Raw genomic sequence first — 229114 nt, 5'->3', positions numbered from 1 at the left:
GTTGGCGACGATCTTGTCGAGCTTGGTGTTCTCCCCGTCGGCGGCGGCGAGCTCGGCGTCGCCGAGGCGGGCGCCGGAGCCACGGACGAGCATGTAGCCGACGTGGGCGGAGGATTCGCTGTCCAGGACGAGGGTGCGGGCCTGGTCGCGGGTGCCGCTCTCCTCGGCGACGAACGCGGGCACCTGCACGGGGTCGCGCCGCTCCAGCGGCCCGTCGGCACCGCGGATCATCCAGCCGGCGGCGACGAGCAGGGGCCCCGCGGCCGCGGCGAAGGCGACCAGCGCCGCGACCGGCTGGCGCCAGCCGAAGCTCTGCTCGGCCACCCGCGCGCGTGCCCCGTCGGCGCCGAGCAGGGCGGCGGCCAGGAGGGCGATGCCGTAGACGAGGGTCGCAGGGCCGGCCCAGGTGGAGCTGTTGGACAGGACCGCGAAGACGAGGCCGACGAGGGCGACCGCCCAGGCCGTCCGGATCCCGAACTGGCGCTCGGAGCGCATCAGGGCGGCCAGCGCGGCCAGCACGATGCCGATGAGCATCAGCCCGTTGACCGTGCCGGGCCCGCCGGGGCCGGCGCCGAGCAGATCCAGGGCGGTGGCGGCGGAGGAGCCGTACTCCAGGCCGGCCTCCTGGAAGAAGCCGAACGGAAGCAGCGACAGCGACCAGGGCGCGAGGACCAGCAGGGGCACGCCGAGCTGGGCCAGGAAGCGCAGTCCGTACGCGGTGATGTCGGCGCGCCGCACTGCCAGCACCCCGAGCCCGAGGAGCAGGGCGATGGGCCACACGATCGGCGTGAAGGCCGTGGTGATCGTCAGGAGCAGCGCGTACGCCCAGGTCGCGCGCCAACTGCCACGTGCGCCGGAGCCGTTCGTCAGGCCGCTCGCCGCGATGCCCGCGCGCGCGATGAGCGGCAGCAGGACGGCGAGGACGGCGGTGCCGATGCGGCCGCCGGCGAGCGCGCCGGTGACGGCGGGCAGAACGGCGTAGGCGACGGCACCCCACGCGCGCAGGAGGCGCGACTCGACGAGCGGGCGGGAGGCGAAGTACGCGGTGAGGCCGGCCAGCGGCACCGAGCAGACGAGCAGGACGGTGACGGCGACCCCGGTCGATCCCAGCAGCAGCGACGCGAGCATCGCCACGATCGCGAGGTACGGCGGCGCGGACGGGGTACCGCCGGCGCCCACCGGGTGCCAGGCGTCCATGTAGTGCGACCACAGCTCACCGGAGTCGGCCGGAGCGGGCAGCAGGGCCCCGCCGGCGAGCGCGCCGCCCCCGAGGAGTTGCCGGCAGGCGATCAGCGAGACGAACAGCAGCACCAGGAAGAGCACCGGGCCCGGCTTGCGGGCGATGCGCTTGAGGCGGGCGAACTGCTCTATCTCCAGGAAGTCGGCGTCGTCGCCGCCGGGTCCGGACTCGATCGCGCTGCCGTGCCGTCCGGCGCCGGAGGCCACCTCGGGGTCGGAGCGGCCGACGAGGCTGCTCGCGGCCTGCTCGACGGTGGCCCGCACGGTCGCGCCGGGCGGCGGGAACAGCGCCCGCAGCTCACCCTTGTCGATGACGGGACTCCCGCGCCTGCGCCGCCCGGCGATGATCCGCTCGGGGCGCAGCAGCGTGCCCATGAGGCCGCGGATCTCGTCGAGGGCCTGCCCGGGGACCTTGCCCACGAGGTAGGCGAGGGTCCGCAGGACCGTGCCGAGCAGGAGGCGCAGCAGCACCCAGGGCAGCACGGCCGTACGTGTGTTGACGAGCAGGGTGTAGACGGCGCCCGCCTTGTCGACCTTGTGCGGGGAGGCGGCGGTGCGGCCCACGCAGTCGACGGTGCGACGCTCGCGGGAGGACGCCTCGGCGTGTCGTACCACCGCCTCGGGAGCGACGAGGACGCGGTGGCCGGCGGCCGTGGCGCGCCAGCACAGGTCGACGTCGTCACGCATCAGGGGCAGCCGTCGGTCGAAGCCGCCGAGCTGTTCGAAGATGTCGCGGCGGATCAGCATGCCGGCGGTGGACACGGAAAGCACGGGCCGGACGTGGTCGTGCTGGCCCTGGTCCTGTTCGCGGCGGTCGAGGCCGGTCCAGCGGCGGCCGGAGTTGGCGATGGTGACGCCGACCTCGAGGAGCTGCCTGCGGTCGTACCAGCCGCGCAGCTTGGGGCCCACGACGGCGACGTCGTCGCGGCCCAGCTCGTACTCGTTCTCCACGACGCGCAGCAGCTGGGCCAGGGCGTCGGGTTCGGGGGCGCAGTCGTCGTGCAGGAGCCACAGCCACTGCACCGGCTCCCCGTGGGGGAGTTCGGGCATGTCGTAGGCGTCGTCGCGCCATGTGCGCGTGACTGGGTCCCAACCGCTCGGCCGCTTCAGATAGGCCAGCTCGTCCGGGGTGAGGACGGGCGCGGTGCGGTTGGCCTCCTCGACGGCCTGGCCGAATCCGGTGCGCCGGGCGAGGTGCAGTACGCGGTCGGCGCCGAGGGCGTCGGTGACCAGCTGGGCGGAGTGGTCCGCGCTGCCGGTGTCGGCGGCCACGGCGAACTGGACGGGGCGCTCTTGGCCGAGCAGCCCGGCGAGCGCGTCGGGCAGCCAGCGGGCGCCGTCGTGGGAGACGAGGACCGCGGTCACCACATGGCGCGGGAACTCAGGTGTGGCAGCGACGTCGTGGTGGGCTGCCGTGTGGCTGTGCACGGACATCGAGGTACGGGCCCCGGTTCGATGGACTGCGGTGGACGCCCGTGCCCCGTGGGGACAGTGCGGCGTCTCGGACGAGCGACCACACTATCGGCTGGGCATCACGGCGGCCCGCCGCCTGTGGACAACCCACCCGCGACGGGCCGTTCGAAACGTATTCGAGATGTATGTGCGTGCGTTGTGTACGCGCGACGGCCGGCGGTCGGGCGGCCGGGGCCACGCTCAGACGGCGGCCTTCTTCAGCCGGCGGCGCTCCCGCTCGGACAGGCCGCCCCAGATGCCGAAGCGCTCGTCATTGGCGAGGGCGTATTCGAGGCACTCGGAGCGGACCTCACAGGCGAGGCAGACCTTCTTGGCCTCGCGAGTGGAGCCGCCCTTCTCGGGGAAGAAGGACTCGGGGTCGGTCTGGGCGCACAGCGCGCGCTCCTGCCAGCCGAGTTCCTCGTCCGCGTCGTCGACCAGCAGTTGCTGCACCAGCTCGGTCATGTGCGCCCCTCGTCTGTCTTTCGCGTCCCCGTGATGTAGCCGTTACCGATTTCGGCTGAACGACACGAGTGAAATTACAAGTGTGCTGCTCCGGGCGAGTCAAGCCGAGATCTGCTATTGAGCCCCTTATTCACTCTGCGGAACCAAGGCCTAGCGGAAAGTGTTCAAATCGGCATAAACCTTGACAGGCGGACGAGGCCCGGGTGAGCGTCCAGCCCCGCTCAGAGCCTGTACGGAAAAGGACGCCCAGAAGTTCGATCTCGTTGCACACACGCGCAGATGCGAACCGGATCACAGTCGGATCACAGGATCACAACGACGCCGCGCGCCCGGTTGTGCGCCATGTGTCCCGGCTGCCCCATGAACAAACCTTTCGCCACGGAGATGAACCGGATGAGGTGAAACATGTCCCACATAACGGGCGTCGAGTTGACACCGAAGGTGCGAACCGATGTCCTTGTGGGCATGCTCGCGAACTCGGCACTCACCTCGACCCGCACCGCCGGGTCCCACGGTGCTGCCCGCGCTCGCTGTAGCTGTTGCTGTCCCAGCTGTTGAGCCACACCTGCTCCAGCTGTAGGCCGAGCCACCCTTTTCTCGGCTCTCGTTCCCTCTGACCTTCCTTCACTGAGGAACCACCGCACCCCATGAACAGCGACAGCGACCTCCAGATCGCCGGCGACATCCTCGAAGTCCCGCACCTCCTCCAGACACCGCGCGAGCACCCGGCCACCGTCGCCGAGTTCGTCGGCCTGGCCCGCTCCATCGCCGCCGACCGCTCCCAGTGGGAGCACCTCGTCCGGTACGACGCCACGACGCGCTGGTACCACCGGCTGAGCACGGGCCCCGGCTACGAGGTGTGGCTGCTGTCCTGGGTCCCCGGACAGGGCAGCGGCCTGCACGATCACGGCCGGTCCTCCGGCGTACTGACCGTCCTCGAAGGCACCCTGACCGAGCGCACGGAGCGCGGCACGCGCGCGTTGGCGGCCGGCGCGCAGCGGGTGTTCGCGCCCGGATACACACACGAGGTGGCGAACGACGCGCTGGAGCCGGCGGTGAGCCTGCACGTCTACTACCCGGGCCTGACGGAGATGCCGATGCACGCCGCCACAGCCTGCGAGGCGCGCACCGCGCCGCGTCCCGTGACTGCCTGACGCGTTGTCGTACCCGCCTGCAAGACTGCTCCCATGCGCATTGTGGTTCTGGCAGGCGGCATCGGTGGTGCCCGGTTCCTGCGCGGTCTGAAGCAGGCCGCGCCGGACGCGGACGTCACGGTCATCGGCAACACCGGGGACGACATCCACCTCTTCGGGCTGAAGGTCTGCCCGGACCTCGACACGGTGATGTACACGCTGGGCGGCGGCATCAACGAGGAGCAGGGCTGGGGGCGGGCCGACGAGACCTTCCATCTCAAGGTGGAGCTCGCGGCGTACGGCGTCGGGCCGGAGTGGTTCGGACTCGGCGACCGGGACTTCGCCACACACATCGTGCGGACGCAGATGATCGGCGCCGGATATCCGCTCAGCGCGGTGACGGAGGCGCTGTGCGACCGCTGGAAGCCGGGCGTCCGGCTCATCCCCATGACCGACGACCGCGTCGAGACGCACGTCGCGGTCGACGTGGACGGCGAACGCAGAGCCGTCCACTTCCAGGAGTACTGGGTGCGGCTGCGGGCCTCGGTGCCGGCGGAGGCGATCGTGCCGGTCGGCGCGGAGCAGGCCAAGCCGGCGCCCGGTGTCCTGGAGGCGATCGCCGACGCGGACGTCATCCTCTTCCCGCCGTCCAACCCGGTCGTCTCGGTCGGCACGATCCTCGCCGTGCCCGGCATCCGCGAGGCGATCGCCGACGCCGGCGTGCCGGTCGTGGGCCTCTCCCCCATCGTCGGGGACGCCCCCGTGCGCGGGATGGCCGACAAGGTGCTCGCGGCGGTCGGCGTCGAGTCGACGGCCTCGGCGGTCGCCGAGCACTACGGCTCGGGGCTCCTGGACGGATGGCTCGTCGACACCGTGGACGCCGGCTCCGTCGAGCAGGTCGAGGCGGCCGGGATCCGCTGCCGGGCCGTACCGCTGATGATGACCGACCTCGACGCGACCACACAGATGGCCCGCGAGGCGCTGACGCTGGCCGAGGAGGTGCGAGCGGTTTGAGCGACGTGTCTGCCGACGGCTACCGCGTCTGGGCCGTCCCCGGGATGCCCGAGATCCAGCAGGGCGACGACCTCGCGAAGCTGATCGCCACCGCCGAACCCGGTCTCGCCGACGGCGACGTGCTCCTGGTCACCTCGAAGATCGTGTCCAAGGCCGAGGGACGGATCGTCGAGGCGACCGACCGGGAAGCCGCCATCGACGCGGAGACCGTACGGGTCGTGGCGCGCCGGGGCGCCCTGCGCATCGTCGAGAACCGGCAGGGGCTCGTGATGGCCGCCGCCGGGGTCGACGCCTCCAACACCCCCGCCGGGACCGTGCTGTTGCTGCCCGAGGACCCCGACGCGTCCGCGCGGGCGATCCGGGACGGGCTGCGGGACGCCCTCGGTGTCGACGTCGGGGTCGTCGTCACCGACACCTTCGGCCGCCCCTGGCGCACCGGGCTCACCGACGTGGCGATCGGCGCCGCGGGCATCCGCGTACTCGACGATCTGCGCGGTGGCACGGACGCGTACGGCAATCCGCTCAGCGCGACCGTCGTGGCGACGGCCGACGAACTCGCCGCCGCCGGTGACCTGGTGAAGGGCAAGGCCGCCGGGCTGCCCGTGGCCGTGGTGCGCGGGCTGGCGCACACGGTGGCCGAGGAGCACGGCGAGGGGGCGCGGGCCATGGTGCGCGGCGCGCGTGACGACATGTTCCGGCTGGGCACGTCGGAGGCGGTACGGGAGGCGGTGACCCAGCGCCGTACGGTACGGGCCTTCACGGACGAGCCGGTCGACGCCGGGGCCGTACGAAGAGCGGTCGCGGCGGCGGTCACGGCACCGGCGCCGCACCACACCACACCGTGGCGGTTCGTGCTGCTGGAGTCGCAGGAGTCGCGGACGCGGCTGCTCGACGCGATGCGGGACGCCTGGATCGCCGACCTGCGGCGCGACGGCAAGAGCGAGGAGTCCATCGCCAAGCGGGTGCGACGCGGGGACGTGCTGCGCAACGCGCCGTACCTCGTGGTGCCGTGCCTGGTCATGGACGGTTCGCACACCTACGGCGACGCGCGGCGGGACGGTGCGGAGCGGGAGATGTTCGTCGTCGCCACCGGGGCCGGGGTGCAGAACTTCCTGGTCGCGCTGGCCGGGGAGCGGCTGGGGTCGGCGTGGGTGTCCTCGACGATGTTCTGCCGGGATGTGGTGCGCGACGTGCTGGGGCTGCCGGAGGACTGGGATCCGATGGGGGCCGTGGCGGTGGGGCATGCGGCGGAGGAGCCGCGGCCAAGGGCGGAGCGGGATGCGGAGGCTTTCATCGCGGTGCGGTGATACGCGCCGTACAGCGCCTACGCTCGTAGGGCCGCCCTATACCGACATACCGACGTACGTAGAACCTACCGACACTCGTAGACCCCTCCGGTTCCCCTAGGACTTCACTCGTGGCAGGACGCTTCACTCCGCAGTCCACGCGTACGACTGTGCGCGGCGGGCATGTCCCCGTGCCCTCGGGGATACCGCGTCAGGCGCCGGCCCCCGGGCGGGCGCGCACCTGGGTGCCGGAGTGGCCGCTCGATCTCGGGCTGGTGCTCGGGCCGCTGCGGCGCGGGCCCGGGGATCCGACGTTCCGCGCGATGCCGGACGGGTCGGTGTGGCGGGCCTGTCTCACCCCTGCCGGGCCCGGGACGCTGCGGGTCGGCGTGCGGGGTGCCGAGGTGCGGGGCGAGGCCTGGGGGCCGGGGGCCGAGTGGCTGCTGGAGCAGTTGCCCGAGCTGCTCGGGGCCGCCGATGATCCGTCCGCCTTCGTGCCGCGGCATCGGCTGGTGGCGCTCGCCCGGCATCGGCGGCCGGGGCTGCGGTTGACGCGGACCGGGCTGGTGCTGGAGTCGTTGATTCCGTCGATTCTGGAGCAGAAGGTCACCACCGATGAGGCGTATCGGGCGTGGCGGTTGCTGGTCCGGAAGTACGGGGTGGCGGCGCCGGGGCCCGCACCCGGGCGGATGTGTGTCATGCCGGACGCGGCGACCTGGCGGATGATCCCGTCGTGGGAGTGGCATCGGGCCGGGGTCGACAACAAGCGGGCGTCGACGATTCTGCGGGCCGTGCGGGTCGCTGCGCGGCTGGAGGAGGCCGTGCGGATGGCTCCGGCTGAGGCGCAGGCCCGGTTGGAGGTCGTGCCGGGGATCGGGCCGTGGACGTCCTCGGAGGTGGTGCAGCGCAGTCATGGGGCGGCGGATGCGGTGACCGTGGGGGATCTGCATCTGCCGGGGATCGTGGGGTTTGCGCTTGCCGGGGATCGGGATGCGGATGACTCCGTGATGCTGGAGTTGTTGGAGCCGTATGCGGGGCAGCGGCATCGGGCGGCTCGGTTGATTCTGTTGAGCGGGCGGGTGCCGGGGCGGCGGGCTCCGCGGATGCCGGTGGGGGACATCGGGCGGTTGTAGGGGGTGGGGGTGGGATGGATGGGGTGGGTCCTGCGCGGTGGTTTGCGGCGCGAGTTTTTCGCCCCCGCCGCCCCTACCCTTCCCGTCCTTGAAGGGGCGCTGCCCCTTCGACCCCGGACCTGGGGGCTGCCCCCCCCAGACCCCCGCCATCGGCCCTGAACGGGCCTCGTCCTCAAACGCCGGACGGGCTGAAACGCCTGGCCGTCGCCGGGTCTACAGGTCCGGCGAGAAACGTACCGACCCCGCCGGAATCCGAGCGTCGCACCACACCCGGACCCCGTCCCTCAGCTCATTGTCCGCACCGATCACCGCGCCGTCGCCGATGACCGTGCCGGTGAGGACCGAGCGTTGGCCTACGCGGGCGCGGGTGCCGATGAGGGAGTCGGTGATGATCGCGCCGGGTTCGATGACGGCGCCCGGGAGGATCGTGCTGCCGAAGACGCGCGCGCCCTCGGCCACGAAGGCGCCCTCGCCCACCACCGTGCCGCCGGTCAGCTTGGCGTCGGGGGCGACGCTGGCCGTGGGGAGGATCAGGCGGTCGCCGCAGCGGCCGGGGAGCGCGGGGGACGGGGCGCGGCCCAGGACGAGGTCCGCCGAGCCGCGGACGAAGGCCGCGGGGGTGCCGAGGTCGAGCCAGTACGTCGAGTCGACCATGCCCTGGAGGTGGGCGCCGGCCGAGAGGAGGTCGGGGAACGTCTCGCGTTCGACCGAGACGGGGCGGCCCGCCGGGATCGTGTCGATGACCGAGCGGCGGAAGACGTACGCCCCCGCGTTGATCTGGTCGGTGACGATCTCCTCGGGGGTCTGCGGCTTCTCCAGGAACGCCGTCACCCGGCCCGTGTCGTCCGTCGGGACCAGGCCGTACGCCCTCGGGTCCGTCACCTGTGTGAGGTGCAGGGAGACGTCCGCGCCCGTCGTCTCGTGCGTACGCACCAGGGCCCCGATGTCCAGGCCCGTCAGGATGTCGCCGTTGAAGATGAGCACCGGGTCGTCGGGCGCGGAGTGGAGCCGGGAGGCCACGTTGCGGATCGCGCCGCCCGTGCCGAGGGGCTCCTCCTCCGTCACGTACTCCAGGTGGAGGCCGAGCGCCGAGCCGTCCCCGAAGTACGGCTCGAAGACCTCGGCCAGGTACGACGTCGCCAGGACGATGTGTTCGACGCCCGCCGCTCTCGCTCTCGCCAACTGGTGCGTGAGGAACGGGACCCCGGCCGCCGGGACCATGGGCTTCGGCGTGTGCACGGTGAGCGGACGCAGCCGAGTGCCCTTGCCACCGACCAGGAGGATCGCTTCTGTCACCTGTCGTCTCTGCTTCCTGCCGGGACCGGCCGAACTGTCTTTCGGCCGGCCAGTGTATGCAGACCGTTGTGCGACGCCCTCGACGGCCAGTGCGGCAGTGCGGCAGTCCGCCTCATGCCCCCGACGGCGGTGAATGCGATCCCGTGCCCACTGAACTCCGCGCGCTCTCAGCGCCCCTGGTAGCGGGCCGCCGAAGCGCGGGCGGAGCCGAGCTTGCTGTAGAGCTGCCGGCCGGGGCACTCCGTGGAGAAGCCGTCCCGGTGGCCGGAGATCACATTCAGTCGTACGTTCTTTCCCTTTCGGTAGAGATTGCCACCGCCGGACTTCAGGTATGTCTTTCCGCGCGGATTGGCACCGTAGAGCCCCAGTTTCCAGGCCGTGAGCCGCGCCACGGCCTTCACCGAGGCGGCGGTCGGCTTGGTGACGCCGTAGCTGCCGAGGACGGCGATCCCCATGCTGTTGGTGTTGAAACCGCGAGTATGGGCACCCAGGACCGGCTTCGCCACTCCCCCGGCCCGCCCCTCGTAGATGTTTCCGCACTTGTCGACGAGGAAGTTGTAGCCGACGTCACGCCAGCCCATGCTCACCACGTGGTAGCGGTAGATACCTCGAATGAGCGAGGGGACCTGCGAGCACGAGTACTTGCTGCCGGAGGCCGTGTGGTGCACGAACGCCGCCTGCACCTTCTTCGTGTAGACGAAACTCCGCTCCCGCCAGCTCTCGTTCGCGCCCCAGCCGCGCCGCGTGACGATGCGCGGCCGTGGCCCGATGTACGGCTTCGCCCGCTGTTCCTGCGTCAACTCGGTACCGCGCAGCGCCAACAGCTCCCGCTCGGTGGCGGCCCGGCCGAGCTCGGGGATCTCGGCGGTGCCGACGGGCGCGAGGTCGACGTTGGCGGCGGAGGCGGCCAGTGACTCGGCGGTCTCGAGGGTCTCGGGGTTGAGCGTTCCGGGGCGGGCGGCGCCGGCGGTGTCGCCGCCCTGCGCGGGGGCGGGGTCGCCGGGGTCGACGAGTTCGAGGCGGAGGCCGTCGGGCAGCGTCGAGGCGGCCTCCGGGCGGGCTGCCGTGTCGTCACCACTGCCCCGTACGCCGTCCTCGGGCTCCTCGGCAGCCGTCTCGGGTTCCCCGGTCGGGCCGGGCCCGGCGGCCCCGGTGACCTCCGGGGTGACCCGTACCTCCACGCCGTCCGACTCCCCGACCCACAACGGCGCCGTGGAGCCTCGGACCCGGCCCGAGGTGCGTTCGTCGGTGCCCGGGTCGGCGGCGTGTTCGGCGTTGTGCGTCTCGACGTCCTGCCAGCCGGACCAGGTGCCGGTGCCGACGGCGCGGGTACGGACCTGGACGCGGCCGTGCAGTTCGGCGTCCGGGTCGTCCCAGATGACGCCGACGAGGGAGAAATGCCGTACTCCGCGGGGGGACAGCCCCTGTTCGACGGGGGTACCGCTGGCTCGGTCACCGTCGAGGGGGGCGAGGGGCAGCGACTGGGTGCTGCCGGGGACGTACGACTCGCCGCCCGGCTGGCGCACCGCCGGCCCGGCCACCGGCCCTGCGCTCGTGGCGACTTCCGCTCCGAGCGCCGGTCTCGCGGTCGCCGCGACGGCAGGTGGGGTGAGCGGGAGGGCCAGGGCGGCCGCGCACGTGACACCGATTGAGGAAGCAAGGAATCCACGCATACCAATGATGTTGGACATAGTCAGACAAACCTGTCCATTGGGGAGCTGACGGGGCGTCGGCATGCGACTCGTCCGAACCGGTGCGGTCGGATGGCCCCGGCGGGAGGTGTACGGGTGCGTGTCCGCGTACGCTTGCGCGGGTGAATGCCACCGATCGCACCCCTGCCGACCTGCTGCGTTCCGCGCTGGCCGCGGATCCGAGCCGCCCCCTGGTGACCTTCTACGACGACGCCACCGGGGAACGCGTCGAATTGTCCGTGGCCACGTTCGCCAATTGGGTGGCCAAGACCGCGAATCTGCTCCAGGGAGACCTGGGCGCCGGTCCGGGCGACCGCGTCACGCTCCTGCTGCCCGCCCACTGGCAGACGGCCGTCTGGCTGCTGGCCTGCTCGTCGGTCGGAGCGATCGCGGACGTGGGCGGGGATCCCACGGCGGCCGACGTGGTCGTGAGCGGGCCGGAGGGGCTGGAGGCGGCGCGGGCATGCCGGGGGGAGCGGGTCGCGTTGGCGCTACGGCCACTGGGGGGCCGCTTTCCGCAGCCGCCGGCCGGCTTCGCCGACTACGCGGTGGAGGTGCCGAGTCAAGGTGACCGTTTCGCGCCGTACGCCCCGGTCGATCCCGAGGATCCCGCGTTGATCGTGGCCGGGCGGGAGTTCAGCGGGGCCGAGGTCGTGGAGCGGGCGCAGGCCGAGGCGACGGGGCTGGGGCTGACGGGGCCGGGCTCGCGGATTCTCTCCGCTCTTCCGTACGACACCTGGGAAGGGCTCAATGCCGGGCTGTACGCGGCGCTGGCGACCGGGGGGTCCGTGGTGCTGTGCCGGCATCTCGAAAGCCTGGGCGAGGATGGCCTGGCCAAGCGCATCGAGGCCGAACGGGTGACGACGACAGCGCGGTAGCCTTCGGCGATTCCGCGAGCCTCGTCCTCCGGCGCCGCGCCGGCCCCCAAGGTTCCTCGCCCCCGCCGCCCCTACCCGTCCCACCCCAGGGGCTCCGCCCCTTCGACCCCGCCAGAGGGCTCCGCCCCCTGCACCCCGTTACCTTTCTCATGGCCCTGCAACGGGGCGCCTGGCCCCCGGGTCCGGTATGGCTGTTTGCCCCCTGTCGAGGTGATGACCTGGGGGGTGTTGCCGCCGGGCTTCGGGGCACCGCTTGACCGCTGATGAGGGGCCTGACGACCGCCCGGGTCCGGTGCAACGCCGGGCCGCTTGCCGGGTGGCATGTCTGCGTAACGTGGTTGCCGGCGTGTGGTGCCGCAGGGACGGCCAGGAACTGCACATCGAGTACGCGTAGAAGGATCTGGGGGCACGTGAGCATGGTCGACACCGTCGATATACGTCTGTTCCTCGGTCTGGACCTGGGCAAGGAGTTCCACCACGCCCATGGTCTGACCGAGCAGGGCAAGACCGTCCACGACAAGCGGCTGCCGAATACCGAGCCGAAGCTGATCGAGCTGTTCACCAAGTTGGTGGCGAAGTTCGGCACCGTTCTGGTCGTGGTCGACCAGGTCGCCAATATCGGTGCCCTGCCGATCACCGCGGCCCGCGCGGCGGGCTGCCGGGTGGCCTACCTGCCCGGACTCTCGATGCGGCGGGCTGCCGACCTGTATCCCGGCGAGGCCAAGACCGATGCCCGCGACGCGTTCGTCATCGCCGACACCGCCCGCACCCTGCCGCACACCCTGCGCGCGATCGACCGCGACGACGAGACGCTGGCCGCGCTGACCATGCTCACCGGCTACGACAACGACCTGGCCGGCGAGGTCAACCGCACCACCAACCGGCTGCGCGGCCTGATCTCCCAGATCCACCCCTCCCTGGAACGCGTCCTGGGCAAGCGCCTGGCCTACCCATATGTCCAGGCCCTCCTGACCCGGCACGGCTCCCCCGCGAAGATCAGGAAGCTGGGCCGGGCCCGCTGCCAGGCCCTACTCACCGCGCATGGCTCGCGCAAGGCCAAGCACCTGACCGAGGAGATCTTCGAGGCACTGGCCGAGCAGACCCTGATCGTCCCGGGCACCGAGACGTCCGCGCTGATCGTGCCCGGCCTGGCCGCCCAGCTCGCCGCCGCCCACAGCCGGCGGCAGGCCACCGAGCGGGAGATCGCCGCCCTGCTGGAGGCCCTCCCTCTTTTCCACCTCCTGACGTCGCTGCCCGGCATGGGCGTCAGGACCACCGCTGCCGTGATCGTCGCGATCGGTGACGGCACCGGCTTCCCCACCGCCGGACACCTCGCCTCCTACGCCGGACTCGCCCCCGCCACCAAGTCCTCGGGCACCTCCATCCGCGGCGAGCACGCACCCCACCGCGGCAACCGGCTCCTCAAACGCGCCTTGTTCCAGGCCGCGTTCGCCGCGATCGGCTGCAAGTCCGATCCGTCCTCGCGGATCTACTACGACCGCCAACGCGCCCGCAACAAGACCCATACACAGGCGATCCTGCGACTGGCCAGGCAACGCGTGAACGTCATCCACGCGATGATCCGCACCGGCACCCTCTACGAACCCCGCACCCTAGGTCTCGCCGCCTGACACCCGCACCACCCCCTACCTGTTCCAGCCCGCTCCACCCCGCCACCGGCACGTCCACCCCTGCCAGGCGGCCACCAGGCTGCCCGCACCGCACCCGATTCACCGGGAACGTCCCGCTTCGCGGAACGTTCCCGAAAACCATCACGAACCCCTACAAGTCAACCCCGCCAGGGTTGACGAAACAGATAGGGGCACCCCCCATCGGCCTGAACGGCCTCGTCCTCAAACGCCGGACGGGCTGAAAGGCCTGGACCGGCGCTGAAAAGTGACCGACGGAGCGACCGCGGTCGTGGCGTACCCCCGCGGCGCCGCACCCGCGTACGGCGGCAAGGGGACGTGCCGGGGGGTGTCCGCCCGCAGTGGCCGGCGTCAAGAAACGGCACCACCCTGCCCGACCCCGACCGCCGGTCCGAGGACGGACACCCTCCGGCACGGCCCCGACCCACCACACACCCGCAGGCGCTACGCGAACCCCCACCCACCCCGCACAGGCCGCCGCAGGCACCCCCGCCCAACCGCCGGAGGCAACCGTCACCCATTCAGCCCCCCACCACCCACCCCCCACCCCCCATCCAAGCCACGGTGGTAACAGCAGCCCACACCGCACGCACTACGCACTGAGGGGTGGACCCAGCCGTGACCGACTCCGCACGCGCGCGCCCCGGGGACTCGGGCAGTAAGGCGGGCAGGGACAAGCGGTCCGTGCGGCGGTGGGTGCGGCGGGGAGCCCTTGGGGTCGGGCTGGTGGTCATCGCCGCCGGTGGGGCCGGGTGGGCCGTCTACGCCAAGCTCGACTCCAACATCACGCCCGACGAGGCCGCCGCAGCGGAACTCGCCCGGTACGAGAAAGAGCGCCCCACGGCACGCGTCAGCGGCGCCCAGAACATCCTGCTCATCGGGTCGGACTCGAGGGCGGGCCAGGGAAACCGCCGCTACGGACGCGACTCCGGCACCGAGCGCTCCGACACCACCATCCTGCTGCACGTCTCCGGCAAGCGCCGCAGCGCCACCGCCGTCTCGATACCCCGCGACCTGATGGTCGACGTCCCCGGCTGCCGGAAGTCCAACGGCTCCCGCAGCGAGCCCATGTTCGCGATGTTCAACTACGCCTTCCAGATGGGCGGTTCGGCCTGCACCATCCGCACCGTGGAGCGGATGACCGACATCAGGGTCGATCACCACATGGTCGTCGACTTCCACGGCTTCAAGGAGATGGTCGACGCCGTCGACGGCGTGGAGATCTGCCTCGGCAAGCCCATCAACGACAAGGCCGCCAAGCTGAGACTCCCGGCCGGCAAGGTCACCCTCAACGGCGAGCAGGCCCTCGGCTACGTCCGCGCCCGCAAGACCCTCGGCGACGGCAGCGACACCGACCGCATGGACCGCCAGCAGCGCTTCCTCGCCGCGCTCGTGCACAAGGTGCAGAGCAACGACGTACTGCTGAATCCGGTCCGCCTCTACCCGGTGCTGGACGCCGCCACTTCCTCCCTCACCACGGACCCGGCTCTGGCCAGCTTGCGCGGTTTGTACGAACTCGCTCGCGAGGTGCGCGACATCCCCACCGAACGCGTGCAATTCCTGACGGTCCCGAGGGAGTCGTACATCTACAACGCCAATCGCGACCAGCTCGTGGAACCCGAGGCCGAGCGGCTTTTCGAGCGACTGCGCCTCGACGCCCCGGTGGAAGTCGTGAATTCGCCCGAAACGTCCCAGGGGCCCGAGCCCTCGGACGCCGCCTCCCCGGCACCCACCTTCCGCGGCAACACCGCCGCCCAGAACCCCTGCGGGTAAAGCGCTCACCAAGTCGACGAACCTCAGTTCAAAGAAATGAGCCGGATTGCCCAGTTGTAGGGAAGTGGAATTTGTCACCGTCGTCGCTCGACGCTGAACTGGACGGATAGTGTGAGCGATCCGGTGCGCCCGGCCGTAGTTAGGCTTGCGCACTGTTTGACCGAGACCCGAGCGCCTTGGAGGGGTAGGCGCCGCGTGGCCCCGACGGAGGATTCAGACAACCGTGGACGCGCAAGGCCGTGGGCGGGCGGACGACATCGATCCCGCAGACCAGTGGGTGCTCAATCCGAATACCGGCGAATACGAACTGCGACTGGCTCCTTCCGCACCGCAGTCGTCGGTACCCGGACCACGTAGATCTGCCTCCCGGGCAGGAGCGGCATCCCGTGCCGGCGGCGCCGGGGGCACGACAGCCGGGAGTGCGACAGCCGCGGGTGCGGGTGGCGGCGCGGGCGCCGGAGGTGCCGTGCGCAATCGCACCGCCGCCCCCGCCCGCGAGACGCGTCCCGCGCCGGGCCGTGATGTCCCGTCGCAGCGCAGGCGCAGGGGGGCGCCCGAGGAGCCGCCGGGCCGGCGTGGCCGGCGGCCGGTGAAGAAGAACAAGGCGAAGCGGGCCCTGCTCTGGACCGGCGGAATCATGGCGTTCGTGGTGGTCGCCGCCGCCGCGGGCGCGTATCTCTACATCGAGCACCTCAACGACAACATCCAGTCCGTCTCCGACGACGGCGCGAGCACCGGTGGCTTCTCGAAGGACAAGGCCATCAACATCCTGCTCATCGGCACGGACAAGCGCACGGGCGCGGGCAACGAGAAGTACGGCGACTCCGGCAGCGCCGGGCACGCCGACACCACGATCCTGCTGCACGTCTCCAAGGACCGCTCGAACGCGACCGCCCTCAGCATCCCGCGTGACCTGATCGTCGACATCCCGGACTGCCCGACGGAGCAGGAGGACGGCTCCTCCAAGGTCATCCCGGGCGAGACCGGTGTCCGGTTCAACACCAGCCTCGGCCAGGAGGGCCGCACGCCCAGCTGCACCGTGCGGACGGTCACCGAGCTGACCGGAATCCAGGCGGACAACTTCATGGTGGCCGACTTCAACGCCGTGAAGACGCTGACGTCGGCGGTCGGCGGCGTCGAGGTGTGCCTCGCCAAGGACATCAACGACCCCGACTCCAAGCTCAACCTCACCAAGGGCGAGCACGTCATCGAGGGCGAACAGGCGTTGGCCTTCGTCCGCACCCGGCACTCCGTCGGCTTCGGCGGCGACCTGAGCCGGATCGGGCTCCAGCAGCAGTTCCTCAGCGCGCTGATGCGCAAGCTGAAGTCGAACGACACGCTCACCAGTCCGTCGAAGATGATCAAGCTGGCCGAGGCGGGCACCAAGGCGCTCACCGTCGACTCGGCTCTCGACAGCATCGACAAGCTGAAGGACCTCGGGCTGGAGCTGGGCAAGCTCGACACGAAGAACCTGACCTTCGTGACGACTCCGGTGATCGACAACCCGGCCGAGAAGGTCAAGACCACCGTCGTCCTCAGCGAGTCCCAGGCTCCCGACGTCTTCCAGGCCATCCAGAACGACGTCTCCTTCACCGCGGTCAAGGAGCAGAAGAAGAAGGAAGCCGCCGCCGTGGCCGCCCGGCTCAAGGGCAGCAAGGCCGACCCCGCCGATGTGCGGGTGCAGGTCTACAACGGCGGAGCGCCCGCGGGCAGCGCCCAGGAGACCCTCACCTGGCTGCAGACCGAGGAGGGCGTGGAGAAGTCCGAGAACGCGGGCAACGCCCCGGAGCCGCTGTCGAAGACGACGCTGGAGTACGCGCCGGACCAGGCGGACCAGGCACGTTCACTCGCCGCGATCATGGGTCTTTCCGGGTCCGCATTGAAGCCCGGCAAGAGCGTGACCAACTCCCAGGGCCTGCCCACGATGACGCTGACGCTGGGCAAGGACTTCAAGGGTGCCGGGGTATCGCTCACGGCTCCGAGCAAGGCACCCGATGTGGAGAAGTCCACGGCCGACAAGGTGGAGTGCGCGAAGTAGTCACTCAACGGGCCCGTCCGACCGTCTGCTTGGCGTGCGGCGGGCCCGTTCCGCTCGGAAGCCCCGGCCGGGCATCCGTGGCGCGCATCCGCGGTGCGGCACCGCGGCACCGCGGCACGGAATCTCCGGTACGGAAACTCGGGCGGGGAACGCAACTGTGGCCGACTCTCGTTGGTCTGACACAAGACATGGTTGTGTCAGGCGGCGTTGGCCCGACACACCACGCGGCCGTGCCGGGCGTGAATTTTGCCGACGCGTGGCCAACCGGGCTCGGGTCCACAGGGGTCTGACAGGTTGCGAACCGACGTCGGACAGGGTGGTCCGACATGGTTCGCTCCACACCGGACAGGGAGGTCCGGCGCGGGGCGGAGCCGTGTCGGGCAAAGGGTGGGGAAGGGCAGACAGTTGGCGCAGAGCAGTGTGCGAGGGGAGGCCCCCGCCGTGGAGGACACCATGTCCCTCACGCCGCGGGCCGACCAGGCCACGCCGGCCGACCAGGGCGGCCGGCACGGTGGCGGGGGTTCCGGGGGCCGCCGTGGGAGCGACGGCAGACCCCGCAAACGGCGCGTCCTGCGCTGGTCGGCGACGGTTCTGGCGGTGGTGATACTGGGCACCGCGGGTGCCGGGTATCTCTACTACCAGCACCTCAACGGCAACCTGAAGAAGGACGACCTCAACATCGGCGACGCCAAGGACCGCGCTGCCGAGACCGAGGCGAACGCGGCCGGTCAGACGCCGCTGAACATCCTGCTGATCGGCTCGGATGCCCGGGACAGCAAGGAGAATCAGAAGCTCGGCGGCGCCAAGGAGACGTTCGGCGGCACGCCCCTCGCCGACGTCCAGATGCTGCTGCACGTCTCGGCCGACCGCACCAACATGTCGGTGCTCAGCATGCCCCGCGACACGCTGGTGGACATCCCGAAGTGCACGGACCCGGACAGCGGGGACGTCTACCAGGCCCGCGAGCGCGCGATGACGAACCAGTCGCTCGGCCGCGGCGGCCCGGGGTGCACGGTGGCGACGTGGGAGAAACTGACCGACATCCACATCGACCACTTCATGATGATCGACTTCTCGGGCGTGGTGTCCATGGCGGACGCCATCGGCGGCGTCCCCGTCTGTGTGAACGCCAACATCCACTCCAAGGACAGCCAGGGACACGGCTCCGGGCTGAAGCTGGAGAAGGGCACGACGTACGTCAAGGGCGAGCAGGCCCTGCAGTGGCTGCGCACCCGGTACGGCTTCGAGGACGGCAGCGACCTGGCCCGTGCCAAGGCGCAGCACCAGTACATGAACTCGATGGTCCGCGAGCTGCGCAAGAACGCCAAGCTGAGCAACCCGGGCAAGCTGCGCGCCCTCGCCGAGGCCGCCACCAGGGCACTCACCGTCGACCCGGGCCTGGGCACGGTGGCCAAGCTCTACGACCTGGCCGGCGAGCTCAAGCAGGTGCCGACCTCGCGCATCACCATGACGACGATGCCCAACCGCTACGTCGGTTCGCGCGTCGAGCCCACCGAGGACGCGACCAAGCTGTTCCGGCTGGTGCGTGAGGACATCGCCCTCGACGGCAAGGACAAGAAGAAGGCCACCGAGGAGAAGACCTCCACCGATCCGGCCGCGGCGGACGACGAGATCGCCGTGCAGGTGCAGAACGGCACCCGCACCGACATCCTCGCCCCGGCCCAGGGCCGCGCCACCACCGTCGCCGGGCTGCTCGTCGACAAGGGCTTCACGCAGGCCGTTGCGGACTCCTCGACCACGCCGACCGCGGACACCACGCTGATCCGCTACCCGAGCGCCGACCTGGAGGGCGACGCCCAGCGGCTCGCCAAGGCCCTCGGCATCCCGGCCGACGCGGTCGAGAGGTCCACCGACGTCTCGGGCGTCACCCTCGTCGTCGGCGCGGACTGGCGGGAGGGGACGGCGTACAAGGCCCCGAAGCAGGACGACAGGACACCGGACACGGCGGAGGCGCTGAACGCCTCCGACACCAAGGCCTGCATGAAGGTGGACCCGGGCTTCACGTGGTGACGGGCGCCCCGCCCGGCGGGCTCAGCCGGCGCTGTCGACGCTGAGCACGGCCGGGCGGCGGGAGGCGATGACCTTCCTCGCCAGGGCCCGCGGGCTGGTCAGGAAGCCGTAGCCCCAGGACATGTGCATGGTGGCGAGGGCGACCGGGATCTGGAGGCGTGCCTTCAGCGGGAGGCCCTTGCCGGCCGGGAGCGAGCCTGCGGTGATGGCCGCGAGGTAGCCGCCGGGGACGACCAGCGCCCACGGGGTGACCAGGGCGCCCAGCGCGAGGCCCGCCGCGATCGCGCACACCGCCGTCGGCGGGGCGAGGTAGCGCAGGTTGATGGAGCCGGCGTGGTAGCGGGCGACGACGTGGCGCCAGCGGCCGTAGTCCTTGTACTGCTTGGCGAGGGCCTTCACCGACGGCCTCGGGCGGTACGACACCTTCAGCTCGGGCGAGAACCAGATCAGCCCGCCCGCTTCCCGGATCCGGAAGTTGAGCTCCCAGTCCTGGGCGCGGATGAACTCCTCGTTGTAGCCGCCCTGTTGCTCCAGCGCCTCGCGCCGGAAGACGCCGAGATACACGGTCTCGGCGGCCTGTGCCTCACCGCCGGTGTGGAAGGCGGCGTTGCCGACGCCGATCTTCGAGGTCATCGCGGCGGCGACGGCGTGCTCCCAGTCGTTCTCGCCCTCGGCGTGCATGATGCCGCCGACGTTCTGCGCGCCGGTCTCCTCCAGGAGCCGTACGGCGGTGGTGATGTAGTTCGGCGAGAGCATGCCGTGGCCGTCGACGCGGACGACGATCGGGTGGCGCGAGGCCTTGATCGCGGCATTGAGGGCGGCAGGGGTGCGGCCGGTCGGGTTCGGGACGGTGTGTACGCGCTTGTTCTCCGAAGCCGCCGTCTCGGCCACGAGCTCGGCGGCGATCTCGTCCGTGCGGTCCGTGGACGGACCGAGGGCGATCACGACCTCCATCTCGCCGGCGTACTCCTGCGCGAGGATCGCTTGGACTGCTCCGCGCAGATGCCGCTCCTCGTCGAGGACGGGCATGATCACGGACACGGCGGGGAGCTGCACGTCGGGATTGGCGTTCATAGGGGCCTCACGTTACCGCGAACGGGGGACACCGGTGCGCCCCGCCGGGGCCGGTGCTCCGGGCAGCAGATCGTATGGGCCTACGGTGCTCACGGATCCCACGTACGGCCCCCAGGGCAACCCCAGCGGAGGTATCCCCCCATGCCCACGCCGCCCCGCCGCTCTTCCGCCCCGTCGCAGCGCAGCCCGCAGCCGCCCCGTGGCGGGGCGCGGCGGGTCGCGCCCGTACGGCGGAGGCGGCCCCGGTGGGCCATGCGGGCGGTGACCACGCTGTCCGTCGTGGTCCTCGCGTCCGCCGGGATCGGGCACGCGGTGGTCACCAGCCTGGACGCGAAGATCGCGCGGGTGGACCCGTTCAAGGACATGAAGAACCGGCCTCAGGCCGGGAACGGGATGAACGTCCTGCTCGTCGGCACGGACGGCCGCGACCGCATCAGTGACGAGGAGCGGCGCAGGTACCGGCTCGGTGGCGCCCCCTGTCACTGCACCGACACGATCATGATCGTGCACATCTCGGCGGACCGGGAGCGGGCGAGCGTGGTGAGCCTGCCGCGCGACTCGTACGCCGAGGTGCCCGCGGGCGAGGGGCGCAAGGCCCATCCCATCAAGATCAACGCCGCGTACGCGGAGGGCGGGCCGAACCTCACCGTGCGCACGGTCGAGCACATGACCCATGTGAAGATCGACCACTATCTGGAGGTCGACTTCACCAGCTTCATGAAGACGGTGGACGTGGTCGGCGGCGTGCGGATCTGCACCGCCGAGCCGCTGAAGGACTCCTACACCGGGCTGGACCTGCCGGCCGGCACGCATCGGCTGATGGGCGGGGAGGCGTTGCAGTACGTCCGTGCGCGGCACGTCGACAGCGACTCCGATCTGGGCCGGGTGCACCGTCAGCAGCGGTTCATGGCGGCGCTGATCGAGCGGGCGACGTCGTCCGGGATCCTGCTGAACCCGATGCGGTTCCGGGACGTGACGCGGGCGGTGCTGGGGTCGGTGCGGGCGGACAAGGGGTTCGGCACGGGTGAACTGCTCGACCTCGGGCGGGCGATGCGGAACTTCTCCCCGTCGTCGTCGGAGTTCACGACGGTGCCGATCGGGCAGTTGGCGTACGAGGTGAAGGGCCTCGGCTCCACGGTGAAGTGGAACACCTCGCAGGCCGAACGTCTCTTCCGGGCCCTGCGCGAGGACAAGCCGCTGGCGGCGCAACGGCCGAAGAGGAGGGCCGTCCCGGTGGAGGTCGCCCCGCAGCAGATCCGCGTCCAGGTGGAGAACGGCACGGCGGCGGCCGACCTCGGCAAGCGTGTGGACGCTGCGCTCGCGGCGGCCGGGTTCCGCACGACGGGCCGCCCGGCGGCCGCGGCGGACCGCTCCGTGAAGCGCACGGTCGTCGCCCACGACCCCGGCTGGGACCGCTCCGCGAAGTCCCTGGCAGCCGCACTCCCGGGAAGCGAACTGCGCCCCGTGAAGGGGCTGGGCCCCACCCTGAAGGTGATCGCCGGGACGGACTTCAGAAAGGTACGCAAGGTACGCGCCGAGGACCCGACACAGGGCCAGGCGACGGTGGTACGGGGCGATGAGGCGGGGTGCTCCTAGCCGGACCCTGTCCTGACGGCAACCCTCAGCAGCCGCCGCGCGCAGCGCCGCATGCCTTCGGCACCGGAAAGCCGGCCCCGGCGCCTCGGGGCGCGCAGCCCCGGCACGTGCGTGGCTGCTGCGGACGGGCAAGGCCCTCGGCCGCACTCGGCGCCCGCAACCACCCAGTCCCGAGCCCTCGACACCCGAAGCAATCCGCGCCGCAGCTGCCACGGCCGAAAGACCCCGGCGCCGCGAAGCGCGCAGCCCCGGCACGTCCGTGACTGCTGCGGACGGGCAAGGCCCTCGGCCGACCGCTCGGCGCCGGAATGTTCAGGCCGGAGCCCCCTGGCCCCGAGTCTTCGACACCCTGAGTCTTCAACGCCCTGAGCCGCACGGCTCCATGGCCGTCACGGTCGACGGACCGGGACCGCCGCACTCGGTATCCGGTTCCTCAGGTCCCGGGACCCTGCGCGGGTCGGGCCTCAGGCACCCGGAGTGCCGGGGCCGCCGGTCTCCCAGTCGTGGTCCCAGGGCTCCGGATCCTCGGGGTCCCGGCCGGGTCTCAGTCCTCGTACCCCTCCGCCGCCCTCTTCTCGCGGAGTTCCTTGATGGCTCGCCTGCGGGCCAGGCGGTGGGTGCGGCGGATCTGGGCCTCCTGGTTGCGGCGCTTGTCGCGTTCGGTTTCCGGGAGTACCGGGGGGACGCGGCGTGGCTTGCCGTCGGCGTCGACCCCGGCGAAGACCAGGTAGGCCGAGCCGACCTGAGTGGGCGGCGCGGACTCGTTCCAGCGTTCGGCAAGGACTCGTACGCCGACCTCCATCGAGGTCCGGCCGGTCCAGTTGACCTGGGCCTTCACATGGACGAGGTCGCCGACGCGGACCGGCTCCAGGAAGACCATCTCGTCCATGGACGCGGTGACGGCGGGGCCGCCACTGTGCCGGCCGGCCACCGCGCCCGCGGCGTCGTCGACGAGTTTCATGATCACACCGCCGTGCACCGTACCCAGGAGGTTGGTGTCGTTGTGGGTCATGATGTGGCTGAGCGTGGTGCGGGATGCGGAGGTCGGCTTGCCCGGGATCTCCGGAGTGCCCGACTCTGCGGCGGTGACCTGGTCTGTCATGGCCTCCACCTTATGCCGCGTCGACATTCGCGGACTTTGTGTTGGGTTCGCAACAGCCGTGCCTCTATTTTCCGCCGAACCTTGTAAGTGACCTGGCCATGCCCTGCACACTGGGGCGCATGAATGACTGGCCCCAGGCACCCGACGACAACCGCGGCAACCGCTACGGACGCGGCAGCGCGAGCGCACAGCCGGAGAGTGCGCGCGTGATGCGGCAGGTCCGCCGCGGCCAGGCGGCGCCCCCCGGCCAGGGCTACGGCGGGGTCCCGCAGCAGCCGTCGTACGTGAACGGCCAGGGCCACGGCGGCTACGGCGACGACGGGTACGACAGCGGTTACAACACCGGCCAGGTGTACGGCGGTGGCGGGGGCGGCCGCGACGGCGGCGGGATGCGCGAGCCGCGGCCCGCGCCGAACTGGCGGCGTCGTATCAAGGTGACGACCATCACGCTGGTGACGGTGCTGGTGGTGACCTCCGTCGCGACCTACTTCTGGGCCGACTCCAAGCTCAACCGCGAGGTCGACCTGTCCATGGTCATCGACCGGCCGGAGGCGGGCGAGGGCACGAACTACCTCATCGTCGGCTCCGACAGCCGTGAGGGACTGTCCGACGACCAGAAGAAGGACCTGCACACCGGGTCCGCCGACGGCAAGCGCACGGACTCGATGATGATCCTGCACGTCGGCAGCAACGGCGACACCCTGATCTCGCTCCCCCGCGACTCGAACGTCACGATCCCCTCGTACAAGGGCTCGGACTCCGGGAAGCTCTACCAGAGCACCGGCCGTCAGGTGAAGCTGAACGCGGCGTACGCGGAGGACGGGCCCGAACTGCTGGTCCGTACCGTCGAGTCCAACACCGGTCTGCACATCGACCACTACGTCGAGATCGGCTTCGCGGGCTTCGCCAACATCGTGGACGCCGTCGGCGGCGTCGAGATCGACATCCCGCAGGACATCGAGGACTCCAAGTCCGGCGCGGACTTCAAGAAGGGCAAGCAGACCCTGAACGGCCAGGACGCGCTCGCCTTCGTCCGCACCCGGTACGCGCTGGCCGGCTCCGACCTGGACCGTACGAAGAACCAGCAGAAGTTCCTCTCGGCCCTGGCCAACCAGGTCGCGACCCCGAGCACCGTCCTGAACCCCTTCAAGCTGTACCCGACGATGGGCGCCGGCCTGGACACCCTGATCGTCGACAAGGACATGGGCCTGTGGGACCTGGCGTCCATGTTCTGGGCGATGAAGGGCGTCAGCGGCGGTGACGGCAAGTCCATGAACATGCCGATCTCGGGCAACTCCGCGAACGGCAACCTCCAGTGGGACACCGCGAAGGTGAAGACGCTGGTGGAGCAGCTGAAGAACGACGAGAAGGTCACCGTCTCGGGCAACTGAGGCACCGACGGCAGCAGTCGAGGGCACCCCGGCGGGGTGCCCTCGACTGCTGTCAGACGGTCGTCACATCGTGGCCCCCGCCATCGCGCGGCAGGTCGTGGCACAGCGGCGACACGCCTCTGCGCAGCGCATCATCTGGGGATCGTCCGGCATGGACATACACGCCTCCGCGCACATCTCGCAGGCCTTGGCGCACATCGCGCACATCTCGGCCGACATGGGCGAGCGGCGCATCATCATGTCCGCGCACATACGGGTCGTCTCGGCGCAGTCCATGAGCGCCCGCATGATCTGCATCTGAGCCTGGCCGCCCATCTGCATGCAGGAGCTCATGGTCTCCTCGCAGATGCTGTGGCAGTTCAGGCACGCGTCGACGCAGTCCTGCATCTCCTTGCTCATCGCGGGCATCGTCTGGGGCTGGGTCATGGCTCCTCCTGGGGGGTGCGGGAGCCCGGGTGCGGGCCCCGTGCCCTTCCGTCCTACGCCCGCCCGCCGCGCCGCGCCATCGGGCGGACATGAACAATTCCCACCAGATGCCGCACAGGGCACGGTTGCCGGTGTTCCGCCGCAAGGCGGTGAAACAGGTCCAAATGAGTGAAGGGTGCCCGGAGATCCGGGCACCCTTCACCATCAAATCCCGTGGGGTTACGGCAGGTTGCGCGCCATGACGATGCGCTGGACCTGGTTCGTGTCTTCGTAGATCTGCGTGCTTTACAGGTCATACGGCTCTGACCTGTACGGACACCCCTCTTGGCATAGCCATCCCCAGCATTTCCCCATGATCGTCAGGAGTCTGCCCAGGTCGGCGGGGTGTTGGCGGCAGCCTCCCCGACCGGCCGGAGGAGCGGCAGGCTCCGGGGAGGTTACGCGGTTTCCCGTTCCGTCAACCGTGATCGCTTGACCCGCGCGCCCTGGCCTCGGGAGCATCAACCCAGATGCGGGGTACTGGCAGCAGCACGGGAGAGGGGAACCCAGACCATGAAGGTCACCAAGCTGGTCAGCACGTGCGACATCAAGGACTGCCCGACGATCTACGCGACGGATCGCGGCACGCTCTTGGTTCAGGGGGAGACTCCGACCGACCACGGGCTTCAGATTCCCGCTCACGAAACCCTGGTCGAGATCCCGATGGAACTGATCCAGAAGGCCATCCGTGACAACCTCATCTAGGACCCTCGGCGACCTCTTCGACACGTTCCAGCGTGAGGCGTTCCGGCTCGAAACCCTCGACGACTACAGCAAGTCGGGGAACGTCGATGCCTATCACGCGTTCCTGGCCGGGGAGCCGCAGCCGGACGACTACAACGCGGGCTGGGTCGAAGAACTCCGCTCACACACCGGAAAAGGGAAACGGGTCTACCGGGTTCACATTCTGCGCCGCCCGCTCACGGACTATCTTAGGTTCGAACTCGGGTGGGGGTACCAGAAAAACATGTCTGGGGGTGAGGAGTTCTTCATTCTGGACATCACTGACAGGCCGAACCCCCTGCAGAATGTACCTGACTTCTGGCTCTTCGACTCCGAGTCCGTGGCCGTGATGAACTACGACGGCGCCGGAAAGTACCTGGGCTCGGAAGTTCTGTCATCGGAACGAACGGCGGAATTCGCTGGGCATCGTGACGCGGCACTCACCCACGCGGAGCCGTTCACGGAATGGTGGGCCAAGTACGGGGCGTGAACAGAGCACAGCTTGGGGCCGCGCTGCGGGCCCTGCGAGTAGCTTCCGGCAAGGAGGCCAAAGCGGTGGCCCGCAGCGCCCTCATGTCTCCGTCCAAGCTGTCCAAGATTGAAAACGCGAAGCTCGCGGCCAGCGCGACGGACGTAGAGCGCATCCTAACCGCCATCGGTGTCTCGGATGAGGTCAAGGCGGAGTACACCGAGGCTGCGCGGGCATCGGCAACGGAGGCAACGGCATGGCGCCTGTTGAAGCGCATCGGAGTCCACAAGGGCCAGCAAGCCGCCAAGGCCCTTGAAGCCCAGATGTCCACGCTCCGGCTGTTCCAACCGGCCCTGGTGCCAGGCTTGCTCCAGACGCCGGAGTACATCCGTGCCGTTCTCCAACGGCACAATCTGAGTGAGGACTCTGTCTCCCGGACGATCAACGGCAGGCTTGAACGTCAAGCGATCCTCTACGACAACGCCAAGTCGCTGCGGTTCATAATCACAGAGCCTGTCCTGCGGTGGCGCATTGTCCCGCCACAGATGATGGCGGCACAGCTCGACCGAATCGTTTCCATTTCCCGCCTGTCTCATGTGGACATCCGCATAGTCCCGTTGCAGATTCAGCAGCGCGACGTTGCGAATCATGCGTTCGTCATCCGCGACGATCGAATGGTCACGGTTGAGACCGTCCACGCTGAGGTAGTCGTAACGGACCCAAGGGACGTTGGTTGGGATGCCCCGAAGTTTCCGGACAGGCGTCCAATAGGATCGTCTGAACTGGAAACGAGGAATCGAAGTGGCACCACCGAGCAAGTACACGCCTGAGTTCCGTGAGGAAGCCGTCCGGATCGCGCTGGCTTCCAGCAAGACCGTAACCGAGGTCGGCCGTGAACTCGGTATGAACCCCGAAACCCTCCGGGGCTGGGTGAAGAAGCATAAGGAACGGAACGAACCTCCTGCCGGTACCGAGCTGTCCCACGATGAACGCGCTCGCCTGAAGGAACTTGAACGCCGTATCCGTGAAGTCGAGATGGAGAATGCGTTCCTGAAAAAAGCCGCAGCGTACTTCGCGAAGGATCCCCGGTAGCGAGCAAGTACGAGTTCATCGATGAGATGCGACTCGACACAACGGAGTACGCATATCCCGTCGAGTTCATGTGCGAACGACTCGGCGTATCCACATCTGGCTACTACGACTGGCGGGGCCGCCCGAAATCCGCGACGGCGCAGCGACGCGAGGAGTTGAAACTGCTGATCAAGAAAGCATTCGACGATTCCGACAGCACCTACGGCTATCGGCGCATCCACGCCCAGCTCCATCGCTGGGGCCACGCCGCGGGCCCGGAGCTGGTCCGCCGGCTCATGCGGGAGCTGGGACTTGAGCCCTGCCAGCCGAAGCCCAGACGCTTCGGCCTCACCCGAGGCGCGCCCGCCGCCGTGCCCGACCTCGTGGGCCGGAACTTCACCGCCGACGCTCCGGGTGAAAAACTCGTCGGGGACATCACCTACATCTCCACCGGAGAGGGCTGGCTGTATCTCGCGACCGTCATCGACTGCTGCACGAAGGAGGTTGTCGGCTACGCGATGGACGACCATTTTCAAACCCCTCTCATAGCCAGAGCCATCCGTAACGCAGCACGGAACAGGAAACTCGCCAGGAACGCAATATTCCACTCGGACCGCGGAAGCAACTACATGTCGGCCGAGTATGCTGCGGTTCTGGGCGAGCTCGGCCTGCGGCGTTCTGCCGGCCGTACCGGGATCTGCTTCGACAATGCCATGGCCGAATCATTCTTCGGCGCCCTGAAGAACGAGCGCGTTTCGAGGGTGACTTACCTGACCCGCGACATCGCCAGGCAGGACATCACCCGTTACATCGAATTCTGGTACAATCACAAACGCCTTCACTCGGCGGTGGGTTACCGTCCTCCCCGCGAAGTCCACGCCGCGTACCAGAAGTTGCGAATCGTCGCGTGAGTCAATAGTCAGATGCCTGTCCGGAAAACACGAGGCCCCTCAGGTCTCTACGTCGAGAAGTTCGAGGGATTCGAACGGGTGGCGTTGTCGGGTGACCACATGCGGGGCCTGGTCGAAGGTATCCGCGACGACTTTTTGCGGGAACAGGAAACAGGCTAGAGCCGCATCCGTAGCCCGCCGAAGATGGCGCCATGGAGAGCGAAGAGGGAACTTCCGATCCTGGAACCCACACGACAGCACGGACGTGCCTGTCGGAGTCACCTCGCGAGCCGTCACCCAAACCCGGTTGCGCTGACTGCCTGTCCATATCGGTAGCCCGCGAGAACGCCCGCTCCACGTTCGACTACGGCGCCGTATCCGACGCCAACGTACGGATGCGCCAGCACCACGCAGAGGCGCACGCGTCATGAGCAAGGGAACGGGCTCAAGGCTCTTCGCCGACCGCCCCCTGATGACCATGCGGGTCTCTCGCGACTCAGGGCAGACCTGGGGGCCGGAGCAAGCCGTGGCCACGACGGACGATCTTCCGCCACTGCTCACAAGCGCTTGGCCGCCATGCGAGTGCTGGCGTTGCACGGAACGCGGCCAAGGTTCCAGGCGCTGAAGTCTCTCCCTCTCCTCCATGAACTCCCGCCCGACATGGGCGGCGGCGGTCAGCCATGGCCGCGATCAGTTGAGAAGGAAGGTGCAGTGATGCTGAACGGAACCGACCTGTACACGCTCGACATCGACGGGGCCTCATTCGTGAAGGCGTGCGGCGGCCCCTGCACCGAGGGGTGCATGACCCTGGCCCGGATCGGTGAGGACGCTTGGGCGCTGGGTGACAGCAAGAGGCCGGAAGCGCAGCCGTTGAGGTTCACCACGGAGGAACTGGACGCGGCGGGTATCGACCCAGCGCGCTTCGGCCTGAACGTCTGACCCTCCCCCTCCAGTCGGCCCCATCCCTCCCCCTTCTCCAACGGGTGGGGCCGACTGGTCCCCTTCACCACTGAGTCCGACGGGAGGACTGTTGCACCATCACGGCTATCTGTGGACCGGCCCGAAAGAGCGCTTCGACCAGGAAGCCCTACGGCGGCCCTCACATCCTGAGCCGCCTCCGGCCGGAAGCAAGCCGGAACTGATCCAGCGCTACCGGGAAGTGGCGGCGGAGTTTCCAACCGTGGACCTGCCGCCTCTGGAAACGGCGTATTGGCTGACCAAGCCGCGTTCGTTAGTTCGGGGAACGTGGGATGAGCCGAAGGAGGCGGCGGCCTGGCTCGGGGAGCGCTTGGCGGAGTACGCGCCCCGGTTCGCTTCGGAGGCGGAGCGTGTCACCACCCATCTGACGCTTCTCGTGAACTCCGCCGATGAGCGGTTGGGGGAGGGTGGTGATGTGTCCCACGGGTTCTACCTCGAACGCCCCTCATACCCGTCTCTGGCTGTGGTGACGTGCTCCCCGAATCGCTCGAAGCCTGAACTGGCCTGTCCTGCCCAGTAGTCGAAGCAACAAAGAAGCCCCGGCCAGTGGCCGGGGCTGTTCCTTTGGTTGGTTAGAGCAGCGCGCGGAAGGGGTTTGAGTCCACGAGCGGTTTCGACCGTTGCGGTTCGGGCGCGGGCTCCGTCGCCTGCGTCGGTTCCGGGCGGTAGGCGTCCATCGAAACGACCTTGGCTCCATTCCCGTCCGTTTCTGCCCGCTGGCCGGCCGCAACCACCTCCGGTTTCATGCGCTCTGTGTCACGGGCACTGTCGTCCGCGAGCGAGAACACAACGGCGGGACGGCCGACCCTCTGCCGTTCTTCGGTCACGACGATTCCGGGCAGTGCCCTGACCTCTACTGCAGTCGCTCCGACGTACGGGAGTATCTGAGACGACGTGGCCCGGCCGCCGTGCATTTCGATCCGGGCCCGAACCTTGTCCTCAAGGCTGAGCGGCTGCCGCTTCACCTTCGGGGACGTGGCCCCCTTGGTGATGCGTACGGCGTCCTGCACCGAGCGGTGAACCAGGGTGAAGGCGGCCGACAGCATCTCGTCCGTGATGTGCTCGGAACACTCGGAGGCGGCCAGGCAGGCCGCGACCCTGAGCGTCTGCTCTGCGGTCCGCTCGATGAACACGGCCTGCCCCTCGGGCAGGGTCTCACCCAGGATGCGGGCGTAGCGGCGCACGATCCGCCACAGCGGCCGGGCGTCCTCTGCGAGCGTGATCACTCGGGGCCGTGCGGTCGCCCACCCGTACGCGTCGGACAGGTCCCGTCCGTCTACCTCGGGCAGGCTCACCCGGTCGTCGTCCAGCATCGGGGCCGACCCGAGCAGGAAGGGAAGGATGCGGTTGTACGAGCCTCCGGCCGCCTCCGACTCGCCGACGTACTTGGTCCAGTCGGATGGCGTGACGTGGCAGTGCAGGACCATGGCGGGGTCGCGTACTTCCTACGCCTCTTCCTTGGTCGTGTTCCGGATCGTGGCGCCGTCCCATGCGGCCCGCAGCTTGGTCGTGAACGAAGCATCCCGCTTCACCCTGCGAAGCACTTCCGACCATTCCTCTTCCACCACCAGAGCACGCACGTCGCGCCCGTGCTCGGTCTCGGCGGTCGCTTCCTGCTGCTCCCACAGGTGGTTGACCATGCTCGCGCCGGACGTGATCCCGGACGTGGTGTGTGTTGTCAGGAACCGCCCCAGAGACTTGTCCAGGACGTGATGGGCGGCCCGCAGTGCGGTTCCCTTGCCTCTGCCCGTTCCGGCCACCAGGGCGGACCACAGCACCACGGGCCGCGCGTTGCCACGGGAGGACACCTTGACCGTGCCACCGATGGCGGCCGACCACATCGACAGGGCAGCCACGTAGACCCCCAAGGGGTCCGTTTCCAGGAACGGGGCGATCCTGCGGACCGCGCGACCGATGGGACCGTACAGAACGGGGGTGCTCATGCTGGAATCATGGATTGGGCTGTTGTCAACGAGATCATCGGCCGGAACCCGTGCAAGAAGGTCAAGGGTGCTGGCAGCCGTGCCAAGGAGATCCGGGAGCACAAGAGCAAGGCTCGGCGGCTGACGACGCGGGAAGTCCTGGCGATGCTGGACGCCTGCCCTCCCCGGTACCGGGCGATGCTGTGGCTGATGGCGGGGTGTGGGCTTCGGCTGGGTGAGGCCATGGCCGTCTCGCGCGATCAGATCGACTTCAAGGCCGAGACGCTTCGGGTGGACTTCCAGATCACCGAGGACGGCGCGACCGAGTCAGGCAAGAACAGCGCCCTTCAGCGGCGGCACATCAAGGCTCGGGACGAGGAAGAGCCGGGGCGTGTCGTCCCCCTCCCGCCCAACGTCGCGTTCGAGCTGCGGCGGCACATCAAGAACCACGGCCTATGGGGACCGGACCGACTTCTCTTCCCCAACGTGACGCGAACCGGGTACCTGTACGCGTCGTACTTCTACCCGAAGATCTGGATGGTGGCGCTGGACAAGGGCGGGGTGTCCTACTGCAAGGCGCACTCGCTCCGGCATTACTACGGGTCTCGGCTCCTGTACGCCGGAGTCCCCGAGAACGACGTGGCCGACTGGATGGGTCACTGCAGCACTGACGTGCTCAGGGAGCACTACCACTACATCTTCGAAGGGGCCGAGCAGCGCGGCCGGGCAGCCATCGCGACCATGCTCACGCCCGGCGCGGACGACCCCACGGAGGCGGAGGCGTCAGACGTCGCCTGATCCACACACGACAACAGCCCCCGGCCTCACGCCGGGGGCTGCGTTGTTTGTGCTGGTCAGTGGCCGTTTTGAGGTCGTCAGCTCCCCAGGATTCCCCCAGCATGACGCCCATGAACGGCCTTGATCGGGCCGTAACGGGCAGAACGCTGAGAGCGTCCCTGTGGACCCTCAGAACCGCATTTGACCTGCAAAAACCCTGCTAGGGAAGGTTCCTTGCCATGACGATGCGCTGGACCTGATTCGTACCCTCATAAATCTGCGTGATCTTGGCGTCGCGCATCATGCGCTCGACGGGGTAGTCACGGGTGTAGCCGTAACCGCCGAGGAGCTGGACGGCGTCCGTGGTGACCTCCATCGCCGTGTCCGAGGCGAAGCACTTGGCGGCGGCGCCCAGATAGGTCAGGTCGGCGTCACCGCGCTCGGAGGCGGCGGCTGCCTGGTAGGTCAGGGCGCGGGCGGCCGAGATCTTCATGGCCATGTCGGCGAGCATGAACTGGATGCCCTGGAAGTCGGCGATCGGCTTGCCGAACTGCTTGCGCTCCTGGACATAGCCCTTGGCGTAGTCGAGGGCGCCCTGGGCGATACCGAGGGCCTGCGCGGCGATCGTGATGCGGGTGTGGTCCAGCGTCTTCATCGCGGTGGCGAAGCCGGTGCCCTCCTCGCCGATCATGCGGTCCGCCGGTATGCGAACGTTGTCCAGGTAGACCTCGCGGGTCGGGGAGCCCTTGATGCCGAGCTTCTTCTCGGGGGCGCCGAAGGAGACGCCCTCGTCGGACTTCTCGACGACGAAGGCACTGATGCCCTTGGAACGCTTCGTCGGGTCGGTGACCGCCATCACCGTGTAGTACTCGGAGACGCCGGCGTTGGTGATCCAGCGCTTCACGCCGTTCAGCACGTAGTGGTCGCCGTCGCGGACCGCCTTCGTCTTCATGCCGGCCGCGTCGGAGCCGGCGTCGGGCTCGGAGAGGCAGTACGAGAACATGCCGTCGCCCTTGGCGAGCGGGGTCATGTACCGCTTCTTCAGGTCCTCGGAGCCGGAGAGGATCACCGGGAGCGAGCCCAGCTTGTTCACCGCGGGGATGAGGGAGGAGCTCGCGCAGACGCGGGACACCTCCTCGATGACGATCACCGTGGCAAGGGCGTCCGCGCCCGCGCCGCCGTACTCCTCGGGCACGTGCACGGCGTGCAGGTCGCTCGCCACCAGCGCGTCCAGCGCCTCCTGCGGGAAGCGGGCCTCCTCGTCCACCGCGGCGGCGAAGGGCGCGATCTTCGCCTCGGCCAGGGAGCGGATGGCGTCGCGGAGCATGTCGTGCTCCTCCGACGGGCGGTACAGGTCGAAGTCAGCCGATCCGGCCAAGGTCTCTCACGCTCCAAGGACGCTGTGGTGTCAGTGCGAAGCTGGCGCTAATTACCGTTAAGTAACTCAAATTTTAGGGGGCGGCCCACGGGAGTGATACGTGAGCTTGGCGACAGCGGGGAAGCTGCCCGTCAGACCCTCCGACTATGCTCGGGCCCGCATGTCCCCGTCCTTCTTCCTGGAGTCCTCATGGCCCTCAAGATCACCGTGATCGGCACCGGTTACCTCGGCGCGACCCACGCCGCGGCCATGGCCGAGCTCGGCTTCGAGGTGCTGGGGCTCGATGTGGTGCCCGAGAAGATCGAGATGCTCGGCGAGGGCCGGGTCCCGATGTTCGAGCCGGGCCTGGAGGAGCTGCTGCGCAAGCACGTGGCCGGTATCGAGGGCTCCACCGGGCGGCTGCGCTTCACGATGGACTGGGCGGAGGTTGCCGAGTTCGGCGATGTGCACTTCGTCTGCGTGAACACTCCGCAGAAGCACGGCGAGTACGCCTGCGACATGAGTTACGTGGACGCGGCCGTCGAGTCGCTCGCCAAGCACCTGCGCGGGCCCAGCCTCGTCGTAGGCAAGTCGACCGTGCCGGTCGGCAGCGCGGACCGGCTCGCGGCCCGCATCCTGGAGCTCGCGCCGGGCGGCAGCGAGGTCGAGCTCGCCTGGAACCCCGAGTTCCTGCGCGAGGGCTTCGCCGTCCAGGACACCCTGCACCCGGACCGGATCGTGGTCGGCGTGCGCAGCGAGCGGGCCGAGAAGCTGCTGCGCGAGGTGTATGCGACGCCGATCGCGGACGGCTCCCCCTTCGTCGTCACCGACTTCCCCACCGCCGAGCTGGTGAAGACCTCCGCCAACTCCTTCCTCGCCACCAAGATCTCCTTCATCAACGCGATGGCGGAGGTGTGCGAGGCGGCCGACGGCGATGTGGCCAAGCTCGCGGAGGCCATCGGGCACGACGACCGGATCGGCAAGAAGTTCCTGCGGGCCGGCATCGGGTTCGGCGGCGGCTGCCTGCCCAAGGACATCCGCGCCTTCATGGCCCGCGCCGGTGAGCTGGGCGCCGACCAGGCGCTGACCTTCCTGCGCGAGATCGACTCGATCAACATGCGCCAGCGCGGGCAGATGGTCGAGCTCGCCCGGCAGGCGCTGGGCGGCGGTCCCTTCCTGGGCAAGCGGGTCGCCGTGCTCGGCGCCACCTTCAAGCCCGACTCGGACGACGTACGCGACTCCCCCGCCCTCAACGTCGCCGGCCAGATCCACCTCCAGGGCGGCCAGGTCACGGTGTACGACCCCAAGGGCATGGACAACGCCCGCCGGCTCTTCCCGACCCTCGGCTACGCCGACACCGCGATCGACGCGGTGCGCGGCGCCGACGTCGTACTGCATCTGACGGAATGGCGGGAATTCCGCGAGCTGGACCCGGCGGAACTCGGCGAGGTCGCCGCGGCGCGGGTCATTCTGGACGGGCGCAATGCGCTCGACCCGGAGGTGTGGCGGAAGGCCGACTGGAGCTACCGGGCGATGGGCCGGCCGACGGCCTGAAAAAAGCCCCTTTCCGCGGGGAGACCGGCAAGGAAATTCTCCCGGCCCTCCTGCGCCCGGGGCGACGGCCACCGTCCCAGCCGCTCCCTGCGCCCCTCCGCCTTCACCGGCCGCACACAACGGCATATGCCGCTCTCCTCGAAACCGCCACTCCGTATGGAATTCTATTCGAGTAGCGTGAGGGAAAAGAGAAGCACCTGCTCGAATTCTACACAGCCGCATTGCGCGGAATAACGTCGATGTCGCCTGTTCTCACAGTGATGCCACCCCCGAAAGAGAGGCAGGCAACAGGCGTTTAACTGAGGCGTAGCCGAGCGGAATTCGCTCACCACTCCACTGGTCGTCGTTCGCTGGTTTTGAACAGACCATGCCAGGAGTGACCATGCCCTTGTTCCGCCGGGCCCTGTGGCCGCAGGACCACCGTGACGAACTGGTCGCGGGAGCGCTCGTCGGCGCCGTGGTCGTCGTGCTGGGCTATGCGTCGGGTATCGGCGCCCCGGCCACCGCGTCCGACACGACCGCCGCCCCGCCGCCGCCCGCGGCCACCTCGCCCTCGTCCCCCGGCGAGGCCGCCGCGCCGGAGACACCGGGCGACTCCTCGGGCGGAGCCGCCGGGGGCACGGCCGGGACCGGAGCACTGCCGGCCACCGGCATCTACTACCCCGGCGGCACGGACCACACCGGCCACACAGGCACGTCCGGCGGAACGAGCCACACGGGCCACGGCGGCTCCCCCACGCCCTCCGCACCCTCGTCCCCGTCCGCCCCCTCCCCGTCCGCGCCGGGCACCACCCCGCCCGCCGACGACGACGCCACCTGCGAGGACGGCGAGGTCCGGCTCGCCGGACCGCTCCTGACCGGCCTCACCGAGCCCGTCTTCGGTCTCCTCAACCCCACGGACGAGATCCCCACCGACGAGAACCCCACCGCCGAGGCCTCCCCGACCCCGCAGCCCTCCCCCTGCGTCGGCCTCGCCCCGCTCCCCTCCCTCCTCGGCGGCATCACACCCTCCCCGGAGGCGACGCCGTGACCCTGAGCCGCACTCTCGCCCTCCTCGTCCTCACCCCGCTCCTCTACGTCCTCCTCGGCTCCCCACAGGCCTCCGCCCACACCGAGCTCGTCACCTCCAGCCCCGCGAACGGCGCCGAGCTGAAGCGGGCCCCCGAACAGCTCACCCTCACCTTCGACGAGCCCGTCGACGTGGCCGACGTACGCGTGATGACCCTGGACGGCAACCGGCTCCCGGTGTCGCTCGTGCCGGGGCACAAGGGCGAGGTCGTACAGGCCGCACTCGGGCACTCGGCGGACGGCGACTTCGCCGTCGTCTGGTCGGTGGTCGACGAGGAGGACGGGCACGCCTCCTCCGGGCGGCTGGACTTCGGCATCGGCGCGCCCGCCGCCCAGGACCGCGGCGACGAGCCCGCGGCCGCGCCGTCCCCCTTGGTGCGGAAGGGTCTCGTCGCCGCCCGCTGGGCCGGATACCTGGCACTGGCGCTGTTCGTCGGAGGCCTCGCCTTCGTCACGCTGCTGTGGCCGCGCGGCGCGCACGAGCCACGGGCCCGGGCGCTGCTGGGGCTGGCCTGGACGTGCGGGCTGCTGGGGTCGGTCGCGACCATCGGCCTCCAGGGCGCGTACGGCGCACTCGGCGGACTGCGTGATGCCTTGCGCGCCGAGACGTATGCGGATGTCCTGACCACCGGGCCCGGCGTCGTACTCGCCGCCCGCGCCCTGCTGTGGGTGCTCGCGGCGGTGGTGCTGAGCGCGCTGCTCCAGGGCGGGCCCCGTACCTCCCGCTCCCCCGGCTGGCGGGTCGGCGCGCTCGGCGTCTGCTTCGGGCTGCTGCGGGCGACCGGCATGGCGGGGCACAACTCCGAGGGAAGTGAGCCCACTTGGGGCGCGCTCGCCGACTTCGTGCATCTGCTCGGCGTCTCGCTCTGGATCGGCGGGCTGGTGATGCTCGCGCTGGCGGTGCTGCCGCGGCGCCGGGCGGGGGAGCTCGCGCAGATCGTGCCGGGTTACTCGCGGCTGGCCGCGGTGAGCGTGGCGGGCATCGTCGCGGCCGGGCTGGTGCTGGCGTGGCAGGTCGTGGGGTCGTACGACGCCCTGCTGCACACCTCGTACGGGCATCTGCTGCTGCTCAAGACGGGCGCCCTCGGCGTCGTCCTGCTCGCCGCCCTCGCCGGCCGTCAGTGGGTGCGCACCCGTCTCGACCTCGCCGTGCTGCTGCGCGGTGACGCCGCCACCGTGCGGCCCTTCGGTTACTCGGTCGCGGCCGAGACGGGGCTCGTCCTCGTCGTGCTGGCCGTGACGAGTCTGCTGGTCACGGCCAACCCTGGCCAGTGAACTCCCATGAAAATCAAAGGAGTTGCGTTGAAACGACGTAATGAGAGCGACGCGGCACCGCGCCGCCGGGCGCCCTCGGGCAACCGAGGTCTGCTGGTCGCCGGACTCGGCGCGGCGCTGACCGCGGTGCTGGGCCTCGGGCTGCTCCAGGCGGCCGCGGGCACCTCGGCCTCCGGGGCGTCCTCCACGGCGGACGCGGGCGCGGCTCAGGCGCCCGCTGCCGTCGCGGCGGCGGCCCAGCCGGCGGCGGACGCGGCACCCGACCACCAGGTCGACATCATGAACAACGAGTTCGGCGACGGGAAGCAGCTCGTCGTCGAGGTCGGCGACACGGTCCGCTGGAGCAACCACGACAGCGTGCCGCACACGGTCACCACGACCAAGGGTCCGAAGAAGTTCGACTCGGGCACGCTGGAGCAGGGCGACTCGTGGTCGTACACCTTCACCACCGCCGGGACGTACGAGTACTACTGCGCGGTGCACCCGGACATGGTGGCTTCCGTGAAGGTCGTGGCCGCCGACGACGGTGGGTCGTCGGGCGGGTCGTCCGGCGGGTCCACCGGTGGCTCGTCCGGCGGTTCCTCGGGCGGATCGAGCGGCGGCTCCTCCGGTGGATCCGGCTCCGGGGGCAGCTCGGGCGGCACGTCCGGTGGCGATTCCGGTGGTTCGACGGGCGGTACGTCGGGCGGGTCGTCCGGCGGTACGTCCGGTGGTGGCTCCGGTGACGACGACGAGCAGTGCACCAGCGTCCAGAACGTGCTGCTGCCGATCCTCCAGCACCTCAACGCGGCTCACCTGGAACGTTCCCCGGGCCAGCAGGTGCAGGACGCGCTGGCGCTGGACTCGTACATCAAACTGCACACGGTGTGGATCGAGAGCATCCTGAAGCCCACCACCGAGGGCGGCGGAACGATCCTCGACGACACGCTCAGCGTGCTGCTGAACCACATCAACAAGGCGCACCTGGAGGAGTCGCCCGGGCAGCAGGTCGCCGACCTGCTGAACGCCGACAGCTACGTGCAGATGCACACGGTCTGGGCCGAGCACCTGCTCGCCCCCACCGAGGGCTTCCTCACCGACAGCTGCTGACACCGCCCGCGCGGAAGACGGGCGCCGGTCCGGCCGAGGCTCAGTCGGCCGGACCGGCGCTCCCCCCATTGTCCCGTCACCGCCCCTCTTCCGGAACCGCTTCCCAAGGAGACCGGGATGACAACCGTCACCCTGCCCAGAGACCCGACCCCGCCCGGCGCCCCCGGAACACCCCGTCGGCTTCCACTGCCCGGCCACTACACGGTGGCCCCCGGCCGCTCGCTCGTCGAACTCACCGCGTGGTACGGCCCGTTGCCGGTACGGCGCCGCCGTCTCACCCCGGCCGAGGCCACGCTCACGGTGCCCGACGCCGACGCACACCCCACCTTCCGCTTCGAGTTCGACGACCGGCACCTCAAGGGCGTCCTCACCCTCGACCACGACCATGCCCACGGGGACGTCGGCACCCTCCAGTTGACCGGCGACCTCGGCATCGACGGCACCGACTTCCCGGTGCTGCTGCGGCTGCGCGTCGTCGATCGGGCCGACGACCGACTGCTCTTCGTGGGTGCCGCCCGGCTGCCGTACCGTCTGCTGCGCCGGGCCACCGGCTTCCGGTTCGGGCGGCTGCGGCCGGCCACCCGGCTGCGGCTGCTGATCGCCGGGGAGTTGTCGTGAGGGCGGCCCGGCGAGCGTTCCCGGCGACCGTGCTCGCGCTGTCCGTCCTGCTCGGGCTGCTGTTCGTGGTGCCGGGCGGCCGGGCGTCGGCTGCGACGTACCGGGTGACCATGAGCGGGTACGCGTACGGCCCAGCGACCCTGACGATCCCCGCCGGTGCCACGGTGACCTGGACCAACCAGGACACCGCACCGCACGACGTGAAGACCACGTCCGCACCGGTCGCCGTCCACTCCCCCATGCTGAACAAGGGCGGGAGCTGGAGCTTCACGTTCACCGTGCCGGGGACGTACGCCTACTACTGCACGGTCCACCCCAACATGACGGCCCGGATCGTGGTCCGAGCCGCAGCACCGGCGACGTCGGCAGCCGCGCCGACACACGATCATTCGGAGGCGGGGGCGTCCTCGGGACAACAGTCGTCCGGTCACCACGCGACCGTGCCGAGCCGGACAGCGACGACGACGCGCCCACCGGTACGGTCCACACCGTCCGTGTCGCACCGGGCCACCGCACAGTCGGCGTCCCCGACCCCCACACCGACGACCGCCCCGTCCCCCGCACCACGGACCCAGATCACCGCGTCGACGGCCCGCCCACTGGACCCTTTGCTGCTCCTGACCGGGGTCGTCGCGGGCGTGGCGGTCCTGTGCCTGCTCCTGGTGGGCTCACGCGCGTCCCGGGCCCGTGAAGAGGAGACCTGACAGCAACGCCCCGCAGGGGCGCGGGACGGTATCGAATACGCGGCGCAGCCCGGCACCGCCAACAGGCGTCACTTCGCCCGATACCGCCGCATCTTCGCCCGCGCCCCGCACACCTGCATCGAGCACCACCGCCCACGCCCCGCCGGGCTGCGGTCGTAGTACGCCCAGTGACAGTCGACCGCCTCGCACGCCTTCAGCCGCGTCCAGCTCCCGTCCCCGAGGGCCCGGGCAATCGCCACCGCCACCCGGGACAGCAGCGAGCCCCCGTCCGTGGCGGCCAGAGCGGCGGAGCCGTCGGCCGCATCGACCGTGACGACCAGCGGCCCCGCCGCCAGCAGCTCGCCGAGCGGCGTCGCCGCACAGTGCGGCGGATGTCCCGCGTGGGCGAGGAGGGCCACGCGCAGGGACTCCCGCAACTCCCGCGCGTCCGGTATGTCCTCCTCGGCCAGCCCGAAGCGCGCCCGCCCCTCGGCCGTGTCCAGCGAGTCCGCGCCCGACTCGATGTCCAGCGTGTTGACCAGGGACTGGACGATCTCCAGGCCCCCGGGCGCGGGCGATCTCTCACTCATGGCTGCACGCTACCTCCCGAATCCCCTTGCGACGTTACCCCCAATGCGGGAGGATGCGGTAACCGCGTTACCTGTTGATGCCGGACACAGGTAACCACCGCTTCGAGGAGGAAGCCATGGCCATCGCAGAAGTGGGCGCCGTCGTTCTGGACTGTCCCGACCCCCGCGCCCTCGCCGACTTCTACGCGCGCGTGCTCGGCGGCAGCGTCGAGGAGCAGGAGGACTGGGTGGATGTGAAGGTGCCCGGCGCTCCGACGCTGTCGTTCCAGGCCGCCCCCGGTTACGTACCGCCGCAGTGGCCGTCGCCCGAGCACTCGCAGCAGTTCCATCTGGACCTGACCGTCGAGGACCTGGACGCCGCCGAGAAGGAGGTGCTGGCCCTGGGTGCGAAGCCGCTGGAGACCGAGGACCGCTCGCGGACCTTCCGCGTTTACGCCGATCCGGCGGGGCACCCGTTCTGCCTGTGCGCCTGCTGAGTGCCGAGCACCCCGTGACTCCCGGGAGGAACCCATGGCCCGCGTGACCCGTCTGCGTTCCGTCGTCATCGACTGCCCCGACCCACGCGCCCTCGCCCGCTTCTACGCCGGCGTCGGCGGCGGCACGGTCGACGACGACGACCCCGGATGGGTCGTGCTCCAGTTCCCCGGCGGCCCCCGGCTCGCCTTCCAGCCGGCACCCGGGTACACCCCGCCGGAGTGGCCGCGGGCCGACCGCAACTCCCAGCAGTTCCACCTGGACTTCGACGCGGGGTCCACCTGGGCGGAGGTCGAGGCGGCCCAGGAGAAGGTGCTGGCGCTCGGTGCGCGGTTGCTGCACGCGGAGGACAAGGAGGACTTCCGGGTGTACGCCGATCCGGCAGGGCACCCGTTCTGCCTCTGCCGGATCGAGGAACCCTGAGTCCTGCGCCCCTCCCGCCTCGCCCTCTCCCTCCGGCTACCCGTCCAGCTCGGAGATCTTCATCGTCGACGGCGCCCGGCGCCGCTGTGCCTCCCGGGCCGTGAAGTCGGCCTCGCGCAGGACGCGCTGGACATTGCCCCAGGTCAGCAGCGCGATGTCGGTCTCGGACCAGCCTCTGCGCAGCAGCTCGGCGACGAGGTGCGGGTAGCAGGAGGCGTCGGTGAGGTCCTGCGGGTGGGCGGTGCCGGCGTCGTAGGTGCCGGACAGGCCGACGGACTGCGCGCCGGCGACCTCACGGACGTGGTCGAGATGGTCGGCGACGTCCCGGACGGACGGACCCGTCTGCTCGGCGGTGAGCGGCACCATGCACAGGCCGCCCACGGCACCCAGCTCGCCGAGCAGGTCGTCGGGGAGGTTGGCCGGGTGGGGACGCAGGGCGCGGGCGGCGGAGCGGGCGCACAGCACCGGGGCCTTGGACACCGCGCACGCCCGGCGCACGGTGTCCGGCGAGGCGCCGGAGAGGTCGGCCAGCACGCCGAGGCGGTTCATCTCGCGCAGGACCTCCTCGCCGAACCGGGTCAGCCCCGCCTCGCTCGCCCAGGCCACGCCGGACAGCGTCAGGGCGCGCAGGCCCAGCCCGTGCAGGGAGCGCAGGATCCCGAGCGAGTCCCCGAGGGCGGCGGCCCCGGCCGGGCCCGGCAGGACGGCGATACGGCCGCAGTGGCGGACGTCGGTGACCGGGCCCGGATTGTCGGCCAGGCGCAGGCCTTCCGGGTGGGCCCGTACGACGGTCTTCACCAGGTCCAGCTGGTCCAGCGTGGCACCGACGGCCCGGTCGCCGTCGAGCCCGTCCGGCAGGTGCAGCGCCCAGAACAGCGCGCCGACGTGACCCTCGCGCATCCGCGGCACGTCCGTGTCGACGGCGCTCTCGCCGAGCTCCAGGTCGAACCAGGGCAGGCGGCGCAGCGCCCACGGCAGTCCGCTGTAGCCGTCGGCGACGGGATGGGCGGCGAGGAGGGCGTGGGCACGTTCGAGGAGGTCCGCGTCGGTGCCCTCACCCGGGCCGGTGACGGAGTCGGACGGCTCCCCCGGCAGCGGGGCGGGCAGCTCATCGAGTTCGCCGACCTCGGGGCTGGTGTCCGCTTCGTACTTGAGGTCTGCCATGGCGGTCTCCGTACGTGATCGGCGTGATGATCAGCAGTACGGTTCACCGTCCCACGGACCCGGAGGGGCTTCCTGGTGGGCGGGGCGTTCGGGGGTACCGCGTGCCGACGCGCATGGAACGGCGGGCGCGGGGGAACACGCGCGCGTCAGCTCTCCCGCGCCGCCTCGATCACCTCGTCCAGGGTGTCGCGGGAGCGGACCAGGTCGGCGATCATGCGGTCGATGCGGTGGCGCTCGGCGGTGAGGTCCTCGACCAGCCGGGGCGTGGCGATCGCGGAGGGGCCGCCGTCGGTGTCCCGCATACAGGGCAGCAGCTGCGCGATCCTGCTGCTGTGCAGTCCGGCGGCGAACAGCTCCTGGATCCGGACGACCCGGTCGACGGCGGCCTCGGGATAGTCGCGGTGCCCGCCGGGGGTGCGCTCGGCGCGCAGCAGCCCCTGGGCCTCGTAGTAGCGCAGCGACCGCTCGCTCACTCCCGTCAGCCGGGCCAGCTCACCGATTCGCATGCCGCCCCCTGTCTCCCCTGGTCCGTCCGGACTTGAATCTGACACTGATGTCAACTTCTACGGTACGGCCATGACGCACACCACGGACACGACGGCAGCCGTACGCTCCCTCCTCGCACCGGCCCGTCTGGGCCCCCTGCATCTGCCGAACCACCTGGTCATGGCGCCGCTGACCAGGAACCGCGCGGCGGCGGACGGCACTGCGACGCCGCTCATGGCCACCTACTACGCGCAGCGGGCGACGGCCGGGCTGATCATCGCCGAGGCCTCGACGCCGAACGCGGTCGGGCAGACGTATCCGAACATCACCGCGATCCACACGCCGTCGCACGTGGCCGGCTGGCGGCGCGTCACGGACGCCGTGCGGGCCGCGGGCGGCGGGCCGATGTTCCTCCAGCTTCAGCACGGCGGCCGGGTCGGGCACCCGGCCACCAGCGGACTGACGCCGGTCTCGCCCTCGCCCGTGCCGCTCCCGGAGACGATCTTCACGCCGGACGGGCACCGCCCCGCCGTCGTCCCGCGGGAGATGACCGTCGACGACATCCGCGCCACCGTCGCCGACTTCACGACGGCCGCCCGCAATGCCGTGGCCGCCGGTTTCCAGGGCGTCGAGGTGCACTCGGCCAACGGTCATCTGCTGCACCAGTTCCTGGCCGGCAACACCAACCGCCGCACGGACGAGTACGGCGGCTCGGTGGCGGGGCGGATCCGGTTCGTGCGGGAGGTGGTCGAGGCGGTGGCCGCCGCGATCGGGCCGGAGCGGGTGGGGGTACGGATCTCTCCCCGGAACACCGTCAACGGCGTCGACGAGACCGACAGCGACACGCTCCACCCGGCGCTCGTCGAGGCGCTCGGCGGGCTCGGACCGGCCTATCTGCACCTCGTGTACGCCGACCCCGCGGACCCGCTGTTCGGCCGGATCCGCGCCGCCTGGCCGGGGACCCTGATCGCCAACCCGGTGCTCCCGGAGCTGTCCGCCGAGGCGATCGGCGCCGAGTCCGCCCGGCTCCTCGCCGCCGGTGCCGATCTGATCGCCCTCGGCCGCCCGTTCCTGGCCAACCCCGACCTGGTGCGCCGGCTCACGCTCGGAGGGCCGCTCAACCCGGTGCGGGACAGGTACCTGATGTACACGGGCGGGGCGACCGGCTACACCGACTACCCCGCCCTCGACGATCAGCCGTCCAGTGCCTCGATGGTCGCGTTGGACGGACCCCGCGTCGTCTGAAGGTCACGGGCCACGTCCTCCGCAGCGCCCAGCACCCGCACGGCGTTCTGCCAGGTCAGCTTGGCCAGGTCGGGCTTCGACCAGCCGCGGTCCAGCAGCTCGGCGATCAGGTTCGGGTAGCCGGAGACGTCGCTGAGACCGTCCGGGGTGAAGGCGGTGCCGTCGTAGTCGCCGCCGATGCCGAGGTGGTCGATGCCGGCGACCTCGCGCATGTGGTCCAGGTGGTCGGCGACCGTGGACACCGTGGCGATCGGACGGGGGGTGCCCTCCTCGAAGGCGCGGTGCACCTTCATCGCCTCGGCGGTCGTGTCGAGGTGGTGGAAGCCGTGGGCACGCATGTTCTCGTCGGCCGCGAGCGTCCAGTCGACGGCCGCCTGGAGCACGAACTTCGGAACGAACGTCACCATCGCGACGCCGCCGTTGCCGGGCAGGCGCTCCAGGACGGCGTCGGGGATGTTGCGCGGGTGGTCGCAGACCGCGCGGGAGGAGGAGTGGGAGAAGATCACCGGGGCGGTGGAGGTGTCGAGCGCGTCGCGCATCGTCGTCGCCGCCACGTGCGAGAGGTCGACCAGCATGCCCTCGCGGTTCATCTCCCGCACGACCTCGCGGCCGAAGGCCGACAGACCGCCCACCCCGGGCTCGTCCGTCGCCGAGTCGGCCCACGCGATGTTGTCGTTGTGGGTGAGCGTCATGTAGCGGACGCCGAGCGTGTACAACGCCCGCAGCGTGGCGAGGGAGTTGGCGATGGAGTGGCCGCCCTCCGCACCCATCAGGGAGGCGATACGGTCCTCGGCTCGGGCGGCCTCCATGTCCGCCGCCGTCAGCGCCGGGCGCAGGTCGGCGGGGTGGCGGGCCAGCAACTGCCGTACGCAGTCGATCTGTTCGAGGGTGGCGCTGACCGCCTTGTCGCCGGCGTAGTCGGAGCGCACGTACACCGACCAGTACTGCGCGCCGACGCCGCCCTCGCGCAGGCGGGGGATGTCGGTGTGCAGGTGGGCGCCCTGGTCACCGGCTATGTCGCGGGCGTCGAGGTCGTAGCGGACCTGCTCGCGCAGGGCCCACGGCAGGTCGTTGTGGCCGTCCACGACCGGGAACTCGCGCAGGAGTTCCCGGGCTGCCTCCAGGGAGGTCATCGGCGTCACTTCCCGGAGCCGAAGCCGAAGCCGCTTGCGCCCTCTACCTTGGCGCGCAGGCGCTTGCCCTTCTCGGTGGCCTGGTCGTTCAGCTCCTGCTGGAACTCCCGCATCCGCTGGAGCAGGTCCTCGTCGTGCACGGCGAGGATGCGGGCGGCGAGCAGACCTGCGTTGCGCGCGCCGGCGACGGAGACGGTGGCCACGGGGACGCCGGCCGGCATCTGCACGATGGAGAGCAGGGAGTCCATGCCGTCCAGGTACTTCAGCGGGACCGGAACACCGATGACGGGCAGCGGCGTGACCGAGGCGAGCATGCCGGGCAGGTGGGCGGCACCGCCGGCGCCGGCGATGATCGCCTTCAGGCCGCGCTCGGCAGCCTGCTCGCCGTACGTGACCATCTCGCGCGGCATCCGGTGCGCGGAGACGACGTCGACCTCGTACGCGATCTCGAACTCGTCGAGGGCCTGGGCGGCGGCCTCCATGACGGGCCAGTCGGAGTCCGACCCCATGACGATGCCTACAACGGGGCTCATTCGGTGATGGTCCCTCTCAGGTAGCCGGCAGCGTGACGGGCGCGCTCCAGCACGTCGTCGAGGTCGTCGCCGTAGGTGTTGACGTGACCGACCTTGCGGCCGGGCTTCACGTCCTTGCCGTACATGTGGATCTTGAGCTGGGGGTCGCGGGCCATGCAGTGCAGGTACGCGGAGTACATGTCGGGGTAGTCGCCGCCGAGGACGTTGACCATGACCGTCCACCTGGCGCGCGGGCGCGGGTCGCCGAGGGGGAGGTCGAGGACGGCGCGGACGTGGTTGGCGAACTGGGACGTGATGGCGCCGTCCTGGGTCCAGTGGCCCGAGTTGTGCGGGCGCATCGCCAGCTCGTTGACGAGGATGCGGCCGTCGCGGGTCTGGAACAGCTCCACGGCGAGGTGGCCGACGACGTCCAGTTCCTTGGCGATCGTCAGGGCGAGCTCCTCGGCCTTGAGCGCGAGGACCTCGTCGAGGTCGGGGGCGGGCGCGATGACCGTGTCGCAGACGCCGCCCACCTGCTGGGACTCGACCACGGGGTAGGCGACCGCCTGGCCGTGCGGGGAGCGGACGACGTTCGCCGCGAGCTCGCGGACGTAGTCGACCTTCTCCTCGGCGAGGACCGGGACGCCGGCGCGGAAGGGGTCCGCGGCCTCCTCGGCCGACTCGACGACCCAGACACCCTTGCCGTCGTAGCCGCCACGGACGGTCTTGAGGACGACCGGGAAGCCGTCGCCCTCGGCCGCGAAGGCGACCACGTCCGGTGGATCGGTCACGATGCGGTGCCTCGGGCACGGCACGCCGATCGCGTCGAGCTTCGCCCGCATCACGCCCTTGTCCTGGGCGTGCACGAGCGCGTCAGGGCCCGGGCGCACGGGAATGCCGTCCGCCTCCAGAGCCCTGAGGTGCTCGGTGGGTACGTGTTCGTGATCGAAAGTGATCACATCGCAGCCCCTCGCGAAGTCGCGCAGCGTGTCGAGGTCGCGATAGTCGCCGATGACGACATCGCTGACGACCTGCGCCGCGGAATCCTGAGGGGTGTCACTGAGGAGCTTGAACCTGATGCCCAACGGGATGCCCGACTCGTGTGTCATACGAGCGAGCTGGCCCCCGCCGACCATGCCGACTACCGGGAACGTCACGCCCCTAGGGTATCGGCCACTTCGCGGCGGCCGGTTTCCGTACCTCGCTGCCGGCCCTCGGCGGTCTTCTTACCCGAGTTTTCCGGGTCTCTTCCCGACCTATGAGCTTGCGCACAGGCAATCCTCGAGGGGGGTGGTTAGCATGGCTGGGTTGACGAAACCAACCGACAAACCGACCGACAGGAGCCTTTACGACCATGGGACGTGGTTCCTCGGGGCTTCATACGGCGTCTCCGGCACCCCGCAGTGCCGTGCGGCAACGCTTCGACCGACTGGTTCGTGAGGTCGCCAAGTTCGGTGCGGTGGGTGGCGCGGGACTCCTTGTCAACCTGCTCGTGTTCAACCTGGTACGGCATGTGACCGACCTGCAGGTGGTGCGCGCGAGTGTCATCGCGACGGTGGTCGCGATCATCTTCAACTACATCGGCTTCCGGTACTTCACCTACCGCGATCGCGACAAGAGCCGCCGCACGAAGGAACTGGGCCTGTTCCTGCTGTTCAGCGTGGTCGGCCTGGTGATCGAGAACGGCGTGCTGTACGCGGCGACGTACGGCTTCGGCTGGGACAGCCCGCTGCAGAGCAACATCTTCAAGTTCCTCGGCATCGGCATTGCGACGCTGTTCCGGTTCTGGTCCTACCGGACGTGGGTGTTCCGTGCGCTTCCCTCGGAGGAGGCGGAGGCCGGAGCGGAATCGTTCCTGGAGACGCCTCGGCGGGGTGCGCGGGGTGCGCACAAGCCGGAGAAGCCGCGGGTGCGGGTGGGCTGACGCCGACGCGTCAGCGGCCTTCCTGAGGGCGGCTGAAAGTCATCTGACTGTCGGCCCCGATTCCTGGCCCGGCTTCTTCGGCGGGGGTGTGCGGGAGAGGAACAGGGCCAGTACCGGGGGCTTGGTCTGGAGCATTTCCAGGCGGCCGCCGTCCGCCTCGGCCAGGTCTCGGGCCACCGCCAGGCCGATGCCGGTGGAGTTGCGGCCGCTGATGGCGCGCTCGAAGATGCGGGCGCCGAGGTCCGCCGGGACACCGGGGCCCTCGTCCGTGACCTCGATGACGGCCTGGTTGCCGGTGACCCGGGTGCGCAGCGCGACCGTGCCGCCGCCGTGCATGAGGGAGTTCTCGATCAGGGCCGCCAGGACCTGCGCCACCGCGCCCGGCGTGCCGACGGCCTCCAGGTGCCGCTTGCCCGAGCTGACGATCGCCCGGCCCACGCTGCGGTAGGCGGGGCGCCACTCCGCCAGCTGCTGCTGGATGACCTCGTCGAGGTCGAAGGTGACGGCGGAGCCGGTGCGGGGGTCGCGGGAGTTGGTCAGGAGGCGTTCGACGACGTCCGTGAGGCGCTCCACCTGCGTCAGCGCGATGGTGGCCTCTTCCTTCACCGTGTCGGGATCGTCGGTGAGGGTGATCTCCTCCAGGCGCATGGACAGTGCCGTGAGCGGCGTGCGGAGCTGGTGGGAGGCGTCCGCGGCGAGGCGGCGTTCCGCGGTCAGCATGCGTCCGATGCGTTCGGCGGAGGAGTCGAGGACGTCCGCCACGCGGTCCAGCTCATGGACGCCGTACCGCTTGTGCCGGGGCCGCGGATCGCCCGAGCCGAGACGTTCCGCCGTCTCCGCGAGGTCGGTGAGCGGTGAGGCCAGCCGGTTCGCCTGGCGCACCGCCAGCAGGACCGCCGCGATCACCGCCAGCAGGGCGACCGCCCCGATGATCAGCAACGTACGGCCGACCTCGCGCGTCACCGACGAGCGCGGCTCCTGCACGGTGACCGTCTCGCCCTCCTCGCCCGTCTCACTGGCGCTGATGACGTCACCGGTCGGCCGCTCGCCCACCTCGATCAGGGGCTTGCCCGGGATGCGGATCTCGGCGTACCGGTCCCCCTGGATCTGGTCCCGCAGCACCGCGGCGTTCACGGTCTCGTCGCCGAGCAGCCGGCTGTCCACGATGCTGACCAGCCGCACCGCCTCGGTGTCCACCCGCTCCTGGGCGGTGCTGGTGATCGTCCGGGTCTCGACGATGACGAGTGACACGCCGAAGACGGCGATCACCACGAGAACCACGGCGAGGGTGGACTGGATCAGTCGGCGGCGCATGTCCTCTTACTTACCTGTGTGCCATGCCGGTGGGGCAGCGGGCTCAGCTCTTCTCGAAACGGAAGCCGACGCCCCGCACGGTCGCGATGTAGCGGGGGTTCGCCGCGTCGTCGCCGAGCTTCTTGCGCAGCCAGGAGATGTGCATGTCGAGCGTCTTGGTCGACGACCACCAGGTCGTGTCCCAGACCTCCCGCATCAGCTGGTCCCGGGTGACGACCCGTCCCGCGTCGCGCACCAGCACCCGCAGCAGGTCGAACTCCTTGGCGGTGAGCTGGAGTTCCTCCTCGCCCATCCACGCGCGGTGCGACTCGACGTCGATGCGCACGCCGTGTGTGGCGGGCGGCTGCTGTGGCTCGGCGGCGCCGCGGCGCAGCAGGGCCCGGACCCGCGCGAGGAGTTCGGCGAGCCGGAACGGCTTGGTGACGTAGTCGTCGGCGCCCGCGTCCAGGCCCACGACGGTGTCCACCTCGTCGGCACGCGCGGTGAGGATGAGGATCGGCACGGCGTGACCGTCGGAGCGCAGCCGGCGGGCCACCTCCAGGCCGTCCATGCCGGGCAGGCCGAGGTCCAGCACGACCAGGTCGATCCCGCCCTGCATTCCTGCGTCGAGCGCGGTGGGGCCGTCCTCCCGCACCTCGACCTCGTACCCTTCCCGGCGCAGTGCGCGGGCCAGCGGCTCCGAAATGGACGCGTCGTCCTCGGCGAGCAGTACACGGGTCATGAGCTGATGGTAGTCCGCCCATGACAAGAGCCGGGGTGTGATCGGACGCCTTCGCTCTTACCCGGCTCGGGTGAATCTCTTACCTTCGGCCGCAGTGGTACAGACCATGCCTACGAAGTGCGATCCTGGGAAGGACCTTCGAAAGGGCGCCTGCGGTTCCCTCGACACCTGTGATCCGTGTCTCAAGTCCTTCCATTTCAGGCGGTGTCCTGACGTATGGTGACTCCACGCCTGTAGCACTGCGGGGACCTTCGGCGCATTTGACGCTGAGGGTCTCTTTTATGTGCGCACCCCGAAAAAGGAATGACCTGTGGGCCGGGCCCCCGAAGGCGGGGGCGTGGATCCCGGCGGTCGCCGCCCTCCGCTTCGTGATCCGGAGCGGGACTCCCCCCGGGCGTGGGGCCCGGCGGCCGTCCCGCCGGTGCCGGCCGCCCCCCACCGGGCGCGTGACGTGATTCGTATCTACGTCGCCGCGCGTCCCGACCAGCAAGGATCGACCATGGCGTCCAGCCTGACGAAGGACTCGGCCCGCCCGGGCACCCCCGGCTCCGAGAAGACCTTCTTCGGCCACCCCCGCGGACTGGCCACCCTCTTCATGACCGAGATGTGGGAGCGGTTCTCCTACTACGGCATGAGGGCTCTGCTCCCGCTGTACCTGGTCGCTCCGGGCGGCCTGAACCTCGACGCGGCGACGGCGACCGCGATCTACTCCGTGTACGTGTCGCTGGTGTACCTGCTCGCCATGCCCGGCGGTTGGTTCGGCGACCGCGTCTGGGGTCCGCGCAAGACGGTCGCCATCGCCGGCGGAATCATCATGCTGGGCCACCTCACGCTGGCCCTGCCCTCCTCCGGCACCTTCTACGGCGGTCTCGGCCTGGTCGCGATCGGCTCGGGTCTGCTGAAGGCCAACATCTCGACGATGGTCGGCCACCTCTACGACGGACCGGACGACCCGCGCCGCGACGGTGGCTTCACCGTCTTCTACATGGGCATCAACCTCGGTGCCTTCGCGGCCCCGCTGATCATCGGCACCATCGGCGAGAGCGTCAACTGGCACCTGGGCTTCGCGCTTGCCGCACTCGGCATGGCGCTGGGTCTCGCGCAGTTCCTGCTCGGCTCCCGCCACCTGGCGGAGCGCTCCAGCGTCGTCCCGACGCCGCTGTCCGCCGAGGAGAAGACGTCCACGCTGCGCAAGGCGGGGATCTGGGCCGGTATCGCGCTCGTCTTCTACGCGATCGTCGGCTTCTCCGGCAACTACACGCTGAACTGGATCCTGATCCCGCTGACCCTGCTCGGCGTGATCATCCCGACCATGGTTCTGGTCCGCATAAAGCGCGACAAGGACCTGGACCGTCCCGAGCAGTCGAAGATGTCCGCGTACATCTGGTTCTTCGTCGCCGCGGCCGTGTTCTGGATGATCTACGACCAGGGCGGCTCGACCCTGTCGCTCTTCGCCGACTCCTCCGCCGAGAACAGCGTCTTCGGCTGGGGCTTCCCGGTCTCCTGGTACCAGTCGGTCAATCCCGTCCTGATCATGGCGCTGGCCCCGGTCTTCGCCTGGTTCTGGCTCGCGCTGAACCGGCGCGGCAAGGAGCCGAGCACGATCGTGAAGTTCGCCTCCGGTCTGGTGCTGGTCGGCGCGTCCTTCTTCCTCTTCCTGGCCCCGCTGACGATCGCCGAGGGCGGTCACAAGGCGGCCGCGATGTGGCTGGTGGCGATCTACTTCACGCAGACCGTCGGTGAGCTGCTGCTCTCCCCGGTGGGCCTGTCGGTGACGACGAAGATGGCGCCCGCGAAGTACGCCTCGCAGATGATGGGCGTCTGGTTCCTCGCCGTCACCGCGGGTGACGCCACGACCGGTCTGCTCTCCATCGCCGGCGTCGACCTGAACAAGACGAACATCGTCGCCCTGGAAGCCACGCTCGCCGTGGTCGCCGGTGTGGCGGTGTGGATGTACCGCAAGAAGGTCAAGGAGCTCATGGGCAACGTCCGCTAGCGCGCTGCCCCAGCCGACGGAGGCCGTTGCACCCCGGTGGGTGTGACGGCCTCCGTGCGTTGTGGGTGGGTTGGTGTGGGTGGTTGGTGTGGGTGCGTTGGCGGGTGGGCTAACGCGCCCTGCGTCCGGGCATGAACGTGAACACCGCCCCGCCCAGCAGCAGCGCCGTGCCCGCCACCAGGCCCAGCGCCTTCAGGGACCCCTGGTCCTCCGCGCCGGTCGCCGCCAGGCCGCCGTCCGTCGAGGAGCCGCCCGCCGAGCCGCCTGCGGAACCGCCCGTCGAGCCGCCGCCGGAAGCGCCGCTCGCCTGCTCGCTGGTGTCCAGGGTCAGGGAGACCTCCGACTTGGCCGGTGTGCAGGTCGTCGTCGTGCCGAGGGCCTCGATGGTCAGGACTCCCGGGGAGAGGGTCGACTCGCCGCTCGCGCCCGGCTTGTAGGTGCCCGTGAGGTCGGGGATCTCGATCGGGTCGCCCGACTTGATGGCCTCGGAGTTGGTCGGCCCCTCGACATGGACCGTGCCCTTGTCGGCGCCGCCCAGGGCGACCTCCATCGACGGCTTGACCGAGTCCTTGGGGATGTCGGCGGGGCTGTCCATCACCGACTTCTTGAACTGCACCGTCAGATCGAAACTCCCGCCGTTCTTCTTGGCGTTGATCTGGACCGGCGAGGTCGCCTCCTTGTCGCCGATGGGCGTCTTGCACTTGTACGGGACCTGGACCTCCTTGCCCGTGAAGTCGGTCTGGCCGCCGTCGCCGCCCCCGGTGCTCGTGCCGCCGCTGTCCCCGCCCGTCTCGCTCTCACCCGGCGCCGGGTCCGTAGGGCTCGACGGCCCCGTCGGCAGACCGGTCGGCACGCTCGTCGGCAGCGTCGGGACGACCGTCGGCAGGCCTCCCGTCGTACCGCCCGAACTCCCGCCCCCGTCCGTCACCTTGATCGTCGCGGCCTTCTGCACCGTCTCCTTCGGCGCGCACTTGGTGTCCGTGGAGATCGGCTTGTTGACGTTGATGTTGTACGCGCCCGGCGTCAGGGTCACCTCACCCGGTGCCGTCAGCTTCAGCTTGCCCTTCATGTCGGACAGCTTCATGTCGCTGCCCTTGGGGATCGCCGGATTCTCCCGGGGCCCCTGCATGGCGACGTCCGCGGTCTGCGCACCGGCCGCCTTCAGCGTGCCCGACGGCTGGACCGTGTTCGCCTGGAGGTCGAGGATGTCGGGGTTCTTGGACGCGGCCTGGACGAACTTCCAGACCACCTCCACCTCGTCGCCGACCTTCGCCTCGGCGGGGGCGGTGATCTCCACCTTCGTGGTGCCCTGGACCGGCGGCAGCCCGGAGATGGCGGGCGGGATGCACTCGGTCGCGTACGCCACCTCCGCGGCCTGGGCGGGCGCGGCGGACACGCCGAGCAGGATGCCCGCGCCGCCGAGCATCAGCGCGACGCCCGCCGCGCCACCTCTTCCCGGACGTGTTCTCGGGCGCGCCGGTGTGACTCTCCTTCGCTTGCTCACGGGGGTCCCTTCCTGGTCGGAGTCGACGGAGTCGTGGGGCCCGTCGAACTCGTCGGACTGTCGTCGTGCGGTGCGGAGAGCCGACCGGCCGTGCCCGGATCGCTGTCCGGGGTGAACCACGGCAGGGTCGTGGAGGAGGAAGAGGGCAGGGCGTGCCTCGCCTCTTCGCGGGGCTTCAACCCCGGTATGCGCAGGGCCGGTTCGGGCAGCCGGAACCCGCGGCGGCGGGCGGTCTGCCGCGGCCGTACCCGGTCCACGACCGCCAGTCCGACACGGAACACCGCCGCCGGTACGACCAGACAGACCAGGATCCAGAACAGCGTCACGCCCCAGGGCCGGCCCACGCCCCAGGGCTGTTCGGCCATCACCTTGCCGCCGTACTTCAGGGAGACCGTGTAGTCGCCGTGCGCGCCGGCGGCGAGTTCCACCGGCAGCTCGATCCGCGCCTTCCGGCCCGGCTGGATCGTGCCGCGCCACTGCTGTTCCTGCCACTGCGGCGCGAACACGCCGTGGGAGGTGCCGACCTGGAAGACCGGGTTCCTGACGGGTGAGGTGCCGACATTGCCGACCGTGAACACCAGCGTCCGCGCCGGTGGCGCGCCGAACCAGGTGAGCAGGCCGCTCGAACCGTCCAGCCGGGTGTCGGTGAGGACCGACAGGCGTCCGCCGGCCGGCTCCGCGGGCAGCGGCTCGACCGCGTGCCCGGCCACCTGGAAGATCGCGTCGGCCTCGGCCTTCGCACCGGTCACCGTCGCCACGTGCACCACGCACGGGCACGGCACGGGCGGCTCGGCCACCGGGAGCTTCCGGCTGAAGCGTCCGTCCGCGTCGGTCGTGACGGCCCTGCCCTCCGCGTTGGCGCAGGAGTTGGTGCCGCCGCTCACGCCGGTCGACGGCACGGACTGGCCGCAGATGAGGATCATCAGCAGGGTGCGGGCCCGCCAGCCGCTGCCGGTCACGGTGACCGAACCGCCCGTCCCTGCCTGGGACTTGGACAGCTTGACGGTGGCCGGGCCGTCCGCGGCCGACACGTTCATGGCCGTCACCGGCGACAGCAGCGCCAGCAGCGCCAGCACGGCCGGCAACACCGCGATCCGCACCCTGGCGTTCACGTCCCCGCTCCCGTCAACTCGGCTTGCTTGCAGTGCTGTTCGGTCTCTGTCGGCTCGCCGTCGCCGTCGGGCCGACGGCCCCCTCGATGCCGTACGACGGACAAGGCGCCCACCGCCGCCACCACGAACCCCCCGACTCCGGCCACCGCGCCCCACGGCACGAACCGCGCCGACACCCGGGCCGTGTCGCTCGCCCCGCCCGCCGCCGTCACCGTCAGGCGCACGTCGACCGCGTCGAGCGCGGGCCGGTCGGGCCACGGCTCGGTGAGCTTCGTACGGCTGCCCGGGGGCAGGTCGACGGAGAGGGGGCGCGGGGCGCGGTCGAGGAGGCGGCCGAAGACGCCGTCGGCGTGGATCGCGAGGCTCGGGGCGAGGGTGGTCGTACCCCGGTTGACCAGCTCGTATGTGATGCGGTCGGGGTGCACGCGGACGTGTTCGACCGTCAGCGCGGACAGCTGCGGGCCGGTCACGCGCAGGCGGAGCGGGACGGTCCGCGCGCGGCCGTCGGTGTCGCGGGCGACGATCTCGCCGGAGCGGTCGCCGGGGGCCGTGCCCGGCGGGACGGTCACGGTGAACGGGACCTCGGCGCGGGTGCGGGCCGGGACGCGTACCGCGCTGTCGGCGAAGGCGATCGGGACGCCGGCGCCGTGCAGCCGTACGGTGACCGGCTCGTCGCCCCGGTTCGTCACGGACACCGTGTCCTGCTGGACCGTCCCGGGTGCGCCTTCGGCGTAGAAGGACGGCCGTCCGCCGCCGGAGGGCGCGACGGTCCAGGCCTCGGCGGCGGTCGCCACGGGAGCGACCGCGAGGAGCAGCAGCAGGGACAGGCACAGGACACGGACGGCTGACGACATCGGCGGCTCCAGCGGTGATCAGGCGTGAAGGTCAGCGGCGTACCGCCTGACCCCTCCGCGTCAGCCACAGCGCGCCCGCCGCGCCCGCGAGCAGCACCGTGCCGCCGAGGGTGCCCAGGGCGATCGCCGAGTCCTCGGGGCCGGTCTGCGGGAGTTCGGCGCCGGAGTCGGTGCCGCCCTGGCCGGAGCCGCCCGTGCTGCCGCCGCCGGACGCCGCCGTCACGTCGAGGGTGAGCGACGGTCCGGGGCTGTTGCCGGGCGTGCACGTGGTCGTCGTACCGAGCGCCTTGATGGTGAGCACGCCCGCCGTGAAGGTGACCTTGCCGGTCTTCTTCGGGGTGTACGTGCCCGTCAAGTCGTTGATCTTGATGGGGGTGTTGGCGGGGATGGCCTCCTGGTTGGCCGGGCCGGTGACCGCCAGGGTGCCGCTGTCGGCGCCGCCCAGCTTGATGGTGGCGCTCGGGTTCATCGCGCCCTTGCCCAGTTCGACCGGGCTGGACGAGACGCCCTTCTGCCACGACATGGTGATCTTGTAGCCGCCGCCGCTCTTGACGCCCTTGATGTCGATGGGCGAGACGGCGCTCTTGTCGCCGATCGGCGTTTTGCAGGCGTAGTTGACGTCGACGACTTCGGCCCGGGCCGCGGGGGCGGCCATCAGCACCGCCGAGCCGGCCAGGGCCGCGGCCGTCGCGAGCGCGGCGGTTCGCTTCTGCTTCGACACGGTCCCCTCATTTCCTGACGGCACATCAGATCGGCCGTCAAGGTACGCCCGGCGCCTTGAGGAGGGAAGAGACGGCGCACGCCGGAGTTGTGACGATCCGGCGCGCGCCGCAGGGGGTTCGGGTGGAGAACCGGCCCCTCAGGGTGACCCTGGGTAACACGGGGTCAGGCCGGGCGCAGCAGCTCGGGCAGGCCCCAGCGCCGCAGCACCTCCGGCACGAGCACCGTCCCGTCGGCCCGCTGGTGCTGCTCCAGGATCGCGGGGAGCAGCCGGCTGGTGGCGAGGCCCGAGGCGTTGAGGGTGTGGACGTACGCCGCCTTGCCGCCACCGGCCGGGCGGTACCGGATGCCGCCGCGCCGGGCCTGGTAGGCGCGGGCGTTCGACACCGAGCTGACCTCGGTGTATGCGCTGGGCCCTGCCGTCGCCTTCCCGCCGTCCGCCCGAAGGGCGGGCCACACGGCGTCTGGTGCGTGCGATCGCAAGGCGCCGGAGCGCCCTCGTGGCGGAGCCACGTGGGCGGTTCGGCAACGCGGCGAGCGTGCGTGCCAGACGCCGTGTGGCAGGCGGGAAGGCGACGGCAGGGCCCGACGCTGGGCAGCCAGACCTCCACGTCGTACGTCTTGGCCTGCGCGGGGCTGGTGTCGTCGGCGGCGAGCTTGGTGACGCGATGGTGCAGCACGAGTCCGGCGACCAGCTCCTCCGCACGGGCGAGCCGGTCGAGGTGCGCGGCGTCCGAGTCCTGCGGCCGGGCGAACTGGAACAGCTCCACCTTGTTGAACTGATGCCCCCGCAGCGTCCCGCGCTCGGCCGTGCGGTGGCTGCCACTCTCCTTGCGGTAACAGGGCCTGTAGGCGACGTACCTGCGCGGCAGCTCGCGCTCGTCGAGCGTCTCGCCGCGATGGAGGTTGACCAGAGCCGTCTCGGCGGTCGGCAACAGGAAGTGGCCGTCGTCCGTCCGGAAGACCTCGTCGGGCCGGTCGGTCGAAGCGGCAGGGCCGCCCCGGGGTGGACCCTCGGGGCGTGGGCGAGAGGGTGCTCGCGGTGCCACCACGCCTTCACCGCCGTACGGCGGACTCGTTCGGGCCCGGTGACGGGGGCCGGCCGGCGGGGCATTTTCTCCCCCAACTCGGGAGTGGATTCACCTGTGGGGCGCGAGGCCGCTTTCACAGAGCGTAGAGCGGCGCCGCGGCGGTGCGGAAACGAATTTTCGGTACGACAGGGCCGAACGGGTGACCTACGCCGGTGCTCCCAGCTCCGCCCACACCGTCTTGCCCCCGACCCCCGGCGTCCGCATGACCCCCCAGTCCAGACACAGCCGCTGCACGATGAACATGCCGTGGCCGCCGGGACGCCCCGCCCGGTGCGGGGTGCGCGGCGCCGGCTGGCCCGTGCCCTTGTCGGAGACCTCGATGCGGATCACCTTGTTGTCGCAGGCGATCCACAGCTCGTCCGGTCCGTCGGCGTGCAGACAGGCGTTGGTGACCAGCTCGGACACGACGAGCAGCACGTCCTCGGCGGCGGCTCGCTGGTCGGCAGTGGCCGCGGGGAGCCAGCCCCACGCGTACAGCGCCTGGCGGGCGAAGTCACGGGCCAGCGGGACGACGCCGCTCTGGCCCGCGAGGGCCAGCCGACGGACCTGCCGCCCTGCCGACGCCTCGGCGGACGCCACGGACTCCACATGCCGCAGGGACGGCACGGTGCCCCCGCCGGGCCCTCCGGCCGCCGGAGCGCCCTCGTCGGAGCCCCCCGTGGCCGGCAGGCCGCTCTCGGACGCCCCCGAAGCGCCGCTGGGCTCAGGGCCGCGGTCGCCCGGCGAGAAAGGCCGGGTGGTGCTCATCAGCGCTTCACCTCACCGATTCACCAGTTCAACGTTCACACGATTCAGAAGTCAGTACGCAGAGTCAGTACGCCAGTACACGGTCCTTGCCTGATACGTCGGTCACAGTCCCCCACCCCCGGTGGCCGACATCACAGCCGACGGGTTTCAGGATGTCTCCTGCCCGAGCGAGCCGAGGGAACACCCCTGTATTCGGCATGAATGATGTGACGTCTGATGCAGAGCCGGACGTGAGGGGTCAACCCGCCCCGTCGGCACCGTCGGCCAGGGCGGCGTCGAGCGAGTCGTGGACCGTGAAGACGGCCTCGGCCCCGGTGATCTCGAACACGCGTGCGACCACAGGCAACATCCCCGCGAGATGCACGCCGCCACCTGCGGCCTCCGCCTTCAGGCGCGCCCCGAGCAGCACGTTCAGACCCGTGGAATCACAGAACTCGAGCCGCGAGCAGTCGACGACCAGCCGGCTGAAGCCCCTCTCGAGGCAATCCTCGAGTGGCTCACGCAACAAATCGGCGGTGTGGTGATCCAACTCACCCGCCGGGGTCACGACGGCGCTGGCGCCCTCTTCCCGCACCTCGACCAGAAGTCGGCCAGACTGTGCGCTGCCGACCGTGCCGCGGTCCATGCCGTCTCTCACTCCCGACGTCGTGGCTGCTGACTGACGCTCTCGAACACTACGCCTTCCCTACGCCCCCCAACACCCGAACATCCACCCAGAATCGGACATTTCGGACCAGAGCGCACTTGCGGTGGGCTCCTGAAAGCGGGTAGGGCTAGTAGAGACACGTAACCGACTCGGCCGGCTTTGGAGGCGCCGCACACCGCAGTGCACGCAGGCTTCGGCAGCCGAATGCCGAGAACGATGGAGGACATCATGTCACCCCGGCTCGACGCATCGCATACCCAGAGGGCGACGTCGGCATCCCAACCGGAACAGCTGGATCCCATCGAGTTGAGCAATGACGTACGTCCCGGACAGGACTTCGGTCAGGAGTTCGGTCAGGACGACGCGCTCGCCGGGCTTCCGGACATCCCCCCGTACGACGAGGTGGGGCCGGTCGACGCGCGGGCCCTGTCCAAGACCCTCTTCGAGCGGCTGGAGTCGCTGGAGGAAGGGACCCACGAGTACTCGTACGTCCGCAACACGCTCGTCGAACTCAACCTCGCGCTGGTCAAGTTCGCCGCCTCCCGCTTCCGCTCGCGCAGCGAGCCGATGGAGGACATCATCCAGGTCGGCACCATCGGCCTGATCAAGGCGATCGACCGCTTCGAACTCAGCCGCGGCGTGGAGTTCCCCACCTTCGCGATGCCGACCATCATCGGTGAGATCAAGCGCTTCTTCCGCGACACGTCGTGGTCGGTGCGGGTACCGCGTCGGCTTCAGGAGCTCCGGCTCGACCTGGCCAAGGCCGGGGACGAACTGGCCCAGAAGCTCGACCGCGCCCCGACCGTGGCCGAACTGGCGGAGCGCCTCGGTCTGACCAACGACGAGGTCGTCGAGGGCATGGCGGCGTCGAACGCGTACACCGCCTCGTCGCTGGACGCCCAGCCCGAGGAGGACGACGCCGAGGGCGCGCTGGCCGACCGGATCGGCTACGAGGACCACGGGATCGAAGGCATCGAGTACGTCGAGTCCTTGAAGCCGCTCATCGCCGAACTGCCGCCCCGGGACCGGAAGATCCTGTCCCTGAGATTCGTCGCGGGCTTGACCCAGTCGGAGATCGGCGACGAACTCGGCATCTCGCAGATGCATGTGTCGCGGCTGCTGTCGCGGACGTTGGTCCGGCTCCGGAAGGGGCTGACGGTCGAGGAGTGACCGATCCAGGAGTGGCGTCTCCTCCACGCTGACCTGCGCTGTGCCCGGTGCCCCGCCGAATTCCGTCGGCGGGACACCGGGCACAGCGCGTTCCGGGACCGGTGCGTCCCGCCCGGCCGTGCACAGGCGACTCACGGGTTACCCACGGAAACCCTTTCCCCAGGGCTTCCCTTCCTCCACTATGAGCCGTCATACCCGCCGGTAGGTCAGGACTCCGGAGCGGGTCGCACGGCTGCAAGGAGGCAGGCGGATGGCTCGGGCCGACGACGGTGGGGACCGTGACCGTGGGGGCAGTGACCCCGGTACTCACGCGGGCGCGTCCGACGCACGGCTCACCGAACTGCTGCGCGCCGACACGGCCACCGCGTATCCGGCGCTCCAGGAGCTGCGCGCCCGCCATCACGCGCCCGTGCTCGCCTACGCCCGCCTGTGCACCCCGAACGACTCCATGGCCCGGCAGCTGGCGGCCCAGGCGTTCACCCTGGCGGCCCGTCAGACGGCGCGCGGCATCGACCCCGGGCTGCCCTGGCGGCACCAACTCCTGATGCTGACCGCCCGGTTGGCCGGGACCTGGGCGATGGACGAGCGGGCGGCGGGCCTCGACGCGGGACTGCTGCTCGTGCTGAACACGGCCGGCCCCTCCGGCCCGGTCCCGCCGATGCTGACGGCGTTCCAGACCTTGCCGTCCCGCACCCAGGGCCTGATCTGGTACGGCCTCGTGGAGCAGGAGCCGGCGGACCGCACGGCCGGTCTCCTCGGCCTCACCCGCGAGGACGTCACGTACGGCACGGACCCGGCGCTCCAGCAGCTGGCCCGGTCCTGCCTGCGCGCCCGTCTCACCGCCTCCGACGACCCCGACTGCTCCGACTTCGGCCGCCTCATCGAGGAGTCCGTACGGCCGGACAGTCCCCGCGACAGCGCCGATCTGCACGCCCACATGGCGCGCTGCCCGCACTGCACGACGGCGTACGAGGAACTGTCGGCGCTGCGGGACTCGCCGCGCGCGGCGCTGGCGGAGGGGCTGCTGCCGTGGGGCGGGACGGCTTATGCGGCGAGCGCTCCGGGAGAGGGCGAGGGAGTGCGGCGCGGGGGCGTGCGGCGCGGGGGTACCGCCGGGCTTGCCGCGAAGCGGAGTTGGCCGGGGCCCGGGTGGCCTTCCGATCGTCGCCGGGTGGTGCTGGTGTCGGCGGCGCTCGGGGTGGCGTTGCTGCCGCTGGTGGCGTTCCTGGTGGCCCAGGGAGGGTCGTCGTCGGAGGATCCGGTGGGTGCGGTCGGCACGCCGGTGAGCGTGCCGCCGGTGGCGGTCACGGTGACGGCCACCGTGTCGGCGACGCCGTCGACCTCGTCGCCCTCGCCGTCACCGTCGCGGAGCTCCAGGTCGCCGTCGCCCACGAGGAGTGCGACGCCGACGAAGACGGCCCGCCCCAAGCCGCCGCCCTCCCCCACGTACCCGCCGAGCGGCACGTATGCCCAGGTCGTGAACGTCGCCTCGGGGCTGTGCCTGGACGTGGGCGGCGCCTTCTTCAACGGGACCGACGTGATCACGGCTCCCTGCACGTCGTCCGGCACCCAGCGCTGGCGGGTCGATGCGGATCGCGGTGTGCTCCAGTCGTCCGCCGATCCCGACTACTGCCTGGACAGCCGGGGTTCGACGGACCGGGGCGTCGGGGTCTGGACGTGCGACTCGGTGGAGGGGCGCAACGGTCAGAACCTGATGTTCGTGGTGGACGGCGACGGCGTGATCCGCCCCGCCATCGCCTTCGGGACGGCGTTGACCCCGGCGGGGGGTGCCGGGGACGGGCTGTCGCTGGAGTCGGTGAGCAGCGGCGGCGGACAGCGCTGGAAGGCGGGGGCCGCCTAGCCCGGTGCAAGGACCCTGGGGTGGGCGGTCCTTCGGGCTCAGGCCTCGCGTACTCCCCGCCGCCACACCTCGCTGACCAGCGGCACACCCGGGCGGTAGGCCAGGTGCACATGGCTCGGTGCGTCGAGCAGGAGCAGGTCGGCGCGCGCGCCCGGGGTGAGGCGGCCGATGTCGTCGCGCCTCAGGGCAGCCGCGCCGCCCGCGGTGGCCGACCAGATCGCCTCGTCCGGGGTCATCCCCATGTCCCGTACCGCGAGCGCGATGCAGAAGGGGACGGAGGAGGTGAAGGACGAGCCCGGGTTGCAGTCGGTGGAGAGCGCGACGGTGGCGCCCGCGTCGAGGAGCCGGCGGGCGTCGGGCCACTGGGCGCGGGTGGAGAACTCGGCGCCGGGGAGGAGGGTGGCGACCGTGTTGCCGTTCGCGAGGGCGTCGACGTCCTGGTCCGTCAGGTGGGTGCAGTGGTCGGCACTGGCGGCGTCCAGTTCGACCGCGAGTTGCACGCCGGGGCCGTAGGACAGCTGGTTGGCGTGGACGCGGGGGTGCAGGCCCTTGGCCTTGCCCGCGGTGAGGATCTCCCGGGCCTGGTCGCCGTCGAAGGCGCCCTTCTCGCAGAAGACGTCGATCCAACGGGCGTACGGCGCACAGGCGTCGAGCATCTCGCCGGTGACGAGGGCGACGTAGGCGGCCGGGTCGTCGGCGTGGTCCGGGGAGACGATGTGGGCGCCGAGGAAGGTGACCTCGTCGGTGTGGGCGGCGGCGATGCGCAGGGCGCGGGCCTCGTCCTCGACCGTCAGGCCGTAGCCGGACTTGGTCTCGAAGGTCGTGGTGCCCTGGCGCAGGGCCTCGGCGAGGTAGTGCGTGAGGTTGCGCTCCAGGTCCTCGTCGCTCGCCGCCCGGGTGGCCGCGACGGTCGTACGGATACCGCCGGCACTGTACGGCCGCCCCGACATCCGGGCGTTGAACTCCTGCGTGCGGTCGCCCGCGAAGACGAGGTGCGAGTGGGAGTCCACGAAGCCGGGGACGACCGCCCGGCCACCGGCGTCGACCCGATTGTCAGTGGCGGGTGCTTTGCTTTGATCACCGGTCCACGCGATGCGGTCGCCCTCGATGACGACGGCCGCGTCCTGGATCAGTCCGAGGGGGGAATTGTCACCGAGGGAGGGGTCGTTGGTGACCAGGGCGGCGATGTTGGTGATGAGCGTGCTTGCGGTGCTCGCGGAGTGGGCGGGGCTGACGGTCGTCGCGTTGCTCATGGCGTCCTTGGTGGCCTGGTCGGCGGTGGGGTCGGGTTCGGGGACGGAGGCGGGCCGCGCGGGTGGGCGGCCCCGTGTCATCCGCGCAGGGCTTCGACGGCGTCCGCGAGGGCTTGCGGCACATCCGGTACGAGGGTGTGGGCCCCGTCCCGTACGACGTGCCGGCCTCCCACGACCGTATGCGACACGTCTGCTGCCGACGCAGCGAATACGGCCGTCTCGGCCCCGAGCCGCGCAAGCGGCCCTGCCGTCCTGACCGAGTCGAGCGCGATCGTCGTGAGGTCGGCGAGCGCGCCGGGTTCGATGGCGCCCGCGCCGTCCCAGCCGAGGGCCGCGTGGCCGTCGGCCGAGGCCGCCCGCAGGAGGGCCGCCGCCGTCCAGTGACCCCGCGTCCGGGTGCGCAGGCGCTCGTTCAGCTCCATGGCGCGCGCCTCTTCGAGCAGGTCGATCACGGCGTGGCTGTCGGAGCCGAGGGAGAGCGGTGAGCCGGCCCGCTGGAGGGCGACGGCGGGTCCGATGCCGTCCGCCAGGTCCCGCTCGGTCGTCGGGCACATGCAGGTGCCGGTGCCGCTGCCGCCGATGAGGGCGATGTCCTCGTCGGTGAGGTGGGTGTTGTGGACGCCGGTGGTGCGCGGCCCGAGGACACCGTGGTCGGCGAGCAGCCGGGTGGGCGTGCAGCCGTGGGCTTCCCGGCAGGCGTCGTTCTCCGCGGTCTGCTCGGACAGGTGCACATGCAGCGGGGCCCGCCGCTCCTCGGCCCACTGCGCCACGGTCGCCAACTGGTCGGCGGGCACGGCCCGTACGGAGTGGATCGCCGCCCCGATCCGTGCGTGATCCCGGTCCTTGAGAACTGAACAGCGTTCGGCCCATGCCTGCGCGCTGCCGTCGGAGAAGCGGCGCTGGTGGGCGTTGGGGGGCTGTCCGAAGCCGGATGACAGGTAGACGGTGTCGAGGAGGGTGATGCGGATGCCGGCGTCGGCGGCGGCCTCGATGAGGGCCTCGCCCATGGCGTTGGGGTCGGCGTAGGGGGTGCCGCCCGGCGTGTGATGCACGTAGTGGAACTCACCGACGGACGTGATCCCCGCCAGCGCCATCTCCGCGTACACCGCGCGGGCGAGGTCGCGGTAGGTCTCGGGGGTCAGCCGGTCGGCGGTGGCGTACATGACCTCGCGCCAGGTCCAGAAGGTGCCGGAGCCGACCTGGACCGTGGAGCGCAGGGCGCGGTGGAAGGCGTGGGAGTGGGCGTTGGAGAGGCCGGGCAGTGTCAGGCCGCGGAGGGGCTCGGCGCCCGCAGGCGGGGTCTCCGTGCCGGTGCGGACGGCGGTGATGCGGCCGTCCGCGACGTCGACGGCCACGCCCGGCTCGACATGGGTGCCGAGCCAGGCGTGTTCCAGCCAGTAGGTACGGGTCTGCTGGGTGGGCGTCACGTGCAGGCCAGTCCTTCCAGTACGTCGGCGAGGGCGATGACTCCGGCCACGCAGTCGTCCTCGGCGGCGAACTCGGCCGGGGAGTGCGAGACGCCCGTGGGGTTGCGTACGAACAGCATGGCGGTCGGGATGCTCCCGGACAGGATTCCGGCATCGTGTCCGGCGCCGGTGCCCAGGACGGGGACCTTGAGCTCGGGTTCCCTCTCCTGGCCGAGGATGCGCGCGAGTTCGTCGCGCAGGGCGTGGTCGAACTCGACGACGGGCGTGAAGGACTCGCGGACGACGTCGAGGTCGATGCCGTGGGCTGCCGCGTACGCACGGGCCGCCTTCTCGATGCCGCCGACGACGCGGTCCAGGCTCGCCTGGTCCTCGGCACGGGAGTCGAGCCAGCCGCGCACCAGGGACGGGATGGCGTTGACGCCGTTGGGCTCGACGCTGATCTTGCCGAAGGTGGCGACGGCACCGGCGAGTTCGGCCTCGCGGCGGGCGGCGAGCACGGTCTCGGCGTAGGACAGCATGGGGTCGCGCCGGTCCACGAGCCGGGTGGTTCCCGCGTGGTTGGCCTCGCCCCGGAAGTCGAACCGCCACCGGCCGTGCGGCCAGATGGCGCTGGCGATGCCGACCCGGTCGCCGGACAGGTCGAGGGCACGGCCCTGCTCGACGTGCAACTCGACGAAGGCCCCGATACGGGCGAGCCGCTCCGGATCGGCGCCGATGGTGTCGGGGTCGTAGCCGGCGGCCTCCATGGCCCGGGGCAGACTGACGCCCTCGCCGTCGGTCAGCTTGTGGGCGCCCTCGACGGTGAGCTGCCCGCCGGTGAGCCGGGACCCGACACAGGCGAGCCCGAACCGTGCGCCCTCCTCGTCGCCGAAGTTGACGATGGCGAGGGGCTTGGTGAAGTCGGCGCCCCTGCCGCGCAGTTCGTCGAGGGCGGCGAAGGAGGACACGACGCCGAGGGGGCCGTCGAAGGCGCCCCCGTCCGGTACCGAGTCCAGATGCGACCCGGTGACGACGGCGTCCCCGGCGGCGGGGTCCCCGAGCCAGGCCCACTGGTTCCCGTTGCGGTCGACCTCGTAGTCGAGCCCCCTCGCCTCGGCCTGCTCCTTGAACCAGGCCCGGCATTCGAGGTCCACACCGGTCCAGGCGAAACGCCGGTAGCCGCGGGAGGCGGGGTGCCGGCCGATGGGGAGCAGGTCACGCCACATGGAGTGGAAGGAGCTGCCCTGCACAGCCGGAGCGGCAGACGGCGACGAGGCCTCGGCCCCCACCGGACGGCTGCCGCTCGGCTCACCTTGGAGCTGGGTCACGCGTCGTCACCTTCGCGCATCGGGACGCGGACGCCCCGCTCGTCGGCAACCGACTCCGCGATGTCGTACCCGGCGTCGACATGGCGGATGACGCCCATCCCGGGGTCGTTGGTGAGGACGCGGCGAATCTTCTCGCCGCCGAGCTTCGTGCCGTCGGCCACCGTGACCTGCCCGGCGTGGATGGACCGTCCCATCCCCACGCCGCCTCCGTGGTGGATGGACACCCACGACGCGCCGGACGCCACGTTCACCATGGCGTTCAGCAGCGGCCAGTCGGCGATCGCGTCGGACCCGTCGAGCATGGCCTCGGTCTCACGGTAGGGAGAGGCGACGGAACCGCAGTCGAGGTGGTCGCGCCCGATGGCCAGCGGCGCGGCGAGCTCACCGGACGCCACCATGTCGTTGAAGCGCTCGCCGGCCTTGTCCCGCTCGCCGTAGCCGAGCCAGCAGATGCGCGCGGGCAGTCCCTGGAAGTGCACCCGCTCGCCGGCCATCTTGATCCAGCGGGCAAGGGACTCGTTCTCCGGGAACAGGTCCAGGATCGCCTTGTCGGTCTTGGCGATGTCGGCCGGGTCGCCCGAGAGGGCAGCCCAGCGGAAGGGGCCCTTGCCCTCGCAGAACAGGGGGCGGATGTAGGCCGGCACAAAGCCCTGGAAGGCGAACGCCCGGTCGTACCCGGCGAGTTGGGCCTCGCCGCGGATCGAGTTGCCGTAGTCGAAGACCTCGGCGCCGGCGTCCATGAAGCCGACCATGGCCTCGACGTGCTTGGCCATGGACTCGCGGGCCCGGGTGGTGAAGCCGGCCGGGTCCTTGGCCGCGTAGGAGGCCATGTCGTCGAAGTCGACGCCGAGCGGCAGGTACGCCAGCGGGTCGTGCGCCGAGGTCTGGTCGGTGACGATGTCGATGGGGGCGCCCATCGAGAGGAGCTGCGGGAGCAGTTCGGCCGCGTTGCCGAGGACGCCGATGGACAGCGGCCGGCGGGCGTCGCGGGCCTCGGTGGCCAGCTGCAGGGCGTGGTCGAGGGAGTCGGCCTTCACGTCGAGGTACCGGTGCTCGATGCGCCGCTCGATGGCACGCGGGTCGCAGTCGATGCAGATCGCGACGCCGTCGTTCATGGTCACGGCGAGCGGCTGGGCGCCGCCCATGCCGCCGAGACCGGCGGTGAGGGTGATCGTCCCGGCGAGGGTGCCGTTGAACTTCTTCGCGGCGACGGCGGAGAAGGTCTCGTACGTGCCCTGGAGGATGCCCTGGGTGCCGATGTAGATCCAGGAGCCGGCCGTCATCTGGCCGTACATGGTGAGGCCGAGGGCCTCCAGGCGGCGGAACTCCTCCCAGTTGGCCCAGTCGCCGACGAGGTTGGAGTTGGCGATGAGGACGCGCGGCGCCCACTCGTGGGTCTGCATGACGCCGACGGGACGGCCGGACTGGACGAGCATCGTCTCGTCCTGCTTCAGGCCCTTCAGCGTGCGCACCATCGCGTCGAAGGAGCGCCAGTCGCGGGCGGCCTTGCCGGTGCCGCCGTAGACGACGAGCTTGTCGGGGTGCTCGGCGACCTCGGGATCGAGGTTGTTCTGCAGCATCCGCAGGGCGGCTTCCTGCTGCCATCCCAGGGCACTCAGTTCCGTACCGCGCGGTGCTCGGACGGGGCGGGGTCCTGACATGGTCTGCCTCCCAGCGGACTGTGACTGCGAACTGTTGAGGTGGATATTCACATCCTGGCCGTCTGAATAGAGCTAGTCAATACATCCGTGCGCCAGCATCGGCGCGTCCCGGGTGTTTGGCTGGATGCATGGGCTCGTACGACGACGTGACGGGGGACGACGGCATGACGGGGGATGTTGTGGGCAACGGAGCGGGCAGCGGAGCCGGGATCCCGGCGTCCGACGCCGAGCGGGTGGCCCGGCGGGACGAGGCGGTGCGGGCGGCCGTGGAGCAGGGGCTGCTCGGGCCCGGCGCCCCGATCGTCGGCCTGCTCGACGTGACCGGTATCCGGGAGTCGGCGGCGGCGCTGCGGGCGGCGTTCGACGCGGTGGTGGCGCCGGGCACGCCCGTGCTGCACGCCTTCGCGGTGAAGGCGACCCCGCTGGTGGCGGTGCTGCGGCTGCTGCGCGAGGAGGGCATCGGCGCGGAGGTGGCGAGCCCGGGTGAGCTGGCGCTGGCGCGGGCAGCGGGGCTGGGCCCGGAGATGACGGTCCTGGACTCGCCCGCCAAGACGCCGGCCGAGCTGCGGGAGGCACTGGCGCTGGGCATCGCCGTCAACGCGGACAACCCGCAGGAGCTGCACCGCATCGACGCCCTGATGAGGTCGGCGGCCAGCCGCTCTCCGCTCGGGATCCGGGTGAACCCGCAGGTCGGCGGGGGTTCCATCGAGGCGACGTCCACAGCCACGGCCACGTCGAAGTTCGGGGTGGCGCTGCGCGACGAGGGGGCGCGGGAGTGGGTCGTACGGGCGTATCAGGACCGCCCGTGGCTGACGCGGCTGCATGCGCACACCGGCTCGCAGGGCATCCCGCTGTCGCTCATGGCGCAGGGGGTCGCGGAGGCGTATGCCCTCGCCGAGGAGATCAACGGGCGGATCGGGCGGCGGCAGATCGACACGCTCGACATCGGCGGCGGGCTGCCGGTCAACTTCGCGTCGGACGTGACGACACCGACGTATGCGCAGTACGTGCGGCTGCTGGGCGAGTCGGTGCCCGGGCTGTTCGACGGGCGGTACGGGCTGGTCACCGAGTTCGGGCGGTCGCTGCTGGCCAAGCACGGGACGGTCGTGGCGCGGGTCGAGTACGCCAAGAGCGCGGGCGGGCGGCCGGTGGCGGTCACGCACGCGGGTGTGCAGGTCGCCACGCGAACGGTGTACGCGCCGGGGAGCTGGCCGCTCAGGATCGCCGCATATGACGGCAAGGGGCACGCGAAGGAGGGTCCGGCCGTGGTGCAGGACGTGGCCGGGCCGGCCTGCTTCTCGGGGGACCTGCTGGCCGAGGGGGCGGCGCTGCCGCTGCTGGAGCAAGGGGACTTCGCGGCGGCGCTGGACACGGGGGCGTACTACTTCGCGCACCACTACGCGTACAACTCCCTCGCCCGGCCCGGCATTCACGGTTTCGTGCCGGACGGGGCCAGGGGCATCGCCTTCGCGACCGTGCGCGAGCCGCAGACGCTCGACGAGATCGTGGCCGAATCGGGAGGGGCGCACGCGACCTCGCTCACCACCCTGGCCACGCCGGAGCGCGGTTGACGTAGGTCACCACGCAGCAGTACGCCATATGCGATCAAGCCACGTGAAAACAGGGTCAGTTGACCCACCTTAGTCACTCGGCGCATGTTCCACTGGAAAATGCCCGAACGCTCACTCGCCGCACACACGTTGCGTAGTTTGGCGGTCACTCAGCCGGACCCCGAGGCGGGAGGGGAGCGACGGTGCCCGGAATCGACGAGTGCTTGCTGGAGACGATGCGGCTACCAGGTGCGCGTGGTGCTGCGTTGGTCGACTGGACGAGCGGGCTGGCCCTGGGCACGGTGGGCGATCCTCCGGGCGGTGACCACGAGACGGCGGCCGCCGAGGCGGCGGAGCTGGCACGGCTGGCCGCCGAGCAGCACGCCTTCGGGCCGGAGGACGGCTCCGACGCCACGGATCCGCCCGTCGAGGACGTGATCCTCAGCAACCGGGACAGCTATCACGTGCTCCGGTTCGTGCCGACGACGTTCGACAGCAGCGTGTTCCTGTACCTGTGGCTGTCCCGCGCGGACGGCAATCTCGCGCTGGCCCGCATCCGGCTCGGCGAGATGGCCGAACGGCTGGTGCTGAGATGACCGTGCTCACACCACCACCGCGTCTGCCGGTACGGGACCGGCAGACGGCGCACCAGCGGGCGGGTGGTGTCTCCCCGATGCTGACCCGTCTCGCGGACGAGCGGGCCACCGGCGTCCTGGACCGCGAGCACGGCACGCTCCACCTCGCCGAGGGCCGGGTGGTGCACGCCGAGAGCCCGCTCGCTCCCGGTCTCGACGAGCTCCTCACGGCCCACGGCACCCTCGGCGCCGAGGCCTGGCGGGACGCCGAGGACAGTGCCGACGAGGGGAGGCTGCTGCGGCACGGGGTCACGCCGGGGGCGCTGGAGCTGGCGCAGGTGAGCGCGCTGTACGACGCGGCGTACTTCGCACTCGCCCCCAGCAGCACGCCCGGCCGTTTCCGCTACGGCACCGCGCACTGGCTCGCCTCCGTGCATCCCGTGCCGGTCGTCGCCGTGGAGCGCGAGACGCTGCGCCGCCGGGCCCTGCTGCTGAGCATCTGGCCCGACCCGGCGACGGACGGCGCGCCCCTGATCCGGGCCGATCCGGTCGCGGCGCCCGCGGTGCCGCCCCGGCAGGCCGCCGTACTCGCCCGGGTGGACGGCGTACGGAGGGCCACGGACATCGCGCGGGAGCTGGGCCGGCCGGCGTTCCACACGCTGGTGCACATACGGCGGCTGGCCGCGGCGGGGCTCGTGGCCCCACAGCCGCCGCCCGCCGTCGAAGACCCCCCGTCCGACACAGCCGATCCCTACATCGCGCTGCTGAAGAGGGTCAGGGATGCGCTGGAGGCCCTTTGACCGCAAACCCTTCGAGGACCGCGAGCCGCCCGGGCCGCCCGAGCCGCGGCGCCCGCCGCAGCGGTCCCGCGCCGAGAGGAGACACCTGATGGCGGCCGAGGCCCCGATACTCGACGAATTCCGCCGGCTCAGAGCCCGCGTGCCCCAGCTGACCGGAGCACTCGCGGCCGGCGTCGACGGCCTCGTCCTCGCCCACGACACCCCCGGCGTCGAACCGGACGGCCTCGCCGCCCTCACCGCCGCCGCGCTCGGCGTCGCGGTGCGGGTGACGGACGCGACCGGCCGGGGCGACTTCCGCGAACTGCTCATGCGCGGCACGGAGGGCTATGTGGCGACGTACGCCGCGGGCCGTACCGCCGTGCTGACGCTGCTCGCCCAGGACGGCGTCAACGTCGGCCGGCTGCACCTGGAGGGCCGCCGCGCGGGTGCCCGCATCGGGGAGCTCGTCGACGCGGAAGCGGCACCTGTGCGCCGCAGCCCTGCCAAGAGCGCCGCCAAGGAGCCCGCCAAACCCATGCCCACCCGCACCAGAACCGCGCGCGCCGCACGCACCAACGCCAACGCGCATACCACTACTGAAGGTTGAGAGGAACACACGTCATGGCCAACACCGAGACCACGCTGAAGGAATGCCTCGCTTCGATCGAGGGCGCGACCGGAGCCGCGCTCGTCGACTACACCAGCGGCATGGCGCTGGGCACGCTCGGCGGCAGCAAGACCTTCGACCTCAATGTCGCCGCCGCCGGCAACACCGACGTCGTCCGCGCCAAGATGCGCACGATGGAGCACCTCGGGCTGAAGGGCGGCATCGAGGACATCCTGATCACCCTCAGCGACCAGTACCACCTGATCCGGCTGATCGCCGGGCGCGGGGGCAACGGTCTCTTCCTGTACCTGGTCCTCGACGCCAAGCGCGCCAACCTGGCCATGGCCAGGCACCAGTTGCGGAAGATCGAGGAGGACCTGGAGGTCTGACCTACACGAGCGCCGCGGTGCGGCGGCGGGCTCCTCCGGGGGCCGCGTCGCCCGCGGCGACACCCGTGGTGCGGTAGCCCTTCACGGCCTTGCCCGCGGGGCGGCCGCCCCGGCCGTCGAGCCAGTCCACCCGCACCCACAGCAGGGCGTTCTCGGCCCGCTCCAGCCGTCCGAGCCACGCGGCCTTGAGCCGGAGCCCCGCCCCGCACCCGGCCAGCAGCATCCCGCCGGCCGCCGGCACCGCGAACGCGCTGCCCAGCGCGGCGAGAAACGCCAGGACCAGCCACCAGCGGTGGCCCCGGCGCCAGTTGCGCGCGGCCACCGCACGGTCCTGGAGCACATCGTGCTTGCCGGCGCGGGCGGCCGAGCGGGTCAGGGCCGTGTACCGCTTGCGGCGTACGCAGGCGACCACGGCCGCCGCGACGATGAACAGCGCGGCGCCGGCCAGGACGCCGATCCTGCGCCCCGTGATGCCCGGCACCAGCGCCCCGATGCCCGCCGCGAACACCCCGAGCCACCACAACGGCACCGCCCCGGCCCGTACGACGACGGCCACTCGAGCCAGCCCTTGCCCTCCATCGCGTGCCACGTCCCGCCTCCCGTCCCACGTCTGTCCAACTGCTGTGCACGCACGCTAGCCAGCCAACGTGAGACGAGCCTTAAGAAGCTCTAAGGCCCTCACTCGACGAACAGCCCCCGGGCCGCCGCCCGCGCGTCGAACTCCTCCAGCCGCGCCTGCGCGTCCGGCAGGTCGTCGGCCATCGCCTCCAGCAGGACCCGGCCCAGAAGCATCGGCGCGCAGGCCGTGTCGAAGGCGAGGCCCGTGCCGACGGCGGCGGGCAGCAGCAGGTCGGAGACCTTGGCGACCGGCGCGAAGGCGGAGTCCGCCACCGTCACGACCGTCAGCCCGGCCTCCTTGGCGTACGCCAGGGTGTCCACGACCTCGCGCGGATGCCGGGGCAGCGCGAAGCAGAGCAGGGTGCTCGCACCGGCCCGTACGGCGGCGTCGATCCGGTCGTGGATCATCGTGCCGCCCTCGTGCAGCAGCCGTACGTCCGGGTGGACCTTGGCGGCGAAGTAGGCGAAGCCGTACGCCTGGGAGGCCGCGGCCCGCAGGCCGAGCACCGGCAGCGGGCGGGAGGCCGCGAGCAGGCGGCCGGCCTTCTGCACCGGGCGCGGGTCGGCGAGCACCTCCGCGAGGTGCCGCAGGTTCTCGATCTCGGCCTCGACTGCCTGCTGGTACTCGTTGTACGAGCCCGCGTCCGCCGCCGGTTCCACGGGCGCGACCTCGCGCAGGTGCCTGCGCAGGGCGGGGTAGCCGTCGAAGCCGAGGGCGACGGCGAAACGGGTCACGGACGGCTGGCTGACCCCGGCCAGCTCGGCCAGCTCCACGCTGGACAGGAACGGCACGTCGGCGGCCCGCCGCACCATGCTGTGCGCGATGCGCCGCTGGGTCGGGGTGAGCCGGTGCCCCTCGAAGAGCGCCTGGAGACGCGCGGCGGGGCTGTCGGCCCCGTGGGGCGCCCCATGGGACACCCCGTGTGCCGTTCCGCTCGTGGTCCTGTCCGCGCTCATGCGGCGCTCCCCCTCCAGATGTCCGTGAACCGGTCCAGCAGTGCTGCCGCCGCCGTCACGTCGTCGGTGAGCGGACGGTCGGACAGGTCGTCGTCGAGCACCGACTCGGCCAGCTCCAGCGCCCGGCTCACGCCGAGCTCCGGTTCGGGCCTGAGGCCGCGCAGCCGCAACGCCCGTACGGCGGCGACGAGTTCACAGCCGACGACGAGACGGTACGCGTCGCACGCGCGCAGTGTCTGCCGCGCGGCGAGCGAGGCGAAGCTGGCCTGCTCCTCCACGCCCCGGGAGAGTACAGCGTGGCCGAGCGAGGCGGGGGCCGAGAACGCGCGCAGGTCGCCGAGGGCCGCACCGGCGGCGTACTCCAGGATCATCACGCCGGACGAGGCGGGCTCCTGGTCGGCGAGGAAGGGCTTCAGACGGGTGTAGGCGGGCTCGTTGAGGGTCGACAGGCGGGACGTCGACAGCCGGGCCACCTGGGTCAGCGCCAGCCTGAAGTGGTCCAGGGAAAGGGCGAGTTGGGCCTGGTAGAAGCCGCCGTGGTGGTAGGCGGCCATGTCCTCGGGGGAGATGAGGGGGTTCTCGGCAGCCGCGTTGATCTCGACCGCGAGCACCTGCTCCAGGGCGTCGGCCGCGTCGTGCGCGGGGCCGTGGATCTGGGGCAGGCAGCGGAAGCCGTACGGGTCCTGGAGCCTGCCCAGCGGAGGGGTGGGCCGGTCCTCGGCGCCGATGAACTCCCGCATCTCGCGGGCGACTTCGGAGCTGCCCCGGTGCGGGCGGGCGGTGTGCACGGGAGCGGCGTACGCCTCATGGGAGCCGTCGACGGCGAGCAGCGACAGGGCGGCGACGACCTGGGTGGCGGCGACGAGCCCGCGCAGTTCGTGCAGGGCGAGGGCAGCCTGGCCGAGGGTGAGGGCGTTGCTGCTGATGAAGGCGAGGGCGTCGTTGTTGTCGAGCGGCTGCGCCTCGGGGGCGCCGGCGCCCCGCCACGGATGTTCGCCGGCCAGCGCGAGGCCGGTCTGTGCCAGCGCCGCGAGGTCGCCGGTGCCGACCGAGCCGAACTCGTTCACGACCGGGTGGGCGCCGCTCTCCAGCGCCTCGCACATGGCCGTGATGACGGTGGGCCTGAGGCCCGCGCCACCGGCCAGCAGCTGGTTGGCGCGTACGGCGAGCATGGCCCGCACCTCCCGGGCGGGCAGCTCCGCACCGATGGCGCCGGCGTGGCTGCGCAGCAGGCGCAGGCCGTGTTCGGCGGCGGCCTCGGTGGGCACGTCCTCGTTCCGGTTGGCGCCCACGCCGGTGGAGCGGCCGTAGACCCGCCCGGTCGCGGCGATCAGGCGGGCGGCGTCCCAGGACTCCTCGGCCCGCTTCATCGCGTCGGTCGCGGCGACCGGCCGCGCGGCCCCGTCGGCGAGGCGGACGACGTCCTCGACGCCGAGCCCGATCCCGTCGAGGACGACCAGGGCGGTGTGCCCGGACGTCACAGCACTCGGCGCGTCCACGATCCGAGACGACATAAAGCCCAAGCTCCCATCAATCCGGACATCGGGTCTTGCCTATCGGCCATCCGTTACTTCGGATTTACACCAACCCGTTGACAACCTATTCAGCTACCAAGAACTCTGCATGACGTTATACAGCCGGGCAAGGGACAACTCATGATCCAGTTCGATGCGGTCCACAAGCGCTTCCCCAACGGCACGACAGCAGTCCACGATCTCTCCCTGGAGATGCCGGAGGGCGGCGTGACCGTCCTGGTCGGATCCTCCGGTTGCGGCAAGACGACCACCCTGCGGATGATCAACCGGATGGTGGAGCCGACCTCCGGCACCATCCGGGTCGGGGGCAAGGACGTCACCCGGCAGGACGCCGCCGAGCTGCGCCGCTCCATCGGATACGTCATCCAGCAGGCGGGCCTGTTCCCGCACCGCACGGTGCTCGACAACGTCGCCACCGTGCCCCTGCTGCTGGGCCACGGCCGCAGGAAGGCCCGGGCCCGCGCGGCCGAGCTGCTGGAGACCGTGGGCCTCACCCCCGACACCGGCAGGCGCTACCCGCACCAGCTCTCCGGCGGCCAGCAGCAGCGCGTCGGCGTGGCCCGCGCGCTCGCCGCCGACCCGCCCGTGCTGCTGATGGACGAGCCGTTCGGCGCGGTCGACCCGGTGGTCCGCACCCAGCTCCAGGACGAACTTCTGCGCCTGCAGAAGGAGTTGAGCAAGACCATCGTCTTCGTCACGCACGACATCGACGAGGCCGTACGCCTCGGCGACCAGATCGCGATCTTCCGCACCGGCGGCCACCTCGTCCAGTGCGCCTCCCCCGCCGAGCTCCTGGCCCGCCCGGCCGACGACTTCGTGGCGGACTTCCTCGGCGCCGAGCGCGGCCTGAAGCTGCTGTCGCTGCGGACCCTCGCGGACGTCCCGCAGGGCCCGGCCCCGGAGGGCGGCGCCTGGAGCCTCGTACGCGACGAGGCCGGCAAGCCGCTGCACTGGCGTTCCACGGACGGCGCCGAGATCCCGGTACGGCCGCTCAAGGACTCCGACTCCCTCCTCGCGGCCCTCGACGAGTCCATCGCCTCCCCCACCGGCCTGACAGCCCGCGTCGACGCCGACGGTGTCCTCACCGGCGTCTCGTCCCGCGAGGACATCCACGAGCACGCCGGCCAGGCGCACACCGAGGCCCGCGCCCACTCCTCGGAGACCGAGGTGGCCGCATGACCATCGACTGGTCGTGGATAGGCGACCACACCGACGACCTCACCACCCTCACGGTCTCCCACCTCCAGGCCGCGCTCAGCGCCGTCCTGCTCGGCGTGCTGATCTCGCTGCCCCTCGCGGTGATCGCCCACCGGATCCGCCCCCTGCGCGGCTTCCTGCTGGGCCTGTCGAACGTGCTGTTCACGATCCCGTCGATCGCGATCTTCGTTCTGCTGCTCCCGGTCTCCGGCCTCACCCGCACCACGACCGTGATCGGCCTGACGATCTACACCCTGGTCGTCCTGCTCCGGAACACGGTCGAGGGCCTCGACTCGGTGCCCGTGAAGGTCAAGGAGGCCTCGAAGGCGATGGGCACGCGCCCCCTGCGCACGCTCCTGACCGTCGAGTTCCCGCTCGCGCTGCCCGTGATCATGGCCGGCGTGCGGATCGCGACGGTCATGTCCATCTCCCTGGTCTCGGTCGCGACCTACATCGGCGACGGCGGCCTCGGCCAGCTCTTCACCGACGGCTTCCAGCGCAACTTCCCCACCCCGGTGATCGTCGGAGTGGTCCTGACCCTCCTGCTGGCCGTGGTCGCGGACGCGGCCCTGGTGGCCCTGCAGTACGTCCTGACCCCATGGCAGAGGCGGCGAGCCTGACATGTTCGAACTCTTCAAGAACCTCGGCGACTGGCTGGTCGGCGGCGAGCAGTGGGCCGGCTCGGACGGCATCGGGCACCGCCTCGCCGAGCACCTCCAGTACTCGCTGCTCGCCACGCTCATCGCGGCGGCGATCGGCCTCCCCCTCGGCCTGCTGATCGGCCACACCGGCAAGGGCGCCTTCGTCGCGATCAACCTCGCGTCCTTCGGCCGCGCGCTGCCGACCGTCGGCCTGGTCGTCCTGGTCTTCCTGGCCGGCGGACTGTCCATGCTCCCGGTCTACGTCGCCCTGGTCGCCCTCGCGGTCCCGGCGATCGTCACGAACACCTACGCGGGCATGACGGCCGTCGACCCGGACGTGAAGGACGCGGCACGCGGCCAGGGCATGCGCGCCCACCAGGTCCTCCTCCAGGTGGAACTCCCGCTCGCCCTGCCCCTGATCATGACCGGCCTGCGCCTGGCCCTGATCCAGGTCGTGGCCACGGCGACCATCGCCGCGTACGTCTCCTTCGGCGGCCTGGGCCGCTACGTCTTCGACGGCCTCGCCCAGCGCGACCTCGTGCAGGTGCTCGGCGGCGCGGTGCTGGTCGCCGTGGTCGCCGTCGCCCTGGACCTGCTGCTCTCCGGCCTCCAGCGCTACCTCTTCCGCCACCGCACTGCCTAGGGACCCCCTCGATGAACCGACGCTCGACGAACGGACGCGCGATGAACCGACGCACCCTCCTCGGCGGCCTCTTCGCAGCGGCCTCCGTCCCCGCCCTCGCCGCCTGCTCCAGCGGCATCACGTCCCTCGAAGGCCAGGGCTCCGCCGGCTCCGGCGGCGGCTCCAGCAAGGGCGGCCTCACCATCGGCACCGCCAACTTCACCGAGAACCAGGTGCTCGGCTACCTGTACGCGGCCGTCCTGGAGGCGGCCGGCGTGAAGGTCACCGTCCGCCCCAACCTCGGCACCCGCGAGATCCTGATCCCCGCCCTCAAGGGCGGCGACATCGACCTGCTCCCCGAGTACCAGGGCGCCCTGCTGCACTACGTCTCCCCCAAGGCGAAGGCCACGGAGGAGGGCGAGATGCAGAACGCCCTCACGATCGCCCTCCCCAGCGGCCTCCAGGTGCTGCCGTACGGCCTGGCCGAGGACTCGGACGCCTTCGCCGTCACCCGGGAGACGGCCGAGAAGTACGGCCTGACCTCCCTCGCCGACCTGAAGAAGCAGAACGGCAAGCTGGTGATCGGCGCGGCGCCCGAGGTGAAGAAGCGGGAGGTCGGTGCCGTGGGCCTCAAGGACGTCTACGGGGTCGAGTTCAAGGAGTTCAAGTCCCTCGACTCCTCCGGTCCGCTGGTCAAGGGCGCCCTGAAGAAGGGCGACGTGGACGTGGCCAACCTCTTCACCACGGACACCGACATCCAGGCCAACGACTGGGTGGTCCTGACCGACCCCAAGAACCTCATCCCCGGCCAGCACGTCGTCCCCCTCATAGCCGACCGCAAGGCCGACGCCACGGTCCGCAAGGCCCTCGCCCGCCTCGGCAACACCCTGACGACCGCCCAGCTCACGGAGCTGAACCGGCTGGTCGACAAGGACAAGAAGGATCCGGAGGACGTGGCGGACGAGTACGCCAAGGAGCACGGGTTGGTGAAGTGACGGCGCACTGCCGTACACCCCCACCCGAACAGGGGGGCTAACCCCAGTGCGGCCCCCGCGCCCGCTGCCTACCTTGGATCCCATGACCGGAATGGACGCGCGGGACACCGAGCTCAAGAAGGAACTCAACGCCACCTTGCAGGCCCGCAGGGAGCTGGGCGACGAGTACGAGTCCGCGCTGGTCGACTCATTCATGGAGAAGGTCGACCAGCGCATCGACGGGGCGGTCGAGCGCCGCATGCGGCGCCAGATGGCCGAGCAGCAGATGGTGGCGGCCCGGGGCTCGCGGTCGCCACGGCCGACGGACTCCTTCGGCGAGCGCTTCGGCTTCGCCATCGTCTCGCTGGTCCTGGCGATCCCGCTGTCCGGGATCGGCGCGGGAGTCGCCGACCTGCCCGGCCTGCTGGTGACCTGGGTCGGCATCGTCGGGGTCAACGTCGTCCAGGCGGCCCGCACCAACCCCGGTCTCTTCCAGGGCTGGCGCCGCAAGGCGAAGGACGAGGGCCGCTGGGAGGACTGACCCTCCGCACCGGCCCGTGAGGCTCACGCCTGCCGAGTCGGCATGGCCATGATCTGCCGCAGGTTCACATGCCGGGGGCGGCTCGCGGCGTAGGCCACCACATCGGCGAGCTCCGCCGCCGACAGCGTGCCCATCGCCTCCACCATGCCGTCGACCTGCGCCGAGATCTCGTCGTTGTCGGTGTGCAGCCGCAGCTCGCTCTCCACGAACCCGGGCTCGATGTTGGTGACCCGTACGTCACGCGGCCCGAACTCGGTGCGCAGGCACTGGGAGAGGTGGGTGATCGCGGCCTTCGTCGCCCCGTACACCGCGTAGTTGGGGAAGGCGAGGTGCGCGCCGACGGACGAGATGTTCACCAGGTCGGCGGTGCGGCCCTCGGCGGCCGTCGCCACCAGGTCGCCGGTGAACGCCCTGACGACGCGCAGCACCCCGGTCACATTGGTGTCGATCATCCGCTGCCACTCGTCGAGCCGTCCCGCCTCGACGGGGTTGCCCAGCATGACGCCGGCGTTGTTGACGACGAGGTCCACGGCCCCGTACGCCTCGTGGATGCGCTCCGCGGCGGCGGCCACGGACGCGTCGTCGGTGACGTCGGCGACGACGCCCAGCGCCGTGCCCCCGCCCGCGGTGATCTTCGCGGCGAGCTCGTCCAGCCGCTGCCCGCGCCGGGCCAGCAGCGCGACCCGCGCCCCCTGCTCGGCGAACAGCACGGCGACGGCCTCGCCGATCCCGCTCGCCGCGCCGGTCACGACGGCGGTACGGCCGGTCAGGTTCTCGTACGACATGGGATTCCTCCAGGTGAGGGAGCCGCCGGGGCGTGTCCCTGCGGCTTGCGGACACCACTCACCCTCCGCCGCCGCGCCCGCCCTACCCAGGGCTGCGTTGTTCCTGTGTCTGGCAGTACCAGGCTCACGGCCCGCCGTGCGTCTACGCTCGAAACCATGGACGGGGACCTGGGAGACTTCCTGCGCTCACGCCGCGGCCGCATCCAGCCGGAGGAGGTGGGGCTGCCCTCGTACGGGCGGCGCCGCGTTCCGGGTCTGCGCCGCGAAGAGGTGGCGCAGCTGGCCGGAGTGAGCGTCGACTACTACGTCCGCCTCGAACAGGGCCGGGGGCAGAGCGTCTCGGATGCCGTCCTGGACGCGATCGCGCGGGTCCTGCGGCTGGACGAGACGGAGCACGCCTACCTGCGTACGGTGGCCCGGCCCCGCGACCGGGGCATCCGCCGCCCGGACACGGCTCGCGTCCGCCCGGGCGTCCAGACCCTGCTGGACAGCATGGACCGCACACCCGCCTTCGTCATCGGCCCCCGCATGGACGTCCTGGCCTGGAACGCCCTCGCCGATGCGGTGAGCGACTACGGCCGTACGGCTCCCGCCGACCGCAACATTCCCCGGCACGTCTTCCTCGACCCCGCCTCCCGGGCCCGCTACCCGGAGTGGCCCGCGATCGCCGCGCAGGCGGTCGCACACCTCCGGCTGAACGCCGGCCACCGCCGGGGCGACCACGAGCTGCGTGCCCTCGTCGGCGAACTGTCCGTCAGGAGCGAGGACTTCCGCCGGCTGTGGGCGGACCACCAGGTCGAGCCCTGCATGTCCGGCACGAAACGCATCCAGCACCCGCTCGTGGGCCTGCTGACCCTCCCGTACGAGACCATGACCATCCAGACGGAACCGGACCAGACGATGGTGGTCTACACACCGCAGCCGGGCTCGGAGACGGCGGAGAGGCTTGCGCTGCTCGGGAGTTGGGCCGCGGCGGAGGCGCGCTGAGGCAGCAGCCGACGACCTCGACCGACCGTCGGACAGAGCTATGCGCGGGGACCGCCGCACCCCCGTTACCGGGGGGCGGGACGACGGCGGTCCCCGCGAGGGACGTCGACCGGGTCAGGGCCAGGTCTCACGTCCGGGCGTCCATGGAGGTCCGGGAGCCGCTCCGGAGGTCCTTGGACGTTCGGCGCCGGCCGGGGCGGGGAGCCGCTCCCGCCCTGCCGACATCCACTAATGTGCCCGACCCGTGTTAAGCGGGTGCTGCGTGGACGTGACGCGCTCGTACCAGTTCCGCGACGGCCCGAGCGGCGCCGGTCACCGCAAGTTCGCCGCGGACACGGGCCGTTCACCGCAGGTTTGCCGCTACTTCCCGCCCTTGGCGAGGAAGGCCAGCAGGTCCTGACGGCTGATCACACCGGTCGGCTTGCCCTCGACGAGGACGATCGCCGCGTCGGCCGCGCCCAGCACGGACATCAGGTCCGCGACCGGCTCGCCGGAGCCGACCTGCGGCAGCGGGGCCGACATGTGCTTCTCCAGCGGGTCCACCAGCGACGCCCGCTTGGCGAACAGGGCGTCGAGCAGCTCACGTTCGACGACGGACCCGACGACCTCCGCGGCCATGACGTCGGGGTGGCCGGCGCCCGGCTTCACGATCGGCATCTGCGAGACGCCGTACTCGCGCAGCACCTCGATGGCCTCACCGACCGTCTCGTCCGGGTGCATGTGGACGAGGGACGGGATGGCGCCGTGCTCCTTGTCGTTGAGGACGTCGGCGACGCGCGCGCTCGGGCCGGTGTCCTCCAGGAAGCCGTAGTCGGCCATCCACTCGTCGTTGAAGATCTTGGAGAGGTAGCCGCGGCCGCTGTCCGGCAGCAGCACGACCACCACGTCGTCCGGGCCGAGCCGCTCGGCGACCCGCAGCGCGGCCACGACGGCCATGCCGCACGAACCGCCCACCAGCAGGCCCTCCTCCTTGGCCAGCCGCCGGGTCATCTGGAAGGAGTCCTTGTCGGACACGGGGACGATCTCGTCGGCGACCTTCCGGTCGTACGCGGTCGGCCAGAAGTCCTCGCCCACGCCCTCGACGAGATACGGCCGCCCGGACCCGCCGGAGTACACGGAACCCTCGGGGTCGGCGCCGACGACCTGCACCTTGCCGTCGCTGGCCTCCTTGAGGTAGCGGCCCGTACCGGAGATGGTGCCGCCCGTCCCCACACCCGTCACGAAGTGGGTGATCCTCCCCTCCGTCTGCTCCCACAGCTCGGGGCCGGTGGAGTGGTAGTGGGAGAGCGGGTTGTTGGGGTTGGAGTACTGGTCCGGCTTCCAGGCGCCCGGCGTCTCACGGACCAGCCGGTCGGAGACGTTGTAGTACGAGTCCGGGTGCTCGGGATCGACGGCGGTGGGGCAGACGACCACCTCGGCGCCGTAGGCCCGCAGCACGTTGATCTTGTCGGTGCTGACCTTGTCGGGGCACACGAAGATGCACTTGTACCCCTTCTGCTGCGCCACGATGGCGAGGCCGACACCGGTGTTGCCGCTGGTCGGCTCGACGATCGTGCCGCCGGGCTTGAGTGCGCCGCTCTCCTCCGCGGCCTCGATCATGCGCAGGGCGATGCGGTCCTTCACGGATCCGCCCGGGTTGAAGTACTCCACCTTGGCCAGGACGGTGGCCCGGATGCCCTTGGTCACGTTGTTGAGCCTCACCAGCGGGGTGTTGCCGACGAGACTGATCATCGAGTCGTGGAAATGCACCGTTGTCTCCGGATGCTGCAAAAGAAGTGGTCTTAGTGGTTCCGCCAGCCTATGGCCTGCACGGGGCCCATGACGGTCGTTCACTCCTCGTTGGGATTGGGCCACGGTCCGTGCGGGGCAATCAGTTGATGTACGGCTATGAGGAGGTGGCGGCGACGCATGACGAGCATGTCGAGGGCGAGGGTGGCACGGCGGATCGCGGCGGGCGCCGCGTACGGCGGAGGCGGCATCGGTCTGGCGGGGGCGGCGGCCGTCGGTCTGGTCCTCGCCGAGGTGCGGATGGCCCGGCGCCACGTGGGCAACGGCACGAGCAACCACGTACCGAACGCCGACGGCCGGTACGGCCGGTTGTACGCCACCCCGGGCGAACCCCTTCTGCGCCTGACGATCCTCGGCGACTCCACGGCGGCCGGGCAGGGCGTGCACCGGGCGGGGCAGACACCGGGGGCGCTGCTGGCGTCGGGTCTTGCGGCGGTGGCCGAACGCCAGGTGGTGCTGCGCAACGTGGCTCTGCCGGGCGCCCGCTCGGACGACCTGGACCGCCAGGTGGCCCTGGTGCTCGCCGATCCGGCCCTGGTGCCCGACATCTGCGTGATCATGGTGGGCGCGAACGACGTCACGAACCGCATGCCGGCCACGCGCTCGGTGCGCCACCTGTCCGCTGCCGTACGGCGCCTGCGCACGGCCGGCGCGGAGGTCGTGGTGGGCACCTGCCCCGACCTCGGCACGATCGAACCGGTCCAGCAGCCGCTGCGCTGGCTCGCCAGACGGGCCTCACGCCAGCTGGCGGCCGCCCAGACGATCGGTGTCGTCGAACAGGGCGGCCGCACGGTGTCGCTGGGCGACCTGCTGGGCCCGGAGTTCGCGGCTAACCCGCGCGAGCTCTTCGGCCCCGACAACTACCACCCCTCGGCGGAGGGCTACGCCACGGCGGCGATGGCGGTCCTGCCGACGCTCTGCGCGGCCCTGGGCCTGTGGCCGGCGGAGGAGGAGCGCCCCGACGTCACCCGCCGCGAGGGCTTCCTCCCGGTGGCCCGCGCGGCAGCCGAGGCCGCGTCCGAGGCGGGCACGGAAGTCACCGCAGCCATGCCGACCGGCCCGAAAGGCCCCTGGGCCCTGCTCAAACGACGCCGCCGGCGGCGGGTACAGGAAGCCGAGCCGACATCCACACCACCCAGCCCCTCCGGCGTCTGAGGACGAGGCCCGCCACGACGCACCCCCGGAGGCCGCGTCCGAGGCGGGCACGGAAGTCACCGCAGCCATGCCGACCGGCCCGAAAGGCCCCTGGGCCCTGCTCAAGCGACGCCGCCGGCGGCGGGTACAGGAGGCCGAGCCGACATCCACACCACCCAGCCCCTCCGGCGTCTGAGGACGAGGCCCGCCACGACGCACCCCCCGAAGCCCAAGCAAGCGCTTAGAAAGTTGCGGCAAAGGTCACATGCCCATTCCCGTGACCCGATGGGTACGTACGGGTAACTTCCCTCACAGCCCTGCCCGACCCCCGGTTATGCCAATGGAGCCGTGATGCCCGAAGCCGTGATCGTCTCGACCGCCCGCTCCCCCATCGGCCGCGCCTTCAAGGGCTCCCTCAAAGACCTGCGCCCCGACGACCTCACCGCCACGATCATCCAGGCGGCGCTGGCCAAGGTCCCCGAGCTGGACCCGCGCGACATCGACGACCTGATGCTCGGCTGCGGCCTCCCCGGCGGCGAGCAGGGCAACAACCTCGGCCGCATCGTCGCCGTACAGATGGGCATGGACCACCTCCCGGGCTGCACCGTCACCCGGTACTGCTCCTCGTCCCTGCAGACCTCCCGCATGGCCCTGCACGCCATCAAGGCCGGCGAGGGCGACGTCTTCATCTCGGCCGGCGTGGAGACCGTCTCCCGGTTCGCCAAGGGCAACTCCGACAGCCTCCCCGACACGCACAACCCCCTCTTCGCGGAGGCGGAGGCCCGCACCGTCGAGGTCGCCCAGCAGGAGGGCACGACCTGGCACGACCCGCGCGAGGACGGGCTCGTCCCCGACCCTTACATCGCCATGGGCCAGACCGCCGAGAACCTCGCCCGGGCGAAGGGCATCACCCGCCAGGAGCTGGACGAGTTCGGCGTCCGCTCGCAGAACCTCGCCGAGGAAGCCATCAAGAACGGCTTCTGGGAGCGCGAGATCACCCCGGTGACCCTCCCCGACGGCACCGTCGTCAGCAAGGACGACGGCCCCCGCGCCGGCGTCACCATGGAGGGCGTGGCGGGCCTCAAGCCGGTCTTCCGCCCCGACGGCCTCGTCACCGCCGGCAACTGCTGCCCCCTCAACGACGGCGCCGCCGCGCTCGTGATCATGTCCGACACCAAGGCCCGCGAGCTCGGCCTCACCCCGCTCGCCCGCATCGTCTCCACCGGTGTGTCCGGCCTGTCCCCCGAGATCATGGGCCTCGGTCCGGTGGAGGCCTCCCAGCAGGCCCTGCGCCGCGCCGGTCTCGGCATCGACGACATCGACCTGGTCGAGATCAACGAGGCGTTCGCCGCCCAGGTGATCCCCTCCTACCGCGACCTGGGCATCGACATCGACAAGCTGAACGTCAACGGCGGCGCCATCGCCGTCGGCCACCCCTTCGGCATGACCGGCGCCCGCATCACCACCACGCTCATCAACTCCCTCCAGCACCACGACAAGCAGTTCGGTCTGGAGACGATGTGCGTCGGCGGCGGCCAGGGAATGGCGATGGTCATCGAGCGCCTGAGCTGAAACCGGCCATTTCGAGCCCCTGGGTAGTCAACTCACGACCCAGTGTGAGCCTTCGGCCCAGAACCCGGGAAACCCCGCGGTTCTGGGCCGTTTTGTGATCCAATCTCCCCCAGGATGTGACCTATCTCCCTCGCCGGAGGGATTTACGCAGGTCAGAGCGGTTCACCGCTAAACATCAGGCCCAAGGTCCTGTCCGTTTGGTGACGTTACGCACTGACAGCTGGATAGTCCGCCCTTCAAGCTGATGTAGGAAGTCGGGGGTCGACTTTGAACCGGGAGTACGTCAGTGAGCGCCATGCCGATTGCCTTGCTGCTCACCACGGCCGCCACCGGCGCCGTGGGCGTCGCCGTCCTGCGCACCCTCATGGTGCTGCGCCGGCAGGTCGCGGCCCTGCACACCGAGCTGGCTCGGACCAACGCGGGCTCGGCCCGCGGCCTCGTCCCGCCGGCCCGCCTCTCCGCGGACGCCGATGAGATACGCGCCGCGGTGGCCGAGGCACTCGCCGAGGAGCGCGAGCGGGAGCTGGCCGAGGCGCGGGCCTTCTGGGCCGCCCAGGAGTCCCGTGACGCCGGCGACGCGCCCACCCTGCTGGGCCTGTCCGACAGTGAGCTGTTCCTGCCCCGCCAGGCCGATTTCGCGGGCCTGGAGCACCTGGAGCCGGTGACCGAGTCGACCGCGGACGCCGACGAGTTCGCCGGGGAGTCCCCCGAACTGGCCGCGGCCCGCCGCCGGCACCCCTCCCACCCGGACTTCGTCCCGGTCTCCTCACCGGCCGTGAACGATCACGAGCGCACGGTGGCCACCCTTGAGGACCTCGCCGCCTCCGCCACCGAACTGACCGACGTCCGCCCGGGCCCGCTGGGCACTCTCGACGTCTACGTCTTCGCGGACGGCACGACCCTGTGCATGACCCCGGGCCACCGCGAGACGGCGGAACGCCTCGCGACGGCCCTGCGCGCGGGCGAGACGCCGGTACTGCTGGGCGGTTCGGGAGTCTCGGGCGCGTACACGCTGACGTTCGCGTGCGGCGAGGAGAACGTCTACATCCTGGCCGACCGGGTCATAGCGTCCCTCTAGCCTCTGAGGCGCCGGGGACCACAACGCCCTCAGGGGCGCGGGGAACCGCGCGACCGGCCCCCACGCACCCGCGGCCGCCGACGACGCTCAGACGCCCGCCCTCTTCTGCGCCTCCTCCACCAACCGCACGGCTTCGGACACCTGGTCGTCGCTCTCAAGAACAACTGCCAAGTCCTGCACGGCAACGGTGATCTGATCCGCCGCAGCGAACATCCCGGCATCAGGCATCACTCGAGGCTCAACCCCGGGCGCCTCCAGAACCTGCGCCCACCGAGCCAACTCCCTGGCCAGCGCCAGTGCCTCCGCGGCCGCGCTTCTCTGCAGCCGGCTCTGCGGCGCCGCCCGCAACCGGTCGGCGAAGTGATCTACGGCTCGGGTCAAACGCGTCGTATCAACCACGCCGTGAGCGTACGCGACTGTTGCCAACGGGCGAACGCTCAGGCACGGTGACCTGAAGGACCGGCTTACATCCCCTTTGCGTCCGGAGGCGCCGATGTCCCACGTCCTCTCCGAGGAGACCCACCGCAACATGCTCGCCCGCATCCCCCACTGCACCGGTCGTGAAGTCTCCGACTGGCTCCGCACGGTAGAAGAAGGCCCGGCCCTCGTCCGCTTCGAGGAGAAGGTCAGCTGGCTTCGCCACGAATACGACCTCGCGTACGGCCACGCGAAGGCGATCGTCCACGAGTACGACCTGAGGAGGGCGGCGCGCAAATTCCTCTAGGCGCGCACACACGACGAAGGGCCCCGGAATGATCCCGGGGCCCTTTGCTGCAAAGCCGTCGCAGACTAGTCGCTGCTGTTGAGGATCGAGATGAGCCTCAGGAACTCCATGTAGATCCACACCAGCGTCAGCGTGAGGCCGAAGGCGGCGAGCCAGGCCTCCTCGCGCGGCGCGCCGTAGGCGAGGCCGTCCTCCACCTGCTTGAAGTCCAGGGCGAGGAAGCAGGCGCCGAGCAGGATGCCGACGATGCCGAACACGATGCCGAGCGGGCCGCTGCGGAACCCGAGGCCGTCACCGCCGCCGAAGACGGCGAACAGCAGGTTGACCGCCATGAGCAGGATGAAGCCGAGCGCGGCCGCCATCACGAAGCCGACGAAGCGCCGGTTGACGCGGATCCAGCCCGCCTTGTACGCGACCAGCACGGCGGCGAACACCGCCATCGTGCCGATCACCGCCTGCATGGCCGCACCGCTGGCGATGCGGCTGTCGACGACGCTGGAGACGACGCCGAGGAACACGCCCTCGAGCGCGGCGTAGGACAGGATCAGCGCGGGCGAGGCCTTGCGCTTGAAGGACTGGACGAGCGCCAGAACCATGCCGATCAGACCGGCGACGATGGCGATGCCGTACGACCGGCTGATGTTCGCGTCGTCGACGGGCAGCAGCACCCAGGCGAGGGCCGCTGTGACGATCAGGGTGCCGAGCGTGGTGCCCGTGCGCAGGATGACGTCGTCCATCGTCATCCGGCCGGTGGTGGCCGGGGCCTGCGGCGGTGCGCCGTGCTGAAGGTCCGTCTGGGCGTAAGGGTTCTGCGCGTACGGGTTGCCGGCCGGCTGGGCATACGGGTTGCCCTGCGTGCCGACTGCGGCGCCCCCGGCCTGCGGCGCGGTGTTGAAGCCCGCGTAGCCGTTGTCGCGGCTGAACCCCCGTCGCGAGAAGACCGGGTTGCTGCTCCTCATTTCACTCCTCCATGGCCACCGTGCGTGGCCTTGGCTCAAGAGTAATAGGTTGGCAAAGGATCGATCCTAATACCTGCGGAGGATCTTTCCCTCTTCGTGCTGCGCAACACGGTACGCGGCTGGGTGATTCCCGGCCATGGACGGGATCATTCATGACCAACCTGGGACGTGGCCGGAACCCGTCGGAGATCACTCCCCCGGCCCGCACCGGCGCTCACCCGAACGGAAAGCCCGTGTACCCCTCGGCCAGGTCCGTCTCGGCGGCCCGCGACGACGCGATCCGCTCCAGTCGGGCCAGCTGGAGCCGGTCCTCGAACGGCGTTGCGCCGGGGGCCCGGTGCAGCAGCGTCGTCATGTCGTACGAGAACCGCTCGGCCTGCCAGACGCGGCGCAGACAGGTCTCGGAGTAGGCGTCGAGCAGCTCCGCCGAACCCGTCTCCCGCTGATACGTCAGTGCGCGCGCGAAGGTGACGACGTCCCCGACGGCCAGATTCAGCCCCTTCGCACCCGTGGGCGGCACGATGTGTGCCGCGTCACCGGCCAGGAACAGGCGGCCGTACCGCATGGGTTCGTGGACGTAGGAGCGCATGGGGGTGACGGACTTCTGGGTGATCGGGCCGCGCCGGAGCCGCCAGTCGTCGTCCGTCTCGAAGCGGTGTTCCAGCTCCGCCCAGATCTCGTCGTCGCCCCAGTGCTCGGCGTCGGTGCCGTCCGGCACCTGGAGGTAGAGGCGGGAGACCGACGAGGAGCGCATGGAGAGCAGGGCGAAGCCTCGGTCGTGGCGGGCGTAGACCAGTTCGTCGTGGGAGGGCGGCACGTCGGCGAGGATGCCGAGCCAGCCGAAGGGGTACGTCCGCTCGAAGACCCGGGTCAGCTCGGCGGGGATCGCCTTGCGGGACACGCCCCAGAAACCGTCGCAGCCGACGAGGTAATCGCACTCCAGGACGTCCTCGCGCCCCTCGTGCCGGTAGCGCACGCGCGGGGTGTCGGTGTCCGCGCCCTCCACCGCGAGCGCCTCCGCCTCGAACAGCAGCGGGCCGCCCTCCTTCAGTTGGAGGGCGATGAGGTCCTTGCAGACCTCGGTCTGGGCGTAGACCATCACCGACCGGCCACCGGTGAGTGCGGGGAAGTCGACGCGGTGGCGCTTGCCGGCGAACCGCAGCTCGATGCCGTCGTGCCCGAGGCCTTCGCGGTCCATGCGCTCTCCGGCGCCGGCCGCGCGCAGCACGTCCACCGTGCCCTGCTCCAGGATCCCGGCGCGCTGGCGGTGTTCGACATAGGCGCGGTCGCGGCTCTCCAGGACGACCGAGTCGATGCCGGCGTTGTGGAGCAGACGGGCGAGGAGGAGGCCGGCCGGGCCCGCTCCGATGATGCCGACGGTGGTGCGCATCGGTCGCCTTCCTTCGCTGTTCGCCAGGTGAAACTTCATTCACCATCTTCTGACGCGAGTCTCCGACCGCACCCGCCCGCTGTCAACGGTTCGGTGAAGTCTTGAAGGGAGCTTGCAGGAAGCTCGGAGGGAAGAAGAACGTCGGAAGGTGCCCAGAGCCGGACTTGAACCGGCACGCCCGCGAAGGGGCAGCGAGGTTTAAGCTCGCCGTGTCTGCATTCCACCATCTGGGCAGGCCATGGGCTCCGCATCGAGGTTCCGAGCCTATCGGGATACATCCCCCGAACAGCGGACGGGCGGACCGATGTTGTCTTATTTTATTGACGTCTGAGGGTGCATCAGCCCACGGAACACGCCATCAGCACTTGCCAATAGCCTTACGTGCGCCAGTCGACGGCGCATACGGAATGACGGAATTTCACCGTCCGAACGAGGACGCTCCACCTGTTCTTGACGCGAGCGGCCGTCAGGGGTCCTCGTCATCCTCAGGTATGACGCGGCGGGGTCCGGTCCATCCGCAGACTGCCTTCGGAACCGGAACAGCGACTGACTACACGGCGCGATTCGGCCGGGAGGATGGACGACGTCCCCTCGTACACACCGTCGTCCCTCAGGAGTGCCTTCTCGTGACCACCGCATCCATCGCCGGCCGGGCCACCTCCGTGGCCGCGCGTGCCACGGATCTGTCGAAGATCTACGGACAGGGCGAGACCCAGGTGGTCGCCCTGGACCGGGTCACCGTCGAGTTCCGGCAGGCCGAGTTCACCGCGATCATGGGCCCGTCCGGCTCCGGCAAGTCCACGCTGATGCACTGCGTGGCCGGCCTGGACACCTTCTCCTCCGGTTCGGTACGCATCGGCGACACCGAGCTCGGCTCCCTGAAGGACAAGCAGCTGACCAAGCTGCGCCGGGACAAGATCGGCTTCATCTTCCAGGCGTTCAACCTGCTGCCGACGCTGACGGCCCTGGAGAACATCACCCTCCCGATGGACATCGCGGGCCGCAAGCCCGACAAGCAGTGGCTGGACTCGGTCATCCGGATGGTCGGCCTCGCCGACCGCCTCAGCCACCGCCCCGCACAGCTCTCCGGCGGCCAGCAGCAGCGCGTCGCCGTCGCCCGCGCCCTGGCATCCAAGCCCGAGATCATCTTCGGCGACGAGCCCACCGGAAACCTCGACTCGCGCTCGGGCGCCGAGGTGCTGGGCTTCCTGCGCAACTCCGTACGGGAGTTGGGGCAGACCGTCGTGATGGTCACGCACGACCCGGTGGCCGCCGCATACGCGGACCGCGTGGTCTTCCTCGCCGACGGCCGGATCGTCGACGAGATGTACCGGCCGACCGCGGACAACGTCCTCGACTTCATGAAGCAGTTCGACGCGAAGGGCCGCACCAGCTGATGTTCCGCACCGCCCTGCGCAACGTACTGGCGCACAAGGCCCGGCTCCTGATGACCGTGCTCGCCGTCATGCTCGGCGTCGCGTTCGTCTCCGGCACCCTGGTCTTCGCCGACACCCTCTCCAACGCCTTCCGCAACCAGTCGGCGAAGAGCTACGACAACGTCGCCGTCTCCATCACCTCGTACGCCGACCCCGACGACGCCAAGGAAGAGCCCGGCCTCTCCCGGAAGACCCTCGACAAGATCGCCGCGGTGGACGGCGTCGACGCCGCTTACGGCCGTGTCGAAGGCTTCGCCGGAGTCGCCGACCCCGACGGGAAGCTGATCGGCGTCGGCTGGTCCAACAAGGGCTCCAACTTCGCCCCCGGCAAGGACGGCAAGGACACCGCCTACACGTTCACCGACGGCTCGGGCCCGGTGAAGGACGATCAGATCGCCCTGGACAAGGAGTCCGCGACCAAGGGCGAGTACCAGGTAGGCGACCGGGTCCGGGTCGCCACCAACGGGCCGGTGAAGGAGTACACCCTCAGCGGCGTGTTCACCACCGAGGACGGCGCCGTGAACGCCGGCGGCAGCCTCGTCCTCTTCGACACCGCCGTCGCCCAGAAGCAGTACCTCAAGCCGGGCTACTTCGAGAGCGCCACCGTCACCGGCGCCCCCGGCGCGGACGACGCGAAGATCCTGGACGCGGTCAAGCCGCTGCTGCCGAAGTCCGCCGAGGCCAAGACCGGCCAGGCGCTCGCCGACGAGCAGGCCGAGCAGATCGAACAGGGGATGAGCTCGCTCAAGCAGGTCCTGCTCGGCTTCGCGGGCATCGCGCTCTTCGTCGGGATCTTCCTGATCTCCAACACCTTCACGATGCTGGTCGCCCAGCGCACGAAGGAGATCGCCCTGATGCGCGCCGTCGGTGCGTCGCGCAAGCAGATCACCCGCTCGGTGCTCGCCGAGGCCGCGGTGGTGGGCCTGGTCGCGTCGGTGATCGGCTTCGTCCTCGGCATCGGGCTGGCGATGGGGCTGCGCTCCGGTATGGCCGCGTTCGAAATGAAGATCCCGGACGGCCCGCTGGTCCTGTCCGCCACTCCGGTGCTCGCCGCGATCGGCGTCGGTGTGCTGATCACGATGTTCGCCGCCTGGCTGCCCGGCCGCCGGGCCGCGAAGATCCCGCCGGTGGCGGCCATGAGCAGCGTCCACGCCATCGCCACCACCAAGTCGCTGGTGGTGCGCAACTCCATCGGCGCGGCCATCACCGCCCTCGGCGCCGCCGGGATCGTGGCGGGTGCCTCGGCCGGCGGCGAGAGCGGCCGGATGTCCATCGGGGCGGGGGCGTTCTTCGCGCTGATCGGCGTGATCATCCTGATCCCGCTGCTGTCCCGGCCCGTGATCGCGCTCGTCCGTCCGCTGCTCGTCGGCCCGTTCGGGGTGGCCGGGAAGCTGGCCGGCCAGAACGCGGTCCGCAATCCGCGCCGTACCGGCGCCACCGCCTCGGCGCTGGCGATCGGACTGACGCTGGTGACCGGCCTGTCGGTGCTCGGCATCACGGTCGGCACGGCCATCGACAAGATGACCACGGACAACATCAAGGCCGACTACATGGTCTCGATGGCCAACGGCGGGGACCTCGACCAGTCCGCGCTGACGGCGCTGGAGAAGGCCAAGGGAGTCTCGGCGGTCTCGCCGCAGCAGAGCGTCTACTTCCAGCTCGGTGACGAGGACTTCGTGTCCGCTTCGGCGGTCACGCCGGGCGACATCGAGCAGGTCCTGAACGTCGACGTCGTCAGCGGCAACATCGATTCGCTCGCGGCGGGCCGGATCGCCGTCGCCGAGAAGACGGCCAAGAGCAACGGCTGGAAGCCCGGCGACAGCATCCCCGTCACGTTCAACGACGAGAAGAAGGGCAAGCTCGAGGTCGGCGCCGTCTTCAAGGACAGCGAGTTCCTCTCGCCCGTCCTCGTGGACACGAAGGTCGTGAACCCGCACGAGGTGCAGCCGTACATCCAGCAGATCTTCGTGAAGGTGGACGGCGGCCAGTCCGCGGCGAACGAGAAGGCCCTGATCAACGCGCTGGGCGACAACCCCGCGATCAAGGTCATGGACCAGCAGGACATCCGCAACGAGTTCGGCGGGGCCATCAACACCCTGCTGAACATCATGTACGGCCTGCTGGCGATGGCCCTGATCATCGCGGTGCTGGGCGTCGTCAACACCCTCGCGATGTCGGTGTTCGAACGGCAGCAGGAGATCGGCATGCTGCGTGCGATCGGTCTCGACCGGCGCCGTGTGAAGCGGATGGTCCGGCTGGAGGCCGTGGTCATCTCGGTGTTCGGGGCGGTGGTCGGCATCGGTCTCGGCTCCTTCCTCGGCTGGGCGATCGGCGAGACCATCGCCGAGCAGATCCCGGGCTACCGACTGGTCCTGCCCTGGGACCGGATCGGGATCTTCCTGGTGCTGGCCGGACTGGTGGGCGTCCTCGCCGCGCTGTGGCCGGCACGTAACGCCGCGCGGCTGAACATGCTGAACGCGATCAAGACCGAGTGACCCCAGCCCCGGCACACCGAAGGGCCGGGCTTCCCCACCACGGGGAGCCCGGCCCTTCGGCTTGCGTACCTCTTGCGGCCGGATCAGCGAAGCTCGGGCTCACTCCACGTGCGGGCCCGCAGCGGCATCCCGGAGTCACCGGAGTCGGGTGTCCTGATGGCCAGCACCTGGTTGACGCCGATGCGGTTGCGCTCGAAGGCGAGCGCGCAGGCGGCCATGTACAGCCGCCAGACACGGGCCCGTCCGATGCTGGTGAGCTTGACGGCCCGGGACCAGTCGGCGTCCAGGTTGGCGACCCAGCGGCGCAGCGTCAGGGCGTAGTGCTCGCGGATCGACTCGACGTCGCGCACCTCGAAACCGGCGCGTTCCAGCTGGGTGACGGTGACGCCGATGGGCTGGAGCTCGCCGTCGGGGAAGACGTAGGAGTCGATGAACTCGTCCACCTCGTACGTGGATTCGTCCCGCTGCGGACGGCGCCCGATCTGGTGGTTGAGCAGCCGCCCGCCGGGCTTGAGCAGCCGGTGCAGTACGTCGGCGTACTCCAGGTACCGCTCGGCGCCGACGTGTTCGGCCATGCCGATGGAGGAGACGGCGTCGTACGGCCCGTCGCCGACGTCCCGGTAGTCCTGTACGCGGATCTCCACCTTGTCGGTGAGGCCCTCGTCGGCGATGCGCTTGCGGGCGTAGGCCGCCTGCTCCTGGGAGAGGGTGATGCCGACGACGCGCACGCCGTACTCGCGGGCCGCGTGCATCGCCATCGAGCCCCAGCCGCAGCCGACGTCGAGCAGCCGCAGGCCGGGCCGCAGGGCGAGCTTGCGGCAGACGAGGTCGAGTTTGTCGTGCTGGGCGGCCTCAAGCGTGCCGTGCGGGGGCGGGGCGGGCCAGTAGGCGCAGGAGTACACCATGGACGGGCCGAGGACGATCTCGTAGAAGTCGTTGCCGACGTCGTAGTGGTGGCTGATCGCGCGTCTGTCGGTGCGCTTGGTGTGCAGGTGGGCGCGGGCCCGGCGCACCTCCTCGGGAGGCGGCGCGGGCGGCAGCGGAAGACCGCTGAGCTTGACGAGGCCGCGGACGGCGGCGCGTACGTCGGGATCCCGGAGCGCCTGAGCCAGGCTGCGGGCATCCTCCCCGCGCTCCCACACGAGCCCCGCGAGCAGATCGAGGGCGGTGTACAGGTCGCCCTCGATGTCGAGGTCCCCGGCCACCCAGGCCCGGGCCAGTCCCAGCTCGCCGGGCTTCCACAGCAGCCGCCTGACGGCGCGGCGATTGCGTACGACGAGGGTCGGCGCGCCCGGCGGGCCCTCCTGCGAACCGTCCCAGGCGCGAATGCGCACCGGGAGCGGAACCCCCAGCAACTGTTCGAGCAGGCCCTTCAGCCGCACCGCGGCGTCTGGCATGGCGCACACCTCCGTGATGGGATCCCGGAATGTCCAACACCACGTAAACACCTGCAAGCCCCGTGCGCAGTCCCCCACGCGCGTTACAGCTGGGCAAACCCTGGGAAGGCGTACGCGCCCGGCACCGCGGGCGACCGCCCGGACAGCCCGAAGGGGGCCGCCCGCACCACGGATGGCGGGTGGCCCCCTTCGGGGTCGTTCAAGTGACCGGGGGTCAGGAGGCCTTGGCCTTCTCGCCCTTCTCGGCGTTGCTCGCGGGAGCGACCGGGGCCGGCTTCGCGGCCTCGTAGAACTCCTCGCGCGGGGACTCCAGCGCGCCCAGCGCCACGACCTCGCGCTTGAGGAACATGCCGAGCGTCCAGTCGGCGAAGACGCGGATCTTGCGGTTGAAGGTCGGCATCGCCATACCGTGGTAGCCACGGTGCATGTACCAGGCGAGACGGCCCTTGAGCTTGATCTTCACCTTGCCCATGACGATCATCGCCACGCCCTTGTGGAGGCCGAGGCCCGCCACCGCACCCTTGTTGGCGTGCGAGTAGTCCTTCTGCGGGAAGCCCCGCATACCGGAGATCACGTTGTCGCCGAGGACCTTGGCCTGACGCAGGGCGTGCTGCGCGTTCGGCGGGCACCAGGCGTTCTCGTTGCCCGCCTTGCGGCCGACGAGGTCCGGGACCTGGGCGTTGTCGCCGGCGGCCCAGATGTAGTCGGTGCCCTTGACCTGGAGGGACGGCTCGCAGTCGACGTGACCGCGGGGGCCGAGCGGCAGACCGAAGCGGGTGAGGGCCGGGTTCGGCTTGACGCCGGCCGTCCACACGATGGTGTTGGAGTCGACCTCGAGGCCGTTCTTCAGCACGACGTGGCCGTCGACGCAGGAGTCCATGGAGGTCGAGAGGTAGACCTCGACGCCACGGGCCTCCAGGTGCTCCTTGCCGTACTGGCCGAGCTTCGGGCCGACCTCGGGCAGGATCTTGTCGGCGGCGTCGACGAGGACGAACCGCATGTCCTCGCGGGACACGCTGGTGTAGTACTTCGCCGCGTCGCGGGCCATGTCCTCGACCTCGCCGATGGTCTCCGCACCCGCGAAGCCACCGCCGATGAACACGAAGGTGAGCGCCTTGCGGCGGATCTCCTCGTCGGTCGTGGAGTCGGCCTTGTCGAGCTGCTCAAGGACGTGGTTGCGCAGGCCGATGGCCTCCTCGATGCCCTTCATACCGATGCCCTGCTCGGCGAGGCCGGGGATCGGGAAGGTGCGGGAGACCGCGCCCATCGCGATGACCAGGTAGTCGAAAGGCAGCTCGTACGCCTCGCCCACCAGCGGGGCGATCGTGGCGACCTTGCGGTCCTGGTCGATGGTGGTGACCCGGCCGGTGAGGACCTCCGCCTTGGGCAGCACGCGTCGCAACGGGACGACGACGTGGCGCGGGGAGATGCTGCCGGCGGCGGTTTCGGGGAGGAAGGGCTGGTAGGTCATGTACGACCGGGGGTCGACGACCGTGACGGTCGCCTCTCCGTAGCGCATCTTCTTGAGGATGCGCCGAGCTGCGTACAGGCCTACGTACCCACCGCCTACTACGAGGATCCTGGGACGCTCCGTGGTGCTCATGCCATCGAGTATCCACCTGCCCCAGGGGGGTCGCTCGTGCGCCCCTTCACAAGCTCTTGCAGCCCCTGTGCTACACTCCCCGGCCCGCGTGACGCAGGTCATGGTCACGATCGGGAACCGGGATGCGATACGCCCCGTTGTCAATGCCGCGTGAGCTGCCTCTCTATCCCTCCGGGGCCCCTGTGAGCGGACCGGAACACCCTCGGGCGAGCGGCTCCCAGAGCCTCTTTACACCGGCCATCTGAACATGTTCAAGGGGCTGTTCACCCCTCGGAAGGGTCAACCGACACCGATCTGTGGTCCGACAGGGCCGAATTCCTTGTGAAGAACTTCACGAACTTTCTCGAGCGGGCTCCTGCGGCGGGTCGACGAGGGCCCCGAAAGCCCCCCTCGGGGGCGCTCATACGCTAGCCGACCTGCTCAACCGAAAGCTACCCACCGGTAATAAATCGAGCCCCGGACCACCCCGCGGTGGCAATCTGAGGCACCGTCACCCGGTCGGCCACACTCCGCGCGAAATTGATCAGAAGGGCACATAACGTGCAGCCATGATCACCTCACAGAAGGCGCCCCTGCGGGCTGCCAAGCGAATAGTCTCGGTCGGCGCTGCCCTCGGCATCGCCCTTGCGTTGGGTACGGCTGCCGCTTCCACTGCGACAGCGGCACCCGCCGCCATGAACGCCACTGCCGTACAGTCCAGTCCGGCCCACGGCGGCCATGGCGACGACGGAGGGTGCAGCGGCCTCCTCGTCCTCCTCTGCAACTGACGGACAGCCCGCACGGGCTTTGACGCGACGGCCCCGGTACCTCATGGAGAGGTACCGGGGCCGTCGCGCGTCTTCGCGCCATCCGCGGGCGCCCCGCGGCTCAGTGGCCACGTCCGCCCTACCGGGCCGCCTCCGCCACCTTGAAGGCGATGCCGTCGAGGATGTCGTGCTCGCTGACGACGACCTCCTCGGCGCCGATCCGTTCCATGATCGCGAGCAGCACCAGCGCGCCCGCCGCGATGACGTCAACTCGCCCCGGGTGCATGGACGGTACGGCCGCGCGCTCGGCGTGGGTGGAGTGCAGGAGCCAGTCGGTGATCTCGCGGACCCGGTCGTGACTGATCCGGGAGTGGTGGATGCGGGCCGAGTCGTACTCGGGCAGGTCCTGCGCGATCGCCGACACCGTGGTGACCGAACCGGCAAGCCCCACCAGCGTCCTGGCCTCGCGCAGCGGCACCGTCTCCTCGGCCAGGTCGAGGGCCGCCTCGATGTCGGCCCGCATCGCGGCGATCTGCTCCTCGGAGGGCGGGTCGGAGACGACGCCGTCGCGGACCAGATGGCGCTCGGTCATCCGCACGCAGCCGACGTCCACGGAGCGCGCCGCGCGGACGTGCTCCTCGCCGACGACGAACTCGGTCGACCCGCCGCCGATGTCCACGACGAGGTAGGGGCGGTGCAGGTCCTCGCGCCCCACGAGCTCCTTCGTCGCGCCCGTGAAGGAGAATTCGGCCTCCTGGTCCCCGGTGACGACCTCGGGCTCGACGCCCAGGATGTCCATGACCCCGCGGACGAACTCGTCCCGGTTCTCGGCGTCGCGGGAGGCCGACGTGGCGACGAACCGCAGCCGCTCGGCGCCGTGCTCCTTGATGATCGCCGCGTAGTCACGGCAGGCGGCGAAGGTCCGCTCCAGCGCCTCGGGCGCGAGCCGCCCCGTGCGGTCGACGCCCTGGCCGAGCCGCACGATGGTCATACGGCGGTCCAGGTCGACGAGTTCCCCGGTCTGCGGGTCGACGTCGGCGACGAGGAGCCGGATGGAGTTCGTACCGCAGTCGATGGCTGCGACGCGGGTCACCGGCCGTCCTCCTCGGACTTCCCGGACGCCTCGGAGTTCCCGGACGCCTCGGAGTTCCCGGACGCCCCGGAGTTCCCGGACGCCCCGGACTTCTCGGGGAGCGTCACGCACGCGCCCTTGCTCCACCACTGCGGCAGCATCGCGATGGCCTCGTCCCCCAGCGGATTGACACCGGGCCCCGCGGCCAGCGAGTGCGCGACCAGCACGTGCAGACACTTCACCCGGTCCGGCATACCGCCCGCGCTCGGAAAGCCCGTCAGCTCCTCGATCTCGTCGCGCCGCCGGATGTAGTCCTCGTGCGCCGAGCGATACGCCGCGGCCAGCTCCGGGTCGGACTCCAGCCGCGCGGTCATCTCCTTCATCACGCCGTTCGCCTCCAGCGTGCCGATCGCCGACGACGCCTTCGGGCACGTCAGGTAGTACAGCGTCGGGAAGGGCGTGCCGTCGGGCAGCCGCGGGGCCGTCTCGACGACGTCCGGCTGCCCGCACGGGCACCGGTGCGCGATCGCGCGCAGCCCGCGCGGGGGACGCCCGAGCTGCTGCTTGAAGGCCTCGACGTCCGCGTCGGTGGGCTCGGTGCGCGGGGTGGGCGGCGGGGCGGTTTCCATGCCTGTCTTTCTGTCTGTTCTCGTCGGCGGTCTCTCGACCGGTCCGGACGATCGGTTCACTGCCGGGACGCGTCGGCCTTGTCGACCCCGTCCCAGATGTTCGCGTACCAGGGGCGGTCGGCCGCACCCAGCTCGGCGCGCGACTGCTTGGCCGCGTCCGGGTCGATCACGATGTAGCCGGTCTCCCCCGGCATCACATAATGCAGCCGCAGCCGGATCTGCTGCTCGGCGTAGGCGTCGTCCTGCCAGCGTGCCTTGACGTCGCGCAGTTGCTCGACCCGCTGTGCGGCGTCTTCCTTCTCCTGCTGCATGTCCGCGATCTCGGCGCGCTGGGAGACGTACTGCCTTATCGGGTAGGCGAGGGCGACGACCATGGTGCAGACGACCAGCGCGAGCAGCGCGGCGCGTCCGGTGAGCCTGGAGCGCCGGGCCTGCCGCTTCGTCTGGGAGCGGTAGACACGGGCCGCCGTCTGCTCGCCGAGCAACCGGATCCTGGTCGCGGTGGAGAACCGGTCCCGATCCTTGACGGCCATGTCCCGCCTCCCGTTTCACATGCGTACGTCCCCGCACACGGTACGGGACCGAGTACGGGGACGTACGTACGACTGGCTAAGCCTCACCCCAGGTTGGGGCTCAGCGGCTCAGCGGCTCAGCCCTTGAAGCGCGGGAACGCGCTGCGGCCGGCGTACACCGCCGCGTCGTCGAGGATCTCCTCGATGCGCAGCAGCTGGTTGTACTTGGCGACGCGCTCGGAGCGGGCCGGGGCGCCGGTCTTGATCTGGCCGCAGTTGGTGGCGACGGCCAGGTCGGCGATGGTGACGTCCTCGGTCTCGCCGGAGCGGTGGGACATCATGCACTTGAAGCCGCTGCGCTGGGCCAGCTCGACGGCGTCCAGGGTCTCGGTGAGCGAGCCGATCTGGTTCACCTTCACCAGCAGGGCGTTGGCGGCGCCCTCGTCGATGCCGCGGGCCAGACGCTCGGGGTTGGTGACGAACAGGTCGTCGCCGACGAGCTGGACCTTGTCACCGAGCTTGTCGGTGATGGTCTTCCAGCCGTCCCAGTCGTCCTCGAACAGCGGGTCCTCGATGGAGACGAGCGGGTACGCGTCGACGAGCTCCGCGTAGTACTCGGTCATCTCGGCGGCCGAGCGCTCCTTGCCCTCGAAGGTGTAGACGCCGTCCTTGTAGAACTCGGACGCGGCGACGTCGAGCGCGAGGGCGATCTGCTCGCCGGGGGTGTAGCCGGCCTCCTTGACCGCCTCAAGGATGAGGTCGAGGGCCTCGCGGTTGGAGCCGAGGTTCGGGGCGAAGCCGCCCTCGTCGCCGAGGCCGGTGGCCAGACCCTTGCTCTTCAGGACCTTCTTCAGCGTGTGGTAGACCTCGGCGCCCCAGCGCAGGGCCTCGGAGAAGGACTCCGCGCCGATCGGGGCGATCATGAACTCCTGGATGTCCACGTTGGAGTCGGCGTGCGAGCCACCGTTCAGGATGTTCATCATCGGCACCGGCAGCAGGTGCGCGTTCGGGCCGCCCAGGTAGCGGAACAGCGGGAGGTCGCTGGCCTCGGAGGCGGCGTGGGCGACGGCGAGGGAGACGCCGAGGATGGCGTTGGCGCCGAGGGAGCCCTTGTTGTCGGTGGCGTCCAGGTCGAACATCGCCTGGTCGATCAGGCGCTGCTCGGTGGCGTCGTAGCCGACCAGCTCCGGGCCGATCTGCTCGATGACGGCGAGGACAGCCTTCTCCACGCCCTTGCCGAGGTAACGGTTCGAGTCGCCGTCGCGGAGCTCGATGGCCTCGAAGGCGCCCGTCGAAGCGCCGGACGGAACAGCAGCACGACCCGTGCTGCCGTCGTCGAGGCCGACCTCGACCTCGACCGTGGGATTGCCTCGGGAGTCCAGGATTTCCCGGGCTACGACGACGTCGATGGACGGCACGAGCATCTCCTTCTTGGGATGTGAAGCACTGTGTCGCTGGTGGTGCGGGGCTGTGAGCCTTGCGACTAGAGCCTAACCGCCCCGGGGACATCGGCAGCCGACCGACCGTCCCGTGGACAGGACCGAACCGTACCCATTGTTCCCTACCGGAACAAAGGGTGGGTGACTTACAGGGAAAGAAAAAGCCCCGCCCCGGTGCGTACGGGGGAACACGCACCGGAGCGGGGAGCCCGTGGGGACGGGGGTGGCCCTCACGAGGTCTTCATGATGAGTTCCACGGATGTGAGGGCACTGCGGTTCAGCTACTGCCGCGTATTACTTCAGGTGCAGCTGCTGACCCGGGTAGATCAGGTCGGCGTCCTCGACGATGTCCTTGTTCAGCTGGAACAGCTTCTCCCAGCCGCCCTTGACCTTCTTCTTCTCGGCGATCGAGCTGAGGGTGTCACCCTTGGCGACCTTGTACTCGCCGTCGCCCTTCTTGACCTTCTTGCCGGTCGGGGTGGTGACGGTCTTGGTCGACTTCTTCTCGGCCGCCGGACGCTCGGCGGAGCGGGAGGCCGGCTGCTCCTCGGCGGCGCGAGGGGCGGCCTCGGTGCTCTGCGAGGACCCGGAGCCGTTGTACGCGGCGCTCGACAGGCCGGTGCCGCAGTTCGGCCAGGCACCCTTGCCCTGGCCCGCGAGAACCTTCTCGGCGATCTCGATCTGCTGGGCCTTGCTGGCCTGGTCGGCGGTGGAGGCGTACGCCGTGCCGCCGTACGCGGCCCAGGTGGAGGCGGAGAACTGCAGGCCGCCGTAGTAGCCGTTGCCGGTGTTGATGGACCAGTTGCCGCCGGCCTCGCACTGGGCGACGGCGTCCCACTCGGAGGCGGTGGCGGCGGAGGCGCTGCCGGCCGCCATCAGCGGGGCGGCGACGGCGGCGGCGCCGGTGACGCCGACGACGGCTATGGCGCGGGCGGCCTTGGACGGACGACGGTGCTTGCCCTTGCTGGAAAACAGCATGGTTGGATCCCCTCACCGACGCCTGCGAGGTGAGCTGTCGGGTTCGGGCCGGTTGAGTTGCCCGGCCGCGCTCGTCCGCCTTTCGGCTCGCGTAGCGCGGCTTCACCCCAAGCCGACTCCGGCCGTGCGGCCCCGAAGGGCCTCAACTGCCGGACCCGGCGCTTACCTTGGGTCCCCCGCTCCTGCCTACGGCGCTTGACGCGACGACTGTTCCCGTGCGGCCGCTGGCAGGATTCGGCGTTGCGGCAGCCGGGGCTCGCGGTGACGAGCGATCACGACCGTAGACACCCGATTCCCGGAATTACAAAGACGATCAGGGCTTCTGAGATCTATCTCTCACTGCATCCAAAACGGACATTCAGGTGCGAAAGGTGGCGCGAACTCCCGCTGCTTTTCGCCCCGTTCGGCCCTTATTCGACGGGGACGTCCAGGGTCTGACCGGGGACGATGTCGTTCGCGTTGCCGCCGATGGCGCCCTTGTTCGCGTCGTACAGCGCCCGCCACCCGCCGTCGAGGTCAAGGGAGTCGGCGATGGAGGCCAGAGTGTCGCCGGCGCGGACCTTGTACGAGGCGTGGCGACCGGAGGACTCGGGGGCCGGGTCCACCGTCTCGCTCTCGTCGGCGCTGGGCCCGCGGTGCCGACCGGAGCCGGCCTCCTCGCCGGTGAGCGCGCCGGTGTCGACGAGGCTCCAGGCGCCCACATCTTGCACCCAGTTGTCCTGATTGTCCCCGTCCGAGGTCTCCACGGGGGAGCTGTCGGGCGACTTCGAGGCCTTGGCGTCGGGTGACGCATCGGGCTTCGCGGAGCTGTCCGCCTTGGACGACGAAGAGGGCGAAGACGAAGAAGGGGAAGAAGAGGGGGAAGAGGGGGAAGAGGATGAATCCCGGGGCGATTCGGACGAAGCGCCGGGGGATTCACTCGACGAGCTCGACGAGTCGTCGGTCGGGGCCGACGAGTTCGAGGAACCCGAGGAATCGGACGAATTAGACGAACCCGACGAGCCGGACGAATCAAGCAAGCCGGATGACCCGGACACTGTGGAGGGCGAGTCATCGTCCACTCCGGTGTCGAGGTCGACCAAGCCGTTCTTCGGGGTGAGCCCGTTGAGCACCGCACACGTGCCCCAGGGCTTGGTTCCCTGGTCGGCGAGGATCTCCTGCGCCACGGCGATCTGCTGGGAACGGCTCGCCAGGTCGGGGCGCGGGGCGTAGTCGAGGCCGCCGTACTGCTCCCAGTCGTCCTGGGTCAGCTGCAGTCCGCCGTAGCGCCCGTTGCCCTCGTCCGTGCTCCAGGAGCCACCGCTCTCACACTCGGCCACCTTGTCCCACACGGTGCCGTCGGCGGCGCTCGCGCTCGCGGCGCCGAGCAGCGGGATGGCGATGGCGGACCCGGTCACTCCGGCCGCGACGAGGAGAGCCGGCGCCTGACGGGGGCGACGGTGACGACCGTTCCCGGAGAGCATGCGGGGACCTTTCACGAGACAGCATTGACCGCGGCGCGTGAAACCTGGCGCCGTCGTTGATCCGTGAACGTATAGGCATTCGATCACTTGTCACAAGTTAATGCCGCGTAGATCACGTGAAGATCACAGAATTGAGCGCGTGTCACGTTTGACGAGGTGGACGCACTCACTCAACTGGTGTGAAATCCACCGGAAGTGTGCGCAGCCCTCGCATGATGAGACCTCCGCGCCACCTCAACTCCCCCGGGTCCACGGCGAGTCGGAGATCCGGGAGTCGGGTGAGGAGCGTGGCGAGGGCGGTCTGACCCTCCAGACGGGCCAGCGGGGCGCCGAGGCAGTAGTGGATGCCGTGGCCGTAGCCGAGGTGCTGGTTGTCCCGGCGGCCGAGGTCGAGGACATCGGGGTCGGCGAACCGCTCCGGGTCCCGGTCGGCGGCGGCCAGGACGACGAGAACGGGGTCACCGGCCCCGATGTCCTGCCCGCCGATGGTGAGCGGCTCGGTGGCGAAGCGCCAGGTGGCGAGCTCTACGGGGCCGTCGTAGCGCAGGAGTTCCTCCACGCCGGTTTCGAGGAGGCCGGTCTCCTCGGCGGCGAGGGACGCCTGCAGGCGGGCGCGCTGCTCGGGGTGCGTGAGCAGCGCGTAGACGCCGTTGCCGATCAGGTTCACGGTCGTCTCAAAACCGGCAAACAGGAGGATAAAGGCCATCGCCGCGGCCTCGTTCTCCGTGAGGTGCTCTCCGTGGTCGGAAGCCCGGATGAGACCGGAGATGAGGTCCTCACCGGGCGTGGGCTCCTCGGGCAGGGCTTCCCGCTTGCGGTGGATGAGGTCGGCCAGATAGCCACGCATCTTCTTCACCGACCGCGCGACACCGCCGCGGGGGCCGCCCTGGTGGCGGATCATCATGCCCGCCCAGTCCCGGAAGTCGTCCTGGTCCTCGCGGGGGACGCCGAGCAGGTCGCAGATGGCGTAGATGGGGAGCGGGAAGGCGAACTCGTGGATGAGGTCGGCGCTCCCCTTCGCCGCGAACTGGTCGATCAGGTGGTCCGTGAGCTCCTGCACCCGGGCCGCGAACTCGGCGACCCTGCGAGGCGTGAACGCCTTGGAGACCAGCCTGCGCAGCCTGGTGTGGTCCGGCGGGTCGATGTTGAGCAGATGCGTCATGAGCTCGGCCTTGCGCTCACCGGGGATACCGGTCTTGCCCTTGGCGTGCGCGGGCTCGTCGTGGTGGGCCGGGTTCTTGGAGAGCCGGTTGTCCGCGAGCGTCTGCTTGGCATCGGCGTACCGGGTGACCAGCCAGGCCTCCACACCGCTGGGCAGCCGGGTCCGATGGACCGGGGCGTGCTCGCGGAGCCAGGCGTAGGCGGGGTAGGGGTCGGTCGCGAACTCCCAGGTGAAGAGGTCGGGGGGTCCGGGGGGTCCGGGGGTGGTGCCGGTGGGGGTGGGCTGGTTGGTCACTCCTTGACGGTATCGCTGCCGGTCCGGCGCCTGGTCCCCGCCAACCGCCGCCAGTCCGACCTCCGCTCCCCGCCAACCGTTGCCGCCCCGGCTCCCGCTGCCTGTTCCGGCCCCGCTCCCTACTGAGGGGACACCCCCTCGGCGGCCCGCACGGCATCCCGGTAGGTCCGAGCCGCGACCCTCAGGGCCGCCTCCGGGTCCACCCCGGCGGCCTCCGCGCGGACCGCCATCGCGAGGAGCTCGTAGCCGAGGCCGTCCCCCGTCGGCAGCGGTACCTCCAGGCCCGCCGTACGCACCCGGGACGCCAGCTTCGCGGCCAGCGCCAGGCCCGGCTGGCCGAGCGGGACCCCGTCCGTCACCGACTCACGCTGCTTCTCCGTCGCCTTCGTGCGCAGCCAGTGCTCCTTTACTTCCTCGGGGGTCGTCGCCGTCTCGTCGCCGAAGACGTGCGGGTGGCGGTGGATGAGCTTGGTGACGATGCCGCCGGCCACGTCGTCGATGGAGAAGGGGGACTCCGGGTCCTCCTCGGCTATACGGGCGTGGAAGACGACCTGCAGCAGAACGTCGCCCAGCTCCTCGCGGAGTTCGTCGCGGTCGCCGTCCTCGATCGCCTCGACGAGTTCGTAGGCCTCCTCGATCCCGTACTTCGCCAGGCCCTTGTGGGTCTGCTGGGAGGACCACGGGCACTCGACGCGGATGCGGTCCATGACCTGGACGAGGTCGAGGAGGCGGGCGCCGGGCAGGTCGTAGGAGGCGGGGAGCAGTTCCAGGTCCGGCATGCTGACACGTCCGGAGCCCGCGAGGCGTGCCAGGCCGTCCGTCAGGGCCGGCTCGCCCTCGCCCGTCGCCACGACCACGACCGTGCGGCCGCCGCCGCATGCGTCGATCAGCTGCTCGGCGGTCGGGGCGGCCTCGTCGACCGCTATGCCTGCCTCGCGCAGATACGGCAGCTGGGGGTGCGCGCCGTCCGCACACAGCACACGGTCGGCCGCGTGCAGCGCCTGCCAGGCGGGCCAGGACAGCAGGCCGGGTGCGACACGGTGGCTGGTGGTGAGCAGGACGATGCGGCCGGGGGCGGCTTCGGGACTGGTTGCGTTCACGATCCGAACGTAACCCACGTCGCCGACGGCCCCCCGAGTTATCCACAGGCAAGTAGTCCACAGGCCGGGGGGAGGTGGATCCGCCCCCGGGTGTTCACAGGTCGGCTGCGGCGGCGGCTCCCCGCGCCTGTTCACATGACGGCGGCGGCCCCTGTCGCTACGCCGTCTGCTGCGTCCCCGTCGCCGTCACCTCGCGCACCCACGGCGTCTTCGCGTCCGCCCGGCCGCTCTTCTGGACGTCCCAGGTGCCGTAGCGCGGGTTGAGGTCGATGTCGAGCTTCTTGGACGCCTCGGCCAGGGCGTTCCAGAACGCAGGCTTGCCGGTGTCGGTGCCGAGGGAGGTGGCGAGTTTCTGGGCCTCGAGCTGGAGGCGGAGGTTCTCGTCGAGGCGCTGCGGCGGGATGCCGTACTGCTGGAGCCAGGCCGTCTCCAGCGCCTTGGCGCCGCCGACCTGCTTCTCCAGGCCGCCGCGCATTTCCTGGAGCTCCTTGCGGGTGACGGTCACGCCCGCGTCCTGGGCGGCCCGGTGCAGTACCTGGTCGAGAACCATGGTGTGCAGGACGTCCCGCGGGAGGGTGCCGGACTTGGCGATGACCTGCGCGTACTGGGCGTCGTCGGGGACAGCCTCGCGCTGTGCTGCGCGTACCTCGCCGACCCGGTTCTCCAGCTGCGCGACGGTGATCCGCTGGCCCCCGACGACGGCCGCCGCACCGGGATGCGCGTCGCTTCCGCAGGCGGTCAGCAGGGGCGCCGCGGCGATCGCGGCGGAGAGAAGGAGCGCGGTACGACGGCGGCGGTGCAAGGAGACCTCCTGAGGGAGCTTGTGCGGCGGTGCACAAAGTCTTGCGGTGATCGATGGTAGGCAGTGGGCAAGCTCTGGCCAACCCATTCGACCAACGATTCGCCAGGACTTCGGGCACCGAAGCACCCCCGCCCGGCCCACCGGCGCCGGGGCGGCCGGACTGGGACTAGCCGCGCACCTGCCCCAGCCACTGCAGCGTCCGCCGTACGTCCGTCGCGAGCGGGTGGCCGGGGCCGTGCAGGCGCTCCACGTCGTGCAGCAGTCGGGCCAGGGTGTCGTGGGCGGCGGGGCGGTCGCCGAGGGCGAGCAGGAGGTGGCCGATGCGGCGGCGGACGTCGTGGGCGAGCTGGGGGTCGCCGGAGACGTACTGGTTCTCGTAGTACGGCAGCAGCCGGCGGTACTCCGCGAGCGCGGCCGCCGGTTCGCCGAGCTGTTCCAGGCACTGGGCGGCGTCGTAGCGGAAGCGCAGGGACTGCGGGTCGGCCTGGCCGGCCTCGGCGGCGCGCTCGTCGGCGAGGCGGCGCAGTTCGGGCAGCGCGCGCCGGTACTGGCCGTCGTCCATGAGCGTGGCCGCGTACTGCTTGCGCAGGGTGCGCACCACCGGGGAGTGCTCGCCGTGCTGTTCGGCGGCGGCGGGCAGGATCGAGCCGAGGATGTCGACGGCCTGGGTGATACGGCCCTCGCCGAGGAGGCGCTTGACCTCGTCGACGGCGCGCGCGACGTCCGGCTTGTCGGCGGCGGGTGGGTCGGGTGTGGCCGGGGCGGGCTGGGGCGCGGGGGTGCGGGCGCGGTCCGGCCAGGGTGCGTGCGGGCGCAGGAAGGGGCGCGTGGGGTCGAGGGGCGAGCCGGTGGGCGTCCCGCGCGCGGGCAGGAGCGGCGCCAGGTCCTCGTACACCTCCTGCGCGGAGGCGGGGCGGTGCTGCGGGTCCTTGGTGAGCAGGCGCAGGACCAGGGCTTCGAGTGCTTCGGGGACCTCGGGACGGATACGGCGCACGGGCAGCGGCGGCTCGTACAGGTGCCGGTGCAGCACGCCGAGCGCGGTCGACCCGGAGAACGGCACGTCGCCGCTGAGGAGTTCGTGCAGGACCACACCGAGCGCGTACAGGTCGGTGTACGGGCCGACCGCGCCGCCCATCGCCTGCTCGGGGGCCATGTAGGCGGGCGAGCCGATGGGGGTGCCGGTGTGGGTGAGGCGGGTGGTGTCGGCGTCCATGACGGAGGCGACGCCGAGGTCGAGGACGGTGACCGTGCCGTCCTGCTTCACCATCACGTTGCGCGGCTTGAGGTCGCGGTGGACGATCGGCACGGCGTGCACCGCGCTCAGTACGGCGCACAGTTGCGCGGCGACCGCCACGGCCCACTGCCAGGGGTAGGGGTCGTGCTCGGCGAGATGGCCGGCGAGGTCGACGCCGTCGACGTACTGCATGACGAGGAACAGCTCCTCGCCCTCGCTGCCCGCGTCGTGGACGGTGACGAGCCCGGGGTGGTCGACCTGCGCGGTGACCCGGCACTCGCGCTCGAACCGGCGGCGCAGTTCGCCCGCCTCCTGCCCGGCCACCTTGTCGGGGCGCAGCAGTTTCACGGCAACGCGCCGGTCGAGCCGCTGGTCGTACGCCGTCCAGACCTGTCCCATGCCGCCCTGACCGATGAGCGCGGACAGTTCATAGCGGTCGGCGACGACACGTCCTGTCGTCACGGTCACCTGTCGCCCTCATGGTTGCCGTCCTGGCGGCCGTCGTGCTTGCGCAGGTAGTCACTGAGCTCGTCGAGCTCGGCGCGGACCTGGTCGATGCGCGCGGGCGCGGGGCGCTGCGGGGGCGGCGGGACGGGGGTCCGGGGCATCGGCGTCTGGGATGTCGGGGTCTGAGGGCCCGGTGCCTGGGGTATCGGCGTCCCGGGTATCGGCGCCGACTGCGACACCGTCGTGGCGGTGTACGGCGACCCGGCCTGCGGATAGCCGTAGGACTGGGCCGGGACGGAGGGCCGCTGGGTGTAGCCAGGGAAGCGGAGCTGGTGGAAGTGGCGTATGTCCGCGGAGAGGTAGTACGCGATCGCGGCGACGAGGCCGCCCAGGAGGAGCAGGAGGCCCGTCCAGCCGCCCGCGGTGTGGATCTCGTCGCCGGGCTCGGAGCCGATCATGTACAGGCTGAGGAATTCCACCACGATCGATGCCGCGAACAGGCCCCAGTCGAGGGGCTTGCGGGTCACGATGGCCAGCCGCAGCATCATCGTCCACGTCAGCAGGCCGAAGCTCAGCACCGAGACCACGACGAACAGCAGGCGCAGGAAGACCAGCCACCCGGTGGGCGGCGGCTGCTTCACCGGCTGCGTGTAGCCGTGGCCTTGCATGGCTGCTCCTGATGCCTGAAGTGGGCGTACGGTCGACCGGTCCTGCCCGGTGCGGGGCAACCTCGGTCGTGCGATTGTCGCTTCGAGCGTATAGGCCGACACCGACATACGGTCACCGGTTGTACCGAACCGTTGCCGAGCTGATCACTTCGTACGACGGTCGAGGTCGCGGAGGCCCCGCTTCCGGCTCACAGCGGGTGCCGCATCCACACGTTGGGCTCCACGTACACCGCGTGCCCCCGCTCCGGCTCGCAGCGCACCGGCACCAGCGCGCCCGGCACCTCGATGTCGCCCGCCGTGTCGAAGGGCAGCCCGGTCCAGCTGCGCCACTGCTCAAGGGAGCCGGCGACGGTCATGGAGGCCGGGGCGATCGAGTCGATGGTGGCGCCTGCGCGGGCATGGACACGGAGCCACGGGTCGTGCGGCAGGCCGTCGGGGCGCACGCGGTGGGCGTACTCCTCGATGGGGGTGTGCGGTTCGAGGTGCTTGGCGCTGGGGCGGACCGGGGCGACGACCTCGCTGAAGCCGTGGGCCCGGGCGTTGTCGCGCATCGCGGAGAGCATCCGCGCGGACAGGCCACCGCCCTGGGCGTGCGGGGCGATGACGACGGAGATGGCGCTGACCGTGTCGGGGCGGACGCCGGCACGCAGGTCGGCGAAGGCCCACACGAGCACCTCGTCCCAGCCGCGGGCGGGCAGCCGGCCACGCCCCTCGGCGGCGAGGGCGAACGGGACGCTGTAGGCATGGGCGACGACCTCGCCGCGCTCGTCCTCGGCGAACAGCGCGTACTGCGGGAGTTCGCGCGGGATCCGGCCGTAGTGGGCGTTGCCCACCGGGTCCTGGGTCGTGAACTGGTGCCAGGTGTCCGGCATTTCCATGACCCGATCGAGCATCTCGGGGCGTTCTGCGAGGCTCGATATCTTCAGCTCCATGCCGGTCACCGTAGGCGTGGGACGCCCGCACCGGGAAGCCGTTTTCGGGGGGGCGGACCAGGGCGTCACCCGCCGCACTGGTTCAGCATCATCTCCTTGTCGGCGGTCGTCACCGGGAGTTCGTACTTCAGCGAGACCTGGGCGAAACGCACCGCGTACGAGCAGCGGATCCGCTTGTTCGGGGGCAGCCAGGACGCGGGGCCGGAGTCGCCCTTGGAGCTGTTGGCCGGGCCGTCGACCGGTATGAGGTTGAGGGGGTCGTTGGCGATGTCCTGGCGTTTGCCCTTCGGCCAACGGGAGGCGCCCATCTGCCAGTCGTACGACAGCGGCATGACGTGGTCGATCTGTACGGTCGTGGCACGGGACTTGGCCCACTCGATCGTCCGGCCCGTGTACGGGTCGTCCAGGGTCATGGAGGCCACGACGCAGTCGGAGCCGGACCGGAACCGGACCTCCTCGCCGTCGCGCTTGAGGAGGTCGTTGCGGGTGTCGCAACCGTTGCGGGAGAACGGGATGCCGCCCGGGGCCGAGTCCATCCAGGCGTAGCCGAACTCGTCGCGGTCATAGCCCGTCTTCGGACCGCGGCCCTTGGTCGCGACCTTCTCGATCAGGGCCCGTGCCTCGGCCCGGTCGGCGTCCGAGGTGAGGGGCGCGAGCCCCGCTTTCGTGCCGTCCGGGTTGTCCAGTGGGCTCACTGCCCGGCCGGTGCCCGCGGCCGGGGCGGAGCCGGAGGGCTCGTCGTCCACGGACAGATCGACGTTCTCGCACCCCGCCAACACCAGCACCATGCCGAGCATCGCCGCGGCGCTCGCCGCCCCGCCCCTTCGACGCATCACGATGCGTCCCCTCCCCTGCCGCCCGTTGCCGCCCCGCACAGGCGGCCTTCCCCGGTACACCGTCGTGCACACGGTAGCGACCCGGCGCACGGCGGCATTCGAGAGGTCCAGACCACCTCCGGGCCAGGCGGGCATACTTCGCAACCCGGGCGTATCGTCGGTGGTGAGTCACCTCGGGAAGGAGCTCTGCATGGGCATCTTCGACAAGTTCAAGAACCGTCACGCGCAGGACAAGGCCAAGGACATGTCCGACACCGCGGAACGGAAGGCGAACGAGAAGACGGGCAACAAGTACGAGAGCCAGGTCGATGACGCGCAGCAACGGATGGAGCGCGGAATGGGCATGGATCGCGACCGGCCGCCCGAGCAGCCGTAGGGCCCAGGGCCCACGGAGCGGACCACCTTGAGAACAGGGCCGTCCGCGGAGAGCCAACTCCCCGCGGGCGGCTTCGCGATGTCCGGCGGTGCGAGCCAAACGAGTCGGGCCGATCGAGTCGGGCCGATCCAGCCGAGCCGAACCGGCTCAGCCCGTTCCGTCCGGGCAGGCCGTCAGACCTTCCCGATCCCCAGCGTCGTCTCCGTCGGCAGCAGCCCGGAGGACAGCACCGCCACCCAGAACTCGCCGAGCAGGGCAGCGAGGCGGTCGACCTCGTCCACCGTGAGCGACTGCCAGGGCACGGCGGCGAGTTGGTCGGTCCGCTCCTCGACGGTGCGACGCAGTTCGCGACCTGCCGCCGTGGCCGTCCCGTCGGCGCCGACCAGACCTCGGGCGGTCAGGCGGTCACGGGCGGAGGCCCATTCCGCACGGCTCCAGCCACGGCTTTCGAAACGCTCGACGGATGCGGCACCTATCGCGGCGAACGACACCAGCGACTCGACGGGATCGAGGCCGGCCACCAGCAGCGCGGCTATGTGGCCGTCGCCCCGGTGTTCGCGCAGGATCGTCGCCGCGTGCCAGAGCTGGAGGTGCGGAGCCTCAGGCCAGTCCAGGGCGGCGTTGGCCGCGGCGAGCGGGCGGCCCGCGGTGTTCGCCGCCTCGGCGGCACGGCGGGCGAGAGCCGCGGCTTCCGCCAGCTCGGGGCTGTCCGTACGGGCGCCGAATATCGCGCGGTAGGCCCGGTCGATCCCTCGCACCCTGGCCTGCAACAGGGCCTCAGGACTCGCGATCTTCCACGCGGGCTCGATGTTTTCGGCGACCATGCGCGGATCGAAGCTGTAGAAGGCGGACGCGACGCGCTCCGCGCCCACCGCTCCCAACGGCGCGGCCCGGTACGGGAAGTAGCTGGGCCAGCGATCCTTCGCGTCATAGCCGAGCGCGACCGCCTCCTCGAAGACCTCCGGCGCGTAGTACAGCACCGCGTGCAGCGGCTCCAGCAGATGCCAGAGCTGACGTACCCGAGTCGACTCCAGACCGCCCTCGTGCTTCACCATCACGCGTCCCCTCAGCACAAAGCCCGAACCCCGAAGCCGCGGACCCTCGACCCCCCGCGACTCATAACTTGACAATGACTAGATTGCCCACCCAACCAGAACTTGTCAATGCCTAGATCGCAGAAACTTGTCGCCGCCTAGATTCCGCGTACGCTGCCACCCATGACACCCGCGCAACAGCCGTCCCCCCGCCGCCCCTACCACCACGGCGACCTGCGTCGAGCCCTCCTCACCGCCGCGCTGGACGCCATCGCCGCCGACGGCCCGTCGGCTGTGAGTCTGCGCGATCTCGCCCGCCGGGCCGGCGTCTCGCACGCGGCGCCCGCCCACCACTTCCGGGACCGCACCGGCCTGCTCACGGCGATCGCCGCCGAAGGATTCGGGCTGCTGGCCACCGCGCTCTTCGAGACCGCGAACCTGAGGGACGCGGGTGTGCGCTACGTCCGCTTCGCGCGCGAGCACCCCGCGCACTTCCAGGTGATGTTCACGCCCGAGCTGCTCCGCGCCGACGACCTGGAGCTGACCACGGCCCGCGCCCTCGCCGGCGACGCCCTGCGAGGCGCCGTCTCCACCGTCGTCCCCGAGGACCGTGGCATCGACGCCCGCCTGGCCGGAGTTGCCGCCTGGTCCCTGGCCCACGGCTTCGCCACGCTGCTCCTCAGCCACAACCTGGACGGCCCGGTCGGCGACAAGGATCCGGAGGAGGTGTTCCGGACGCTGGCGGCGATGCTGTTCGAAAGCCTGCCCGTGAGCGAGTCCTGAGCCGACGCTTGACCTGAAGTCCGCTTGAGGTCCCAGAGTGATCGGCATGACCACCGAAACAGCCGACACAGCTGAAGCAGCCGACATCAAGGCCATCGCCGACGTCGTCGCCACCGTCGAGCGCACCCAGCGCGCCAAGGACGCCGAAGGCTTTCTCGCCCTCTTCCACCCCGACGCCCTGTGGACGACCGCTCACGGCAAGGTCCTCATCGGCTTCGACGCCATCGCCGAGTTCACCCGCGCCGTGCTGCCCGCCGCCACCTGGGACGGCGAGGTCACCTACGAGGTGGCGCACGCGCAGTTCCTGCGGCCCGACGTGGCGGCCGTCAAGGTCCGGCAGGTGTACCACTCACCGAGCGGCGACACGGAGGGCGCCCCGCTGTACGTCATGACCAAGCAGGACGACGGACGGTGGCTGCTGCACGCCTGCCAGAACACCGAGGTGCGGGCCGACTAGGACCCGACCGCGCCCGCCGACCGCCCGCTCACGCCCCTGAGATCGCCGGGCTCACGATCCCGGGACGCCCCGCTCCCGATCCCGGGACGCCCCGCTCACCATCCCGGGACCGCCCCGTTCAGGACCCCAGAATCGACGCCAGGAACTCTCCGACCCATCCCAGCAACTCCCGCCCGACCAGCGGCTTTCCGCCCACCTTCGCCGTCTTCGGGCGTGGGACCAGCAGCTGGTGCGCCGCCGGCTTGATGACGGTGCCGGGGTACAGGCGCTTGACCCTGAGTTCCTGGGACTCGCGCAGCTCCACGGGGGCGAAGCGGATGTTGGTGCCCTGTAGGACGATCTCGCCGACGCCGCACGCGCGGGCCAGCATGCGCAGGCCTGCCACGAGGAGGAGGTTCTCGACGGGCTCGGGCAACTTGCCGTAGCGGTCGACGAGTTCCTCGCGTACGGACTTGACGTCCTCCTCCGTGTTGGCGGAGGCGATGGCGCGGTACGCCTGGAGGCGGAGGCGCTCGCCGGGTGCGTAGTCGTGCGGGACGTGGGCGTCGACGGGGAGCTCGATCTTGACCTCGAGCGGAGGCTCCTCCTCGACGCCGCCTTCCAGGGACGCCCGGTAGTCCGCGACGGCCTCGCCGACCATACGGACGTACAGGTCGAAGCCGACGCCGGCGATGTGCCCGGACTGCTCGCCGCCGAGGAGGTTGCCCGCGCCTCGGATCTCCAGGTCCTTCATGGCGACGTACATGCCCGCGCCCATCTCCGTGTGCTGGGCGATGGTGGCGAGGCGCTCGTGGGCGGTCTCGGTCAGCGGCTTCTCCGGCGGGTACAGGAAGTACGCGTACCCGCGCTCGCGCCCACGCCCGACACGGCCGCGCAGCTGGTGCAGCTGGGACAGGCCGAAGTTGTCGCCGCGCTCCACGATCAGGGTGTTGGCGTTGGAGATGTCGATGCCGGACTCGACGATCGTCGTCGAGACGAGTACGTCGAACTTCTTCTCCCAGAAGTCGACGACGACCTGCTCCAGCGACTGCTCCGACATCTGGCCGTGTGCCGTCGCGATACGGGCTTCCGGGACGATCTCGCGCAGGCGTGCGGCTGCCCGGTCGATCGACTCGACCCGGTTGTGGATGTAGAAGACCTGGCCCTCGCGCAGCAGTTCACGGCGGATCGCGGCGCCGATCTGCTTCTCCTCGTACGGGCCGACGAAGGTCAGGACCGGGTGCCGCTCCTCGGGGGGTGTCGTGATCGTCGACATCTCGCGGATGCCCGTGACCGCCATCTCCAGGGTCCTCGGGATCGGGGTCGCGGACATCGTCAGGACGTCGACGTTCGCGCGCAGCTTCTTCAGCTGTTCCTTGTGCTCGACGCCGAAGCGCTGCTCCTCGTCGACGATGACCAGGCCCAGGTCCTTGAACTTGGTCTCCGACGAGAACAGCCGGTGCGTGCCGATGACGATGTCGACGGAGCCCTCGCGCAGCGCCTCCAGGGTTGCCTTCGCCTCGGTGTCGCTCTGGAAGCGGGACAGGGCCCGGGTGTTGACCGGGAACTGCGAGTAGCGCTCGGAGAACGTCCCGAAGTGCTGCTGCACCAGCAGGGTCGTGGGGACCAGTACGGCCACCTGCTTGCCGTCCTGGACCGCCTTGAAGGCGGCGCGGACCGCGATCTCCGTCTTGCCGTAGCCGACGTCGCCGCAGATCAGGCGGTCCATCGGGACCGACTTCTCCATGTCCTCCTTGACCTCGGCGATGGTCGTCAGCTGGTCGGGGGTCTCGGCGTACGGGAAGGCGTCCTCCAGCTCGCGCTGCCAGGGGGTGTCGGAGCCGAAGGCGTGCCCGGGGGCCGCCATGCGCGCGCTGTAGAGCTTGATCAGGTCGGCCGCGATCTCCTTGACTGCCTTCTTGGCCCGTGCCTTGGTCTTCGTCCAGTCGGCGCCGCCCAGGCGGTGCAGGGTGGGGGCCTCGCCGCCGACGTACTTGGTGATCTGCTCCAGCTGGTCGGTGGGGATGTACAGCCGGTCGCCGGGCTGGCCGCGCTTGGCGGGGGCGTACTCCACGACGAGGTACTCGCGCGTGGCGCCCTGTACGGTCCGCTGCACCATCTCGATGTAGCGGCCGACGCCGTGCTGCTCGTGGACGATGTAGTCGCCCGCCTCCAGGGTGAGCGGGTCGATCGTCTTGCGGCGGCGGGCGGGCATGCGGGCGCCGTCCTTGCCGGCCGCCTTCTGCCCGGTCAGGTCGGTCTCGGTCAGGACGGCCAGCCGGAGCGCCGGGTCCACGAAGCCGTAGTCGATCGAGCCGCAGGCGACATGGACGACCGACGGGGAGATCTCCCCGAGGTCGGCCTCCAGGCGGGCCGCCACGCCCTCGCCGCCGAGCACCTCGACCGTGCGGGCCGCGGGGCCGTGCGCCTCGGTCACGAAGACCGTGCGCCAGCCGTCGGCGAGCCAGCCCTTGGTGTCGGCGAGGGCCTTCGCGGTGTCGCCGCGGTAGGTCTCCGGCGCGTGCATGCCGAGCTTGAGGGTGTCGGCCTCCTGGAGGAGATCCGCCGCGAACGGCGACACCGACCACCACATCATCTCCAGCTCGCGCGCCCGGTCGCGGACGTCCGCGATGGACCACAGGGAGGCCGCGTCGACGTCGATGGGCGCCTCGCCGCCGCCGGCCGTGGCGGCCCAGGACGCCTGGAGGAACTCCTGACTCGTCGCCACGAGGTCGGCGGCACGCGTGCGCACCCGCTCCGGGTCGCATACGACCGCCATGGCGCCCTTGGGCAGGACGTCGAGCAGCAGCTCCATGTCGTCGACGAGGACGGGGGCGAGGGACTCCATGCCCTCGACCGCGATGCCCTCGGCGATCTTGCCGAGCAGTTCGCCGAGCTCAGGGTGCTGTTCGGCGAGGGCACGCGCGCGTGCGCGCACGTCGTCGGTGAGGAGGAGCTCACGGCAGGGCGGGGCCCACAGGCCGTGCTCGGCGACTTCGAGGGAGCGCTGGTCGGCGACCTTGAAGTAGCGGATCTCCTCGATGTCGTCGCCCCAGAACTCGACGCGCAGAGGGTGTTCCTCGGTGGGCGGGAAGACATCCAGGATGCCGCCTCGGACGGCGAACTCACCGCGCTTCTCGACGAGCTCCACGCGCGCGTAAGCGGCTGCCGCGAGGGCGTCCACGACCGCGTTCAGGTCGGCGGTCCGGCCGGTCCTCAGGGCCACCGGTTCCAGGTCGCCGAGGCCCTTGACCTGCGGCTGGAGGACGGAGCGTACGGGCGCCACCACCACGGAGACCGGGCCCGTCTCGGGGTCGTCGGTGCTGGGGTGGGCGAGCCGGCGCAGGACCGCGAGGCGGCGTCCGACGGTGTCGCTGCGGGGGCTGAGGCGCTCGTGCGGGAGGGTCTCCCAGGACGGGTACTCCGCCACGCCCTCCGGGGGGAGGAGGGAGCGCAGGGCTGCCGCGAGGTCCTCGGCCTCCCGGCCCGTCGCCGTCACCGCGAGGACCGGGCGGTCGGTCTCGCGGGCGAGGGCGGCGATCGCGAACGGGCGGGCCGCCGGGGGGCCGACCAGGTCGACGTGCATGCGGTTGCCGTCTGCGGCCGCCGTGATCGCTTCCGCGAGGGCGGTGTCCTTGACTACGGCGTCGAGCAGACCGTGCAGGCTCATGGAGGGGGGCTTTCCGTCCTGGGTGGGCAACACGAAGGGCCCGACGCGTGTTGCGGGCCGGGGGCTTCCAGCGTACGTCGCTGCGCGGGCGGGTGCCGGGGCTGTGGATAACGTCCGTTCTCTGGTCGCCGGCGTTGACGTGACGTCGTGAAGGGGCTCCGCCCCTTCGACCCCGCCGGCGCTGCCGCCCCGGACCCCGCTTCGGCCATGAACGGGCCTCGTCCTCAAACGCCGGACGGGCTGGATTGCGCGGACCGGCGCCTCACGCGTCCGACCGGCCGGAGTGGCCGGACCGGCACCCGAAAGTGACCGACTCGTACGGGTGGGCGAATACTCGAACGCCCGCACCACGTAGGGTCCCCCCATGCCCACCCCCGCCACCTCCCCGACCCGGGACACCTCCTCGGACCCCCACATACCGGCGCCCGCCCCGCGCGAGCCGGGGCGCGCGCAGCCCGATCCCGGGCGGCGTGATCCGTGGCTGCTGGCTGTCGTGCTGTTCGTCGGGTATGCGGTCGTCTCGGTCGGTCGTTATCGGCATCTTGGGCAGCGGTCGTGGGATCTGGGGATATTCGAGCAGGTCATCCGGTCGTACGCGCATCTTCAGGCCCCCGTCGCCGATCTGAAGGGACCGGGGTTCAACATCCTGGGGGATCACTTCAGCCCGGTGACCGTGCTGCTGGCGCCGTTATACCGGGTCTTCCCCTCGTCCGTGACGCTGCTCGTCGCGCAGGCGGCGCTGTTCGCGCTGTCCGCCGTGCCCGTCACACGCGCCGCGGCCCGGCTGCTCGGGCGGCGGCGGGGGCTCGCGATCGGCATCGCGTACGGGCTGTCGTGGGGGCTGCAGCAGGCAGTCGACTTCGACTTCCACGAGATCTGCTTCGCCGTCCCCCTCATCGCCTTCAGCCTTGAGGCGCTGCTCGGGCAGCGCTGGCGCGCCGCTCTGCTGTGGGCGGTTCCGCTCGTCCTCGTGAAGGAGGACCTGGGGTTCACCGTCACCGCCCTCGCCCTGGTCGTCGCCTGGCGGGCACGTCACGTCTCGCCGCGCGCGTTCCGGTACGCGCTCGGCGTCGCCGTGTTCGGCGTGGTGGCCGTCGCTCTCACGCTGCTCGTGGTCATACCGAGCTTCAACTCCGCCGGCACCTACGACTACTGGAACAAGGTGAGCGAGTCCGGTGGCGGCGGGCCCCTCGACGGTCTCGACACCAAGCTCCGCACGCTGTGCTGGCTGCTCGTCCCCACCACCGGGCTGCTCGCGCTGCGGTCCCCGATCCTGCTCATCGCCCTGCCCACCATCGGCTGGCGTTTCGTCTCCTCCTACTCGCAGTACTGGGGCACCGACTGGCACTACAGCGCCGTCCTCATGCCCGTCGTCACCCTCGCGCTCGTCGACGCCCTCGACACCGCCCGGCACAGCACGCGCGCGTGGCTGCGGTCGTACGTCCAGCACCTGCCGGCCGCCGTCGCCGCGGCCTCGGTCGCGCTGACGACCTCGCTGCCGCTGTCGGCGCTGGCCGAGGGGGAGATCTATCGCAAGCCCGCGCGCGTGAGCGCCATCGAACGGCTCCTGGGCACGGTTCCGGACGGCGCCTCCGTCGAGGCGAACATCGCCCCGATCAGCCGGCTCACCTCACGCTGCCGCGTCTTCTGGGTCACCAACACACAGGGCATAGACCCGGACTTCATCGCTCTCGACAACTCCCGCAAGCGCTACCGCGATGTCGAGGCCTACGCCCGCACCCTGCACCCCGACGCCCGGTACACGGTCAAGGGCACCGCCTACGGAGTCGTACTCCTGGAACGCCGCACGGGATAGCGGCCGGCGCGGCAGGGGGCGCCCCCGCATACGTCCGGACCCGGTCCGAAGGTGTCGCCTTCGGACCGGGCCCGTCCCCCGCAACCCCCGTGTGCGGTGGCTATTCGGTCGCGATCGCGTTCAGTACGTTCATCCGGCCCGCCCTGAACGCCGGCACCAGGGCCGCGAACAGGCCCACGAAGGCCGAGCCGATGAAGACCCCGATGATCGTCGGCCACGGGATGTCGAGAACGTTCAGGCCCTCCAGGGCGAGCAGCCGCTGGGCCGTCGCGCCCCAGCCCATGCCGAGCCCGAGGCCCAGCAGGGCGCCGAACAGGGCGATCACCACGGACTCCATGCGGATCATGCGGCGCAGCTGGCGGCGGGAGAGGCCGATGGCGCGCATCAGGCCGATCTCACGGGTGCGTTCCACCACCGACAGGGCCAGGGTGTTCACCACGCCCAGGACCGCGACGATGATCGCCAGGGCGAGCAGGCCGTAGACCATGTTCAGGAGCTGGCCCATCTGGTCCTTCAGCTCCTCCTTGTAGTCGGTCTGGTCGCGGACCTGGTACTGCGGGTAGTCGTGCAGCGACTTCTTCAGGGCCGCGTACGCCGCTTCCTCCTGGCCCTCCTTCGCCTTGCCGAACATGATCTGGCTCTGCGGGATCAGGTCGGCGGGCAGGTACTTCTGCACGGTCTCCATGCTGATGTAGCGCGCGCCCTGGTCGAAGGCGGTGTCGTCCTTCGTGATCGCCGCGACCTTCAGCTTCGCCGTCTCGCCGCCCTTGAAGGCGACCGTGATGGTGTCGCCGACCCGCACGCCGTGCTTCTTGGCGTAGTCGGAGCCGACCGACATGGCGTCCTTGCCGTAGGCGGCGGACAGGGTGCCCTGAGTGGTCGCACGGCGCAGGTCCTCGGCGTACGTCGGGTCGGCGGCCGTGAGCCCGGAGCCGTCGGTCTTGCCGTCCGGCGAGGTCAGGGTGGCTTTGATCTCCTTGTTGCGGGTGACGTGGGCGAGGCCCGGCGTCTGCTGCATGGCCTTCTCGGCCTGCGCCACGATCAGTCCCTGTTGCGGCATGACGATGAAGTCCGCGCCCACCGACTTGTCCAGCTCGCTCGTCGCCGAGGCGACCATCGAGGAGCCGACCACCGACAGACAGGCGACCAGCGCGAGGCCGATCATCAGGGCGGCGCCCGTGGCACCGGTACGACGCGGATTGCGCAGGGCGTTGCGCGCGGCCAGGCGGCCGACGGGGCCGAAGGCGCGCAGCAGCACCGCGCTGATCACGCGGACCACGACGCCCGCGAGGAGCGGGCCGATGACCACGAAGCCGATCAGGGACAGCACCACGCCGCCGCCCAGCATCAGCGCGCCGTCGCTCGCCTTGTCCGCGGTGGCTGCCGTGTAGAGGGCGAAGACGCCCGCGCCCGTCAGGACCAGTCCGACCAGGCCGCGGATCCAGCCCGCCTTGCCGTCGGCCGGAGTACCGGCGTCGCGCAGGGCGGCCATCGGGGAGACCTTGCCGGCACGGCGGGCCGGGAGGTAGGCGGCCAGCACCGTCACCACGACGCCGAGGATCAGACCGACCACGGGGGTCGTGACCTTGACCGTGAGGTCGTCGGTGGAGAGGTTCATGCCGGCCATCGACATGAGCTTCATCAGGCCGACCGCGATGCCGACGCCGGCGGCCACGCCGAGGACGGAGCCGACGAAGCCCAGCAGCAGCGCCTCCACCAGGACGGACCGGTTGACCTGCCGGCGGGAGGAGCCGATCGCCCGCATCAGGCCGATCTCGCGGGTGCGCTGGGCGACCAGCATCGAGAAGGTGTTGATGATCAGGAAGATGCCGACGAGGAACGCGATCCCGGCGAAGCCGAGCATGGCGTACTTGATGACGTCCATGAACGCGCTGACGTCCTTGCGGTTCTCGTCGGCGGTCTCCTTGGCCGTCTGGACCTTGTACGCGCCGTCCAGGGACTGTGCGACGTTCTGCTTGAGCTGCGCGTCGCTCACGCCGTTCGCCGCGGTGACGGAGACCTGAGTGAAGCGGCCGGTGGCGCCGAGCAGGGTGCGCTGGGCGGTCTCGGTGTCGAAGTAGACGACGGCCGCGCCCGGGTTGGTGACCTTCCAGGAGGCGATGCCGACGATCCGCGCGCGGATGTCGCCGGTGGCGGCGATGGTGCGCAACTCGTCGCCCAGCTTGAGGTCGTGCTTGTCGGCGGTGTCCGCGTCGACCATGACCTCGGTGGGCCCGCGCGGGGCGTGCCCGGAGGTGATCTCCATGGACTTCTTGTCGTTCTCGGTCCAGTTGCCGGCGAAGGTGGGCGCGCCGGTGGAGGAACCCATGTTCTTGTTCTCGGAGTTGACGACGGTCACGCTCGTCGAGGCGACCGCGCCCTCCGCCTTCCTGACGCCGTCGACGGCCGTGACCTGCTCGACGGTGGAGGCGGCCAGCGAGACGGGCTTGCCCGTGCCGCCGCCGTTGTCCTCGTCCTCGGCGTCCTTGGGGCTGACGGTGACGTCGGAGGAGGTGACGGCGAAGAGCTTGTCGAAGGTGGTGTTCATCGTGTCGGTGAACACGAGCGTGCCGCACACGAAGGCGACCGACAGGAGCACCGCCACGGCCGAGAGGGCCATGCGCCCCTTGTGCGCGAAGAAGTTGCGCATCGAGGTCTTCAGGACGGTCATGACGTACGTCCCCGGGCGTCGAAGTCCTTCATACGGTCCAGGACGGCCTCGGCGGTCGGCTTGTACATCTCGTCGACGATGCGCCCGTCGGCGAGGTAGAGCACCCGGTCCGCGTACGAGGCGGCGACGGGGTCGTGCGTGACCATCACGATGGTCTGGCCGAGCTCGGTGACGGACCGCCGCAGGAAGCCGAGTACTTCGGCGCCCGCGCGCGAGTCGAGGTTTCCGGTCGGCTCGTCACCGAAGATGATCTCCGGCCGTGCGGCGAGGGCACGGGCGACGGCGACACGCTGCTGCTGGCCGCCGGAGAGCTGGGTGGGCCGGTGCTTGAGCCGGTCGGACAGGCCCACGGTGTCGACGACACGCCCCAGCCAGGCCCGGTCGGGCTTGCGGCCGGCGATGTCCATGGGCAGCGTGATGTTCTCGAGGGCGTTGAGCGTCGGCAGCAGGTTGAACGCCTGGAAGATGAAGCCGATCCGGTCGCGGCGCAACTGCGTGAGCTTCTTGTCCTTCAGCCCGGTGATCTCGGTCTCGTCGAGGTGGATCTGGCCGCTGGTGACGGTGTCGAGCCCGGCGAGGCAGTGCATCAGGGTGGACTTGCCGGACCCCGAGGGGCCCATGATCGCGGTGAACTGGCCACGCGCGATGTCCACGTCGACGTGGTCGAGCGCGACGACCCGGGTCTCCCCCGATCCGTACGCCTTGACGACCTGCCGCGCCCGCGCGGCAACGGCCGTACGCCCTCCAGTACCCCCGTGCCTGGGAATGGTCACAGCCGATGTCACGGTATGTCTCCTATGTCGGTCAGCAGATGGATCAGTTGTCTTCAGCGGATGGATCAGGAAGACCGTTGCGACGGTCGGTCACTGCTACGACCGTCAGTCTCGTCGTGGGAGAGGGGCCGGCGCGCTGGTGCCCAGCCCCCTCTTGTGCGGGGGAAAACCCCACCCCCGCCGGTTCGGTGAGCCGCCCCCCAGCGGCGTAAAGCCAGGTTAAGGACGGACACCGGGGCGTCTCGTCCTCCGCCGGTACGAACCCTCCCCGACCCCTGGTACGGAGGTACCCCTAGGGGCACTCCACCCTTCGATGGAGAGCGTCTCGGGGTTGTCTCCTCCCTCGGACCCATGGAGCCTCCACCCTCCCGCCGCGTGAGGGTCAAGTGGGAAGCTGTTCGGCGGCAGATAGGTGCAAGGGGAAAGCAACAGGAGAGGACCCCGGTGGGCAGTACGAGACCCGCGATACGCGACACCGCACAGCGCACCGGAACCCCGAAGCGGTCAGCCGTGGTCGCGGCCCTGATGCTCGCGATGGCGCTGGCGGCACTCGACGCCACCATCGTCTCCACCGCCGTACCGCAGATCGTCGGCGACCTCGGCGGCTTCTCCGTGTTCTCCTGGCTGTTCTCCGGCTATCTGCTGGCCGTGACGGTGACCCTCCCGGTCTACGGCAAGCTCTCCGACACCTTCGGGCGCAAGCCGGTGCTGATCGCGGGCGCGGCCCTGTTCCTGCTGGGGTCGCTGCTGTGCGCGGTGGCCTGGAACATGGGGGCGCTGATCGCGTTCCGGATCGTGCAGGGGCTGGGCGGCGGGGCCCTTCAGGGGACGGTGCAGACGCTGGCCGCCGACCTGTACCCGCTCAAGGAACGCCCGAAGATCCAGTCCAAGCTGTCGACGGTGTGGGCGGTTTCGGCAGTGGCCGGTCCCGGGGTGGGCGGGGTCCTGGCGGCGTACGCGGACTGGCGCTGGATCTTCCTGATCAACCTGCCCGTCGGGGCGGTGGCGTTGTGGCTGATCGTGCGGTACCTGCACGAGCCGCAGCGCGCCAAGGACGCGGGTGCGGATACGACGGCCACGCGCGCGCGTGTCGACTGGGCGGGCGCGCTGGCGGTGTTCGCGTGCGGGGGCGTGCTGCTGACGGCGCTGGTGCAGGGCGGGGTGGCGTGGCCGTGGCTGTCGGTGCCGTCGATCGCCTTGTTCGCCACGGGACTTGCGCTCGCGGTGGTCGTGGTGATCGTGGAGCGCCGGGCGGCCGACCCGATCATCCCCGGGTGGGTGTGGCGGCGCCGGACGATCGCGGCGGTGAATCTGGCGCTGGGCGCGCTGGGGCTGCTGATGGTGGCGCCGACGGTGTTCCTGCCGACGTACGCCCAGTCGGTGCTCGGTCTGGCGCCGGTGGCGGCCGGATTCGTGCTGTCCGTGTGGACGTTGAGCTGGCCGGTGTCGGCGGCGTTCAGCCAGCACGTGTACCGCAGGATCGGCTTCCGCAACACGGCGATGCTGGGGATCGGGACGGCGTCGCTGATCCTGCTGGCGTTTCCGTTCCTGCCGTATCCCGGGCAGGCGTGGCAGCCGACGCTGCTGATGCTGTTGCTGGGTGCGGCGCTGGGGTTGTTCCAACTGCCGCTGATCGTGGGCGTGCAGTCGACGGTGGGCTGGTCGGAGCGGGGCACGACGACGGCGTCGGTGCTGTTCTGCCGCCAGACGGGGCAGACGCTGGGTGCGGCGCTCTTCGGCGCGGTCGCCAACGGGGTGCTGGCGTCACGGCTCGGCGGGGCGAGCGACCTGGACTCGGTGACGCGGGCCCTGGATTCCGGCAGCGCGGCACCGGAGGCGACCAGACGGGCCATCGCCGACGCGGTGCACGCCGTGTATCTGGGGGCGTCCGCTGCGGCGGCGCTGGCCTTCCTGATGCTGTTGCTCCTGGCACCGAGGCGGTTCCCGGTGCTGAAGGAGGACGACTCACGGACGACGGACGGTGACCTCGGGGTAGGCCGGTGACGGCCCGTCGAGGACGGTCTGCGGGACGCCCTTCAGGTGCTGGTCGAAGAACGCGGCGACGTACGCGCGCGTGAGGCCCAGCGAACGCCCGTAGGGCAGCGGCGCGGTGTCCGGGATGCCGACGAGTTCCCCGAGCAGGGGTGCGTCGGTGAAGGAGCCGTGGTCGGTTCCGGCGAAGGTCAGCCAGCGCTTCCAGCCGTCGAGGTCGGCCCAGGTCCGGTCCCAGGTCCCGTCCTGCGGCGGCCTGTTCTCGGCCCCGATCATCAGGAAGGGCCTGCCGTCGAGCCCGTCTGCGGGTACCGGGGCGAAGAAGGTGCCGTCCATGTTCACGCCGGCCCGCACGCGCGCGTCGGCGGCCATCGTCGCGGCGGCGGCGTTGCCACCGATGGAGTGCCCGGCCATGCCGATCCGCTTCGCGTCGATCACGCGCGCGTACCGCCACGCAGGGTGCCGCCCGGTCAGCCGGTCGAGCACGAACGAGACGTCCTCGGCACGGCTCTTCGCAACGGTCGAACCGCCGATCGAGGGGAACTCGTCGCAGATGGCGCAGGGCAGCGTCTGCCCGTCGGGGAGGCTCGTACCGGCGTTCTCGTACGGGTGGTCGACCAGCGCGACGACGTATCCGCGGCTTGCGAGGTCCTCGGCGAGACCGGTCAGGGTCGCGCGCGGCAATGTGAACCCGGGCGAGAGCACGACGAGCGGGAACCTGCCGTGCGCCGGACGGGCCTCGGTGCGCGCCGAGGTGCGAACGCCGCTGATCGTCTCCGGCGCAACCGTGGCGTCCGGGATTCTCAACTCCAGCAGCAGACGGGCCTCTTCGGCGGTCATGTAGGGGGCCGTCGGTCCGCCCGTGCCGGGGCGGGCGGGGTAGTACATGGACACCATCAGCTGACGGGCGCCGGCGGACGGCACCCAGGGGTCCGGTCGGTCGTGGTCGACGAGGTGGAGGGTGTCGCGGCCGACGGCGTGCGGGCCGGTGGGACGCGGGAGTCGGGCCGACGCGGCGGGGGTGGTGGAGGCCGCGGAGTCGGTGAGGGCAGCGGAGGCGGGCGCGGCGGAGGCGGGTCCCGCGGCGACGGCGGGCAGGGTCAGGGCGGGCCCGAGCGCGAGGACGGCGGACGCGGCGACCGCCAAGAAGCGTGATCGGTTCATGCACACGACGCTAGGCCGCGGCCCCTGACCGGGCATCGACCCGGAGTCCCCTCCTCCGGACGCCCGGTGGTACCACGGGCGGACACATACCCTGGCCGTCATGCTGACCCTGGAACGCCTGCGAGCCGACCACGCGCCCGCCCTTCTCGCCTTCGAGGCGGAGAACCGGAAGTACTTCGCGCGTACGATCCCGGACCGCGGCGACGCGTACTTCGAAGCCGCCGGATTCGCCGCCAGGCACCAGGCCCTGCTGGCCGAACAGGACGCCGGGATCTGCCACTTCCATCTCATACTGGACGCCGAGGGGCACATCGTCGGGCGGGTCAACCTGATCGACGTCGAGGACGGCTGCGCCGAACTCGGCTACCGCGTCGGCGAACGGGCGGCCGGCAAGGGCGTCGCCACGGCGGCGGTGGCGCAGGCGTGCCGGATGGCCGCGACGGCGTACGGACTGACGTCCCTGGTCGCCAGGACCACCCTGGACAACCTCGCTTCCCGGACCGTCCTGGAGAGGAATGACTTCACCGCCGTGGAGGACGTCACCATCGACGGCCGCCCCGGGATCCGCTACCGGCTCTCGCCTGACGCACTGGTTCACCTGAAGTGACGCAGTCGTTGCCTGCTGTAGCCCACAGCGACTCAAAAGTCTGAGTTAACGGCGGTAACACTCCAGGTCAGACACGGTTCGGTGAAGGAAGTGCGTACCGACCACTCAGTTTGCAGAAACCCTCGCGTTCAGTAGGTACTCCGAAGTAACGTGCGTGGCTCGCCCGCCCCCCACACTCCCTGCGGTCCGCCGCACCGGACCCGAGTCACGCAAGGAGCACCGGGATGTCCTCCCCGTACGACCCATACGCCGGGTACCCCTGGCAAACCCCCGACCCGCCGCAACCACCCCCACCCCCACAGCACCGAACCCCCGATCACCCACCGCTCGGGCACCACCGTGACCTGCGGATCCTGCGCACCGCGTACCGCTGGCAGCGGCGTGTGGCGACGCTCACCGCGCTCGGCTACTTCACGCTCTTCCTGATCCTGTCCGCCTTCGCGCCCGGGTTCATGTCGGGCACGGTCACCGACGGCCTGCCCGCGGGCCTGCTGCTCGCGCTGCTCCAACTGCCGGTCACCTGGCTGGCGATATGGCTGTACGAGCACACCGCCCGCCGTTACGTCGACCCGCTCGCGGACCGCATCCGCAAGGAGGCAGAGGTGGACGCCAAGCGGGAGACGGGCAAGCGGGAGACGGACAGGCGGGGCACGGGGCAGAGGGAGACGTGGCGATGACGGAATTCAGCGATAACGCGCAGGCGATGTCGCTGGTCGCCTTCTGCGCGGTGGCCACCGTCACGCTGCTGCTGTGCGTGATGACGGGCCCGGACCGGGACGACCTCGACGAGTTCTACACGGGCTACAGTTCCCTGTCCCCGATGCGCAACGGCCTGGCGATCGGCGGCGACTACATCAGCGCGGCCACCGTGCTCGGGACCACCGGTGTGGTCGCGCTGTGCGGTTACGACGGGATCGTGCTGGCGCTGAGCACCACCCTGTCGCTGATGCTGCTGATGTTCCTGCTGGCCGAACCCCTGCGCAACGCAGGCCGGTTCACCATGGGCGACGCGCTCGCGCGCCGGATGCCGGGGCGGAGCGTACGGATCGCGGCCTGCGCGGTGACGCTGGCCGCGCTGGTGCCGCTGATGCTCGTGCAGCTGGCCGGGACCGGGCAGCTGCTGGCGTTCATCCTCGGATTTTCGAGCGACACCCTGAAGACGGGGTGCATCGTCGGCCTGGGCGTGCTGATGATCAGCTACGCGGCGATCGGCGGGATGAAGGGCACCGCGCTCATCCAGATCCTGAAGCTGGTGATGCTGCTCGGATCGGGCGCCGTGGTCGCCGTCATGGTGCTGGACCGGTTCGACTGGGATCCGGGCGCGCTGTTCAACGCGGCGGCGGACGGCAGCGGGGTCGGCCCGGCGTTCCTGCAGTCGGGTCTGCAGTTCGCGGGCGGCTCGTATCCCCGGCTCGACATGATCAGCTCCCAGCTCGCGGTCGTCCTCGGCGGTGGGGTCCTGCCGCACATCACCATGCGCATGTACACGGCGTCGGGCGCCCGTCAGGTGCGCCGCTCCATGTCGTGGGCGGTGTCGAGCGTGGCGCTGTTCGTGCTGGTGATCACGGTGGTCGGCTTCGGCGCGACGGCACTGATCGGGCGTGAGGTGATCGCCGGGGCGGACCCGCAGGGCAACACGGCGTATCTGCTGGGCTCCAGGGCCGCGTTCGGCGCCGAGGTCTCCACCGCGGAGACCCTGCTGTTCACGGCGGTCACCACGGCCATCTTCCTGACCGTGCTCGCCTCGGTCGCCGGCATGATCCTCGCCTGCGCCAACTCCCTCGCCCACGACGTGTTCGCCACCCGGCTGCGGGAGCTGTCCGGGCGCCGCGAGATGATGGTGGCCCGGCTGGCCGCGCTGGCGGTGGGCGTCCCGGCGATCGTGCTGGCCACGATGGTCCAGCACCGCAGCCTTCAGCCGCTGGTGACGCTGTCCTTCACACTGGGCGCCTCGGCGATCGCCCCGGCCCTGGTCTACAGCCTCTTCTGGCGCCGGTACACGCGGACCGGTCTGCTGTGGACGCTGATCGGCGGTTCGCTGGTCGTGCTGGTGATGATGCCGGGGACCAATCTGGTCTCCGGGTCGCCGGTCTCGGCCTTCCCCGAAGCCGACTTCAACTGGTTCCCGTTCACGACGCCCGGGCTCGTGTCGATTCCGGCCGGGTTCCTCCTCGGCTGGCTGGGGACGGTCGTGTCGGGGCGGAACAAGTCGGAGGAACAGCGGCGGCAGTACGAGGCCGTCGAGGGGTGGATTCTGGCGGGGGCGGTACGCAGGGGGAACTGAGCCTGTCTCACGGAGCCGAGGTCGGGGTCGGGGTGGGGGTCCGCCCCGGATCCCGACCCCGCTTCACTCCAGGGCCGCCTGCCGCTCCAGCGTCGACAGGCTGTTGCGCATCTGGTCCATCTGCATCCGCACCTCGTCCCACGTCTCCCCGTGCTCGCGCAGCACCTGCTCCGTGTCCCGGGCGATCTCCTCCGCCCGCTGCCGGGCCTGCTCGACCACCTCCTCCGCACGCACCCGCGCCTCCTCCTGGAGGGTCTTCGCCGACGTCCGCGCGTCCGCGAGCTCCTGCTGAGCCTCGGCCAACGCGGCCTCGGCCCGCGCCACCCCCTCCTCCTCCGCCGCCGCCACCGCGGCCAGCCCCTTCTCGGTGTCCCGCTCCAGCTCCGCCTCCCGTTCGGCGTGCTCCTTGGCCTGCTGGGCGAGCAACACCTTGGTGCGCTGGCGCACCTCGCGCATCGGGCCGAGCGCCTCCCCGCGCTCCTCCTTCACCTCACGCCGGGCGGCGATACGGATCTCGCCCGCCTCACCGCGCGCGGTGAGCAACCGCTGACGGGCGCACTCCTCGGCCTCGGCGCTCACGGCATCGGCGTGCGCCTGCGCGGCGTCACGCACCTCGTCCGCGTACGTCTGAGCCTCCTCCATCAGCCGCTTCGCCTCCTTGCGCGCACCCTCCCGCACGGCCGCGGCCTCCTCCTGCACCATCTCGAACAGCCGCCACGCCCGGTGCCCGAGTTCCTCGTACGTCTGCGGGTCGAGCTCCTCCACCACCTCCCGCAGCCGCTCCGCCTCCGCATCCATCTCCCTGGCGAGCACGGTGAGCCGGGCAGCCCGCTCCCAGGCGGCGTCACGGTCGCGAAACAGGTCGTCGATGTAGGCGTCGACCTGTTCGGGACGGTAGCCACGCCCTCGTACGACCACGAAGTCGTAGAGCGGGACCGGTGCGCTGCTCATCCTTGAACCCCTCTCCGCCGAACGGATGCGAAATGATGATTTAGCGCACATCTTGATGTATCGGGCGGAAGCGTTCATAACGCGACACTCCGCGCAGGAGGCACGGCACGGTGGGCACAGAGGCACAAAGGCGCGACGAGTAGCGCATACGCAAAGGGCCGGCCCCGGTCGCGCAACCGGGAGCCGGCCCTTTCACAACCCGTACGCCGCCGTCAGCGGCAGTCGGGTGACATCACCTCACATCGGGCAGCCGCAGGGCGTCACAACAGCCCGTCCCACATCTGCTCCAGCAGCACCGACCACCAGCTCTCCGGCGACCCGAGCGCCGCAGGGTCGAGCGCGGCGAGCTGGGCCTGGAAGTCGACGGTCCAACGGCCCGCCTGCTCCTGGTTCAGGCCGAAGCGAAGACGCCACATCCCGCCCAGCAGCGCCAGGCAGCGCTGGAACTCGAGCAGGCCCGTGTTCACGAACTGGGGCGGTACGGGCGCGCCGCCCGGGCCCGCCTCCACGGGCACGGCGACGATGTTCGCCGTGCCGTACTGCACACAGATCGCCTTGCCGAAGTCGCTGCCCATCACCAGGTACGACCCCGCGTCCGACGCCGGCTGCACCCCGCGCTCCTGCGCCAGCTCGGCCAGCGTCGGAACGGGCCGCCCCGGCTGGGCCTGCGCCCAGAAGAACGGACCCATGTCCATCGGCAGACCACCGACCACCAGGCAGTGCGCCACGACCGGCGGCACGCCCTGCCGGGACACGGCGGCCTGCTCGAACCGGAAGAGCCCCGGCCCGAACGCGCCCGCCAGCTCCTGCGCCACGCCCTCGGGCGGAATCGGCGGCACCGGCTGGACCGGCTGCACCGGGACACGCACCGGCGCCGGCCGGGCGGGCCCGTCGGCCACCTGGTGCAGCTCGCCCTGATGGGCGATCAGCTGCTGCATGCCCTGCTGCCGGCTCGCATGATCCGTGCCGTACGGCGCGATCGACGTGATCCGCGCCTGCGGCCACTGCTCCCGGATCATCCGCGCGCAGTACGCGCCCGGCAGCTCACACGACTCCAGCTCCGTGTGCAGCTCCAGCACCTGGCCCGGGGGCACGTTCATGCCCCGCAGCTCGTGGAAGATCTGCCACTCCGGATGCGGCGTGCCCGGCGCCGAACGCCGGATGAGCTGCTGCTCCGACCCGTCCTGCGCACGGTAACGGAGAACGGCCTGGTAGCCGGGGCCCACGGTCGGCTGGCCGGCGGGCGACTGGGGGTAGCCGTACGCCGGAGGCTGACCCGGACCGGGCTGACCGGGCGGGGGGATCGCGCCGGGCGGCATCGGGGGTTGGGGGGCGCCGGGCGGCATGCCGGGTCCGCCCGGCGGCGTACCGGGGGCACCTGGCGGCACCCCATGAGCTCCGAGTGGCGTACCCGGGGCGCCCGGCGGCATGCCCGGAGCTCCGGGCGGCTGCGGCGCGCCGGGCGCCGACGGCGGAGGCGGCACACCGGGTCCGCCCACCGGGGGCGCGGCCAGCACCGTCTCCGCGTGGTGAACACCATCGCGAGCGCCGCCGGGGGCACCCGGGGCGCCGGGCGCGCCAGGGGCACCCGGAGGCTGCGGAGCACCCGGCATACCCGGAGCGCCCGGAGCACCGGGCGGGTTGGGAAGACCGGGCGGGTTGGGCGCACCCGGCGCCCCAGGAAATCCAGGCGGTCCCGGCGGCTGCGGAGCGCCGCCCATATGGCTCGGGTCGGCCAGCACGGTCGCGGCATGGTGCACACCGCCCGGGGGCGTACCGCCAGGCGTGCCGGGCGGGTTGGGGGCGCCCGGAGGCTGCGGCGCGCCGGGCATACCGGGCGCACCCGGGGCACCGGGCGGCTGCGGGATGCCGGGCCCGCCGACGGCACCCGGCCCCTGCGGAGCCCCCGGCCCGGCAACACCCTCAGACCCGTCGGGACCGAGCCCCGGCACCATCTGCGTCGGAACGTACCCGCCTCCCGGAGCACCCGGCGTCCCCGGAGCCCCCGGCGGAGGCGGCGGCATGGCCCCACCCCGCGCACGAGGAGGCGCCGCCTTGCTCGTCGCGGCATCGGCGATGTCCCCGGCGTTGGGCGCGAGCGACCGCCCGGGCGTACCCGGAGCCTGCGGCGCACCCTGCGGGTAGCCGTAGGAGGGCGCGGGCGGCGGCGTGGCACCGGGCGCGGGGACACCCGGCGTACCCGGACCCTGCGGGTACCCGTACGACGGAGCCCCCGGCGGCGGAGGCGTCGCGCCCGGCGCGTCGGAACCGTCCAGCGCCGGCGAGACCGCGGTCCTCGGAAGCTGGCTGCCGCCCGACATCAGTGCCGTCTTCGCGTCGGGCGGCGTGGCGTCGTCAGCGCTCAGCGGCGGCGCGAACACCGTCTCCGGCAGCGGCACCGAACGGTCCTCACCGGGATCGGCGTTGGTGTCCGTACCGGCCCAGGGAGTCGCCCCCTCGGGCACCCCGGGCTCCCTCGGCGGAGGAGTCGACGAAGACGCGGCGCCCACGGGCACCCCGCCCTGCGTCTCGGGCAACGACCCGGCACCCGACGTACCGCCGACCGCACCGGTGTCGAAGTCCGAAATCGAAGCCGAGCCCGAACCGGAGCCCGAACCCCCGTCCCGCCGGTCCGGAACCCCTATCCGGTCCGCCGCCTCCTGCAACCACTCGGGCGGGGTCAGGAGGAACGACGTCTGATTCAGATCCACCCGCGCCGGAGCCGCCGGCGCCGGTGCCGCGGCCGCGTCCTCACGGCCGTACTCCTCCTCGTACCGGCGGATCACCTCGCCCACCGGCAGCGCCGGCCACAGCGTGGCCTCCCCGCTGTCCCGGGCGATCACCAGCCGCTGTGCCCCGCCGTCCGAACGCGGCCCGTCCGCACGGTCCTCGGCCCACACCACGAACCCGAGCCCGAACTCCCGTACCCGCACCTCACGATGCTGGTACGCCGGCACCTCGCCGTTGATCCACTCTTCCGCACGCTCCTGCGCCTGCGCGAACGTCACCATCGCGAAGCTCACTCCCCCACTGCCGCGGCAGCAACGGGCACCACACGCGCGAACCCACCGTCCACCATCAGATTCGCCACCGTCTCCAACTCCGGCGGAGAACCCGCCAGCCGGGACAGAAACGCGTCGAAGTCCTCACCGCACGGCATCAGCAGCCGCTCCACACGTTCCGCCGGCGACCACGAAGGATCGGCGTCCCGCGCGTCGTCGTACGCGCAGAACCACACCGAACCCAGCCGGTCGCCCTTCACCTTCACGACCAGCAACCCGCCCTGCACGAACCCGACACCCAGGTAGTCCTTGGTCAGATGGTCGCGCAGACACTTGTTGACGTAGACCAGGTCATTGACCGCGGCCTCGTCCCGAACCGTGAACAGCGGCTGGTCGACCAGCAGGCCCAACTCCGCGTCCAACGCCGTGCCCACCGGGGCGCACCCGCCCGCCGCCTTCAGGAACGACCGATACGCGCCCGGCAGCCGGTACCCGAGATCCTCCTCGACCCCCAGCGCCTGCGCCTCCGTCACCGCCACACCCGACTTGGGCAGCCGGAAGTGCGCCGGCCGCGTCTCCTGCAACGGCCGCGTCCCCCGCTTGTCATGGTCCACCGTCGACGTCGCGATCCCACCGTGATGCCGCAGCAACGCCTTCACCTCGACCGGAACCAGCTCCAGCCGCCGCGAACCCACCACGTGGTGCCACGTCCAGCCGTGCGGCGTCGCCACCGCCGGCACCGTGTCCCACAACTCGTGCCGCGACGCCGCCAGCGCGGCGTTCGCCGACACATAGTCCGTCAGCCGCAACTCGTCGACGCCGAAGCCCTCCGGCGGCTCAGCGATCTCCACCGCCGCGCGCGCATACGGCGAGAAGTCGGGGTGACCACGCTCGTCCACCCGTACTCCTCTCGGGTGACGCGACGCGCGAACCGGATCCGGGAAATTCACGACCTGCCCGGCGTAGGCCGCGTTCGGCGGCGCGGCGTGTCCCCCGGCCTGGCGGCCGGGAGGTGCCCCCAGCCCGAGCCGACCTGTCGTCATGGCGGTTGCCCCCTGCGGCGTTCAGATACGGTCCGCCATGACCACTCTCGGTCACAACGCCCTGTATCACCTGTCTCGTCCCCATCCAAGCGTCACCGCTTGGAAAGCGGTGCCGACAGCCTATGCGGTACGACGACACCGGTCACCGGCGCCGGTTGTGACCCCCTCCGCTTCCGTGACCAGCCGTCACCCTGCCGTGACAGCCCGCCCAAACCCGGGCGTGTCGCGGCGCCCCAGCTTCCGCACCTGCCACGCCGTTTGGCACTCTGTGACGTCCGAGAGCATGCCCGGGGGATGCTCGGGAGGGGATGATGAACATGAACGCGACGCAGACAGGCCAACCCGCCGCCAGGTCCGGCGACCCCCGCATCGGCTGGAGCGCCACCGAAAACCCCCACGCGCCCGCCCTCCGCCACCGCCGCGACGGCATACTCCCCACCGTCGCCGCCGCCCTCTCCGTCCGCGGCGAAACCCTCACCGGCACCGCGGCCCGCGGCGACCAGCCCCCCGCACTGCACCACCTCGTCCAGGACTTCCTCGACACCCTCACCAGCGGCCAGCGTGACCGCTTCACCGGCCGCTGCGCCGAGACGATCCTGATCTCACGCCACATCGCCGCGGCCGACGCGACCCGCAGCAAACGTGCCGCGCGCAAACCCATGACCAACGGCGAAGCCCGCAAAGCCCTCAAACAGGCCAAACTGACCGCCCGCCGCATCCGCGAGGACGGCGACCCCCTGCACGGCAGCTTCGCCACCCCGTGTCGCGCCTGCACCGCCCTCAGCTCCCACTTCGGCGTCCGCGTCGTCGACCCGTCAGCAACGGACGGCTGACCCGACTCCCGCCACAGACCGCCGCCCCACCCCACCACACCCCGCACATCCCATAGGCACCGACGAACGAAGGGCAGATGCACACCGACCGCACCTCCACCACCCGTTTCCCCGTCCCCGTCGACGCCGCCCTGCGCGCCGCCGGCTGGCAACCCGGACGCTGGGACATCAAGCAGGCGGAGATCTGGGCCGACGCCCTGCGCGAACACACCTCACCGGCCGGCCACCGCCATGCCGTCTTCCCCGCCGCCGTGGAAGCGTGGGCCGAATTCGGCGGCCTCCACCTCGCGCCCACGGGTCCCGGCCGCCAGGTCGCCCCCGCCGCCCTCCACTTCGATCCGCTGCACGGCCTGCACATGGCCCGCACCCTCGGCGACCTCGGCCGCGCCCTCGACACCGAGGTCTGCCCCCTCGGCGCCGAAACCGACACCGATGCGCTCCTCGCCATCGACACCGAAGGCCGTATCTACGCCCTCGACCACACCGGCGACTGGTACCTCGGCCCCGATATCGACCAGGCTCTCGCCGGCCTCGTCGCCGGCATAGAACCGGCACGGCTCACAGCGGGCTGACACAAGGAAACGGCCGCGACGGCCACCGGGACCCAGCGACCGTGGACTGCGGCTATGCCGCCGGAATCACCGCCGACACCCGGAAACCCCCCGCATCCGTCGGCCCCGACACGAACACCCCGCCGAGCGCCACGACCCGTTCCTTCATCCCCACCAGGCCGTTGCCCCCGGACGGCAGCCGTGCCAGCGACGCCGACGACAGCTCCGGCGGCGGCTCGTTCTCCACCTGCATCGCGATCTCCGACACCCGGTGCGCGAGCCGTACATGCGTCTTCGCGCCGGCCGCATGCTTGTGGACGTTCGTCAACGCCTCCTGCACCACCCGGAACGCCGTCTGCTCGATCTCCGGCGCATACGCCCGCGAGTCCCCCTCCACGGACAGATCCACCACCATCCCCGCCGCGGCCGACTGCCCGATCAGCTCGTCCAACTCCGACAGACAAGGCCCCTCGGCGCCGATCTCGTCCCCGCCGACACCCCGCCCCCGATCGGCCGCCGCCGCCGCGGCGGCCCCCACGGCGGCAAGCGGTACGGCAGCCCCCCGAGGCCGGTCCACACCCGAAGGCTGCCGCGCGGCAGCCCCGCTGCGCAGCACCCCGAGCATCTCCCGCAACTCGGTCAACGCCTGCCGCCCCATGTCCCCCACGAGCGCGGCATTCTTCACGGCCTTCTCGGGATCCTTCCGCGCCACGGCCTGGAGCGCCGCCGCATGCACCACCATCAGGCTCACCCGATGCGCGACGACGTCATGCATCTCCCGCGCGATCCGGGTGCGCTCCTCGTTCCGCGCCCATTCGGCGCGCTCCTCCGCCCGCTCCGCGAGCAACTGAAGCTCCCGCTCCAGACTGTCCGCCCGCTCCCGCAGGCTCTCCATCAGCCGCCGCCGGGCGCCCACATACAGCCCGAGCAGCAGCGGAGGCGCCGTCACACCGAGAGCCGTGGTGACCGACGCGAACGGAATCACCCAGTCCCCGAAGGTCAGATTCCCCCGTGCCACGTCCTGCCGCACCCACACGAACGTCACGATCAGCGTCCCGACGAACGACATCCCCGCGAGCGACGCGATGATCCGCCGCGGCAGCTCGGTCGCGGCCAGGGTGTAGAGGCCGACGATGCCCAGCAGGATGCCCATCTGGGCGGGCATGACGGCGATCGACACGAGCACGACGGCTATCGGCCACCGGCGCCGCACCAGGAGCACCGACCCGGCAAGAACCCCGAACACCACCCCCGCGGCCACCGGAATACCGGCATCCCGCGCGAACCGAACCCCCTCCGCTCCGCACTCCAGCGCGGACGCGACGGCCAGACTCACGTCCAGCACGGCACTGCGCAACCTGCCCCACCACCATGGCCCCGCCCCCGGTGGCGGTTCCCCGGCCTGCTCTTCCCCCGTCGTGGTCATGCCTCCAGCCTACGGGCGGGCACCCGTGGTTTTCCGGCGAGTTTTGTGGACTGGCCTACACCACACTCCGTGACCGAACGTAAGCGAAACAACCCGATATCCCTCGAACTGCGAAGCCGGGCGCGGACGCAGCCCCGAGAGCGGCGGCGATCGCCGGGCCGACCTGTACCGTCGCGAGGAAGGCGCCTGGTACGGCATAGTGTTGGGTGCCGACTCGGCGACCTGACCAATGGTCCGGTCCAGTCGAGTTAATTCCCCCGTGGTGTAATTGGCAGCACTGTGGCTTTTGGTGCCATCTGTCCGGGTTCGAGTCCTGGCGGGGGAGCACATACACGGATCGGGCCCTGACTGCTGACAGCTCAGTCGGGGCCCGCTCCCATGTCCCCCACGAAACACCCCGGTATCCTGCGGATGTCACCCCACCCCCTCCACAGCCGAAGGGCATCCCGTGAGCGCCATTCGCCCGGCAGCCGTCGTCGTTCTCGCAGCGGGTGAGGGCACCCGTATGAAGTCGGCCACACCGAAGGTCCTGCACGAGATCTGCGGACGCAGCCTCGTGGGTCATGTGCTCGCCGCCGCGCGCGAGTTGCAGCCCGAGAACCTGGTGGTGGTCGTGGGGCACGCCCGCGAGAAGGTCTCCGCGCACCTCGGTGAGATCGACCCCGGCGTACGCACCGCCGTACAGGCGGAGCAGAACGGCACCGGGCACGCCGTACGGATGGCCCTGGAGGAGCTCGGCGGGGCGGTCGACGGGACCGTGGTGGTCGTCTGCGGCGACACTCCCCTTCTGACCGGCGAGACCCTGACCCACCTCACCGCCACCCACTCCGCCGACGGCAACGCCGTGACGGTGCTGACCGCCGAGGTCCCGGACGCGACCGGGTACGGGCGGATCGTGCGCGACGGCGCCTCGGGCGCGGTGACGGCCATCGTGGAGCACAAGGACGCGAGCGAGTCGCAGCGGGCGATCCGGGAGATCAACTCGGGTGTGTTCGCCTTCGACGGGCAGTTGCTCGCCGACGCTCTCGGCAAGGTCCGCACGGACAACTCGCAGGGCGAGGAGTACCTGACCGACGTGCTCGGGATCCTCCGCGAGGCCGGTCACCGCGTCGGCGCCTCCGTGGCGGGCGATCACCGTGAGATCGCCGGGATCAACAACCGCGTGCAGTTGTCCGAGGCCCGCCGGATTCTCAACGACCGGCTGCTGACCGACGCGATGCTCGCCGGCGTCACCGTCGTGGACCCCGCGACGACCTGGGTCGATGTGACCGTCACGTTCGAGCAGGATGCCGTCGTCCTGCCGGGTACGCAGCTGCAGGGGTCCACCCATCTCGGCGAGGGCGCGGAGGTCGGCCCCAACAGCCGGCTGAAGGACACGCGTGTCGACGCGGGTGCCCGCGTGGACAACACGGTGTCCGAGGGCGCGCATGTGGGCGCGAACGCGACGGTGGGGCCGTTCGCGTATCTGCGGCCGGGGACGCGGCTGGGCGCCAAGGGCAAGATCGGCACGTACGTCGAGACGAAGAACGCCTCGATCGGTGAGGGGACGAAGGTGCCTCACCTCTCTTACGTGGGTGACGCGACGATCGGCGAGTACACGAACATCGGCGCCGCGAGTGTCTTCGTGAACTATGACGGACAGGACAAACACCACACGACGGTCGGCTCGCACTGCCGCACCGGCTCGGACAACATGTTTGTGGCGCCTGTCACGGTCGGGGACGGTGCCTATACGGCGGCCGGGTCCGTGATCACGAAGGACGTGCCGCCCGGTTCGCTGGCTGTGGCCCGCGGTCAGCAGCGGAATATCGAGGGTTGGGTGGCCCGTAAGCGTCCGGGCAGTGCGGCCGCGAAGGCGGCTGAGGCGGCGTCTCGCCAGGAGGACGGCGAGGGCTGACCGGAAACACGTGCCTCAAACACGGCGTACCGTGATAAGTGCACACCCGCACCCCACCAGCTGAGACGGCCTCCACCATGCCCAGCCGAGGTCGCTCTACAGGCAGCTGAGACACCTCTGAGGAGACAGTGCTGTGACCGGGATCAAGACGACCGGCGAGAAGAAGTTGATGTTCTTCTCCGGCCGCGCCCACCCCGAGCTTGCCGAGGAGGTCGCCCAGCAGCTGGAGGTCGGGGTTGTCCCGACGAAGGCCTTCGACTTCGCGAACGGTGAGATCTACGTCCGCTATCAGGAGTCGGCGCGCGGTGCGGACTGCTTTGTGATCCAGAGCCACACGGCTCCGATCAATCAGTGGATCATGGAGCAGCTGATCATGATCGACGCACTGAAGCGTGCGTCGGCGCGCTCCATCACCGTGATTGTGCCGTTCTACGGTTACGCACGTCAGGACAAGAAGCACCGTGGCCGTGAACCCATTTCGGCGCGTCTGATCGCGGACCTGATGAAGACGGCGGGTGCGGACCGCATTCTGACCGTGGACCTGCACACGGACCAGATCCAGGGCTTCTTCGACGGTCCCGTCGACCACCTCTTCGCCCTGCCGCTTCTCGCGGACTACGTGGGCCGCAAGGTCGACCGGGAGAAGCTGACGGTCGTGTCTCCCGACGCGGGGCGTGTGCGGGTGGCCGACCGTTGGTGCGACCGGCTGGGTGCGCCGCTCGCGATCGTGCACAAGCGTCGCGACAAGGACGTGGCGAACCAGGTGACGGTCCACGAGGTCGTGGGTGAGGTCAAGGGCCGGGTGTGTGTGCTGGTCGACGACATGATCGACACCGGTGGGACGATCTGTGCCGCGGCCGACGCGCTGTTCGCGCACGGCGCCGAGGACGTCATCGTGACGGCGACGCACGGTGTGCTGTCGGGTCCGGCGGCGGACCGGCTGAAGAACTCGCGAGTGAGCGAGTTCGTGTTCACGAACACGCTGCCGACGCCGGGCGAGCTGAGCCGTGACCTGGACAAGCTGACGGTGCTGTCGATCGCGCCGACGATCGCGAGTGCGGTGCGTGAGGTGTTCGAGGACGGTTCGGTGACGAGCCTGTTCGACGAGCAGTAGAGATCCTTTTGGGAACGGCCTCCCTGTCCGAGTAGACTGCTTCAGTTGCTCGGCGAGGGAGGCCGTACCTGTTCGCGCAGGTGTCGGCGATCCGTTATCGACGCGCTCTTCGTAGCAGGCCGTTCGTGGCCGGGTGACCACGTCCGTCTCCAGTTCTACGAGGAGTGATCATGTCCGAGGTCAAGATCTCCGCCGCCACCCGCACCGAGTTCGGCAAGGGTGCCGCCCGTCGCATCCGTCGTGACTCCAAGGTTCCCGGTGTTCTGTACGGCCACGGTGCCGACCCGCTGCACCTGACCCTTCCGGGTCACGAGCTGCTGCTCGCCCTGCGTACGCCGAACGTCCTGATCGCCCTGGACATCGACGGCAAGGCCAACGAGCTGGCCATCCCGAAGTCCGTGCAGCGTGACCCGATCAAGGGCTTCCTGGAGCACGTCGACCTGCTGCTGGTCAAGCGCGGCGAGAAGGTCACCGTCGAGGTCCCGGTCCACGCCGAGGGCGAGCTGGCCGCCGGCGGCAACCTGCTGGAGCACGTGCTGAACGCGCTTCCGGTCGAGGCCGAGGCCACGCACATCCCCGAGTCCTTCACCGTGTCCGTCGAGGGCCTGGAGGCCGGCGCCTCCATCCTGGCCAAGGACATCAAGCTGCCGAAGGGCACCACGCTGGCCGTCGAGGACGACGTCGTCGTCCTGCAGGTCCTGGCCGCGCAGGCCGAGGAGGCCCCGGAGGGCGAAGAGGCCGCCGAGGGCGAGGAAGTCGCCGAGGCCTGATCCTCAGCTCTGGCAGAGGCGTGATCCTCGGCTCTGCCATCGGTTCGTCAGCCGCTGTTCCCGATGGGGGCAGCGGCTGGCGTGTATCACTCAAGCTTGCCTGGCAGTATCCGCGCCGGTCATCCCGGCGGACCGGCGTTTCTGCTGGGGGTCCGGGGGTTGTCCCCCGGGAAAGCACAGCAAGGAGACATGGACGTGACGACCGACCCGAGCGCCCCTTGGCTGATCGCCGGCCTCGGCAATCCCGGACCGGAGTACGCCAGGAACCGGCACAACGTCGGGTTCATGGTGGTGGATCTGCTCGCCGAGCGGATCGGGGGGAAGTTCAAGCGGGCCGGCAGGGCTCAGGCGCAGGTCGTCGAGGGGCGGGTCGGGCCGCCGGGGCCGTTGAACCGGCGGGTGATCGTGGCGAAGCCGATGTCGTTCATGAATCTCTCGGGCGGTCCGCTGAACGCTCTCCGGGACTTCTACAAGGTGCCGGTGGGCAATATTGTCGCTGTTCATGACGAGTTGGACATCGACTTCGGCACGCTGCGGTTGAAGCTGGGCGGCGGGGACAACGGGCACAACGGGCTCAAGTCGATGACGAAGGCGATGGGGTCGGAGTATCACCGGGTGCGGTTCGGGATCGGGCGGCCGCCAGGACGTATGCCGGTCGCGGACTTTGTGCTGAAGGATTTCTCGGCGGCGGAGCGCAAGGAGCTGGACTACTTCGTGGACCGGGCGTCGGATGCGGTGGAGGCTCTGGTGATCGAGGGGCTGGAGCGGGCGCAAAGCACGTACAACTCCTGACTTGTCCGCCCAGGCGAACTGGCCCAGGTTGACCGGCAGTAGGGGCATGGCCAAGGATCGCGGCCATGCCTTCTGCCGTTGTCTCCAGTCAGGGCGCTTTCACCGCGCTGCGGTTCGGGCGGCTTGCGGCGATGGGTACGGTCGCGGTGCTGATTCTGATCGCGGGTGTGTGGGCGTCGTGGGGCAGCGCGCAGCATGTGATGCTCACGAAGGGCCGGGAGAGCGGCACGATCGAGGTGACCCGGTGCGGTGCGGACTCCTGCAGCGGGCCGTACACGCCGATCTCGGCGGGGTCGCAGCCGCGCAAATCGGTCGTCATCGAGAAGAACGTGGCCGTGCGCAAGGGGCAGACGTACACGGTCGTGATCAAGCCGGGCGGTGACTCCGTCGTGCGGTCCGGCCCCGCGGGGATCCTGTACTCCTGGGTTCCGCTGGGCGGCGCGCTGTTGCTGGCCTCGATCGTGGTCGCGGGCGGCTTGCGTCGGACGCGGATGGCGTGGGTGATGGCAGGCGCGGGGACGGCCTTGCTCACGGGGGCGTTTGTGGTGGTCTGAGGCCTCCGCGGTTCGCCGTGGCTGTGGAGGATCTGTGCGTTGCCTGTTCGTGATTGACCGGGAGTCAGGCCGGGCTGGAAGCTGAGCCGCCCCCTCCACATCTTCCCGCTCCTTCTCGAAGATGGACTACTGCCTCATGCGAACCCTCACCCGCGTCGCCCTGTCCGCCGTCGCCGCAGCCGTTGTTCTCTCCGCACCGGCCGCCGCCCACGCCACCGCTCCCGGCGACAACGGCACCGTCAAGATCCATGACGCCACCACTGGCGAGGAGCTGCGCAAGAACGAGCCTCACGTGTGCGAGTTCTACCTGGACGCGTTCGGTTTCGACAGCGTGCAGAAGGTCGACTGGCACATCGAGGCGTGGGCGCCGACCGCCGCCGTCAAGGGCGAGACGGTGAAGTCGGGCGCCCTCACCCTGGACGGTGACGGTCATGGCCGTACGGCGGACATGACGCTGGCCGACGGTCACTACAAGCTGTTCTGGAACTTCGAGGGTGAGAAGGGGTCCGCCAAGCACAAGGTGTTCTGGACGGACTGCGCGGACGAGGAGCAGGGCGGCGGCACCACGGCCACGCCGTCCGCCCCCGAGTCCGTGACGCCGGGCGAGTCCACGACCGAGCCGGTCGCGAGCCCGTCCGCCTCCGCCGAGGCCGCCCCGTCGCCGTCCCCGTCGCCGCAGGGCGGTTCCGGTGATCTCGCCGAGACCGGCAACGGTGCCCCGGTGGGCCTGCTGTCCGCGACTGCCGCGGCACTGCTGGGCGCGGGCGGATACCTGGTGTTCCGGCGTCGTAAGGCCTGACCCCGGAGCGAGAGACGAACGGCGCCCCCGTGCTTGTACGAAGCACGGGGGCACCCTCGATTGCCGAGCGTTCAGCCGGTGTTGCGCAGGCCCGCCGCCACGCCGTTGACGGTGAGCAGCAGCGCCCGGGCGAGGAGCGGGTCGGCCTCGGCGCCGGCGGCCGCCGCGTCGCGCTGGCGCTTGAGGAGGGTGACCTGGAGGTAGGAGATCGGGTCCAGGTAGGCGTCGCGGACGGTGAAGGTCTGCTTGAGGACCGGGGCGGCGTCGAGGAGTTCCTTCTCGCCGGTGATCTTCAGGACCTCGGCGACGGTGAGTTCGTGCTCGGCGCGGATGGTGTCGAAGACGTGCTTGAGGTCGTCCGGCACGAGGGTGTCGACGTAGTGGGCGGCGATCCGCAGGTCGGTCTTGGCGAGGGTCATCTCGACGTTGGAGATGAAGTTGCGGAAGAAGTGCCACTGTTCGTGCATCTCGTCGAGCACGGTGTCCAGGCCGGCCTGGCGCAGCGCCTTGAGGCCGGAGCCGACGCCGAACCAGCCGGGGACGATCTGCCGGGACTGCGTCCAGCCGAAGACCCAAGGAATGGCGCGCAGGCCATCGAGCGAGACGCCCGAGCCGGGGCGGCGAGAGGGCCGCGAGCCGAGGTGCAGGTCGGCGAGCTGGTCCACCGGCGTCGACGCAAGGAAGTAGGACGGCAGGTCCGGGTCCTCGACGAGCTTGCGGTAGGCGACGTGGGCCGCGTCGCTCGCCACGTCCATGGCGGCGTCCCAGCGGGCGAGGGCCTCGACGGACTGGCGGGGCGCGGTGTGCAGGGCGGAGGCCTGGAGGGTGGCCGCGACGGTCAGCTCCAGGTTCTCCCTGGCCAGGGAGGGCACGAGGTACTTGTCGGAGATGACCTCGCCCTGTTCGGTGACCTTGATCTCGCCTTCGAGGGTGCCCCAGGGCTGGGCGAGGATCGCGTCGTGGGAGGGGCCGCCACCGCGGCCGACGGTGCCGCCGCGGCCGTGGAAGAGGCGCAGGCGGACGCCGTAGCGGTGGGCGACGTCGCGCAGGCGGCGCTGGGCGCGGTGGATCTCCCACTGCGAGGTGGTGATGCCGCCGAACTTGGAGGAGTCGGAGTAGCCGAGCATGACCTCCTGGACGTCGCCCCTGAGCGCGACGAGGCGCCGGTAGGACGGGTCGGAGAGCATGTCCTCCAGGATGGTGTCGGCGGCCTTGAGCTCGTCGGTGGTCTCCAGCAGCGGCACGATGCCGATCTTCGCCCAGCCGGCGTGCAGGTCGACCAGGCCGGCCTCGCGGGCGAGGACGCTTGCCGCGAAGACGTCGTCGGCGCCCTGGCACATGGAGATGATGTACGACTCGATGACCTCGGGTCCGAAGACCTCCAGGGCCCGCTTGACCGTCTGGAACACGCCGAGGGTCTTCTCGCCGGCCGCGTCCACCGGTGCGGGGGTGGGGGCGAGGGGGCGGCGGGAGCGCAGTTCCTTGGCCAGCAGCTTGGCGCGGTAGTCGCGGGGCATGTCGGCGTAGCGCCAGGACTCCTCGCCGAGGCGGTCGAAGAGCTGGCCGAGGGCGTGGTGGTGGGCGTCGGCGTGTTCGCGTACGTCCATCGTGGCGAGCTGGAGGCCGAACGCGGACAGGGTGCGGATGGTCCGGTTCATGCGTCCGTCGGCGAAGAGGCCGCCGCGGTGTTCCCTGAGCGAGGTCTGGATCAGCTTCAGGTCGTGCAGGAGCTCGCCGGTGCCGAGGTAGTCGCGGCCGGCCTCGTGCGGGATGTTCCTGGCCAGGCGCGTCTTGGTGTTCTCCAGCTTCTGCCGGATGCAGGTGGCCTTGAGCCGGTAGGGCTCCTCGGCGTTGAGGCGCTTGTAGCGGGGACTGATCTCGGGGAGGTTCTCCAGGTCGGCCTGGAGGGAGGTCAGCAGTTCCTCGGTGGCGCCGGTGTAGCGGATGGAGTTCGACAGGAAGCCGCGCAGCTCGTCGATCATCTCCAGCGCGTCGTTGATGCCGTGCTCGTGCTGGAGGATGAGGACGTCCCAGGTCACCTGGGGGGTGACGTTGGGGTTGCCGTCGCGGTCGCCGCCGATCCAGGTGCCGAAGGTGAGGGGGCGGGTGGCATCGGGGAGCCGGTGGCCGACGCGCTCCAGTTCCGCGGTGAGGTCCTCCAGGACGTCACCGACGGCGCCGGCGTGCAGTTCGTCGAGGTAGTAGATGGCGTTGCGGGCCTCGTCGGCGGGCTCGGGGCGTACGACACGCAGCTCGTCCGTCTGCCATACGAGGTCGATGTTCTCGGCCAGTCGGGTGTCGTGCCGGCGCCGGTCCCCTTCGAGGACGGGGGTCTCCAGAAGCGCGGCGACACGCCGGAGCTTGTTGAGGACGGAGCGGCGTGCGGCCTCGGTGGGGTGCGCGGTGAAGACGGGGCGCACGTTGAGGTGCTCGATGGTCTGGCGCAGGTGCTCGGGGTCGGCGTCCTTCAGCCGGTCGGCCGTACGGGCGAGGAGGCCGCCCTCGGCGGCGCGGCGGGCCCGCAGCTCACGGCCGCGGTGGACCTGCTCGGTGACGTTGGCCAGGTGGAAGTAGGTGGAGAAGGCGCGGACCAGCTTGGCCGCGGTGTCCAGCTCCGTGCCACGCAGCAGTTCGGCGGCGGCCTCGCCGTCCTCGCGGGTGAGGCGGCGGACCTTCTCGACGAGGTCGAGGAGCTCGGGGCCTTCCTGCCGGACAAGGGTCTCCCCGAGGAGGTCACCCAGTCGGCGGATGTCGGCACGCAGCTCACTGCTGGTCGTCGTGGTCTGGTCGTCGGCACTGCTCACAGGTGCGGCTCCTTGCAGTGTTGAAGCTCGTCCGGGAGGGAACTCGGCGCCCGGGGGCCGCGCGGCGGGGGCCGCATACGGCTCCTGGCATCCGGGAAGAATTCAGAGCGGACCGCGCTGTCCGACCGACTCCAAGGATAGGTGTCCATGCGGACGCGCAGACTCTCGGGCTCTTGCCGCCGGGCGACGCACTGCCATACTTACGACGCCGTAGGTTACGTAGCCGTAGGGACCGATGTAACGGAACCTGGGAACAGTTCCTGCGACCCCGGCACCTGCCACAACCCTCGAACCCCACAGGGGACGCCCATGACCACGAGCTCCGATGTGATCGAAGACGCCCCGAAGGCGAACGACGACACCACGACTTCCTCTGCCACCCTCGGCGGCGAGAAGAAGGGATCGCTCGAGCAGTTCGCGCTCCTCCTCTTCATCGTCGTCCCGTTCCTGGCGCTCGCCGCCACGGTGCCGCTGGCCTGGGGCTGGGGCGTGAGCTGGCTCGACCTCGGTCTGCTGGTCTTCTTCTACTTCTTCGCCTGCCACGGCGTCACGATCGGCTACCACCGCTACTTCACCCACGGCTCCTTCAAGGCGAAGCGCCCGCTGCGCATCGCTCTCGCCGTCGCCGGCTCGATGGCGGTGGAAGGCCCGCTGGTCCGCTGGGTCGCGGACCACCGCAAGCACCACAAGTTCTCCGACGCGGAGGGTGACCCGCACTCCCCGTGGCGTTACGGCGAGACGGTCCCGGCCCTGATGAAGGGCCTGTGGTGGGCACACATCGGCTGGATGTTCGACGAGGAGCGCACTTCGCAGGAGAAGTACGCGCCGGATCTGATCAAGGACACGGCGATCCGGACGATCTCGCGTCAGTTCCTCTACTGGACGGTGCTGTCGCTGGCGCTGCCCGCCCTGATCGGCGGTCTGGTGACGATGTCCTGGTGGGGCGCGTTCACGGGCTTCTTCTGGGGCTCGCTGGTGCGGGTGGCGCTGCTGCACCACGTGACCTGGTCGATCAACTCGATCTGCCACGCGGTCGGCAAGCGGCCCTTCAAGTCGCGTGACATGTCCGGCAACGTATGGTGGCTGGCGGTCCTGTCCTGCGGTGAGTCCTGGCACAACCTGCACCACGCGGACCCGACGTCGGCGCGGCACGGTGTGGAGCGCGGGCAGATCGACTCCTCGGCGCGGATCATCCGCTGGTGCGAGCAGCTCGGCCTGGCCTACGACGTGCGCTGGCCGTCACGCTCGCGTATCGATTCCCGCCGGAACACCGGGGAAGGCGACTCCCGGCGCCGGAAGGAGCCCGCGAAGGCGGCATGATTGACGGCGTGGCGACCGACTCCAGCAGCAACACCGGCAACGAGAAGCAGCGGCGGGCGCGCCGTACCCGGATGACCGGTGCGGAGCGCCGCCAGCAGTTGCTGGAGATCGGTCGGACCCTGTTCGCAGCGAAGGGCTTCGAGGGCACGTCGGTCGAGGAGATCGCGGCGAAGGCCGGGGTGTCCAAGCCGGTGGTGTACGAGCACTTCGGCGGCAAGGAGGGGCTGTACGCGGTGGTGGTGGACCGCGAGATGCGGCGGCTGCTGGACATGGTGACCAGCTCGCTGACGGCCGGCCACCCGCGTGAACTGTGCGAGCAGGCGGCGTTCGCTCTTCTGGACTACATCGAGGAGTACACGGACGGCTTCCGCATCCTGGTCCGTGACTCGCCCATCCCGCAGTCGACGGGGTCCTTCGCCTCGCTGATCTCTGACATCGCGACCCAGGTGGAGGACATCCTGGGCCGCGAGTTCAAGAACCGCGGCTTCGACTCCAAGCTGGCCCCGCTGTATGCGCAGGCCCTGGTCGGGATGGTCGCCCTGACCGGCCAGTGGTGGCTGGACGTCCGCCGCCCGAAGAAGGCGGAAGTCGCCGCCCACCTGGTGAATCTGGCATGGCACGGGCTGGACGGGCTGGAGCCGAAGCCGCGGCTGATAGGGCACCGCAAGAGCTGACACGCTCCGCGGTGCCGGCGCACTCAGTGCTTGAAGGTGTCCTTCCCCTTCTCCTTCGCCTGGCGCGCGTCGCCCTTCATCTGGTCGGCCTTGCCTTCGGCGGTCATCCGCTCGTTGCCGGCCATGCGACCCATGGCTTCCTTGGCCTTGCCCTTGAGCTGTTCCTTCTTGGCCCGGCTCTTCTCTTCCTTCGCCACGTTCCTCACTCCCGTAAGGCTCGACGTCGGTTTCACCGCAGCGGGTGACCCGTCACGGGGTCCCTCAAACAGGGGTCCCCGGCCTCGCGGCGATCGGCTCCAGGAACTCCAGCCGGTTGCCCACGGGGTCGTACGAGTAGAACCGGCGGTGCCCCGGCAGGTCGTCGTCCCAGGTCACGGCCGCTCCCCGGGCCGCCAGCCGGGCGGCGTACGCCTCGATGCCGGTGACCCGCAGCCCGGGGTGGGCCTTCTTCGCGGGCCGGAAGTCCGTCTCGATACCGAGGTGCAGCTGCACCGGCCCGGCCCGGAACCAGCAGCCTCCGCGTGCGGCGAGCACGGGCGGCTTGGGGATCTCGGTCATCCCGAGGACGCCCGCGTAGTACGCCCGCAGCCCGTCCTCCGAGCCGGGCGGCGCCGCGAGCTGGACATGGTCGACGGCAGTGATCATCAGGCTCCCCTGCGCGCCACGGCGAAGATCCGCCGGAACGGGAAGGGCGTGCCGTGGGCGCCCGGCGGATAGGCCTCGCGCAGGGCCGCACGGTAGTCGTGCAGGAAGGCTTCCCGCCGGTCGGGAGCGTCCGCGAGTGCGGTCAGGACAGGGCGCAGTCCGGTGCCCTTCACCCAGTCGAGGACGGGGTCGTCGCCGGTGAGGAGATGGATGTACGTCGTCTCCCACACGTCCGCCGTGCAGTCGAGGTCGGCCAGGCGGGCGAGGTAGTCCTGCGGGGTGAGGACGGCGTCGGTGTGGCGCAGGGTGTCGGAGAGGCCGTGGCGATGGGCGAGGTCGCGCATCAGACGGTGGCTGGGGGCGTCGAAGTTGCCGGGGACCTGGAAGGCGAAGGTGCCGCCGGGGCGCAGGCCCCGCACCCAGTCGCCGAAGCGGTCCGCGTGCCCCGGCACCCACTGCAGCGTGGCATTGCTGACGATCAGGTCGTACGGCTCACCCGGCGTCCACGCCCGTACGTCGGCGTGGGCGAAGTCGAGGCGGCCTCCACCGGCTGTCGGCCCTTCGTACTCGACGTGGGCCTTGTCGAGCATCTCGGCGGAGTTGTCGTGGCCGGTGATGTGCGCGGTGGGCCAGCGTTCGGCGAGCACGGCGGTGACGTTGCCGGGGCCGCAGCCGAGGTCGGCGATGCGGGGCCGCTCGCCCGGGAGGTCGGGGATGCGGGCGAGGAGGTCGGTGAAGGGGCGGGCGCGGTGGTCGGCGTGGCGCAGGTACTGGGCGGGGTCCCAGGTGGGGGTGGCGGCAGCGGACATGGCGGGGTCTCCTGTCTGTCGCTTCTGTCGTTCTCCAGCCTGCCCCGCAAGATATCTTGACGTCAAGAGACTTCACGTCGACACAACCACTACACTGATCGTCATGGAGGACGAGGTCGATCGGCTGGTCGCAGCATGGCGCCGGGAGCGCCCGGACCTCGACGTGGAACCGCTCGAGGTGCTCAGCCGGGTGAGCAGACTGGCCCGGCATCTGGACCGCGCACGCCGGCTGGCCTTCTCCGAGCACAGCCTGGAGCCCTGGGAGTTCGACGTCCTGACCGCGCTCAGGCGCGCGGGGACGCCGTATCAGCTCTCACCGGGGCAGTTGCTGACGCAGACCCTGGTCACCTCGGGCACGATGACGAACCGCATCGACCGGCTGGCCAAGAAGGGCCTGGTGGAGCGCCTCCCCGACCCCAGCGACCGGCGCGGAGTCCTGGTCCGCCTCACGGACGAGGGCCGCGACCGCGCGGACCAGGCCCTTGCCGGGCTGCTGGACCAGGAGCGCGCGATCCTCGCGGAGCTGTCGCGTGCGCAGCGGGGTGAACTGGCGGGGCTGCTGCGTCAGCTGACGGCGCCGTTCGACAACATCCCTGGCTAGGCGCTCCGCTGGGAGTGCCGCGCTGGGAAGTGCCGCGCTGTGCCGTCGATCGTCTGCTGCGCCGTTGTGGCTGGTCGCGCCCACGCGGCGGTAGCCGCACATCGACACAGCCCCGCGCCCCTGACAGGGGCGCTGCCGCTCAGCCCCGCTGATCAGGCACCGCTAATCAGGCGCTGCTGCTTTCCTCCGGCAGGATCCGGCCAGCCGGCCCCAGGTCCACCGGCCCGACCCCCGCCCGTCGCGCGAGCGCTACCGCGGCCAGCGTGGAGTGGACGCCCAGCTTGCCGAGGACGTTCTGCATATGGGTGCGGACGGTGTGCGGGGAGAGATACAGGCGCTCGGCGACGGCCTTGCGCCCCAGCCCCGCCACCATGCACCGCAGGACCTCCCGCTCGCGCGGGGTCAGCGACTCCACCAGCCGCTCGCTCTCGGTGCGGTGCTTGCGCGCGGCCGTCAGCTCCCGCAGAACGCCCGTGAGCAGGGCGGGCGGCAGATGCGTCTCGTCGCGCAGCACCCCGCGGATGACGGTGAGCAGCCGGGACAGTGAGCAGTCCTTGGCGACCCACCCGCAGGCCCCGGCCTGCAGGGCGAGCGCGACCCGGCGCGGATCGTCCTTCTCGGCGAGGACGACGATCCGTACCGCCGGCTGCGCTGAACGGACGCCGACGACCAGCGAGATGCCGTCGACGAGCCCGTCCTCGCCCACCTCCTGAACGGGCATGGCGGGCCGTATGCCCGGCACGTTGCCGCCCAGGTCGGCGTCCACGAGCAGCACGTCGTACCGGCGCCCCTCGGCGACCGCGCGCTCCAGGCTGCGCAGCGCGGCGGGACCGCTGCCGGCGGCGGAGACGTCGACATCGGGCTCGGCCGCCAGCGCGGCGGCGAGTGACTCGGCGAAGATGCGATGGTCGTCGACGACCAGGACTCGGATGCGAACCACGAAACCCCCTTCCCCAAGCTCCCGAAGAGCAGGGGATACCCCGTCGTCATGAGGACGACACCGGGAGACGAACACCGTCGCGGGCACGGCGCCCGAAGCGTGGATGGCCGCACGGCCGCCGCCGTGCAGAAACTGATACCCCCACTTCGGGCGTCGTACCCGACCTGTCTCGCCCCCTGATCAGCACCGGCCCCCACCGGTGCTGTCCATCAGAGTACGGGCGGGGGGCAGGAGCGGAAGGTAATTTGCAGAACTGGTTGGCCGACGCGTTTATGGTGAGCCGCATGTTTCGTCTGGAGACAGAAGTCGACAAATCTCGCCAGGATCTGCTCCGTCGGCGACTGCGGGACACCAACACCGCGGCCTCCCCCGTCCTGCGCGCCCTGCGCGGAACCCCAGGTGAACGCGAACATCCGCTCCAGGTCTGGGCGTTGGACGACTCGGGCGCCGTGGCCGGCGGGCTCGTCGGCCACACCTGGACCACCTGGCTCCACGTCACCTACCTCTGGGTCGACGAACGCCACCGCGGTGCCCGCCTGGGTTCGCACTTGCTCGCAGCTGCAGAGCGCCTGGCCCACGACGAACGGGGCTGCACGGCCGCACGCCTGGAGACATGGGACTTCCAGGCGCCGGAGTTCTACCGCAAACGCGGGTACGACGTGGTGTGCGTGATCCCCGACTATCCGCCGGGGATCACGGAGTACACGCTCACCAAACGGCTGGGGTGAGCAGGTCAGCGCACCCGCCGCGCACCCGCCGCCGGCACGGCCTCGAACACCCGCGGTGCCGTGAACCCGGCGGCGGCGAAGGCCTCCTCGACGGACTTGGTGACGGTCTCGACGTCGGACGCCCCGGCCAGCACGATCGCCGAACCGCCGAAGCCGCCGCCGGTCATGCGAGCGCCCAGGGCGCCGTCGGCCAGGGCGGTGTCCACGACCAGGTCCAGCTCCGGGCAGGAGATGCGGAAGTCGTCGCGCAGGGAGGCGTGGCCCGCCGTCAGGACCGGGCCGATCGCGCGGGTGTCACCCGACTCCAGCAGGGCGACGACCTGCTCGACGCGCTGGTCCTCGGTGACGACGTGGCGCACCAGCCGGCGCACCTCCTCGTCGTCGCCGAGCCGGTCGAGCGCCGCGTCCAGCTCGTCGTACGCCACGTCCCTGAGCGCGTCCACGCCCAGCAGCGCCGCGCCCTTCTCGCAGCCCGCGCGCCGCTTGCCGTACTCGCCCTCGCTGTGGGAGTGCTTGACCTGGGTGTCGACGACGAGCAGGCGCATGCCCTCGGCGGCCAGGTCGAAGGGGATCTGCTTCTGGGAGAGGTCCCGGGTGTCGAGGAACAGGGCGTGCCCGGCCTCGCAGCAGGCGGACGCCGTCTGGTCCATGATGCCGACGGGGGCGCCGACGTAGACGTTCTCCGCGCGCTGGCACAGGCGGGCCAGCTGCCAGCCCTTCAGGCCGAGGTCGTAGAGGTCGTTCAGGGCGAGCGCCACGACGACCTCCAGCGCCGCCGACGACGACAGGCCCGCGCCCGCCGGGACCGTCGAGGCCAGGTGGATGTCGGCGCCGGTCACCGCGTGGCCGGCCTGGCGCAGCGCCCAGAGCACACCCGACGGGTACGCCGTCCAGTTCCGGTCGGACTCGGGCTCCAGCTTCTCGACGCGCAGTTCCACGACGCCGCCCTCGACGTCCGCCGAGTGCAGCCGCAGGGCACCGTCCGTGCGCCGCGAGACCGCGGCGACCGCGGTGTGCGGCAGCGCGAACGGCATGACGAAGCCGTCGTTGTAGTCGGTGTGCTCGCCGATCAGGTTGACCCGGCCCGGCGCGGCCCACACCCCCTCCGGCTCCGCCCCGTACAGCTCCCTGAACCGCTCGGCGACCGCGGCTGCCGTGTCGACGCTCATCCCCTGACCCTGACCTTCCCTGCTGCTACATCCGACAGCCGCTACGCGGCGGGGGCCGAAGCGGCCGGTGAGTTGACCGGCCGGACAGCCGTGGAACGTACGGCCGTCCTTACCGGCCGTAGAACTTAGCCGTCGCGCCGCTGGGCGAACTCCCACGCGTCGGCGACGATGCCTGCGAGGTCCGCGCGGGACGGGTTCCAGCCGAGCCGCTCGCGGGCGGTGCCGGCGGAGGCGACCAGGACCGCCGGGTCACCGCCCCGGCGCGGGGCCACGACCTCGGGGATCGGGTGCCCGGTGACCTGGCGGACGGTCTCGACGACCTCGCGGACGGAGAAGCCGTTGCCGTTGCCGAGGTTGCAGATGAGGTGCTCGCCCGGCTCGGCGGCCTTGAGCGCCAGCAGGTGGGCGTCGGCGAGGTCGGCGACGTGGATGTAGTCGCGCACGCAGGTGCCGTCCGGCGTCGGGTAGTCGTCGCCGAAGACGGAGATCGCGTCGCGCCGGCCCTGGGCGACCTGGAGGACGAGCGGGATGAGGTGCGACTCGGGGTCGTGGCGCTCGCCGCAGTCGCCATAGGCACCCGCCACGTTGAAGTACCTGAGGGACACGGCGCCGAGTCCGTGGGCCGCCGCCTCGCCGCTGATCATGTGGTCGACGGCGAGCTTGGAGGCGCCGTACGGGTTCGTGGGCTGCGTCGGGGCCGACTCGACGATCGGCACCTCCTCGGGCTCGCCGTAGGTGGCGGCGGTGGAGGAGAAGACGAGCTTGCGCACGCCGGCGTCACGCATCGCGCCGAGCAGCGCCATGGTGCCGCCGACGTTGTTGTCCCAGTACTTCTCCGGCTTGACGACCGACTCGCCGACCTGCGAGAACGCGGCGAAGTGCAGCACGGCGTCGAAGGAGGAGTCCAGCCACTTGGCGGCGTCGCGGATGTCGCCCTCGATGAAGGAAGCCCCGGCCGGCACGCCCTCGCGGAATCCGGTCGAGAGGTTGTCGAGGACGACGACCTCGTCTCCCGCCTCCAGCAGATGCTGGGCGACCACGCTGCCCACATAGCCGGCGCCACCGGTGACCAGGTACTTCCCACTCATGAACTCGCTACCTCTCGCAGTCGCTCGGCCGCGCGCTCCGGCGGCACGTCGTTGATGAACACGTTCATGCCGGACTCGGAACCCGCGAGAAACTTAAGCTTGCCGGAAGTGCGTCGGATGGTGAAAAGCTCGAGGTGAAGAGCGAAGTCCTCACGCACCACGCCCTCGAATTCCTCCAGTGTGCCGAACGGCGCCTGGTGCCAGGCGGCGATGTACGGCGTCGGAGGCTCACCCGCGGAGTTCGCCCCTCCATCCCGTCCGTCGAAGATCCGGTCGAAGCGCCTCAAGAGTTCCAGATAAACCTTGGGGAACTCTGAGCGCGCCTCTTCGTCGAGCGCGAGCAGATCGGGCACCCGGCGCTTCGGGTACAGGTGGACCTCGTACGGCCAGTGCGCGGCGTACGGCACGAAGGCCGCCCAGTGTTCACTCTCCAGGACGACCCGCCGGTCGGCGAGTTCACGCTCCAGTACGGCGTCGAAGAGGTTCTCCCCGCCGGTGGCGTCCTTGTGGGCGGCCAGCGAACGCAGCATCAGGGCGGTACGCGGGGTGGTGAAGGGGTAGGCGTAGATCTGCCCGTGGGGGTGGCCGAGGGTGACACCGATCTCGGCGCCGCGGTTCTCGAAGCAGAACACCTGCTCCACGGAGGGCAGGACCGACAGCTCGGAGGTCCGGTCGGTCCAGGCGTCCAGGACCAGCCGGGCCTGCTCCTCGGTGAGGTCGGCGAAGGAGGCGTTGTGGTCGGAGGTGAAGCAGACGACCTCGCAACGCCCGGAGTCACCGGCGAGCGAGGGGAAACGGTTCTCGAAGACCACGACGTCGTACGACGACTCGGGGATCTCGCTCAGCCGCTCACCTTGCGAAGGGCACAGCGGGCACTCGTCGGCAGGCGGGTGATAGGTCCGCCCCTGCCGATGCGAGGCGATGGCGACCGCGTCCCCGAGTAGCGCGTCCTGGCGGACCTCGGACGTGGTGACGGTCCGGTCCAGCGGCCGCCGGTCGGCGGCGTCCCGCACCGTGTCGTCGCGCAGGTCGTAGTAGACGAGCTCACGACCGTCGGCCAGGCGGGTCGAGGTCTTCTTCACGCTGGACTCCTCCATCAAACATAACTAAACACAGAGAAACACAATGCACCACCTCAGTCAACATCACAATCAAACAAAGACCATCACCTGACGTGTTCAATTACTGAACACGGCGGCGTAGGTTCCGCTCTGTATCGGTTCGCGCAACGAAGCGAGTACTTATGCAAACCCCCACAAATTCCCCCACCTACCTCGCCGCCGAGCTACGGCTCCCCACGAACTGGCTCGACTACACGCTGCTGGGCATCTACTTCGTCGTCGTGCTGGGCATCGGCTTCGCCGCCCGCCGCTCGGTGAAGACCACCCTCGACTTCTTCCTCTCCGGCCGCTCCCTGCCCGCCTGGGTCACCGGCCTCGCCTTCATCTCCGCCAACCTGGCCGCCACCGAGATCCTCGGCATGGCCGCCAACAGTGCGCAGTACGGCGCCTACACCGTCCACTGGTACTGGATCGGCGCCATCCCGGCCATGGTCTTCCTCGGCCTGGTGATGATGCCCTTCTACTACGGCAGCAAGGTCCGCTCGGTCCCCGAGTTCCTGTTGCTGCGCTTCGACAGGGGGGCACATCTGCTCAGTTCGATCCTGTTCGCCTTCGCCGCGATCCTGATCGCCGGGGTGAACCTCTACGCCCTGGCGATCGTGGTCGAGGCCCTGCTGGGCTGGCCCCAATGGGTCGCGATCGTCGTGGCCGGCTTCTTCGTCCTGGCGTACATCACCCTCGGCGGACTGTCCTCAGCGATCTACAACGAAGTCCTGCAGTTCTTCGTGATCCTGGCGGCCCTGATCCCCATCACCGTGCTGGCCCTGAAGAAGGTGGGCGGCTGGGACGGCCTGACGGACACCCTGAGCAAGTCCCACGGCGACGACTTCGTCACCGCCTGGGGCGGCACCGGCATCGGCGACGCCAACCCGCTGGGCGCGAACTGGCTGACGATCGTCCTGGGCCTCGGCTTCGTGCTGTCCTTCGGCTACTGGACGACGAACTTCGCGGAGGTCCAGCGGGCGCTGTCGGCCAAGAACCTCTCGGCGGCCCAGCGCACTCCGCTCATCGCGGCGTTCCCGAAGATCTTCATCGTGTTCCTGGTGATGATCCCGGGTCTCGCGGCGGCGGCCCTGGTCCCCGGCTTCGGCACCGAGGAGTCGGGCTACCAGTACAACGACGCCATCCCGTACCTGATGGAGGGCCTGCTGCCGAACGGCGTCCTCGGCATCGCGGTAACCGGCCTCCTCGCCGCCTTCATGGCGGGCATGGCGGCGAACGTGTCGTCCTTCAACACGGTGTTCACGACCGACATCTGGGCGCGGTACGTGGTCACGGACCGCGAGGACGGCTACTACGTCCGCTTCGGCCGCCTCATCACCGCGATCGGGGTGCTGGCGTCGATCGGCACGGCGTTCCTGGCGTCGTCCTTCTCCAACATCATGAGCTACCTCCAGACCCTCTTCTCCTTCTTCAACGTGCCGATGTTCGTGGTCTTCATCATCGGCATGTTCTGGAAGCGGGCGTCGATGAAGTCGGGCTTCTGGGGTCTGCTCGCCGGCACGACGGCGGCGATGATCAACTACTTCGTCTTCTACAAGCTGGACATCATCTCGATCCCCTCCGACCAGGGCGCGAACTTCGTCTCCGCGATCGCGGGCTTCGTGGCCGGCGGGGTCGTCATGGTGGCCGTCTCCCTCTTCACGGCCCCCAAGCCGACGGAGGAGCTCCAGGGCCTGGTCTACGGCACCCGCTCGCCCGGCATGGCCGAGCCGCCGGCGCCGGGGGACGAGGCGTGGTACCGCAAACCGGCGCTGCTGGGCTGGGGCGCGGTGGTCCTCGCTGCGGCCTGCTACATCCCGTTCTCCTTCTGACGACGGAGGTCCGAGACTCATGACCGACCACCACTCCGAACGCCCCGGCTCCTCCGAGAAGGACCTGCTGCGACAAGTCACCGACCTGGAGGGCAAGTCCGCGACGGCCGCCCGGCTCTTCGACATCCGGCGCATCATCGGCGGCCTCTTCGTGCTCTACGGCGTCATCGTCACGATCGCCGGCCTCACCGACGACGACGCCGCGATCGACAAGGCGCAGGGGATCAATATCAACCTCTGGACCGGGCTCGGGATGCTGCTCCTGGGCCTGTTCTTCCTGGCCTGGCTGAAGCTACGGCCTACGGCGCCGCCGCCTCCGGAGACCTCGCCGGAAGACGAGCCGACCCCGTAACGCCCCCCGGCGGGGGCAACCCCCAACTCCTCGCCCCCGCCGCCCCTACCCGTCCCACCCCCAGGGGCTCCGCCCCTTCAACCCCGGTCCCTGGGGCCCTCGCATGAACCGGATGACGCGAACCGGCGTCGCAGAGTCACCGTCGTGGCGTACCCCCGCGGCGCCGCGGTCGCCCACGGCCCCGACCCGCCACGCACCCGCAGGCGCTACGCGAACCCCCACCGAACAGCAACAGGCCGCCGCAGGCAGTTCACGCGTCACGCACCACCCTGCCCCGCCCGATCCAACAACCCCGTCCGCGCCGCCAAGGCAGCCGCCTCCAGCCTCGACCCGACGCCCAGTTTCATCAGCACCCGTTGGACATGGGTGCGCGCAGTCGACGGTGCGATGCCCATGCCCGCCGCGATCAGACGGGTGTCCTCGCCGTCGGCGACGCGGACCAGGACCTCGACCTCCCGGGGCGTGAGCATGGACAGCAACCGCTGCCCCTCGTCGTCCGGTTGCGCCGCAGGGTTGAGCAACTCGCTGAACGCCCCCTGCAGCAGCTGCGGCGCCACCGCCGCCTCCCCCGCCCTGGCCTTCATGATCGCCCGCTCGACACCCTCTATCCGCTCGTCATGCCGCACATAGCCGGAGGCCCCCGCCGCAAACGCCGCAGCGATCCCCCGCGGACTGGGCACCGGCCCCAGCACCAGCACAGCCACCTGCGGCCGCTCCCGCTTGATCCTCACCACCGGATCGAACATCCCCGGCTCCGCGGGCGTCGCAGTCCCCAACAGGCACACCTCAGGCGCCCGCGTGATCACCAGCTCCGCCGCCCCCGCGGCCGGCGCCGCCGCGGCCAGCACCCGGTGCCCCCTCAGCTTCAGCGCCGAAGCCAGCGCCTCCGCGAGCAATCGGTGGTCGTCGACCACCATGAGCCGCACTCCCATCGAGCAACCCCCCAAGTCCCCCAAGTCCCCCGGTCCCAGCCCCCAATGGAATCCCGGTGAACGTGAACGCCCCCTACGGAGCCCACCATGGATACCCACTGGCCGCGCGGACAGGAGCCCCCTCCCGGCTCCCCCGCCCTTCATGCCCCCGGAAGCTACACGCTTGTTCGACGTTACGCTCCCCCTACTGGTGAGAAGTGCCCCGGAACGGCGGTTTTTCTGGCTTTCCCCGCATTCGAGGACGATGAGACGGTACGCCGGTACGCACACGGCCCCGCTCCTGAAACAGGAACGGGGCCATGGTCGCCGGAGGGGTCAGCTCACTCGCCGGTCGTACCGAACGCGATCACATGAGCCTTCGGGTCGGCGGAACTCGTCAACTCGCTCGCGTACACGGCGGACATGTACAGACGCCCCTGCGAGTAGATGAACTCGGAGTACTCCGGAGACATCCGCGTCTCCACGTCCCGCACCGCCCGCGCCGCAGGATTCTCCAGCAGCTTCGTCTCCTTGAAGCTGCCACCGTCCACGCTGACGATCTGCCCGCCCTTGTCGTACGGCGGCTGCTTGTACGCGATCACGTTGCCGCCGTCCATCCGCAGCGGCGTGATCGTGTACCCGTCCCCCGCGTCCGCCCGCTGCCCGGTCTGCTTGCCGGTGGTCAGGTCGAAGGCGACGATCTCGTTGGTCCGGCCGCGCGCACCGCCGCTGCTGTGCTGCTCGGTCTCCACGTAGAGCCGGTCGTTGCCCACCACGACGCCCTTGCACTGCTCGATCGTGGTGACGCCGGAGCACTTGGCCGCGAACTGGTCGGCCGGGACGGAGATGCGGATGCGCAGCTTGCCGGTCTTGTTGTCGATGGCGAAGACGTCCGAGATGCCGATGGCGTCCGACTGCCCGGCCTCGGCGGCCACGACAAGCGGCTCGGTGGACACCACACTCGCGTACTCGACGCCCTCGGCCATCTTGTACTCGGAGATCACCTTCCCGGACTTCGGGTCGATGGTCTGGATGTGCAGCTGAGGCTGGTCGTAGGAACCGCACTTGCGCACGGCGACCAGCTTCTCGCCACCGGCGTACCCGAGGTCGTAGCAGCCGTCCTCGGCCTTCGGGACCCACAGCTGCTTGCCGGTCTCGAGGTCGAACGCGGTGCCGCCGCTCGTACCGCCGGCGGCGACCGTGCCGCCGCTGACGGTGATGTTGTCGAAGCGCAGCGGCCTGTCCTCCACCTCCGTGCTCTTCGTCCACAGCTTCTTGCCGGCGTCGAGGTCGATCGCCGCGACCTCGCTGCAGCCGTACGAAGGCCGTTCCTTGGTCGGCATGTCGGGCTGGAAGGCGACGGCCGTCAGCCCGTCCTCATTGACGTGCTTGCTGGCCTGGCAGACCGGCCCCGGCAGCTTGACGGTCCACAGCTTGGTGCCCTTGTCGCGGTCGTAGCCGACGATCTCGGCGACGCCGCTCTTGACGTACGCGTCGTCGGTCAGCCACGAGCCGGACACCACGACGCTGGTGTCGTCCTCGACGTCGGGTGCCTTGACCTGGAAGAGGACGTCGGCGTTGGTGTCGGCGGGCACCTTCTCGGTGCCGTCGGGGGCGTCGACACCGCCGCCTCCGTCGCCGTTGTCGCCGCCACCGGTGCCGCCGCTGGAGCTGGTGGTGTCGTCCTTGCCGCCCTCGTCACCGGACTTGGCGTACAGCACGCCACCGATGATCAGCGAGATCACCACGACGGCCGCCGCCACGATGACGGCGAGCTGCCCGCTGGACCGCTGCCCGCCACCACCCGGCCCGGCGGGCTGCATCGGCGCGGTCTGCTGCGGGTAGCCGTAGCCGGGCGGCTGACCGTAGGGGTTCGGCTGCTGGCCGTACGGGTTCTGCGGCTGCCCGTAGCCGGCGGGCTGCTGGCCGGGGTAGCCGTACCCGGCGGGCGGAGTGGGAGGTTGGCCCCCCTGGCCCCCCTGGGGTGCCTGCGGATAGCCGTACCCCTGCTGCTGGGCCCCGGGCGGCGGACCCTGCGGGGGCGGCGGCGTCTGCGCGGGCGGCGGCGGTGTCGGCGGGCCGAAGCCGCCCCCCTGCTGCTGGGGCGGCTGGTCCTGCGGCGGGCCGAACCCGCCCTGCGGGGGCTGGTTGGGCGGCGGAGGCGGCGGCTGGCTCATGGCGTGGGTACCTCAGGGGAGGGGGACGGCGGGCACGGCGGGGACGTGGGGTACGACGGCGAAGACAAGGACTGCCGCTCGGCTCACTTGCCGAAGGCGAGGATCAGCTTCTCCTTGGTCTCGTCGTTGCCGCTCAGCCGGGTGCTCGAGAGGTAGAAGCGCCCGTCGGCCCAGTCGAACGCCTTCGAGAAGAAGCCGTTCTCCACGTCCGCGGCGCCGGCCGGGTTCTGCAGCAGCGTCGTCGGCTTGGGGTTGCTGCCGCCCACCGGGATGGACACGACCTGGCCGCCCGCGTCGTACGACGGGTCGACGTAGGCGAGGAGCTTGCCGTCCTCGACCTTGATCGGCAGCATCGGCTCCTCGGCGGGGGACTTGACGCGCCACTTCTCCTTGCCGTTGGCCAGGTTGACCGCGACGATCTCGTTGGCCCCGGTGGTCGCCTTGGTCGGCATGTAGAGGGTGTCGGCGTCGGAGGCCACACCGCTGCAGCCCTGGAGGTCACGCTGGAGGATGGCCCAGCCGCACTGGGCGCCGATCTCCAGAGCGACCTCGACCTGCGAGCGGCGCTTGCCGTCGTCGCCCAGGGTGGAGATGTTCCACTGCTTCTTGTCCTCGTTGGTGCTGTAGAGCACCAGCGGGTCGAGGGAGAAGACGCGCGCGACCTTCCAGCCCTTGTCGAACTGCCAGGTCCACTTGACCTTGCCGGTCGCCGGGTCGAGCTCCTGCACCTCGTCGTGCTCGTTGCTGCCGGTGGCGTCGCAGCCCGCCACGGCGATCAGCTTGTCGCCGCCCGCGAAGGCATCCGGGAAGCACTTGTCGCCGAAACGGGTCTTGTCCCACAGCTTCTTGCCGCTGTTGACGTCGTACGCCGTGCCCGACTGCGAGCGGCCCACCATCAGCGTCTTGCCGGTGATGGACAGTTCGACGTCGAGCGTGCTGTCGAACAGCGCGCCGTTGGCGACCGAGGCCTTCCAGCCCTTGGTGCCGGTGTTGAGGTCGACCTGCTGGAGCTGGTTGCACTTGGCGCGGTCGCTGCTGCCGCTCATGTACGCGACGACGATCTTGTCGTCGGACGACTTCTGCGGGGTGACCGCGCAGATCTTCTGCGGGAAGGTGATCGGGTCCCAAGTGGACTCGCCGTCACCGACGTTGTAGGCGAAGAGCTGCTTGTACGCAGCCTTCACCGCGGCCTTGTCGGTGATCCACATGCCGGGGGCGTCGGCGCCGGAAGCGGGCGCGTCGGGCGCGGGCTTGTACCAGAGCACCTTCGAGTCGCCGGACTGACGCCCGCCGTTGAGGTTCTCCGGGTCGGCGCCGCCGCCGCTGTCACCGCCGCCCTCGGGATCGTCGGACGGGGACTCGGTGTTCTTCGAGTCACCGCTCTCCTGGGCGACCGGCTTCTTCGGGTCGTCGTCGCCACCGCTGGTCACCGCGTACACGCCGCCGCCGATGACGAGCAGCGCCGCCACCGCGGCACCGATGGCCAGGGCAGGCTTGCCCTTGAAGGGGTTGCGCGAGCCGGGCTGCGGGGCCCCGGGGGCGCCCGGGTACTGCGGCTGCCCCGGGTAGCCGTAACCCTGCGCGGGCTGCTGGCCGTAGGGACCGGGCTGCTGCTGATAGCCGTACTGCCCTGGCTGCTGCTGCGGCTGCCCGTACGGGCCGGACTGGTACGGGCCCGGCTGGGCCGGCGGCTGCTGCGGGTAGCCGTAGCCGGGCTGCGGGGCGCCGGGCGGCGGGCCCTGCGGGGGCGGCGGCGTCTGCGGCGGACCCTGCGGCGGCGGGGGTGTCTGGGGGGCGCCCTGCGGCGGGGGCGGGGTCTGCGGCGCGTCCTGCGGAGGCTGCGGGGCGCCGAAACCGCCCTGCCTCGGGTCCTGCGGTGCGCCGAAACCGCCCTGGGGCGGCTGGTTGGGCGGCTGGCTCATGAGCGGTTCCCCCTCGTGACCGGTGTGGTGCCACGTCATGTGCCGTCGCGTTTCCGCCACACCGACGGTTCTCAGACTGTTCTCAGACGGCTCTTTCTATCACCCGCCGACGACAGTGCACCGGGCCGTCTCTCCCCCTGTTCCCAAGGGAGAACCGGCTCGTGATGCCCCCGTTATGCGCCTTCACACGCCCTTCACGCGGGGCGCGTGTTGCCCTCGCGAGCCCCTCCGGGCGCCGCACCCGAGGCTGTTGCCCGTGCTACGCGTCCTCCGCAAGTTCCAGCCAGCGCAGCTCCAGCTCGTCCCGCTGGCCGGCCAAGTCCCGCAGTTCCGCGTCGAGTTCGGCGACCTTTCCGAAGTCGGTGGCGTGCTCGGCGATCTGCGCGTGCAGCTTGGTCTCCTTCTCGGAGACCTTGTCGAGCTGTCGCTCGATCTTCTGCAACTCCTTCTTGGCGGCGCGCACATCGGCGGCGTTCTTCTCCGGTACGGCCTTCTCGGCGGCCGGAGCGGACACCGCGCCGGCGGCGACCTGGGCCTCCATGCGGTGGCGGCGCTCCAGATACTCGTCGATGCCGCGCGGCAGCATCCGCAGGGTGGCGTCGCCGAGGAGGGCGAACACGCGGTCCGTGGTCCGCTCGACGAAGAACCGGTCGTGGGAGATGACGATCATCGAGCCCGGCCAGCCGTCGAGGACGTCCTCCAGCTGGGTGAGCGTCTCGATGTCGAGGTCGTTGGTGGGCTCGTCGAGGAAGAGGACGTTGGGCTCGTCCATCAGCAGGCGCAGCAGCTGGAGCCGGCGCCGCTCACCACCGGACAGGTCCCCGACCGGCGTCCACTGCTTCTCCTTGCTGAAGCCGAACGTCTCGCACAGCTGCCCGGCGGTCATCTCGCGCCCCTTGCCGAGGTCGACGCGCTCGCGCACCTGCGACACGGCTTCCAGCACCCGCAGGTTCGGGGCGAGCTCGCCGACCTCCTGGGACAGGTAGGCGAGCTTGACGGTCTTGCCGACGGCGATCCGCCCGGCGGCCGGCTGCACCTCGCCCTCCGTCCAGGACGCCTCGGCCATCGCCCGCAGCAGGGACGTCTTACCGGCGCCGTTGACGCCGACGAGACCGATCCGGTCCCCCGGGCCGAGCTGCCATGTCACATGCTTGAGCAGCACCTTGGGGCCGGCCTGGACGGTGATGTCCTCCAGGTCGAAGACGGTCTTCCCGAGGCGGGACGAGGCGAACTTCATCAGCTCGCTGCTGTCCCGGGGCGGGGGGACGTCCTTGATGAGCTCGTTGGCGGCCTCGACGCGGAAGCGCGGCTTGGACGTGCGCGCGGGGGCGCCGCGGCGCAGCCAGGCCAGCTCCTTGCGGACCAGGTTCTGCCGCTTGACCTCTTCGGTGGCGGCGATGCGCTCGCGCTCGGCGCGGGAGAAGACGTAGTCGGAGTAGCCGCCCTCGTACTCGTAGACGTCGCCCTTCTGCACGTCCCACATGCGCGTGCAGACCTGGTCGAGGAACCAGCGGTCGTGGGTGACGCACACGAGCGCCGAGCGGCGCTCGCGCAGGTGCTGGGCCAGCCAGGAGATGCCCTCGACGTCGAGGTGGTTGGTGGGCTCGTCGAGGACGACGAGGTCCTGCTCCTCGATGAGCAGCTTGGCGAGCGCGATCCGCCGCCGCTCGCCGCCGGACAGGGGGCCGATGACGGTGTCGAGGCCCTGCGGGAAGCCGGGCAGGTCGAGGCCGCCGAACAGGCCCGTGAGCACGTCCCGGACCTTGGCGTTGCCCGCCCACTCGTGGTCGGCCATGTCCCGGATGACCTCGTGCCGGACGGTCGCCTCGGGGTCCAGCGAGTCGTGCTGGGTGAGCACCCCGAGCCGCAGCCCGCCGGAGTGCGTGACCCGGCCGGTGTCGGCCTCCTCCAGCTTGGCCAGCATCCGGATCAGGGTCGTCTTGCCGTCGCCGTTGCGACCGACGACGCCGATGCGGTCCCCCTCGGAGACGCCGAGCGACACACCGTCGAGCAGGGCACGGGTGCCGTACACCTTGCTGACGTTCTCGACATTGACCAGATTGACGGCCATTTTTCTCCTGCCCAGGGGGTCGGTCAGCCTCCCAGCCTAGTCGGCCCGTACGACAGCCCCTGCGCCCCGGGGACCGGCGGCCCCGGGGCGCTGCGCCGTGGAGGGCGGCGTCAGCGGCGGGCGGCCGCCGCGCGGACCTCGGCGAGGAGGTCGTACATGACCTGGCCGGGGCATTCGGTGTCGAAGTAGTCGCGGTGACCGCCGACCGTGTTCGTGTCCTTCTTGGTGCCGTTGACGGGGTTGGTGTACGTCACCCTCGCCTGCGGGTCCAGGCCCTTGAACCGGGATATGACCTTGATCAGCCGGATCAGGGACGCCTTGGCCGCGTCCGTGGGGGCCTGCTGGTCGAGGTTGCCGATCAGGGCGATGCCTAGGGCGCCGGAGTTGTAGCCCACGGAGTGGAAGCCGGTGACGAGGTCGCCGTCCGGGTTGAAGGCGGGGATGCCGTCGTCGCCGGAGTAGCGGCCCTCGTAGACCGTGCCGGCCTCGTCGATGAGGAAGTGGTAGCCGATGTCGCCCCAGTCGTTGGTGATCGCGTGGAACTCGTAGATCGCGCGCACCGTCGCGGCCGGGTCGGGGTCGTCGTTGGGCGTCGCGGTGTGGTGGACCGTGATGATCTGGAGCGGGTAGTACGTCTCGGGCGAGTTGACCTTGCCGTCCTTGTACCGCTTGGACTCGTCGGCGCCCCAGGCCGGCCGCGAGAGGTAGCCGACGCCACGCACGCGCGTGGGCTCGCTCGGCACCTGGTAGGTGCGCTCGGGGCCGTCGGTGGTGTCGATGGCCAGCGAGCGCACGCCGTTGATGTCGCTCGGGGCCTTCACCTCGTAGGCCTTGGCGTTGTCGGCGGCGACCAGGGCGGTGCCGCCGTCCTCGACGGTCGCGCAGCCATGGGCCAGGTTCTGCCAGTTGCCGTCCGCGAGCCGGATGGCGGCGCCGTCCTTGGCGCAGGACCAGCGCACACCGACGTAGGAGGCGGCGAAGGCGGTGGTGGCCTCGCCGGTGCCGGTGGCGGCTTCGGTCCGGGTGGCGGGGAACTTCCGCGGCGTCGTGCCCGAACCACCGGAATCGGAGGTGGAGTTGTCCGTCTCGCCGGAGTCGCCCGCGGCGAACACCATCGGCGTCAGCGCGGTTCCGGCGGCCGCCGCCCCGCCCGCGGCCATCATGCCGCGACGGGACAGGGAGCGCTTTCTACGGTGAGACGGCTGGGCGGGGGTGGGGGATTCGGACACAGGAGTGCCCCCTTCCAGAAGTGCACTTGACGGTGAGCCGGGCACGACGGCCCGAAAGTTGAAACGTCAAGCGACCCTAAACGCCTCAGCGGCCCCACGGGTACTGCGATCGCAGTACTTCCGTGTGGAGATCGAGCGGAGAACGCGTACTTGTGAGTACGGCGTCACGCTCCGGCGGCCCGCACGACCGTGGCGCCCTGCGCGGGCCCGGACGCGGTGCGCGCCGCACGGCAAGTGCCGGACGCCCGCAGGGTGTCGGCCACCTTCTCCGCCGACTCGGCGTCCCGGGCGAGGAACGCCGTCGTCGGGCCCGAGCCGGAGACCAGCGCCGTGAGCGCACCGGCGGCGCGGCCGGCTGCGAGGGTGTCGGCCAGTTCCGGGAAGAGGGAGAGGGCGGCGGGCTGGAGGTCGTTGGAGACGGCCGCGGCGAGCGCGTCGGGGTCGCCCTTCGCGAGGGCGGCGAGGAGCGGCTCGGAGGCGACGGGCTCGGGGATGTCGGTGCCCTCGCCGAGCCGGTCGAACTCACGGAACACGGCCGGCGTCGACAGCCCCCGGTCGGCCATCGCGAACACCCAGTGGAAGGTGCCGCCCACGTCGAGCGTACGGAGCTTCTCGCCCCGCCCGGTGCCGAGAGCCGCACCGCCGACCAGACTGAACGGCACGTCGCTGCCCAACTCGGCGCAGATGTCGAGGAGTTCCTCGCGGGAGGCGTGCGTACCCCACAGCGCGTCGCAGGCCAGCAGCGCCCCCGCGCCGTCCGCGCTGCCGCCCGCCATGCCGCCGGCGACCGGGATGTCCTTGGCGATGTGGAGGTGGACGGCGGCGTCCAGACCACGGCGTTCCGCAAGGGCGAGCGCCGCGCGGGCGGCGAGGTTCGTACGGTCGAGGGGGACCTGGTCGGCGTCGGGGCCGTCACAGGTGACCCGCAGCCCGTCGGGCGAGGGGGTCACGGTGACCTCGTCGTACAGGCCGACCGCCAGGAAGACGTTGGCCAGGTCATGAAAGCCGTCGGGCCGCGCGGCGCCGACCGCGAGCTGGACGTTGACCTTGGCGGGGACCCGTACGGTGACGCTCGCGCTCACTTACTCGGACTCCTTGTGCTGGTCGGCGGGCCGGGCGGGGGGCTCCGCGGGCGCCGCCTTGTGCTCGGCGATCCGTACGAACTCCTCGACCGTCAGGGCCTCTCCGCGGGCCTGCGGTGAGACGCCGGCCGCGACGAGGGCCTGCTCGGCGGCTGCCGCCGACCCCGCCCAGCCGGCGAGCGCGGCACGCAGCGTCTTGCGGCGCTGCGCGAAGGCGCCGTCGATGACGGCGAAGACCTCGCGCCGGGAGGCGGTGGTCTTGATCGGCTCGGCGCGCCGGGTCAGGGACACCAGCCCGCTGTCGACGTTCGGCGCGGGCCAGAAGACGTTGCGTCCGATGGCGCCGGCCCGCTTGACCTCGGCGTACCAGTTGGCCTTGACCGAGGGGACGCCGTACACCTTCGAACCGGGCGGGGCGGCCAGCCGGTCGGCGACCTCCGACTGCACCATGACGAGGGTGCGTTCGATGCTCGGGAAGGTTTCGAGCATGTGGAGGAGGACCGGGACGGCCACGTTGTAGGGGAGGTTGGCGACCAGCGCGGTGGGCGGCGGGCCGGGCAACTCGGTGACCTGCATCGCGTCGGAGTGCACCAGCGCGAACCGGTCGGCGCGCTCCGGCATGCGGGCCGCGATGGTCGCGGGCAGCGCGCCGGCGAGGACGTCGTCGATCTCGACGGCGGTGACGCGGTCGGCCGCCTCCAGCAGCGCCAGGGTGAGCGAGCCGAGGCCGGGTCCCACCTCGACCACCACGTCGTCGGGGCGGACGTCCGCGGTGCGGACGATGCGGCGGACCGTGTTCGCGTCGATCACGAAGTTCTGGCCGCGCTGTTTGGTGGGGCGCACACCGAGGGCGGCCGCCAGTTCACGGATGTCGGCGGGGCCCAGGAGGGCGTCGGGGGTGGGGCTGCTCACCCGACAAGGGTACGGGGCGGTACAGCTGCCACCGGCCGCCCGTCACCGCACGCGGCTCACCCGTGCAACCGCTCCCCGCAGTGCGGCCAGGGACTCGCCCCCTGCCGCACATAGAGCTTCTTCGCCCGTGCCGTCTGTTCCGCCGCCGGCGCGTCCTGCGGGCGGCCCTTGCCGCCGAGGCTCCGCCAGGTGTGCGTGTCGAACTGGTACAGCCCGCCGTACGTCCCGGACGAGTCCACGGCGTCCGCCCGCCCCCCGGACTCGCACGCCGCGAGGCCCTGCCAGTTCAGGCCTCCCGCGCCGCTCACGGATGTCGGCAGCGGCTTGGTGCCGACCTTCACCACCTGCGTCCGCGGCTCGCGCACCACCTCGGACTTCGTCCGCCGCGGCTTCTGCCGGACGCCGTTGACGGTGCGCAGGGAGTACGTGACCCGCCGCAGCCCCAGCTGCCCCGCCCGCTCGACGACCTCCGTGCCCTTGAAGACCGTGGGGTCCTCGATCCGCTGCTCGGCGAACTGGATCGCCTCGTCGCGGATCTCCTTGCGGCCGGTGATCCGCAGGACCGTGACGGTCTGCCCGTCGCGCGGGAAGCTCTCGGGCGGGACGGACGTCGCGTCCTGGCCACGCAGGGTGATGCCGGCCTGCTCCACGACCTCGCTCACGGTCGCCGCGTTCGTACGGATGGTGCGCGCCCGCCCGTCCGCCATGACCGTCACCGCCCGCTCGGTGCGCACATCCAGCGCGAGCCCTTCACGCCCGATACGTCTGGAGCGCGACGCCGAGACATACGCCCCCTCCGCGCGCACCCCGATCTGCCGGAGCGCCGCCTCCACCGTGCGCTCCGTCGTCCACACCTCGCGCCGCTGGCCGTCGAGCGTGAGCCGCACGGGGCGGCCGTAGCGCACCGCGATCTCGTCACCGCTGGTGAGCGCCGCATCGGGAGCGGGCGCCACCACGTCGTGCGCGCCGACGTCGACGCCCTGCTCGGTGAGCAGTTCGGTGACGTCGTCCGCGAAGGTGTGCAGCGTGCGCGGTGTGCCGTCGACGCTCAGCTCGATCGCCTTGTCCTCGGCGACGAAGGCGCTCGTGCCGCCCGCGAGGAACGCCACGACCAGCGCCTGCGGGACGAGCCGGCGCATGGGCCCGTCCCCTCGCTCGGCGACCTTTCCCCTGCGCCGGTGCGCGGCTCGACGTCCGCTCCTGGGGCGCACCACCGGCTCGTACGCCTCCTCGTACGCCGTCTCGGACGCCTCGTAGGCGGGCCGGCAGGTGTCCTCATACGTGGGGTAGGCGGTGCCGTATGTGCTGTATGTGCCGTACGCGTCGTGCGTCGCGTACGGCCCCTGCACCCCGTACCCCAGCGTCTGCGCGGTGTGCGGGTCGAAGCCGCCGTACGCCGGGGGCTCGTGGGCCGGGCTCGGGCCATACGTCTCGAACTGCGCGTTGCTCACGACGACACGCTCCAGCTGAGGGGTCCGTTCAGGGCCCCCAGAACCTAGCGGAGCGTCGATTACTCTCCAAGGCGACGCGACTACGCACAGTTGCGACCGGGTCGAGGTGGACCCGTGCGAGCGTTATCGAGCGGTTATCCGTCAGTAGCCGAAGGCATGTGCCGTGTTCGAGCCCAGGGCCGCCGCCAGCGCGTCCTCGTCGATCCCCCGTACGGCGGCCATGGCGCGCACCGTGATCGGAATGAGATACGGAGCGTTGGGCCGTCCGCGGTACGGGGCCGGCGTGAGGAACGGAGCGTCGGTCTCCACGAGGAGCAGTTCCAGCGGGGCCACCGTCACCGCGTCCCGCAGATTCTGGGCGTTCTTGAAGGTGACGTTGCCGGCGAAGGACATGAAGTATCCGGCGCGGGCGCACACCTGGGCCATCTCGGCGTCCCCGGAGTAGCAGTGGAAGACGGTCCGCTCCGGGGCGCCCTCCTCCTTCAGCACCCGCAGCACATCCGCATGGGCCTCGCGGTCGTGGATGACGAGGGCCTTGCCGTGCCGCTTGGCGATCTCGATGTGGGCGCGGAAGGACGCCTCCTGCGCCTCCTTGCCCTCGGGCCCGGTGCGGAAGTAGTCGAGGCCGGTCTCGCCGACGCCCTTGACCTGCGCGAGCGCGGCCAGGCGGTCGATCTCGGCGAGGGCCTCGTCGAGCGCCCGCGCACCACCCGGCTCACGCGCCCCCTGCCGCGACCAGCCGTCCGGGTCCCCGTGCACGATGCGCGGCGCCTCGTTCGGGTGCAGGGCGACGGTCGCGTGCACGGCGTCGTACTGCGCCGCCGTCTCGGCCGCCCACTGCGAGCCGCGTACATCACAGCCGACCTGCACGACCGTGGTCACGCCCACCGCCGCGGCTTTGGCGAGCCCCTCCTCGACCGTGCCGGACTGCATGTCGAGGTGGGTGTGCGAGTCGGCGACCGGCACCCGCAGCGGTTCCGGGAGCGGCGGGGCGGCGTGCTTGTCGGCGGCGTTCGAAGGCATGCCCCGATCCTACGAAAGGGGCATGCCCGAGCGGCCGGGTGCTCGGCTCAGCTCGCCCTGCGGTGGAAGACGTGCAGAAGATCGGACAGGTGCCAGTGGTGGTGCGGTTCGGCCGGCGCCGACGCCGCGTCCGACCCGGGCTCGGGCTCCGCCTTCGGCTGGGTGGGGATCGGGCCGGCGCGGTGCAGGGAGTTCTGCACGGAGGACACCTGGCCGGGCCGCATGATCCGCACGACGTGGCCGTCGCAGTTGTGACACGTGGGCCGGCTCAGCGGGGACGGCACCACCTGGCCGTTCGCCACGTACACGACGAACTCCCGTCCGTCACCGTCCATGTGGTGCTCTATCTCGTACGACTGCTCCCAGCCATGCCCGCAGCGCATGCAGGCGAACGAATACGACTCGTGGACGACGGCGGTCGCGGCGCTGCGAAGGCCCGTGGTCTGCTGTGCGATCTCACTCATGCCAGCTCCTGTGGTCCGCTGGGTGGGACGGGTCGCGTCCCACAACCCAGTGGACTCCTCCGCAGGAGTGAACGCACGGGATCTGTCCAGTGTTGGCGCCGACTTGGACGTTCCTTGCCGAAAGGGCCGTGTTGCTTTACCCCGGCATGGGGCGCACGCTCATGCGATATACGCCCTGCTCACACGGCATTTCACGCCCCCGCCTTCTTGGCCGCCACCACGGCGTCGAAGACCTCCCTCTTGGGCACCCCGGCCTCCGCCGCGACCGCCGCGATGGCCTCCTTGCGCCGCTCCCCCGCCTCTTCGCGGATGCGAACCCGCCGTACGAACTCGGCGGCGTCGACCTCCTCGGCCCCCTTCTCGGGCGCCCCCTCGACGACGACGGTGATCTCCCCGCGCACGCCCTCGGCCGCCCACTCGGCCAGCTCCCCGAGCCCGCCGCGCCTGACCTCCTCGTACGTCTTGGTCAGCTCCCGGCACACGGCGGCCCGCCGCTCGGCGCCGAACACCTCGGCCATCGCGGCGAGCGTGTCGTCGAGCCGGTGCGGCGCCTCGAAGTAGACGAGGGTGCGCCGCTCCCCGGCCACCTCCTTCAGGCGCGAGAGCCGCTCCCCCGCCTTGCGCGGCAGGAACCCCTCGAAGCAGAACCGGTCGACGGGCAGCCCGGACAGGGCGAGCGCGGTCAGCACCGCGGACGGCCCCGGCACCGCGGTGACCTTGATGTCCTTCTCCACCGCCGCCGCGACCAGCCGGTACCCGGGGTCGGACACCGACGGCATCCCCGCGTCGGTCACCAGCAGCACCCGCGAGCCCTCGAGGAGCGCCTCGACCAGCTCGGGCGTCCGGGCCGCCTCGTTGCCCTCGAAGTACGACACGACCCGCCCGGCCGGCTGCACGCCCAGCGCCTGGGTGAGGCGCCGCAGCCGCCGGGTGTCCTCGGCGGCGACCACGTCCGCGCCGGCCAGCTCCTCGACCAGCCGGGGCGGGGCGTCCTTGACGTCGCCGATGGGAGTGCCTGCCAAAACAAGGGTTCCTGTCACGTTTCCATCCTCGCAGGGCGCATCCGCGCGACTGTCACAGACGTGTTCCCTACGATGGCGCGGTGACCAGTACCGCGTCCTCCACGGACACCCGGCAGGGCCAGGCGATCCACGAGCAGCGGCCGTCGTGGCAGCAGCGGCTGCGCCGATTCGGCTACACGGCGGCGCCCGCCGGCGACGTCCGCGACCGGCTCGTGCCGCCGTATGTTCAGCCAAGCCCGCGGATGTGGCAGTTCCTCGGCGTGCCGCGCCCGCTCGCCGAGCGGATCGCACGCTGGTCGGGCTGGGTCGGTCCGCTGCTGGTGACGCTGCTGGCGGGAGTGACGCGGTTCTGGAACCTGGGCAACCCGAAGGCCGTGATATTCGACGAGACGTACTACGCGAAGGACGCCTGGGCGCTCGTCCACCGCGGTTTCGAGGTCAACTGGGACAAGAACGCCAACGACCTGATCCTCAAGGTCGGCGACCAGGTCCAGATCCCGACGGACGCGGCGTACGTGGTGCATCCGCCGGTCGGCAAGTACGTCATCGGGCTCGGCGAGCTGATGTTCGGGTTCAACCCGTTCGGCTGGCGGTTCATGACGGCGCTGCTGGGGACGCTGGCCGTGCTGATGCTGTGCCGCATCGGCCGCCGTATCTTCCGCTCGACGTTCCTGGGCTGCCTCGCGGGCACGCTGATGGCGGTGGACGGGCTGGCCTTCGTGATGGCCCGCACCTCGCTGCTCGACGGGGTGCTGATGTTCTTCGTGCTGGCGGCGTTCGGCTGCCTGGTCCTCGACCGGGACCGGGCGCGCGCGAAACTCGCGGCCGCGCTCCCGGCCGACCCCGACGGCCTGGTCCGCCCCGACGCAGACATCGCCGAGACCCTGCGCCTCGGCTGGCGCCCCTGGCGCTGGACGGCGGGCCTGATGCTGGGCCTGGCCATCGGCACCAAGTGGAACGGCCTGTACTTCCTGGTCGCGTTCGGCCTGATGACGGTCCTCTGGGACGTCGGCGCCCGCAAGGTCGCCGGTGCCCGCCACCCCTACGTGGCGGTGCTCAAGCACGACCTGGGCTTTGCCTTCCTGGCGACCGTGCCGGTGGCGATCGTCACCTACATCGCCTCCTGGGCGGGCTGGATCCTCTCCCCCACGGACGGCAGCGGCGGCTACTACCGCGACTGGGCGAGCGCGAACGGCCGCACCAGCAGCTGGTCCTGGCTGTTCCCCGACTGGTGGCTGAGCCTGTGGCACTACGAGCACCAGGTGTACGACTTCCACGTGGGCCTGTCGTCCCCGCACACCTACCAGTCCAACCCGTGGAGCTGGCTGGTCGTCGGCCGCCCGGTGTCGTACTTCTACGAGTCCCCCACACCCGGCAAGGACGGCTGTCCCGTCGACGCGGGCGAGAAGTGCGCCCGCGAGGTGCTGGCCCTCGGCACGCCGCTGCTGTGGTGGGTGGCCGCCTTCGCGGTCCTGTACGTCCTGTGGCGCTGGGCCTTCCGCCGCGACTGGCGCGCCGGCGCCATCGCCTGCGGGGTCGTGGCCGGCTATCTGCCCTGGTTCCTCTACCAGGAACGCACCATCTTCTTCTTCTACGCCATCGTCTTCCTGCCCTTCCTCTGCCTCGCCATGGCCATGCTCCTGGGCGCGATCATCGGACCGCCACGCGCCGGAGACACCCGCCGGGTGGCGGGCGCCACGGGCGCGGGCGTGCTGGTGCTGCTGATCGCCTGGAACTTCATCTACTTCTGGCCGATCTACACGGGCACCGCGATCCCGGTCGACGACTGGCGGTCGCGGATGTGGCTGGACACCTGGGTCTGACCGGCCGAACCGTCACTCTTCGGTCAATAGTTCGGCCAACAAAAGAAAACACCTCTCACACCTTTCCCCCACGCCACTTACAGTGCGGTGGACGAAAACGGGGAGGGGACCATGTCCAAGGGGGTCAAAGTCGCCGTCATAGGCGGCGTGTTCGCCGTGATGGTGGGCGGTGCCGGGTACGGCGCGTACAACATCATGTCGGCGTTGAACGGCGGCGGAGCGACCGGACAGGGCGGGGCCGCGCCGGTACGGTCCGGGCCGCCGAGCGCGGATGAGGTCGAGGAGACCACCACGAAGTTCTTCTCGGCCTGGGAGAAGGGGCAGGCGACGCAGGCGGCGGAGCTGACGAACAACAACGCGGCAGCCGCCTCGGTGCTCAGGTCCTACGGCCAGGACGCCCACATCACCGGCGTGCGGATCACGCCCGGCAAGGCGAACGGCGACACCGTGCCCTACACCGTGAAGGCAAAGGTGTCGTACGCCGGCAAGTCCGAGCCGCTGTCCTACAAGAGCGAGCTCACCGTCGTTCGCGGCCGCACCACCGGGCGGGCCCTCGTGGACTGGCAGCCCACCGTGATCCACCCGCAGCTGAAGAGGAACGATCGCCTCGTCACCGGCGAGGCCGCCGCCCCGCCCATCGAGGCCGTCGACCGCAACGACACCGTGCTGACGAAGGAGAAGTACCCCTCCCTCGGCCCGGTCCTGGACACCCTGCGCGACAGGTACGGCAGCAAGGCGGGCGGCTCCCCCGGCGTCGAGCTGGCGATCCGGCACGCCGACGAGTCGCCGGACACCTCGCTGCTGACCCTCACGAAGGGCAAGCCGGGCAAGCTGCGGACGACACTCAGCGCGAGCGTGCAGGCAGCCGCAGAGAAGGCGGTGAAGCGGTACGCCGAGTCCTCCGTCGTGGCCCTCAAGCCGAGCACCGGCGAGGTGCTGGCGGTGGCGAACCACCGTGAGGACGCCTTCAACGCGGCCTTCGAGGGACGCGTCCCGCCCGGCTCCACGATGAAGATCATCACCGCGGCGATGCTCATCGACAACGGCGTGACCACGATGAACGGCCCCGCGCCCTGCCCGGACACGGCGACCTGGCAGAGCCAGACCTTCAAGAACCTCACGGGCCTCAAGCCCGACGAGACCGCGGGCGCCACGCTCGCAGGCGGCTTCGCACGCTCCTGCAACACGGCCTTCATCAAGCTCGTCGACGAGGATCCGCTCACCGACGCCTCGCTGACGACGGAGGCCCAGGAGCGGTTCGGGCTCGGCGGCGACTGGAAGACCGGCGTCAGCTCCTTCGACGGCAGCGTCCCCGCGGCCACCGGCCCGGACCGCGCCGCGAACGCCATCGGCCAGGGCCAGGTCCAGATGAACCCGCTGAACATGGCGTCGGTCACGGCCACCGCGATCACCGGCGAGTTCCGGCAGCCGTATCTGGTCTCCCCCGACCTCGACGACCGGCGACTCGCCACCGCCAAGGGGCTGCCGGCGGGCACCGCCTCCCAGCTGAAGCAGATGATGCGGCTGGCCGCGACCGCCCCCCAGGGCACCGCCGTGCAGGTCATGTCCGGGCTCGGCGGCGACATCGGCGCCAAGACCGGGTCCGCCGAGGTCGACGGCGAGGCCACCTCCGACAGCTGGTTCACCGGTTTCCGCAACGATGTGGCGGCCGCGGCCATGTCCCAGCAGGGCGGCCACGGCAGCGACGCGGCCGGGCCGATTGTCGCAGCCGTGCTACGAGGGTCCGCGTGAACTTATCCCTCGCGGCACGGGACTCTAGGGTGGTCGTCGTCGTTGGTATGCGTGAGGCAGGCGGGGCAGGCGGGGGCCCCTGGAATACGCGAGGGAACGGAAAGCAGTGGGCAACAGAAGGCGCGTCGCCGAGCGACGGAAGACCAACCCCGCCGTGCTCGGCGGGATGATCGCCGTGGTTCTCGGCGGCGCCGGGCTCGGCGTCTACGCGCTGCTCGGCAGCGGAGCCGCCGCCGAGAACGGTGCGCAGTCGTCGAGCTCGGAGAAGGCCAAGGCCGTCAAGACCGGCCCGCTGTCGGCGAAGGAGGTCACGACCGCGGCCCGGGAGTTCCTCACCGCCTGGCAGCAGGGCAAGGTGACCGAGGCCGCCGCCGCCACGGACGACGCGACGGCCGCCAAGGCCCTGCTGGCCGGCTACGCCAAGGACGCCCACATCGAGGACGTCACCCTCACCGCCGGCACCCGCACCGGCGCCAAGGTCCCCTTCGCCGTGAAGGGCACGGTGTCGTACAAGGGGACCAGCAAGCCGCTGACCTACGACAGTTCGCTGACGGTCGTGCGGCGGGCCGCGGACGGCAAGCCGCTCGTCGGCTGGCACTCCGCGGTCGTTCACCCCGACCTGAAGGACGGCGACACCCTCGTCACCGGCGAGTCCGGCACCCCGCCGGTCAAGGCCCTCGACCGGGACGGCGGTGAGCTGACGGAGGACGAGTACCCGTCGCTGGGGTCGGTCCTGGACGGGCTGCGCGAGAAGTACGGCGAGAAGGCGGGCGGCAAGGCGGGCATCGAGCTCCAGGTGATCCGGGGCAAGGAGTCCAAGAAGGCCGAGCTGTCCGACAAGACCCTGGTGGAGCTGAGCAAGGGCACGCCGGGCACGGTGGAGACGACGCTGAACCCGACGCTGCAGGCAGCCGCGGAGAAGCAGGTGGCCACCAGGCCGAAGGCGTCCGTGGTCGTGCTGCGCCCCTCGACCGGCGAGATCATGGCGGTCGCGAACTCCTCGCACGGCTTCAACATCGCCTTCCAGGGCTCCCTCGCGCCCGGCTCCACGATGAAGGTCATCACCTCGTCGCTGCTGATCGAGAAGGGTCTCGCGGCGGCGGACAAGGAGCACCCCTGCCCGAAGTACTTCACGTACGGGCACTGGAAGTTCCAGAACGACGACAAGTTCGAGATCAAGGGCGGCACCTTCAAGGCGAGCTTCGCCCGCTCCTGCAACACCGCCTTCATCAGCCAGGCCCCCGAGCTGGACAACGACAGCCTGACCAAGCAGGCCCAGCAGGTCTTCGGCCTCTCCCTGAACAACTGGTCCGTCGGTGTGCCCACCTTCGACGGCGCCGTCCCGGTCCAGTCGCAGGCCCAGATGGCCGCCTCGCTGATCGGCCAGGGCGGGGTGCGGATGAACCCGCTGAACATGGCGTCGGTCTCCGCGACCATCAAGACGGGTACCTTCAAGCAGCCGTACCTGGTGGCTCCGAGCGTCGACGACCGCACGCTCGCCACGGCCTCCCGCACGATGTCCGCGTCCGCGCTGTCGCAGCTGCGCGAGCTGATGTCCTACACGGCGGCCTACGGCACTGCGGCCGAGGCGATGTCCGGGGTGACCGGTGACGTCGGCGCGAAGACCGGCTCGGCGGAGGTCGACGGCCAGAAGAATCCGAACGGCTGGTTCACCGCGTACCGCAATGACCTCGCGGCGGCGGGCGTCGTCCAAGCGGGTGGCCACGGCGGCGAGACGGCGGGCCCGATCGTGGCGGAACTGCTGAAGCTGGGCGGCTGAGACTCAGCTCCGCAGCTGAGCCTGAGCCTCACGCTCGACGGGGGCGGCGGGTGCGGCGGCCAGGTACGTCCGCCGCAGGAACCGCATCAGGGCCTTCATGTCGAACTGCACCACCGAGACACCCTCTGCGGAGTGGAACTCCACCACGGCCTGCACCCGGCCGCACGGCCACACCCGTATCTCTCCGCTGCCCGCGGGGGCGCGCAGCCCCTGTTCCAGCAGGGCGCGCGAGAAGGTCCACTCGTGTGCCTGGCGGCCGGGCAACCGGACACACACCGCGCGCGGGTCGGTCTCGGGGTCGTACTTCAGGACGACCGGAACGGCGTCCTGTTCCTCCACCAGGAGGTCCGCGTCCGTGACGATATGGGCTCGCGCATACTGCTCGACTACGGACATCGGACGACCCCTTTACCGTGCGTCACATACGCGGAAACCATGCATCCGCTTCCCCTTAAATGTCCCATATTTCCGGGATTACACCCTCCGGAGCGGCTTATCTCGTGTTTACAACAGAGAGTGAGACGCTCTTGCAAAGAGTTCGCATCAAGCCACACCATCGAAGGGTGCACGTACCTGACGGATTCATAGACGCCCCGACCTCCGCCGTGACCGGAGTGGTCGCCGCGGCCGCGGTCGCCGTGAGCCTGCGCGGCGCGCGCCGTGAGCTCGACGAGCGCACGGCCCCGCTGGCGGGCCTGGTGGCCGCGTTCATCTTCGCGGTGCAGATGCTCAACTTCCCCGTCGCGGCCGGGACCAGCGGACATCTGCTCGGCGGCGCCCTCGCCGCGATCCTCGTCGGCCCCTACACCGGCGCGCTGTGCATCTCCGTCGTCCTGCTGATGCAGGGCATCCTCTTCGCGGACGGCGGCCTCACCGCGCTCGGCGTGAACATCACCAACATGGCGATCGTCGGCGTCGTCGTCGCCTACGCCGTCTTCCGGGGCCTGGTGAAGGTCCTGCCGAAGACCCGGCGCTCGATCACCGCGGCCTCCTTCGTCTCCGCCCTGGTGTCGGTGCCGGCCGCGGCGCTCGCGTTCACCCTGCTGTTCTGGATCGGCGGCACCACCGACGTCCCGATCGGCAAGGTCGCCACCGCCATGGGCGGCGTCCACCTCCTGATCGGCATCGGCGAGGCCGCGATCACCGCGCTGACGATCGGCGCCGTCATCGCCGTACGGCCGGACCTCGTCCACGGCGCCCGTGATCTGCGCCGGCCGCTGAAGCTGCGGGTCGGCGGCGAGCTCGTCGACGCTCCCGGGGCCGAGGCGGAGCAGCCGGTCGCGGCCCGGACCTCGCGCCGCACCCTGTGGATCAGCGGTCTGGCCACCTCCCTCGTCCTCGCCGGGTTCGTCAGCTTCTACGCCTCCGCCAGCCCCGACGGTCTGGAGAAGGTCGCCGAGGACAAGGGCTTCATCGAGTCCGCCGAGGAGCACGCGGGCGCCGACTCCCCGCTGGCCGACTACGGCGTCAAGGACGTCGACAACGTCCGGCTGTCCGGCGGCCTCGCCGGCGTGATCGGCGTCGGCGCGACCGTCGTCGCGGGCACCGGCATCTTCTGGGCGGTGCGCAGGCGCCGTACGGACGAGGCGGCCGACGTGTCGCCCACGAGCACGAGCGTCTGAGACCCGACATGGGTGCCGGGCACGCGCACAAGCTCTACCGGCACGGGCACTCGCCCGTGCACGGCCTGCCGCCGCACACCAAGCTCGCCGCGACGTTCGCGTTCGTGGTGGTCGTGGTGTCGACGCCGCGGGAGGCGATGTGGGCGTTCGGCCTGTACGCCGTGCTGCTCACGCTCGTCGCCGTCGTCGCGCGCGTGCCCGCCGGGTTTCTGCTCAAGCGGCTGCTGATCGAGGTGCCGTTCGTCGCGTTCGCGGTGCTGCTGCCGTTCGTGGCGGAGGGCGAGCAGGTCGAGGTGCTGGGCATGTCGCTGAGCGTCAGCGGACTGTGGGGCGCCTGGAACGTGCTCGCGAAGGGCACCCTGGGCGTCGCCGCCTCCGTGCTCCTCGCCTCCACCACCGAGCTGCGCGAACTCCTGCTGGGCCTGCAGCGGCTGAAACTGCCGCCCCTCCTCGTGCAGATCGCGTCCTTCATGATCCGGTACGGCGATGTCATCGCCGACGAGATGCGGCGGATGCGCATCGCACGGGAGTCACGCGGCTTTGAAGCGAAGGGCGTGCGGCACTGGGGCGTGCTCGCGAAGTCGGCGGGCGCGCTGTTCATCCGGTCCTACGAGCGGGGTGAGCGCGTGCATCTGGCCATGATCAGCCGGGGGTACGCCGGTTCGATGCCGGTGATCGACGAGGTGACCGCGTCCCGGGCGCAGTGGTCGTACGCCCTCGCGCTGCCCTTCGCCGCCCTTGTCGTCTGCGTGTTGGGATGGGCCCTGTGAGTACTGCTTCCCTGGAGGTCTCCGGCCTCGCCTTCGCCTACCCCGACGGCCACCAGGCCCTGTTCGGCGTGGACTTCACCATCGCGCGCGGCGAGCGGGTCGCGCTGCTCGGCCCGAACGGCGCCGGCAAGACGACCCTCGTCCTGCACCTCAACGGCATCCTGACCGGCGGCACCGGCAGCGTGAAGGTCGCGGGACTGCCCGTCGGCAGGCAGCACATGGCCGAGATCCGGCGCCGGGTCGGGATCGTGTTCCAGGACCCGGACGACCAGCTGTTCATGCCGACGGTCCGCGAGGACGTCGCCTTCGGGCCGGCGGCGGCCGGACTGAAGGGTCCTGAGCTGGAGGAACGGGTCGACCGGGCGCTGGAGCGGGTCGGCATGGCCGAGTTCAAGGACCGTCCGCCGCACCACCTCTCCTTCGGCCAGCGGCGCCGGGTCGCGGTGGCGACCGTCCTCGCGATGGAACCGGAGATCCTCGTCCTGGACGAGCCGTCCTCCAACCTGGACCCCGCCTCCCGCCGCGAACTGGCCGACATCCTGCGCTCGTTGGACGTCACCGTCCTGATGGTCACGCACGACCTGCCGTACGCCCTTGAGCTGTGCCCGCGCTCCCTGGTCCTGAGCGAGGGCGTGATCGCGGCGGACGGGAAGACGGCCGAACTCCTCGCGGACGACGAGCTGATGCGCGCCCATCGCCTGGAGCTGCCGTTCGGATTCGACCCGCGGTCCGTGACAATGGGCGCGTGACGCATCAAGAGGACGCGGGGTCGCTGTCCCTGGACGACCAGCTCTGCTTCGCGCTGTACGCCGCCCAGCGGGCGGTGACGGCCGCCTACCGACCGCTCCTCGACGAACTCGGCCTCACCTACCCGCAGTACCTCGTGCTGCTGGTCCTGTGGGAGCGGGGCGAGACGACGGTGAAGGAGCTGGCCGCCGCGCTGCGCCTCGACTACGGCACCGTCTCCCCCCTGCTGAAGCGGCTGGAGGCGGCCGGCCTGGTACGGCGTGAGCGGTCGGCGCGGGACGAGCGGTCCGTGCTCGTGGCCGTCACCGGGCGCGGTCAGGAGCTGCGGGAGCGCGCGAAGTGCGTGCCCGGCTCACTGCTCACCGCGACGGGGCTCGACGCGGCGGGAGTCGCGCGACTGCGCGAGGAGTTGTGGCAGCTCGCGCACCGAGCACACCCCACCGCGGACCCCACCCCCTGAACTCGGGTTACCCCCGGTTCCCACCCCCTGGTAACGACGCCCGACCTACCGGCCAGTACCTTGTGCACGATGTACTTGTGCGCGCCTTTTCCGATGCGCGCTGTCTGGGGGGAGGGCCAACCATGACCGACGAGGGCACCGTCGCCGACACCCGTCCGACGAAGATCATGTACGTCGCCGAGGCCACCGCGCACGGCGGCCGGGACGGCTATGTCACCAGCCAGGACGGCCAGATCGAGCTCAAGGTCGCGATGCCCCCGGAACTGGGCGGCGACGGCAACGGCACCAACCCCGAGCAGCTGTTCGCCGCCGGCTACAGCACCTGCTTCCACAACGCGCTGATCCTCGTCGGCAACCGCGAGGGCTACGACCTCACCGGCTCCACGGTCGCCGCGAAGGTCGGCATCGGCCCCAACAAGCAGCGCGGCTACGGCCTCGCGGTCGCGCTCAGCGTCTCCCTGCCGGTGCTGGACGCGGGTCTCGCCGCCAAGCTGGTGGACGCGGCGCACGAGATCTGCCCGTACTCCAACGCCACCCGCGGCAACATCGACGTCACGATCCTGCTCGGCTGAGGCCCCGCTCTCTCAGCACCTGGAATTCGTTCGTGACACACGTATCCGACGGCTAGCCTGCCGGGCATGACGTCCTCGGAAGCATCGGAATCACATGCCCACCCACGTTTCGCCGAGGCTCTGCACGAGCTCGGGCTGAGCGGCCTGAACGCCCGGATGCGCCGGTTCCCGGACGCGACCCGTACCGCGGCCGAGGCCGCCGCCGCGATCGGGTGTGAGCTCAGTGAGATCTGCAAGTCGCTGATCTTCGCGGCGGACGGGGTCCCCGTGCTCGTCCTGATGGACGGGGCGTCCCGGGTCGACCTGGAGCTGGTGCGGAAGGAACTCGGCGCCGAGAAGGTCACCCGCGCCAAGGCCGACGTCGTACGGGAGACCACCGGGTACGCCATCGGAGGCGTACCGCCCTTCGGGCACCGTACGAAGACACGCGTGCTCGCCGATCGGTCGCTGCTCGGGCACGACGTCGTCTGGGCCGCCGCCGGGAATCCGCACGTGGTGTTCCCCATGGCACCCCTGGACCTGGTCGCCCATGCCGGTGCCACCCTGGCGGACGTGCGCGAGCAGCCTTCGTGACCCCGCTGGTCACGGCCGCCGTCCTGCTCGCGGCCGTCACGCACGCCGGCTGGAACGCCATCGCCCACAAGATCACCGACAAGCTGGTGGGGTTCACGCTCATCGCCGGTGGCGGGGTGGTGATCGGGCTGGCCCTCATGCCCTTCGGGGCGTTCCCGGCGGCCGAGGCGTGGCCGTATCTGTTCGCCTCCGCCCTCGTCCACATCGTCTACTTCGCGCTGCTCATGAAGTCCTTCCAGCTGGGCGACTTCGGGCAGGCCTACCCCCTCGCACGGGGCACAGCGCCGCTCGTGGTCGCCGTACTGGCGGCCGTGTTCGCGCACGAGGTGCCGAACGGCTGGGCGGCCGCCGGCATCGCCCTGTCCTGCGCGGGACTGACCGGTGTCGCCCTGTGGGGGCTGCGCGGACGCCGGCCCAACTGGGCCGCGATCGGGGCCGCGCTGGCCACCGGCCTGAGCATCGCGGCGTACACCGTCATCGACGGGCTGGGCGTACGGGCCTCCGGGTCGTCGCTCGGTTACATCGCCTGGCTGATGGTGGCCGAGGGGCTCGTCATCCCGGCGTACGCGGTCTGGCGCTGGCGGGGCGACACGGTCGCCGTGCTGCGGCCGTTCGCCGCGGTGGGCCTGCTCGGCGCCGCGCTGTCCGTCACCGCGTACGCGCTGGTCCTGTGGGCGCAGACGAAGGCCGAACTGGCGCCGATCGCCGCCCTGCGGGAGTCGTCCATCATCGTGGGGGCCGCGATCGGGGCGGTGTTCTTCAAGGAGCGGTTCGGAGCCCCTCGGATCGCGGCGGCGGCGCTGCTGGTCGTGGGCATCGGGCTGATGCTGCACACGGGTTAGGTGAAAGCCCCGGCCGTCGGCCGGGGCTTTCACCAGTCAGACGGTCAGCCGCCGAAGGCGCTGTTGTTGCAGCCCATCGTCGAGCCCAGGTGCGTGGCCTGGCTGCCCGAGTCGCCCTCGCCGTTGAGGCCGTTGCCCAGCACACCGTTGAGCAGACCGACGACGCCGAGGATGTCGATGTTCAGGTCGTGGGACTTGCACTGGGTGCTCTGCTGGACCTTGTACTGGTCCCCGCCGTCGGCGTGGGCCGCGCCGGCGCTCAGGAACCCGACGGTGGTCAGGGCGGCGACCAGGACGGCGGCCTTACGAAGCTTCTGCATGTCATCTCCGGTGGAGTGAGGTGGATGCAATGCGTGAAGGGGTGATCCCTTACGATTAAGGGAGATTAAGTAAGAAATGCCCCAAATCATCCTGCGGCGCGCCGAGTTTCGACATCTTGCGCCAGAAGTGCGGCGCCCTGGGCGAGCGCCGGCTTGCCCACCCGGAACGCGAACTGGCCGCAGTAGGTGAGCTTCCGCAGGTTCACCAGGGCCGTCCTGCGGTGGCCGTGCCGCGCCCACTGGTCGATCTCGGAGTTGAGCGGGGACTGCTCGTCCCAGTAGCGGCTGTACTCCGGCGGCCTGCCGAGGTAGCTCCGCATGATCAGCGCCACCCCGTCGAGCGAGGGCCGGATCTCCTCAAGCGCGAGCCCCGCTTCTTCGACCAGCATCCGGAAGCCGTACGGCGTGTAGTTCCACAGGCTGAAGGAGTGGTACGGCTCGAACTGGGACGTCGATCCGATGAAGCAGCCGCCCGGCGCCAGCACCCGGGCGATCTCCGCGAGCAGTTCGCGCGGGCGGGAGACGTGTTCGAAGACCTGGTGCGAGTAGATCAGCGGCAGCGAGTCGCAGGCGAGCGGGAGACGGACGCCGTCGTAGTGCACCACCGGGTCACCGCCGGGCGTGCGCTGGCCCGCCTCCGGTGAGTCCCGGATGTCGATCCCGACCCACCGCACCTCGGGGTCGTGCTTGCGGAAGAGGGCGGCGGACGTGCCGCGTCCGCATCCCAGGTCGACGACCAGCCCGGGCGCGCCGGGGGCGCTCATCACCTCGTCGACGTAGTACCGCGAGGTGACCTGACGGGCGTGGTCGTCGGGGATGCAGTCCCGCATGAGGTCCCAGAGGGTCGCCATGCTCCGATGCTACGGACACTCACCGTTGCCCGCGATTCACGCTCCGTGAGAGGGGTGGGAGCGGTGTGACGCCCGAGAGGTCGTGTGCCGCAACGCTGTTGCGGTCGGTGACCGAGCGGCCCAGGGCATGGTGGGGCCACAGGCCCGCGGCCACCCGGCGGCTGCGCTCGCTCCACTGCCGGGCCGCCAGGTCGCCGGCCTTGTAGTGGTTGAGCGCGTAGCCGCCGGAGTGGATGCGCAGCAGGGTGAAGCCGCCGGGGTACTCCTTGGCGGCGGCGACCTCCTGCTGGGTGACGTGCGGGGCGCGCACCAGCACGGTGCGTTTGTTGCGGTGGGTGTGGCCCGCGTGGTGGAGGAAGACGCCGGGCGCGGACGCGTAGGCGTCGACGACGGTGCGGGCCTGGCGGCGCTCCAGGCACTGGCCGCGGGTCACCGGGAAGACGGAGTCCCGCACGGTCAGCGGATGGTGGCCGAACACCACCGTCGGCTGGTCCGGCGCCTCCCTCAACCTGGCCTGGAACCAAGCGAGTTGATCGGGACCGAGGCCGCCCGCGTCGGCGCCGTTGCCGGTCTTGACGTAGGTGTCGAGGCCGATGATCCGCAGCCCGCCGAGGTCACGGGCGAAGTATCCGGGTCCGTCGCTGCCCGTCAGGCCCGGGAAGGCGGTGTGGAAGGTGGAGTTGTCGGCGGCGCGGTCGTGGTTGCCGCGTACGACGAAGTAGTCCTGCCCGTGGGTGCCGAAGCCGTCCAGGATCCGCCGGGCCTCGCCCAGGTCGTGGGCCGCACCGCCGGCCGAGATGTCGCCCCCGGCCAGCAGCAGGTCCGCCCCGCGCCGCCGGGCCTCCTCGACCAGAGCGCGGCTCATCAGCTCCGGATACGGCGCCCGTCCCGGCTGCTGCGGCACCCCGCGCAGCAGGGGCAGCCCGCCGACGAGGCCCGCGGTGGTCTCGCCGAGGTGCAGGTCGTTGCAGAGCGCGACCGACAGCAGGTGCCGGCCGGGCGGGGGCTGCGGGGTGGTGAAGGAGTACGGCCCGCCGCTCGCGCCGAACCCGAACGTCGACGTGCCCACCGCGTTGCCGCGCACGAGGTGCAGCGGGGTGGGGGTGGCGGTCACGCCCCGTGAGCGGGCCCGGTAGTAGTACGTCTGCCCCGGCTCCAGGTCGGTGAGCTCGACCTGGTGATGGGCGGTCGGCCGGTCGACGGACGCGGTGCGGTTGAGCCGGGAGGGGTGGGTGCCGTAGACGACCTCGCCCTCGGTGATCGCGGGCAGGGGGTGGCCCAGGCCGTCGTCGGTGCCGGGGATCCCGGTGTACCAGGTGATGACGGCGCTGTCCTCGGTGAGGGTGACCAGTTCGAGGTTGACGGCGGTCAGGGCGTCGGGGTGGTGCGAGCGGGCCCGCTGCATGGCGGCGGAGGCCGAGCGCAGCAGGGCGGGGGCGAGGCGGGCACCGGAGCGCAGCACCTCGCAGGGGCCGGGGAAGGCCGACAGTGCTGCGAGAGCGGGGAGGTGGGCGGAGAAGCAGCAGCGCATGTCCTCGATATGGCCCTGTGCGGTTAACGGGGGAGGTGGCGGTGACGGCGGGGCCAGGTCCGGCGCACGACATCTCCATGGAACGCGACATCTCCATGGAAGCAGGGCGAAGCCGGTCCCCGAAGCGGATGTGCCGAGTCTCACTGATCCCGGGTTGCGCTCTTTGCGTCCCGGCGTCCCCTACGGCAACAGGCGCCCCATATTGGCTGTGCGGCGGCACTCTCCGAGGCGCACCCTGGAAGCAGAGATTCCGGAGGTGATCGTCATGGTGCAGACCACTGTGGGATGGCATGTCGAGATGGAGTTCCAGGAGGACGAGACCCACACGAGGGCGGTCGCGATGGTGCGGCTCCCGGACGGCAGCGAGGTACGCGCGCACGGACACGCCGCACGACACCACACGGACGCGAATCAGCCACGCGTCGGTGAGGAGATCGCCGGCGCCCGTGCGCTGAACGAGCTCGCGATGCAGATGCTCACCAAGGCGCACAGCGAGATCGACCAGGCGTCGGGGCGTACGTCCCACCCCATCCACGTCTGAGCCGCACGCCGCGCGACCACCGCACGCTAGGCGAGCGCCGCCCGTACCGCCCGTATCAACCCCTGCGCCCTCGGGTCCGCCGTCACCGTCTTGCGGAAGCCGTTCGTCACATAGCCGAAGGCGATCCCCGTCTCCGGGTCGGCGAAGCCGAGGGCGCCGCCGCGGCCGGGGTGGCCGAAGGAGCCCGGACCCAGCAGCGGGGACGCGCTGCCGTGCAGCATGTAGCCCAGGCCGAAACGGGTGTTGACCACCAGGACGCGGTCCGGACCGGCTGATTCCTGCGCCCGCGCCAGTTCGACCGTCGCCGGGTCGAAGAGCCGCACCCCGTCGACCTCGCCGATGAGCGCGGCGTAGAAGCGGGCGAGACCGTCGGCCGTCGCGATGCCGTTCGTCGCGGGGAGGGCGGCGGCGAGGTAGGCGGGGTCGTTCTGGTCGGGGAAGGGGGTGATCGCGGCGAAGGCGCGGCGTGTGAGGGAGTCCGGGTCCTGGTAGGCCTCGGTGACCGTGCGCTTCGGACGTGCGTGGAGCCCGCCCGCCGGCTCGGGCCCCTCGACCCGGCCGGTACGGCCCACCCGGCCCGCCTCGGACTCCGGCAGCCCGAGCCACAGGTCGAGGCCGAGCGGACCGGCGATCTCCGCCGCGAGCCACTCGCCGGCCCACCGCCCGGTCACCCGGCGCACCAGCTCGTCCAGCAGCCAGCCGTAGGTCAGCGCGTGATAGCCGTGGTCGGTGCCCGGCACCCACGCGGGCGCCTGAGCGGCCACCGCCTCGGGCCCGCGGTGCGGGTCCAGTGCCTCGTCGGGCGTGAGCGGACGGTCGAGCACCGGGAGCCCGGCGCGGTGGTTCAGCACGTGCCGGACCAGCAGCCGCTCCTTGCCGTGCGCCTTGAACTCCGGCCAGTACTCACCCACCGGCGCGTCCAGGTCCAGTTCTCCGCGCTGCCGAAGGATCAGGGGTACGGCGGCGGCGACGCCCTTGGTCGCCGAGCGCACGACCTGCGCGGTGCCGTGCTGCCACGGCTGCGTGCCGTCGACGTCCCTGGTGCCGGCCCACAGGTCGACGACCTTGCGCCCGTCCCGGTACACGGCGACGGCTGCGCCGCGCTCCCCGAGCGTGCCGAAGTTCCGTATGAACGCCTCCCGGACCGGCTCGAAGCCCTCGGCCACTGTGCCGTTCACGTCCACGCCCGTGCTCCCCTGCGAATGTCTCGTTCCGCGGCCGGTTCGTCCGCCTTCGACACTCATCCCAACACGGGTGCGCGACCTTCGATTCCGTTATGTGGCCGACATCTCGCAGGTCTTGGGGCCGTGGTTCGCTCACCGCACGGAAGAAGCCGGCGAGGGCAACCCGTCCCCACGGAGCCCTCACCGGCCGGTCTGTTACTTCAAGGGTGGTGCTTCAGCGGCGGCCCGTCAGGCGCGCACCAGCGCCCGGTCCTCGTCGGGGTCCTCGGATCCCTTCGACTCGGCGTCCGTGCGCAGGCCCTCGCCCTCCACGTCCACGTTCGGCAGGGCCCGGTCCAGCCACTTCGGGAGCCACCAGGCCTTCTTGCCGAGCAGGGCCAGGACCGCCGGGACGATGGCCATCCGCACGATGAACGCGTCGAAGAACACCGCGATCGCCAGGCCGAAGCCGATCATCTTGACCATGGACTCGGACGAGCCGATGAAGCCCGCGAAGACCGCCATCATGATCACGGCCGCGGCCGAGACGACCCTCGCGCCGTACTTGAACCCGGTCACCACCGCCTGGCTCGGCTTCTCGCCGTGGACGTACGCCTCCCGCATCCGCGTCACGAGGAACACCTCGTAGTCCATCGCCAGGCCGAAGACCACGCCGACCATGAAGATCGGCATCATGGACATCACCGGGCCGGTCTCCTCCACGCCCATGAGGCCCGCGAACCAGCCCCACTGGAAGACCGCGACCACCGCGCCCAGCGCCGCCATCACGCTCAGCAGGAAGCCGAGCGCCGCCTTCAGCGGGACCAGGATCGAACGGAAGACCACGATCAGGAGCAGGAAGGCGAGGCCGACCACCAGCGCCAGATACGGCAGCAGCGCGTCGTTCAGCTTCTCGGAGACGTCGATGTTCATCGCCGTGGAGCCGGTGACCAGCACCGTCGCGTCCGTGTCGGCCTTGACCTCCGCGCCCTTGTCGCGGATGGCGTGGACCAGGTCCTCGGTGGTGACGGAGGACGGCTTGGCGTCCGGGATCACCGTGATCGTCGCCGTGTCGCCCGCCTTGTTGGGCGTCGCCGGCGTCACCGCCACGACGTTCTTGATGCCCTTGATGTCGTCGCCGACCTGCTTGAAGGCGGCGTCCGCGTCACCGCTGCCCTTGGCGTCGACCACGACCATCAGCGGGCCGTTGAAGCCCGGCCCGAAGCCGTCGGACAGGAGGTCGTACGCACGCCGCTGCGTGGTGGACGTCGGCTGCGAACCGTCGTCGCCGAGACCCAGTTCGAGGGAGCTCGCGGGGATGGCCGCGGCGCCCAGGCCCACGACGCCCAGGAGGAGGATGGCGATCGGACGGCGTACGACGAAGCTGGCCCAGCGGGTGCCGAGGTTCGGCTTGGCCGGCCTGTCCGCCTCGCCGGTGCCGGAGGCCGCCTTCCTCGCGGCCCGGTTGCCGCCCATCCACCGGCTCTTCTTCCCGGCGGGCTGCACCTTCTTGCCGGCGTAGCCGAGCAGGGCCGGGATCATCGTCAGTGCGATCAGCACCGCGATCACGACCGTGCCGGCCGCCGCGATGCCCATCTTCGTCAGCATCGGGATGTTGACGACCGACAGGCCGACCAGCGCGATGACCACCGTCAGACCGGCGAAGACCACCGCGGAGCCCGCGGTGCCGACGGCCCGGCCGGCCGCCTCCTCGCGTTCGCGGCCCTCGGCCAGTTCGGCGCGGTAGCGGGAGACGATGAACAGGGCGTAGTCGATGCCGACCGCCAGGCCGATCATCATCGCCAGCGTCGAGGTCGTGGAGCCCAGCTCCAGCGCGCTCGCCAGGGCCGTGATCGTCGAGATGCCGATGCCGACACCGATCAGGGCGGTCAGCAGCGGGAGCCCGGCCGCGATGAGCGAGCCGAAGGTGATGACGAGGACGACCGCGGCGACCCCGATGCCGATGATCTCCGTGGCGCCGGTGTGCGGCACCGTCTGGAGCGCGTCACCGCCGATCTCCACGGTCAGCCCGGCGTCCCGCGCGTCCTTCGCGGCGTCCTCCAGGGCGTCGCGCGAGGAGTCCTGCAGTTCCATGCCGGAGACGTCGTACTTCACCGACGCGTACGCGACCGTGCCGTCCTTGCTGACGGCCTTCGCGGTGTACGGGTCGGCGACCGAGGTCACCTCGGAGCCGTCGGACAGCTCCTTGACGGTGTCCTCGACGGTCGCCTTGTTGCCGGCGTCCGTCATCTTCTGCCCGTCCGGCGCCTTGAAGACGACCCGGGCGGTGGCGCCGTCGGCGCTCATGCCGGGGAAGCGCTGTTCCAGCAGGTCGAAGGCCTTCTGCGCCTCGGTGCCGGGGATGGAGAAGGACGTCGTGCCCGCGGCGGGCGCGCTGGCCGCACCCACACCGGCGAGGGTGAGCAGCGCGACCCATATGAGGGCGACGAAATGCCGTCGCCTGAAGGCGAGCCGGCCGAGTTTGTAGAGGAACGTGGCCACGAGGGCGTCTCCCGGTCAGGTCGTGGATTGGTGCGTGGGCAGGGGTCATCAGCCCGACGACGTGAGCGGTTACGTCAGGTGGAGGGCTTGCTCAGGGGACTGTCAGTGGGTGGGTGCGCCGAGGGCGGGGAGGACCACGGCGTCGATGTACGACATGAGGAAGGACTGCGTCGGCGGCTGGTCGTCGATCAGCGTCCGGGTGGCGAACGCACCGACGAGCATGTGCACCACGTACTCCAGCGCGGGGCAGTCGGCACGGACCTCGCCGCGTTCGACGGCCCGCTGGACCACCCGGTTGAACTCCTCCATCTCCGGCTCGATGAGCAGTTCCTTGAAAGCCCGGAGAAGGTCGGGGTTGGCGTGCACCGCCATGAACAGACCCCGCATCAGCGCGGCGTTCTGCTGCATGTGGCAGTCGTCCTCGCGTGACGTGAGGGCGTGGAGGTCGCCCCGCAGGGAACCGGTGTCGACATCGGCGATGTTCCCCGGCTTGTTGTGCCGGATCGCCTTCGCCACCAGCTCCGGCTTGCCGCCCCACTGGCGGTAGAGCGTCGCCTTGCTGGACCGGGTGCGGGCCGCCACGGCGTCCATGGTGAGGGCGTCGTAGCCGACCTCCCGGAGCAGGTCGAGCACGGCCTCGTACAGCTCGGCCTCGCGCTCAGGGGTGATCCGACTGCGACGTGACATTGCCGCCTCGGTCACGGTCCTCACCTTCCCACTCCGAACGATACGGTTTCGTACACCTAAAGGTACCCCATCCTACGAGCGAAACGAAACGGTTTCGTTCGTGTCGTGGGTCACGCGCACCCTTATGCCAGGCATGTCACGAGTTGCTCAGGTCCGTTCCCGGGAAAAGCATGGGTAGGTGAGCTATCTGCGCCTGCCGCACCTCCATGACGACCTCCTGTGCTTCGTGGCCGAGGACGACCTGTGGCTGGCCCCCCTCGACGGCCCCGGCCGCGCCTGGCGGCTCACCGTGGACCGCACCAAGACCGGCCACCCCCGCTTCTCCCCCGACGGCCGCCACATCGCGTACACGAGCTGGCGCAGCCTGGTCCCCGAGATCCACCTCGTCCCCGTCGACGGCGGCCCCGGCCGCCAGCTCACCCACTGGGGCTCGGCGGACACCCAGGTGTGCGGCTGGACCCCCGACGGCGTGATCCTCGCCGTCGCCTCGCACGGCGAGCCCTTCTCCCACTTCACCTGGGGCTTCAAGGTCCGCCCGGACGGCGACCCCGGCCGCAAGCTCCCCTGGGGCCCGTGCTCCGACCTCCAGGTCACCGACCTCGACGGCGAACGCAAGACCCTGCTCCTGACCGGCACCCCGCCGCACGAACCGGCCGCCTGGAAGCGCTACCGGGGCGGAGCCACGGGCAGGCTCTGGCTGCACGGCGAACGCCTGCTCGCGGACCTCGGCGGCCACCTCGCCTCCCCCATGTTCGTCGGCGGACGGATCGCCTTCCTCTCCGACCACGAGGGCGTCGGCAACCTCTACTCGTGCGCGTACGACGGCTCCGACCTGCGCCGGCACACCGACCACGACGCCTTCTACGCCCGGCACGCCGCGAGCGACGGCACCCGGGTGGTGTACCAGTGCGCGGGCGACCTGTGGATCGTGGACGACCTCGCCGCGGACTCCGAGCCGCGCCGGCTCGACGTACGCCTGAGCGGGCCGCGCGCGGGCCGCCGTCCGTACCAGGTGCCGGCCGCCCAGCACGTCGACGGCCTCTCCGTGGACGAGACGGGCCGCGCGAGCGCCGTGGTCGTGCGCGGCAGCCTGTACTGGCTCACCCACCGGGACGGCCCCGCCCGCACGATCATCGACACCCCCGGCGTACGGGTCCGGCTCCCGGAGATGCTCGGCTCGGTCGGCCAGGTCGCGTATGTGACGGACGCGGAGGGCGAGGACGCCATCGAGATCGCCCACCTGCCCAGGGCCACCGGCGACCGCGAGCCGCGCCGACTGGCCTCGGGCGAGCTGGGCCGGGTCCTGGAGATGGTCGCCGACCCGCAGGGTGAGCGCCTCGCGATCGCCGCGCACGACGGACGCCTCCTGCTCCTGGACGTGACGGAGGACTCCAACGGCGAGGTCACCGAGCTGATCCGGTCCGTCAACGGCCCCGTGCGGGACCTGGCGTTCTCCCCGGACGGCAGCTGGCTGACGTGGTCGCACCCCGGCATCGGCCGCACCCTGCGCCAGATCAAGCTGGCGCGCATAAAGGACCGGATGATCGTCGACGTCACCAACGGCCGCTTCGAGGACGAGAATCCGGTGTTCACCCGGGACGGCCGCTACCTGGCCTTCCTCTCCTGGCGCGGCTTCGACCCGGTGTACGACGTCCACACCGGCGACCTGTCCTTCCCGCTGGGCTGCCGCCCCTACCTGGTCCCCCTGTCCTCCGCGACCCCCTCCCCCTTCGCCCTGAACCCGGAGGGCCGCCCCGCGGCCGGCGGCCTGGACCCGGTGGAGGACGAGGAGGGCGGGGACGGGGGCGCGCCGACCGTCGAGATCGAGGGCCTGGAGAGCCGGGTCACCCCCTTCCCGGTCACCGCCTCCAAGTACTCGGCGCTCTACCCGGTCGCGGGCGGCGGACTGGTCTGGCTGCGCTGGCCGATCTCGGGGGCGCTGGGCGAGACGTTCGCCAATCCCGACGACATGACCGGCCGGCCGACCCTCGAACACTTCAACATCAGCAAGGCGAAGAAGTCCGAACTCGTCGACCACCTCGACTGGTTCTCGGTCAGCGGCGACGGCACCCGGCTGGTCCTGGTCGACGAGAACGACCTGCGCGGTGTCCCGGCGTCCGAGTCCGGCGACAGTGACACGACGGTGTGGATCGACCTGCGCCGCATCCTGCACCAGGTGGACCCGACGGCCGAGTGGAGGCAGTCCTACGCGGAGGCGGGCCGGCTGATCCGGGCGTACTTCTGGGAGCCGGAGATGTGCGGCATCGACTGGGACGCGGTCCTGGCCCAGTACCGCCCCCTGGTCGAACGGGTCGCCTCCCCCGACGAGTTCGCGGACCTCCTCCGCGAGGTGCTGGGCGAACTCGGCACCTCACACGCCTACGTCTCCGCGGCCCGCCGCAACGAGGGCCCGGCCCACTACCAGCGCTGGCAGGGCCTGCTCGGCGCCAACTTCGTGCGCCGCGACGAGGGCTGGATGGTCAAGCGCATCCTCCCCGGCGAGTCCTCCGACTCCAAGGCCCGTTCCCCGCTGGCAGGCACCGGCATCCGGGAAGGCGCGGTCCTCACCCACGTCGACGGCCGCCCCGTGGACCCCGTCACCGGCCCCTACCCGCTCCTGGCCGGCGCCGGCGGCACGACGGTGGAGCTGACGTTCACCCCCGCGGAGGGCGAGGCGGGCCGGGCACGCCGTGTGGCCGTGGTCCCCCTCATCGACGAACGCCCCCTGCGCTACCAGGACTGGGTCGCCAAACGCCGCGCCGTCGTCCGGGAGTTGAGCGACGGCCGCTGCGGCTACCTGCACATCCCGGACATGGGCGGCTCGGGCTGGGCCCAGTTCAACCGGGACCTGCGCATGGAGATGTCCCGCCCCGCACTGATCGTCGACGTACGCGGCAACGCGGGCGGCCACATCAGCGAGCTGGTCGTGGAGAAGCTCACCCGCACGATCCTCGGCTGGGACCTCACCCGCAACGCCCAGCCGGTGTCGTACGCCTCGAACGCCCCGCGCGGCCCGATCGTCGCCCTCGCCGACGAGGCGACCTCCTCGGACGGCGACATGATCACGGCCGCCTTCAAACTCCTCAAACTGGGCCCGGTCGTGGGCCAGCGCACCTGGGGCGGAGTCGTCGGCATGACCGGCCGCCACCGCCTCGGCGACGGCACGGTGATCACGGTCCCGATGAACGCGGCCTGGTTCGACGCGTACGGCTGGAGCATCGAGAACAAGGGGGTGAGCCCGGATGTCGAGGTTGTGCGGACGCCGCTGGACTGGGCGGAGGGCCGCCACGCCCAGCTGACGGATGCGGTGGAACTGGCCCTGGAGCTGTTGGAGACGAACCCTCCGGCAACTCCCCCGGACTACGCACACGTTCCGGACCGTTCGAGGCCGAAATTGCCTCGGCGCTCTTAACAAGCGGCGGCGCCAACCCCCTCAGGGGCGCGGGACTGCTTCAATTTGCGGCTCCGCCGCGTGGGCGCGACCCGCCACCACGCCTCTTGACACGCGGCGGCACCAACACCCCAAGGGGCGCGGGGCTGTATCAATGTGCGGCTCCGCCGCGTGGGCGCGACAAGCCCTCACCGGCCCGCACCCGACAACGCACCCCCGACACAAACACAAACGCGGGGCACCCACCAACCAGGGGGCGCCCCGCGCTCAGCGAACCGACTGACTACCGGTCGTAGTCCTGGTCGAACCGCTCCTCGTCCTCACGCTCACGCGTCCGCTCGGACTCCTCGTCCCGCGACGGCCGCTGGCGCCCACGCTCCGGCTGGCCCTGCGGACGCTGGGGGTCCTGCTGCCCGTGCTGCCCGTGCTGACGCGCACGCTCCTGCAGCTGCTCGGACTTCTCCTTGAACTGGTCCTTCATGCCCATGTGGGTTCACTCCCGTAGTGAGTGGGGGTTGGCCCCTCGGTGGGGCCTCGACCAGATTCACACGGGCGATAACCCTGCGCATGTCGATCAGTTACGCCGCGTAATGCGCTCCTGCTCATCGGCGGCGCCACCCGCTCCGACCAACCCCGTCCGCACCCCCACCAGCCGGTCCCCGAACCGCCGCATCTCCCGTTGCCCCACGGTCCCGATGAGCCCCGGCAGATACCCGCGCACCCCCTGCATCCCGCGCAGCCACCACTGCCCGTAGACATGGCTGGAGCGCCGCTCGATCCCGGCCACGATCCGGTCGACCGCCGGCCCCAGCGGATACGTCTTGTTGGCCGGCCAGGGCAGCCGCTTCCTCAACTCCCGCATGACGTCGTCCTGATCGGCGCCGCGCACCATGTCGGTGTCGGTCCAGGACAGATAGCCGACCCCCACCCGCACGCCCTTGTAACCGACTTCGGCCCGCAGACTGTGCGCGTACGCCTCCACACCGGACTTGGACGCGCAGTACGCGGTCATCATCGGCGCCGGCGTGATGGCCGCGAGCGAGGCTATCTGGAGGAGATAGCCCCGGCTCTCCATCAGCACCGGCAGAAACGCGCGAGCCGTCACCGCCGATCCGATGAGGTTGACCTCGATGACCCGCCGCCACGCCTCCGGGTCGGAGTCCACGAACGGTCCCCCGCTGGCGACACCCGCGTTGGCGACGACGATGTCGACCTTCCCGAACCGTTCCTTCACCTCCAGCGCCACCCGGGCCATCGCCTCGTGATCCGTCACGTCGGCGTACCAGTGGTCGCTGTCGCTGTGCAGCCGTGCGGAGACCTGCTTGAGGGCGTCCGCCTCCAGCCCCACGAGCGCCACCTTCGCGCCGCGCGCCGAGAGCTTGCGGGCGAGCAGCTCCCCGACGCCCCGCGCCGCCCCCGTGACGACGGCGACCTGTCCTTCAAGGCTCACCCTGCTCATGCGCCCTCCTTGACCTGCGTGTACGTGTCGGCCTGCGGGTACGTCATGCCGAGCTCCCGTATCATCCCGGTCACCAGCTCGGGTGCCTCGACCGGTGTCATGTGCCCGAGGCCGGGCAGTTCGGTGACGCCGAGGCAGTGCGGCAGCGCGGCGGCCAGCGAGCGGGCGTGCACCGGCGGGGTCAGGCGGTCGGCCGTGCCGACGACCACCGCGGTCGGCACCGTCAACTCCCGCACGCCGTGGTCGAGATCGAGCAGATCCAGCACGTTCGACCAGGCGTATCGCACCTTGCGCGGGCACGCGTGCACGATCCGCGCGCACGCCTCGACCATGTGCGGGGCCGAACCGGGGCCCATCGTCGCGTACTTGAGAATCGCCCTGGCGATCGGCGTGACCGGCCCGAGCGGCGCCCGGGAGCCGAGGATGTGCTTGGTCAGCCAGGTCCGCAGCCGCCCCGGCCGCATCGGTACGACCGTGGACTCGGCGACCAGCCGCGAGGCGCCCGTGCTGCACAGCAGGACCGCGGCGGCGTGCGCGCGGAACCCCGGGCGGCCGGCTGCGGCCATCACCGTCATGCCGCCCATGGAGTGCCCGACGATCACGGCCTTCTCGCCGGGTGCGAGCGCGGCCTCCAGTACGGCTTCGAGGTCGTCGGCGAGAGCGTCGCTGCTGCACGCCGGGCTCGCCGGGCTGCGTCCGTGGCCGCGCTGGTCGTAGGCGATGACCCGGTGGTCGACGGCCAGCTCCCGGATCTGCGCCGCCCAGAAGGCGGTCGAGCAGGTCCAGCCGTGCGCGAGCACGACGGCGGGCGCGGCCGTGTCGTCGACGCGGCCGTGCACCTCCACGTGCAGGCGGGCGCCGTCGGCGGATATCGCCGTCAGCTCACGGGCGGGGGCGGGCGGGGCGTACGGCCCGGAGGCGACGTGCATCAGCCGGCTCACGCGGTCACCCCCGACGTGGCGTCCTTGGACTTGCCGCCCTTCGCCTTGCTGTCTTGCGACTTGGCGCCTTGCGACTTGGCGTCCTTCTCGGCCGGCGCTCGCAGGAGTTCGTACTCCGCCAGATCCACCCGCCGCGTGGCCCGCCGGAACTCGGACGTCGTACCGGGCCACACCGTCGTGTTGCGGCCGCCGGCATCCAGGTACCAGCTGGTGCAGCCGCCCGTGTTCCACACCGTCCGCTTCATGCGTTCCTGAACCCGCCGGTTCCAGGCGTGCACGGCGCTTGGCCGCGCGTCCAGAGCCACGCGACCGCCGAGGACGTTCAACTGGCGGACGAAGTCGGCCAGGTAGTTCAGCTGGGACTCGATCATGAGGATCATGGACGAGTTCCCGAGGCCCGTGTTGGGCCCGATGATCGTCATCCAGTTCGGGAACCCGGCGGCGGACGCGCCCCGCAGCGCCTCCATCCCGCCCTTCCACGCCTCGGCGAGGGTCTTGCCCTCCGCGCCCACCACCCGGTCCGCGATCGGCATGTCGGTGACGTGGAACCCGGTACCGAAGACGATCGCGTCGGCCTCGGCCTCGCTGCCGTCGGCGGCGACGAGGGTCGAGCCGCGGACCTCGCTCAGACCACTGGCGACGAGGTCCACGTTGGGCTGGGCGAGCGCCGGATAGTACTCACTGCTCAGCAGGATCCGCTTGCAGCCGATGCGGTAGTCGGGGGTCAGCTTGGCGCGCAGGGCCGGGTCCTTGATGGAGCGGCCCATGTTCCGCTTGGCCAACTGCTCGATGAGACCCAGCTCGTTGGGGCGCTTGGTGAACGCCTGGACCTGAAGCTCCCGGATGCCCCACAGCAGTCCGCGGCGCAGTTGCGCGGTGAGGGGCAGGGCCCGGTGCAGGGAGCGCTCGACGCCGGTGATGGCACGGTCGACGCGGGGCATGACCCACGGCGGGGTGCGCTGGAAGAGCGTGAGCCGCTCGACCTCCGGCTGGATGGACGGCACGATCTGGATGGCGGAGGCGCCGGTGCCGACCATCGCGACGCGCTTGCCGCGCAGGTCGAAGTCGTGGTCCCAGCGGGCGGAGTGGAAGACCTTGCCCGGGAAGGAGTCGAGCCCCGGGATGTCCGGCATCTTCGGGTCGGACAGCGGCCCGGTGGCGGAGACGACGAGGTCGGCCGACAGGTTCCCGCTGCTGGTCTCGATGTCCCAGCACAGCCGCTCGGCGTTCCAGGTCATCCGCTGCACCTCCGAGTTGAAGCGGATGTGCGGCCGCAGCCGGAAGACGTCGGTGACGTGCTCCAGGTACGCGCGGATGTGCTGCTGGCCGGAGAAGGTGCGCGGCCAGTCGGGATTGGGCGCGAAGGAGAAGGAGTACAGATGGGACGGCACGTCACACGCACACCCCGGATAGCTGTTGTCCCGCCAGGTGCCGCCGACGCTGTCGGCCCGCTCCAGGACGACGAAGTCGGTGACGCCCTCGCGCCGCAGCCGTACCGCGGCCCCCAGCCCGCCGAACCCGGACCCGACCACCGCGACCCGCACATGTTCGCGTTCGGCCATGCCTGTGCCTCCCTAGCTTCTCCCGGACCCCGGAAACCGGAACCATGCCAGTGAACACTGGCACAATGGGGAGAGTAGAGGAGCTCCGTACCGACCGGTAGGGGTCGGCACGAGGAAAGTTACCGCCGGTACGAATTAAGGTTCCCGGGTGACCCAGAAGCGTGAATACCGCATGGAGGAACTGGCCCGCCTGGCCGGCATCACGGCGCGCACCCTGCGCTTCTACCGCGAACGCAAGCTGATACCGCCACCCCGCCGCGAGGGCCGCATCGCCTGGTACGACGACCACCACCTGGCCCGCCTGCGCACGATCTCGGCTCTGCTGGAACGCGGTCACACCCTGAACGGCATCGCGGAACTGGCCGACGCCCTCGACCACGGCCGCGATGTCGCCGACCTCCTCGGCGCCGCCCCCACGGAGGAGGAGCCGGTCCGCCTCACCCCCGAGGAACTCGCCGCCCGCTTCGAGGGCCAGGTCACCCCGGACAACCTCGCAGCCGCCCTGGACCTCGGCTATCTCGGCACCGACGGCGACGAAATCGTCCACATCAGCCGCCGCCTCCTGGACGTCTCCGCGGCCCTGGTCCGCGAGGGCATCCCCCTCGCCGAGGTCCTGGCGGCAGGCAAGCAGGTCCGCGAGCACGTCGACGACCTCGCGGAGATGTTCGCCGACCTGGTACTGCGCCACGCCCGCGAAACCGACCTCCAACGCCTGCGGCCGCTCGCGCGGAGCGTGGTGGAGGCGGAGCTTTCGTTGGCGCTGGACCGACGGTTGCGCAAGCGCGGCTAGCGCCCGAGATCACCTCACACCTCAACTGTCCGACAGTTCATCAACATTCACACCATTGAGGCACTTTTAGAGCAGTCCCAGGCGCAGCCGCGTTCGTACTCCGAGAGTGAGATCGAAAAGTCCCCGGCGACTGTGCGACCAGTCCCGGGGTATGGCCGACACTTTCGAGGAGCGTCGACGTGCCCGAGCGTAGTCCCCAGCCGTTACATCCGGCTTCAACTCCCACCGAACATCCGCGAGCTCTTGGAGCTGTGCGTCTCAGCAACCTGACCGAAGTGACCACCTCACCCGGCAGGCAGCGTGCCTGCATCCAGCAGTGCACCGACCAACTGGGCTTCACTCTGATCGCCGAAGCCGCAGATCTGGGGGTATCCGCACGCAAGATGTCGCCCTTCGAGAGGCCCTCTCTGTCGCCTTGGCTGCAGCGCCCAGACGAATACGACGCCATCGTCTGGTCACATGTGGACCGCGCCGTGCGTTCCGTCGCCCACCTGTCCGAGTTGGTCGAGTGGGGTCGGCGGCATGCGACGACACTCGTCTTCGTGATGCCTGAAGAGCGTCAGCCACTCGTCGTCACGCCGCGGGCAGACAGCGACGCCATCCGCCGCTGCATGAATCTGGCCTACGCCGCCGAACAGGAAGCTCGCGCCCTGTCTGCGCGCCTCACCAGCGCCCACGAAGCGCTGCGCGCGACGGGCCGATACGGAGGCGGCCTTGCCCCGTTCGGTTACAAGAAGGCGCCGCATTCTTCCGGCGTCGGCTGGTGTCTCGCCCCCGACCCGGAGACCGTCACGGTTGTCCGCGCGATTGTGGACGACGTGCACTCGGGACTGTCCCTGGTAGCCATCGCTCACAGACTCGAAGCCGCGGGCGTACTGGTGCCGCGCGACCGCCATGCCCAACTTCACGGACGCCCCACGGGTGGGCGGCGCCACGGACGCGACTTCGACCGGTTTCGATGGACAGCAGGCAGCCTGTCCAAAATCCTGCGCACACCGACGCTGATGGGGCACCGGGTGCACAGGGGGAAGACCGTCCGTGACTCTGAGGGCTCACCCGTGCTGATCGGTCCTCCGCTGCTCACCGAAGAGGAATTCCAGGCCCTCCAGGACATCCTCAACGCCCGTTCGAACGGAATCCACCCCAAGCGCCGGGAGACATCGCTGTTGGTCGGGGTCGCGCACTGCGCCGGGTGCAGCGGTCGTATGTACTTCGCCACACGGAAGTCCTATGCATACGGCGACTACGCCTGCCGTGCATCGGCACGCGGCACGACCTGTCCCGCTCCTGCCGCCATTCGCGCCAGCTGGCTCGACGAGTACGCCGTCAGCCGGTACCGCGAGGCATTCGCCGTGGACGGCGAGGTGACACGGGAACGACTCCTGCGGGACGGGGTTCGGGTGACAGTCGCCAAGGGGCGATCGGGCGGCGGCCCGGAGCGGCTGGCCGGGCCTGACACCTCCCGCTTGACCTTCACAGTCGGGCCGCGCCCCTGACGTCTCCACGGTGCGTGTGGGGGTGTGCAGGCTTCAGCGCACCCCCACGGTCCAAGTCACTTGTCGAAGACGACTGTCACGGGAGCGTGATCCGACCACCGTTCGTCGTGACTGGCGGCTCGCTCCACGAACGCTTTGGCCGCCTTCCCCGCAAGGCCCGGGGTCGCCACGGCGAGGTCGATCCGCCAACCTGTATCTCTCTCGAAAGCCCGCCCCCGGTACGACCACCAGGTATACGGCCCCTCCACATCCGGATGCAGCGCCCGCACGACATCGACATAGCCGGCGGCGCCCGGCGCGAACACCTCGGTCAGCCACTCCCGCTCCTCCGGCAGGAACCCGGAGTTCTTGGTGTTGCCGCGCCAGTTCTTCAGGTCGGCCTGCTGGTGGGCGATGTTCCAGTCGCCGCAGACCAGGACCTCGCGGCCGTCGGCGGCGGCGCGCTCGCGCAGGGCCTTCAGGTAGGCGAGGAATTCGCCCATGAAGCGGACCTTCTCGTCCTGCCGCTCGGTGCCCACCTCGCCGGAGGGGAGGTAGAGCGAGGCGACCGTCACACCCGGCAGGTCGGCCTCGACGTAACGCCCGCTGTCGTCGAACTCACTCGACCCGAAGCCGACCTGGATCCGGTCGGGCTCGCGGCGGGTGTAGAGGGAGACGCCGGCGCGGCCCTTGGCGGCGGCCGGCGCGTGCACGACGTGCCAGCCGTCGGGCGCGCGGACGCCCTCGGGCAGCTGCTGCGGCTCCGCGCGCACCTCCTGAAGGCACAGCACGTCGGCCTCGGTGCCGGCGAGCCACTCCACGAAGCCCTTCTTCGCGGCGGCCCGCAGCCCGTTCACATTCACAGAGGTCACAGTGAGCACTCGGGCACCTTACCGGCACACTGGACGGTGTCCGATTCTGGAACCTCTTGATCTTGAATTGATTTACGGTAAATAGCATGCATATACGTCCCGTCCCTTTCGACCACCCCGACGCCGTCAAGCTCAACGACCAGGTGCAGGCCGAGTACGGCGTCCGCTACGGCGACGACGGTGACGCCACGCCCCTGGACACGGCGGACTTCAGGACGCCGAACGGCCTGTACCTGATCGCGTACGACGCGCTCGGCACCCCTGTCGCGTCCGGCGGCTGGCGGGCCCAGGACGAGAACGGCGAGGGCAACGAGGACGGGGACGCCGAGCTCAAGCGGATGTACGTCATCGAGCAGATGCGCGGGCGCGGCCTGGCGAGACGCATCCTTGCCGCGCTGGAGGACGACGCGCGGGCGGCGGGCCGGACGCGCATGGTGCTGGAGACCGGGACGAAGCAGCCGGAGGCGGTGGCGCTGTACACGTCCAGCGGCTACGAGCCGTGCGGGAAGTTCGGCTTCTACCGCTTCCACGACCTGAGCCTGTGTTACGCGAAGGCGCTGTGAGCGGTCAGTTCCGTGCGGCGTTGACGCGGTAGAGGTCCCGCACACAGAGGTTGAGGACGGTGGCGGCGACGACGAGTCCGGCGCACACCATCAGCACCGTCCGGTTGTCCCAGATGCCGGCGGCGAGCGCGGTGAGCAGGTAGCCGAGCGGAATGGCCAGCCGCTCCCCGACGCTGTTGAACGCGCTCATGCGCCCCAACTCGCCCTGCGGAACATGCTGCTGGAATGCGGTCGTCCACGCGACGATCGCCACGTCCAACGCGGCCCCCGCGAGCAGGGCGGCCAACAGCAGCCAGGGCAGCGGCAGTCCCCACGCCATGACGAGCAACGGCCCGGCGAGCGGCGCACCTGCCGCGACCGCCACGACCATCAGCCGGTACGGCCGCCAGCGCAGGCACACCACGGTCCCGGCCAGCAGTCCCGCAGAGAACGCGCCCGAGACGAGCCCCCAGTCACGCGCCCCCGAGTACTGTTGCGCCGCGACGACCGGCCCCAGCAACTGGAACCCGGCCAGCCAGGCGGCGACGAGGACGGCCCCGGCGACCGTGTAGGTCCACAGCCAGGTCCGCGACCAGAAGCCGGTCCAGCCCTCCCGCAGGTCACTCAGCGCGCTGGTGACGGTGACGGGCGCGTCCAGGCGCAGCCCGAGCAGCAGGACGGCGGCCACGGCGAAGGTGAGCGCGTCCCAGGCCAGTGCCCAGGCCGGGCCGCCGGCCGCGACGACTGCTCCGCCGATGGCCGGACCGAGCACTTTGACGGCGTTGCTCGGCAGCCTGAGCAGGGCGTTGGCCTGCTGCAACTGCTCCGCCGGCACCATCTGGGGCACGGCGCCCTGGGTGGCGGGCACGGTGAAGGCCATGGCCGTCCCCGAGACGAAGCCGCAGACCGCGATGGAGGTGGTCGTGGCCTGCCCGAGGGCGACCGTCACGGCCAGCGCCCCCTGCGCGGCGGCCGCCAGCAGGTTGCCGAGGAAGAGCAGCCTGCTCCGGGAGACACGGTCCGCGAGCACTCCGCCCACGAGAAGGAAGACGATGGTGGGCACGGTGTTCGTGGCGAGCACCACACCGAGGTCGCCGGCGCCACCGCCCTGCTCGATCACGGAGTAGGCGAGCGCGAGGGGTGCCATCGCGGATCCGGTGGCCGAGATGAGACTGGCGGTCACGAACCGCCGGAAGCGTGCGTCTCGCAGCGGCGTCACGCGCCTCGCCGGTAACTCCGCGGTGGCCTTCTGCACAGTCCCCCTCAAGAGGTGACCCCTTGGGAACAACAAAGATCCCGCCCGATCAACCGATCGGACGGGATCTTTCAACTACCCAAGTTTCCTCGGAAAGTTGTTGCGGTGGACCTGAGGGGATTCGAACCCCTGGCCCCCTCGATGCGAACGAGGTGCGCTACCGGACTGCGCCACAGGCCCTTGCAACGAGTGAAACTTTAGCACCCCGGTCGGGGTGCTTGGAAATCCGTTCCCTGGCCGGAAGAGGGCGGCTACTCGTTCGCGGCTCGCGGCCGCTCGCCGTCCTCGAACTGGTCGAACAGTGGCGTACGGCCCCGCTCACGCGCCCGGCGAGCGGAGGCGGCCCGGCGCGCGTCGCTACGACCGCCCCCTTCGGCTTTCTCCTCCTCGCGGTCCGCGTCGCCCGGCTCGGCGCCCCGCGCGGGCCCGTCCGCGGCCTCGGCCGCCTCCCGGTCCCGGCCGACGGGGCTCGACCGTGCCGAGCTCCAGGCGTCCGGCGCGCCGAGGTCCACATCGGAGGTGGCCCGAGGCGCGACCGGCGCGGTCACGTACGTCGGCAGGGGCACCGGCACCGGGTCCCAGCTGTCGCCGTGGCCGGGCCTGCGCTGCCGCTCGCGCTGCTGGTCGACCCACTCGGCGTGGTCGGTCTGCTCGACGAGGGCGCGCCGGTCCGCGGCGAGGGCGGAGAGCCCGGGGTCGGTGCCTGGTTCGGGCCCCTCGTCGGACTCGTCGAGGCCGGCACCGGCGTCGGCGGGGCCGCGCCGGCGCGACTGGCGCGCATGCTCACGGAGCCGCTGCGCGGCGACCTCTGCGCGGCGCCGGTCCATCTGGTAGGCGAAGCGGCGGCGCTCCTGGGACCGCAGATACGCGATGTACCCGCTGAGCATGACGGCGGGAACGCCGGGCGCCCACAGGAGGGCGAGCCCGCCGACCGCGGCGACGATCGCGCCGAGGGTGAAGGCGAGGAAGAGGACGACGGTGGTACGCCGACGGCGCGCGAGCACCTTCAGGCGCCGGGCGCGCGCTGCTGCCGCCTCCTCCGAGGCCGAGGGCGCCCGCCGGGCGGCGGGCACTCGCTTGCGTGCCTTGGCTGCCGGGCCGGAACCCGCTTCGGCCGTGGGCGCGCCCGTGCGTTCGGGAGCCTGCCTGGACCCGTGTTCGGGTGCCGGTTTGCCCCCCTGTTCCCGCATGGGTTCCCGCGTGGATTCCCGTGCCGGCTCCGGGCGCGCCGGTGCCTGTGCCTGTGCCGCAGCCTGGGTCTGCGGACGGGTCGGAGGCACGGCGAAGGCCCGGACGTCCACCGACTCGGTGACGTCGCCCGGGTCATCGGCGCTGTGCTCCCCCTCCTCGGTGGAGCGCGCGCGCAGGTCCTTGGCGTACCGGCGCTCCATCCCCGCCCGTCCGGACAGCAACCGGATGGCTGTGCTGAAGCGTTCCGTCGGACGGGCCTCGTTCAGCTCGTCCTGCCTACGGAGCCACATCGGCACCAAGTAGGCGGCCCAGGCCCCGACAATGACTGCGTAGATGAGGCCGCTGCTGCTCACGTCTCACACGGTAGAGGGGTTTGCGTGAGGCCATCCGCCAATTGAGCCGGTGTGTCGCACGATCTGGCTGATATTTCGAACTTTTTTTGTGACCGATGCGATCAGCAGCCCACCGAGGCGCGAATTTAATGCCCTGAGCCGGTCACTCCGCGATCAATTTCGAACACTTATTCAATTTCCGGGCCACGCGGGATTCCCCTGACTGTTCTGGCGGGTGTCCTGCGGGTTCGACTGCGATGTCTTCTGCGAGCGCGCCCGGTGCCAGCGTCCGAGCACCCCCTCCGGGACCTCTTCCGACGTGAGCGCGAAGACGAGATGGTCGCGCCAGGCTCCGTCGATGTGGAGATATCGCGGACGGAGCCCCTCCTCGCGGAATCCGAGTTTTTCAACGACCCGGCGGCTGGGCCCGTTCTCGGGGCGAATGCAGACCTCGATGCGGTGCAGACCAACGGTGCGGAAACAGTGGTCCACCACGAGCGCCACAGCGGTCGGCATGACCCCGCGGCCCGCCACCGCCTCGTCCACCCAGTAGCCGACGTGTCCCGAACACATCGAGCCCCAGGTGATCCCGGCGACCGTCAACTGCCCGACCAGCCGCCCCTGGTACTCGATGACGAACGGCAGCATCCGGCCCGAGTGCGCCTCGGACCGCAGATGCCGGACCATCTGGCGGTAGGTCGGCCGGTGCGTGATCGGTCCGCTGGGCGTGGGCGGCGGAATGGTCGCCTCCCAGGGCCGCAGCCAGTCCCGGTTGCGCCGGTTGACCTCGCGCCAGGCCCGTTGGTCGCGCATCTTTATCGGCCTCAGGACGACATCGCCGTCCCTCAGCACGACGGGCCAGGATGGGCTGTTCAGCTCGCACCCCCGCTGCTGGGTCTGGGGTGGTCGCCGCCGCGGATCTGGTCGACGGCGTGGGTCAGCAGGGGTGCGAGGACGGCCAGTCCGTCCTTCACCCCGCCGCTGGAGCCGGGCAGGTTGATGATCAGTGTGCGTCCGGCGACTCCGGCGAGCCCCCGGGACAGTGCCGCCGTGGGCACCTTGTCCCGTCCGAACGCCCTGATCGCCTCGGCGATGCCCGGCACCTCGAAGTCGAGGAGGGCGCGGGTCGCCTCCGGGGTGCGGTCGGTCGGCGAGATGCCGGTGCCGCCGGTGGTCACGATGACGTCGTACCCGGCGTCGACTCCGGCGCGCAGGGCTGCCTTCACGGGGTCGCCGTCGGGGACGACCTGCGGCCCCTCGACGTCGAAGCCGAAGCCCTTCAGGCCCTCGGCGATCAGCGGGCCGCCCTTGTCCTCGTAGACCCCGGCGGCAGCCCGGTTGGAGGCGGTGACCACGAGAGCGCGATACATCATGCCCGGCTCCAGTCGCCCGACTTGCCGCCCGTCTTCTCCTCCACCCGTACGTCCGTGATGACCGCTCCCTTGTCGACCGCCTTCACCATGTCGATCACGGTGAGCGCGGCGACGGAGACCGCGGTGAGGGCCTCCATCTCGACGCCCGTGCGGTCCGTCGTCTTCACGGTGGCCAGGATCTCCACCGCGTCGTCCGCGACCGACAGGTCCAGTTTCACACCGGACACCGACAACGGGTGGCACAGCGGGATCAGGTCCGGTGTGCGCTTGGCGCCCATGATGCCCGCGATACGCGCGGTGGCGAGGGCGTCGCCCTTGGGTACCCCCTCGCCGCGCAGCAGCTCGACCACGCGGGGCGAGACGAGGACGCGTCCGCTGGCGCGAGCCGTGCGCGCGGTCACGTCCTTACCGGAGACGTCGACCATGCGGGCCGCGCCCGCGTCGTCGATGTGCGTCAGCCGCTGCTGCGTGGGTCGGTCGTGCTCATGGGGTCCGGGGGTCTCCCCCCGGGAAGGCACAGTCATGATCGTGTGGCGCTCCCGGTCCGGGCCCGTCGCGGTGCGGCGCACGGGCCTGCTGTGCGCGACACGGTATCGCGGGCCGGGGCCCCTCAGCCGAGCAGGACCATCTCGACCTCGGCGCCGGGCTCGACGCTCTCCACGTCCTCCGGGACGACGATCAGCGCGTCGGCGTGCGCGAGGGCGGCGATCAGATGGGATCCGGCGCCGCCGACCGGCCGCACCTCGCCGTCGGCGTACGTCCCGCGCAGGAACTGTCTGCGTCCCTTGGGAGAGCTCAGCGCCTTGTCCGCGGCAAGGGTCGCCGTCATCCGCGGCCGGTGGACGTCCTCCAGGCCCATCAGGGTGCGGATCGCGGGGCGCACGAACAGCTCGAAGGAGACGTACGACGACACCGGGTTGCCCGGGAGCGCGAGCAGCGGGGTGTGGTCGGGGCCGATGGAGCCGAAGCCCTGAGGCTTGCCGGGCTGCATGGCGAGCTTGCGGAAGTCGATGCCGCTGCCGGCCTCGTCCTCGTCGCCGACGTGCGACAGCGCCTCCTTGACGACGTCGTACGCCCCGACGCTCACGCCGCCGGTGGTGACCATGAGGTCGGCGCGCACGAGCTGGTCCTCGACGGTGGACCTCAGGGTCTCGGCGTCGTCGGCGACGGCGCCCACGCGGTAGGCGATGGCGCCGGCGTCACGGGCCGCGGCGGTGAGGGCGAAGCTGTTGGAGTCGTAGATCTGGCCGCTGCCCAGGGCCTCGTCGGGCTGGACGAGTTCGCTGCCGGTGGACATGACGACCACGCGCGGGCGTGGGCGCACGCGCACCGTGCCGCGTCCGATCGCGGCGAGCAGGGCGATCTGGGGCGGCCCGAGGACCGTGCCCGCTTCGAGCGCCCGGTCGCCCGCCTTGACGTCGCTGCCCTTCGCGCGCACATGCGCACGTGCCTCGGCCGGCCGGTGGATGTGCACCTGGCCCCGGGCGCCCTCGGGGGCGAGGCTGCGGGCGCGCATCCCGGTCACCGGGCCCTCGCCGAGGCCGCCGTCGGTCCACTCCACGGGAACGACCGTCTCGGCGCCGGGCGGCAGCGGGGCGCCGGTCATGATGCGGGCGGCCTGGCCGGGGCCCACGTGGAGCAGGTCGGCCTGGCCCGCCGCGACGTCCCCGACGACCTCCAGGACCGCCGGGAACTCCTCGCTCGCGCCCGCGACATCCGCGACCCGCACCGCGTACCCGTCCATGGAGCTGTTGTCGAACGGTGGCAGGGAGACCGGCACCGTGACGTCGTCGACCAGGACACAGCCCTGGGCGTCGAGCAGTTGCAGCTCGATGGGTTCGAGGGGGCGGACGGTCGCGAGGATGTCCTCCAGGTGTTCGTCCACCGACCAGAGGTGGTCCTGGCCGGTGGGGCGGGGCGCGGCGGCGGTGCTCAACTCGCTACATCTCCTCGGCTACGTAACTGCGAAGCCAGGTCCGGAAGTCCGGGCCCAGGTCTTCACGTTCGCATGCGAGTCTGACAATGGCACGCAGGTAGTCGCCACGGTCGCCGGTGTCATAGCGGCGGCCCTTGAAGACGACGCCGTGCACCGGGCCGCCGACCTTCTCGTCCTGCGACAGCTGCTGGAGGGCGTCGGTGAGCTGGATCTCACCGCCGCGACCCGGCTCGGTCTTGCGCAGTATGTCGAAGATGGCCGGGTCGAGGACGTAGCGGCCGATGATCGCGTAATTCGACGGGGCGTCAGCCGCCGCCGGCTTCTCGACGAGGTCGTGCACCTTGACCACGTCGCCGTCGTCGGTGGGGTCCACGGCTGCACAGCCGTAGAGGTGGATCTGCTCGGGCGCGACCTCCATCAGCGCGATGACGCTGCCGCCGTGCTGCTCCTGCACCTCGACCATCCGCTTGAGCAGCGGGTCGCGCGGGTCGATCAGGTCGTCGCCGAGGAGGACGGCGAAGGGCTCGTGGCCGACGTGCGGAGCGGCGCACAGGACGGCGTGGCCGAGGCCCTTGGGGTCGCCCTGGCGGACGTAGTGCATGGTCGCGAGGTCGCTGGACTCCTGCACCTTGGCGAGCCGGCCGGCGTCACCCTTCTTCTGAAGAGCGGATTCCAGCTCGTAGTTGCGGTCGAAGTGGTCCTCCAGCGGGCGCTTGTTGCGGCCCGTGATCATGAGGACATCGTCGAGGCCCGCCGATACGGCCTCTTCGACCACGTACTGGATCGCCGGCTTGTCGACGACCGGCAGCATCTCCTTGGGAGTGGCTTTGGTGGCCGGCAGGAAGCGGGTACCTAGGCCCGCTGCGGGGATGACAGCCTTGCTGATCCGAGGGTGCGACTGAGTCATGCCCGACACCATATCCGGTGCCTTTGCAGTGAATCTGAGGCTCCGGTTAATTCACTCTCATATGAGCGCATTAGGAAGGGTACGGGTGCGACCAGTGACTCACTCCGGACGTCCGGCCGAGACTGACAAGCGAACGTTGCGGCGAGAATTCATCTCGGTGAGAAACAGGTTGACGGCCGATGACCTGCGGGAAAACGCAGCCGCGCTGGCGGTTCGGGCGCTGGAGCTGCCCGAGTTGACGCACGCGGGCGTGGTGGCGGCGTACGTCTCCGTGGGGAGTGAACCCGGCACGCTCGCGCTGCTCGACGCGCTGCGCGCCCGGGGCGTACGCGTCCTGCTCCCCGCCCTTCTGCCCGACAACGACCTCGACTGGGGTGCCTACTTCGGGGAGGACTCCCTCGCCCGCGTCCAACACGGCGGGAAGATGGCCCTCTTCGAGCCCGCCGGCGAACGCCTCGGCCCGGACGCCGTGACCGGGGCCGACGTCGTGCTGCTGCCGGGCCTTGCGGTCGACGCGCGCGGGATGCGTCTGGGGCGCGGGGGTGGGTCGTACGACCGCGTCCTGGCCCGCCTGGAGGACGCGGGGGCGCATCCCGCGCGCGTGGTGCTGCTGTACGACTCCGAGGTCGTCGAGCACGTCCCCGAGGAGCCGCACGATCGTCCGGTGGACGCGGTGGTGACGCCGTCGGGGGTGCGCAGATTCCGCGCGGGCTGAGTCCTTTGGGGCGGCGGTGCCGCACAGGCGAAGGGCCCTCCACGCGTGCGTGGAGGGCCCTTTCGGCGTTCGTCTTCAGCTGTGCGCCGTCAGCGGGTCACGGCCTGAGCACCAGGGTGTCGCTCGTGCTCTCGTCGACGGCGTCGTCCGAGAAGGACCAGTCGAGGAGTTCGCCGTCGGCCCACTTGTCCGTCTGGTCGGTGTAGTGGGCGTTGTAGGCATGCCCGGAGGCGCCCGTGACGTTGATCCACTTCGACTTGTCGAGGTCGCCGAGGTTGACCACCATCCGCATCGACGGCACCCAGACGACCTCGTAGCCGCCGGCCGCGTTCCAGCCGCTGGCGTTGACCGTGCCCTCGCCGCCGCTGAGCTTCCAGGGGCCGCGGTTGAGGGCGTACTGGAGGAACCCGGGGCCGTCGGTGCCGAGGGTCTGGTTCTTCAGGAACAGGCGGTGCAGCCGGCCCCAGCTCCAGGTGTCGATGTCCTTGCCGAGCTTGGCGGTCAGCTCCCAGCGCGCGTCGATCATGGCGCGCTTGAGCAGGCTGTCACGGTCGGTGGCCGCGGGGCGGGTGCCGTTCTTCGGCGTCTTCCACCAGTCGCTCTTCTCGTCGTCCATGAGGCTGCGCACGACCTCGAACCAGCGGTCGCCGCCGTCCGGCTGCGCCTGGTCGGCTTCGCGCTCACCGCACTCGCGGACCTTTTCCGCGTCGTCCGCGGGCCCGGTGGTGTTGACCGGGTCGACCCATAGGCATTGGCCCTTGACCCGCAGCTCCATGGGCAGCTTGTTACCGAAGGCGAGCTTGAGGATGTTGCGCCAGACCGAGTTGAAGTAGGCGGCGGCCGCCGAGTCGGCGTCCTGGGTGTAGTCCCAGCCCTCCAGGAGTTCCTGTGCCTCCCGGACGTCGTCCGCGCCCCGGACCGTCTTGTCGTCGATGTCGATCTTCAGCAGCTTGGGCACCAGCAGCTTGGCGATCTCGCTGCTGTTGTCGAGCTGCATCTGGCGCATGTCGTCGGTGGAGATCTTGCCGCCGCCGTCGATCTTCGACTGGATCAGGTCGGTGATGCGCTGGCTGCGGGCGCCGTAGCCCCAGTCCGTGGTGAGCGTGTAGGGGTACTTGGCCTTGTCGACCACCGCCTGGTTGGCGGTGACGATGTAGCCGCGGGACGGGTTGTACTCGTACGGCAGCTCGTCGTCGTCGATGTAGCCGGTCCAGCGGGACTTGGAGTCCCAGCCGGGCGCCGGGACGGAGCCGTCGTAGCCCTGCGGGCGGGTGGGGATCATGCCCGGCAGCGTGTAGCCGATGTTGCCCTCGGTGTCGGCGTAGATCAGGTTCTGCGAGGGCACGTCGAACAGGGCGCCCGCGGCGCGGAAGTCGTTCCAGTTCTTCGCCTTGTCCATGGCGAAGACGGCGTCCATGGTGGTGCCCGCCTGGAGCGCGGTCCAGCGCAGCGAGACGCCGTAGCCGTCGCCGCGGTCGGGGGCGGCGGTGTCGACGGTGGCCTTCTTGCCGGCCTTCACCAGCTCGCTGCTGCGGTCGGACAGCAGCGGTCCGTTGTCGGTCTCGCGGACGACGATCTTCTTGGGGGCACCGCCGGCGACCTTGATGGTCTCCTCGCGCTTGGTGAACGGGCGCGTCTTGCCGTCGTACAGGTAACCGTCGCCGGAGAGCTTCTCCAGGTAGAGGTCGGTGACGTCGACACCGGAGTTCGTCATGCCCCAGGAGATGCTCTGGTTGTGGCCGATGACCACGCCGGGCATGCCCGCGAAGGTGTAGCCGCTGACGTCGTACTGGCACTTGCTGGAGACCGAGCGGCAGTGCAGGCCCATCTGGTACCAGACGGACGGCAGCGAGGCCGACAGGTGCGGGTCGTTGGCCAGCAGCGGCTTGCCGGTGATGGTGTACTTCCCGCCGACCACCCAGGAGTTGGAGCCGATGCCGTTGCCGTTCACGCCGACGGCGGTCGGCAGATCGTCCAGGGCGTCCTGGAGGCCCGACAGCTGGCTCTGCAGGCCGGCGCCGTCCGAGCCGGCGGCCGTGCCCGTGCCGCTCGTGGAGCTGTCGGCGGAGGAACCCGCGCCGGCCGTGGAGCCCTGCTCGAAGGTCTTGGTGACCTCGTCGTACCGGCCCGCCTGGACGATCGTCTTGTTCCGGCCGTAGGGGTAGTCCGGGTAAAGGTCCTGGATCTCCTTGGGGCCCAGGCGGCTGGTCATCAGGGCGCGGTCGATCTCGTCCTGCATGTTGCCGCGCAGGTCCCAGGCCATCGCCTTCAGCCAGGCGATCGAGTCGACCGGGGTCCACTTCTGCGGCTTGTAGTCGTTGGCGAACTCGAGGGCCGCGTACTCCAGGGAGATGTCCTTGTTGCCCTTGCCGTCCAGGTAGGCGTTGACTCCCTTGGCGTATGCCTGGAGGTACTTCTTGGTGGAGGGGGACAGCGTCTTCTCGTACTCCTCCTCGGCCACGCGGTTCCAGCCCAGGGTGCGCAGGAACTCGTCGTTGTCGACCTGGCTCTTGCCGAACATCTCCGACAGGCGCCCGGAGGTCATGTGGCGGCGCACGTCCATCTCGTAGAACCGGTCCTGCGCCTGGACGAAGCCCTGTGCCATGAACAGGTCCTCGTCGGAGGAGGCGTAGATCTGCGGGATGCCGTAGCCGTCGCGCTTCACGTCGACGGGCCCGGACAGCCCGTCGAGCGTTATCGACCCCTTGGTCTGCGGGAACGAGGCACGCACGGTGCTGATGGACCAGTACGCCCCGCCGGTGACGCCCGCCACGACGGCCAGGACCAGCACGATGACGAACAGGCGGGCTCTGCGCCCCTTCTTCCTGCCGGACTTGCCGGGCTGCTGACCCGTGGAGGCGGTGGTGTTGGGGGGCATCGCTGTCCTTGCTGTCCTAACGCGAGCGGCAGGCGGTCCTGGAGTGCTGGAGCAACCATAGGCGCAGGGCCCACTCCACCTTGACGCGGAGTGGGGAATCAGCACGGACGGACGTTCGATCATGCCTGCCCGAGTGTCAAGAAATCGTCAAGAGTTAGGTAAGGTAACGAAGTAGTTGGGTGCGGAGAACCGCCACTTCGTGTCCTATGTACATGAGCCCGCGCGCGTGCGTGTGTGCCAGGGAAGGGAACGGCCGCTGACTGTCCACGACCTCAACCAGCTCCTGCTCGTCTGCTCGCTAGTCCTGCTCGTCGCGGTCGCCGCGGTCCGGATCTCCTCGCGCAGCGGGCTCCCCAGCCTGCTCGTGTACCTGGGGATCGGCGTCCTCATGGGCCAGGACGGGATCGGCGGCATCAGCTTCAACGACGCCGAGCTCACCCAGGTCATCGGGTACGCGGCGCTGGTCGTGATCCTGGCCGAAGGCGGTCTGGGCACGAAGTGGAAGGAGGTCAAGCCGGCCCTCCCGGCCGCCTCCGCGCTGGCGCTGGTCGGGGTCACGGTGAGCGTCGGGGTCACGGCGGCGGCCGCGCACTATCTGGTCGGGCTGGAGTGGCGGCAGGCGCTCATCATCGGGGCGGTCGTCTCCTCGACCGACGCTGCCGCGGTCTTCTCCGTCCTGCGGAAGATCCCCCTCCCTTCACGCGTGACGGGCACGCTGGAGGCCGAGTCCGGCTTCAACGACGCCCCCGTGGTCATCCTGGTCGTCGCCTTCTCCGAGCACGGTCCGATCGAGCACTGGTACGCGCTGCTCGGCGAGATAACCCTGGAACTGGCGATCGGCGCTGCCATCGGCATCGCGGTGGGCTTCGTGGGCTCCTGGGGACTCAGGCACGTGGCCCTGCCCGCCTCCGGCCTCTACCCGATCGCCGTCATGGCCATCGCCGTCACCGCCTACGCGGCCGGCGCGATGGCGCACGGCAGCGGCTTCCTCGCCGTGTATCTCGCCTCGATGGTGATGGGCAACGCCAAGCTGCCGCACTGGCCGGCCACGCGCGGGTTCGCCGACGGGGTCGGCTGGATCGCACAGATCGGCATGTTCGTCCTGCTCGGCCTCCTGGTCACCCCGCACGAGCTGGGCGACGACATCCTGCCCGCGCTCGTCATCGGGCTGGTGCTGACCATGGTGGCCCGGCCGCTGAGCGTCGTCGCGTGCCTGGCGCCGTTCCGGGTCGCCTGGCGGGAGCAGGCCCTGATGTCGTGGGCCGGGCTGCGCGGCGCCGTGCCGATCATTCTGGCGACGATCCCCATGGTGGGCGGCGTGGAGGACAGCCGCCGCATCTTCAACATCGTCTTCGTCCTGGTCGTCGTCTACACCCTGATCCAGGGGCCGACCCTGCCCTGGCTCGCTCGCAAGCTGCGCCTGGGACGGGACCCCGAGGCCGCCGATCTCGGCATCGAGTCGGCGCCGCTGGAGCGGCTGCGCGGGCATCTGCTGTCCGTCGCGATCCCCGAGGGCTCGAAGATGCACGGCGTCGAGGTCAACGAGCTGCGGCTGCCCGCCGGGGCCGCCGTCACCCTTGTCGTCCGTGACGGAAAATCGTTCGTTCCGCTGCCGACGACGGTGCTGCGGCTCGGGGACGAGCTGCTCGTGGTCGCCACGGACCCGGTCCGGGACGCCGCCGAGCGCCGGCTGCGCGCCGTGGGCGCCGGGGGCAAGCTGGCCGGGTGGCTGGGGACGAACGGGACGACCTGAGGGACACCCCGAGAGGGCCTGCCCAATCGCAGGTGGAGCCCTACCTAGTGCTCATTTTCACAGGATCAAGGGCCGCTTTCCCCTGTACTATGCAGGCGTACCCAGATCGAACCAACTCTGCCTGACGCAGAGCTGGCGCGACCGTATGGCGGCTGGACGTCCTTCCTCAAGTGGGCTCCGGCATCTACCGCAGTTCCGCGCAAGAGGACAGCTCTCGGCGCCGCCCCCGACCCGTAGGGGCCGCGCTACCAGGTGGCAGAAAGGCACGGGCCGTGGCATCCACGGTCACCACCGAGCCGTCGAAGGACGCACCCGCCTCCTCCCGCCCGGGATACGGACAGCTGCTGCGCACCCGCGGCGCCTGGACGTTCCTGCTCCCCGGCTTCGCGGCACGCCAGCCCTTCGCGATGCTGACCATCTCCATCGTGCTGCTCGTGCAGCACACCACGGGTTCGTACGGTGCGGCGGGCGCCGCCGCTGCCGTCACCGGCGTCTCCATGGCGGTGTTCGCGCCCTACAGCGGCCGCCTCGCCGACCGCTACGGCCAGCGCACCGTCCTGATCCCCGGCGTCCTGCTGCACACCCTGTCCGGCCTGACCCTGACGACGCTCGCCCTGACCGACGCGCCCCTGTGGGCCCTGTTCGTCGCCGCCGTGCCCACCGGTGCCTCGGTGCCGCAGGTCGGGCCCATGGTGCGGGCCCGTTGGGGCGTGAAGCTCCAGGGCTCCCCCCTGATGACGACGGCCGCCGCCTTCGAGTCGGTCACCGACGAGCTGACCTTCGTCGTCGGCCCGCTGCTGGCCACCGCCCTGTGCACGGCCGTCGACCCGGCCGCGGGTCTGGTCACGGAGGCCGCGCTCACGCTGCTGGGCGGTCTGCTGTTCGCCGCGCAGAAGAGCACGCAGCCCTCGGTCGCCGCCGTCGGACACACGCGCGTGGAGCACGCCTCCGCGCTGCGCATCCCCGGCGTGCGCGTGCTGATCGTGACCTTCCTCGGCATCGGCTCCGTCTTCGGCGGCATGCAGGTCTCGCTGGCCGCCTTCTCCGAGTCGATCGGCGAGCCCGGCCTGAACGGCGTCCTGTACGGCACCTTCGCCGCGGGCAACATGATCTCCGGCATCGCCTGCGGAGCCATCGCCTGGAAGGTGGCCCCGCAGCGCCGCCTCCTCGTCGGATACGCCGCCCTGGCGCTCACCGCATCCGGCCTGTGGGCCGCCCACTCGGTGCTCGTCCTGGCCGGCCTCGGCCTGCTCGTCGGCATGTGCATCGCACCCGCGCTGATCACCGGCTACACGCTGGTCGAGAGCCTGGTCCCGGCCGGCGCCCGCACCGAGGCCTTCACCTGGCTCACGGGTGCGGTCGCGCTGGGCCAGGCCGCCGCCGTGACCGTCGCCGGTCAGCTGGAGGACCGCTTCTGGGGCGGCGCCGGGTTCCTGGTGCCGATGGGCGGGACCCTGCTGGCCCTGGCGACCCTGGTGGCACTGCGCTCTCGGCTCGAGACACGGTCCGGCAGCCGCACGGTCGCACGTGGCGTGGGTCACCGCGTGCCGGTGGCAGTGGACTGAGCGGCTGGAATACGTCACTATGGACCGTCGTTAGCACTCATCGAGTGAGAGTGCCAGGAGGAAGACAGTGCCCACCTATCAGTACCAGTGCACCGAGTGCGGCGAGGGTCTCGAGGCGGTGCAGAAGTTCACCGACGACGCCCTGACCGAGTGCCCCGACTGCCAGGGCCGCCTCAAGAAGGTGTTCTCCGCGGTCGGCATCGTCTTCAAGGGATCCGGCTTCTACCGGAACGACAGCCGCGGCTCCTCGTCGAGCAGCTCGTCGGCGTCGTCGAAGTCGTCGACGTCCTCCTCGTCCGACTCGTCCTCGTCCTCCTCCGCGTCGTCTTCGTCCTCCTCGGACTCGAAGCCGTCGAGCGCCGGCACCTCCTCCAGCAGCTCCGCCGCGTAGGACTCATTCCTTACGGGACCCTGTCGTCATCCGGCGACGGGGTCCTCGGCATTTGCGGGTGCGGTTAGGGTGCGGGCATGGCGAACAAGGCGAACGTGGAACTCGGCGTGATCGGCGGCTCCGGCTTCTACTCGTTCCTCGACGACGTGACCGAGATACAGGTGGACACCCCGTACGGGCCGCCCAGCGACTCCCTCTTCCTCGGCGAGATCGCCGGCCGGCGGGTCGCCTTCCTGCCCCGGCACGGACGCGGCCACCATCTGCCGCCGCACCGGATCAACTACCGGGCCAACCTGTGGGCGCTGCGCTCGCTCGGCGCGCGCCAGGTGCTAGGCCCGTGCGCGGTGGGCGGACTGCGCCCCGAGTACGGACCGGGCACGCTGCTGGTGCCGGACCAGCTGGTCGACCGTACGAAGTCCCGGGTGGGGACGTACTTCGACGGACTGCCGCTGCCCGACGGCGCCGTCCCGAACGTGGTGCACGTGTCCCTGGCCGACCCCTACTGCCCCACCGGTCGTGCGACCGCGCTGAAGGCGGCGCGGGGGCGGGACTGGGAGCCGGTGGACGGCGGCACGCTGGTCGTCGTGGAGGGGCCCCGCTTCTCGACCCGTGCCGAATCGCTGTGGCATCAGGCGCAGGGCTGGTCGGTGGTGGGTATGACCGGCCACCCCGAGGCGGCGCTCGCCCGTGAACTGGAGCTCTGCTACACCTCGTTGACGCTGGTCACCGACCTGGACGCGGGTGCCGAGACCGGCGAGGGCGTCTCCCACGACGAGGTGCTGCAGGTGTTCGCGGCGAACGTGGACCGGCTGCGCGGCGTGCTGTTCGACGCGGTGGCCGCGCTGCCGGCGAACGACGAGCGGGACTGCCTGTGCACCAAGGCGCTGGGCGGGATGGATCCGGGGTTCGAGCTGCCGTAGGGGCCTGCTTGAGGGCGGAACTCCTCGTTCGGGCGAGGGAGTTGTCCACAACCGGTCGGTAGTCCACGGGCTCCGGCGGGCGGCGGCGCGATGTCTCATCGTGGCTTCACAAGCCGTTCCGTCGTCGCAGGTGGTGGTCCACGTGTCCGTTGCTCCCTCGTCCCGTTCGCCGTTCTCCCGTTCGCCGTCCTCCCTTTCTCCCTTCCCCGCTGCTCCGCTCCCGCTGGGCACGGACGCCCCCGCCGGCTGCGAGGTGCCGCACTTCGCCCCGGTGCGGGTGCGCGGCGGGCGGTACCGGCTGCGCCATCTGGTACGGCAGCGCAGGCGGGCCGTGGCGGCGGGGCTCGCGGTCACCGCGGCGGCGCTCGTGGCGGCGGGCCCGGGTGAGGCCGACCGGGCGCGCGGGCATCCGGCTCCTGAGCCGGTCCGCCATCACCGGGCCGTGGAAAGGGCGCGTGCCGTCGAGACGGTGTCCGCGCCGGTGCGGATCTCCGACGGTGCCACCGTGCGGCTGCTGCGGCCCGGCGACCGGATCGACGTGATCGCCGCGCAGGAGAGCGTGGCGGGCGGCGACGCCCGGGTGGTCGCGCGCGGGGTGCGGGTGACCGAGGTGCCGGAGCTGCTGGACGCCGCGAGCGAGAGCGGGGCGCTGGTCGTGCTGTCGGTGCCGCGCTCCACCGCGGCACGCCTCGCGGGCGCGAGCGCTACGGCACGGCTGGCGGTGACACTGTGCTGAGCCGGGTCGCACATGTCGTGCGCATGACGCTGGATGCCCTGTCAAGTCGCTCGTTCAGGTGGCCTAATTGGACAGGATGGCCCAGCCCTGACGTAGGTTGCGGAGCTGTTCGTTCCACAACCTGCGTATACGAGGAGAGGCCCCGCGGTGAGCGAGAAGAAGGAACCGGGCGTCTGGGACGGCTTCAAGGCCTTCCTGATGCGCGGGAACGTCGTCGATCTGGCGGTAGCGGTGGTCATCGGCGCCGCGTTCACCAACATCGTCAACGCGGTGGTGAAGGGAATCATCAACCCGCTGGTCGGAGCGATCGGCACCAAGAACCTCGATCACTACAGCTCGTGCCTGAGCTCGACGTGCGAGGGCGAGCAGGGCATCCAGATCCTGTGGGGGACCGTCCTCGGCGCGGCCCTCAGCTTTGTGATCACCGCGGCCGTCGTCTACTTCCTGATGGTCCTGCCCATGGCGAAGTACCTGGCCCGCGTGGAGGCCCGCCGCAAGGCCAAGGAGGGCGCCCAGGAGGTCATCGAGGTGAGCGAGCTGGAGGTGCTCAAGGAGATCCGCGACGCGCTGGTCGCCCAGCGCGGCTCGGGGCACAACCAGCAGTAGGGGCTCAGAGGTGGTGGGGCGGCTTCTCGTCGAGGAAGCGCTTCAGGTCGGCCGCGCTGTCGCCGCCGGTACCGGGCCGCTCGCCCCACCCACGGTCCGTGTCGTCCGAGGACTGCTGGTCCAGCGGATCGTCGAACACCAGCGCGGGCTTCGGCTCGCGCGGCTCGGGGGCGGCGGGGGCGGTGCTCATGCGTCCAGGGTACGGCCCGCGCGGCGATGCCCCCCGCCCTCGCCCACGGGTGATCCCTTACGGGAGAAATTCCCCGCTCCATCTGCTGTGCTTGTCCTCATGACGTCCAGTTCCACTCCCGCGTCGGGCTCTCCCCGCCCACCCGGAAACCGCCGCCCGCTGCGCAGGCTCACCGCCCGTGGCCGGGGTGAGGAGCACCGGGTCGCCACTCCGCTGGAGCTCTTCTTCGACCTGTGCTTCGTCGTGGCCATCGCCCAGGCGGGCATCCAGTTGGTGCACGCGGTCGCCGAGAGCCACGCGGGCCAGGGGATCCTCGACTACGCGATGGTCTTCTTCGCCATCTGGTGGGCCTGGATGAACTTCACCTGGTTCGCCTCCGCCTACGACAACGACGACGTCCTCTACCGGGTCGTCACCCTGATCCAGATCGCCGGTGTGCTGGTCCTGGCGGCCGGTGTCTCGCGGGCGTTCGAGGACCACGAGTACCTGGCGGTGGTACTGGGCTATGTGATCATGCGGCTGGCCCTGGTGGGGCAGTGGCTGCGGGTGGCCAGATCGAGTCGGGGCCCGGAGCGGAGAATGGCCCTGCGGTACGCCGGCGGTGTACTGCTGTGCCAGATCGGCTGGCTGGGCCTGTTGGTCCTGCCCGAGGACGCCAGACCCTGGCTGTTCCTGGTGATGGCGATCCTGGAGATGTGCGTGCCTCCGTACGCGGAGCGGAACCACCCCACGTCCTGGCACCCGCACCACATCGCCGAGCGGTACGGGCTGTTCACGATCATCGTGCTCGGCGAGACCATCGCGGCGGCCACGGTGGCGGTGAAGACCGGCATCGACGAGAACGACGCGCTGGGCGACGTGGTGCCGATCGCCGCGGGCGGGCTGCTGATCATCTTCGCCGCCTGGTGGATCTACTTCGTGGTACCGATCCACGGCCATCTGCGCTCCAACAGACAGGCGTTCCTGTGGGGCTACGGCCACTACGTGGTCTTCGCCTCGGCGGCCGCGATCGGCGCGGGTCTGGAGGTGGCGGTGGAGCAGACCGTGGGCAAGGCACACATCTCGACGCTGGCCGCGTCGGCCGCGGTGACCCTGCCGACGGCGCTGTATCTCCTCACGGTCTGGGTGCTGCACTCGCGTTACTTCAAGGTGGGCATCTCCCAGCAGCTGGTGCTGCCGACCGCGGCGCTGCTGGTGATCTGCTGCACCTTCCTGGGCGATTGGGCGGTGCTCGTGGCCGGCGTCGTCACGGCGCTGGCGGTGGTGACCGGGGAGACGCTGACGGCCCGTAGGGCAGCCCGAGGGTACGGGACGACGGCGGAGTCGCCGCTCGCCTGACACGTGGGGCCGGTCGGGCGCCGGCCGCGCCACCGGCCCCGTCCGGCCGGACTTCACGGGACCGCACCGGTGGCTGGACGAGACTGGGCCCATGACAGTTGACGCACTGACAGATGTCGCCGGGCTGCGGGTGGGGCATGCGACGCGCACCGGCGACGGTTGGCTGACCGGCACCACGGTCGTCCTGGCGCCCGAGGGCGGGGCCGTCGCCGCCGTGGACGTACGCGGCGGCGGTCCCGGCACCAAGGAGACGGACGCCCTCGATCCGCGCAACTTCGTGCAGAAGGTCGAGGCGATCGTGCTGACGGGGGGCAGCGCGTACGGGCTGGACGCGGCGTCCGGGGTGATGGCCTGGCTGGAGGAGCAGCGGCGCGGGGTGCGGGTCGGGGTCGATCCGGCGCATGTCGTGCCGGTGGTCCCCGCCGCCTGTGTCTTCGATCTCGGGCGGGGCGGCGACTTCCGGGCGAGGCCGGACGCGGCCATCGGGCGGGCAGCGGTCGAGGCGGCCGCGGCGAGCGAACCCGGCGATCCGGTGCGGGAGGGCTGTGTGGGCGCCGGCACGGGGGCGACGGTGGGTCCGGTCAAGGGCGGGATCGGCACCGCGAGCGTCGTCCTCGACTCGGGGATCACGGTGGCCGCGCTTGTGGTGGCGAACGCGGCGGGGTCGGTGGTGGATCCCGAAACCGGGGTCCTGTACGGGGAGTTGTTCCAGGGGCGCGTGGACTACCCGGAGGAGAGCGTCCACGAGGCCGCGCGCCGGAGCCTCGCCGAGATCGCGGAGAAGAACGCGCCGCCCCCGCTCAACACCACGCTCGCCGTGGTCGCCACCGACGCGGACCTGACGAAGGCGCAGGCGCAGAAGCTGGCCGGCACCGCGCACGACGGCATCGCGCGGGCCGTACGGCCGGTGCATCTGCTCAGCGACGGGGACACCGTGTTCACGCTGGCCACCGGGGAACGCCCGCTCGACGCCGGGCAGCCCCTCGCGCTGAACGAGCTCCTCGCGGCGGGCGCGGACACGCTGACGCGGGCGATCGTGCGGGCCGTGCGGGCGGCTGTGCCGGTGGATGGGCCGGGTGGAGTATGGCCGTCGTACGGGGAGTTGTACGGGGGACGGTGACGGGCAGGGGTAACGGGGACCGCTAACGGGGCCTCTCGTGCGGGCGCCGCGGGCGATTGTCCCGGTTGTGTCACGTGATGGCGTTCACGGCGCACGTTGGGAACCCGGTCCCGTGGCGGTGGCCTCTTCCACCGTGGAACGGAACGGATCCCGTAGATCGCATGAAGATGGAGTATCTCGTGACAACGCCGGACATAGCAGCGCGGCGCGCAGTGGGGGCCTGTGCCGCCCTGATGATCGGCGCTCTGACGCTCACCGCCTGCGGTGGGAGCGCCAACGCCGACCACGAGGACGGAAAGGGCGGCAGTGACTCGTCCAGGACTTCCGCAGCGCAGATCGCGATCTCGGCGAAGGACGGCTCGACAGGGGCGTCGATCAACTCGACCGGCGTCAAGGTCAGCGACGGCAAGCTGACCGAGGTGAAGATGACGGTGGCCGGGAGCGGGCAGGCCGTGCCGGGCTCCCTGGCCGCCGACGGGGTCAGCTGGAAGCCGAAGGAGCAGCTGGAGCGGGGGACGAAATACCAGATTTCGGCCACCGCGAAGGACACCGACGGGCGCAGCGCCGCGGCCGACTCGACCTTCACGACCGTGTCCAAGGACAACAGCTTCATCGGGACGTACACGCCCGACGACGGCACCACGGTCGGCGTCGGCATGCCGGTCTCGTTCAACTTCGACAAGGCGATCAGCAACCAGAAGGACGTGCAGTCGCACATCACCGTCACCTCCAGCAGCGGCCAGAAGGTGGTCGGGCACTGGTTCAACGGGCAGCGGCTGGACTTCCGGCCCGAGGAGTACTGGAAGGCCGGCTCCAAGGTCACGATGAAGGTCGACCTGGACGGCGTCGAGGGCGCGAACGGCGTCTACGGCGTTCAGGAGAAGACGGTCACCTTCACCATCGGGCGCTCGCAGGTCTCCACGGTCGACGTCAACGCGCAGACGATGACGGTCGTGCGCGACGGCAAGACGGTCAAGTCGGTGCCGATCTCGGCGGGCAGCTCGGAGTTCTCCACCTACAACGGGCAGATGGTGATCTCCGAGAAGTACAAGAAGGTCCGCATGGACAGCCGCACGGTCGATCTCGCCAACGCGTACGACATCAAGGACGTGCCGAACGCGATGCGGCTGACGCAGTCGGGAACCTTCCTGCACGGCAACTACTGGTACAACCAGGGCAACCCGCCCTTCGGCCGCCAGGGCACCAGCCACGGCTGCGTCGGTCTGCAGGACATGAAGGGCGGGCAGGGGGACACCCCCGCCAAGTGGTTCTACGACAGCTCGATCCTCGGTGACGTGGTGATCGTCAAGAACTCCCCCGACAAGACCGTGACGCCGGACAACGGACTCAACGGCTGGAACATGTCGTGGAACGAGTGGGTCGCGGGCAGCGCTGCCTGACCCACTGAAGTACCGTCCGAGCAGGGATTCTTGACAGTTCATCGGGCCGCGCGGGAACTTCTCGCGCGGCCCGCGCGTTTTACCGGACGTACGTTTTCTCGGTTCCCGGACATGATGTCCGACCGAGGGGCTACGGTATGCACCCACAAGGTGACATGCAGCAACGCCGGGAGAAACCTTGAGCGTTCCGTACGAGACGGCAGCGTACGAACCACCCGAGTCGCCGGAGTCTCCGGAGGAGCACCTCGCGCGACTCCTCGGCCGTGCCCTGAACTCGTTCGAGCTGCCCGACGAGACAATACGGCTGCTCGACTGTGCGCTGGCCCACGACAGCTCGCTGCACTCCGCGCACCACAGCGCGGGGCTGCATCGCGAGACGTACCGGCACACCTGGCTGCTCGCCGACGGTTCGGCGCTCACGCTGTGGGAGCTCGTCCACAACACGGCGCGGGGCCGGGCCGCGCAGCACGAGGTGTACGTCGACGAGGAGGAGCTGCGCGCCGCGACCGGGCGGCTGCCGCTGCCGCCGGACGCGCCGGACTTCGAACTGCCGGTGACGGTGCAGTTGTCGCCGATCCCCACGCCCCGGCACGCGTATGTGCCGGACGACTCGGCGGACCACGCGCGCCGGCTGCTGCGCCGCGCGGAGAACCCGGATCGGCCGGACGCGGCCACGGCCGCGCTGCTGACCACGGCGTGCGCGCACCAGATCACCCAGGCCTTCGGCCGCCCGGGCCGCGCGGGCCGCCCCGGACTCTGCTTCTCGCTCTACGAACACGCCTTCCTGCTCCGCGACGGGCAGGAGGTCTCCCTCTGGGAGGTCGAGCACACGGCGACGCCCGACGGCCGTCACATGTGCGAGGTGTACACCAGCGAGGACGCGGCACGCGCCGCGATGGAACGGCGGGCTGCGCAGGTGCCGTAGGGGTGCGGGTGCCGCGGGGCGGCGCGGGCACCGGAAGCGGCGGGCTCAGGTCCCGCTGGTGTCGAGCGCGAGTGCCGCACGCGGCGGGGCCAAGGGCCGCCGCACGTATGGCGGGCGCCCGACGGGGGCACGGGTTCCGGAGCGCCGAGCACGGTCCCGCTGGTGGCGTGGACAAGTGCCGCATGCTGTGGGCCCAAGAGCCGTACGCGAGGCGAGCGTGGATGTGCCGCGAGCGCGGCAGGCGTCGCAGGACCGGCGAGCGGGCGAGCGCAGGTGCCGCACACGACGAGCCCGGGCCGCACGCACGGCGCGGCACAGAGGGCGGGCGCAGGTGCCCCAGTCGGGGGCCCGAGAGCCGCAGGCACCGCGAGCGCAGGCACCGCGAGCGCAGGTACCGCGAGCGGCCGGGCTGAGCGCCGGTGAAGCCGCCGGGCCCGTCCAACAGGCGCGGCCCTTCAGGCGGCGCGGCCGGTCAGCGGCTGTCGTCGAGTTGGCGTACCAGGCCGGCGAAGGCGTCCAGTTCGGCCGGGGTCAGTTCCACGGCTTCCTGGGCGGGGGCGGTCTGCCGCTGGTGCGGGAGGCCGGGGAGTGTCCCGGGGGTGGCCTCGGGGCGGGTGCGGCGCAGGAGGCGGGCCAGCCCCATCACCCACAGCACGGCCGCCAGGGCGAGGACGACCGGGCCCAGCAGCTGGATGATCGAGACGTTCTCAGGCATACGCTCCAGTAGACAACACGGTCCGGGCCATTGGGCCCGGACCGTGACGTATATCGCAGGTGCCGTGAACAACTCACAGTGCGCCAAAGGGAACAAGCTGGAGGCTCGGCCCGTGGCGGGCTTATGCCGGCACCGGCTGCTTCGCCTCCGTGGTCGTGGCCGCCGAGGGCTCCGAGGATGCGGCGCCCTCCGGGGTCGTCCTGCGCATGCCCTTCAGGACGATGACCAGGCCCGCCGTGACCGCCGTACCGGCCGCGATGGCCAGCAGGTACAGGAACGGCTTGCCGATCAGGAAGGTGACCCAGATGCCGCCGTGCGGGGCGCGCAGGGTCGAGCCGAAGGCCATGGTCAGCGCGCCGGTGACCGCGCCGCCCGCCATGGAGGCGGGGATCACGCGCAGCGGGTCGGCCGCCGCGAACGGGATCGCGCCCTCGGTGATGAAGGAGGCGCCCAGGACCCAGGCGGCCTTGCCGTTCTCGCGCTCGGTGGTGGTGAACAGCTTCTTGCGGATCGTGGTGGCGAGGGCCATGCCGAGCGGCGGGACCATGCCGGCGGCCATCACGGCGGCCATGATCTTCATCGCGGAGTCGCTGGGGGCCTGCACGGCGATACCTGCCGTGGCGAAGGCGTACGCGACCTTGTTGACCGGGCCACCCAGGTCGAAGCACATCATCAGGCCGAGCAGGATGCCGAGCAGGACGGCGTTGCTGCCCGAGAGGCCGCTCAGCCAGTCCGTCATGGCCTTCTGCGCCTCGGCGATGGGCTTTCCGATGACGATCAGCATCAGGAAGCCGACGATCATCGATGAGACCAGTGGAATCACGACCACGGGCATGATGCCGCGCAGCACCGGCGGGATCTTGATCCGCTGAATGCCGAGGACGACGCCACCGGCGATCAGACCGGCGGCCAGGCCCCCGAGGAATCCGGCGTTGATGTTGAAGGCGATCATGCCGCCGACGAAGCCGGGGACGAGACCGGGCCGGTCCGCCATGCCGTACGCGATGTAGCCGGCGAGGACGGGAATCAGGAAGCCGAAGGCCACGCCGCCGATCTGGAACAGCAGCGCGCCCCAGCTGTCGACCTGACCCCAGTCGAAGTGCTCGGTGACCGGCTTGGCCTCGTTGATCTGGTAGCCGCCGATCGCGAATCCGAGAGCGATCAGCAGACCGCCCGCCGCGACGAACGGGACCATGTAACTCACGCCGGACATCAGCCACTTGCGCAGCTTGGTGCCGTAGCCCTCGCCGGGCTCGCCCGCACGCTCGACCGGGGTGCCGGCGCCGGGCCGGGCGGCGGCGGTGACCTCGCCGCGCTCCGCCTTGGCGCGGACCTCGGAGATGAGTTCGGCGGGGCGGTTGATGCCCGCCTTCACGCCGACGTCGACGGTCGGCTTCCCGGCGAACCGGTCCTTCTCCCGTACGGCCACGTCGTGCGCGAAGATCACGCCGTCCGCCGCCGCGATGACCGCCGGGTCGAGCCGGGTGAAGCCGGCCGAGCCCTGGGTCTCGACGACGAGCTCGACGCCCGCGTCGCGGCCCGCGCTCTCCAGCGACTCGGCCGCCATGTAGGTGTGGGCGATGCCGGTCGGGCAGGAGGTGACGGCGACGATCCGGAAGGGGCGGTCAGCGCCGGGAGCGTCGGAGGAGGAGGTACCCGTGGCGTCGTCGGCGGAGGCCGCCACCGACGACGCCACGGAGTCTTGGGAACCTTTGGAGGCTCCGGAGCTTTCGGAGACTCCTGAGCCTTCGGGGCCTTCCGAATCGGCGGTGTCGGCCGCACCCTCCGTCGCGACCGCCTCGGCCGCCTCGGGCTCGTCCCCCCGGATCAGCGCCGCCGCCGACGCCGCATCCCGCGCCGCCCGCAGCGCGTCCGTGAACTCGGGGTTCATCAGCTGCCGGGCCAGCGACGACAGGATCGTCAGGTGGGCGTCGTCCGCGCCTGCCGGAGCGGCGATCAGGAAGATCAGGTCGGCAGGGCCGTCCACAGCTCCGAAGTCGATGCCGGCGGCGCTGCGCCCGAAGGCGAGCGTCGGCTCGGTGACGTGCTCGCTGCGGCAGTGCGGGATGCCGATGCCACCGTCGAGGCCGGTCGGCATCTGTGCCTCACGGGCGGCGACGTCGGCGAGGAAGCCCTCCAGGTCGGTCACCCGGCCCAGGGCCACCATGCGCTCGGCGAGGGCGCGCGCCGCCGCGTCCTTGGTGTCGGCGGACAGGTCGAGATCGACCAGGTCCGCGGTGATCATGTCGCTCATCGCGGGCTCCTTCGCACGCGTATCGCCCGGGGAGTCTCGTGGGCGGTGAAGGGGACGGGAGTGCCGTGGGGGGCGGCGTGAATGCGGTGGGGGGAGGCGGGGACGGGGGAGGCGAGGCCGGGGAGAACCTGCCTCCTCCGGGCGGCAGAGCGGCTCAGGTTGTTGCCCTGCCGTCCGTCGGTGGCCGTGAGTAACGCCGAGCTTTGCCGGTCACGGTCCGGATCGGCAAGAACTGTGACAACCACGACATTCGTCATGACGACGGCTCCTTCAGTACGCGGTCCACCGGCACCTCGGCCGTGACCGTCACCGCGGTCGGGTCCAGATCGGCCGGCGAGGGCATCACGCTGCCGGGCAGCTGCACGGCTGCCGCGCCGTGCGCGACGGCGGAGGCGAGCGCCTCGGGTCCGGCTCCCCCGGCGATCAGAAAGCCGGCGAGGGAGGAGTCGCCGGCGCCGACATTGCTGCGTACGACGTCCACGCGTGCGCTGCCGAACCAGGCGCCCGAGCCGTCCACGAGCAGTTGCCCGTCGGCGCCCAGGCTCGCCAGTACGGCGCCGGCGCCCATCGCGCGCAGTTCCTCGGCGGCCTTCAGCGCGTCGCCCACGGTGGTCAGGGGGCGCCCGACGGCCTCCGAGAGCTCCTCGGCGTTCGGCTTCACCACGTCGGGCCGGGCACGCAGCGCTTCGAGGAGGGCGCGTCCGGAGGTGTCCAGCGCGATCCGGGCGCCGCCCGCGTGTGCCCGGGTGACGACATCGGCGTACCAGGACGGGGCGAGCCCCCGGGGCAGGCTGCCGCAGCAGGCGATCCAGTCGGCGTCGCGCGACTGCTCGCGGACCGTCTCCAGGAGGAGTTCCTGCTCGGCGGCCGACAGCTCGGGGCCGGGCGCGTTGATCTTCGTCAGTACGCCGTCCGACTCAGCGAGCGCGATGTTGGACCGGGTGGCGCCGGCGACCGGTACCGGCGCGACCTCGATGCCCTGCCCGTCGAGCAGGTCGGCGACTAGCGCGCCGGGCGCGCCACCCAGGGGCAGGACCGCGACCGTGCGCTGCCCGGCGGCCGTGACGGCGCGCGAGACGTTCACACCCTTGCCGCCCGGGTCCATGCGCTCGCCGGTGGCGCGTATGACCTCGCCGCGGTCGAGGGCCGGGACCTCGTAGGTGCGGTCCAGGGAGGGGTTCGGGGTGACGGTGAGGATCATGCGCGCACTACTTCCGTGCCGCCGCGCTCGATCGCGGTGGCGTCTTCGGGGCTCAGCCCGCTGTCGGTGATCAGCAGGTCCACATCGCTCAGGTCACCGAAGCGGGCGAAGTGCTCCTGGCCGTGCTTGGAGGAGTCGGCCAGCAGCACCACGCGGCGGGCCGCGGCCACCGCGGCGCGCTTCACGGCGGCCTCGGCGAGATCCGGGGTGGTCAGACCGTGCTCGGCGGAGAAGCCGTTGGCCGCGACGAACAGGACGTCGGCGCGGATCTCGCCGTACGCACGCAGCGCCCAGGCGTCCACGGCGGCGCGCGTACGGTGCCGTACGCGCCCGCCGACCAGGTGCAGTTGGATGCCGGGGTGGTCCGCGAGGCGGGCCGCGATGGGCAGGCTGTGCGTGACGACGGTGAGGGACGCCTCCAGCGGCAGCGCGGCGGCCAGGCGGGCCACCGTCGTACCGGCGTCGAGGATCATCGTGCCCTCGGTCGGCAGCTCGGCGACGGCCGCCTTGGCGACCCGGTCCTTCTCGTCGGCCGCCGTCGACTCGCGCTCGGCGAGATCCGGCTCGAAGTCCAGGCGCCCGGCCGGGATCGCGCCACCGTGCACGCGGCGCAGGAGCCCGGCGCGGTCGAGGGCCTTCAGGTCACGGCGGATCGTCTCCGCCGTGACCTGGAATTCCTCGGCCAGCGACAGGACGTCCACTCGGCCGCCGTCACGGGCGAGGCGGAGGATCTCCTGCTGCCGCTCCGGTGCGTACATGTCCGTTCGCCTCCGAACTGTGCCCGAACTTGTGGTTTCAGCGGGAGGCTACGCCTGGATTTCCGGAAAGTAAACAGGTTCGGGCTCAATCGGGCATGAACGGATATGCCGAGGGGCCCGGCACCGAAGTGCCGGGCCCCTCCCCCGCTCTCGGGATCCTCTCCGAGGTTCCGCCGGCCGGTCCGGCTCTCAGGGCACCAGCACGGGCTCCTTCTCCGGTGCCGGCGACGGCTCCTCCGCCGCTCCCTCGACATGCTGCGCGGGCCGCTTCGGCAGCGCGAACATCAGCAGGAAGATGACGGCCATCACCGCGGCCACCCAGCCCAGCGCGTGCTGGAAGCCGTCCGCGAAGGCCGCGCCCACCGCCGGACCTTGCGCCGTCTCGGCCAGCTGGTCGTCGATGACGCCGAAGAAGACGACGGACACCAGGCCGAGGCCGAGCGCGTTGCCCATCTGCTGCACGGTGTTGATCAGGCCCGACGCCGAACCGGAGTGCTCGCGCGGCACCTCCGACAGGATCGCGTCCGTCAGCGGGGCCACGATCAGGCCCATGCCGACGCCCATGACGATCAGAGGCAGAGCCATCTGCCAGGGCGCGATGGACAGGCCGTAGCGCTCGGACTCCCAGATGTAGAGCAGGACGCCGAGCGCCATCACCAGCGCGCCCGCCTGCAGCACCTTGCGGCCGAAGCGCCCTGCACGGACATGCCCGCCGCCACCGAGACCGCGATCGAGAACGGGATCCCGGTCAGGCCCGCCTTCAGCGGGCTCCAGCCCAGCCCGAACTGCATGTACAGCGTCCAGACCAGGAAGAAGATGCCGAGCGCCACACCGAACACGGTCTGCACCGCGATGCCCGCCGCGAAGCTCTTCACCTTGAACAGCGACAGTTCGACGAGCGGGGAGCCGTCGCGGCCGGCCTTGCGCCTCTCGTACGCCACCAGCACCGCGAGGACGACGAGCGCGCCGGCCATCGACACGTACCCCCACAGCGGCCAGCCCAGCTCACGGCCGCGGGTCAGCGGGTACAGCAGCATCAGCAGGCCGAGCGTGACGAGGGCGACGCCGACCAGGTCCAGCTTCAGGGCCTTCGGCGCCTTGGACTCGGTGATGTAGCGGCTGCCGAGGATCAGGCCCGCGATGCCGACCGGGAGGTTGATGAGGAAGATCGGGCGCCATTCGAGGCCGAACAGATTCCACTCCGTGAGCAGCGCGCCGAGCAGCGGGCCGGTGACCGCGCCGAGTCCCACGACCGCTCCGAACAGGCCGAAGACCTTGCCGCGTTCGTGCGCCGGGAACGTGGCGTGCACGATCGACAGGACCTGCGGGACCATCAGCGCCGCCATCGCGCCCTGCAGGATGCGGGAGGCGACCAGCATCTCCGGGTTCGCCGCGAAGCCGCACAGCGCCGAGGCGATGGTGAAGCCGCCGATGCCGATGAGGAACAGCCGCTTGCGGCCGTGGATGTCACCGAGACGGCCACCCGTGATCAGGCCCGCGGCGAAGGCGAGCGCATAGCCGGCGGTGATCCACTGGATCTGGCTGAAGCTCGCGCCGGCCTCCCGCTGGATCGAGGGGATGGCGATGTTGACGATCGTGACGTCGACGAGGTCCATGAAAGCCGCGGTCATCACGATCGCCAGGGCGAACCATCGGCGGCGGTCGCCTGGGGCGGGCTGAGGTGTGGGTGACGTTTCGGAGGAGGTCATGCATCGAAGATAGGACCGCATTAGGTCGGATCGTGTCCTACTTGTGGGGGATCCTCGGATACATGACGACGGATACTCCGGCACGACTCCTGACTCTTCTCTCCCTTCTTCAGACGCCCCGCGAATGGCCCGGCGGTGAGCTCGCCGGCCGGCTCGGGGTGTCCCGGCGTACGGTGCGGCGGGACATCGACCGGCTGCGGGAGCTGGGATATCCCGTGCAGGCGAGCATGGGCGCCGAGGGCGGCTACCGGCTTGTCGCGGGCAAGGCGATGCCGCCGCTCGTCCTCGACGACGAGGAGGCGGTGGCGATCGCGGTCGGGCTGCGGGCGGGGGCCGGGCACGCGGTCGAGGGGGTGGAGGAGGCGTCCGTGCGGGCGCTGGCGAAGCTGGAGCAGGTGCTGCCGTCGCGGCTGCGGCACCGGGTGTCCACGCTGCAGGCCGCGACCACGCCGCTGACCAGCGGGGACGGGGCGAGTATCGCGCCCGAGACGCTGACGGTGATGGCGGCGAGTGTGGCGGGGCAGGAGCGGTTGCGCTTCGCGTATCGGGCGGGGGACGGGGCGGGGTCGCGGCGGCTGGTCGAGCCGTATCGTCTGGTGTCGACGGGGCGGCGCTGGTACCTCGTCGCGTACGACCTCGACCGTGGGGACTGGCGGACGTTCCGGGTCGACCGGGTGAGCGAGCCGTTCGCCACGGGGGCGCGGTTCGCTCCGCGGGAGTTGCCTACGGGGAGTGCGGCGGAGTACCTGCGGCAGTCGATGTGGCGGCGGCAGGAGTCGTACGAGTTCGTGGTCACGTTCGCGGCGTCCGCCGAGGTGGTGGGGGCTCGGTTGCCGGGGTGGCTGGGGGTGCCCGAGGCGGTGGGGGCGTCGCGGTGCCGGTTGCGCGGGAGCACGAGTGATCCCGTTGACTGGATGGGGGTGCGGTTGGCGATGGTGGGGTGTGAGTTCGTGGTGGAGTGGCCGGGGGAACTGGTGGCTGCTGTACGGGAGTTGGGGGGACGGTTGAGGAGGGCGGGGGCCTCGGCCTCCGGCGGCGAGGCCGGGGATGCCTGCGGCGGCCCGCTCGGGTGAGTGGGGGTTCGCGTAGCGCCTGCGGCCGGTGGGTGGGGCGGGGACGTGCCGGGGGGTGTCCGTCCTCGGTCGGGCGGTGGACCTCTCTCAAGAGGTGCTGTTTCTTGACGCCCGCCGCTGCGGGCGGACACCCCCCGGCACGTCCCCTTTCCGTCGTACGCGGGTGCCGCGCCGACTCACCTCAGCTTTGCGGCTGTACGTCGTCCCATGGGAAGTCCCTCAGCGTCGCCAGGTTGTGCATCGCCAAGGCCGCCGGGCCCTCCGGGCCCTCGGGTGGGGCGTCGCCTGCTGCCCAGGCCTCTACGGCCACTCGTATCGAGGCGGCGGCCACTGCGGCTGCGAAGTGGAGGGAGGGGGAAGGGCGTTCGGCAACGTTGTCGTCGGTGGTGCCGGGGGCCGCCGACCTCGCGGCAAGTACTTCCGCCAGTGTCGTCTCCGACTCGTGGCAGACCTCCGCCCATACCTTTCTGAGCGCGGGGCTTGAGATGGCCAGGCGGACCAGGGTGCGGACCCAGTCCCAGGAGGCTGTTGAGACTGCGGTGCCGGGGGTGAGGGTGTGGAGGGCCGCGTGTTCCAGAGCCCGGGGCAGAGGGAGGTCGGGCGGGGCCTTGCGGACTGCTTCCGACCAGCGGGCGGCGCCGGCCGCGTAGAGGGGGGCCACCGCCTCTTCCTTGGTGGCGAAGTAGCGGTAGAAGGTGCGCGGGGCGATGCCGGCGGCCTGGGCGATGTCCTCGGCGCGGGTGGCCTTCAAGCCGCGTTTCACGAAGAGGCCGGCCGCGGCGCGGGCGATCTCCATGCGGGTTGCCGCCTTGCGTCGCTCCGTGAGGGACGGGGAGGAAGCGGGGGTGGGACTGCTCACATTCGGCAGGCTATGCCCATGTGGCACAATCTGCCATTCGGGTGGGCCACCCCGTGGTTCAGGTACGGGGTGACCCGCCCTTTCCAGGCCTGCCCCGGCGCGAGAAAGAGCCGGGCCCCGGCACCCAGGGGGGTTGGGCGCCGAAGCCCGGCTCGGGGAAAGTCCCGGCGCCGGGGGGAGTGCGTCGGGACTTGGTCGGTGGGACCCGGTGCGTTGCGGGTCAGTGTCCTCGGAGGCTGAACTCCCTTGCCTTGAGGTCTTGTTCCCGGGGTCCTGTCGGTTGAAAGCGGCGTTACGCGCCATGTTTGCGCGGTCTTTCGCCACCCGGCGTACGCGGCCGCACCCTTTGTACGCCCTGTGGTCGTGGCGTTACGCGGCGGCGTCGAAGCCGGTGCTGCGTGCCAGCTTCTTCAACTCCAGCAGGGCGTGCTTCTCGATCTGCCGGATGCGCTCGCGGGTGAGGCCGTGTTCCTTGCCGACCTCGGTCAGGGTCCGCTCGCGGCCGTCCTCGATGCCGTACCGCATCTTGATGATGGACGCCGTGCGCTGGTCGAGGCGGCCGATCAGGTCGTCCAGCTCCTCGCTGCGCAGCAGGGTGAGCACCGACTGCTCCGGGG

The 229114-nt window shown here is 70.7% G+C and carries 206 protein-coding genes, 3 tRNA genes, 3 pseudogenes and 1 riboswitch (2 of these 213 running past the window's edge); of the genes and pseudogenes, 100 read left to right on the top strand and 112 right to left on the bottom strand.

The window, feature by feature from the left end:
- The 3 genes from OG331_RS29770 to OG331_RS29760 all read right to left on the bottom strand — a co-directional run.
- A protein-coding gene (locus tag OG331_RS29770) for a glycosyltransferase family 2 protein (RefSeq protein ID WP_406201812.1) crosses the window boundary here: on the bottom strand, positions 1-2673 show its 5' portion. 969 nt of this gene lie to the left of the window's left edge; only the first 2673 of its 3642 coding nucleotides appear in the window; it begins with the start codon at positions 2671-2673; its stop codon lies off the left edge, out of view.
- Between the two features lie 219 nt (positions 2674-2892).
- On the bottom strand, positions 2893-3156 hold the full coding sequence (locus tag OG331_RS29765) for a WhiB family transcriptional regulator (RefSeq protein ID WP_003975777.1): 264 nt from the start codon (positions 3154-3156) through the stop codon (positions 2893-2895).
- A 302-nt stretch (positions 3157-3458) separates the two neighbouring features.
- Positions 3459-3719, bottom strand: coding sequence for a hypothetical protein (locus OG331_RS29760; RefSeq protein ID WP_406201810.1), 261 nt, complete (start codon positions 3717-3719; stop codon positions 3459-3461).
- Between the two features lie 84 nt (positions 3720-3803).
- Here OG331_RS29760 and OG331_RS29755 point away from each other — a divergent pair, with 84 nt between their 5' ends.
- From OG331_RS29755 to OG331_RS29740, 4 genes are all read left to right on the top strand, one after another.
- Positions 3804-4310 carry a cysteine dioxygenase gene (locus OG331_RS29755; RefSeq protein WP_406201807.1) on the top strand — a complete coding sequence of 169 codons (507 nt, stop codon included), beginning with the start codon at positions 3804-3806 and terminating at the stop codon, positions 4308-4310.
- A 33-nt stretch (positions 4311-4343) separates the two neighbouring features.
- Positions 4344-5303: a 2-phospho-L-lactate transferase gene (cofD, locus tag OG331_RS29750; RefSeq protein ID WP_406201805.1), complete on the top strand. Its 960-nt coding sequence runs from the start codon at positions 4344-4346 to the stop codon at positions 5301-5303.
- A complete protein-coding gene (locus OG331_RS29745; RefSeq protein ID WP_406201803.1) occupies positions 5300-6610 on the top strand; it encodes a coenzyme F420-0:L-glutamate ligase in 1311 nt (436 codons plus the stop codon). Before cofD ends, OG331_RS29745 begins: the two co-directional genes overlap by 4 nt.
- Before the next feature lie 110 nt (positions 6611-6720).
- On the top strand, positions 6721-7722 hold the full coding sequence (locus tag OG331_RS29740) for a DNA-3-methyladenine glycosylase family protein (protein ID WP_406201801.1): 1002 nt from the start codon (positions 6721-6723) through the stop codon (positions 7720-7722).
- A 213-nt stretch (positions 7723-7935) separates the two neighbouring features.
- Here the strand turns inward: OG331_RS29740 and OG331_RS29735 are convergent, their stop codons facing one another.
- Both OG331_RS29735 and OG331_RS29730 read right to left on the bottom strand, forming a co-directional pair.
- Positions 7936-9018: a sugar phosphate nucleotidyltransferase gene (locus tag OG331_RS29735; RefSeq protein ID WP_406201798.1), complete on the bottom strand. Its 1083-nt coding sequence runs from the start codon at positions 9016-9018 to the stop codon at positions 7936-7938.
- A gap of 167 nt (positions 9019-9185) precedes the next feature.
- Positions 9186-10691 (bottom strand): peptidoglycan recognition protein, encoded by a 1506-nt coding sequence (locus OG331_RS29730; RefSeq protein WP_406201796.1) that lies wholly within the window; start codon positions 10689-10691, stop codon positions 9186-9188.
- A 140-nt stretch (positions 10692-10831) separates the two neighbouring features.
- On the opposite strand from OG331_RS29730, the gene OG331_RS29725 reads away from it, so the two are divergent.
- From OG331_RS29725 to OG331_RS29705, 5 genes are all read left to right on the top strand, one after another.
- Entirely contained in the window at positions 10832-11587 is a 756-nt protein-coding gene (locus tag OG331_RS29725) for a TIGR03089 family protein (protein ID WP_406201794.1), read from the top strand.
- A gap of 416 nt (positions 11588-12003) precedes the next feature.
- Positions 12004-13218, top strand: a complete 1215-nt coding sequence (locus tag OG331_RS29720) for an IS110 family transposase (protein WP_406209625.1) — start codon at positions 12004-12006, stop codon at positions 13216-13218.
- Between the two features lie 636 nt (positions 13219-13854).
- A complete protein-coding gene (locus tag OG331_RS29715) occupies positions 13855-15009 on the top strand; it encodes an LCP family protein (protein WP_406201792.1) in 1155 nt (384 codons plus the stop codon).
- A gap of 223 nt (positions 15010-15232) precedes the next feature.
- On the top strand, positions 15233-17047 hold the full coding sequence (locus OG331_RS29710; protein WP_406201789.1) for an LCP family protein: 1815 nt from the start codon (positions 15233-15235) through the stop codon (positions 17045-17047).
- 453 nt (positions 17048-17500) lie between these two features.
- Positions 17501-19078 carry an LCP family protein gene (locus OG331_RS29705; protein ID WP_406201787.1) on the top strand — a complete coding sequence of 526 codons (1578 nt, stop codon included), beginning with the start codon at positions 17501-17503 and terminating at the stop codon, positions 19076-19078.
- Between the two features lie 21 nt (positions 19079-19099).
- On the opposite strand, the gene OG331_RS29700 is transcribed toward OG331_RS29705, so the two are convergent.
- Positions 19100-20152: a glycosyltransferase family 2 protein gene (locus OG331_RS29700; protein ID WP_406201784.1), complete on the bottom strand. Its 1053-nt coding sequence runs from the start codon at positions 20150-20152 to the stop codon at positions 19100-19102.
- Between the two features lie 141 nt (positions 20153-20293).
- On the opposite strand from OG331_RS29700, the gene OG331_RS29695 reads away from it, so the two are divergent.
- Complete coding sequence (locus OG331_RS29695; RefSeq protein ID WP_406201782.1) at positions 20294-21748, top strand: LCP family protein; 1455 nt, start codon at positions 20294-20296, stop codon at positions 21746-21748.
- A gap of 544 nt (positions 21749-22292) precedes the next feature.
- On the opposite strand, the gene OG331_RS29690 is transcribed toward OG331_RS29695, so the two are convergent.
- Positions 22293-22850 carry an acyl-CoA thioesterase gene (locus tag OG331_RS29690; protein ID WP_328881217.1) on the bottom strand — a complete coding sequence of 186 codons (558 nt, stop codon included), beginning with the start codon at positions 22848-22850 and terminating at the stop codon, positions 22293-22295.
- A gap of 119 nt (positions 22851-22969) precedes the next feature.
- Here OG331_RS29690 and OG331_RS29685 point away from each other — a divergent pair, with 119 nt between their 5' ends.
- Complete coding sequence (locus OG331_RS29685; RefSeq protein WP_406201778.1) at positions 22970-24241, top strand: LCP family protein; 1272 nt, start codon at positions 22970-22972, stop codon at positions 24239-24241.
- A gap of 63 nt (positions 24242-24304) precedes the next feature.
- Here the strand turns inward: OG331_RS29685 and OG331_RS29680 are convergent, their stop codons facing one another.
- Positions 24305-24667 carry a four-helix bundle copper-binding protein gene (locus OG331_RS29680; protein ID WP_328427218.1) on the bottom strand — a complete coding sequence of 121 codons (363 nt, stop codon included), beginning with the start codon at positions 24665-24667 and terminating at the stop codon, positions 24305-24307.
- 552 nt (positions 24668-25219) lie between these two features.
- Here OG331_RS29680 and OG331_RS29675 point away from each other — a divergent pair.
- The 6 genes from OG331_RS29675 (at position 25220) to OG331_RS29650 (ending at position 29357) form a co-directional block, all read left to right on the top strand.
- A complete protein-coding gene (locus tag OG331_RS29675) occupies positions 25220-25411 on the top strand; it encodes a hypothetical protein (protein WP_030298065.1) in 192 nt (63 codons plus the stop codon).
- Positions 25395-25919, top strand: coding sequence for a DUF6879 family protein (locus OG331_RS29670; protein ID WP_406201774.1), 525 nt, complete (start codon positions 25395-25397; stop codon positions 25917-25919). Before OG331_RS29675 ends, OG331_RS29670 begins: the two co-directional genes overlap by 17 nt.
- The gene (locus tag OG331_RS29665; RefSeq protein ID WP_406201772.1) at positions 25916-26728 is read left to right on the top strand and encodes a helix-turn-helix domain-containing protein; all 813 of its coding nucleotides are present in this window, start codon (positions 25916-25918) and stop codon (positions 26726-26728) included. Before OG331_RS29670 ends, OG331_RS29665 begins: the two co-directional genes overlap by 4 nt.
- A protein-coding gene (locus tag OG331_RS29660) for an IS3 family transposase (RefSeq protein ID WP_406201769.1) occupies positions 26700-27880 on the top strand; the annotation gives its coding sequence in 2 pieces (ribosomal slippage) (positions 26700-26964 and positions 26964-27880; 1182 coding nt in all). The genes OG331_RS29665 and OG331_RS29660 overlap by 29 nt, the downstream gene beginning before the upstream one ends.
- Before the next feature lie 693 nt (positions 27881-28573).
- Positions 28574-28798 (top strand): DUF397 domain-containing protein, encoded by a 225-nt coding sequence (locus OG331_RS29655; RefSeq protein WP_406201766.1) that lies wholly within the window; start codon positions 28574-28576, stop codon positions 28796-28798.
- Between the two features lie 91 nt (positions 28799-28889).
- Positions 28890-29357, top strand: a complete 468-nt coding sequence (locus tag OG331_RS29650) for a hypothetical protein (RefSeq protein ID WP_406201764.1) — start codon at positions 28890-28892, stop codon at positions 29355-29357.
- 52 nt (positions 29358-29409) lie between these two features.
- On the opposite strand, the gene OG331_RS29645 is transcribed toward OG331_RS29650, so the two are convergent.
- Complete coding sequence (locus OG331_RS29645; RefSeq protein ID WP_406201761.1) at positions 29410-30264, bottom strand: hypothetical protein; 855 nt, start codon at positions 30262-30264, stop codon at positions 29410-29412.
- Positions 30265-30282: 18 nt separating this feature from the next.
- Positions 30283-30780, bottom strand: coding sequence for a hypothetical protein (locus OG331_RS29640; RefSeq protein ID WP_406201758.1), 498 nt, complete (start codon positions 30778-30780; stop codon positions 30283-30285).
- Positions 30781-30789: 9 nt separating this feature from the next.
- Between OG331_RS29640 and OG331_RS29635 the strand changes: the two genes are divergently transcribed.
- On the top strand, positions 30790-31557 hold the full coding sequence (locus tag OG331_RS29635) for a tyrosine-type recombinase/integrase (RefSeq protein ID WP_406201756.1): 768 nt from the start codon (positions 30790-30792) through the stop codon (positions 31555-31557).
- 199 nt (positions 31558-31756) lie between these two features.
- Here OG331_RS29635 and OG331_RS29630 read toward each other — a convergent pair whose 3' ends face one another.
- Positions 31757-32914 (bottom strand): acyl-CoA dehydrogenase, encoded by a 1158-nt coding sequence (locus tag OG331_RS29630; RefSeq protein ID WP_406201753.1) that lies wholly within the window; start codon positions 32912-32914, stop codon positions 31757-31759.
- A gap of 189 nt (positions 32915-33103) precedes the next feature.
- Here OG331_RS29630 and OG331_RS29625 point away from each other — a divergent pair, with 189 nt between their 5' ends.
- The 6 genes from OG331_RS29625 (at position 33104) to OG331_RS29600 (ending at position 39201) form a co-directional block, all read left to right on the top strand.
- Positions 33104-34447 carry a UDP-glucose dehydrogenase family protein gene (locus OG331_RS29625; protein ID WP_406201751.1) on the top strand — a complete coding sequence of 448 codons (1344 nt, stop codon included), beginning with the start codon at positions 33104-33106 and terminating at the stop codon, positions 34445-34447.
- A gap of 382 nt (positions 34448-34829) precedes the next feature.
- A complete protein-coding gene (locus OG331_RS29620; protein ID WP_406201748.1) occupies positions 34830-35477 on the top strand; it encodes a hypothetical protein in 648 nt (215 codons plus the stop codon).
- Positions 35474-36790, top strand: a complete 1317-nt coding sequence (locus tag OG331_RS29615; RefSeq protein WP_406201745.1) for a copper resistance protein CopC — start codon at positions 35474-35476, stop codon at positions 36788-36790. The genes OG331_RS29620 and OG331_RS29615 overlap by 4 nt, the downstream gene beginning before the upstream one ends.
- A gap of 27 nt (positions 36791-36817) precedes the next feature.
- Positions 36818-37879, top strand: a complete 1062-nt coding sequence (locus OG331_RS29610; protein ID WP_406201742.1) for a plastocyanin/azurin family copper-binding protein — start codon at positions 36818-36820, stop codon at positions 37877-37879.
- Positions 37880-37996: 117 nt separating this feature from the next.
- A complete protein-coding gene (locus OG331_RS29605) occupies positions 37997-38497 on the top strand; it encodes a hypothetical protein (protein ID WP_406201741.1) in 501 nt (166 codons plus the stop codon).
- On the top strand, positions 38494-39201 hold the full coding sequence (locus OG331_RS29600; protein WP_406201738.1) for a cupredoxin family copper-binding protein: 708 nt from the start codon (positions 38494-38496) through the stop codon (positions 39199-39201). The genes OG331_RS29605 and OG331_RS29600 overlap by 4 nt, the downstream gene beginning before the upstream one ends.
- Before the next feature lie 68 nt (positions 39202-39269).
- On the opposite strand, the gene OG331_RS29595 is transcribed toward OG331_RS29600, so the two are convergent.
- On the bottom strand, positions 39270-39770 hold the full coding sequence (locus OG331_RS29595; RefSeq protein ID WP_406201735.1) for a CGNR zinc finger domain-containing protein: 501 nt from the start codon (positions 39768-39770) through the stop codon (positions 39270-39272).
- A 116-nt stretch (positions 39771-39886) separates the two neighbouring features.
- Between OG331_RS29595 and OG331_RS29590 the strand changes: the two genes are divergently transcribed.
- Both OG331_RS29590 and OG331_RS29585 read left to right on the top strand, forming a co-directional pair.
- Positions 39887-40246 (top strand): VOC family protein, encoded by a 360-nt coding sequence (locus OG331_RS29590; protein ID WP_406201733.1) that lies wholly within the window; start codon positions 39887-39889, stop codon positions 40244-40246.
- A gap of 34 nt (positions 40247-40280) precedes the next feature.
- Positions 40281-40667 carry a VOC family protein gene (locus OG331_RS29585; RefSeq protein WP_406201730.1) on the top strand — a complete coding sequence of 129 codons (387 nt, stop codon included), beginning with the start codon at positions 40281-40283 and terminating at the stop codon, positions 40665-40667.
- A gap of 36 nt (positions 40668-40703) precedes the next feature.
- Here OG331_RS29585 and OG331_RS29580 read toward each other — a convergent pair whose 3' ends face one another.
- Both OG331_RS29580 and OG331_RS29575 read right to left on the bottom strand, forming a co-directional pair.
- On the bottom strand, positions 40704-41831 hold the full coding sequence (locus tag OG331_RS29580; RefSeq protein ID WP_406201727.1) for a dipeptidase: 1128 nt from the start codon (positions 41829-41831) through the stop codon (positions 40704-40706).
- Positions 41832-41977: 146 nt separating this feature from the next.
- Positions 41978-42337 (bottom strand): MerR family transcriptional regulator, encoded by a 360-nt coding sequence (locus OG331_RS29575; protein ID WP_328881210.1) that lies wholly within the window; start codon positions 42335-42337, stop codon positions 41978-41980.
- Between the two features lie 70 nt (positions 42338-42407).
- On the opposite strand from OG331_RS29575, the gene OG331_RS29570 reads away from it, so the two are divergent.
- On the top strand, positions 42408-43562 hold the full coding sequence (locus tag OG331_RS29570; RefSeq protein WP_406201724.1) for an alkene reductase: 1155 nt from the start codon (positions 42408-42410) through the stop codon (positions 43560-43562).
- Here the strand turns inward: OG331_RS29570 and OG331_RS29565 are convergent.
- The 3 genes from OG331_RS29565 to OG331_RS29555 are packed head-to-tail and all read right to left on the bottom strand — an operon-like array spanning position 43511 to position 46364.
- A complete protein-coding gene (locus OG331_RS29565) occupies positions 43511-44695 on the bottom strand; it encodes a dipeptidase (RefSeq protein ID WP_406201722.1) in 1185 nt (394 codons plus the stop codon). The genes OG331_RS29570 and OG331_RS29565 overlap by 52 nt on opposite strands.
- 5 nt (positions 44696-44700) lie before the next feature.
- Positions 44701-45228, bottom strand: a complete 528-nt coding sequence (gene purE / locus OG331_RS29560; protein WP_406201719.1) for a 5-(carboxyamino)imidazole ribonucleotide mutase — start codon at positions 45226-45228, stop codon at positions 44701-44703.
- Positions 45225-46364, bottom strand: a complete 1140-nt coding sequence (locus OG331_RS29555; RefSeq protein ID WP_406201716.1) for a 5-(carboxyamino)imidazole ribonucleotide synthase — start codon at positions 46362-46364, stop codon at positions 45225-45227. The genes purE and OG331_RS29555 overlap by 4 nt, the downstream gene beginning before the upstream one ends.
- A 197-nt stretch (positions 46365-46561) precedes the next feature.
- Here OG331_RS29555 and OG331_RS29550 point away from each other — a divergent pair, with 197 nt between their 5' ends.
- Positions 46562-47131, top strand: coding sequence for a GtrA family protein (locus tag OG331_RS29550; RefSeq protein ID WP_406201713.1), 570 nt, complete (start codon positions 46562-46564; stop codon positions 47129-47131).
- Between the two features lie 39 nt (positions 47132-47170).
- Here the strand turns inward: OG331_RS29550 and OG331_RS29545 are convergent, their stop codons facing one another.
- A complete protein-coding gene (locus OG331_RS29545; protein WP_406201710.1) occupies positions 47171-48445 on the bottom strand; it encodes an ATP-binding protein in 1275 nt (424 codons plus the stop codon).
- A 43-nt stretch (positions 48446-48488) separates the two neighbouring features.
- Entirely contained in the window at positions 48489-49166 is a 678-nt protein-coding gene (locus OG331_RS29540; RefSeq protein WP_406201708.1) for a response regulator transcription factor, read from the bottom strand.
- A gap of 499 nt (positions 49167-49665) precedes the next feature.
- On the opposite strand from OG331_RS29540, the gene OG331_RS29535 reads away from it, so the two are divergent.
- Positions 49666-51162 carry an oligopeptide:H+ symporter gene (locus OG331_RS29535; protein WP_406201705.1) on the top strand — a complete coding sequence of 499 codons (1497 nt, stop codon included), beginning with the start codon at positions 49666-49668 and terminating at the stop codon, positions 51160-51162.
- A 109-nt stretch (positions 51163-51271) separates the two neighbouring features.
- Here OG331_RS29535 and OG331_RS29530 read toward each other — a convergent pair whose 3' ends face one another.
- The 8 genes and pseudogenes from OG331_RS29530 to OG331_RS29495 all read right to left on the bottom strand — a co-directional run bounded on the left by OG331_RS29530 (position 51272) and on the right by OG331_RS29495 (position 57815).
- The gene (locus tag OG331_RS29530) at positions 51272-52588 is read right to left on the bottom strand and encodes a hypothetical protein (RefSeq protein WP_406210356.1); all 1317 of its coding nucleotides are present in this window, start codon (positions 52586-52588) and stop codon (positions 51272-51274) included.
- 74 nt (positions 52589-52662) lie between these two features.
- Entirely contained in the window at positions 52663-53778 is a 1116-nt protein-coding gene (locus OG331_RS29525; RefSeq protein ID WP_406201703.1) for a hypothetical protein, read from the bottom strand.
- Positions 53775-54632 carry a hypothetical protein gene (locus OG331_RS29520; RefSeq protein WP_406201701.1) on the bottom strand — a complete coding sequence of 286 codons (858 nt, stop codon included), beginning with the start codon at positions 54630-54632 and terminating at the stop codon, positions 53775-53777. Before OG331_RS29520 ends, OG331_RS29525 begins: the two co-directional genes overlap by 4 nt.
- Before the next feature lie 31 nt (positions 54633-54663).
- Complete coding sequence (locus OG331_RS29515; protein ID WP_406201698.1) at positions 54664-55353, bottom strand: LPXTG cell wall anchor domain-containing protein; 690 nt, start codon at positions 55351-55353, stop codon at positions 54664-54666.
- 164 nt (positions 55354-55517) lie between these two features.
- Positions 55518-55811, bottom strand: a complete 294-nt coding sequence (locus OG331_RS29510) for a hypothetical protein (RefSeq protein ID WP_406210928.1) — start codon at positions 55809-55811, stop codon at positions 55518-55520.
- An 83-nt stretch (positions 55812-55894) separates the two neighbouring features.
- A pseudogene (locus OG331_RS29505) lies at positions 55895-56401 on the bottom strand (aminoacyl--tRNA ligase-related protein); the annotation flags it as partial.
- A 186-nt stretch (positions 56402-56587) separates the two neighbouring features.
- On the bottom strand, positions 56588-57190 hold the full coding sequence (locus OG331_RS29500; protein ID WP_406201696.1) for an ATP-binding protein: 603 nt from the start codon (positions 57188-57190) through the stop codon (positions 56588-56590).
- A gap of 238 nt (positions 57191-57428) precedes the next feature.
- Positions 57429-57815 carry an STAS domain-containing protein gene (locus tag OG331_RS29495; RefSeq protein WP_406201693.1) on the bottom strand — a complete coding sequence of 129 codons (387 nt, stop codon included), beginning with the start codon at positions 57813-57815 and terminating at the stop codon, positions 57429-57431.
- A 237-nt stretch (positions 57816-58052) separates the two neighbouring features.
- Between OG331_RS29495 and OG331_RS29490 the strand changes: the two genes are divergently transcribed.
- Both OG331_RS29490 and OG331_RS29485 read left to right on the top strand, forming a co-directional pair.
- Complete coding sequence (locus tag OG331_RS29490; protein ID WP_406201686.1) at positions 58053-59006, top strand: RNA polymerase sigma factor SigF; 954 nt, start codon at positions 58053-58055, stop codon at positions 59004-59006.
- Between the two features lie 250 nt (positions 59007-59256).
- Positions 59257-60867, top strand: a complete 1611-nt coding sequence (locus OG331_RS29485) for an RICIN domain-containing protein (RefSeq protein ID WP_406201684.1) — start codon at positions 59257-59259, stop codon at positions 60865-60867.
- Positions 60868-60905: 38 nt separating this feature from the next.
- Here OG331_RS29485 and hutI read toward each other — a convergent pair whose 3' ends face one another.
- The 4 genes from hutI to hutU all read right to left on the bottom strand — a co-directional run bounded on the left by hutI (position 60906) and on the right by hutU (position 66515).
- Positions 60906-62201 carry an imidazolonepropionase gene (hutI, locus tag OG331_RS29480; protein ID WP_406201682.1) on the bottom strand — a complete coding sequence of 432 codons (1296 nt, stop codon included), beginning with the start codon at positions 62199-62201 and terminating at the stop codon, positions 60906-60908.
- Positions 62198-63547 (bottom strand): formimidoylglutamate deiminase, encoded by a 1350-nt coding sequence (locus OG331_RS29475; protein ID WP_406201679.1) that lies wholly within the window; start codon positions 63545-63547, stop codon positions 62198-62200. The genes hutI and OG331_RS29475 overlap by 4 nt, the downstream gene beginning before the upstream one ends.
- Entirely contained in the window at positions 63544-64752 is a 1209-nt protein-coding gene (locus OG331_RS29470) for an allantoate amidohydrolase (RefSeq protein WP_406210353.1), read from the bottom strand. The genes OG331_RS29475 and OG331_RS29470 overlap by 4 nt, the downstream gene beginning before the upstream one ends.
- 98 nt (positions 64753-64850) lie before the next feature.
- The gene (gene hutU, locus OG331_RS29465) at positions 64851-66515 is read right to left on the bottom strand and encodes a urocanate hydratase (RefSeq protein ID WP_406201676.1); all 1665 of its coding nucleotides are present in this window, start codon (positions 66513-66515) and stop codon (positions 64851-64853) included.
- A gap of 164 nt (positions 66516-66679) precedes the next feature.
- Here hutU and OG331_RS29460 point away from each other — a divergent pair, with 164 nt between their 5' ends.
- The 5 genes from OG331_RS29460 to OG331_RS29440 all read left to right on the top strand — a co-directional run bounded on the left by OG331_RS29460 (position 66680) and on the right by OG331_RS29440 (position 70415).
- Positions 66680-68086, top strand: a complete 1407-nt coding sequence (locus OG331_RS29460) for a diaminopimelate decarboxylase (RefSeq protein ID WP_406210350.1) — start codon at positions 66680-66682, stop codon at positions 68084-68086.
- 182 nt (positions 68087-68268) lie between these two features.
- Positions 68269-68661 (top strand): hypothetical protein, encoded by a 393-nt coding sequence (locus tag OG331_RS29455; RefSeq protein WP_406201674.1) that lies wholly within the window; start codon positions 68269-68271, stop codon positions 68659-68661.
- A complete protein-coding gene (locus OG331_RS29450; RefSeq protein ID WP_406201673.1) occupies positions 68658-69440 on the top strand; it encodes a transcriptional regulator in 783 nt (260 codons plus the stop codon). The genes OG331_RS29455 and OG331_RS29450 overlap by 4 nt, the downstream gene beginning before the upstream one ends.
- An 88-nt stretch (positions 69441-69528) precedes the next feature.
- Positions 69529-70026, top strand: a complete 498-nt coding sequence (locus tag OG331_RS29445) for a roadblock/LC7 domain-containing protein (protein WP_406201670.1) — start codon at positions 69529-69531, stop codon at positions 70024-70026.
- A 14-nt stretch (positions 70027-70040) separates the two neighbouring features.
- On the top strand, positions 70041-70415 hold the full coding sequence (locus OG331_RS29440) for a hypothetical protein (RefSeq protein WP_362384751.1): 375 nt from the start codon (positions 70041-70043) through the stop codon (positions 70413-70415).
- Position 70416: 1 nt separating this feature from the next.
- Here OG331_RS29440 and OG331_RS29435 read toward each other — a convergent pair whose 3' ends face one another.
- The 3 genes from OG331_RS29435 to OG331_RS29425 all read right to left on the bottom strand — a co-directional run bounded on the left by OG331_RS29435 (position 70417) and on the right by OG331_RS29425 (position 73504).
- Positions 70417-71004: a hypothetical protein gene (locus OG331_RS29435; RefSeq protein WP_406201668.1), complete on the bottom strand. Its 588-nt coding sequence runs from the start codon at positions 71002-71004 to the stop codon at positions 70417-70419.
- Between the two features lie 89 nt (positions 71005-71093).
- Positions 71094-71990, bottom strand: coding sequence for a MurR/RpiR family transcriptional regulator (locus tag OG331_RS29430; protein WP_406201666.1), 897 nt, complete (start codon positions 71988-71990; stop codon positions 71094-71096).
- Positions 71987-73504, bottom strand: coding sequence for an aromatic amino acid ammonia-lyase (locus OG331_RS29425; RefSeq protein WP_406201663.1), 1518 nt, complete (start codon positions 73502-73504; stop codon positions 71987-71989). The genes OG331_RS29430 and OG331_RS29425 overlap by 4 nt, the downstream gene beginning before the upstream one ends.
- A 141-nt stretch (positions 73505-73645) precedes the next feature.
- Here OG331_RS29425 and OG331_RS29420 point away from each other — a divergent pair, with 141 nt between their 5' ends.
- The 5 genes from OG331_RS29420 (at position 73646) to OG331_RS29400 (ending at position 77500) form a co-directional block, all read left to right on the top strand.
- Positions 73646-74704 carry an ABC transporter ATP-binding protein gene (locus tag OG331_RS29420; protein WP_406201661.1) on the top strand — a complete coding sequence of 353 codons (1059 nt, stop codon included), beginning with the start codon at positions 73646-73648 and terminating at the stop codon, positions 74702-74704.
- Positions 74701-75342 (top strand): ABC transporter permease, encoded by a 642-nt coding sequence (locus OG331_RS29415; protein ID WP_365064448.1) that lies wholly within the window; start codon positions 74701-74703, stop codon positions 75340-75342. Before OG331_RS29420 ends, OG331_RS29415 begins: the two co-directional genes overlap by 4 nt.
- A 1-nt stretch (position 75343) precedes the next feature.
- Positions 75344-76006 carry an ABC transporter permease gene (locus OG331_RS29410; RefSeq protein ID WP_406201657.1) on the top strand — a complete coding sequence of 221 codons (663 nt, stop codon included), beginning with the start codon at positions 75344-75346 and terminating at the stop codon, positions 76004-76006.
- Positions 76007-76047: 41 nt separating this feature from the next.
- Positions 76048-76980, top strand: a complete 933-nt coding sequence (locus OG331_RS29405; protein ID WP_406201655.1) for an ABC transporter substrate-binding protein — start codon at positions 76048-76050, stop codon at positions 76978-76980.
- Positions 76981-77062: 82 nt separating this feature from the next.
- Positions 77063-77500 carry a hypothetical protein gene (locus OG331_RS29400; protein ID WP_406201653.1) on the top strand — a complete coding sequence of 146 codons (438 nt, stop codon included), beginning with the start codon at positions 77063-77065 and terminating at the stop codon, positions 77498-77500.
- Positions 77501-77523: 23 nt separating this feature from the next.
- Here the strand turns inward: OG331_RS29400 and OG331_RS29395 are convergent, their stop codons facing one another.
- Positions 77524-78285: an SDR family oxidoreductase gene (locus OG331_RS29395; protein WP_406201650.1), complete on the bottom strand. Its 762-nt coding sequence runs from the start codon at positions 78283-78285 to the stop codon at positions 77524-77526.
- A 156-nt stretch (positions 78286-78441) separates the two neighbouring features.
- Between OG331_RS29395 and OG331_RS29390 the strand changes: the two genes are divergently transcribed.
- Entirely contained in the window at positions 78442-79272 is an 831-nt protein-coding gene (locus tag OG331_RS29390) for a helix-turn-helix transcriptional regulator (protein WP_406201648.1), read from the top strand.
- A 360-nt stretch (positions 79273-79632) separates the two neighbouring features.
- Here OG331_RS29390 and OG331_RS29385 read toward each other — a convergent pair whose 3' ends face one another.
- On the bottom strand, positions 79633-81021 hold the full coding sequence (locus OG331_RS29385) for a cystathionine beta-synthase (RefSeq protein ID WP_406201646.1): 1389 nt from the start codon (positions 81019-81021) through the stop codon (positions 79633-79635).
- 159 nt (positions 81022-81180) lie between these two features.
- Here OG331_RS29385 and OG331_RS29380 point away from each other — a divergent pair, with 159 nt between their 5' ends.
- The 4 genes and pseudogenes from OG331_RS29380 to OG331_RS29365 all read left to right on the top strand — a co-directional run bounded on the left by OG331_RS29380 (position 81181) and on the right by OG331_RS29365 (position 84844).
- Complete coding sequence (locus OG331_RS29380) at positions 81181-82215, top strand: GDSL-type esterase/lipase family protein (protein ID WP_391398836.1); 1035 nt, start codon at positions 81181-81183, stop codon at positions 82213-82215.
- 28 nt (positions 82216-82243) lie between these two features.
- Positions 82244-82390, top strand: a pseudogene (locus OG331_RS29375) (SGNH/GDSL hydrolase family protein); the annotation flags it as partial.
- Between the two features lie 155 nt (positions 82391-82545).
- The gene (locus OG331_RS29370) at positions 82546-83766 is read left to right on the top strand and encodes an acetyl-CoA C-acetyltransferase (RefSeq protein WP_406201643.1); all 1221 of its coding nucleotides are present in this window, start codon (positions 82546-82548) and stop codon (positions 83764-83766) included.
- Positions 83767-84061: 295 nt separating this feature from the next.
- The gene (locus OG331_RS29365; protein ID WP_328884421.1) at positions 84062-84844 is read left to right on the top strand and encodes a hypothetical protein; all 783 of its coding nucleotides are present in this window, start codon (positions 84062-84064) and stop codon (positions 84842-84844) included.
- An 87-nt stretch (positions 84845-84931) separates the two neighbouring features.
- On the opposite strand, the gene OG331_RS29360 is transcribed toward OG331_RS29365, so the two are convergent.
- Positions 84932-85243 carry a hypothetical protein gene (locus OG331_RS29360; protein ID WP_406201641.1) on the bottom strand — a complete coding sequence of 104 codons (312 nt, stop codon included), beginning with the start codon at positions 85241-85243 and terminating at the stop codon, positions 84932-84934.
- A 94-nt stretch (positions 85244-85337) separates the two neighbouring features.
- Here OG331_RS29360 and OG331_RS29355 point away from each other — a divergent pair, with 94 nt between their 5' ends.
- Positions 85338-85568: a DUF4287 domain-containing protein gene (locus OG331_RS29355; RefSeq protein ID WP_030049879.1), complete on the top strand. Its 231-nt coding sequence runs from the start codon at positions 85338-85340 to the stop codon at positions 85566-85568.
- A gap of 65 nt (positions 85569-85633) precedes the next feature.
- Here the strand turns inward: OG331_RS29355 and OG331_RS29350 are convergent, their stop codons facing one another.
- From OG331_RS29350 to OG331_RS29340, 3 genes are all read right to left on the bottom strand, one after another.
- Positions 85634-86527 carry a Bax inhibitor-1/YccA family protein gene (locus OG331_RS29350; RefSeq protein ID WP_406201639.1) on the bottom strand — a complete coding sequence of 298 codons (894 nt, stop codon included), beginning with the start codon at positions 86525-86527 and terminating at the stop codon, positions 85634-85636.
- Between the two features lie 214 nt (positions 86528-86741).
- The gene (locus tag OG331_RS29345) at positions 86742-87917 is read right to left on the bottom strand and encodes a 4-hydroxybenzoate 3-monooxygenase (RefSeq protein WP_406201636.1); all 1176 of its coding nucleotides are present in this window, start codon (positions 87915-87917) and stop codon (positions 86742-86744) included.
- A 149-nt stretch (positions 87918-88066) separates the two neighbouring features.
- A tRNA-Leu gene (locus OG331_RS29340) sits at positions 88067-88150 on the bottom strand.
- A 393-nt stretch (positions 88151-88543) separates the two neighbouring features.
- Between OG331_RS29340 and OG331_RS29335 the strand changes: the two genes are divergently transcribed.
- Together OG331_RS29335 and OG331_RS29330 are read left to right on the top strand one after the other, a co-directional pair.
- Positions 88544-89314, top strand: a complete 771-nt coding sequence (locus OG331_RS29335) for an ABC transporter ATP-binding protein (RefSeq protein WP_406201634.1) — start codon at positions 88544-88546, stop codon at positions 89312-89314.
- Positions 89314-91848 (top strand): ABC transporter permease, encoded by a 2535-nt coding sequence (locus OG331_RS29330; RefSeq protein ID WP_406201631.1) that lies wholly within the window; start codon positions 89314-89316, stop codon positions 91846-91848. Before OG331_RS29335 ends, OG331_RS29330 begins: the two co-directional genes overlap by 1 nt.
- A gap of 83 nt (positions 91849-91931) precedes the next feature.
- On the opposite strand, the gene OG331_RS29325 is transcribed toward OG331_RS29330, so the two are convergent.
- On the bottom strand, positions 91932-93245 hold the full coding sequence (locus tag OG331_RS29325; protein ID WP_406201628.1) for a class I SAM-dependent methyltransferase: 1314 nt from the start codon (positions 93243-93245) through the stop codon (positions 91932-91934).
- A 214-nt stretch (positions 93246-93459) separates the two neighbouring features.
- The gene (locus tag OG331_RS29320; RefSeq protein WP_328881169.1) at positions 93460-94848 is read right to left on the bottom strand and encodes an NAD(P)/FAD-dependent oxidoreductase; all 1389 of its coding nucleotides are present in this window, start codon (positions 94846-94848) and stop codon (positions 93460-93462) included.
- 548 nt (positions 94849-95396) lie between these two features.
- On the opposite strand from OG331_RS29320, the gene OG331_RS29315 reads away from it, so the two are divergent.
- Positions 95397-95615: a hypothetical protein gene (locus tag OG331_RS29315; RefSeq protein WP_328881168.1), complete on the top strand. Its 219-nt coding sequence runs from the start codon at positions 95397-95399 to the stop codon at positions 95613-95615.
- Positions 95616-95733: 118 nt separating this feature from the next.
- Here the strand turns inward: OG331_RS29315 and OG331_RS29310 are convergent, their stop codons facing one another.
- From OG331_RS29310 to OG331_RS29250, 13 genes are all read right to left on the bottom strand, one after another.
- Positions 95734-96687: an exopolyphosphatase gene (locus OG331_RS29310; RefSeq protein WP_406201624.1), complete on the bottom strand. Its 954-nt coding sequence runs from the start codon at positions 96685-96687 to the stop codon at positions 95734-95736.
- Positions 96684-97295 carry a DUF501 domain-containing protein gene (locus tag OG331_RS29305; RefSeq protein WP_406201622.1) on the bottom strand — a complete coding sequence of 204 codons (612 nt, stop codon included), beginning with the start codon at positions 97293-97295 and terminating at the stop codon, positions 96684-96686. The genes OG331_RS29310 and OG331_RS29305 overlap by 4 nt, the downstream gene beginning before the upstream one ends.
- Before the next feature lie 56 nt (positions 97296-97351).
- Entirely contained in the window at positions 97352-97828 is a 477-nt protein-coding gene (locus OG331_RS29300) for a septum formation initiator family protein (protein WP_406201620.1), read from the bottom strand.
- Between the two features lie 116 nt (positions 97829-97944).
- Complete coding sequence (eno, locus tag OG331_RS29295) at positions 97945-99225, bottom strand: phosphopyruvate hydratase (protein ID WP_362384715.1); 1281 nt, start codon at positions 99223-99225, stop codon at positions 97945-97947.
- Positions 99226-99540: 315 nt separating this feature from the next.
- The gene (locus OG331_RS29290; protein WP_406201617.1) at positions 99541-100224 is read right to left on the bottom strand and encodes a transglycosylase family protein; all 684 of its coding nucleotides are present in this window, start codon (positions 100222-100224) and stop codon (positions 99541-99543) included.
- A gap of 4 nt (positions 100225-100228) precedes the next feature.
- Positions 100229-100428: riboswitch (cyclic di-AMP (ydaO/yuaA leader) on the bottom strand.
- A 206-nt stretch (positions 100429-100634) separates the two neighbouring features.
- The gene (locus OG331_RS29285; protein ID WP_406201615.1) at positions 100635-101687 is read right to left on the bottom strand and encodes a transglycosylase family protein; all 1053 of its coding nucleotides are present in this window, start codon (positions 101685-101687) and stop codon (positions 100635-100637) included.
- A 166-nt stretch (positions 101688-101853) separates the two neighbouring features.
- Positions 101854-103143, bottom strand: a complete 1290-nt coding sequence (locus OG331_RS29280; RefSeq protein WP_406201613.1) for a cytochrome P450 — start codon at positions 103141-103143, stop codon at positions 101854-101856.
- A gap of 119 nt (positions 103144-103262) precedes the next feature.
- Positions 103263-104243 (bottom strand): nucleoside triphosphate pyrophosphohydrolase, encoded by a 981-nt coding sequence (locus OG331_RS29275; RefSeq protein WP_406201610.1) that lies wholly within the window; start codon positions 104241-104243, stop codon positions 103263-103265.
- A 157-nt stretch (positions 104244-104400) separates the two neighbouring features.
- Positions 104401-105045, bottom strand: a complete 645-nt coding sequence (locus OG331_RS29270; protein WP_363039650.1) for a SurA N-terminal domain-containing protein — start codon at positions 105043-105045, stop codon at positions 104401-104403.
- A 166-nt stretch (positions 105046-105211) separates the two neighbouring features.
- On the bottom strand, positions 105212-106705 hold the full coding sequence (locus OG331_RS29265; protein WP_406210348.1) for a protein kinase domain-containing protein: 1494 nt from the start codon (positions 106703-106705) through the stop codon (positions 105212-105214).
- Positions 106706-106743: 38 nt separating this feature from the next.
- Positions 106744-107394 carry a hypothetical protein gene (locus tag OG331_RS29260; protein ID WP_362384705.1) on the bottom strand — a complete coding sequence of 217 codons (651 nt, stop codon included), beginning with the start codon at positions 107392-107394 and terminating at the stop codon, positions 106744-106746.
- Positions 107395-107582: 188 nt separating this feature from the next.
- Positions 107583-108326, bottom strand: coding sequence for an N-acetyltransferase (locus OG331_RS29255; RefSeq protein ID WP_406201608.1), 744 nt, complete (start codon positions 108324-108326; stop codon positions 107583-107585).
- 65 nt (positions 108327-108391) lie between these two features.
- Positions 108392-109159, bottom strand: a complete 768-nt coding sequence (locus OG331_RS29250; RefSeq protein WP_406210346.1) for an HNH endonuclease family protein — start codon at positions 109157-109159, stop codon at positions 108392-108394.
- Between the two features lie 193 nt (positions 109160-109352).
- Between OG331_RS29250 and OG331_RS29245 the strand changes: the two genes are divergently transcribed.
- Entirely contained in the window at positions 109353-109538 is a 186-nt protein-coding gene (locus tag OG331_RS29245) for an Rv0909 family putative TA system antitoxin (RefSeq protein ID WP_406201606.1), read from the top strand.
- A gap of 173 nt (positions 109539-109711) precedes the next feature.
- Here the strand turns inward: OG331_RS29245 and OG331_RS29240 are convergent, their stop codons facing one another.
- Complete coding sequence (locus OG331_RS29240) at positions 109712-110593, bottom strand: SCO6745 family protein (RefSeq protein WP_406201603.1); 882 nt, start codon at positions 110591-110593, stop codon at positions 109712-109714.
- A 162-nt stretch (positions 110594-110755) separates the two neighbouring features.
- On the opposite strand from OG331_RS29240, the gene OG331_RS29235 reads away from it, so the two are divergent.
- Together OG331_RS29235 and OG331_RS29230 are read left to right on the top strand one after the other, a co-directional pair.
- Positions 110756-111355, top strand: coding sequence for a TetR/AcrR family transcriptional regulator (locus OG331_RS29235; protein ID WP_406201601.1), 600 nt, complete (start codon positions 110756-110758; stop codon positions 111353-111355).
- A 46-nt stretch (positions 111356-111401) separates the two neighbouring features.
- Positions 111402-111812: an SgcJ/EcaC family oxidoreductase gene (locus OG331_RS29230; protein ID WP_406201599.1), complete on the top strand. Its 411-nt coding sequence runs from the start codon at positions 111402-111404 to the stop codon at positions 111810-111812.
- 118 nt (positions 111813-111930) lie between these two features.
- On the opposite strand, the gene mfd is transcribed toward OG331_RS29230, so the two are convergent.
- Entirely contained in the window at positions 111931-115461 is a 3531-nt protein-coding gene (gene mfd / locus OG331_RS29225) for a transcription-repair coupling factor (protein ID WP_406201596.1), read from the bottom strand.
- A 364-nt stretch (positions 115462-115825) separates the two neighbouring features.
- Here mfd and OG331_RS29220 point away from each other — a divergent pair, with 364 nt between their 5' ends.
- Positions 115826-117277 carry a DUF2079 domain-containing protein gene (locus OG331_RS29220; RefSeq protein WP_406201593.1) on the top strand — a complete coding sequence of 484 codons (1452 nt, stop codon included), beginning with the start codon at positions 115826-115828 and terminating at the stop codon, positions 117275-117277.
- A gap of 100 nt (positions 117278-117377) precedes the next feature.
- Here the strand turns inward: OG331_RS29220 and OG331_RS29215 are convergent, their stop codons facing one another.
- Both OG331_RS29215 and OG331_RS29210 read right to left on the bottom strand, forming a co-directional pair.
- Complete coding sequence (locus OG331_RS29215) at positions 117378-119948, bottom strand: ABC transporter permease (RefSeq protein WP_406201591.1); 2571 nt, start codon at positions 119946-119948, stop codon at positions 117378-117380.
- Positions 119945-120733 carry an ABC transporter ATP-binding protein gene (locus OG331_RS29210; protein WP_406201589.1) on the bottom strand — a complete coding sequence of 263 codons (789 nt, stop codon included), beginning with the start codon at positions 120731-120733 and terminating at the stop codon, positions 119945-119947. Before OG331_RS29210 ends, OG331_RS29215 begins: the two co-directional genes overlap by 4 nt.
- Before the next feature lie 432 nt (positions 120734-121165).
- On the opposite strand from OG331_RS29210, the gene OG331_RS29205 reads away from it, so the two are divergent.
- Entirely contained in the window at positions 121166-122725 is a 1560-nt protein-coding gene (locus OG331_RS29205; RefSeq protein ID WP_406201586.1) for an MFS transporter, read from the top strand.
- On the opposite strand, the gene OG331_RS29200 is transcribed toward OG331_RS29205, so the two are convergent.
- The gene (locus tag OG331_RS29200; protein WP_406201583.1) at positions 122687-123877 is read right to left on the bottom strand and encodes an alpha/beta hydrolase family protein; all 1191 of its coding nucleotides are present in this window, start codon (positions 123875-123877) and stop codon (positions 122687-122689) included. The two genes, OG331_RS29205 and OG331_RS29200, sit on opposite strands and share 39 nt — an antisense overlap.
- Before the next feature lie 100 nt (positions 123878-123977).
- Between OG331_RS29200 and OG331_RS29195 the strand changes: the two genes are divergently transcribed.
- From OG331_RS29195 to OG331_RS29185, 3 genes are all read left to right on the top strand, one after another.
- The gene (locus tag OG331_RS29195) at positions 123978-124484 is read left to right on the top strand and encodes a GNAT family N-acetyltransferase (RefSeq protein ID WP_406201580.1); all 507 of its coding nucleotides are present in this window, start codon (positions 123978-123980) and stop codon (positions 124482-124484) included.
- 224 nt (positions 124485-124708) lie between these two features.
- Positions 124709-125161 (top strand): DUF485 domain-containing protein, encoded by a 453-nt coding sequence (locus OG331_RS29190; protein ID WP_406201577.1) that lies wholly within the window; start codon positions 124709-124711, stop codon positions 125159-125161.
- A complete protein-coding gene (locus OG331_RS29185; protein ID WP_406201575.1) occupies positions 125158-126768 on the top strand; it encodes a cation acetate symporter in 1611 nt (536 codons plus the stop codon). Before OG331_RS29190 ends, OG331_RS29185 begins: the two co-directional genes overlap by 4 nt.
- A gap of 63 nt (positions 126769-126831) precedes the next feature.
- On the opposite strand, the gene OG331_RS29180 is transcribed toward OG331_RS29185, so the two are convergent.
- From OG331_RS29180 to OG331_RS29170, 3 genes are all read right to left on the bottom strand, one after another.
- A complete protein-coding gene (locus OG331_RS29180) occupies positions 126832-127719 on the bottom strand; it encodes a cellulose-binding protein (protein WP_406201573.1) in 888 nt (295 codons plus the stop codon).
- A gap of 260 nt (positions 127720-127979) precedes the next feature.
- Positions 127980-130730, bottom strand: a complete 2751-nt coding sequence (locus OG331_RS29175) for an SUKH-4 family immunity protein (RefSeq protein WP_406201570.1) — start codon at positions 130728-130730, stop codon at positions 127980-127982.
- A gap of 8 nt (positions 130731-130738) precedes the next feature.
- Positions 130739-131764 carry an SMI1/KNR4 family protein gene (locus OG331_RS29170; RefSeq protein WP_406201567.1) on the bottom strand — a complete coding sequence of 342 codons (1026 nt, stop codon included), beginning with the start codon at positions 131762-131764 and terminating at the stop codon, positions 130739-130741.
- A 308-nt stretch (positions 131765-132072) separates the two neighbouring features.
- Between OG331_RS29170 and OG331_RS29165 the strand changes: the two genes are divergently transcribed.
- Entirely contained in the window at positions 132073-132597 is a 525-nt protein-coding gene (locus tag OG331_RS29165) for a YwqJ-related putative deaminase (protein ID WP_406201565.1), read from the top strand.
- A 77-nt stretch (positions 132598-132674) separates the two neighbouring features.
- Positions 132675-133169 carry an SUKH-3 domain-containing protein gene (locus tag OG331_RS29160; protein ID WP_406201562.1) on the top strand — a complete coding sequence of 165 codons (495 nt, stop codon included), beginning with the start codon at positions 132675-132677 and terminating at the stop codon, positions 133167-133169.
- Positions 133170-133221: 52 nt separating this feature from the next.
- Here the strand turns inward: OG331_RS29160 and OG331_RS29155 are convergent, their stop codons facing one another.
- Positions 133222-134574, bottom strand: coding sequence for a sensor histidine kinase (locus OG331_RS29155; protein WP_406201559.1), 1353 nt, complete (start codon positions 134572-134574; stop codon positions 133222-133224).
- A 253-nt stretch (positions 134575-134827) separates the two neighbouring features.
- Between OG331_RS29155 and OG331_RS29150 the strand changes: the two genes are divergently transcribed.
- The 7 genes from OG331_RS29150 to OG331_RS29120 all read left to right on the top strand — a co-directional run bounded on the left by OG331_RS29150 (position 134828) and on the right by OG331_RS29120 (position 140500).
- Positions 134828-134899, top strand: a tRNA-Gln gene (locus OG331_RS29150).
- Between the two features lie 123 nt (positions 134900-135022).
- Positions 135023-136471, top strand: a complete 1449-nt coding sequence (gene glmU, locus OG331_RS29145; RefSeq protein WP_406201556.1) for a bifunctional UDP-N-acetylglucosamine diphosphorylase/glucosamine-1-phosphate N-acetyltransferase GlmU — start codon at positions 135023-135025, stop codon at positions 136469-136471.
- Positions 136472-136604: 133 nt separating this feature from the next.
- Complete coding sequence (locus OG331_RS29140) at positions 136605-137585, top strand: ribose-phosphate diphosphokinase (protein ID WP_030049929.1); 981 nt, start codon at positions 136605-136607, stop codon at positions 137583-137585.
- Between the two features lie 170 nt (positions 137586-137755).
- Positions 137756-138355 carry a 50S ribosomal protein L25/general stress protein Ctc gene (locus OG331_RS29135; protein WP_406201554.1) on the top strand — a complete coding sequence of 200 codons (600 nt, stop codon included), beginning with the start codon at positions 137756-137758 and terminating at the stop codon, positions 138353-138355.
- A 189-nt stretch (positions 138356-138544) separates the two neighbouring features.
- Positions 138545-139147 (top strand): aminoacyl-tRNA hydrolase, encoded by a 603-nt coding sequence (gene pth, locus OG331_RS29130; protein WP_406201552.1) that lies wholly within the window; start codon positions 138545-138547, stop codon positions 139145-139147.
- 65 nt (positions 139148-139212) lie between these two features.
- Entirely contained in the window at positions 139213-139701 is a 489-nt protein-coding gene (locus OG331_RS29125; RefSeq protein WP_406201550.1) for a hypothetical protein, read from the top strand.
- 136 nt (positions 139702-139837) lie between these two features.
- Positions 139838-140500 carry an LPXTG cell wall anchor domain-containing protein gene (locus tag OG331_RS29120; RefSeq protein WP_406201547.1) on the top strand — a complete coding sequence of 221 codons (663 nt, stop codon included), beginning with the start codon at positions 139838-139840 and terminating at the stop codon, positions 140498-140500.
- A 71-nt stretch (positions 140501-140571) separates the two neighbouring features.
- On the opposite strand, the gene ppc is transcribed toward OG331_RS29120, so the two are convergent.
- On the bottom strand, positions 140572-143304 hold the full coding sequence (gene ppc / locus OG331_RS29115) for a phosphoenolpyruvate carboxylase (RefSeq protein ID WP_406201545.1): 2733 nt from the start codon (positions 143302-143304) through the stop codon (positions 140572-140574).
- Positions 143305-143613: 309 nt separating this feature from the next.
- On the opposite strand from ppc, the gene OG331_RS29110 reads away from it, so the two are divergent.
- Together OG331_RS29110 and OG331_RS29105 are read left to right on the top strand one after the other, a co-directional pair.
- Complete coding sequence (locus tag OG331_RS29110) at positions 143614-144624, top strand: acyl-CoA desaturase (RefSeq protein ID WP_406201542.1); 1011 nt, start codon at positions 143614-143616, stop codon at positions 144622-144624.
- Positions 144621-145298 (top strand): TetR family transcriptional regulator, encoded by a 678-nt coding sequence (locus OG331_RS29105; RefSeq protein ID WP_406201540.1) that lies wholly within the window; start codon positions 144621-144623, stop codon positions 145296-145298. The genes OG331_RS29110 and OG331_RS29105 overlap by 4 nt, the downstream gene beginning before the upstream one ends.
- Positions 145299-145321: 23 nt before the next feature.
- Here OG331_RS29105 and OG331_RS29100 read toward each other — a convergent pair whose 3' ends face one another.
- The 3 genes from OG331_RS29100 to OG331_RS29090 all read right to left on the bottom strand — a co-directional run bounded on the left by OG331_RS29100 (position 145322) and on the right by OG331_RS29090 (position 146752).
- A complete protein-coding gene (locus tag OG331_RS29100) occupies positions 145322-145495 on the bottom strand; it encodes a CsbD family protein (protein ID WP_328881128.1) in 174 nt (57 codons plus the stop codon).
- Positions 145496-145559: 64 nt separating this feature from the next.
- Positions 145560-145943, bottom strand: a complete 384-nt coding sequence (locus tag OG331_RS29095) for a VOC family protein (RefSeq protein ID WP_406201537.1) — start codon at positions 145941-145943, stop codon at positions 145560-145562.
- Positions 145943-146752, bottom strand: a complete 810-nt coding sequence (locus tag OG331_RS29090; RefSeq protein WP_406201534.1) for a trans-aconitate 2-methyltransferase — start codon at positions 146750-146752, stop codon at positions 145943-145945. Before OG331_RS29090 ends, OG331_RS29095 begins: the two co-directional genes overlap by 1 nt.
- A gap of 103 nt (positions 146753-146855) precedes the next feature.
- On the opposite strand from OG331_RS29090, the gene tamR reads away from it, so the two are divergent.
- Positions 146856-147353 carry a MarR family transcriptional regulator TamR gene (gene tamR, locus OG331_RS29085; RefSeq protein WP_059196100.1) on the top strand — a complete coding sequence of 166 codons (498 nt, stop codon included), beginning with the start codon at positions 146856-146858 and terminating at the stop codon, positions 147351-147353.
- A 166-nt stretch (positions 147354-147519) separates the two neighbouring features.
- Here tamR and OG331_RS29080 read toward each other — a convergent pair whose 3' ends face one another.
- Positions 147520-148293 (bottom strand): LuxR C-terminal-related transcriptional regulator, encoded by a 774-nt coding sequence (locus OG331_RS29080; RefSeq protein ID WP_406201531.1) that lies wholly within the window; start codon positions 148291-148293, stop codon positions 147520-147522.
- 272 nt (positions 148294-148565) lie between these two features.
- Here OG331_RS29080 and OG331_RS29075 point away from each other — a divergent pair, with 272 nt between their 5' ends.
- A complete protein-coding gene (locus OG331_RS29075) occupies positions 148566-149021 on the top strand; it encodes a GNAT family N-acetyltransferase (protein WP_406210343.1) in 456 nt (151 codons plus the stop codon).
- A 5-nt stretch (positions 149022-149026) separates the two neighbouring features.
- On the opposite strand, the gene galK is transcribed toward OG331_RS29075, so the two are convergent.
- From galK to galT, 3 genes are all read right to left on the bottom strand, one after another.
- The gene (gene galK / locus OG331_RS29070; protein WP_406201529.1) at positions 149027-150190 is read right to left on the bottom strand and encodes a galactokinase; all 1164 of its coding nucleotides are present in this window, start codon (positions 150188-150190) and stop codon (positions 149027-149029) included.
- Positions 150191-150315: 125 nt separating this feature from the next.
- Entirely contained in the window at positions 150316-151278 is a 963-nt protein-coding gene (gene galE, locus OG331_RS29065; protein WP_406201526.1) for a UDP-glucose 4-epimerase GalE, read from the bottom strand.
- A complete protein-coding gene (galT, locus tag OG331_RS29060) occupies positions 151275-152360 on the bottom strand; it encodes a galactose-1-phosphate uridylyltransferase (protein ID WP_406201523.1) in 1086 nt (361 codons plus the stop codon). Before galT ends, galE begins: the two co-directional genes overlap by 4 nt.
- Before the next feature lie 161 nt (positions 152361-152521).
- Here galT and OG331_RS29055 point away from each other — a divergent pair, with 161 nt between their 5' ends.
- Entirely contained in the window at positions 152522-154213 is a 1692-nt protein-coding gene (locus OG331_RS29055; protein ID WP_406201520.1) for a sodium:solute symporter family protein, read from the top strand.
- Between the two features lie 19 nt (positions 154214-154232).
- Complete coding sequence (locus OG331_RS29050) at positions 154233-154565, top strand: hypothetical protein (RefSeq protein WP_406201518.1); 333 nt, start codon at positions 154233-154235, stop codon at positions 154563-154565.
- Positions 154566-154822: 257 nt separating this feature from the next.
- On the opposite strand, the gene OG331_RS29045 is transcribed toward OG331_RS29050, so the two are convergent.
- From OG331_RS29045 to rsmI, 11 genes are all read right to left on the bottom strand, one after another.
- Entirely contained in the window at positions 154823-155497 is a 675-nt protein-coding gene (locus OG331_RS29045; protein WP_406201516.1) for a LuxR C-terminal-related transcriptional regulator, read from the bottom strand.
- Between the two features lie 320 nt (positions 155498-155817).
- Positions 155818-157653 carry a PQQ-binding-like beta-propeller repeat protein gene (locus tag OG331_RS29040; RefSeq protein ID WP_406201514.1) on the bottom strand — a complete coding sequence of 612 codons (1836 nt, stop codon included), beginning with the start codon at positions 157651-157653 and terminating at the stop codon, positions 155818-155820.
- Between the two features lie 83 nt (positions 157654-157736).
- Positions 157737-159575, bottom strand: coding sequence for a PQQ-binding-like beta-propeller repeat protein (locus OG331_RS29035; protein ID WP_406201512.1), 1839 nt, complete (start codon positions 159573-159575; stop codon positions 157737-157739).
- Positions 159576-159834: 259 nt separating this feature from the next.
- Positions 159835-161646, bottom strand: coding sequence for an ABC-F family ATP-binding cassette domain-containing protein (locus OG331_RS29030; RefSeq protein ID WP_406201510.1), 1812 nt, complete (start codon positions 161644-161646; stop codon positions 159835-159837).
- 110 nt (positions 161647-161756) lie between these two features.
- The gene (locus tag OG331_RS29025; protein WP_406201508.1) at positions 161757-162875 is read right to left on the bottom strand and encodes a peptidoglycan recognition family protein; all 1119 of its coding nucleotides are present in this window, start codon (positions 162873-162875) and stop codon (positions 161757-161759) included.
- Between the two features lie 164 nt (positions 162876-163039).
- A complete protein-coding gene (locus OG331_RS29020) occupies positions 163040-163957 on the bottom strand; it encodes a 4-(cytidine 5'-diphospho)-2-C-methyl-D-erythritol kinase (RefSeq protein ID WP_406201505.1) in 918 nt (305 codons plus the stop codon).
- Positions 163958-164869, bottom strand: a complete 912-nt coding sequence (gene rsmA / locus OG331_RS29015) for a 16S rRNA (adenine(1518)-N(6)/adenine(1519)-N(6))-dimethyltransferase RsmA (RefSeq protein ID WP_406201503.1) — start codon at positions 164867-164869, stop codon at positions 163958-163960. It abuts the gene before it with no gap.
- Between the two features lie 56 nt (positions 164870-164925).
- Positions 164926-166320 carry a ubiquitin-like domain-containing protein gene (locus tag OG331_RS29010; RefSeq protein WP_406201500.1) on the bottom strand — a complete coding sequence of 465 codons (1395 nt, stop codon included), beginning with the start codon at positions 166318-166320 and terminating at the stop codon, positions 164926-164928.
- Between the two features lie 141 nt (positions 166321-166461).
- Complete coding sequence (locus OG331_RS29005) at positions 166462-167343, bottom strand: TatD family hydrolase (RefSeq protein WP_406201497.1); 882 nt, start codon at positions 167341-167343, stop codon at positions 166462-166464.
- 47 nt (positions 167344-167390) lie between these two features.
- Positions 167391-167807, bottom strand: coding sequence for a hypothetical protein (locus OG331_RS29000; RefSeq protein ID WP_406201495.1), 417 nt, complete (start codon positions 167805-167807; stop codon positions 167391-167393).
- Between the two features lie 191 nt (positions 167808-167998).
- Positions 167999-168847, bottom strand: coding sequence for a 16S rRNA (cytidine(1402)-2'-O)-methyltransferase (gene rsmI / locus OG331_RS28995; RefSeq protein ID WP_406201493.1), 849 nt, complete (start codon positions 168845-168847; stop codon positions 167999-168001).
- A 62-nt stretch (positions 168848-168909) separates the two neighbouring features.
- Here rsmI and OG331_RS28990 point away from each other — a divergent pair, with 62 nt between their 5' ends.
- The 3 genes from OG331_RS28990 to OG331_RS28980 all read left to right on the top strand — a co-directional run bounded on the left by OG331_RS28990 (position 168910) and on the right by OG331_RS28980 (position 174184).
- A complete protein-coding gene (locus OG331_RS28990) occupies positions 168910-170652 on the top strand; it encodes a dolichyl-phosphate-mannose--protein mannosyltransferase (RefSeq protein ID WP_406201491.1) in 1743 nt (580 codons plus the stop codon).
- Between the two features lie 111 nt (positions 170653-170763).
- On the top strand, positions 170764-172404 hold the full coding sequence (locus OG331_RS28985) for a penicillin-binding transpeptidase domain-containing protein (protein ID WP_406201489.1): 1641 nt from the start codon (positions 170764-170766) through the stop codon (positions 172402-172404).
- A gap of 106 nt (positions 172405-172510) precedes the next feature.
- Entirely contained in the window at positions 172511-174184 is a 1674-nt protein-coding gene (locus tag OG331_RS28980; protein WP_406201486.1) for a penicillin-binding transpeptidase domain-containing protein, read from the top strand.
- Positions 174185-174187: 3 nt separating this feature from the next.
- On the opposite strand, the gene OG331_RS28975 is transcribed toward OG331_RS28980, so the two are convergent.
- A complete protein-coding gene (locus OG331_RS28975; RefSeq protein WP_406201483.1) occupies positions 174188-174580 on the bottom strand; it encodes an SsgA family sporulation/cell division regulator in 393 nt (130 codons plus the stop codon).
- Positions 174581-174747: 167 nt separating this feature from the next.
- Between OG331_RS28975 and OG331_RS28970 the strand changes: the two genes are divergently transcribed.
- The 7 genes from OG331_RS28970 (at position 174748) to OG331_RS28940 (ending at position 179770) form a co-directional block, all read left to right on the top strand.
- Entirely contained in the window at positions 174748-175806 is a 1059-nt protein-coding gene (locus OG331_RS28970; protein ID WP_406201481.1) for an energy-coupling factor ABC transporter permease, read from the top strand.
- 8 nt (positions 175807-175814) lie between these two features.
- Positions 175815-176576, top strand: coding sequence for a cobalt ECF transporter T component CbiQ (cbiQ, locus tag OG331_RS28965; RefSeq protein WP_406201479.1), 762 nt, complete (start codon positions 175815-175817; stop codon positions 176574-176576).
- On the top strand, positions 176564-177325 hold the full coding sequence (locus OG331_RS28960; RefSeq protein WP_406201476.1) for an energy-coupling factor ABC transporter ATP-binding protein: 762 nt from the start codon (positions 176564-176566) through the stop codon (positions 177323-177325). Before cbiQ ends, OG331_RS28960 begins: the two co-directional genes overlap by 13 nt.
- Positions 177322-177783, top strand: coding sequence for a MarR family winged helix-turn-helix transcriptional regulator (locus tag OG331_RS28955; protein ID WP_369271596.1), 462 nt, complete (start codon positions 177322-177324; stop codon positions 177781-177783). Before OG331_RS28960 ends, OG331_RS28955 begins: the two co-directional genes overlap by 4 nt.
- Positions 177784-177905: 122 nt before the next feature.
- Positions 177906-178355: an organic hydroperoxide resistance protein gene (locus OG331_RS28950; protein ID WP_406201473.1), complete on the top strand. Its 450-nt coding sequence runs from the start codon at positions 177906-177908 to the stop codon at positions 178353-178355.
- Between the two features lie 66 nt (positions 178356-178421).
- Complete coding sequence (locus OG331_RS28945; RefSeq protein WP_406201470.1) at positions 178422-178928, top strand: YbaK/EbsC family protein; 507 nt, start codon at positions 178422-178424, stop codon at positions 178926-178928.
- Positions 178925-179770, top strand: coding sequence for an EamA family transporter (locus tag OG331_RS28940; RefSeq protein ID WP_406201467.1), 846 nt, complete (start codon positions 178925-178927; stop codon positions 179768-179770). The genes OG331_RS28945 and OG331_RS28940 overlap by 4 nt, the downstream gene beginning before the upstream one ends.
- 44 nt (positions 179771-179814) lie before the next feature.
- Here OG331_RS28940 and OG331_RS28935 read toward each other — a convergent pair whose 3' ends face one another.
- From OG331_RS28935 to OG331_RS28925, 3 genes are all read right to left on the bottom strand, one after another.
- Positions 179815-180090 (bottom strand): hypothetical protein, encoded by a 276-nt coding sequence (locus OG331_RS28935; RefSeq protein WP_406201465.1) that lies wholly within the window; start codon positions 180088-180090, stop codon positions 179815-179817.
- A gap of 86 nt (positions 180091-180176) precedes the next feature.
- The gene (locus OG331_RS28930) at positions 180177-180941 is read right to left on the bottom strand and encodes a class I SAM-dependent methyltransferase (RefSeq protein ID WP_406201462.1); all 765 of its coding nucleotides are present in this window, start codon (positions 180939-180941) and stop codon (positions 180177-180179) included.
- 19 nt (positions 180942-180960) lie between these two features.
- The gene (locus tag OG331_RS28925; protein ID WP_406201460.1) at positions 180961-182472 is read right to left on the bottom strand and encodes a metallophosphoesterase; all 1512 of its coding nucleotides are present in this window, start codon (positions 182470-182472) and stop codon (positions 180961-180963) included.
- 265 nt (positions 182473-182737) lie between these two features.
- On the opposite strand from OG331_RS28925, the gene OG331_RS28920 reads away from it, so the two are divergent.
- Positions 182738-183013: a DUF1876 domain-containing protein gene (locus OG331_RS28920; RefSeq protein ID WP_406201458.1), complete on the top strand. Its 276-nt coding sequence runs from the start codon at positions 182738-182740 to the stop codon at positions 183011-183013.
- Positions 183014-183039: 26 nt separating this feature from the next.
- Here the strand turns inward: OG331_RS28920 and OG331_RS28915 are convergent, their stop codons facing one another.
- The 3 genes from OG331_RS28915 to OG331_RS28905 form a co-directional block, all read right to left on the bottom strand.
- Positions 183040-184197, bottom strand: coding sequence for a serine hydrolase domain-containing protein (locus OG331_RS28915; RefSeq protein ID WP_406201456.1), 1158 nt, complete (start codon positions 184195-184197; stop codon positions 183040-183042).
- 228 nt (positions 184198-184425) lie between these two features.
- Positions 184426-186678, bottom strand: a complete 2253-nt coding sequence (locus tag OG331_RS28910; protein WP_406201454.1) for an MMPL family transporter — start codon at positions 186676-186678, stop codon at positions 184426-184428.
- A gap of 102 nt (positions 186679-186780) precedes the next feature.
- Positions 186781-187380, bottom strand: coding sequence for a TetR/AcrR family transcriptional regulator (locus OG331_RS28905; RefSeq protein ID WP_406201451.1), 600 nt, complete (start codon positions 187378-187380; stop codon positions 186781-186783).
- Between the two features lie 163 nt (positions 187381-187543).
- Here OG331_RS28905 and OG331_RS28900 point away from each other — a divergent pair, with 163 nt between their 5' ends.
- Positions 187544-190777 (top strand): S41 family peptidase, encoded by a 3234-nt coding sequence (locus tag OG331_RS28900; protein WP_406201448.1) that lies wholly within the window; start codon positions 187544-187546, stop codon positions 190775-190777.
- A 262-nt stretch (positions 190778-191039) separates the two neighbouring features.
- Here the strand turns inward: OG331_RS28900 and OG331_RS28895 are convergent, their stop codons facing one another.
- The 4 genes from OG331_RS28895 to OG331_RS28880 all read right to left on the bottom strand — a co-directional run bounded on the left by OG331_RS28895 (position 191040) and on the right by OG331_RS28880 (position 194718).
- Complete coding sequence (locus OG331_RS28895; RefSeq protein ID WP_406201445.1) at positions 191040-191243, bottom strand: hypothetical protein; 204 nt, start codon at positions 191241-191243, stop codon at positions 191040-191042.
- Positions 191244-191330: 87 nt separating this feature from the next.
- The gene (locus OG331_RS28890) at positions 191331-192215 is read right to left on the bottom strand and encodes an SDR family oxidoreductase (RefSeq protein ID WP_406201442.1); all 885 of its coding nucleotides are present in this window, start codon (positions 192213-192215) and stop codon (positions 191331-191333) included.
- A complete protein-coding gene (locus OG331_RS28885; RefSeq protein ID WP_406201439.1) occupies positions 192212-193156 on the bottom strand; it encodes an alpha/beta fold hydrolase in 945 nt (314 codons plus the stop codon). Before OG331_RS28885 ends, OG331_RS28890 begins: the two co-directional genes overlap by 4 nt.
- Complete coding sequence (locus tag OG331_RS28880; RefSeq protein WP_406201437.1) at positions 193153-194718, bottom strand: flavin-containing monooxygenase; 1566 nt, start codon at positions 194716-194718, stop codon at positions 193153-193155. The genes OG331_RS28885 and OG331_RS28880 overlap by 4 nt, the downstream gene beginning before the upstream one ends.
- 148 nt (positions 194719-194866) lie before the next feature.
- Here OG331_RS28880 and OG331_RS28875 point away from each other — a divergent pair, with 148 nt between their 5' ends.
- Entirely contained in the window at positions 194867-195508 is a 642-nt protein-coding gene (locus OG331_RS28875; protein ID WP_406201434.1) for a MerR family transcriptional regulator, read from the top strand.
- Between the two features lie 179 nt (positions 195509-195687).
- Entirely contained in the window at positions 195688-197004 is a 1317-nt protein-coding gene (locus tag OG331_RS28870; RefSeq protein WP_406201432.1) for a recombinase family protein, read from the top strand.
- 56 nt (positions 197005-197060) lie between these two features.
- Here the strand turns inward: OG331_RS28870 and OG331_RS28865 are convergent, their stop codons facing one another.
- Positions 197061-197864: an exodeoxyribonuclease III gene (locus OG331_RS28865; RefSeq protein ID WP_406201429.1), complete on the bottom strand. Its 804-nt coding sequence runs from the start codon at positions 197862-197864 to the stop codon at positions 197061-197063.
- Positions 197865-197941: 77 nt separating this feature from the next.
- Between OG331_RS28865 and OG331_RS28860 the strand changes: the two genes are divergently transcribed.
- Complete coding sequence (locus tag OG331_RS28860) at positions 197942-198418, top strand: GNAT family N-acetyltransferase (RefSeq protein ID WP_406201426.1); 477 nt, start codon at positions 197942-197944, stop codon at positions 198416-198418.
- 4 nt (positions 198419-198422) lie between these two features.
- On the opposite strand, the gene OG331_RS28855 is transcribed toward OG331_RS28860, so the two are convergent.
- The 8 genes from OG331_RS28855 to galU all read right to left on the bottom strand — a co-directional run bounded on the left by OG331_RS28855 (position 198423) and on the right by galU (position 205391).
- Positions 198423-199652 carry an MFS transporter gene (locus OG331_RS28855; RefSeq protein WP_406210340.1) on the bottom strand — a complete coding sequence of 410 codons (1230 nt, stop codon included), beginning with the start codon at positions 199650-199652 and terminating at the stop codon, positions 198423-198425.
- Between the two features lie 106 nt (positions 199653-199758).
- Positions 199759-199832 (bottom strand) — tRNA-Ala (locus OG331_RS28850).
- 71 nt (positions 199833-199903) lie between these two features.
- Positions 199904-201196: a gephyrin-like molybdotransferase receptor GlpR gene (glpR, locus tag OG331_RS28845; RefSeq protein ID WP_406201423.1), complete on the bottom strand. Its 1293-nt coding sequence runs from the start codon at positions 201194-201196 to the stop codon at positions 199904-199906.
- Between the two features lie 171 nt (positions 201197-201367).
- Entirely contained in the window at positions 201368-201988 is a 621-nt protein-coding gene (locus OG331_RS28840) for a GNAT family N-acetyltransferase (RefSeq protein ID WP_406201420.1), read from the bottom strand.
- A 59-nt stretch (positions 201989-202047) separates the two neighbouring features.
- Positions 202048-202548: a molybdenum cofactor biosynthesis protein B gene (locus tag OG331_RS28835; RefSeq protein WP_406201418.1), complete on the bottom strand. Its 501-nt coding sequence runs from the start codon at positions 202546-202548 to the stop codon at positions 202048-202050.
- A complete protein-coding gene (gene moaC, locus OG331_RS28830) occupies positions 202545-203072 on the bottom strand; it encodes a cyclic pyranopterin monophosphate synthase MoaC (RefSeq protein WP_362384511.1) in 528 nt (175 codons plus the stop codon). Before moaC ends, OG331_RS28835 begins: the two co-directional genes overlap by 4 nt.
- A gap of 86 nt (positions 203073-203158) precedes the next feature.
- Positions 203159-204484, bottom strand: coding sequence for a gephyrin-like molybdotransferase Glp (gene glp / locus OG331_RS28825; RefSeq protein WP_406201415.1), 1326 nt, complete (start codon positions 204482-204484; stop codon positions 203159-203161).
- A gap of 4 nt (positions 204485-204488) precedes the next feature.
- Positions 204489-205391 carry a UTP--glucose-1-phosphate uridylyltransferase GalU gene (gene galU / locus OG331_RS28820; protein WP_328881077.1) on the bottom strand — a complete coding sequence of 301 codons (903 nt, stop codon included), beginning with the start codon at positions 205389-205391 and terminating at the stop codon, positions 204489-204491.
- A gap of 94 nt (positions 205392-205485) precedes the next feature.
- On the opposite strand from galU, the gene OG331_RS28815 reads away from it, so the two are divergent.
- A complete protein-coding gene (locus tag OG331_RS28815) occupies positions 205486-206106 on the top strand; it encodes a 5-formyltetrahydrofolate cyclo-ligase (RefSeq protein WP_406210338.1) in 621 nt (206 codons plus the stop codon).
- Positions 206107-206203: 97 nt separating this feature from the next.
- Here OG331_RS28815 and OG331_RS28810 read toward each other — a convergent pair whose 3' ends face one another.
- Positions 206204-208984, bottom strand: coding sequence for a penicillin acylase family protein (locus OG331_RS28810; RefSeq protein ID WP_406201412.1), 2781 nt, complete (start codon positions 208982-208984; stop codon positions 206204-206206).
- A gap of 226 nt (positions 208985-209210) precedes the next feature.
- Here OG331_RS28810 and OG331_RS28805 point away from each other — a divergent pair, with 226 nt between their 5' ends.
- The 6 genes from OG331_RS28805 (at position 209211) to mscL (ending at position 214955) form a co-directional block, all read left to right on the top strand.
- Entirely contained in the window at positions 209211-210737 is a 1527-nt protein-coding gene (locus OG331_RS28805) for a potassium/proton antiporter (RefSeq protein WP_406210336.1), read from the top strand.
- A 272-nt stretch (positions 210738-211009) separates the two neighbouring features.
- Positions 211010-212302 (top strand): MFS transporter, encoded by a 1293-nt coding sequence (locus tag OG331_RS28800; protein WP_406201410.1) that lies wholly within the window; start codon positions 211010-211012, stop codon positions 212300-212302.
- Positions 212303-212369: 67 nt separating this feature from the next.
- A complete protein-coding gene (locus tag OG331_RS28795; RefSeq protein ID WP_406201408.1) occupies positions 212370-212693 on the top strand; it encodes an FmdB family zinc ribbon protein in 324 nt (107 codons plus the stop codon).
- 77 nt (positions 212694-212770) lie between these two features.
- Positions 212771-213613 (top strand): S-methyl-5'-thioadenosine phosphorylase, encoded by an 843-nt coding sequence (locus tag OG331_RS28790; RefSeq protein WP_406201406.1) that lies wholly within the window; start codon positions 212771-212773, stop codon positions 213611-213613.
- Positions 213614-213755: 142 nt separating this feature from the next.
- A complete protein-coding gene (locus OG331_RS28785; protein WP_406201404.1) occupies positions 213756-214349 on the top strand; it encodes a hypothetical protein in 594 nt (197 codons plus the stop codon).
- A gap of 147 nt (positions 214350-214496) precedes the next feature.
- On the top strand, positions 214497-214955 hold the full coding sequence (gene mscL, locus OG331_RS28780; protein ID WP_406201402.1) for a large conductance mechanosensitive channel protein MscL: 459 nt from the start codon (positions 214497-214499) through the stop codon (positions 214953-214955).
- A 4-nt stretch (positions 214956-214959) separates the two neighbouring features.
- Here the strand turns inward: mscL and OG331_RS28775 are convergent, their stop codons facing one another.
- A complete protein-coding gene (locus tag OG331_RS28775) occupies positions 214960-215145 on the bottom strand; it encodes a hypothetical protein (protein WP_362384496.1) in 186 nt (61 codons plus the stop codon).
- Positions 215146-215244: 99 nt separating this feature from the next.
- Here OG331_RS28775 and OG331_RS28770 point away from each other — a divergent pair, with 99 nt between their 5' ends.
- The 4 genes from OG331_RS28770 (at position 215245) to OG331_RS28755 (ending at position 219928) form a co-directional block, all read left to right on the top strand.
- Positions 215245-216483: a low temperature requirement protein A gene (locus OG331_RS28770; RefSeq protein ID WP_406201400.1), complete on the top strand. Its 1239-nt coding sequence runs from the start codon at positions 215245-215247 to the stop codon at positions 216481-216483.
- A 91-nt stretch (positions 216484-216574) separates the two neighbouring features.
- The gene (locus OG331_RS28765) at positions 216575-217603 is read left to right on the top strand and encodes a P1 family peptidase (protein ID WP_406201398.1); all 1029 of its coding nucleotides are present in this window, start codon (positions 216575-216577) and stop codon (positions 217601-217603) included.
- A 179-nt stretch (positions 217604-217782) separates the two neighbouring features.
- On the top strand, positions 217783-219003 hold the full coding sequence (locus tag OG331_RS28760; RefSeq protein WP_406210333.1) for an Ig-like domain-containing protein: 1221 nt from the start codon (positions 217783-217785) through the stop codon (positions 219001-219003).
- 178 nt (positions 219004-219181) lie between these two features.
- Positions 219182-219928 carry a DUF6227 family protein gene (locus tag OG331_RS28755; RefSeq protein ID WP_406201395.1) on the top strand — a complete coding sequence of 249 codons (747 nt, stop codon included), beginning with the start codon at positions 219182-219184 and terminating at the stop codon, positions 219926-219928.
- A gap of 472 nt (positions 219929-220400) precedes the next feature.
- Here OG331_RS28755 and OG331_RS28750 read toward each other — a convergent pair whose 3' ends face one another.
- From OG331_RS28750 to OG331_RS28730, 5 genes and pseudogenes are all read right to left on the bottom strand, one after another.
- Positions 220401-220643, bottom strand: a complete 243-nt coding sequence (locus OG331_RS28750; protein ID WP_383238664.1) for a hypothetical protein — start codon at positions 220641-220643, stop codon at positions 220401-220403.
- Between the two features lie 121 nt (positions 220644-220764).
- Entirely contained in the window at positions 220765-222897 is a 2133-nt protein-coding gene (locus tag OG331_RS28745) for a fructose-specific PTS transporter subunit EIIC (RefSeq protein WP_406201391.1), read from the bottom strand.
- Between the two features lie 253 nt (positions 222898-223150).
- Positions 223151-224098: a 1-phosphofructokinase gene (gene pfkB / locus OG331_RS28740; protein WP_406201388.1), complete on the bottom strand. Its 948-nt coding sequence runs from the start codon at positions 224096-224098 to the stop codon at positions 223151-223153.
- Entirely contained in the window at positions 224095-224856 is a 762-nt protein-coding gene (locus tag OG331_RS28735; RefSeq protein WP_328881061.1) for a DeoR/GlpR family DNA-binding transcription regulator, read from the bottom strand. The genes pfkB and OG331_RS28735 overlap by 4 nt, the downstream gene beginning before the upstream one ends.
- A gap of 189 nt (positions 224857-225045) precedes the next feature.
- Positions 225046-226565: pseudogene (locus tag OG331_RS28730) on the bottom strand (MFS transporter).
- A 62-nt stretch (positions 226566-226627) separates the two neighbouring features.
- On the opposite strand from OG331_RS28730, the gene OG331_RS28725 reads away from it, so the two are divergent.
- Entirely contained in the window at positions 226628-227638 is a 1011-nt protein-coding gene (locus OG331_RS28725; protein ID WP_406201385.1) for a helix-turn-helix transcriptional regulator, read from the top strand.
- Between the two features lie 181 nt (positions 227639-227819).
- Here OG331_RS28725 and OG331_RS28720 read toward each other — a convergent pair whose 3' ends face one another.
- A complete protein-coding gene (locus OG331_RS28720; RefSeq protein ID WP_406210330.1) occupies positions 227820-228434 on the bottom strand; it encodes a TetR/AcrR family transcriptional regulator in 615 nt (204 codons plus the stop codon).
- A 432-nt stretch (positions 228435-228866) separates the two neighbouring features.
- Positions 228867-229114 carry the end of an RNA polymerase sigma factor RpoD/SigA gene (locus OG331_RS28715; protein WP_406201383.1) on the bottom strand. 751 nt of this gene lie beyond the right edge of the window, so the window shows 248 of its 999 coding nt (coding positions 752-999); its start codon lies off the right edge, out of view; the stop codon is at positions 228867-228869.

Origin of the sequence: Streptomyces sp. NBC_01017 (assembly GCF_045162795.1) — a bacterium.
Lineage (GTDB): Bacteria > Actinomycetota > Actinomycetes > Streptomycetales > Streptomycetaceae > Streptomyces > Streptomyces machairae.
The sequence above is the reverse complement of the archived record's forward strand: the minus strand, read 5'-3'. Positions and strand labels throughout refer to the sequence as shown.

Bases quoted from the DNA above. Each gene is read 5' to 3' on its own strand.
- OG331_RS29120 (WP_406201547.1), top strand. From the start codon at position 139,838: ATGCGAACCCTCACCCGCGTCGCCCTGTCCGCCGTCGCCGCAGCCGTT.
- pth (WP_406201552.1), top strand. From the start codon at position 138,545: ATGGACGTGACGACCGACCCGAGCGCCCCTTGGCTGATCGCCGGCCTC.
- OG331_RS29530 (WP_406210356.1), bottom strand. From the start codon at position 52,588: ATGCTCGGCGGCGCGGGCATCCTGCTCGGCGTGTCCGCCGCGCCCGCC.
- OG331_RS28840 (WP_406201420.1), bottom strand. From the start codon at position 201,988: ATGCGCGACCAACGGGCCTGGCGCGAGGTCAACCGGCGCAACCGGGAC.
- OG331_RS29645 (WP_406201761.1), bottom strand. From the start codon at position 30,264: ATGGTCCTGCACTGCCACGTCACGCCATCCGACTGGACCAAGTACGTC.
- OG331_RS29495 (WP_406201693.1), bottom strand. From the start codon at position 57,815: ATGGACCGCGGCACGGTCGGCAGCGCACAGTCTGGCCGACTTCTGGTC.
- OG331_RS29355 (WP_030049879.1), top strand. From the start codon at position 85,338: ATGTCCCACGTCCTCTCCGAGGAGACCCACCGCAACATGCTCGCCCGC.
- OG331_RS29230 (WP_406201599.1), top strand. From the start codon at position 111,402: ATGACCACCGAAACAGCCGACACAGCTGAAGCAGCCGACATCAAGGCC.
- OG331_RS29095 (WP_406201537.1), bottom strand. From the start codon at position 145,943: ATGATCACTGCCGTCGACCATGTCCAGCTCGCGGCGCCGCCCGGCTCG.
- OG331_RS29110 (WP_406201542.1), top strand. From the start codon at position 143,614: ATGACCACGAGCTCCGATGTGATCGAAGACGCCCCGAAGGCGAACGAC.
- OG331_RS29000 (WP_406201495.1), bottom strand. From the start codon at position 167,807: ATGAGTGAGATCGCACAGCAGACCACGGGCCTTCGCAGCGCCGCGACC.
- OG331_RS29500 (WP_406201696.1), bottom strand. From the start codon at position 57,190: ATGAGCACCACCCGGCCTTTCTCGCCGGGCGACCGCGGCCCTGAGCCC.
- OG331_RS29250 (WP_406210346.1), bottom strand. From the start codon at position 109,159: ATGCGTCGAAGGGGCGGGGCGGCGAGCGCCGCGGCGATGCTCGGCATG.
- OG331_RS29215 (WP_406201591.1), bottom strand. From the start codon at position 119,948: ATGACCGTCCTGAAGACCTCGATGCGCAACTTCTTCGCGCACAAGGGG.
- cbiQ (WP_406201479.1), top strand. From the start codon at position 175,815: ATGGGTGCCGGGCACGCGCACAAGCTCTACCGGCACGGGCACTCGCCC.
- OG331_RS29055 (WP_406201520.1), top strand. From the start codon at position 152,522: ATGCAAACCCCCACAAATTCCCCCACCTACCTCGCCGCCGAGCTACGG.
- OG331_RS29705 (WP_406201787.1), top strand. From the start codon at position 17,501: ATGTCCCTCACGCCGCGGGCCGACCAGGCCACGCCGGCCGACCAGGGC.
- OG331_RS29035 (WP_406201512.1), bottom strand. From the start codon at position 159,575: ATGAGCCAGCCGCCCAACCAGCCGCCCCAGGGCGGTTTCGGCGCACCG.
- OG331_RS28975 (WP_406201483.1), bottom strand. From the start codon at position 174,580: ATGTCCGTAGTCGAGCAGTATGCGCGAGCCCATATCGTCACGGACGCG.
- OG331_RS29165 (WP_406201565.1), top strand. From the start codon at position 132,073: ATGATGAACATGAACGCGACGCAGACAGGCCAACCCGCCGCCAGGTCC.
- OG331_RS29045 (WP_406201516.1), bottom strand. From the start codon at position 155,497: ATGGGAGTGCGGCTCATGGTGGTCGACGACCACCGATTGCTCGCGGAG.
- OG331_RS29765 (WP_003975777.1), bottom strand. From the start codon at position 3,156: ATGACCGAGCTGGTGCAGCAACTGCTGGTCGACGACGCGGACGAGGAA.
- OG331_RS29640 (WP_406201758.1), bottom strand. From the start codon at position 30,780: ATGAGCACCCCCGTTCTGTACGGTCCCATCGGTCGCGCGGTCCGCAGG.
- hutU (WP_406201676.1), bottom strand. From the start codon at position 66,515: ATGTCAGGACCCCGCCCCGTCCGAGCACCGCGCGGTACGGAACTGAGT.
- OG331_RS28790 (WP_406201406.1), top strand. From the start codon at position 212,771: ATGGCGAACAAGGCGAACGTGGAACTCGGCGTGATCGGCGGCTCCGGC.
- OG331_RS29720 (WP_406209625.1), top strand. From the start codon at position 12,004: ATGGTCGACACCGTCGATATACGTCTGTTCCTCGGTCTGGACCTGGGC.
- OG331_RS29695 (WP_406201782.1), top strand. From the start codon at position 20,294: ATGCCCACGCCGCCCCGCCGCTCTTCCGCCCCGTCGCAGCGCAGCCCG.
- OG331_RS28960 (WP_406201476.1), top strand. From the start codon at position 176,564: ATGGGCCCTGTGAGTACTGCTTCCCTGGAGGTCTCCGGCCTCGCCTTC.
- OG331_RS29235 (WP_406201601.1), top strand. From the start codon at position 110,756: ATGACACCCGCGCAACAGCCGTCCCCCCGCCGCCCCTACCACCACGGC.
- OG331_RS29370 (WP_406201643.1), top strand. From the start codon at position 82,546: ATGCCCGAAGCCGTGATCGTCTCGACCGCCCGCTCCCCCATCGGCCGC.
- OG331_RS29565 (WP_406201722.1), bottom strand. From the start codon at position 44,695: ATGACCTCCCTGGAGGCAGCCCGGGAACTCCTGCGCGAGTTCCCGGTC.
- OG331_RS29320 (WP_328881169.1), bottom strand. From the start codon at position 94,848: ATGAGCACCACGGAGCGTCCCAGGATCCTCGTAGTAGGCGGTGGGTAC.
- OG331_RS29125 (WP_406201550.1), top strand. From the start codon at position 139,213: ATGCCTTCTGCCGTTGTCTCCAGTCAGGGCGCTTTCACCGCGCTGCGG.
- OG331_RS29200 (WP_406201583.1), bottom strand. From the start codon at position 123,877: ATGAACCGATCACGCTTCTTGGCGGTCGCCGCGTCCGCCGTCCTCGCG.
- OG331_RS28725 (WP_406201385.1), top strand. From the start codon at position 226,628: ATGACGACGGATACTCCGGCACGACTCCTGACTCTTCTCTCCCTTCTT.
- OG331_RS29490 (WP_406201686.1), top strand. From the start codon at position 58,053: ATGGAGGACATCATGTCACCCCGGCTCGACGCATCGCATACCCAGAGG.
- OG331_RS29180 (WP_406201573.1), bottom strand. From the start codon at position 127,719: ATGAGCAGCGCACCGGTCCCGCTCTACGACTTCGTGGTCGTACGAGGG.
- OG331_RS28835 (WP_406201418.1), bottom strand. From the start codon at position 202,548: ATGATGTATCGCGCTCTCGTGGTCACCGCCTCCAACCGGGCTGCCGCC.
- OG331_RS29040 (WP_406201514.1), bottom strand. From the start codon at position 157,653: ATGAGCCAGCCGCCGCCTCCGCCGCCCAACCAGCCCCCGCAGGGCGGG.
- OG331_RS29170 (WP_406201567.1), bottom strand. From the start codon at position 131,764: ATGACGACAGGTCGGCTCGGGCTGGGGGCACCTCCCGGCCGCCAGGCC.
- OG331_RS29635 (WP_406201756.1), top strand. From the start codon at position 30,790: ATGGATTGGGCTGTTGTCAACGAGATCATCGGCCGGAACCCGTGCAAG.
- OG331_RS29625 (WP_406201751.1), top strand. From the start codon at position 33,104: ATGGCCCTCAAGATCACCGTGATCGGCACCGGTTACCTCGGCGCGACC.
- OG331_RS29460 (WP_406210350.1), top strand. From the start codon at position 66,680: ATGACGGGGGATGTTGTGGGCAACGGAGCGGGCAGCGGAGCCGGGATC.
- OG331_RS29260 (WP_362384705.1), bottom strand. From the start codon at position 107,394: ATGCAAGGCCACGGCTACACGCAGCCGGTGAAGCAGCCGCCGCCCACC.
- OG331_RS28770 (WP_406201400.1), top strand. From the start codon at position 215,245: ATGACGTCCAGTTCCACTCCCGCGTCGGGCTCTCCCCGCCCACCCGGA.
- moaC (WP_362384511.1), bottom strand. From the start codon at position 203,072: ATGACTGTGCCTTCCCGGGGGGAGACCCCCGGACCCCATGAGCACGAC.
- OG331_RS29755 (WP_406201807.1), top strand. From the start codon at position 3,804: ATGAACAGCGACAGCGACCTCCAGATCGCCGGCGACATCCTCGAAGTC.
- OG331_RS29155 (WP_406201559.1), bottom strand. From the start codon at position 134,574: ATGACCACGACGGGGGAAGAGCAGGCCGGGGAACCGCCACCGGGGGCG.
- OG331_RS29590 (WP_406201733.1), top strand. From the start codon at position 39,887: ATGGCCATCGCAGAAGTGGGCGCCGTCGTTCTGGACTGTCCCGACCCC.
- tamR (WP_059196100.1), top strand. From the start codon at position 146,856: ATGGAGGACGAGGTCGATCGGCTGGTCGCAGCATGGCGCCGGGAGCGC.
- OG331_RS28890 (WP_406201442.1), bottom strand. From the start codon at position 192,215: ATGAGCAGGGTGAGCCTTGAAGGACAGGTCGCCGTCGTCACGGGGGCG.
- OG331_RS29105 (WP_406201540.1), top strand. From the start codon at position 144,621: ATGATTGACGGCGTGGCGACCGACTCCAGCAGCAACACCGGCAACGAG.
- OG331_RS28930 (WP_406201462.1), bottom strand. From the start codon at position 180,941: ATGGCGACCCTCTGGGACCTCATGCGGGACTGCATCCCCGACGACCAC.
- OG331_RS28775 (WP_362384496.1), bottom strand. From the start codon at position 215,145: ATGAGCACCGCCCCCGCCGCCCCCGAGCCGCGCGAGCCGAAGCCCGCG.
- OG331_RS29655 (WP_406201766.1), top strand. From the start codon at position 28,574: ATGCTGAACGGAACCGACCTGTACACGCTCGACATCGACGGGGCCTCA.
- OG331_RS29440 (WP_362384751.1), top strand. From the start codon at position 70,041: ATGGCCAACACCGAGACCACGCTGAAGGAATGCCTCGCTTCGATCGAG.
- OG331_RS29305 (WP_406201622.1), bottom strand. From the start codon at position 97,295: ATGGAAACCGCCCCGCCGCCCACCCCGCGCACCGAGCCCACCGACGCG.
- purE (WP_406201719.1), bottom strand. From the start codon at position 45,228: ATGAGCCCCGTTGTAGGCATCGTCATGGGGTCGGACTCCGACTGGCCC.
- OG331_RS29090 (WP_406201534.1), bottom strand. From the start codon at position 146,752: ATGTCCGCTGCCGCCACCCCCACCTGGGACCCCGCCCAGTACCTGCGC.
- OG331_RS29390 (WP_406201648.1), top strand. From the start codon at position 78,442: ATGGACGGGGACCTGGGAGACTTCCTGCGCTCACGCCGCGGCCGCATC.
- OG331_RS29050 (WP_406201518.1), top strand. From the start codon at position 154,233: ATGACCGACCACCACTCCGAACGCCCCGGCTCCTCCGAGAAGGACCTG.
- OG331_RS29420 (WP_406201661.1), top strand. From the start codon at position 73,646: ATGATCCAGTTCGATGCGGTCCACAAGCGCTTCCCCAACGGCACGACA.
- OG331_RS29160 (WP_406201562.1), top strand. From the start codon at position 132,675: ATGCACACCGACCGCACCTCCACCACCCGTTTCCCCGTCCCCGTCGAC.
- OG331_RS29345 (WP_406201636.1), bottom strand. From the start codon at position 87,917: ATGCGCACCACCGTCGGCATCATCGGAGCGGGCCCGGCCGGCCTCCTC.
- OG331_RS29135 (WP_406201554.1), top strand. From the start codon at position 137,756: ATGTCCGAGGTCAAGATCTCCGCCGCCACCCGCACCGAGTTCGGCAAG.
- mfd (WP_406201596.1), bottom strand. From the start codon at position 115,461: ATGAGCCTGCACGGTCTGCTCGACGCCGTAGTCAAGGACACCGCCCTC.
- OG331_RS29580 (WP_406201727.1), bottom strand. From the start codon at position 41,831: ATGGCAGACCTCAAGTACGAAGCGGACACCAGCCCCGAGGTCGGCGAA.
- OG331_RS28985 (WP_406201489.1), top strand. From the start codon at position 170,764: ATGTCCAAGGGGGTCAAAGTCGCCGTCATAGGCGGCGTGTTCGCCGTG.
- OG331_RS28735 (WP_328881061.1), bottom strand. From the start codon at position 224,856: ATGTACGCACCGGAGCGGCAGCAGGAGATCCTCCGCCTCGCCCGTGAC.
- OG331_RS28860 (WP_406201426.1), top strand. From the start codon at position 197,942: ATGCATATACGTCCCGTCCCTTTCGACCACCCCGACGCCGTCAAGCTC.
- OG331_RS29195 (WP_406201580.1), top strand. From the start codon at position 123,978: ATGCTGACCCTGGAACGCCTGCGAGCCGACCACGCGCCCGCCCTTCTC.
- OG331_RS29325 (WP_406201628.1), bottom strand. From the start codon at position 93,245: ATGCCAGACGCCGCGGTGCGGCTGAAGGGCCTGCTCGAACAGTTGCTG.
- OG331_RS29240 (WP_406201603.1), bottom strand. From the start codon at position 110,593: ATGGTGAAGCACGAGGGCGGTCTGGAGTCGACTCGGGTACGTCAGCTC.
- OG331_RS29485 (WP_406201684.1), top strand. From the start codon at position 59,257: ATGGCTCGGGCCGACGACGGTGGGGACCGTGACCGTGGGGGCAGTGAC.
- cofD (WP_406201805.1), top strand. From the start codon at position 4,344: ATGCGCATTGTGGTTCTGGCAGGCGGCATCGGTGGTGCCCGGTTCCTG.
- OG331_RS29290 (WP_406201617.1), bottom strand. From the start codon at position 100,224: ATGCTGTTTTCCAGCAAGGGCAAGCACCGTCGTCCGTCCAAGGCCGCC.
- OG331_RS29300 (WP_406201620.1), bottom strand. From the start codon at position 97,828: ATGGCCGTCAAGGATCGGGACCGGTTCTCCACCGCGACCAGGATCCGG.
- OG331_RS29550 (WP_406201713.1), top strand. From the start codon at position 46,562: ATGGGACGTGGTTCCTCGGGGCTTCATACGGCGTCTCCGGCACCCCGC.
- OG331_RS29350 (WP_406201639.1), bottom strand. From the start codon at position 86,527: ATGAGGAGCAGCAACCCGGTCTTCTCGCGACGGGGGTTCAGCCGCGAC.
- OG331_RS29430 (WP_406201666.1), bottom strand. From the start codon at position 71,990: ATGAGCGCGGACAGGACCACGAGCGGAACGGCACACGGGGTGTCCCAT.
- OG331_RS29425 (WP_406201663.1), bottom strand. From the start codon at position 73,504: ATGTCGTCTCGGATCGTGGACGCGCCGAGTGCTGTGACGTCCGGGCAC.
- OG331_RS29380 (WP_391398836.1), top strand. From the start codon at position 81,181: ATGACGAGCATGTCGAGGGCGAGGGTGGCACGGCGGATCGCGGCGGGC.
- galK (WP_406201529.1), bottom strand. From the start codon at position 150,190: ATGAGCGTCGACACGGCAGCCGCGGTCGCCGAGCGGTTCAGGGAGCTG.
- OG331_RS29680 (WP_328427218.1), bottom strand. From the start codon at position 24,667: ATGACCCAGCCCCAGACGATGCCCGCGATGAGCAAGGAGATGCAGGAC.
- OG331_RS29220 (WP_406201593.1), top strand. From the start codon at position 115,826: ATGCCCACCCCCGCCACCTCCCCGACCCGGGACACCTCCTCGGACCCC.
- OG331_RS29005 (WP_406201497.1), bottom strand. From the start codon at position 167,343: ATGCCTTCGAACGCCGCCGACAAGCACGCCGCCCCGCCGCTCCCGGAA.
- OG331_RS29415 (WP_365064448.1), top strand. From the start codon at position 74,701: ATGACCATCGACTGGTCGTGGATAGGCGACCACACCGACGACCTCACC.
- OG331_RS28750 (WP_383238664.1), bottom strand. From the start codon at position 220,643: ATGCCTGAGAACGTCTCGATCATCCAGCTGCTGGGCCCGGTCGTCCTC.
- OG331_RS28765 (WP_406201398.1), top strand. From the start codon at position 216,575: ATGACAGTTGACGCACTGACAGATGTCGCCGGGCTGCGGGTGGGGCAT.
- OG331_RS29285 (WP_406201615.1), bottom strand. From the start codon at position 101,687: ATGCTCTCCGGGAACGGTCGTCACCGTCGCCCCCGTCAGGCGCCGGCT.
- OG331_RS28945 (WP_406201470.1), top strand. From the start codon at position 178,422: ATGACGTCCTCGGAAGCATCGGAATCACATGCCCACCCACGTTTCGCC.
- OG331_RS29245 (WP_406201606.1), top strand. From the start codon at position 109,353: ATGGGCATCTTCGACAAGTTCAAGAACCGTCACGCGCAGGACAAGGCC.
- OG331_RS28880 (WP_406201437.1), bottom strand. From the start codon at position 194,718: ATGGCCGAACGCGAACATGTGCGGGTCGCGGTGGTCGGGTCCGGGTTC.
- OG331_RS29575 (WP_328881210.1), bottom strand. From the start codon at position 42,337: ATGCGAATCGGTGAGCTGGCCCGGCTGACGGGAGTGAGCGAGCGGTCG.
- OG331_RS29255 (WP_406201608.1), bottom strand. From the start codon at position 108,326: ATGGAGCTGAAGATATCGAGCCTCGCAGAACGCCCCGAGATGCTCGAT.
- OG331_RS29675 (WP_030298065.1), top strand. From the start codon at position 25,220: ATGAAGGTCACCAAGCTGGTCAGCACGTGCGACATCAAGGACTGCCCG.
- OG331_RS28935 (WP_406201465.1), bottom strand. From the start codon at position 180,090: ATGCAGAAGCTTCGTAAGGCCGCCGTCCTGGTCGCCGCCCTGACCACC.
- OG331_RS29410 (WP_406201657.1), top strand. From the start codon at position 75,344: ATGTTCGAACTCTTCAAGAACCTCGGCGACTGGCTGGTCGGCGGCGAG.
- galU (WP_328881077.1), bottom strand. From the start codon at position 205,391: ATGACTCAGTCGCACCCTCGGATCAGCAAGGCTGTCATCCCCGCAGCG.
- OG331_RS29540 (WP_406201708.1), bottom strand. From the start codon at position 49,166: ATGACCCGTGTACTGCTCGCCGAGGACGACGCGTCCATTTCGGAGCCG.
- OG331_RS29730 (WP_406201796.1), bottom strand. From the start codon at position 10,691: ATGCGTGGATTCCTTGCTTCCTCAATCGGTGTCACGTGCGCGGCCGCC.
- OG331_RS29700 (WP_406201784.1), bottom strand. From the start codon at position 20,152: ATGAACGCCAATCCCGACGTGCAGCTCCCCGCCGTGTCCGTGATCATG.
- OG331_RS29690 (WP_328881217.1), bottom strand. From the start codon at position 22,850: ATGACAGACCAGGTCACCGCCGCAGAGTCGGGCACTCCGGAGATCCCG.
- OG331_RS29620 (WP_406201748.1), top strand. From the start codon at position 34,830: ATGCCCTTGTTCCGCCGGGCCCTGTGGCCGCAGGACCACCGTGACGAA.
- OG331_RS29030 (WP_406201510.1), bottom strand. From the start codon at position 161,646: ATGGCCGTCAATCTGGTCAATGTCGAGAACGTCAGCAAGGTGTACGGC.
- OG331_RS29185 (WP_406201575.1), top strand. From the start codon at position 125,158: ATGACGGAATTCAGCGATAACGCGCAGGCGATGTCGCTGGTCGCCTTC.
- OG331_RS29535 (WP_406201705.1), top strand. From the start codon at position 49,666: ATGGCGTCCAGCCTGACGAAGGACTCGGCCCGCCCGGGCACCCCCGGC.
- OG331_RS29685 (WP_406201778.1), top strand. From the start codon at position 22,970: ATGAATGACTGGCCCCAGGCACCCGACGACAACCGCGGCAACCGCTAC.
- OG331_RS28745 (WP_406201391.1), bottom strand. From the start codon at position 222,897: ATGAGCGACATGATCACCGCGGACCTGGTCGATCTCGACCTGTCCGCC.
- OG331_RS28895 (WP_406201445.1), bottom strand. From the start codon at position 191,243: ATGGGCATGAAGGACCAGTTCAAGGAGAAGTCCGAGCAGCTGCAGGAG.
- OG331_RS29175 (WP_406201570.1), bottom strand. From the start codon at position 130,730: ATGGTGACGTTCGCGCAGGCGCAGGAGCGTGCGGAAGAGTGGATCAAC.
- OG331_RS29395 (WP_406201650.1), bottom strand. From the start codon at position 78,285: ATGTCGTACGAGAACCTGACCGGCCGTACCGCCGTCGTGACCGGCGCG.
- hutI (WP_406201682.1), bottom strand. From the start codon at position 62,201: ATGACACGGGGCCGCCCACCCGCGCGGCCCGCCTCCGTCCCCGAACCC.
- OG331_RS29315 (WP_328881168.1), top strand. From the start codon at position 95,397: ATGATCACCTCACAGAAGGCGCCCCTGCGGGCTGCCAAGCGAATAGTC.
- OG331_RS29450 (WP_406201673.1), top strand. From the start codon at position 68,658: ATGACCGTGCTCACACCACCACCGCGTCTGCCGGTACGGGACCGGCAG.
- OG331_RS29330 (WP_406201631.1), top strand. From the start codon at position 89,314: ATGTTCCGCACCGCCCTGCGCAACGTACTGGCGCACAAGGCCCGGCTC.
- OG331_RS29595 (WP_406201735.1), bottom strand. From the start codon at position 39,770: ATGAGTGAGAGATCGCCCGCGCCCGGGGGCCTGGAGATCGTCCAGTCC.
- OG331_RS29605 (WP_406201741.1), top strand. From the start codon at position 37,997: ATGACAACCGTCACCCTGCCCAGAGACCCGACCCCGCCCGGCGCCCCC.
- OG331_RS28810 (WP_406201412.1), bottom strand. From the start codon at position 208,984: ATGCCCCCCAACACCACCGCCTCCACGGGTCAGCAGCCCGGCAAGTCC.
- OG331_RS29400 (WP_406201653.1), top strand. From the start codon at position 77,063: ATGACCGGAATGGACGCGCGGGACACCGAGCTCAAGAAGGAACTCAAC.
- OG331_RS29075 (WP_406210343.1), top strand. From the start codon at position 148,566: ATGGTGAGCCGCATGTTTCGTCTGGAGACAGAAGTCGACAAATCTCGC.
- OG331_RS28720 (WP_406210330.1), bottom strand. From the start codon at position 228,434: ATGGAGATCGCCCGCGCCGCGGCCGGCCTCTTCGTGAAACGCGGCTTG.
- galE (WP_406201526.1), bottom strand. From the start codon at position 151,278: ATGAGTGGGAAGTACCTGGTCACCGGTGGCGCCGGCTATGTGGGCAGC.
- OG331_RS29365 (WP_328884421.1), top strand. From the start codon at position 84,062: ATGCCGATTGCCTTGCTGCTCACCACGGCCGCCACCGGCGCCGTGGGC.
- OG331_RS29470 (WP_406210353.1), bottom strand. From the start codon at position 64,752: ATGTGGCGTGACCTGCTCCCCATCGGCCGGCACCCCGCCTCCCGCGGC.
- OG331_RS29445 (WP_406201670.1), top strand. From the start codon at position 69,529: ATGGCGGCCGAGGCCCCGATACTCGACGAATTCCGCCGGCTCAGAGCC.
- OG331_RS29545 (WP_406201710.1), bottom strand. From the start codon at position 48,445: ATGCGCCGCCGACTGATCCAGTCCACCCTCGCCGTGGTTCTCGTGGTG.
- OG331_RS29405 (WP_406201655.1), top strand. From the start codon at position 76,048: ATGAACCGACGCACCCTCCTCGGCGGCCTCTTCGCAGCGGCCTCCGTC.
- OG331_RS28950 (WP_406201473.1), top strand. From the start codon at position 177,906: ATGACCGACGAGGGCACCGTCGCCGACACCCGTCCGACGAAGATCATG.
- pfkB (WP_406201388.1), bottom strand. From the start codon at position 224,098: ATGATCCTCACCGTCACCCCGAACCCCTCCCTGGACCGCACCTACGAG.
- OG331_RS28925 (WP_406201460.1), bottom strand. From the start codon at position 182,472: ATGCGCTGCTGCTTCTCCGCCCACCTCCCCGCTCTCGCAGCACTGTCG.
- OG331_RS29570 (WP_406201724.1), top strand. From the start codon at position 42,408: ATGACGCACACCACGGACACGACGGCAGCCGTACGCTCCCTCCTCGCA.
- OG331_RS29585 (WP_406201730.1), top strand. From the start codon at position 40,281: ATGGCCCGCGTGACCCGTCTGCGTTCCGTCGTCATCGACTGCCCCGAC.
- OG331_RS28920 (WP_406201458.1), top strand. From the start codon at position 182,738: ATGGTGCAGACCACTGTGGGATGGCATGTCGAGATGGAGTTCCAGGAG.
- OG331_RS29520 (WP_406201701.1), bottom strand. From the start codon at position 54,632: ATGTCGTCAGCCGTCCGTGTCCTGTGCCTGTCCCTGCTGCTGCTCCTC.
- OG331_RS29190 (WP_406201577.1), top strand. From the start codon at position 124,709: ATGTCCTCCCCGTACGACCCATACGCCGGGTACCCCTGGCAAACCCCC.